The sequence below is a fragment of the Variovorax sp. JS1663 genome (assembly GCF_002157355.1).
GTDB lineage: Bacteria > Pseudomonadota > Gammaproteobacteria > Burkholderiales > Burkholderiaceae_C > Variovorax.
On sequence record NZ_LYMK01000010.1, the window covers coordinates 1 to 166,448 of the forward strand.

Annotated in this window: 146 protein-coding genes and 2 tRNA genes; 74 read left to right on the forward strand and 74 right to left on the reverse strand. The window is 69.0% G+C overall.

Annotated features, from left to right (window positions below; translation table 11 throughout):
- The 18 genes from fdhF (A8M77_RS10660) to A8M77_RS10750 form a co-directional block, all read left to right on the forward strand.
- Positions 1 to 2,539, forward strand: a 2,539-nt coding sequence (gene fdhF, locus A8M77_RS10660; RefSeq protein ID WP_086921612.1) for a formate dehydrogenase subunit alpha, incomplete at its 5' end; no start/stop codon positions are given.
- Between the two features lie 172 nt (positions 2,540 to 2,711).
- Positions 2,712 to 3,113 carry an FHA domain-containing protein gene (locus tag A8M77_RS10665; RefSeq protein ID WP_086921539.1) on the forward strand — a complete coding sequence of 134 codons (402 nt, stop codon included), beginning with the start codon at positions 2,712 to 2,714 and terminating at the stop codon, positions 3,111 to 3,113.
- Between the two features lie 74 nt (positions 3,114 to 3,187).
- Positions 3,188 to 3,775 carry a DUF3305 domain-containing protein gene (locus A8M77_RS10670; protein WP_086921540.1) on the forward strand — a complete coding sequence of 196 codons (588 nt, stop codon included), beginning with the start codon at positions 3,188 to 3,190 and terminating at the stop codon, positions 3,773 to 3,775.
- A complete protein-coding gene (locus tag A8M77_RS10675) occupies positions 3,768 to 4,367 on the forward strand; it encodes a DUF3306 domain-containing protein (protein ID WP_086921541.1) in 600 nt (199 codons plus the stop codon). Before A8M77_RS10670 ends, A8M77_RS10675 begins: the two co-directional genes overlap by 8 nt.
- Positions 4,291 to 6,399: a 4Fe-4S dicluster domain-containing protein gene (locus tag A8M77_RS10680; protein WP_238136779.1), complete on the forward strand. Its 2,109-nt coding sequence runs from the start codon at positions 4,291 to 4,293 to the stop codon at positions 6,397 to 6,399. The genes A8M77_RS10675 and A8M77_RS10680 overlap by 77 nt, the downstream gene beginning before the upstream one ends.
- Complete coding sequence (locus tag A8M77_RS10685) at positions 6,396 to 7,007, forward strand: TorD/DmsD family molecular chaperone (RefSeq protein ID WP_086921542.1); 612 nt, start codon at positions 6,396 to 6,398, stop codon at positions 7,005 to 7,007. Before A8M77_RS10680 ends, A8M77_RS10685 begins: the two co-directional genes overlap by 4 nt.
- 111 nt (positions 7,008 to 7,118) lie before the next feature.
- Entirely contained in the window at positions 7,119 to 7,337 is a 219-nt protein-coding gene (locus A8M77_RS10690; RefSeq protein WP_086921543.1) for a formate dehydrogenase, read from the forward strand.
- Between the two features lie 12 nt (positions 7,338 to 7,349).
- Complete coding sequence (locus A8M77_RS10695) at positions 7,350 to 10,334, forward strand: formate dehydrogenase subunit alpha (RefSeq protein WP_086921544.1); 2,985 nt, start codon at positions 7,350 to 7,352, stop codon at positions 10,332 to 10,334.
- Between the two features lie 10 nt (positions 10,335 to 10,344).
- Entirely contained in the window at positions 10,345 to 10,965 is a 621-nt protein-coding gene (fdh3B, locus tag A8M77_RS10700) for a formate dehydrogenase FDH3 subunit beta (RefSeq protein ID WP_086921545.1), read from the forward strand.
- Positions 10,962 to 11,213, forward strand: a complete 252-nt coding sequence (locus tag A8M77_RS10705) for a hypothetical protein (protein WP_086921546.1) — start codon at positions 10,962 to 10,964, stop codon at positions 11,211 to 11,213. The genes fdh3B (A8M77_RS10700) and A8M77_RS10705 overlap by 4 nt, the downstream gene beginning before the upstream one ends.
- 16 nt (positions 11,214 to 11,229) lie before the next feature.
- Positions 11,230 to 12,444: a formate dehydrogenase subunit gamma gene (locus A8M77_RS10710; RefSeq protein ID WP_086921547.1), complete on the forward strand. Its 1,215-nt coding sequence runs from the start codon at positions 11,230 to 11,232 to the stop codon at positions 12,442 to 12,444.
- A complete protein-coding gene (locus A8M77_RS10715) occupies positions 12,441 to 12,827 on the forward strand; it encodes a hypothetical protein (protein WP_086921548.1) in 387 nt (128 codons plus the stop codon). Before A8M77_RS10710 ends, A8M77_RS10715 begins: the two co-directional genes overlap by 4 nt.
- A complete protein-coding gene (locus A8M77_RS10720; protein WP_086921549.1) occupies positions 12,824 to 13,702 on the forward strand; it encodes a formate dehydrogenase accessory sulfurtransferase FdhD in 879 nt (292 codons plus the stop codon). Before A8M77_RS10715 ends, A8M77_RS10720 begins: the two co-directional genes overlap by 4 nt.
- Positions 13,703 to 13,748: 46 nt before the next feature.
- Complete coding sequence (locus A8M77_RS10725; RefSeq protein WP_086921550.1) at positions 13,749 to 16,268, forward strand: ABC transporter permease; 2,520 nt, start codon at positions 13,749 to 13,751, stop codon at positions 16,266 to 16,268.
- A 162-nt stretch (positions 16,269 to 16,430) separates the two neighbouring features.
- Complete coding sequence (locus tag A8M77_RS10730) at positions 16,431 to 20,855, forward strand: RHS repeat-associated core domain-containing protein (protein WP_086921551.1); 4,425 nt, start codon at positions 16,431 to 16,433, stop codon at positions 20,853 to 20,855.
- 1 nt (position 20,856) lies between these two features.
- Positions 20,857 to 21,324: a hypothetical protein gene (locus A8M77_RS35165; protein WP_143694580.1), complete on the forward strand. Its 468-nt coding sequence runs from the start codon at positions 20,857 to 20,859 to the stop codon at positions 21,322 to 21,324.
- Positions 21,325 to 21,769: 445 nt separating this feature from the next.
- On the forward strand, positions 21,770 to 23,140 hold the full coding sequence (locus A8M77_RS10745; protein WP_086921554.1) for a pyridoxal-phosphate dependent enzyme: 1,371 nt from the start codon (positions 21,770 to 21,772) through the stop codon (positions 23,138 to 23,140).
- Positions 23,137 to 24,327: a trans-sulfuration enzyme family protein gene (locus A8M77_RS10750; protein ID WP_086921555.1), complete on the forward strand. Its 1,191-nt coding sequence runs from the start codon at positions 23,137 to 23,139 to the stop codon at positions 24,325 to 24,327. Before A8M77_RS10745 ends, A8M77_RS10750 begins: the two co-directional genes overlap by 4 nt.
- Positions 24,328 to 24,331: 4 nt before the next feature.
- Here A8M77_RS10750 and A8M77_RS10755 read toward each other — a convergent pair whose 3' ends face one another.
- From A8M77_RS10755 to A8M77_RS10800, 10 genes are all read right to left on the reverse strand, one after another.
- On the reverse strand, positions 24,332 to 27,535 hold the full coding sequence (locus A8M77_RS10755; protein ID WP_086921556.1) for a bifunctional cytochrome P450/NADPH--P450 reductase: 3,204 nt from the start codon (positions 27,533 to 27,535) through the stop codon (positions 24,332 to 24,334).
- A gap of 152 nt (positions 27,536 to 27,687) precedes the next feature.
- On the reverse strand, positions 27,688 to 29,061 hold the full coding sequence (locus A8M77_RS10760; RefSeq protein ID WP_086921557.1) for an amidohydrolase family protein: 1,374 nt from the start codon (positions 29,059 to 29,061) through the stop codon (positions 27,688 to 27,690).
- A gap of 128 nt (positions 29,062 to 29,189) precedes the next feature.
- The gene (locus A8M77_RS10765) at positions 29,190 to 29,774 is read right to left on the reverse strand and encodes a DUF3501 family protein (protein WP_086921558.1); all 585 of its coding nucleotides are present in this window, start codon (positions 29,772 to 29,774) and stop codon (positions 29,190 to 29,192) included.
- Positions 29,775 to 29,778: 4 nt separating this feature from the next.
- Positions 29,779 to 31,131, reverse strand: coding sequence for a (Fe-S)-binding protein (locus A8M77_RS10770; RefSeq protein ID WP_086921607.1), 1,353 nt, complete (start codon positions 31,129 to 31,131; stop codon positions 29,779 to 29,781).
- Between the two features lie 82 nt (positions 31,132 to 31,213).
- The gene (locus tag A8M77_RS10775; RefSeq protein ID WP_086921559.1) at positions 31,214 to 31,636 is read right to left on the reverse strand and encodes a rubrerythrin family protein; all 423 of its coding nucleotides are present in this window, start codon (positions 31,634 to 31,636) and stop codon (positions 31,214 to 31,216) included.
- Between the two features lie 145 nt (positions 31,637 to 31,781).
- A complete protein-coding gene (locus A8M77_RS10780) occupies positions 31,782 to 32,813 on the reverse strand; it encodes an isopenicillin N synthase family dioxygenase (protein WP_238136780.1) in 1,032 nt (343 codons plus the stop codon).
- Entirely contained in the window at positions 32,803 to 33,546 is a 744-nt protein-coding gene (locus A8M77_RS10785) for an amino acid ABC transporter ATP-binding protein (protein ID WP_086921561.1), read from the reverse strand. Before A8M77_RS10785 ends, A8M77_RS10780 begins: the two co-directional genes overlap by 11 nt.
- Positions 33,543 to 34,253: an amino acid ABC transporter permease gene (locus tag A8M77_RS10790; RefSeq protein WP_086921562.1), complete on the reverse strand. Its 711-nt coding sequence runs from the start codon at positions 34,251 to 34,253 to the stop codon at positions 33,543 to 33,545. The genes A8M77_RS10785 and A8M77_RS10790 overlap by 4 nt, the downstream gene beginning before the upstream one ends.
- 16 nt (positions 34,254 to 34,269) lie before the next feature.
- Positions 34,270 to 34,965 carry an amino acid ABC transporter permease gene (locus A8M77_RS10795; RefSeq protein WP_086921563.1) on the reverse strand — a complete coding sequence of 232 codons (696 nt, stop codon included), beginning with the start codon at positions 34,963 to 34,965 and terminating at the stop codon, positions 34,270 to 34,272.
- Between the two features lie 91 nt (positions 34,966 to 35,056).
- The gene (locus A8M77_RS10800) at positions 35,057 to 35,887 is read right to left on the reverse strand and encodes an ABC transporter substrate-binding protein (protein ID WP_086921564.1); all 831 of its coding nucleotides are present in this window, start codon (positions 35,885 to 35,887) and stop codon (positions 35,057 to 35,059) included.
- 86 nt (positions 35,888 to 35,973) lie between these two features.
- On the opposite strand from A8M77_RS10800, the gene A8M77_RS10805 reads away from it, so the two are divergent.
- Positions 35,974 to 36,393 (forward strand): group II truncated hemoglobin, encoded by a 420-nt coding sequence (locus A8M77_RS10805; RefSeq protein WP_086921608.1) that lies wholly within the window; start codon positions 35,974 to 35,976, stop codon positions 36,391 to 36,393.
- Here A8M77_RS10805 and A8M77_RS10810 read toward each other — a convergent pair.
- Complete coding sequence (locus tag A8M77_RS10810; RefSeq protein ID WP_086921565.1) at positions 36,390 to 37,049, reverse strand: Smr/MutS family protein; 660 nt, start codon at positions 37,047 to 37,049, stop codon at positions 36,390 to 36,392. The genes A8M77_RS10805 and A8M77_RS10810 overlap by 4 nt on opposite strands.
- Positions 37,050 to 37,088: 39 nt before the next feature.
- Complete coding sequence (gene radC, locus A8M77_RS10815) at positions 37,089 to 37,766, reverse strand: RadC family protein (protein ID WP_086921566.1); 678 nt, start codon at positions 37,764 to 37,766, stop codon at positions 37,089 to 37,091.
- A 65-nt stretch (positions 37,767 to 37,831) separates the two neighbouring features.
- Between radC (A8M77_RS10815) and A8M77_RS10820 the strand changes: the two genes are divergently transcribed.
- From A8M77_RS10820 to A8M77_RS10830, 3 genes are read left to right on the forward strand one after another with little or no spacing between them, the layout of a single operon-like run.
- The gene (locus A8M77_RS10820; RefSeq protein WP_086921567.1) at positions 37,832 to 38,290 is read left to right on the forward strand and encodes an FKBP-type peptidyl-prolyl cis-trans isomerase; all 459 of its coding nucleotides are present in this window, start codon (positions 37,832 to 37,834) and stop codon (positions 38,288 to 38,290) included.
- On the forward strand, positions 38,287 to 39,249 hold the full coding sequence (gene ispH, locus A8M77_RS10825; protein ID WP_086921568.1) for a 4-hydroxy-3-methylbut-2-enyl diphosphate reductase: 963 nt from the start codon (positions 38,287 to 38,289) through the stop codon (positions 39,247 to 39,249). Before A8M77_RS10820 ends, ispH (A8M77_RS10825) begins: the two co-directional genes overlap by 4 nt.
- Entirely contained in the window at positions 39,246 to 40,205 is a 960-nt protein-coding gene (locus tag A8M77_RS10830; protein WP_086921569.1) for a threonine/serine dehydratase, read from the forward strand. Before ispH (A8M77_RS10825) ends, A8M77_RS10830 begins: the two co-directional genes overlap by 4 nt.
- On the opposite strand, the gene A8M77_RS10835 is transcribed toward A8M77_RS10830, so the two are convergent.
- Positions 40,202 to 40,612, reverse strand: coding sequence for a VOC family protein (locus A8M77_RS10835; RefSeq protein WP_086921570.1), 411 nt, complete (start codon positions 40,610 to 40,612; stop codon positions 40,202 to 40,204). The genes A8M77_RS10830 and A8M77_RS10835 overlap by 4 nt on opposite strands.
- A gap of 104 nt (positions 40,613 to 40,716) precedes the next feature.
- On the opposite strand from A8M77_RS10835, the gene serS (A8M77_RS10840) reads away from it, so the two are divergent.
- The 3 genes from serS (A8M77_RS10840) to A8M77_RS10850 all read left to right on the forward strand — a co-directional run bounded on the left by serS (A8M77_RS10840) (position 40,717) and on the right by A8M77_RS10850 (position 43,117).
- Positions 40,717 to 42,048 carry a serine--tRNA ligase gene (gene serS, locus A8M77_RS10840; protein WP_086921571.1) on the forward strand — a complete coding sequence of 444 codons (1,332 nt, stop codon included), beginning with the start codon at positions 40,717 to 40,719 and terminating at the stop codon, positions 42,046 to 42,048.
- 55 nt (positions 42,049 to 42,103) lie between these two features.
- Positions 42,104 to 42,194 (forward strand) — tRNA-Ser (locus A8M77_RS10845).
- A gap of 560 nt (positions 42,195 to 42,754) precedes the next feature.
- Positions 42,755 to 43,117: a hypothetical protein gene (locus tag A8M77_RS10850; RefSeq protein WP_086921572.1), complete on the forward strand. Its 363-nt coding sequence runs from the start codon at positions 42,755 to 42,757 to the stop codon at positions 43,115 to 43,117.
- Positions 43,118 to 43,123: 6 nt separating this feature from the next.
- On the opposite strand, the gene A8M77_RS10855 is transcribed toward A8M77_RS10850, so the two are convergent.
- Positions 43,124 to 43,915 (reverse strand): SDR family oxidoreductase, encoded by a 792-nt coding sequence (locus A8M77_RS10855; RefSeq protein WP_086921573.1) that lies wholly within the window; start codon positions 43,913 to 43,915, stop codon positions 43,124 to 43,126.
- A gap of 110 nt (positions 43,916 to 44,025) precedes the next feature.
- On the opposite strand from A8M77_RS10855, the gene A8M77_RS10860 reads away from it, so the two are divergent.
- The 7 genes from A8M77_RS10860 (at position 44,026) to shkS (A8M77_RS10890) (ending at position 54,920) form a co-directional block, all read left to right on the forward strand.
- Positions 44,026 to 44,463: a CBS domain-containing protein gene (locus tag A8M77_RS10860; RefSeq protein WP_086921574.1), complete on the forward strand. Its 438-nt coding sequence runs from the start codon at positions 44,026 to 44,028 to the stop codon at positions 44,461 to 44,463.
- Between the two features lie 127 nt (positions 44,464 to 44,590).
- Positions 44,591 to 49,429 (forward strand): NAD-glutamate dehydrogenase, encoded by a 4,839-nt coding sequence (locus A8M77_RS10865; protein ID WP_086921609.1) that lies wholly within the window; start codon positions 44,591 to 44,593, stop codon positions 49,427 to 49,429.
- A gap of 86 nt (positions 49,430 to 49,515) precedes the next feature.
- Positions 49,516 to 50,463, forward strand: coding sequence for an alkaline phosphatase D family protein (locus A8M77_RS10870; RefSeq protein ID WP_086921575.1), 948 nt, complete (start codon positions 49,516 to 49,518; stop codon positions 50,461 to 50,463).
- Positions 50,464 to 50,491: 28 nt separating this feature from the next.
- On the forward strand, positions 50,492 to 51,169 hold the full coding sequence (locus A8M77_RS10875; RefSeq protein WP_086921576.1) for a response regulator transcription factor: 678 nt from the start codon (positions 50,492 to 50,494) through the stop codon (positions 51,167 to 51,169).
- Complete coding sequence (locus A8M77_RS10880) at positions 51,157 to 53,031, forward strand: sensor histidine kinase (protein WP_086921577.1); 1,875 nt, start codon at positions 51,157 to 51,159, stop codon at positions 53,029 to 53,031. Before A8M77_RS10875 ends, A8M77_RS10880 begins: the two co-directional genes overlap by 13 nt.
- 77 nt (positions 53,032 to 53,108) lie before the next feature.
- Complete coding sequence (locus A8M77_RS10885) at positions 53,109 to 53,318, forward strand: hypothetical protein (RefSeq protein WP_086921578.1); 210 nt, start codon at positions 53,109 to 53,111, stop codon at positions 53,316 to 53,318.
- Positions 53,319 to 53,483: 165 nt separating this feature from the next.
- Positions 53,484 to 54,920: a surface-behavior sensor histidine kinase ShkS gene (shkS, locus tag A8M77_RS10890; RefSeq protein WP_238136781.1), complete on the forward strand. Its 1,437-nt coding sequence runs from the start codon at positions 53,484 to 53,486 to the stop codon at positions 54,918 to 54,920.
- A 45-nt stretch (positions 54,921 to 54,965) separates the two neighbouring features.
- On the opposite strand, the gene A8M77_RS10895 is transcribed toward shkS (A8M77_RS10890), so the two are convergent.
- The 8 genes from A8M77_RS10895 to A8M77_RS10930 all read right to left on the reverse strand — a co-directional run bounded on the left by A8M77_RS10895 (position 54,966) and on the right by A8M77_RS10930 (position 61,523).
- Positions 54,966 to 55,568 carry a LuxR C-terminal-related transcriptional regulator gene (locus A8M77_RS10895; RefSeq protein WP_086921579.1) on the reverse strand — a complete coding sequence of 201 codons (603 nt, stop codon included), beginning with the start codon at positions 55,566 to 55,568 and terminating at the stop codon, positions 54,966 to 54,968.
- Positions 55,569 to 55,630: 62 nt separating this feature from the next.
- Complete coding sequence (locus A8M77_RS10900) at positions 55,631 to 56,962, reverse strand: tryptophan--tRNA ligase (RefSeq protein WP_086921580.1); 1,332 nt, start codon at positions 56,960 to 56,962, stop codon at positions 55,631 to 55,633.
- Between the two features lie 14 nt (positions 56,963 to 56,976).
- Positions 56,977 to 57,648 carry a site-2 protease family protein gene (locus A8M77_RS10905; RefSeq protein ID WP_086921581.1) on the reverse strand — a complete coding sequence of 224 codons (672 nt, stop codon included), beginning with the start codon at positions 57,646 to 57,648 and terminating at the stop codon, positions 56,977 to 56,979.
- A gap of 49 nt (positions 57,649 to 57,697) precedes the next feature.
- Positions 57,698 to 58,333: an L-threonylcarbamoyladenylate synthase gene (locus tag A8M77_RS10910; protein ID WP_086921582.1), complete on the reverse strand. Its 636-nt coding sequence runs from the start codon at positions 58,331 to 58,333 to the stop codon at positions 57,698 to 57,700.
- A 67-nt stretch (positions 58,334 to 58,400) separates the two neighbouring features.
- Entirely contained in the window at positions 58,401 to 59,348 is a 948-nt protein-coding gene (locus A8M77_RS10915) for a DMT family transporter (RefSeq protein WP_238136782.1), read from the reverse strand.
- Positions 59,345 to 60,199, reverse strand: a complete 855-nt coding sequence (locus A8M77_RS10920) for a 3',5'-nucleoside bisphosphate phosphatase (protein ID WP_086921584.1) — start codon at positions 60,197 to 60,199, stop codon at positions 59,345 to 59,347. The genes A8M77_RS10915 and A8M77_RS10920 overlap by 4 nt, the downstream gene beginning before the upstream one ends.
- 101 nt (positions 60,200 to 60,300) lie before the next feature.
- Complete coding sequence (locus A8M77_RS10925; RefSeq protein ID WP_086921585.1) at positions 60,301 to 61,329, reverse strand: transporter; 1,029 nt, start codon at positions 61,327 to 61,329, stop codon at positions 60,301 to 60,303.
- Between the two features lie 11 nt (positions 61,330 to 61,340).
- Entirely contained in the window at positions 61,341 to 61,523 is a 183-nt protein-coding gene (locus A8M77_RS10930) for a hypothetical protein (protein ID WP_086921586.1), read from the reverse strand.
- Positions 61,524 to 61,669: 146 nt separating this feature from the next.
- Between A8M77_RS10930 and ppk2 (A8M77_RS10935) the strand changes: the two genes are divergently transcribed.
- From ppk2 (A8M77_RS10935) to A8M77_RS10945, 3 genes are read left to right on the forward strand one after another with little or no spacing between them, the layout of a single operon-like run.
- A complete protein-coding gene (gene ppk2, locus A8M77_RS10935; protein ID WP_086921587.1) occupies positions 61,670 to 62,587 on the forward strand; it encodes a polyphosphate kinase 2 in 918 nt (305 codons plus the stop codon).
- Positions 62,588 to 62,647: 60 nt separating this feature from the next.
- Positions 62,648 to 63,700, forward strand: coding sequence for an extracellular catalytic domain type 1 short-chain-length polyhydroxyalkanoate depolymerase (locus tag A8M77_RS10940; protein ID WP_086921588.1), 1,053 nt, complete (start codon positions 62,648 to 62,650; stop codon positions 63,698 to 63,700).
- Positions 63,701 to 63,704: 4 nt separating this feature from the next.
- Entirely contained in the window at positions 63,705 to 64,559 is an 855-nt protein-coding gene (locus A8M77_RS10945; RefSeq protein ID WP_086921589.1) for a lipase family protein, read from the forward strand.
- 8 nt (positions 64,560 to 64,567) lie between these two features.
- On the opposite strand, the gene A8M77_RS10950 is transcribed toward A8M77_RS10945, so the two are convergent.
- The 11 genes from A8M77_RS10950 to A8M77_RS11000 form a co-directional block, all read right to left on the reverse strand.
- Positions 64,568 to 65,674, reverse strand: a complete 1,107-nt coding sequence (locus A8M77_RS10950; protein ID WP_086921590.1) for a mandelate racemase/muconate lactonizing enzyme family protein — start codon at positions 65,672 to 65,674, stop codon at positions 64,568 to 64,570.
- A gap of 2 nt (positions 65,675 to 65,676) precedes the next feature.
- A complete protein-coding gene (locus A8M77_RS10955; protein ID WP_086921591.1) occupies positions 65,677 to 66,090 on the reverse strand; it encodes a PaaI family thioesterase in 414 nt (137 codons plus the stop codon).
- Positions 66,083 to 66,379: a hypothetical protein gene (locus tag A8M77_RS10960; protein WP_143694581.1), complete on the reverse strand. Its 297-nt coding sequence runs from the start codon at positions 66,377 to 66,379 to the stop codon at positions 66,083 to 66,085. The genes A8M77_RS10955 and A8M77_RS10960 overlap by 8 nt, the downstream gene beginning before the upstream one ends.
- Positions 66,380 to 66,390: 11 nt before the next feature.
- Complete coding sequence (locus A8M77_RS10965; RefSeq protein ID WP_086921593.1) at positions 66,391 to 68,151, reverse strand: AMP-binding protein; 1,761 nt, start codon at positions 68,149 to 68,151, stop codon at positions 66,391 to 66,393.
- A gap of 1 nt (position 68,152) precedes the next feature.
- Positions 68,153 to 69,439 (reverse strand): alpha/beta hydrolase, encoded by a 1,287-nt coding sequence (locus A8M77_RS10970; protein WP_086921594.1) that lies wholly within the window; start codon positions 69,437 to 69,439, stop codon positions 68,153 to 68,155.
- 39 nt (positions 69,440 to 69,478) lie between these two features.
- Positions 69,479 to 70,633: an FAD-dependent monooxygenase gene (locus A8M77_RS10975; protein ID WP_086921595.1), complete on the reverse strand. Its 1,155-nt coding sequence runs from the start codon at positions 70,631 to 70,633 to the stop codon at positions 69,479 to 69,481.
- 2 nt (positions 70,634 to 70,635) lie between these two features.
- Positions 70,636 to 71,673: a Bug family tripartite tricarboxylate transporter substrate binding protein gene (locus A8M77_RS10980; protein WP_158100913.1), complete on the reverse strand. Its 1,038-nt coding sequence runs from the start codon at positions 71,671 to 71,673 to the stop codon at positions 70,636 to 70,638.
- Positions 71,674 to 71,786: 113 nt separating this feature from the next.
- Positions 71,787 to 72,926, reverse strand: coding sequence for an FAD-dependent monooxygenase (locus A8M77_RS10985; protein WP_086921597.1), 1,140 nt, complete (start codon positions 72,924 to 72,926; stop codon positions 71,787 to 71,789).
- Complete coding sequence (locus A8M77_RS10990; protein WP_086921598.1) at positions 72,923 to 73,543, reverse strand: VOC family protein; 621 nt, start codon at positions 73,541 to 73,543, stop codon at positions 72,923 to 72,925. The genes A8M77_RS10985 and A8M77_RS10990 overlap by 4 nt, the downstream gene beginning before the upstream one ends.
- A complete protein-coding gene (locus A8M77_RS10995) occupies positions 73,540 to 75,243 on the reverse strand; it encodes an AMP-binding protein (protein WP_086921599.1) in 1,704 nt (567 codons plus the stop codon). Before A8M77_RS10995 ends, A8M77_RS10990 begins: the two co-directional genes overlap by 4 nt.
- An 8-nt stretch (positions 75,244 to 75,251) precedes the next feature.
- Positions 75,252 to 76,517, reverse strand: coding sequence for an alpha/beta hydrolase (locus tag A8M77_RS11000; protein ID WP_192871585.1), 1,266 nt, complete (start codon positions 76,515 to 76,517; stop codon positions 75,252 to 75,254).
- A gap of 101 nt (positions 76,518 to 76,618) precedes the next feature.
- Between A8M77_RS11000 and A8M77_RS11005 the strand changes: the two genes are divergently transcribed.
- Entirely contained in the window at positions 76,619 to 77,575 is a 957-nt protein-coding gene (locus A8M77_RS11005) for a LysR family transcriptional regulator (RefSeq protein ID WP_158100914.1), read from the forward strand.
- Between the two features lie 18 nt (positions 77,576 to 77,593).
- Here A8M77_RS11005 and A8M77_RS11010 read toward each other — a convergent pair whose 3' ends face one another.
- Both A8M77_RS11010 and A8M77_RS11015 read right to left on the reverse strand, forming a co-directional pair.
- Positions 77,594 to 78,925 (reverse strand): type II toxin-antitoxin system HipA family toxin, encoded by a 1,332-nt coding sequence (locus tag A8M77_RS11010; protein WP_086921601.1) that lies wholly within the window; start codon positions 78,923 to 78,925, stop codon positions 77,594 to 77,596.
- Between the two features lie 4 nt (positions 78,926 to 78,929).
- The gene (locus tag A8M77_RS11015; protein ID WP_086921602.1) at positions 78,930 to 79,205 is read right to left on the reverse strand and encodes a helix-turn-helix domain-containing protein; all 276 of its coding nucleotides are present in this window, start codon (positions 79,203 to 79,205) and stop codon (positions 78,930 to 78,932) included.
- 429 nt (positions 79,206 to 79,634) lie between these two features.
- Between A8M77_RS11015 and A8M77_RS11020 the strand changes: the two genes are divergently transcribed.
- The 3 genes from A8M77_RS11020 to A8M77_RS11030 are packed head-to-tail and all read left to right on the forward strand — an operon-like array spanning position 79,635 to position 82,988.
- On the forward strand, positions 79,635 to 80,918 hold the full coding sequence (locus A8M77_RS11020) for an MFS transporter (protein WP_086921603.1): 1,284 nt from the start codon (positions 79,635 to 79,637) through the stop codon (positions 80,916 to 80,918).
- 54 nt (positions 80,919 to 80,972) lie between these two features.
- Positions 80,973 to 82,085 carry a porin gene (locus A8M77_RS11025; protein WP_086921604.1) on the forward strand — a complete coding sequence of 371 codons (1,113 nt, stop codon included), beginning with the start codon at positions 80,973 to 80,975 and terminating at the stop codon, positions 82,083 to 82,085.
- A gap of 30 nt (positions 82,086 to 82,115) precedes the next feature.
- Positions 82,116 to 82,988 carry a helix-turn-helix domain-containing protein gene (locus A8M77_RS11030; RefSeq protein ID WP_086921605.1) on the forward strand — a complete coding sequence of 291 codons (873 nt, stop codon included), beginning with the start codon at positions 82,116 to 82,118 and terminating at the stop codon, positions 82,986 to 82,988.
- Between the two features lie 472 nt (positions 82,989 to 83,460).
- Here the strand turns inward: A8M77_RS11030 and A8M77_RS11035 are convergent, their stop codons facing one another.
- From A8M77_RS11035 to A8M77_RS11045, 3 genes are read right to left on the reverse strand one after another with little or no spacing between them, the layout of a single operon-like run.
- Positions 83,461 to 84,333 (reverse strand): helix-turn-helix domain-containing protein, encoded by an 873-nt coding sequence (locus tag A8M77_RS11035; RefSeq protein ID WP_086921605.1) that lies wholly within the window; start codon positions 84,331 to 84,333, stop codon positions 83,461 to 83,463.
- A 30-nt stretch (positions 84,334 to 84,363) separates the two neighbouring features.
- The gene (locus A8M77_RS11040) at positions 84,364 to 85,476 is read right to left on the reverse strand and encodes a porin (protein ID WP_086921604.1); all 1,113 of its coding nucleotides are present in this window, start codon (positions 85,474 to 85,476) and stop codon (positions 84,364 to 84,366) included.
- Between the two features lie 54 nt (positions 85,477 to 85,530).
- Positions 85,531 to 86,814 (reverse strand): MFS transporter, encoded by a 1,284-nt coding sequence (locus A8M77_RS11045; protein ID WP_086921603.1) that lies wholly within the window; start codon positions 86,812 to 86,814, stop codon positions 85,531 to 85,533.
- Positions 86,815 to 87,243: 429 nt separating this feature from the next.
- On the opposite strand from A8M77_RS11045, the gene A8M77_RS11050 reads away from it, so the two are divergent.
- Together A8M77_RS11050 and A8M77_RS11055 are read left to right on the forward strand one after the other, a co-directional pair.
- Complete coding sequence (locus A8M77_RS11050) at positions 87,244 to 87,519, forward strand: helix-turn-helix domain-containing protein (protein ID WP_086921602.1); 276 nt, start codon at positions 87,244 to 87,246, stop codon at positions 87,517 to 87,519.
- A gap of 4 nt (positions 87,520 to 87,523) precedes the next feature.
- Positions 87,524 to 88,855 (forward strand): type II toxin-antitoxin system HipA family toxin, encoded by a 1,332-nt coding sequence (locus tag A8M77_RS11055; protein ID WP_086921601.1) that lies wholly within the window; start codon positions 87,524 to 87,526, stop codon positions 88,853 to 88,855.
- Between the two features lie 18 nt (positions 88,856 to 88,873).
- Here the strand turns inward: A8M77_RS11055 and A8M77_RS11060 are convergent, their stop codons facing one another.
- Positions 88,874 to 89,830, reverse strand: coding sequence for a LysR family transcriptional regulator (locus A8M77_RS11060; RefSeq protein WP_158100914.1), 957 nt, complete (start codon positions 89,828 to 89,830; stop codon positions 88,874 to 88,876).
- A 101-nt stretch (positions 89,831 to 89,931) separates the two neighbouring features.
- Here A8M77_RS11060 and A8M77_RS11065 point away from each other — a divergent pair, with 101 nt between their 5' ends.
- The 11 genes from A8M77_RS11065 (at position 89,932) to A8M77_RS11115 (ending at position 101,881) form a co-directional block, all read left to right on the forward strand.
- Positions 89,932 to 91,197 carry an alpha/beta hydrolase gene (locus tag A8M77_RS11065; RefSeq protein WP_192871585.1) on the forward strand — a complete coding sequence of 422 codons (1,266 nt, stop codon included), beginning with the start codon at positions 89,932 to 89,934 and terminating at the stop codon, positions 91,195 to 91,197.
- 8 nt (positions 91,198 to 91,205) lie between these two features.
- On the forward strand, positions 91,206 to 92,909 hold the full coding sequence (locus tag A8M77_RS11070; protein ID WP_086921599.1) for an AMP-binding protein: 1,704 nt from the start codon (positions 91,206 to 91,208) through the stop codon (positions 92,907 to 92,909).
- Positions 92,906 to 93,526 carry a VOC family protein gene (locus A8M77_RS11075; protein WP_086921598.1) on the forward strand — a complete coding sequence of 207 codons (621 nt, stop codon included), beginning with the start codon at positions 92,906 to 92,908 and terminating at the stop codon, positions 93,524 to 93,526. Before A8M77_RS11070 ends, A8M77_RS11075 begins: the two co-directional genes overlap by 4 nt.
- Entirely contained in the window at positions 93,523 to 94,662 is a 1,140-nt protein-coding gene (locus A8M77_RS11080) for an FAD-dependent monooxygenase (protein ID WP_086921597.1), read from the forward strand. Before A8M77_RS11075 ends, A8M77_RS11080 begins: the two co-directional genes overlap by 4 nt.
- Positions 94,663 to 94,775: 113 nt before the next feature.
- Complete coding sequence (locus tag A8M77_RS11085) at positions 94,776 to 95,813, forward strand: Bug family tripartite tricarboxylate transporter substrate binding protein (RefSeq protein WP_158100913.1); 1,038 nt, start codon at positions 94,776 to 94,778, stop codon at positions 95,811 to 95,813.
- Positions 95,814 to 95,815: 2 nt separating this feature from the next.
- Positions 95,816 to 96,970: an FAD-dependent monooxygenase gene (locus tag A8M77_RS11090; protein ID WP_086921595.1), complete on the forward strand. Its 1,155-nt coding sequence runs from the start codon at positions 95,816 to 95,818 to the stop codon at positions 96,968 to 96,970.
- 39 nt (positions 96,971 to 97,009) lie between these two features.
- Entirely contained in the window at positions 97,010 to 98,296 is a 1,287-nt protein-coding gene (locus tag A8M77_RS11095; protein ID WP_086921594.1) for an alpha/beta hydrolase, read from the forward strand.
- A 1-nt stretch (position 98,297) separates the two neighbouring features.
- A complete protein-coding gene (locus tag A8M77_RS11100; RefSeq protein WP_086921593.1) occupies positions 98,298 to 100,058 on the forward strand; it encodes an AMP-binding protein in 1,761 nt (586 codons plus the stop codon).
- Between the two features lie 11 nt (positions 100,059 to 100,069).
- Positions 100,070 to 100,366, forward strand: a complete 297-nt coding sequence (locus A8M77_RS11105) for a hypothetical protein (protein WP_143694581.1) — start codon at positions 100,070 to 100,072, stop codon at positions 100,364 to 100,366.
- A complete protein-coding gene (locus A8M77_RS11110; protein ID WP_086921591.1) occupies positions 100,359 to 100,772 on the forward strand; it encodes a PaaI family thioesterase in 414 nt (137 codons plus the stop codon). Before A8M77_RS11105 ends, A8M77_RS11110 begins: the two co-directional genes overlap by 8 nt.
- A gap of 2 nt (positions 100,773 to 100,774) precedes the next feature.
- Positions 100,775 to 101,881: a mandelate racemase/muconate lactonizing enzyme family protein gene (locus tag A8M77_RS11115; RefSeq protein ID WP_086921590.1), complete on the forward strand. Its 1,107-nt coding sequence runs from the start codon at positions 100,775 to 100,777 to the stop codon at positions 101,879 to 101,881.
- 8 nt (positions 101,882 to 101,889) lie between these two features.
- On the opposite strand, the gene A8M77_RS11120 is transcribed toward A8M77_RS11115, so the two are convergent.
- The 3 genes from A8M77_RS11120 to ppk2 (A8M77_RS11130) are packed head-to-tail and all read right to left on the reverse strand — an operon-like array spanning position 101,890 to position 104,779.
- Entirely contained in the window at positions 101,890 to 102,744 is an 855-nt protein-coding gene (locus A8M77_RS11120; RefSeq protein ID WP_086921589.1) for a lipase family protein, read from the reverse strand.
- 4 nt (positions 102,745 to 102,748) lie between these two features.
- The gene (locus tag A8M77_RS11125) at positions 102,749 to 103,801 is read right to left on the reverse strand and encodes an extracellular catalytic domain type 1 short-chain-length polyhydroxyalkanoate depolymerase (protein WP_086921588.1); all 1,053 of its coding nucleotides are present in this window, start codon (positions 103,799 to 103,801) and stop codon (positions 102,749 to 102,751) included.
- A gap of 60 nt (positions 103,802 to 103,861) precedes the next feature.
- Complete coding sequence (gene ppk2, locus A8M77_RS11130) at positions 103,862 to 104,779, reverse strand: polyphosphate kinase 2 (protein ID WP_086921587.1); 918 nt, start codon at positions 104,777 to 104,779, stop codon at positions 103,862 to 103,864.
- Positions 104,780 to 104,925: 146 nt separating this feature from the next.
- On the opposite strand from ppk2 (A8M77_RS11130), the gene A8M77_RS11135 reads away from it, so the two are divergent.
- The 8 genes from A8M77_RS11135 to A8M77_RS11170 all read left to right on the forward strand — a co-directional run bounded on the left by A8M77_RS11135 (position 104,926) and on the right by A8M77_RS11170 (position 111,483).
- Positions 104,926 to 105,108, forward strand: a complete 183-nt coding sequence (locus A8M77_RS11135; RefSeq protein ID WP_086921586.1) for a hypothetical protein — start codon at positions 104,926 to 104,928, stop codon at positions 105,106 to 105,108.
- An 11-nt stretch (positions 105,109 to 105,119) separates the two neighbouring features.
- The gene (locus tag A8M77_RS11140) at positions 105,120 to 106,148 is read left to right on the forward strand and encodes a transporter (protein WP_086921585.1); all 1,029 of its coding nucleotides are present in this window, start codon (positions 105,120 to 105,122) and stop codon (positions 106,146 to 106,148) included.
- A 101-nt stretch (positions 106,149 to 106,249) separates the two neighbouring features.
- The gene (locus A8M77_RS11145; RefSeq protein ID WP_086921584.1) at positions 106,250 to 107,104 is read left to right on the forward strand and encodes a 3',5'-nucleoside bisphosphate phosphatase; all 855 of its coding nucleotides are present in this window, start codon (positions 106,250 to 106,252) and stop codon (positions 107,102 to 107,104) included.
- Positions 107,101 to 108,048, forward strand: a complete 948-nt coding sequence (locus A8M77_RS11150; RefSeq protein WP_238136782.1) for a DMT family transporter — start codon at positions 107,101 to 107,103, stop codon at positions 108,046 to 108,048. Before A8M77_RS11145 ends, A8M77_RS11150 begins: the two co-directional genes overlap by 4 nt.
- Before the next feature lie 67 nt (positions 108,049 to 108,115).
- A complete protein-coding gene (locus A8M77_RS11155) occupies positions 108,116 to 108,751 on the forward strand; it encodes an L-threonylcarbamoyladenylate synthase (protein WP_086921582.1) in 636 nt (211 codons plus the stop codon).
- 49 nt (positions 108,752 to 108,800) lie between these two features.
- On the forward strand, positions 108,801 to 109,472 hold the full coding sequence (locus A8M77_RS11160; RefSeq protein ID WP_086921581.1) for a site-2 protease family protein: 672 nt from the start codon (positions 108,801 to 108,803) through the stop codon (positions 109,470 to 109,472).
- A gap of 14 nt (positions 109,473 to 109,486) precedes the next feature.
- The gene (locus A8M77_RS11165; RefSeq protein WP_086921580.1) at positions 109,487 to 110,818 is read left to right on the forward strand and encodes a tryptophan--tRNA ligase; all 1,332 of its coding nucleotides are present in this window, start codon (positions 109,487 to 109,489) and stop codon (positions 110,816 to 110,818) included.
- A 62-nt stretch (positions 110,819 to 110,880) separates the two neighbouring features.
- Positions 110,881 to 111,483, forward strand: a complete 603-nt coding sequence (locus A8M77_RS11170; RefSeq protein WP_086921579.1) for a LuxR C-terminal-related transcriptional regulator — start codon at positions 110,881 to 110,883, stop codon at positions 111,481 to 111,483.
- 45 nt (positions 111,484 to 111,528) lie between these two features.
- Here A8M77_RS11170 and shkS (A8M77_RS11175) read toward each other — a convergent pair whose 3' ends face one another.
- From shkS (A8M77_RS11175) to A8M77_RS11205, 7 genes are all read right to left on the reverse strand, one after another.
- The gene (gene shkS / locus A8M77_RS11175) at positions 111,529 to 112,965 is read right to left on the reverse strand and encodes a surface-behavior sensor histidine kinase ShkS (protein ID WP_238136781.1); all 1,437 of its coding nucleotides are present in this window, start codon (positions 112,963 to 112,965) and stop codon (positions 111,529 to 111,531) included.
- Positions 112,966 to 113,130: 165 nt separating this feature from the next.
- Positions 113,131 to 113,340 carry a hypothetical protein gene (locus tag A8M77_RS11180; RefSeq protein ID WP_086921578.1) on the reverse strand — a complete coding sequence of 70 codons (210 nt, stop codon included), beginning with the start codon at positions 113,338 to 113,340 and terminating at the stop codon, positions 113,131 to 113,133.
- 77 nt (positions 113,341 to 113,417) lie between these two features.
- Complete coding sequence (locus A8M77_RS11185) at positions 113,418 to 115,292, reverse strand: sensor histidine kinase (protein WP_086921577.1); 1,875 nt, start codon at positions 115,290 to 115,292, stop codon at positions 113,418 to 113,420.
- A complete protein-coding gene (locus A8M77_RS11190) occupies positions 115,280 to 115,957 on the reverse strand; it encodes a response regulator transcription factor (RefSeq protein WP_086921576.1) in 678 nt (225 codons plus the stop codon). Before A8M77_RS11190 ends, A8M77_RS11185 begins: the two co-directional genes overlap by 13 nt.
- A 28-nt stretch (positions 115,958 to 115,985) precedes the next feature.
- Positions 115,986 to 116,933: an alkaline phosphatase D family protein gene (locus tag A8M77_RS11195; protein ID WP_086921575.1), complete on the reverse strand. Its 948-nt coding sequence runs from the start codon at positions 116,931 to 116,933 to the stop codon at positions 115,986 to 115,988.
- 86 nt (positions 116,934 to 117,019) lie between these two features.
- Positions 117,020 to 121,858, reverse strand: coding sequence for an NAD-glutamate dehydrogenase (locus A8M77_RS11200; protein WP_086921609.1), 4,839 nt, complete (start codon positions 121,856 to 121,858; stop codon positions 117,020 to 117,022).
- A 127-nt stretch (positions 121,859 to 121,985) separates the two neighbouring features.
- The gene (locus A8M77_RS11205; protein ID WP_086921574.1) at positions 121,986 to 122,423 is read right to left on the reverse strand and encodes a CBS domain-containing protein; all 438 of its coding nucleotides are present in this window, start codon (positions 122,421 to 122,423) and stop codon (positions 121,986 to 121,988) included.
- Positions 122,424 to 122,533: 110 nt separating this feature from the next.
- Between A8M77_RS11205 and A8M77_RS11210 the strand changes: the two genes are divergently transcribed.
- Entirely contained in the window at positions 122,534 to 123,325 is a 792-nt protein-coding gene (locus A8M77_RS11210) for an SDR family oxidoreductase (protein WP_086921573.1), read from the forward strand.
- Between the two features lie 6 nt (positions 123,326 to 123,331).
- Here A8M77_RS11210 and A8M77_RS11215 read toward each other — a convergent pair whose 3' ends face one another.
- The 3 genes from A8M77_RS11215 to serS (A8M77_RS11225) all read right to left on the reverse strand — a co-directional run bounded on the left by A8M77_RS11215 (position 123,332) and on the right by serS (A8M77_RS11225) (position 125,732).
- Positions 123,332 to 123,694: a hypothetical protein gene (locus A8M77_RS11215; protein ID WP_086921572.1), complete on the reverse strand. Its 363-nt coding sequence runs from the start codon at positions 123,692 to 123,694 to the stop codon at positions 123,332 to 123,334.
- Positions 123,695 to 124,254: 560 nt separating this feature from the next.
- Positions 124,255 to 124,345, reverse strand: a tRNA-Ser gene (locus A8M77_RS11220).
- A 55-nt stretch (positions 124,346 to 124,400) separates the two neighbouring features.
- On the reverse strand, positions 124,401 to 125,732 hold the full coding sequence (gene serS / locus A8M77_RS11225) for a serine--tRNA ligase (RefSeq protein WP_086921571.1): 1,332 nt from the start codon (positions 125,730 to 125,732) through the stop codon (positions 124,401 to 124,403).
- Between the two features lie 104 nt (positions 125,733 to 125,836).
- Between serS (A8M77_RS11225) and A8M77_RS11230 the strand changes: the two genes are divergently transcribed.
- Positions 125,837 to 126,247, forward strand: a complete 411-nt coding sequence (locus A8M77_RS11230; protein ID WP_086921570.1) for a VOC family protein — start codon at positions 125,837 to 125,839, stop codon at positions 126,245 to 126,247.
- On the opposite strand, the gene A8M77_RS11235 is transcribed toward A8M77_RS11230, so the two are convergent.
- Genes A8M77_RS11235 through A8M77_RS11245 form a run of 3 tightly spaced genes read right to left on the reverse strand, consistent with a single transcriptional unit; the run spans position 126,244 to position 128,617 of the window.
- The gene (locus A8M77_RS11235) at positions 126,244 to 127,203 is read right to left on the reverse strand and encodes a threonine/serine dehydratase (protein ID WP_086921569.1); all 960 of its coding nucleotides are present in this window, start codon (positions 127,201 to 127,203) and stop codon (positions 126,244 to 126,246) included. The two genes, A8M77_RS11230 and A8M77_RS11235, sit on opposite strands and share 4 nt — an antisense overlap.
- The gene (gene ispH, locus A8M77_RS11240) at positions 127,200 to 128,162 is read right to left on the reverse strand and encodes a 4-hydroxy-3-methylbut-2-enyl diphosphate reductase (RefSeq protein ID WP_086921568.1); all 963 of its coding nucleotides are present in this window, start codon (positions 128,160 to 128,162) and stop codon (positions 127,200 to 127,202) included. The genes A8M77_RS11235 and ispH (A8M77_RS11240) overlap by 4 nt, the downstream gene beginning before the upstream one ends.
- Positions 128,159 to 128,617, reverse strand: coding sequence for an FKBP-type peptidyl-prolyl cis-trans isomerase (locus A8M77_RS11245; protein ID WP_086921567.1), 459 nt, complete (start codon positions 128,615 to 128,617; stop codon positions 128,159 to 128,161). The genes ispH (A8M77_RS11240) and A8M77_RS11245 overlap by 4 nt, the downstream gene beginning before the upstream one ends.
- Before the next feature lie 65 nt (positions 128,618 to 128,682).
- Here A8M77_RS11245 and radC (A8M77_RS11250) point away from each other — a divergent pair, with 65 nt between their 5' ends.
- Both radC (A8M77_RS11250) and A8M77_RS11255 read left to right on the forward strand, forming a co-directional pair.
- On the forward strand, positions 128,683 to 129,360 hold the full coding sequence (gene radC, locus A8M77_RS11250; protein WP_086921566.1) for a RadC family protein: 678 nt from the start codon (positions 128,683 to 128,685) through the stop codon (positions 129,358 to 129,360).
- A 39-nt stretch (positions 129,361 to 129,399) separates the two neighbouring features.
- Positions 129,400 to 130,059: a Smr/MutS family protein gene (locus A8M77_RS11255; RefSeq protein ID WP_086921565.1), complete on the forward strand. Its 660-nt coding sequence runs from the start codon at positions 129,400 to 129,402 to the stop codon at positions 130,057 to 130,059.
- Here the strand turns inward: A8M77_RS11255 and A8M77_RS11260 are convergent.
- A complete protein-coding gene (locus tag A8M77_RS11260) occupies positions 130,056 to 130,475 on the reverse strand; it encodes a group II truncated hemoglobin (protein WP_086921608.1) in 420 nt (139 codons plus the stop codon). The genes A8M77_RS11255 and A8M77_RS11260 overlap by 4 nt on opposite strands.
- A gap of 86 nt (positions 130,476 to 130,561) precedes the next feature.
- Here A8M77_RS11260 and A8M77_RS11265 point away from each other — a divergent pair, with 86 nt between their 5' ends.
- From A8M77_RS11265 to A8M77_RS11310, 10 genes are all read left to right on the forward strand, one after another.
- A complete protein-coding gene (locus tag A8M77_RS11265) occupies positions 130,562 to 131,392 on the forward strand; it encodes an ABC transporter substrate-binding protein (protein WP_086921564.1) in 831 nt (276 codons plus the stop codon).
- Between the two features lie 91 nt (positions 131,393 to 131,483).
- Positions 131,484 to 132,179, forward strand: coding sequence for an amino acid ABC transporter permease (locus tag A8M77_RS11270; protein ID WP_086921563.1), 696 nt, complete (start codon positions 131,484 to 131,486; stop codon positions 132,177 to 132,179).
- 16 nt (positions 132,180 to 132,195) lie between these two features.
- Positions 132,196 to 132,906, forward strand: a complete 711-nt coding sequence (locus A8M77_RS11275; protein WP_086921562.1) for an amino acid ABC transporter permease — start codon at positions 132,196 to 132,198, stop codon at positions 132,904 to 132,906.
- Positions 132,903 to 133,646 carry an amino acid ABC transporter ATP-binding protein gene (locus A8M77_RS11280; protein WP_086921561.1) on the forward strand — a complete coding sequence of 248 codons (744 nt, stop codon included), beginning with the start codon at positions 132,903 to 132,905 and terminating at the stop codon, positions 133,644 to 133,646. Before A8M77_RS11275 ends, A8M77_RS11280 begins: the two co-directional genes overlap by 4 nt.
- Entirely contained in the window at positions 133,636 to 134,667 is a 1,032-nt protein-coding gene (locus tag A8M77_RS11285; RefSeq protein ID WP_238136780.1) for an isopenicillin N synthase family dioxygenase, read from the forward strand. The genes A8M77_RS11280 and A8M77_RS11285 overlap by 11 nt, the downstream gene beginning before the upstream one ends.
- A gap of 145 nt (positions 134,668 to 134,812) precedes the next feature.
- Entirely contained in the window at positions 134,813 to 135,235 is a 423-nt protein-coding gene (locus tag A8M77_RS11290; protein ID WP_086921559.1) for a rubrerythrin family protein, read from the forward strand.
- Positions 135,236 to 135,317: 82 nt separating this feature from the next.
- Positions 135,318 to 136,670, forward strand: coding sequence for a (Fe-S)-binding protein (locus A8M77_RS11295; RefSeq protein WP_086921607.1), 1,353 nt, complete (start codon positions 135,318 to 135,320; stop codon positions 136,668 to 136,670).
- Between the two features lie 4 nt (positions 136,671 to 136,674).
- The gene (locus A8M77_RS11300) at positions 136,675 to 137,259 is read left to right on the forward strand and encodes a DUF3501 family protein (protein WP_086921558.1); all 585 of its coding nucleotides are present in this window, start codon (positions 136,675 to 136,677) and stop codon (positions 137,257 to 137,259) included.
- Positions 137,260 to 137,387: 128 nt separating this feature from the next.
- On the forward strand, positions 137,388 to 138,761 hold the full coding sequence (locus A8M77_RS11305; RefSeq protein ID WP_086921557.1) for an amidohydrolase family protein: 1,374 nt from the start codon (positions 137,388 to 137,390) through the stop codon (positions 138,759 to 138,761).
- A 152-nt stretch (positions 138,762 to 138,913) separates the two neighbouring features.
- Positions 138,914 to 142,117 (forward strand): bifunctional cytochrome P450/NADPH--P450 reductase, encoded by a 3,204-nt coding sequence (locus A8M77_RS11310; RefSeq protein ID WP_086921556.1) that lies wholly within the window; start codon positions 138,914 to 138,916, stop codon positions 142,115 to 142,117.
- Between the two features lie 4 nt (positions 142,118 to 142,121).
- On the opposite strand, the gene A8M77_RS11315 is transcribed toward A8M77_RS11310, so the two are convergent.
- From A8M77_RS11315 to fdhF (A8M77_RS11405), 18 genes are all read right to left on the reverse strand, one after another.
- On the reverse strand, positions 142,122 to 143,312 hold the full coding sequence (locus tag A8M77_RS11315) for a trans-sulfuration enzyme family protein (protein WP_086921555.1): 1,191 nt from the start codon (positions 143,310 to 143,312) through the stop codon (positions 142,122 to 142,124).
- The gene (locus A8M77_RS11320; protein ID WP_086921554.1) at positions 143,309 to 144,679 is read right to left on the reverse strand and encodes a pyridoxal-phosphate dependent enzyme; all 1,371 of its coding nucleotides are present in this window, start codon (positions 144,677 to 144,679) and stop codon (positions 143,309 to 143,311) included. The genes A8M77_RS11315 and A8M77_RS11320 overlap by 4 nt, the downstream gene beginning before the upstream one ends.
- A gap of 445 nt (positions 144,680 to 145,124) precedes the next feature.
- Positions 145,125 to 145,592, reverse strand: coding sequence for a hypothetical protein (locus A8M77_RS35160; protein ID WP_143694580.1), 468 nt, complete (start codon positions 145,590 to 145,592; stop codon positions 145,125 to 145,127).
- A gap of 1 nt (position 145,593) precedes the next feature.
- Positions 145,594 to 150,018: an RHS repeat-associated core domain-containing protein gene (locus A8M77_RS11335; RefSeq protein ID WP_086921551.1), complete on the reverse strand. Its 4,425-nt coding sequence runs from the start codon at positions 150,016 to 150,018 to the stop codon at positions 145,594 to 145,596.
- Between the two features lie 162 nt (positions 150,019 to 150,180).
- Complete coding sequence (locus A8M77_RS11340) at positions 150,181 to 152,700, reverse strand: ABC transporter permease (RefSeq protein ID WP_086921550.1); 2,520 nt, start codon at positions 152,698 to 152,700, stop codon at positions 150,181 to 150,183.
- Positions 152,701 to 152,746: 46 nt separating this feature from the next.
- Positions 152,747 to 153,625, reverse strand: coding sequence for a formate dehydrogenase accessory sulfurtransferase FdhD (locus A8M77_RS11345; protein WP_086921549.1), 879 nt, complete (start codon positions 153,623 to 153,625; stop codon positions 152,747 to 152,749).
- Positions 153,622 to 154,008 (reverse strand): hypothetical protein, encoded by a 387-nt coding sequence (locus A8M77_RS11350; RefSeq protein ID WP_086921548.1) that lies wholly within the window; start codon positions 154,006 to 154,008, stop codon positions 153,622 to 153,624. Before A8M77_RS11350 ends, A8M77_RS11345 begins: the two co-directional genes overlap by 4 nt.
- Entirely contained in the window at positions 154,005 to 155,219 is a 1,215-nt protein-coding gene (locus A8M77_RS11355) for a formate dehydrogenase subunit gamma (RefSeq protein ID WP_086921547.1), read from the reverse strand. Before A8M77_RS11355 ends, A8M77_RS11350 begins: the two co-directional genes overlap by 4 nt.
- Before the next feature lie 16 nt (positions 155,220 to 155,235).
- Positions 155,236 to 155,487, reverse strand: a complete 252-nt coding sequence (locus A8M77_RS11360) for a hypothetical protein (RefSeq protein ID WP_086921546.1) — start codon at positions 155,485 to 155,487, stop codon at positions 155,236 to 155,238.
- Positions 155,484 to 156,104, reverse strand: coding sequence for a formate dehydrogenase FDH3 subunit beta (gene fdh3B / locus A8M77_RS11365; protein ID WP_086921545.1), 621 nt, complete (start codon positions 156,102 to 156,104; stop codon positions 155,484 to 155,486). Before fdh3B (A8M77_RS11365) ends, A8M77_RS11360 begins: the two co-directional genes overlap by 4 nt.
- A 10-nt stretch (positions 156,105 to 156,114) precedes the next feature.
- Positions 156,115 to 159,099 carry a formate dehydrogenase subunit alpha gene (locus A8M77_RS11370; protein WP_086921544.1) on the reverse strand — a complete coding sequence of 995 codons (2,985 nt, stop codon included), beginning with the start codon at positions 159,097 to 159,099 and terminating at the stop codon, positions 156,115 to 156,117.
- Between the two features lie 12 nt (positions 159,100 to 159,111).
- Positions 159,112 to 159,330: a formate dehydrogenase gene (locus tag A8M77_RS11375; protein WP_086921543.1), complete on the reverse strand. Its 219-nt coding sequence runs from the start codon at positions 159,328 to 159,330 to the stop codon at positions 159,112 to 159,114.
- Positions 159,331 to 159,441: 111 nt separating this feature from the next.
- Entirely contained in the window at positions 159,442 to 160,053 is a 612-nt protein-coding gene (locus A8M77_RS11380) for a TorD/DmsD family molecular chaperone (protein ID WP_086921542.1), read from the reverse strand.
- Entirely contained in the window at positions 160,050 to 162,158 is a 2,109-nt protein-coding gene (locus A8M77_RS11385) for a 4Fe-4S dicluster domain-containing protein (RefSeq protein ID WP_238136779.1), read from the reverse strand. Before A8M77_RS11385 ends, A8M77_RS11380 begins: the two co-directional genes overlap by 4 nt.
- Positions 162,082 to 162,681, reverse strand: a complete 600-nt coding sequence (locus A8M77_RS11390; protein ID WP_086921541.1) for a DUF3306 domain-containing protein — start codon at positions 162,679 to 162,681, stop codon at positions 162,082 to 162,084. Before A8M77_RS11390 ends, A8M77_RS11385 begins: the two co-directional genes overlap by 77 nt.
- Positions 162,674 to 163,261, reverse strand: coding sequence for a DUF3305 domain-containing protein (locus A8M77_RS11395; RefSeq protein ID WP_086921540.1), 588 nt, complete (start codon positions 163,259 to 163,261; stop codon positions 162,674 to 162,676). The genes A8M77_RS11390 and A8M77_RS11395 overlap by 8 nt, the downstream gene beginning before the upstream one ends.
- A gap of 74 nt (positions 163,262 to 163,335) precedes the next feature.
- Complete coding sequence (locus A8M77_RS11400) at positions 163,336 to 163,737, reverse strand: FHA domain-containing protein (RefSeq protein ID WP_086921539.1); 402 nt, start codon at positions 163,735 to 163,737, stop codon at positions 163,336 to 163,338.
- A 172-nt stretch (positions 163,738 to 163,909) separates the two neighbouring features.
- On the reverse strand, positions 163,910 to 166,448 hold a 2,539-nt coding region (gene fdhF, locus A8M77_RS11405; RefSeq protein WP_086921612.1), incomplete at its 5' end, for a formate dehydrogenase subunit alpha.

Here is a 166,448-nt window from a genome sequence, read left to right on the forward strand (position 1 = left end):
GGGTTGGGGTGGGGGCACGGCGGTCGGCCAGCACGGCGAGCTCAGCCAGTGGGCCGAGCGCCTCGACGTCCAGGTTCGCCCCGCCCTGAAAGCCCTGCACCGCAAGCAGCCCCGACCCGACGTCTCCCACCCGGCCATGGCCGTCAACCTCGACGCCTGCATCCAGTGCAACCGCTGCGTGCGCGCCTGCCGCGAGGAACAGGTCAACGACGTGATCGGCTACGCGATGCGCGGCGCCGACTCGAAGATCGTCTTCGACCTCGACGACCCGATGGGCGACAGCACCTGCGTGGCCTGCGGCGAATGCGTGCAGGCCTGCCCGACCGGCGCGCTGATGCCGAAGACGCGCATCGGCTCGCAGCAGGTCGACCGGAAGATCGACTCGGTCTGCCCCTTCTGCGGCGTGGGCTGCCTGATCACCTACAACGTCAAGGACGAGAAGATCGTCAGCGTCGACGGCCGCGACGGCCCGGCCAACCACGGACGCCTGTGCGTCAAGGGCCGCTTCGGCTTCGACTATGCGCACCACCCGCAGCGCCTGACCGTGCCGCTGATCCGCAAGCCCGGCGTGCCCAAGGACTTCAGCGACGCGCCGCGCCCCGGCGACTGGCACGGCGCCTTCCGCGAGGCCACCTGGGATGAAGCGCTCGCGCTCGCGGCTGGCAAGCTCAAGGACCTGCGTGACACGCACGGCAACAAGGCCCTGGCCGGCTTCGGTTCGGCCAAGGGCAGCAACGAGGAGGCCTACCTGTTCCAGAAGCTGGTGCGCACCGGCTTTCGCAGCAACAACGTCGACCACTGCACGCGGCTGTGCCATGCCTCCAGCGTGGCGGCGCTGCTCGAGGGCGTGGGCTCCGGCGCGGTGAGCAACCAGGTCAACGACGTGGAGCATGCGGACCTGATCTTCGTGATCGGCTCCAACCCCACCGCCAACCACCCGGTGGCCGCCACCTGGATGAAGAACGCGGCCAGGCGCGGCGCGAAGATCGTGCTGGCCGACCCGCGCGTCACCGACATCGGCAAGCACGCCTGGCGCACGCTGCAGTTCAAGGCCGACACCGACGTGGCCATGCTCAACGCGCTGATCCACGCGGTGATCGACGAGGGCCTGGTCGACGAGGCCTTCGTGCGCGATCGCGCGAGCAACTTCGAGGCCCTGCGCGAGAACGTCAAGGGCTACAGCCCCGAGGCGATGGCGCCGATCTGCGGCATCCCGGCCGCGACGCTGCGCGAGGTCGCCCGCGCCTTCGCCACCGCCAAGGGCGCGATGGTGCTGTGGGGCATGGGCATCAGCCAGCACGTGCACGGCACGGACAACGCCCGCTGCCTGATCGCGCTGGTCACCGTCACCGGCCAGATCGGCAAGCCCGGCTCCGGGCTGCATCCGCTGCGCGGCCAGAACAACGTGCAGGGTGCCAGCGACGCGGGGCTGATCCCGATGATGTTCCCCAACTACCAGCGCGTGGACAACGCCGGCGCGCATGCGTGGTTCGAGAACTTCTGGGGCATGCCGCTCGATGCGAAGCCCGGCTACACGGTGGTCGAGATCATGCACAAGGCGCTCGCGCCCGACAGCGATCCGCACAAGATCCGCGGCATGTACATCATGGGCGAGAACCCGGCGATGAGCGACCCGGACCTGAACCACGCGCGCCATGCGCTCGCCAGCCTGGAGCACCTGGTGGTGCAGGACATCTTCATGACCGAGACCGCCTGGCTGGCCGACGTGGTGCTGCCCGCCAGCGCCTGGCCCGAGAAGACCGGCACGGTGAGCAACACGGACCGCATGGTGCAGCTGGGCAAGCGGGCGCTGGATCCGCCGGGCGAGGCGAAGCCCGACCTCTGGATCATTCAGCAGATAGCCCAAAGGATGGGCTTGTCCTGGAACTACGAAGGCGAGGAGTCCGGCGTGGCCGCGGTCTACGAAGAGATGCGCCAGGCCATGCACGCAGTCATCAGCGGCATCAGCTGGGAGCGCCTGCAGCGCGAGTCCAGCGTGACCTACCCCTGCCTGAGCGCGGACGACCCGGGCCAGCCCACCGTGTTCATCGACGACTTCCCGACCGCGGACGGCCGAGTGAAGCTGGTGCCGGCCGACATCATTCCGGCCGACGAGCGGCCCGATGCGCAGTACCCCTTCGTGCTGATCACCGGCCGGCAGCTCGAGCACTGGCACACCGGCAGCATGACGCGCCGCGCGACGGTGCTCGATGCGCTCGAGCCGATGGCCACCGCCTCGATGAACCAGGGCGACCTCGACACGCTGGGCCTGCAGGCCGGCGACGTGATCACCCTGCGCTCGCGCCGCGGCGGGGTGGCGATCCACGTGCGGCGCGACGACGGCACGCCGGCCGGCGCGGTCTTCGTGCCCTTCGCCTACTACGAGGCCGCGGCCAACCTGATGACCAACGCGGCCCTGGACCCGTTCGGCAAGATTCCCGAGTTCAAGTACTGCGCGGTGCAGGTGCTGCGCGGCGGTACGCCGGTGGCGGCGGCAGGTTACGGGACGGGGGCGGTCGCGGCCACGACGGCGCATTGAGGGCTGGCGGCCGCGGTGCTGGTGGCGCTTCTGGCGGGGATCGTGCGAATTTCCACACGGGGGATGAACGGGCACCGAACAGGGCGCATTTAGGCCTTCTGTTTTCGGGCTTCCGGGGGGCGCTTCGCCCCTAAGCTTCATGACAGTTCAATGAATAGCAGGAAAGCAAGGAATGCCCCGACTCATCGTCCTGGCCCGGAACAGCAGCGTGCGGCAGATCAACATCGCAGGTCCCTCCACCACCATCGGCCGTGCCGTGGGCAACCGTGTGTGCATCGACAGCGACAAGGTGAGCCGGCAGCACGCGCTGATCCAGTGGTCGGGCGACCGCTACCTGCTGAGCGATCTGGGCAGCCGCAACGGTAGTTACGTCAACCGCGAGCGGGTGGTTGGCAGCCGGCCGCTGGCCAACGGGGACGCGATCACGCTCGGCGATTGCCAGTTGCGCTTTCTCTACAGCAGCGAGATGCTGCCGGCGACCGAGGCGCTGAGCCTGGTGACCATGACGGGCGAGCTGGAGCACGCCGCCGCCGCGCGGCGGGCGCCCGTCCGGGCCCTGTCTCTCCTTCCCTGAGCGCGCGCGGGCGCCATGTCGCGCCAATGGCCGCGCTGGCATGTCCACGTGCGGCATCGGCTATCGTCGGCCGCATGAACCCGCCTTCCGCCACGGATGAAGACACGGCCCGCCCCGCGCTCGAGGTCGCGGTCGTGATGCGGTGCGAGCGGCTGCACGGCCCCTCGAGCCATTGGCAACCCTGGCGCTGGGCGCTCGAGGACGTGGTGCCCGACGAGCCGGCCTTCGGCAGCGCACCGCGGCTGCTGCAGGAGGACGAGGAAGTGCAGCGCTGGCTGCATCCGGGCTTCAGGGTCGAGCTGTTCCGAGACGACGTCGACGGCTTGCGCCTCAATGCAGAGACGCCGGCGCCGGGCTGGTTCGTGCTGTGGCGGATGGAGGAGGAGGCCGGCATCGCCGCCGAGCCGATCGCGCGGCCGGTGGTCGTGACCCTCAGCTACAGCGAGGCCGGCCGCTGGCTCGATGCGCAGGAAAACGTCGAGCAGGTGCCGGTGCCGCCGGAGGTGGCAGACTGGCTGCGCGCCTATGTGGACCGGCACTACGTGGACGAGCCGCGGCGCCGCAAGCGGCCCGAGAGCTTCAGGTCGCTGGTCGACCGCTTCGGCAATGCGGCCAGCGTGTCGACCGAGAAGAAGCGCGGACGGGGAGCGGGCGATGTCTGAGGGCTTCTTCGAGCGCTGGTCGCGGCGCAAGCAGCAGGTGAGGGAAGGGGAGGTGCCGGAGGAGCCGGAGAAGGTGCTTCCGGCTGCCGCGCCGGTTGCGGAGGGCGCGAGCCCCCATCCCGGCCTTCCCCCGGAGGGGGAAGGAGAAAAGCCGGCGCCGTTGACGCTGGTGGACACCGAGGCGCTCACGCCCGAGTCCGACTTCAAGCCCTTCCTCGCCGGCGACGTCGCGCCGGAGGTCAAGAACGCTGCCCTCAAGAAGCTCTTCGCCGATCCGCGTTTCAACGTGATGGACGGCCTCGACACCTACATCGACGATTATTCGCAATCCACCCCCGTGCCCGAGAGCGTGCTGCGCCAGATGGCCAGCGCGAAATTCATGAAGTTGTTCGAGGCGCAGCCCGACAAAGACCCTGAGAACGATGCAGGCCCGGACGTGGCACAGTCGAACTCCATGGACCCCGTTCCCAGCCAACCGGTTGCCCCCGATGCGCAGCCGGCCAGCCAAGAAGCCGATGACCACCACGCTGATCTGCGACTGCAACAAGACGATGCCCCTGGCGCCGAAGACCCTCGGCGCGGCGCTGGCTGAAACCCTGCCCCTGCATTCGGCCCTGTGCCGCCGCGAGGCGCCCGCCTTCCAGCGCGCCATCCAGTCGGGCGACGAGGTGGTGGTGGCCTGCACGCAGGAGAAGCGCCTGTTCGGCGAGCTGGCGCAGCAAACGCCGCAGGCCGAGTCGCCGATCCGCTTCGTCAACATCCGCGAGACCGGTGGCTGGAGCCGCGACGCCGCACGCGCCATGCCGAAGATCGCCGCGCTGCTGGCGCAGGCACGGCTGCCGGAACCCGAGCCGGTGGCCACCGTCAGCTATGCGAGCCAGGGGCGGCTGCTGATCGTCGGCCCGCTCGACCAGGCGGAGCAGGCCGCGGCGCTGCTGGCCGATGCGATGGACATCACCCTTTTTTCGCGCGGCCCGGGCACGGCGGGCGGTGCGCAGGAGCGGCGCTGGCCGGTGATCGCTGGCCGCATCGACGCGCTGCACGGCTGGCTCGGCGAGTTCCGGCTCGCCTGGACACGCGACAACGCGATCGACCTCGACCTCTGCACCCGCTGCAACGCCTGCCTGGCCGCCTGCCCCGAGCAGGCCATCGGCCTGGACTACCAGATCGACAACGCGACGTGCCGCGCGCACCGCGACTGCGAGCGCGTGTGCACGGCGGCCGGCGCGATCGATTTCAACCGCCTCGGCGAGCCGCACGAGGCCGTCTTCGACCTGGTGCTCGACCTCGGCGAGGCGCCGCTGATCGACTGGCATGCGCCGCCGCAGGGCTACCTGCATGTGCGCGGTGGGCTCGCAGACCCGCAGGCCAGCGCGGCCCTGCTGCGCCTGCGCGGGCTGGTCGGCGAGTTCGAGAAGCCGAAGTTCTTCGACTACAAGCAGAAGCTCTGCGCGCACAGCCGCAACGAGCAGGTCGGGTGCAATGCCTGCGTCGAGGTCTGCTCGGCCCATGCGATCAGCAGCGACCTGGCGCGCCAGCGCGTCGTGGTCGAGCCGCACCTGTGCGTGGGCTGCGGCGCCTGCACGACCGTCTGCCCGACCGGCGCGATGGCCTACGCCTATCCGCATGCGCCCGACCAGGGCACCCGGCTGCGCACGCTGCTGGCCACCTATGCCGCCGCGGGCGGACGCGACGGGGTGCTGCTGCTGTACAGCCAGGAGGGGGGCCGGGCACTGGTCGAGCAACTGGGCCGCGAGGCGCGCCTCGGCCGTGCGCAGGGCGTGCCGGCGCAGGTGATCCCGATCGAGCTCTGGCATGCCGCCAGCACGGGCATCGACCTGTGGCTGAGCGCGCTGGCCTTCGGCGCCTCGCAGGTGGCCGTGCTGGCGACCGGCGAGGAAGCACCCGCCTACCTGGAGGCGCTGCGCGCGCAGATGGCGGTCGCCCAGGCACTGCTGAATGGGTTGGGCTACGCGGGCTCGCATTTGACGCTGGTCGAGGCGGGCACGACCGCCGCGCTCGACGGCGCGCTGGCCGCGCTGCGCGAGGCGCGCGCGCAGACGCCTGCGGCGCCGGCGCGCTTCGCCGTCGGTGCCGAGAAGCGCAGCACGCTGGAGCTCGCGCTCGACCACCTGATCGATGCCGCGCCGGCGCGCCGTGCCGACGAGGCGCTGGCCATCCCGCTGCCGGCCGCCTCGCCCTTCGGTGCGATCGAGGTCGACCGCGACAAGTGCACGATGTGCCTGGCCTGCGTGAGCGCCTGCCCCGCCAGCGCGCTGCAGGACAACCCGAACGCGCCGCAGCTGCGCTTCGTCGAGCGGAACTGCGTGCAGTGCGGCCTGTGCGACAGCACCTGCCCGGAGGACGCGATCACGCTGGTGCCGCGGCTGCTCGTCGCGCCGGAGCGCAGCCTGCCGGTCGTGCTCAACGAGGCCAGGCCGTGGAGCTGCATCCGCTGCGGCAAGCCCTTCGGCACGCAGAAGGCGATCGAGGCCATGCTCGGCCGGCTGGCCGGCCACGCGATGTTCCAGGGCGAGGCGCTGGAGCGGCTCAAGATGTGCGGCGACTGCCGCGTCATCGACATCTACACCGCCACGAACGAACAGAAGATCACCGAGCTATGAGCCTTCCCCCTTCGTCTGCGCTCGATGAGGAGCTCGCGCGTGCCGAGCTCTACGGCCTGCTCGCGCGGCTTTGGTATGCGGCGCCCGATGCGGAGCTGCTGGCAGCCTTCCAGGTCGCGCCGACCGAGGCGCCGGCCGCCGGGGGCTTCCTCGAAGAGCCGTGGCGCCAGTTGGTCGGCGCGGCACGCGGCATCGACGCGCCCGCCGCGCGCGAGGAATACGACGCCCTCTTCGGCGGCATCGGCAAGCCCGAGGTCTACGTGTTCGGCTCGCACTACCTCAGCGGCTTCCTCAACGACAAGCCGCTCGCCCGCCTGCGTGGGGACCTGGCGCGGCTCGGCCTGGCGCGCGACCAGGCGGTGTCCGAGAGCGAAGACCACGTGGCCTGCCTGTTCGAGGTCATGCGCTACCTGATCGCCGGCGAGGACGCGGCCGTGGCCAACCTCACCCAACAGCGGGCCTTCTTCTCGGCGCATCTGCAACCCTGGCTGCCCACCCTCTGCGATGCGGTGGTGCAGCATCCGAAGGCGCGCTTCTATGCCGCGCTGGCCGGCCTGACCCGCGCCTTCGCCGAGGTCGAGGCCCAGGGCTTCGACATGCTGGACTAGCCTCGGGGGCTTTGGGGCACCTCGTTGTCCTGTATTAGGGTCTGGACTAGTATCCAAACATATGTAACTGGTTTCATATCCGGTTTTGACAGAGCCACTCCCGGAGTTCGCATGCAGGACAGCCAATCCGCCGGCCCCCAGCCGGCATCCCGTCGGGGCTTCTTTCTGGGCGCCGCCTCGGTCGGCGCCGCCGCGGCCGCCGTCACGGTGCTGCCACGGGTGGAGGCGCCAGCCACTGCCGCTTCCACGCTCCCACCTGCGCCCGAGAAGGGTGGGGGCTACACGCTGAGCGAACACGTCAAGCGCTACTACCAGAGCACTTCGGCCTGAGGACCCCATGCCATGCTGTTGACCCGCAAATCCAGTGGCGCCGCGCATGAGGGCGCTGCTTCCCGTTCTTCTTCCACCTCGCCCTTCGTCCACAGCCTGCGCCGCGGGCTGGCCGGCGCACTGCCGACCATGGACCGGCGCGCCTTCCTGCGCCGCTCGGGGCTGGGCGTGGGCGTGGGCCTGGCCGCCGGCCAGCTCACCCTGATGCGCAAGGCCGATGCCGCCGAGGGCAGGGCGCCCGCGATCGGCGGGGGCAAGATCGAGGTCCGTCGCACCGTGTGCACCCACTGCTCGGTGGGCTGCGCCGCCGATGCCGTGGTCGAGAACGGTGTCTGGGTGCGCCAGGAGCCGGTGTTCGATTCGCCGCTCAACCTGGGCGCGCACTGTGCCAAGGGCGCCGCGCTGCGCGAGCACGGCCACGGCGAATACCGCCTGCGCTATCCGATGAAGCTGGTGGACGGGAAGTACCAGCGCATCAGCTGGGATCAGGCGCTCGACGAGATCACGGCCAGGCTCAAGGAACTGCGCCAGGCCAGCGGGCCCGACGCCGTGTACTGGATCGGCTCCAGCAAGCACAACAACGAGCAGGCCTACCTCCTGCGCAAGTTCGTCAGCTTCTTCGGCAGCAACAACTGCGACCATCAGGCGCGGATCTGCCACTCGACCACGGTGGCCGGCGTGGCCAACACATGGGGCTACGGCGCCATGACCAATTCGTACAACGACATGCGCAACGCCAGGGTCGCGCTCTACATCGGCTCGAACGCCGCCGAGGCGCACCCGGTGAGCATGCTGCACCTGCTGCACGCCAAGGAGAACGGCTGCAAGGTGATCGTGGTCGATCCGCGCTTCACCCGCACCGCGGCCAAGGCCGACGAGTACGTGCGCATCCGCTCCGGCTCGGACATTCCCTTCCTGTTCGGCGTGCTTCACCACATCTTCAAGAACGGGTGGGAAGACAAGAAGTACATCAACGACCGCGTCTACGGCATGGACGAGGTGCGCGCCGAGGTGATGGCCAAGTGGACGCCCGACAAGGTCGAGGAGGCCTGCGGCGTCAAGGAGGCCCAGGTGCTCAAGGTGGCGACCTGGCTGAACGAGAACCGGCCCGGCACCATCGTCTGGTGCATGGGCCAGACGCAGCACACCATCGGCAACGCCATCGTCCGCGCCTCCTGCATCCTGCAGCTGGCCCTGGGCAACGTGGGCAAGTCGGGCGGCGGCACCAACATCTTCCGCGGGCACGACAACGTGCAGGGCGCGACCGACGTCGGCCCCAATCCCGACTCGCTGCCCGGCTACTACGGCATCGCCGAAGGCGCCTGGCGGCACTTCGCGGCCACCTGGGGCGTGGACTACGAGTGGATCAAGAAGCAGTTCTCGTCGCCCGCGATGATGACCAAGCCGGGCATCACGGTCTCGCGCTGGATCGACGGTGTGCTCGAGAAGAACGAGCTGATCGACCAGGACGCCAACCTGCGCGGCGTCTTCTACTGGGGCCATGCGCCCAACTCGCAGACCCGCGGCCTCGAGATGAAGCGGGCCATGGACAAGCTGGACCTGCTGGTGGTGGTGGACCCGTACCCCTCGGCCACCGCGGCCATGGCCGCCATGCCGGGGCGGCCGGAGGACCAGAATCCCAAGCGCGCGGTCTACCTGCTGCCGGCCTGCACGCAGTTCGAGACCAGCGGCTCGGTCACCGCCTCCAACCGCTCGCTGCAATGGCGCGAGAAGGTCATCGAGCCGCTGTGGGAAAGCCGCAGCGACCACATGATCATGCAGCAGTTCGCCGATCGGCTCGGCTTCGGCAAGGAGCTCAGCAAGAACTACCGCATGCAGAAGGTCAACGGGATGGACGAACCCATCCCCGACGACATCCTGCGCGAGATCAACAAGTGCACCTGGACCATCGGCTACACCGGCCAGAGCCCCGAGCGCCTGCAGGCCCACATGCGCAACATGGGCGCCTTCGACGTGCGCACGCTGCGCGCCAGGTCCGGCAAGGACAAGGTCAACGGCTACGACCTCACGGGCGACTACTTCGGCCTGCCCTGGCCCTGCTACGGCACCCCCGAGCTCAAGCACCCGGGCAGCGCCAACCTCTACGACACCTCCAGGCACGTGATGGACGGCGGCGGCAACTTCCGCGCCAACTTCGGCGTGGAGCGCAATGGCAAGAATCTGCTGGCCGAGGACGGCTCGTGCTCGCTGGGCGCGGAGATCACCACCGGCTACCCGGAGCTGGACCACATGCTGCTCAAGAAGCTGGGTTGGTGGGACGAGCTCACCGACGCCGAGAAGGCCAAGGCCGAGGGCAAGAACTGGAAGACCGACTCCTCGGGCGGGATGATCCGGGTGTTCATGAAGAACCACGGCTGCCACCCCTTCGGCAACGCCAAGGCACGGGCAGTGGTGTGGAACTTCCCCGATGCGATCCCGCAGCACCGCGAGCCGCTCTACGGCACGCGGCCGGACCTCATGGCCAAGTACCCCACGCACGACGACAAGATGGCCTTCTGGCGCCTGCCCACCCTCTACAAGAGCGTGCAGCAGAAGAACATCGCGGACAAGGTGGCGGAGAAGTTCCCGTACATCATGACCTCGGGCCGGCTGGTCGAGTACGAGGGCGGCGGCGAGGAGACGCGCTCCAACCCCTGGCTGGCCGAACTGCAGCAGGAGATGTTCATCGAGATCAATCCCAAGGTGGCGGCCGAGAAGAACATCCGCAACGGCGAGCGCGCCTGGGTGCACACGCCCACCGGCGCCAAGCTCAACGTGCAGGCGCTGGTCACCGAGCGGGTGGGGCCGGACACGGTCTTCATGCCCTTCCATTTCTCCGGCCACTGGCAGGGCGCGGACATGCTGCCCTACTACCCGGCGGGCGCGGCGCCGGTGGTGCGCGGCGAGGCGATCAACACCTCGACCACCTACGGCTACGACAGCGTGACCATGATGCAAGAGACGAAGACGACCGTCTGCAACATCGAGAAAGCTTGAGGGGCACTGAATGGCAAGAATGAAGTTTGTCTGCGACGCCGAGCGCTGCATCGAGTGCAACGGCTGCGTCACGGCCTGCAAGAACGAGAACGAGGTGCCCTGGGGCGTCAACCGGCGCCGCGTGGTCACCCTGAACGACGGTGTGCCGGGCGAGAAGTCGATCTCGGTGGCCTGCATGCACTGCTCCGACGCGCCCTGCATGGCGGTGTGCCCGGTGCAGTGCTTCTACCGCACCGAGGAAGGCGTGGTGTTGCACGACAAGGACGTCTGCATCGGCTGCGGCTACTGCTCCTACGCCTGCCCCTTCGGCGCGCCGCAGTTCCCGTCGAAGGGCACCTTCGGCGCGCGCGGCAAGATGGACAAGTGCACCTTCTGCGCCGGAGGCCCCGAGGCCAACGGCTCGCAGGCCGAGTTCGAGAAGTACGGCCGCAACCGCCTGGCCGAGGGCAAGCTTCCGGCCTGCGCCGAGATGTGCTCCACCAAGGCCCTGCTGGCCGGCGACGGCGACGTGGTGGCCGACATCTTCCGCACCCGCGTGCTGCATCGCGGCAAGGGCGCCGAGGTCTGGGGCTGGGGCACGGCCTACGGCTCGCAGCAGGCCGGCACGCCGACCAACGGGGGCACCAAGTGAGGCGCGCCGCACGTCTGGCGGCGATGGTGGCGGTCGCCGCGCTGCTCGCGGCCTGTGGCGAGAAGCCGCAGACCAACGCGGAGGGTGTGAAGCTCGATGCCGCACCCTGGACAGGCACCGGCACGAAGGCCGACACCGGCACCGCCTTCACCGCCTCTGGTTGGAAGGTGGGCGACAAGGGCGCTTGGGAGCAGCAGCTCAAGACCCGTGCGCAGAACGGCCAGAACGACTACACCCGCGACAACTGAGCGCGATGGAGGCGGCATGAACAAAGCCCTGCATGCGCTGGTCCTCGCGGCCGGCCTCGCCTGCGGCATCGCCGCGGCCCAGGCGCAAGGTCCGGCCGCCGGCGGCGCCGTCACCGAGGCACCGCCGGCGCCTGCCGCAGCGCCCGCGCCGGGTGGCATCAAGAGCCAGAACATCTTCGAGGTCAAGCCCGAGGCCAGCGCCGACCCGAACTACCTGGCGCAGAGCAACGGCGAGCGTCAGAAGGTGCAGCCCGGCAACAACGCGCCGATGTGGCGCCAGGTGGGGCAGGGCGTGACCGGCTACAGCAGCCTCCCGCATGCGCAGGCGCCCGAGGCCGGCAACCTGATCCAGCCCTTCGTGCAGTACCCGGGCTCGCGTTTCACCAATGCCGGCGAAGCCTGGCGCCAGGTGCGCAACGACTGGATCATTCCCTATGGGGCGGCCCTGCTTTTCGTCGTCGTTCTGGCGATCGCGATCTACTACTTCACCCACGGAGCGATCCGGCTGCACGGCGCCGAGACAGGCCGCAGGATCGAGCGCTTCACGCCCTTCGAGCGCGCTACCCATTGGTCCAATGCGATTGCCTTCGTCACGCTGGCCGTCTCGGGCCTGGTGATGGCCTTCGGCAAGTTCTTCCTCTTGCCGGTGATCGGCGCGGCGCTGTTCGGCTGGCTGACCTACGCCCTGAAGACCGTCCACAACTTCGTGGGGCCGCTGTTCGTGGTGACGCTGGTGCTGATGTTCATCACCTTCGTGCGCGACAACCTGCCGCGGGCCTACGACCTGAAATGGGTGATGAAGGCGGGTGGCCTCTTCGGGCGCAGCCACGAGCCCCCTTCGCACCGCTTCAATGCCGGCGAGAAGGTGGTGTTCTGGGGCGGCGTGCTGGTGCTGGGCAGCATCGTGGCCGGCTCCGGCCTGTTCCTCGACAAGCTGCTCCCCGGCTTCGTCTATACGCGGGGCGAGATGCAGATCGCCCACATGATCCACGCGGTGGCGACCATCCTGATGATGGCGATGATCCTGGGCCACATCTACATCGGTACCCTCGGCATGAACGGCGCCTACGATGCGATGCGCCACGGCTACGTGGACGAGACCTGGGCGCGCGAACATCATGCGTACTGGTACGAGGACGTGGCCGCCGGCAAGATCCCCGCGCAGCGCAGCCAGGAGGCGCGGGCGGGCGCCACGGTCGGCAGCGTCCGGGTCGAAGGAAATCCCTCATGAAGAAGATCGTCATCGCCTGTGGCCTGGTGCTGGCCGGAAGCGCATACGCCAAGCTGCCCGCACCGGCGGCCACGCCCGAGGCCCAGGCCAAGGCGGCCGAGACCGCGGCGCGCACCGCGTGGAGCGGCAAGGTCGAGGCCTACCAGCTCTGCCAGGCGCAGGACAGGGTGGCGGCGCGCTATCGTGCGAGCGCCACCGCCGCCGGCAAGCAGTTGCCGCCGGCCCCCGCGGGGTCCTGCGCCGACCCCGGGCCTTTCGCCTACACGCCGCCGGACCAGAAACCGATCGAGGCCGCGGGCGCTCATTCGCCGCCCGGCACGGCGAGCTCTCCGCCCAGCACGCAGCAGCCGGCCGCAGCGGCGAATCCGACGCCCAAGCAGTGACCCGTGCGCTCCCGCGCCTGAGCTCGGCGCGCGCGCCGCTGACGCGCGAGGTCGAGGTCATCGACGAGCATGGCGAGCGCGGCCTGGTCTCCATCCCCGCCGAGCGCGACCTCACGGTCTACGTCGACCGGCGCGAGCTGGTCACGCTGATGACGCTGGGCGCGCAGCCCGAGCTGCTGGTGCTCGGCTACCTGCTGAACCAGCGGCTGATCGAATCGGCCGCCGACGTCGAGTCGATCACCGTCGACTGGGAGGTCAATGCCGCCGCGGTGAAGACGCATGCCGGCATCGACCGCATCGAGGAGCGCACCGCCAAGAAGGTGGTCACCACCGGCTGCGGCCAGGGCAGCGTGTTCGGCGAGCTGATGGCCGGCATCGAGCGCCTGGAACTGCCCGACACCCGCATGCGGCAGTCGCAGCTCTACGCGCTGGTCAACGCGATCCGGCTCCAGGAGAGCACCTACAAGTCAGCCGGCTCGGTGCACGGCTGCGCCCTGTTCACGCTGGGTGAGGGCGACGACGATGCGCAGATGCGCTGCTTCGTCGAGGACGTGGGGCGGCACAACGCCATCGACACCATCGCCGGCTGGATCGCGATGCAGCCGGCCGGCCAGCTCGAGGGCGGCCGCATTTTCTATACCACCGGCCGCCTGACCAGCGAGATGGTGATCAAGTCGGCGCAGATGGGCGTGGCGATCGTGGTCTCGCGCAGCGGCATGACGCAGATGGGGCACGAGGTCGCGACCAAGGTGGGTCTGTGTGCGATCGGAAGGGCCACGAACAAGCGCTTCGTGTGCTATGCGGGGAGCGATCGGCTGATCCTGCAGCCGGGACTGGCCGGCGCCCGGCTGCCGGCCCGGCCCGACGGCGTCTAAGCCCTTCGGTTGGCCCGGTGCCGCGCCTCGGCTATCGTCGGGCACCATGAACGCCTCCCTCCGCCTCGGCTGGCGCACCCTCTGGCGCGACCTGCGCGCCGGCGAACTGCGCCTTCTCATCGTCGCCGTGCTGCTGGCCGTTGCCGCGCTCACGGCCGTCGGCTTCTTCGCCGACCGGCTCAAGGGCGGCCTGCAGCGCGATGCGCGCCAGCTGATCGGCGGCGACGCGGTGGTCGCGAGCGACAACCCGACGCCTGCCGTCTTCATCGAGCGCGCCCGCGCGCTGGGCTTGCAGACTGCGAGCACCTACGGCTTCCCGACCATGGCGCGCGCCACGGACGAGCAGGGCGGCGCGACCAAGCTGGTCGCGCTCAAGGCGGTGGAGGCGGGCTACCCGCTGCGCGGCAACCTGCAGGTGAGCGCGGCGCCCGCGGGCCCCGGCGCGCCCACGCGCGAGATCCCCGCGCCGGGCGAGGCCTGGGTCGATGCCCCGCTGCTCGAAGGCCTCGCGCTGAAGGTGGGCGACACCGTGCTGCTGGGCGACGCCCGCCTGCGCATCGCGCGCGTGATCACGCTGGAGCCCGACCGCGGCGCCGGCTTCATGAGCTTCGCGCCGCGCGTGATGCTCAACCAGGCCGACGTGCCGCGCACCGGCCTCGTACAGCCGGCCAGTCGCGTGAGCTACCGTTTTGCGGTAGCGGGCGAGGCAGCGGCGGTCAAGCGCTTCAGCGAATGGAGTGACGCACTGCTCAAGAAGGGCGAGCTGCGCGGCGTGCGCCTCGATTCCTTCGAGAGCGGCCGGCCCGAGATGCGCCAGACCCTGGACCGCGCCGAGAAATTCCTCAACCTGGTGGCCCTGCTGGCGGCCCTGCTGTCGGCCGTGGCCGTGGCGCTGGCCGCGCGCGGCTTCGCGACCAATCACCTGGACGACTGCGCCATGCTGCGCGTGCTCGGCCAGAGCCAGCGCACCATCGCGCAGGCCTATGCCTTCGAGTTCGCCCTGATCGGCCTGGCGGCCAGTGCGCTCGGCGTGGCCATCGGCTTCGCCGTGCACTACGTCTTCGTGCTGCTGCTGGCCGGCCTGGTCGAGGCCGCGCTGCCCGCGCCCAGCCTGTGGCCGGTGGCCTTCGGCCTGGGCATGGGGCTGACCCTGCTGTTCGCCTTCGGCCTGCCGCCGGTGCTGCAGCTGGCGCAGGTGCCGCCGCTGCGCGTGATCCGCCGCGACGTGGGCAACCTCAAGCCGGCCTCGATCGCGGTGCTGGCGGTGGGCGTGGCCGGCTTCGCGGCCCTGCTGCTGGCCGCCAGCAGCGACATCAAGCTGGGCCTGATCGCGGTCGGCGGCTTCGCCGGCGCGGTGGCGCTGTTCGCGCTGCTGAGCTGGGCCGCGGTGCTGCTGCTGCGCCGCAGCGTCAACGAAACGACCGCGCCGCGCTGGCTGGTGCTGGCCACGCGCCAGATCTCGGCCCGGCCGGCCTACACGGTGGTGCAGGTCAGCGCGCTGGCCGTGGGCCTGCTGGCGCTGGTGCTGCTGGTGCTGCTGCGCACCGACCTGGTCGCGAGCTGGCGCCGCGCCTCGCCGCCGGATGCGCCCAACCGCTTCGTCATCAACGTCATGCCCGACCAGAGCGAAGCCTTCCGCCAGGCGCTGCAGGCCGGCGGCGTGAAGAAGTACGACTGGTACCCGATGATCCGCGGCCGGCTGGTGGCCATCAACGATCGCCCCGTCTCGCCCGACGACTACACGGAAGACCGGGCGCGGCGCCTGGTGGACCGCGAGTTCAACCTCAGCAACGCCATGGAGCGGCCGTCGCACAACGAGGTGGTGGCCGGCCGCTGGGAGCCGGGCAGGGCGGGCGAGGTCAGCGTCGAGGAGGGCCTGATGGAGACCCTCGGCCTCAAGCTCGGCGACCGCCTGCGCTTCGACGTCGGCGGCCAGCAGAACGATGCCCGCATCACCTCCGTGCGCAAGGTGGACTGGGGCTCCATGCATGCCAACTTCTTCGTGATGTACACGGTCGATTCGCTCGGCGCCGACGTGCCCGTCACCTACATGAGCGCCTTCCGCGCGCCGGACCGCCAGGGCTTCGACAACGCGCTGGTGCGCACCTTCCCCAACGTGACCAACGTGGACATGAGCGCGACCATCGGCCAGGTGCAGCGCGTGCTGGACCAGGTGATCCGGGCGGTGGAGTTCCTGTTCGGCTTTACGCTCGCGGCCGGGCTGGTGGTGCTGTTCGCGGCCGTCACCGCCACGCGCGAGGAGCGGGCGCGCGAGTTCGCGGTGATGCGCGCGGTCGGCGCACGCGGCAGCCTGCTGCGGCAGGTGCAGCGGGCCGAGTTGCTCGGCGTGGGCCTGCTGGCCGGCTTCCTGGCCAGCATCGTGGCGTCCGTGATCGGCTGGGGCCTGGCGCGCTACGTGTTCGATTTCACCTGGACCGCCTCGCCGCTCGTGCCGATCGCCGGCTCGCTGGCGGGCGCCGTGCTGGCGTTGGCGGCCGGGTGGTGGGGGCTGCGCGAGGTGCTGAACAGGCCGGTGGTGGATACCTTGAGGCGCGCAGCGGAATAGGTTCGCACTCAGGCGCACGTCGTGATCCGAGTTGCGCTGTACCCCTAAAGTTGATCACTGCAAGGCGATTTCTCGCGCTTTGTCGCACGGCGCGCGTATTTCCGTCAGCGTGCCTTAGGGTCTCGCCGCCCATGTCCGGGCAGCAACAACCCAGGGAGCGGAATGATCAACAAGAAACTGTGGCACGCCATGCCTATCGTGCTCGCGTGTTTCGCGGGACAGGCGAATGCGACGACGTGGTACTACTTCTCGGGACACCGGCCCTTTTCGGATGTCCCGATATTCCAGAGCATGGACGATCTGTGCAGGGCGTACAAATTTCCCGAGCTGGGCTACTTCATCCCCAGCCACAGCCCGACGACCTGCCAGTACTACCTGACACAGAACCCCAACGACGACGACTACCTCGGGACGATAGACGCGAGCGCTGTCGATTGCGAAGACCCCCATTCCCAGCCCTGGATTCGCGCCTGGGAGGCGCCATCGTGCAAGTGCTCCTCCGGCTACAAGGCCGATCCTTCAGCCTTTCCACTGCGGTGCGTCTCGGCGACGCCCCCCGAGTCGGAGCAGGATTCCTGTAGCGCAGGGTCGTATTCCGGCAATCCCATCTTCCTCGCCGGTGCCGAGAAGATTCGTGCCGAAACCGACTGGACGGACTCCGGGCCTGCTGCGCTCGGCATGACACGCTTCTATCGCAGCAACTGGGGGAGCAGCAGGCCCGGCCTCCCTACCGGGCTGGGGGTCGCCTGGAACCACAGCCTCTCCTTCCAACTGCAGCTTGGCGTGACTTCCCAGACCTTCGCCATCATCGACCCCGAAGGCCATCGGCGCACCTTCTCGAAGGCGCCCTCGAGCGCAATCTGGACCGCAGACAACAGTGCGGACTCGCTGAGCGCGACCCCCTCAGGCTGGATCTACAAGCGCGCAGACAACGATACCCAGCTCACCTTTGATTCGTCCGGCAGGCTGCAGACCAAGACCGAGCGTGGCGGCTTCGTCACCACGTATGGCCACGATAGCTCGGGCCGCCTGACCATGGTCCACAATGGCTTCGGTCGTACTCTGTCCCTGGGCTACGACGGCGCGGGCCGGCTCTCGACCGTGACCACGCCCGATGGCCGCACCATCGGCTATTCCTACGACACGATGGATCGGCTCGCCTTCGTGACCTACCCCGACGGCAAGAGCCGCGGCTATCTGTACGAGAACAGCAGCTACCCGCATGCCCTCACCGGCATCGTCGACGAGAGCGGCGTGCGCTGGGGCAGCTTCGGGTACGACAGCCTGGGCCGTGCCACGAGCACCCAACTGGCCGGGGGCGCCGAGCGCTACGACGTCTCCTATCCCGACAGCAACAGCGCCAGCGTCCGGGACCCCCTGGGCACCGAGCGCAGCTACGTCTATGGCAGCAACAAGAACAAGCTGGCCGTCGCTGGCAGCTCCTTGCCTTCCGGCACCGGGGGGAGCGATGCCGCCTCACGGACTCAGGACGCCAACGGCCTGATCACCAGCGAGACCGACTTCAAGGGCGTCAAGACAGACACGACATGGGACGTCGCACGCCGCCTGCCCGCCTCGGTCACTCGCGCTGCCGGCACACCCGAGGCCCAGACCGTCGCGACGCAGTGGCACGCCACCTTCTCCCTGCCGGTGCTGATCACCCAGGCTGGCCGCACCACCGCCTACACGTACGACGACAAGGGCAACACCCTCTCGCGGGCCATCACCGACACCGCCTCTTCACCCAACACCACCCGCACCTGGCGTTGGACGTGGAACGCGCAAGGGCTGGCCGCCACCGAGACCGCGCCCAACGGCGCCCTCACCACCTTCGAGTACGACCCCAGCGGCAACCTGGTCAAGTCCACCAACGCCCTGGGCCACGTCACCCAGTACGCCTACGACAGCGCCAACCGCCTCATCGCCACCATCGCCCCCAACGGCCTGGTCACCAGCTACACCTGGGACACCCGCGATCGCCTCCTCAGCAAGACCGTCGGCAACCAGCCCGCCACCACGCTGAGCTACCAGCCCACGGGCCTGCTCGACACCCAGACTTTGCCCGATGGGTTGTCGCTCTCCTACGCCTACGACTCTGCTCACCGTCTCACCGGCTGGAGCAACAACCGCGGCGAAAGCGGCAGCTACACCCTCGATGCGATGGGCAACCGCACGGCCGAGCAGGTCAGGAACAGTGCCGGCGCAGTGGCCTGGACGACGGCGCGCAGCATCAACAGCCTTAATCGCCTCGCCGCCAGCACCGCAGGCCCCAACCAGACGGACAGCTTTGCTTACGACGCTAACGGTGAGCGGGTCTCCGAGACCAATGGCCTGAACCAGAGCACCCATTACGGCCTCGACCCCCTGCGCCGCATCAAGGCCATCACCAACGCAGCCAATGCCACGGCCACCCTCGGCTACAACGCCCTCGATGCCGTCACCCGGGCCAGCGACTTCAAGGGCGTGGCCACCACTTACGCCCGCGATGCCTTGGGCAACGCCACCTCGGAGAGCAGCGCCGACATCGGCACCACCCGCACCCAGTACGACGCTTTAGGCCTGCCCAGCAGCATCACCGATGCCATGGGCCAGGCCACTCAGATCCAGCGCGACCTGCTGGGCCGCCCGATCCTCATCACCTTCGCCGACGGCCAGACCACCAGCCTGGTCTACGACAAGGCCAAGGGCTCCAAGGGCTACCTGACATCCTTCACCGACCGCAGCGGCACCACCACCTACACGCGGGATGTGTTCGGCCGTGTCCGCGTTCAGATCCAGACCTTGGTCAACGGCCTGAGCCAGCGGGTCGTCTATGGCTACACCCTGGCCGGGCAGCTCGCCAGCATCACATACCCCGACGGGTCGCAACTGGACTACCTGTACGACGCCACCGGCCGTCTCATCCAGATCAACAGGAACGGCAGTCCGGTCGTTGCAGGGCTGGCCTGGAACCCGATGGGCCAGCCCACCGCGTGGAACTGGCCATTTGTGAGTCAGACCCTCGGTGCCGGCCGCAGCTACGACACCGCCGGGCGGATGACCAGCACCGAATTCTCCAACTACGTGTATGACGCGGCCGGGCGCATCACCAGCCTGACGCAGAAGCTGCTGCTGCCTGGAGACAGCGATCCGACCCACAGCAGCATCGCCAGCGCGAACAGCACCTGGAACGTGAGCTATGACAGCGTCGGGCGCATCACCGGGTTCAATGCCAAGGGGAGCCAGACGAGTTTCGGGTATGACGCCAATGGGAACCGCAGCGCGAGCACGAAGACGCAGGGCGGGCAGACCACCGGCCGCGGCTACACAATCAACGGCAGCAGCAACAGGCTGGACGGCTTCAGTCAGAGCGCGGGCGGCACCACGACGAATGTGGCCTACACGTACAACGCCAACGGGGATCTGATCAGCGATGGGCTGAGGACCTACAGCTACAACGCCGAGGGGCGATTGAGCGCCGCGACCACGGGGGCCACCGATGCCAGCCCGACCACGCGCTATGCACACAACGCGCTGGGACAACGGGTCTTCAAAACCGAGCCGTTGTATCCGCCCGCAGAGGGTGATGAAACGGACCCGGGCTTCTTCCAGAGTCTGCTGAACTTCTTCACGAAGCTGTGGGGGCCGAACACCACGGAAGCGGAGAAGCAGGGCTTTGCCTTCATGTACGACGAGGACGGCAGTCTGCTGGCGGAGACGGGCACGGGTGGAGCCAACAGCACGGGCAGCACGAGCTACATCTACCTGCCAACGGCGAGTGGACCGATGCCGGTTGCGGCCGTCATCAACGGCCAGCTCTACGCGGTGCACAGCGACCACCTCAACACCCCGAGGCGCCTCACGGACTCAACCGGCCAAGCAGTCTGGCAGTGGGCGTACAGTGCCTTCGGCGACAACGCGCCGACCTTGGCGAAGTACCGGTTCGCGAACCTGGACATCAATCCGAATCCGGGGACGACGGGCATCTCTGAGGTCGTGATGAACCTGCGTTGGCCGGGGCAGTATTACGACAAAGAAAGCGGGCTGTTTGACAACCGTTTCCGCAGCCTTGACCCGAGGATCGGGCGGTACACGCAGTTTGATCCGATTGGTTGGGCGGGCGGGCCAAACGGCTACCTGTATGTCGACGGCAATCCTCTGAGCTACATGGATCCCTGGGGTCTCGAGAAACTTGTGCTTGGAAATCCACGCGACTTTGCACTGCAAGGTTCGGCCGCTTCTGATCCTGATATTCAGGGAACTCTCATCTTGTATGGTCACGGGAATGACTCTGCAATTGCCGATCAGAGAGATGGGACGACAAAGGCCTTGGGTCCCAACGAAGCTGCCAACCTCATCAAAAAATCTGGCTTATGGAAGCCTGGTATGCCGATAACCGTCAAAGCCTGTTACGTTGGCGCGGACAACGGGTTCAATCAGAAGCTAGCAGATCAACTCGGAGTGCCTGTCACTGGACCAGATGGCTATCTGGAAATGCTTCCTCGCATGAGCGGAGGGTATGGATTTGGTGGTATCTGGGGTTGGTACTGGGGAGGCTTCAAAGGTTCTCCAGGACAGTGGGTGACTCGTTCTCCTAGGAGGCAATGAAGTGAAGCAGCAAAAACTTGTTTTGATTGCCAGCGTATTGTTGGTGGCTGTGTGGGCTGGGGTGTTCGCATATGGCGACATAGCCGATCCGCACGAACTGACGCAACCTGTGACTATCACGAGCACTCGCGCCGGGGCGGATGGTGGCTCGATGGCAGTCCAAGTACGTGGCGCGAACGGCAAGAAGCTAACCGTCGAGCGTGTCGGATCCTTAGAGGTCGAGCGGTCTCTGCAGAAAATGTACGTGGTCAATGACGTATTTGGGGTGATACCTCTGCGGCGAGCCGCAGGCAAGAACTCTCAGCTTGAAAAGGAAACGCGAGAGATGCTCGAGTCATTGTTGAGGGGGGCTTTGCCTCTAACGCAACGAGAGCTTTTGAATCGGAACGACCAAGAAGCTCTTCGAACCGTTCCTGGCAATGTGCTTGCCGTGTATGACTTGGCCACTTGGATAGGCGAGCGGCGCTAGATGTTGGCGCCGAAGTAATACTGACCCACTGCGCCGAAGTAAAAGTGACCCACCTGGGTAAGGATGACGGCCTTTTGGCCGTCGATGTTGACCCAGGAGCAAGCAGTGGAGATACGAGTGATGGCCCGAAGGGGCGAGGGTGTCTGAAGTTTGAAGTCAAGCCTGCCGACTGATGCCCCGACCCCGCAGCAAGAAGCGGCGCTGCAGCAGTTTCTGTCAAAGCCCCAAGAAAACCGAGCCAAGGGAGAAGCGCACCATGGGTGGGCAAGGTGGAGCACATCCTGGTCATATCTGCGGCGGTGGCTGTGCTGGCGGCCCTGTATCTCGTGTTCCGAATCGCTGCGAGTGATCTGCACGATGTGACATGGCGCGGCAAGCGGTTCGCGACACTCGCCTACTGCTACTTTAGTGCGGGCGGGTTAGCATGGTCGCGAGAGGTGACCGCATGACCGAGACCCGCCCCGCCGTCCTCGACCTGATCGGCAACACGCCGCTGGTGCCCATCACGCGCCTGGACACCGGCCCCTGCACGCTGTTCCTCAAGCTCGAGTCGCAGAACCCCGGCGGCTCGATCAAGGACCGCATCGGCCTCGCGATGATCGACGCGGCCGAGCGCGATGGCCGCCTGAAGCCCGGCGGCACCGTGGTCGAGGCCACCGCCGGCAACACCGGCCTGGGCCTGGCGCTGGTGGCGCGGGCCAAGGGCTACCGGGTGGTGCTGGTGGTGCCCGACAAGATGGCCATCGAGAAGGTGCTGCACCTCAAGGCATTGGGTGCCGAGGTCCACACCACGCGCTCCGATGTCGGCAAGGGCCATCCCGAGTACTACCAGGACTACGCGGCGCGGCTGGCGAAGGAGATCCCGGGCGCCTTCTTCGCCGACCAGTTCAACAACCCCGACAACCCGCTGGCGCATGCCTCCAGCACCGGCCCGGAGATCTGGCAGCAGACCGGCCATGACGTGGACGCGATCGTGGTCGGCGTCGGCTCGGGCGGCACCGTCACCGGGCTGACGCGCTACTTCCGCGAGGTGCAGCCCGGGCTCTTCTTCGTGCTGGCCGACCCGGCCGGCTCGGTGGTGGCCGAATACACGCGCAGCGGCAAAGTGGGCGAGGCCGGATCGTGGGCCGTCGAGGGCATCGGCGAGGACTTCATCCCCGGCATCGCCGACCTCTCCGGCGTGAAGAAGGCCTACTCCATCACCGACGAGGAGAGCTTCGGCACCGCCCGCGAGCTGCTGCGGGCCGAGGGCATCCTCGCCGGCTCTTCCACCGGCACGCTGCTGGCCGCCGCGCTGCGCTTCTGCCGCGAGCAGACCCAACCGCTGCGCGTGGTCAGCTTCGTCTGCGACACCGGCACGCGCTACCTCTCGAAGGTCTACAACGACCAGTGGATGCTCGACCAGGGCCTGCTCGAGCGCCAGCGCTTCGGCGACCTGCGCGACGTGGTGTCGCGCCGCTTCGAGGACGGCAGCGTCATCAGCGTCGGCCCCGAGGACACACTGCTCACCGCCTTCCAGCGCATGCGCCTGGCCGACGTGTCGCAGCTGCCGGTGCTGGATGGCACGCAGCTGATCGGCGTGATCGACGAGTCCGACCTGCTCCTCTGCGTACACACCGACGCGGACCGCTTCCGTTCGAGCGTGAAGGACGCCATGACCGACCTGCCCGAGACCCTGCCGGCCAGCGCCAGCCTGGCCGAGCTCGAGGCCGTGCTCGACCGCGGGCTGGTCGCGATGATCTCGGACGAGGACGGCTTCCACGGCCTCATCACCCGCACCGACCTTCTGAACCATCTCCGGAGAAAGCTGAAGTGAGCCAGGACCAGGACCCCCATGGCGGACTCGATTTCGCCACCCGCGTGATCCACGCCGGCCAGTCGCCCGAGCCCGCGACCGGCGCGATCATGCCGCCCATCTTCGCCACCTCGACCTACGTGCAACAGAGCCCGGGCGTGCACAAGGGCCTCGACTACGGCCGTTCGCACAACCCCACCCGCTGGGCGCTGGAGCGCTGCGTGGCCGACCTGGAAGGCGGCTCCGCGGCCTTCGCCTTCGCCTCCGGCCTGGCCGCGATCTCGACCACGCTGGAGCTGCTGGATGCCAATGCCCACATCGTCTCGGGCGACGATGTCTACGGTGGCACCTTCCGCCTGTTCGAGCGCGTGCGCGTTCGCAGCGCGGGGCATCGTTTCAGCTTCGTCGACCTGACCGACCCGGTGCGTCTGCTGGAGGCCTTGACCCCCGAGACGCGCATGGTGTGGGTGGAGACGCCGACCAACCCGCTGCTGCGACTGGCCGACCTGCGCGCCATCGCCGCGATCTGCCGCGAGCGCGGCATCCTCTGCGTGGCCGACAACACCTTCGCCAGCCCCTTCGTGCAGCGCCCGCTGGAGCTGGGCTTCGACGTCGTGGTGCACTCCACCACCAAGTACCTCAACGGCCATTCGGACGTCATCGGCGGCGTGGCGGTGGTCGGCCGAGAGGAGCGCCATGCGCCGCTGCGCGAGCGCCTTGGCTTCCTGCAGAACGCGGTGGGCGCCATTGCCGGGCCCTTCGACAGCTTCCTCACCCTGCGCGGCGTGAAGACCCTGGCGCTGCGCATGGAGCGCCATTGCAGCAATGCGATGGCGCTGGCGCAATGGCTGGAGGCGCAGCCGCAGGTGACGCGCGTGCACTACCCGGGCCTGCCCTCGCATCCGCAGCACGAACTGGCGAAGCGGCAGATGCAGCAGGGCTTCGGCGGCATGATCTCGATCGACCTGCGCACCGACCTCGCCGGCGCGCGCCGCTTCCTGGAGGCGGTGCGCATCTTCTCGCTGGCCGAGAGCCTGGGCGGGGTCGAGAGCCTGATCGAGCACCCGGCCATCATGACCCACGCCACCATCCCGGCCGAGACGCGTGCGCGCCTGGGCATCGGCGACGGGCTGGTGCGGCTGTCGGTGGGCGTGGAGGCGCTGGAAGACCTGCGCGCCGACCTGGCCCAGGCGCTGGCGAAGATCTGACGTTCTAGGCGAACACGTCGGAGACGTACCGCCCGCTCTCGCGCTCGATCTTCTCCACCCAGGCTTCGGCCGCTTCGGGCGTGGCGCCCACGGCCTCCTGGTAGATGCGGACGAAGGTCTCGCGCACGGCGGGCGCCATGTGGCGGCCGTCGCCGCAGACGTAGACGTGCGCGCCCTTGCGGAACAGCTCCGAGACGTCGGCGCGGTCCTTCCACACCCGGTGCTGCACGAAGCTGACCTCGCCTTCAGGCGCCTTGAAGAAGGCCGGCCGCACGCTGACCACGCCGGCTGCTTCCCAGCCGGCCAGCTCGTCCTTGTAGAGGAAGTCGACGTCCGGGTGGTCGCAGCCGAAGAACAGCAGCGAACGCGCCACGCTGCGGCCGCTTTGCGCCTGCATGGCGCGTTCCTGCAGGAAGCCGCGGAAGGGCGCCAGGCCGGTGCCGGCGCAGACCATCACCATCGGCACCTCGGGCGAGGCCGGCGGATGGAACAGGTCGTTGGACGAGCGAACCGCGACCACCACGCGCGTGCCCGGCACGCAGTTGGCCAGGTAGGTGGAGGCCATGCCCTGGTAGCGTCCGCGGCCCGACAGCGCCGGTGCGTCCACCACCGCCACGGTGAGCGTGCAGCGCTCGGCGTTCCACAGCGGCGACGAGGAGATGGAGTACTGGCGCGCCCGCGCCGGCGGCAGCATCTCGAAGAAGGTGGCCAGGTCCAGGCCGCAGGCCGGGTACCGCTCCAGCAGCTCCAGCACGCTGACGCGCTTGGCCAGCACGTCGCGCTGGTAGGCGCCTTCCTCGGCCAGTGCGCGCAGCTCGGCCTGCTGCGGGCCTTCGGTGGCGTCGGCCAGGGTGGCCACCTGGCCGCGGGTCGCGGGCTGGGCCAGCTCCACGTAGTTGAACAGCACCTCGCTCGCATTGACCGGGTGGTTCACCGGCAGCGAGGTGAGGCTGCTCTCGGGCTTGCGGATGATGATCTGGCTGTCGGAGGCCAGGTCGAAGCGCTTGAGCGCGCGCATCACCACGCCGATGGGGTTGTGCGGCAGCACCGAGAGGTAGTCGCCCGCGCGATAGCTCATGTCCTGCGGCAGCGCGATCTCGATGTGGCGCTTGGAGCGGCCCATGGGCGAGCGCAGGTCCACCAGCTCGCGGTTCTCCTTGATCTCTCCGTGCTGCAGGTCGCCCAGCCGCAGCAGGGCGGCGCGGCCGTCCTTGAGGCGCTCCACCTGCAACTGCGTGCCGGCCGGGGTGGCCTTCACCTGCTTGCCCAGCGCCTGGCCGAAGTCGGTCCACAGCGCGGCGTACCACTCGTCGAAGGCGCCGAAGAAGTCGCCGCCGGCATCGGTCTCGCCGCGCGGGCGCAGCCGGGTGGCGCCGGCGGCTTCCAGCGCGGCGTCGAAGCGCTGCGGCACCGCCTGGTAGGTGCGGGCCCACTGGCGGTTGCCGCAGCCGAACACGGCATAGCGCACGCCCTTCAGGCTGTCCGCCTTCCCTGGCTCCTGCGACAGCGTGTCCAGCCAGGCCGCGAACTGGCGCGCGTTGTCGGGCGGCTGGCCCTCGTAGGAGGCGGTGATGATCACCACCACGCCCTCGGTCGGCAGGCTGCCCGCATGGTCGTCCAGCGAAGCCGCCTGCGCCGCATAGCCCTGCGCGCCGGCATCGCTGGCGATGCGCTCGGCGAAGGCCTCGCAGGAGCCGGTGTTGGAGCCGTACAGCACCAGCAGCGGCGTGGCCTGCACGCCCGGCGCCAGTGCGGGCGCGGCGACAGGGGCTTGCGCGGGTGCAGCGGCCTTCTGCGGCGCCAGCAGGCCGCGCGGCTTGAACGAGCTCGTGCCGCGCCGCTTGACCCGGATGCGGAAGCCCGCGGGCTTGAGCGTCAGCGTCTCGGCCACCTTGAGCTGGTAGGAAGGGTCGTCCTCGATCAGGTCGAAGCGCTGCAGGATCAGGCTCATCAGCAGGACCGCCTCCTGCATCGCGAAGGGCCGGCCGATGCAGGCGCGCTGGCCGTTGCCGAAGGGCTTCCAGGCGTTGGGCGGCAGCGCGGCCATCGACTCGGGATCGAAGCGCTCGGGGTGGAAGGCCTCGACGTCGTCGCCCCAGACTTTGGGGTCCCGGTGCAGCATGGCGCTGAGCACCATCACCGTGTCGCGCCGGCGGATGGCGTAGCGCCCGCCGATCACGGTGTCCTCGTTCGGGCGCAGCGAGAAGGCCGGCGCGGTGGGCCAGATGCGCAGCGCCTCCATCAACACCTGCTCCACGTAGCGCAGCTTGCCGATGTGCTCGATGCGCGGCACCTCGTCGCCCAGCACGGCGTCCACCTCGGCGCGCGCCTTGGCCAGCACCCGCGGGTTCTTCACCAGGAAGTAGGTGGCGAACGAGAGCATGCCGCTGGTCGTCTCGTGGCCGGCGATGAGGAAGGTGAGCAGCTGGTAGCGGATGTTCTCGTCCGACAGGCCTTCGCCCGTGACCGGGTCGCGCCCCTGCAGCATGATGCCCAGCAAGTCCTTCTTCTGCGCGCCCTCCGGGTCGCGCTTGCGCTCGGCGATCAGCTCGTCGGCGATCTGGCGCATCAGCGTCAGGTCGTCTTCGTAGGCGCGGCGCGTGCGCAGGAGCAGCTTGCTGGCGATCTCGGGCCGCCGCGTGCGCGCGCCGGCCTCGGCCAGCGCATCGACCATGGAGCCGACGAAGGGGTGCATCTCCGTCTGGTAGAAGCTGTTGAAGCGGTAGTCGAAGGCACACAGCGCGATGGTGTCGAGGGTCATGCGCGTCATGTCCTCGGTCACCTCGATCACGTGGGAGGGGCCGAAGCGTTCCCAGCGCGTCACCATCTGCTCGGCGATGTCCAGCATGCGGTCGAACATGCCGCGGATGCCGATGGGGCCGAAGGCCGGCATCAGCAGCCGGTGCGCGACGGCCCAGTTGGGCTCGTCTGTCCTGGCGGTGAACAGGCCGTCGCCGGCGAAGTCGCGGATGTTCTTCAGTGCGCCCGCCACGCGCTTGTCGAAGCGCTTCTCGTCGCACACCTCGTTGACCAACTCCTGCGAGCTGACCACGATCAGCGGGTGGCCGAAGAAGTCGAGCTGGAAGATCGGCCCGTAGGTCTGCGCCAGGCGCATGAAGCCCTGGATCGGCGCTTCACCGTCGACGGAGCGAAGGTTGCCGATGAAGGGGTCGCCCTTGGGCTGGGGGATGGGAACCGTGCGCGTCATGCCGGCCTCCGCGTGCCGGGAGCGCCGCTCTGGGGCTGAAGCCTGTACTGGATTCTCATGAGATCTCCTCCGTCAAGAACCGTCGAGGGCATTGTCCAGGCCGTACGGCACCGGCATTGCACCGGCCTCCGTGGCGACCCCCGCAATGTAGCTCAGCCAGCGGGATCGAACACCCTGAGGAACTCGCGTCGCGTCTTTGGCCCGTAGGTCCTGAAATGAGGATCGGGTTTCTCCAGGTAGGCCATGCGCTTTCGGGCGACCGAGTCGCGGGCGGTGTATCGCTTCACTTCCGTCGGCGTCAAGCCGCACACGTTCGCGGCATTGAGACCGAATATCCTGGCCCGCAGCGCAGGCGTCATCTCGGGATAGCCATGCCGTTCGCGCAGTTCCGCCGAGATCTGGAACGTCCGGAAGGCCTGGATCTGGTCCTGCGGTGAGCCGTACCAGATCGAATCCGTGCCCCACAGCACGTTGTTCTCGCCGCACGCGACGATCAGCTTCCCCAGGGCGTGAGCCGCCTGTTCGGGGTCGCGCATCAGGAAGCGCCACGTGCTGCCCAGCTCCGCATAGACGTTGCTGTTCGGCTTGACCTGGTGTTGGCGCAAGGACGTGATCAGCGTGTCGATGCCGTCGCTCTTGCCGCTCGCGTCGTAGGCCTTTTCGGTCACCGTGCTGACGAAGCCCGAGTGATAGATCAGGAAGTTCACGTCCGGATAACGCCTGGCGACGACGCCGATGTCGCTGCACTGGCTGTGCTCGTAGGAGCGTGGTCCGAACGGCAGCCCCTTGTGGATGCAGATGTTCTTGACGCCCAGTGCGCGAGCCTTCTCGATGAACCGGATGCCGACGTCGTCGTGCAGGAAGTAGCCCTTGCCGCCCGGTCCATACTGCGTGTAGGTCTTCCAGGCGCTGATGCCCCACTTCTCGTGCAACTCGTCCATGCCCTCGAGGTCTCCGGGCTGGTTCGGGTTGACGCGTCCATGCAGCAGCAGCCGGTGCGTTCCCTCGAGCTTGTCGACCAGCCTGCGGACCTCGTCGGCGGCCTGGATCGTGACCGGTTCGGCGTCGCGGGCGGAGGGCACGAAGGACAGGACCATCACGTCGGTGTCGCTGTCCATGAACACGTCCTTGAGGAAGACCTCCGCGCTCTTCGAATTGCCTTTGGGCGTGTCGATGAAGTGGCCCTGGACGTCGAGGATGAACTCCTGCCTGGCGGGGCCGACCTGCGCGCGCGCGAGCTGCATGTCCAGCCCGGCGTCGCGGGGCAGCTCGAAGAAGCCGCCGGTCCTTCCGGCCGCGGCGTTGGCCGCGTTGAAGGCCAGCAGCGTGCTGGCTGCGCCGCAGGACGAGGTCAGGAACGCCCGCTTCGAGCACCCCAGCCGCTTCGCGTTCGTGGCCGTGGCCTCGTGTGCGAGGCGGTTGGCTTCGATGTTCGCCGGCCACAGTGACACCGGTGCGAACTCGCCATTCGAGGTGCTGTCGAGCTTGATGGGGAGGCGCTTGCCCTCCGGGTCGCTGTCATGCATGGTGGTCCCCCGGTTGGATCAAGAAGCCCCGCCGGCCTGCGATTCTCGGGCCTTCGAGCCAGCGAGGTCGTGCACCTGAAGGTCACCGACGTGGCGGGCAGGCGCCGGACGATGTGGAAAGCGCGGCCTCAGCCGCTCAGATCGCCCGCCAGGCTCGCCAGCGTTTCCGCCGCGATGACGGCCTGGGCCAGGTAATGCGTGTGGTCGCAGCCCAGCTTGACCTGCGCACCGGCGCGCACCGCCGCGCGTTGCGCATCGCCGAACTCGAAGCGCAGGAAGTGCACGGCCGAGGTCTTCTCGTCGTTCTCGCGGTCCAGGTCCTCGTCGGCAATGGCGTAGATGCGGGCATGGCCCTCGACCTCGACGAACACGCGGTCCTCCACGCCGATCAGCCGGGCCAGCTCGCGCTGGCGCTCGGGCACCTCGGTGTACTCGATCAGCATGGTGGCCTTCCAGTTGCTGCCGTCGGGCACCAGGGGCTGGTAGGCGTCGATCTCGCCCTGGATGCCGTCCTCCTCGAAGATCTTCTCGATGTGCAGCATCTCCTGGATCTGGCGGCGGATGGTGACCTCGTCCTCGAACTGCACGCTCACATGCTCGCCCAGGCGCACGGTGCGCAGCTTGCGGTGGGCGATGAACCCGGGCGCGCTCGACTTGCGGATCTTCGCGTAGGCCTCCAGGGTCATCAGGCTGTCGGGGGTGATGACGCTCATGACGTTACTCCAGGCCGTACGCGATGCGCACCAGGCTCAGCGGATGCTGCAGCTTCGCCGCCGGCAGGCCCTCGTTGCCCATGCCCTGGGCGATGTGGTGGCCGGCCAGCGCGCAGTCGGAGCTGATGTAGTCGGGCTGGTCCTTGCCCATCGCCTTGAACACCGGCTTGCCGATCTTCATCGCCACCGGGTGGTAGGGCGTCTTCACGCCATAGGTGCCGGCGTGGCCCGAGCAGCGCTCCACCGTGTTGAGCTGCACCGGCACGCTCTGGCCGATCAGCTTGAACATCTCCTCGGTCTTGCGGCCGATCTTCTGCACGCGGCCGTGGCAGGGGATGTGGTAGCTGAGCTTGCCCAGCCCGGTCTTGAAGTCGGTCTTGAGCAGGCCGTCCTTGTGGCGCGCGACCAGGTACTCGAAGGGGTCGAACATGGCCTGCTGCACCAGCTTCACGTCCGGATCATCGGGAAAGAGCAGCGGGATCTCCTGCTTGAACATCAGCGTGCAGGAAGGGATGGCGGTGAGGATCGCGAAGCCGTCCTTGGCGTATTTCGCGAGCACCGGGATGTTGGCTTCCTTGTGCTTCGCCACGCCCTCCAGGTCGCCGAGCTCCAGCTTGGGCATGCCGCAGCAGCTTTCCTTGTTGACCACCGTGTAGGGGATGTCGTTGTGCTGCAGCAGCTTGATCAGGTCGAGGCCGATGCCGGGCTCGTTGTAGTTGACGTAGCAGGTCGAGAAGATGGCCACCTTGCCCGGCGTGCGTTCGCCATCGACCACCGGCTGGGCCTTCTTGTCTTCGGGCGCACTCCAGCGGAATCGCTTCGTTGCCAGGTCGGGCAGCCAGGCATCGGGATGCACGTGCAGGGCGCTGTCGAGCAACTTGCGCATCGGCTTCGTGCGGTTGAGCGCGTTGACCGCCTGCACCACCACCGGAATGCCGGCGAACTGGCCGTGCACGTCGGTGGAGGCCAGCAGCTTCTCGCCGCCGCCAACGTCCCCATTGCGGAACTTGATGGCCTTGGCGCGCAGCATGGTGTGCGGAAAGTCCACGTTCCACGGATGCGGCGGCACGTAGGGGCACTTGGTCATGTAGCACAGGTCGCACAGGTAGCACTGGTCGACCACGCTGCCGTAGGCCTTGGGGTCGACGCCGTGCACCTCGCCGTCCTCGGTGGCATCCACCAGGTCGAACAGCGTCGGGAAGGCCTGGCACAGGCTGACGCAGCGGCGGCAGCCGTGGCAGATGTCGAAGATGCGCGTCAGCTCGCGCTCGCACGCGGCCTGGTCGTAGAACTCGGGGTTCTTCCAGTCCACCGGGTGGCGCGTCGGCGCCTCGAGATTGCCTTCTCGATTCGTCATGGAAGGGACGGCCGCGATGCGCGCCATCGGCGTGCGAAGGCCCGTGCACCGAGGCCCTGCAACGCGATGGCCGCAGCGCGGCTCAGTCGACCAGCGCCTCGAGCGCCTTGGTGTAGCGGTTGGCGTGCGAGCGCTCGGCCTTGGCCAGCGTCTCGAACCAGTTGGCGATCTCGTCGAAGCCCTCTTCGCGGGCCTGCTTGGCCATGCCCGGGTACATGTCGGTGTACTCGTGAGTCTCGCCGGCCACGGCGGCCTTCAGGTTGAGGCGGCTGTCGCCGATCGGCAGGCCGGTGGCGGGGTCGCCCGAGCCGTGCTCGAGGAACTCCAGGTGGCCGTGCGCATGGCCGGTCTCGCCTTCGGCGGTGGAGCGGAACAGCGCTGCGACATCGTTCTGGCCTTCGACGTCGGCCTTGTTCGCGAAGTACAGGTAGCGTCTGTTGGCCTGGGATTCGCCTGCGAAGGCGTCCTTCAGGTTCTGCTCGGTTCTCGATCCCTTCAATTCCATGGCTTTCTCCTGGGAGTGGCTAGGTTTATGCAAGCGGAACCGTCGCTGCCTGCGGGCAGCGGCGCCTAGGGAATCTACGCCAGTTGCGATCGGGCCGGCAATACAAAGCCTCAATGGGGTTCATTGAGGCAGGCAATGACGGAAATCAGGGAAGCACGGCCTCGCGCAACTGTGGAAATACCTTCGACACCTTGGCCAGCAGGTAGTCGCCGTAGATGCCGTCGAAGGCATGCACGTTGGCATGGTCCCATCGCGTGGCGCTGTCGTCTACCACCACGGGCCTGGGTAAACCCTCGATCGGCTTCACGCGCGCATGGAAGTTGGGGTCGAAGAACAGCGGGAAGGACAGGCGGTCCCGCCCCGAGGTGTTGCGCACCACGCGGTGCGGCGTCGAGCGGTACAGCCCGCCCGTCATGCGGTCGAGCATGTCGCCGATGTTGATGACGAAGGCATCGGCGATCGGCGCGGCATCGATCCAGCCTTCGCCGGTGCGCACCTGCAGGCCGCCGATGTCGTCCTGCCGCAGGATGGTGAGGAGGCCGTAGTCGGTGTGCTCGCCCACGCCCCAGGCCACGTCCAGGCCCTCGGGCACGGGCTGGGTCGGGTAGTTGAAGAGGCGGAACAGGATCAGCGGGTCGGCCGTGTAGCGCTCCGCGAAGTAGCCGGCGGGCAGGCCCAGGCTGAGCGCGATGCCTTCCATCAGCACATGGCCCAGGCGCGTGGCAGCGGCCATGTAGTCGAGGATGGTCTCGCGAAAGCCCGGGATGTCGGGGAACAGGTTGCGCCCGTGCACCGGCGTGCGCGCGAGCACCAGCGGATCGTCCTCCGGCAGCTCGGTGCCGAGGTAGAGGCCTTCCTTCCAGTCGGGCCGGCCCGAGGTGAGCTCGCCGCCGGTCGGGAAGTACCCGCGCCAGGCCCGCCCGCCCAGTTCCATGCGCCACTGCATCTTGGTGGCTTCGGGCAGGGCGAAGAAGGCGCGGCTCAGGTCTTCGAGGCGCTGCATGAGCGCGCGATCGACGCCGTGGCCGGTGACGTAGAAGAAGCCGTGCGCGCGGCATGCCTCGCCGATCTGGCTCGCGACGGCGGTGCGTTCAGGTGCGCGCGCGACCAGCGGCGCGATGTCGATCAGGGGCAGCGAGCGCGCGAGGTTCATCGAGGTCAGCGTATCAGACGGCATGGGCGAAGGGCGTGCGGATGTCGGCAAGAAACTGCTGCGCGCGCGGGTGTTGCGGGCGGTTGAAGAAGTCGTCCGGCGTGGCCCGCTCCAGCACCCGGCCGGCGTCCATGAAGAGCACGCGGTCGGCCACGTCGCGCGCGAAGCCCATCTCGTGCGTCACCACCACCATGGTCATGCCCTCGCGCGTGAGGTCGCGCATGACCAGCAGCACCTCGCCCACCATCTCCGGGTCGAGCGCGCTGGTGGGCTCGTCGAAGAGCATCAGCGGCGGCTGCATGGCCAGTGCCCGGGCGATCGCCACGCGCTGCTGCTGGCCGCCCGAGAGTTCGGAGGGAAAGGCATCGGCCTTGTTCGCCAGGCCGACGCGCTCGAGCAGGGCCATGGCGCGCGCGGTGGCCTCGGCGCGCGAAAGCCCGCGCAGCTGGATCGGTGCCAGCGTGCAGTTGCCGATCACCGTGAGGTGCGGAAACAGGTTGAACTGCTGGAACACGAAGCCGATGTGCGAGCGGAAGTCGTTGAGGTCGATGCCGCGCGCATGGATGTCCTTGCCGTCGACGGTGATGCGGCCGCCCTGGATCGGCTCCAGCCGGTTGATGGTGCGGATCAGCGTGGATTTGCCCGAGCCCGAGGGCCCGCAGACCACCACCACCTCGCCGCGGGCGATGGTCTCGCTCACGTCGACCAGTGCCTGGTAGCTGCCGTACCACTTGTTGACCTTGTCGAATTCGATCATGCGGGAGCTTTCGGTGCCTCGCGGACGGTGGTGCGCCGGCCGGCTCTCGCTTCCAGCCAGTAGGCGAAGCGCGACAGGCCGAAACACAGGATGAAGTAGGTCAGGCCCAGGATGAAGTAGACCTGGACCGGCTTGGTGAAGACCTGGGTGTTGATCTGCGAGGCGATGAAGGAGACCTCCGCCAGCCCGATGATGTAGCCCAGCGAGGTCTCCTTGATGGTGGAGACGAACTGGTTCACCAGCGAGGGCAGCATGCTGCGCAGCGCTTGCGGCAGCACCACGAAGCGCATGGTGCGGCCCCAGCCCAGGCCCAGCGAGCGCGCGCTCTCCACCTGGCCGCGCGGCAGGCCCAGGATGCCGGCGCGCACGATCTCGCCGATGTAGATGCCGTCGAAGACCACCAGCGCGATCAGCATGGTGGTGAACTGGTCGGTTTTGACGCCGGTCACGCTGGGCAGGAAGAAGTAGGCCCAGAACACCACCATCAGGAGCGGCGTGCCGCGCACGACGAAGGCGACGGTCGTCACGGGCCAGCGCAGCCAGCGCCAGGGGCTGACCCGCGCCAGGCCCAGCAGCAGGCCGAAGGGCAGGGCGAGCACGAGGCCCATGGCCGCGAGCAGCACGGTCAGCACCAGGCCGCCCAGCGGGCCGTTGGGATACTGCCCGATCAGGAAGTAGACCCAGTAGTCGCGGACCAGATCGATCATGGCGCGGCGCTCCTGCTCACAGCGCCCTCGGCGGAAAGCGGTGCTGATACCAGCTCGCCGCGCCGGTGATCAGCAGCGACACCGTCAGGTAGGCCGCGGTGGCGAAGGCGAAGGACTCGGCGCTGCGGAAGGTGGCACTCTCCACCTGCCCGGCCTGGTACATCAGCTCGGCCACGCCGACCACGGTCGCGATGCTGGTGCCCTTCCAGAGGTTGAGCGTCTGCGAGATCAGCGGCGGAATGGTCACGCGCAGGGCCTGCGGCAGGATGATGCGGCGCATGGTGGCCAGGAAGCCGAAACCCAGCGCCCGGCCCGCTTCCATCTGCACCGCCGGGATGGCGCGGATGCCGCTGCGGATGTCCTCGGCCATGTAGGCTGCGGTGTAGAGGCCCAGAGCGACGATGGCGCTGAGAGCCTCGATGCGGCCGGCGTAGAGGCGCTGCTTGATGTCCTCCGGCAGCAGCTCGGGCGCGCCGAAGTACCAGAACAGCATGTGGCCCAGCAGCGGGATGTTGCGGATCGACTCCACATAGGCGAAGCCCAGCCCGCGCAGCGCCGCGACCGGCGCCAGGCGCAGCAGCGCCACCGCCAGCGCGACCGGCAGGGCCAGCGCCAGCGAGGCGGCCAGCAGCTGCAGCGAGAGCAGGAAGCCCGCGACCAGCATGTCGTGGTACTGGCCGGACAGCAGCAGGGAAAAATCGAAGAGCGGCATGAACGGGGAATGCCGGTGCCCCGGCGGAAGAGCGCGGGGCACATGGTACGCATCCCGCGGCGCGCCGCGGGCAGGGCGCCGATCCGGGGGATCAGCTGTCGATCTTGTCGGTCTCGAGCTTGAAGCCGCGCTTGTCGAAGCCCGACTTGGTCTTCGGGCCGTACCACTTGAAGAAGATCTTCTCGGCCTCGCCCGATTTCTCGAGTTCGCGCAGCGTGTCGTCCACGACCTTCTTCAGGCCCGTCTCACCCTTCTTGATGCCGATGGCCAGCGCCTCGGTGCTGAGGTTCTGCGGCAGCACCACGTACTGCGTCTTCTGCGGGCCCAGCTTGGCGTAGCTGTTGAGCAGCGCGGCCTCGTCGTCCACGTAGCCCACGCCCTTGCCCTGCTGCAGCGCCTGGAAGGCCTGCTGGCTGGTGTCGAAGGTCACGACCTCGGCGCTCGGCACGGCCTTGCGGATGTTGGGCTCCTGCGTGCCGCCGCGAATGGTCAGCACTTTCTTGCCGCCCAGCTGCGACACCTCGGTGATGTTGCTCGTCTTCTTCACGATGGCCTTCTGCCCGGTGACGAACGTGGTCAGCGAGAAGTCGATCTGCGCCTCGCGCTCCTTGTTGTGCGTGAGGCCGGCGGCGACCAGGTCCACGTGGCCCTGCTGCAGCTCGGGAATGCGCGCCGCGACCGCGATCTGCTTGAGCACCGGCTTGACGCCGATCTTCTTCGCGATGGCGTTCACCAGGTCGACCTCGTAGCCGATGATCTCGCGCGTCTTGGGGTCGATGAAGGTGGCGGGCTCGTCGGTGCCGAGCACGCCGACGACCAGCTGGCCCTTCTTCTTGATGTCGTCCAACTGGTCGGCATGGACGGCGGTGCCGGCGAGCAGGGCGGCCGCAGCGAAGGCGGCTGCGGCGAAACGGAAGCGCATGTTGTTTTCTCCTTGAAAGGGGCCCGCACCATAGCAACAAAAGCCGGGGCGGTGAAATAGCTCTTTCACATATGCATACTGCCGACATGCAAATTCAAGAGAAGCCGCCCTTCGACACCCCTTTCGAATGGATCGGCGGCGAGGAGAAGGTCCATGCCCTGGTCGAGCGCTTCTACGACCTGATGGAGCTGGAGCCGGCCTATGCCCGGCTGCGCGCGGTGCACGGCCCCTCGCTGGACAACGCGCGCCAGCGCCTGTTCTGGTTTCTCTGCGGCTGGCTCGGCGGACCGCAGCACTACACCGACCGCTTCGGGCACCCGATGCTGCGGGCGCGGCACCTGCCGCAAAGCATCGGCGGGCACTCGATCGGCATCAAGGAGCGCGACGAATGGCTGGCCTGCATGGACCAGGCGATGGGCGAGACCGGCGTGCCCGAGGGCCTGCGCGCGCGCCTGCGCGATTCGTTTTTCCAGACTGCGGACTGGATGCGGAACAGGAACGGCTAACGCCGCTGCGGCGTCAGCAGCACCACCAGCGCCCCCGCGCCGCCCTCGGCGGGCTTGGCCTGCACGAAGGCCAGCGTCTCGCTTTTCTGGATCAGCCAGCGTTGCACCTTGGCCTTGAGCACCGGCTGGCGCCCGGGTGAGCCCAGGCCCTTGCCGTGCACCACGCGCACGCAGCGCACGCCCTGCTTGCCGGCCTCGCGGATGAAGTTGCCCAGTGCTTCGCGCGCCTCGTCGCTGCGCATGCCGTGCAGGTCGATCTCACGCTGGATGCTCCATTCGCCGGCGCGCAGCTTGCGCGTCACGTCGGTGGGGATGCCGGGACGGCGAAAGCTCATCGCGTCGTCGGCATCGAGCAGGGTGGTGACGTCGAATTCGTCGGAGAGCGACTCGCGCAGCACCCGCTGCTCGTCGAGTTGGTGCTGCACCGGGATCGGCGCCGGCGGCTCCGGCGTCAGGGGCACCGCAGCACGGCGCCGCAGCGGCTGGGTCGCACCGACGGCGCGCGCGAACAGGTCCTGCTCCGCGGCGCGCTTCTTTTCGGCCGCGGCGCGTGCGACCGCCTCGGCGGCTTCGCGTTCGCGCTGCTCGGCCAGTGTCTTCTGCACGCCCTTGAGATCGGAGAGGCTCTTGAGGGCTGGGGGCTTGCTTCTGGGCATGGGCTTCCTCGCCGAGCATACGCGCTTGCGCGCCGAGGCTCAGACGAGGCCGCGCTCCGCCATCGAGAGGGCCTGGCCCGGGGCCACGATGACATGGTCCAGCACCCGCACGTCGATCAGCGCCAGCGCGGCCTGGAGCGTTTGCGTCAGGGCTTCGTCGGCGCGGGAGGGCTCGACGCAGCCGCTGGGATGGTTGTGGGCGAGGATCACGGCGGCGGCATGGTGACGCAGGGCGCAGGCCACCACTTCGCGGGGGTACACGCTCGTTTGCGTCAGGGTGCCGCGGAAGAGTTCCTCCATCGCGATCAGGCGGTGCTGGGCATCGAGGAACAGCGCCGCGAAGACTTCGTGCGGCCGCGCCGCCAGATGCAGTTGCACATACTGCTTCACGGCCATGGGCGCATCGAACAGATCTCGCTCCCTGAGGCGCTGGGCCACGGCGCGCCGAGCCACCTCGAGCACGGCGGCCAGGTTGCTGCGCTTGGCGCTGCCGCCCAGGCCCTTGATGCGCTTCAGGTCGTCGAGTCCGGCATGAAGCAGCCCGTTGAGGCCGCCGAAGCCATCGAGCAGTTCCTGCGCGAGCTGCAGCACATTCTTGCCGGGAATGCCCGTGCGCAGCAGCAGTGCGAGCAGTTCGGCGTCGGCGAGGGCGCCGGGCCCCAGTGCGAGCAGCTTCTCGCGCGGCAGCGACTCCAGCGGCAGATTCTTGAAAGACATGACTGTCATGGGCCCTTGGCCCGCTCCCTAAAATACAGGCCCCCAGTCTATAGCGATCCCCGACCGTGTCCTCCACCCCCTCCGCTGCCGTCGTGGCGCCCGGTTCCTTTCTCACGCTGCACTACCGGCTGGCGGGACCTGCGGGCGACATCATCAACACCTTCGGCGCCAAGCCGGCCACGCTCTCGCTGGGCACGGGCGAGCTCTCGCCGGCGATGGAGCTGCGCCTCATCGGCCTGGCGGAAGGCGCGCACACCACCTTCGAGCTGCCGCCCGGCGAAGCCTTCGGGGAGCGCAATCCCGAGATGCAGCAATGGGTGGCCCGCGCGCTGCTCGCGCAGATGGGTGACCCCGATGAGCAGTACGCGGTGGGCGACGTGGTGCAGTTCCCCACGCCCGACGGCAGCGGCAGCTATGCCGGTGCGGTGATCGAACTCGGCGAGACGGCGGTGCGCTTCGACTTCAACCATCCGCTCGCCGGGCAGCCGGTGAGCTTCGAGGTCCAACTGATCGGGGTCCTATGAGCGTGCAGGAAGTCATCCTTGCCGAGCCGCGCGGCTTTTGCGCCGGTGTGGACCGCGCGATCGAAATCGTCGAACGGGCGATCGCCAAGTTTGGCGCACCGATCTACGTGCGCCACGAGATCGTGCACAACACCTACGTGGTCAACGAGCTCAAGGCCAAGGGGGCGATCTTCATCGAGGACCTGGCCGAGGTGCCGCCCGGCGCGACGCTGGTCTTCAGCGCGCACGGCGTCAGCAAGGCGGTGCAAACCGAGGCCCGGGCACGCGGCTTCGAGATCTTCGACGCGACCTGTCCGCTGGTGACCAAGGTGCACGTGGAGGTCGCCAAGCTGGCGAGAGAAGGCTACGAGTTCATCATGATCGGCCACAAGGGGCACCCCGAGGTCGAGGGCACGATGGGCCAGCTCTCCAGCGGCATCCACCTGGTGGAGGACGTGGAAGACGTGGCGCACGTGCAGCCCGCGCAGACCGAGAAGCTGGCCGTGGTCACCCAGACCACGCTGTCGGTGGACGACGCGGCCGAGATCTCGGCCGCGGTGCGCGCGCGCTTCCCGAAGGTGCGCGAACCCAAGCAGCAGGACATCTGCTACGCCACGCAGAACCGGCAGGACGCGGTCAAGCTGCTGAGCCCGCAGGTGGACCTGGTGATCGTGGTCGGCAGCCCGACCAGTTCCAACAGCAACCGGCTGCGCGAGCTCGCGCAGCGGCTGGGTACGCAGAGCTACATGGTCGACTCGGCCGCCGAACTTCGGCCGGAGTGGTTCGAGGGCAAGAGCCGCGTGGGCCTCACGGCCGGCGCCTCGGCGCCCGAGATCCTGGTGCGCGAGGTGATCGAGCGCATCAAGGCGCTCGGTGCAGTGTCGGTGCGGAAGATGGATGGCATCGAGGAAACGCTCAAGTTCCCGCTGCCCAAGGGGCTGAAGCTGGACGACATGGCGCCGCCGGGGCACATCTCGTGAGCGCCGCGATCGACTGGCGGCAGCAGATCGAGGCCGCGGCCCGCCGCATCGAGGAGCGCGCGCCGCATTTTCTGCGCAGGACACCGCTGTGGAAGCTGTCGGGCCGCGCGTTCGGTGTCGAGGTGCCCGGTGTGGAGGTCTGGCTCAAGCTCGAACAGTTGCAGGTCAGTGGCAGCTTCAAGGCGCGCGGCATGATGAACCGGCTGCTCGCCAACGAGATTCCGGCGAGCGGCGCCATCGTGGCCTCCGGCGGCAACGCCGGCATCGCCACCGCTGCCGCGGCGCAGGCGCTACGCGCGCCTTGCGAGGTTTTCCTGCCCACGGTGTCTTCCGAAGCCAAGCGCGCCAGGCTGCGAGCGCTGGGCGCGAACGTCGTGGTCGGCGGCGAGCTGTATGCCGACGCGCTCGCGGCCTGCCTCGCGCGCCAGCGCGAGAGCGGCGCCCTGCTGACCCATGCCTACGACCAGGCCGAGGTGGTGGCCGGCGCGGGCACGTTGGCCCGTGAAATCGAGGAGCAGGGCGGTTTGCCCGATGCGGTGCTGGTCAGCGTCGGCGGCGGCGGCCTGATCGCCGGGCTGGCGGCCTGGTTCGAGCAGCGCAGCCGCGTGGTGGCGCTCGAGCCCGAGCAGGCGCCGACCCTCTTTCGCGCACGCGAGGCCGGCGAGCCCGTGGATGTGGACGTGGGCGGCATCGCGGCGGATTCTCTGGGCGCGCGCCGCATCGGCGGCTTCGCCTGGGACATCACGCAGCGCCATGTGCGCGATGCGATGCTGCTGAGCGACGAGGCGATCCGCGCCGCGCAGTTGTGGCTCTGGAAGGAACTCAAGCTCGCCGTGGAGCCCGCAGCGGCCCTGCCGCTGGCGGCTCTCCACAGCGGGCGCTACCAGCCGCACGAGGGCGAGAAGGTCTGCCTGATCGTGTGCGGCGCCAACGTGGATCCGGCGAGCCTGGCTTAGCTCTGCGGCTGGTCGACGTTGACCATCCACGGCACGCCGAACTTGTCTTCCAGCATGCCGAAGCCCGGCGACCAGAAGGTGGCCGCATAGGGCATCGTGACCTTGCCGCCTTCGGACAGGGCCTTGAACAGCGCTTCCCCTTCCTTCACGTCCTTGGCCTGGACCGAGAGCGAGAAGCCTTTGTAGCCGTCGAAGGGCATGCCGGGCGGCATGTCGGACGCCATGATCTGCTTGCCGCGAGCCTCGAAGGTCGCATGCATGATCTTGCTCTTGTATGCATCCGGCGTGTCCTTGCCCATGGGGCTTTCGCCGAAGGTCATGCTGAAAAGAATCTTGCCGCCCAGGCTCTTGGCGTAGAAGGCCAGCGCGTCGGCCGCGTTTCCATTGAATGACAGATAGGCTTCCATTTTGAAATCTCCTTGGATTGAGGCATGTATGACAGGAGGGGCGATCCTACGTCCTCCGCGCGATGCACACCACTGCCTCGGATGGGCGCACCTAAAATCGGCAAATGCTCGACATCACACTGCTACGCAAGGACCTCGCCTCGGTCGTTGCCCGCCTCGAAACCCGCAAGAAGAACCAGACCTTCCTCGACGTGGCCAGCTTCAGCGCGCTCGAGGCCGAGCGCAAGACGCTGCAGACCCGCACCGAGGAACTGCAGGCGCGCCGCAATGCGCTCAACAAGCAGATCGGGCCGCTGAAAGCCAAGGGTGAGTCCGTCGACGCGCTCATGGCTGAAGTCAATGCGCTCAAGAGCGAGCAGGAATCGTCCGCCACGCGGCTCGAGCAGATCCAGCCCGAACTGCAGGCCCTGCTGCTCGCGGTGCCGAACCTGCCGCATCCGAGCGTACCCGCGGGAGATGACGAAACGGCGAACGTCGAGGTCCGCCGCTGGAGCCCGAAGGGCGGCAACGGCGCCGACGCGCCCGCACTCGGCTTCGAGGCGCGTGACCACGTGGACCTGGGCGCGCCGCTGGGCCTGGATTTCGAGACCGGCGTCAAGCTTGCGGGCTCGCGCTTCACGGTGATGAAGGGCCCGATCGCACGGCTGCACCGGGCGCTGTCGCAGTTCATGCTCGACATGCAGACGCAGCAGCACGGTTACACCGAGTGCTACGTGCCCTACGTGGTCAACGCAGACACGCTGCGCGGCACTGGCCAGCTGCCCAAGTTCGAGGGCGACCTGTTCGCTGCGAAGAAGGGGGGGCAGGAAGGCGAGCCCGCGCCCGATCATTCGGCGCTCTACCTCATTCCCACCAGCGAGGTGCCGCTCACGAACTTCGTGCGCGACGAGGTGCTGGCCGAGGCGCAATTGCCCATCCGCCTGACGGCGCACACCCCCTGCTTCCGCTCCGAGGCCGGAAGCGCCGGGCGCGACACGCGCGGCATGATCCGCCAGCACCAGTTCGACAAGGTCGAGATGGTGCAGATCACACACCCCGAGAAGAGCTACGAGGCGCTGGAACAGATGACCGGCCACGCCGAGGCCGTGCTGCAGGCGCTTGAGCTGCCTTACCGCGTGGTGCTGCTGTGTACCGGCGACATGGGCTTCGGCGCATCCAAGACCTACGACCTCGAGGTCTGGCTCCCGGCGCAGAACACCTACCGCGAGATCAGCTCGGTGTCGAACTGCGAGGCCTTCCAGGCGCGTCGCCTGCAGGCGCGCTTCAAGAACGCCCAGGGCAAGAACGAGTTGGTGCACACGCTCAACGGCTCGGGCCTGGCGGTCGGCCGCACGCTGGTGGCGGTGCTGGAGAACCACCAGCAGCCCGACGGGTCGATCGCGGTGCCGGCCGTCCTGCGGCCTTACCTGGGCGGGCTGGAAGTGTTGCGGGCCTGAAAAGCGGCCCGCAAAGTCTCTGCTAGAATCGCGGGCTCGACAAACACCAGACTCCGGAGAGGTGGCAGAGTGGTCGAATGTACCTGACTCGAAATCAGGCGTACGGTAACCCCGTACCGTGGGTTCGAATCCCACCCTCTCCGCCAACTGTGCTTTCACGAACTTCGCGGAAGCCTGAAAAGCCCAAGAAACTCAAGGCTCTTGGGCTTTTTTATTGCCGGTGTTGCGCGGGTTCGTGGCTCACTACCACCTATGCCGTTTGCAAGCGTGTCGTTGCGGTGATGCGGACCTAGATTCGCGTCCGGACGTGGAGATCTCGTCAGGGCGCTCGCAGTCGCAAATACCGGAGCGTTGCTCCGGCCACGCTGGGCGGCATGCTCATCACGGAAATCGGCGTGGCGCCCGACGGCACTGCACGACATGTACGACGTCCACTTCGGCGTCAATCTCACGCAGGCGAATTGCCCGGCGCTCTACGACGGCTTCAACCCCTTGGTCCCGCGCGACAGCGCGCTGCTGCTCTGGTGCGGGCTCGGGCCTCGGGTGATCGAGCCGAGCGCGCACGGCCGAGGGCCTGAGCCGCGATATGAAAAGCGGTCGGGCAGTGACGTTTGGCAACCATCTTCATGGTGTGGACGTGAACCCGGTCCCCGGCGTCCGCGTTGGTGGAGGGCAAGGGCGGCATCCGCCTCCCTCTGGAGTTCTTGTGAACCTTGATCGTTCTGTCTTCGTGAAATGGGCTGCTGCAGGTGCGGTGGCAGCCGGGGCCCTGTTCGCCGCCGCGTCGGCCCAGGCCGGCGCCAACTGGTCCGTGGGCATCAATGTGCCGGGCGTCGCAGTCGGCGTTGCCGACCCGGGGCCGGTGTACTACCAGCCCGCTCCCGTCTACACGCGCCCAGCACCGCCGATCTACTACGAGCCTGCGCCGCCGGCGTATTACCGCCCCGCGCCCGTCTACCGACCCGCCCCGGTGTACTACGGGCCGCCGGCGCCGGCCTACTATCCCGGCGAACGTTGGCGCTGGCGCCACCATCACCACCGCCGCGACTGGGACGATCGGGACGATTGATTTCGCTCAGACCACCATCGGCGTTGCGGCCCCATCCATCGACACGATCGCGCCCGAGATGTAGCCTGCCCGCGGCGAGCTCAGGAACAGCACCGCATCGGCGATGTCTTCCGGCTTCGCGATCCGCCCGAGCGGCATGCGGGCCTCGGCGTCGCGCCGCACGTCATCTTCGCTGCGCTGCCGCATCCGCGCTTCGGCCGCCAGGCCCTCGGCCATGCGGTCGGTCAGCGTCATGGCGGGATTGACCGCGTTCACGCGCACGCCCCGCGGACCGTAGGCCGTGGCCAGGCCCGCGGTGGCCAGCATCAGCGCGGCATTGGCGGCGCCGCCGGCCAGGTGAGTGGTCGTGGCGACCTTGCCGCCCATGCCGATGATGTTGACGATGGCGCCAGCGCCGCGTGCGCCCATGCGCTTGATGGCCGGGTCCATCACGTGGATGTAGGTGAAGAATTTGGCCTGCATCGCGTCCTGCCAGGCCTGCGGCCGCAGCTCGTCGAAGGGCGTGCGCCGCGCTGCGCCGGCGGAATTGACCAACACCTCCACGGGGCCGAACCCGGCTTCCGCGGCGTCCAGCATCGCCAGCGCGGCCTGCGCGTCGCCCAGGTCGGCCGCATGGCCGCGGACCGCAGTGTGGCCCTCGGCGCGCAGTTGCGCGAGCGCCGAATCCAGGTGGTCCTGGCTGCGCCCTGCCAGGCTGACCTGCGCGCCCTCGCGCAGGAAGCCGCGCGCACAGGCCAGCCCGATGCCGCGGCTGCCGCCGGTGACCAGCACGTGCTTGCCGCTGAGTTGAAGATCCATGGAGTTCTCCGCCGTCGTGTTGCGATGACGGACATGTTAGAGGGGGCTTGCCGACTCTGCCCGGCATGTGCTCTCATGCAAGCCATGAGCCCCAGCCGGAGACATGAACGATGAAGACAGTGGCAGAAATCCTCAAGGAAAAAGGCGGCGTCGGCGTCGTGCACAGCATCGGGCCCGACGCCTCGGTGTTCGAGGCCGTCGCGCTGATGGCTCAGAAGAACATCGGCGCCCTGCTGGTGATGGAGGGCGAGCGCATCGTCGGCGTGCTCAGCGAGCGGGACTACGCGCGCAAGGTCGTGCTGATGGCGCGCTCCTCCAAGGACACGAAGCTGCGCGAGATCATGACCAGCTCGGTGATCTACGTGCATCCCACCCAGAGCACCGAGGAATGCATGGCGCTGATGACCGAGAGCCGGGTACGGCATCTGCCGGTGCTCGATGACGACGGCAAGCTCGTCGGGCTGATTTCGATCGGCGACCTGGTCAAGGGCATCATCTCGGAGCAGAAGTTCATCATCGAACAACTGCACAACTACATCGCTGGCTGACGCGCCAGAGCGCCGCGCGCGCGTGGCCGAACCGAGCAGTCTCGGCCCGGGCGCGGGCGGGCGCAAGTCATATTTCCGACCGGATTGCGATGTAGATTACAGGCGCCAACCGGAGACAAGCATGCTGATGACCGCTCAGACGACGGAAGCGGGGCGCAGGGCAGAGCGCCTGGACGAAGTGGAGCAACTGGTGCGCGCCAGGCTCCCGGCCGAATCGGCGGAGGAGCCCGCGGGCTTCGTCCGCCGCTATTTCGGCCAGGTCGACCCGGAGGACCTGGCCGAGCGCGAGGTGGCCGACCTGTACGGTGCGGCCCTGTCGCACTGGAACTTCGCCCGCAAGCGCGAACCGGGAAAGGCCAAGCTCAGGGTCTTCAACCCGACCATCGCCGAGCACGGCTGGCAGTCCACCCACACCATCATCGAGATGGTCAATGACGACATGCCTTTCCTGGTCGACTCCGTGACCATGGAGGTCAACCGGCACGGGCTCACGCTGCACCTGATCATCCATCCGCTGGTGGCGGTCGAGCGCGGCGCCGATGGCGTGCTGAAAGGCCTGGCGGCGGAGGAGGGCGCGTCGCCCGAGGCCCGCCGCGAATCCTTCATCCACGTGGAAGTCGATCGCGTTCCCGATGCCGCGCGCATGGAGGCGCTGGCCGCCGACCTGGAGCGCGTGCTCGACGACGTGCGGCAGACGGTCGCCGACTGGAAGCCGATGCGCGAACGCGTACTGGCCATCGTGCAGGGGCTGGACGAGCGCGCTCCGCCCATCCCGCCGCAGGAACTGGCCGAGGGCCAGGCCTTCCTGCGCTGGCTGGCGGACAACCACTTCACCTTCCTCGGCTGCCGCAGCCACGAGCTGGCGCGGGTGGACGGCGAGGATGTGCTGAAGGTCGTGCCCGGCTCCGGCCTCGGCATCCTGCGCGAGGCGTCCTCCAAGCCCGATGGCGCCGCCGCCTTCGCCGCGCTGCCGCCCGAGGTGCGCGCCTACGCGCGCCGGCCCGAGCTGCTGGTGGTGACCAAATCCACCTCGCGCTCCACCGTGCACCGGCCCGGCCACCTGGACTACGTGGCCGTCAAGCGCTTCGACGACCAGGGCGAGGTGTGTGGCGAGGACCGCTTCCTCGGCCTCTTCACCTCCACCGCCTACAGCGCCAACCCGGCCGAGATTCCGCTGCTGCGCCGCAAGATCGCCAGCGTGGTCGAGCGCGCCGGCCTGGCGGCGGGCAGCCATTCGGGCAAGGCGCTGCTCAACATCCTCGAGACGTATCCGCGCGACGAGTTGTTCCAGACCTCGGACGACGACCTGCTGCAGACCGCCATGGGCATCCTGCACCTGGGCGAGCGCCAGCGCTTCCGGCTGTTCGTGCGGCGCGACCCCTTCGAGCGCTTCCTGTCCTGCCTGATCTACGCGCCCCGCGAGAACTACACCACCGAGCTGCGCCAGAAGTGGCAGGACATCCTGATGCGCGAGTTCAACGGGACGAGCTCCGAGTTCAACGTGCACCTGTCGGAATCGGTGCTGGCGCGCATCCAGATCACCGTGCGCACCAAGCCCGGCAGCATTCCCTTCTTCGACGTGCGCGAGCTGGAGGAGCGGCTGGTCGCGGCTGCGCGGCGCTGGGACGATGACCTGAAGACCGCGCTGATCGAGGCGGCCGGCGAAGCCCGCGGCAACGCACTGCTGCGGCGTTTCGGTGCCGCCTTCCCGGCCGGCTACCGCGAAGAATTCGCCGCGCGGGCCGCCGTGCACGACATCGAGCTGATGGCGGGGCTGGGCGAGGCCCAGCCGCTGGGCATGAACCTCTACCGGCCGCTGGAGGCGCCGCCCGACACGCTGCGCTTCAAGCTGCTGCGGCGCGGCGAGCCGCTCACGCTCTCGGCCAGTCTGCCGATGCTGGAGCACCTGGGCATGAAGGTGCTGGACGAGCATCCGCATCGGCTGGCGCCCCAGGGCGAGGCGCCGATCTGGATCCACGACTTCGGCCTGCAGAGCGCCTCGGGCGAGGCCGAGATCGAGGTCGACGCGCTGCGCCCGGTGTTCGAGGAGGCCTTCGCCGCGGTGCTCGGCGGCGAGGTCGAGAACGACGACTTCAACCGCCTGGTGCTGGCGGCGCGCCTGCCGGCCCACGAAATCGTGGTGCTGCGGGCTTACGCCAAGTACATGCGGCAGATCGGTTTCTCGCTCTCGCAGTCCTTCATCGAAGCGACGCTGGCGACGCACGCCGGCATTGCGCGCGCCCTGGTGGAGCTGTTCAAGCTGCGCTTCGATCCGGAAGCGCCGCCCGATGCACAGGCCCGCGAGGCCAAGAAGGTCGGCGACATCGAGGCCGCGCTGGACGAGGTGTCCAACCTGTCGGAAGACCGTGTGCTGCGCCAGTATCTGGCGCTGATCCAGGCGACGCTGCGTACCAACTTCTGGCGCCGCGACGCAGCCGGGCGGCGGCGCGGCTTCCTGTCCTTCAAGTTCGACGCGGCCAAGGTGCCGGATCTGCCGGCGCCCAAGCCACTGTTCGAGATCTTCGTGTACTCGACCCGCTTCGAGGGCGTGCACCTGCGCGGCGGCCGCGTGGCGCGCGGCGGCCTGCGCTGGTCGGACCGGGCGGAGGATTTCCGCACCGAGGTGCTGGGCCTGGTGAAGGCGCAGATGGTCAAGAACATCGTGATCGTGCCGGTCGGCTCCAAGGGCGGCTTCGTGCTCAAGCGCGCGCCGTCGCCGGCCGACCGCGATGCCTACATGCGCGAGGGCGTGGCCTGCTACCAGGATTACCTGCGCGGTCTGCTCGACATCACCGACAACCTCGCGGGGACGGCGGTGGTGCCGCCGCCGCAGGTGCGCCGCCATGATCCGGACGACCCGTACCTCGTGGTGGCAGCCGACAAGGGCACCGCCACCTTCAGCGACTATGCCAACGGCATCAGCAAGGAATACGGCTTCTGGCTCGGCGACGCCTTCGCCTCCGGCGGCTCGGTGGGCTACGACCACAAGGCCATGGGCATCACGGCGCGCGGGGCCTGGGAGTCGGTGAAGCGGCATTTCCGCGAGATGGGCATCGACACCCAGAGCACCGAGTTCACGGTCGCGGGCATCGGCGACATGTCGGGCGACGTGTTCGGCAACGGCATGCTGCTGTCCCCGCACATCCTGCTGGTGGCGGCCTTCGATCACCGGCACATCTTCCTCGACCCCACGCCCGATGCCGCGAAGAGCTTTGCCGAGCGCGAGCGCCTGTTCAAGCTGCCGCGCTCCTCATGGGCCGACTACGATGCCTCGCTGATCTCCGAAGGCGGCGGCATTCATGCGCGCAGCGCCAAGTCGATCGCGCTCACGCCGCAGGTGAAGCAGGTGCTGGACATCCAGGCCGATGCGCTGACGCCCACCGAGCTGGTCAATGCCATCCTCAAGGCCCCGGTGGCGCTGATCTACAACGGTGGCATCGGCACCTACGTCAAGGCCGCCGGCGAGACCCACGCGCAGGTGGGCGATCGCGCCAACGACGCGCTGCGCGTCAATGGCCGCGAGCTGCGCTGCAAGGTCTTCGCCGAGGGCGGCAACCTGGGCTGCACGCAGCTGGGGCGCATCGAGTTCGCGCGCGCGGGCGGTCGCATCAACACCGATGCGATCGACAACTCGGCCGGCGTCGACACCTCCGACCACGAGGTCAACATCAAGATCCTGCTGGGTCTGCCGGTCACCGAGGGCGAGCTCACCGAAAAGCAGCGCAATGCGATCCTGCCAGAGATGACCGACGACGTGGCCGCGCTGGTGCTGCGCGACAACGTCTTCCAGACCCAGGTGCTCTCGGTCACCGGCCGCATCGCGCCGCAGCTGCTGGACGCGCAGACGCGCTTCATGCAATACCTGGAAAAGGCCGGGCGGCTCAACCGGGCGATCGAGTACCTGCCGGCCGACGAGGAACTGGCCGAGCGCCGGGCCCAGGGCCAGGGCCTCACCAGCCCGGAGCGCGCGGTGGTGCTGGCCTACAGCAAGATCTGGCTCTACGACGAGCTGCTGGAGTCGCCGCTGCCCGACGACCCCTGGGTCGCGACCGCGCTGGAGCGCTACTTCCCGGCGCTGATGCGCCAGAAGTTCGCCGCCTGGATGCCGCGCCATCCGCTCAAGCGCGAGATCATCGCCACCCACGTGACCAACAGCACGATCAACCGCGTTGGCAGCACCTTCGTGCACCGGCTGGTCGAAACCACCGGCGCGCGCGCCTTCGAGGTGGTGCGTGCCTACCTGCTGTCGCGCGAGATCTTCGGCATGGTGTCGCTGTGGCAGGCGATCGAGGCGCTGGACAACCGGGTCGACGACGAGGTGCAGTCGCGCATGCTGATCGACACCAGCCGGCAGCTGGAGCGCGGCACCATGTGGTTCCTGCGCTCCAGGCGCCTGGCCGAGGACATGGCCTCGACCATCGAGTACTTTCAGTCCAACGTGGAGACGCTGTCGGCGCGGCTGCCGCAGCTGCTCGATGCCGACGAGCGCGCGCGCGTCGAGGCCGCCGCGGCCCAGTACGCCGCCAAGGGCGTGCCGCGCGAGCTGGCCGACCGCGTGCTGAACTTCGGCTCGCTCTACGCCACGCTCGACATCGCCGAGATCGCCGGCAGCGCGCGCTGGCCAGTCGAGCTGGTGGCGGCGATCTACTTCGACCTCGCCAACCGGCTCGGCATGCCCTGGCTGCGCGACCGCATCTCGGCGCTGCCGGGCGACCAGCACTGGCAGGCGCTGGCCAAGGGCGCGATGCAGGACGACCTCTCGGGCCTGCAGCGCTCCATCACCGGCGCGGTGCTGGCGGGCGGCGGCGAGGCCGAGTCGCCGGAGGCCCTGGTCGAGACCTGGCAGGCCAGCAACGGCCGCACGCTGGAGCGGGCGGCGCAGCTGATGGGCGAGCTGCGCGCGGTGCCAGCGCCCGACGCGGCGATGCTGGCCGTGGCGCTGCGGGAGCTGCGGGCGCTGGCATAGCGGGGGAGGCATCCCCCAAAGGCAGGATGGCGCGCGCGGCCGCGGGCGCCTAGGCTACGCTCGCGTACTCGTCCGAGGATCATTGCATGCGCATCGCCTTCACCTCCTGCATGTCGTCCGTCAGCTTTCCCCAGCAGCCCGCGTGGAACGAGATTGCGGCGCGCAATCCCGATGTGCTGGTGCTGCTGGGCGATTCGGCCTACTACGACGCCGATGATTCCAGCATGGCCAAGCTGAAGGAAATGAGCGCCGACGGCTTCGCGCAGCACGCGCACAAGCGCATCGCCCGCCAGTTGGCGCAGCCCGGATTCCGCGCGCTGGTGCAGCGGCCCCAGCTCTCGACCTATGCGATCTGGGACGACCACGACTTCCTGTGGAACGGCGCCTGCGGGGGCGACATCGCGAAGCAGCCCCCATGGCGGATCTACGTGCCACCCAGCCGCGCGGTGTTCGCAGCCTATCGCGCGGCGCTGGCGGCACGCCTGGCGTCCGGGAGCTTCCCGGCATCGCCCTTCGCCTGGAGCCCGGACGTGGCCGAGCCCGGCTACAGCACGGTGGCATTGCCCGGCAAGGTGCTGCTGCACCTCACCGACGGGCGCAGCTACAAGAGGCGGAAGGGATCGATGCTCGGTGAGACCCAGCTGGCCGCGCTCGAGGCGGCCTGCGATGCAGCCGACCCCGACACCGTGCACCTCGTCGCCTCCGGCGTGGTCTTCGAGGCGCGCAACGGCGAGACCTGGCTCGATCACGAGCAGGACTACAAACGGCTGCTGGCGCTGGCCGCCAGGCACCGCATCCTGGTCCTGAGCGGCGACATCCACGACAACAACCTGGCCACCTACAGGCAGACCGGCGGCAGGCCGCTGTTCGAAGCCACCGCTTCCGGCGCTGCCATCTGCACCGCCGTCACCCTTGGCGCCCTGCAGCGCAACTGGGGCCTGCTGGAGATCGACGACAACGCGGTGAACATCGAGATCTTCAAGTCGGGCGTGCCCCAGTACCAGGGCAGCATTGCCCGCGCGGCATGGCAGTAGGCAGCTTCTTGCCCTTCACGCCTTCAAGATGTCTCCCACCCAAGTCGCCCTGGTCGAAGACGACATCCCGATGCGGGAGCGCATCTCCCGCGTCATCCGGGCCGATCCCTCGCTGGCCCTGGCCTACGGTGCGGGCACCGCGCGCGAGATCCTCGGCTGGCTGGCCGACAACCCGGTGGACGTGCTGCTGGTGGACCTGGGCCTGCCCGACCGTTCCGGCCTGGACGTGATCCGCGACTGCCGCCGCACCCAGCCGGCCTGCGCGGTCATGGTGATCTCGATCTTCGGCGACGAGGCCAACATGGTGCAGGCCTTCGAGGCCGGCGCGAGCGGCTACCTGCTGAAGGACGGGACCGAAGCCGACCTCGCGACCCACATCCGCAACCTGCGCGCGGGCGGCTCGCCGATGTCGCCGGTCATCGCGCGGCAGCTGCTTCGGCGCTGGCAGGCGAACCAGCCGCAGGTGCCTGCCCCGGCACCCGCGGCGAGCCCCGGCGCGAGCCCTGCGCCGGAGCGCCTCTCGCCGCGCGAGTTCGAGGTGCTGGACCTGGTGTCGCGAGGCTTCCCTTATCTGGAAGTGGCGGCGCGGATGGGGGTCTCGGTCACCACCGTGCAGACCCACATCCGCAACATCTACGGCAAGCTGGACGTCCACAACAAGTCGGAAGCCGTGTTCGAGGCCCGCAATCTGGGGTGGCTTCCCTGACCGTGCTGCGCTTCGCGCATCTGCTCCGCACGCTGGGCCGGAGGGTGGCCGGCGCCCTGTTCCTCATGGTCCTGGCGGCGCCGGCACTGGCCCAGAGCCGCGTGCTGGATGCGGCATCGGCTTCGTTCCAGCCCGAGGGCCTGCCCGCCAGCCAGCGCGAGGTCGAACTGCCGCTTCGATGGGATCATGAATTCCCGGGCCGGGGAGGCACGGCGCAATACCGGATCACGCTGCCCCCCGGGACTGGCGTGGGTGGCGAGCCGCAGGCCCTGGTCCTGTCGGGCACCGGCAACCAGGCCAGGGTCTCGCTCAACGGTGCCGTCATCGCGCAACTCGGCGTCCTGGGCGACCCCAGCCACGACGCAGCCAAGGCCAGCCACCTGCTGCGCGTGCCCGCATCGCTCCTGCGTGCGGGAGAGGCCAACGAACTGCTCGTCGAGACCACGGTGCAGCGCCAGCGCGGCGGTGGCCTGGGCCTGTTGCGCTACGGCCCGGAGACGGCGATGGAGGCACTCCACGTCGCGCAGCGGCGCTGGCGCCATACCTCCTCGGTGGTCTATGCGGTGAGCCTGCTGCTGATGGGCGGGCTGGCGGCCGGCCTCTGGTGGCGGCAGCGCGACGCGCTCTACGGCTGCTTCAGCCTGGCAGCCTTCTTCGGCGTGATCCGCAACCTGGACCGCGCCTGGACCGACGTGCCGGTGCCCTGGCCGCTGTGGGGCGCGCTGGTGGCGATGGGCTATGCCTGCCACATCGCGCTCATCGCCCGCTTCGTGCTGCTGGTGGTCGAGCGCAACCCGCCCTGGCTGGTCAGGATGATCCAGGCGGCCTTGGGCACGGCCGTCGTGCTGGCAGGCGCCTCCTTCGCGCTGGCCCGGCCCGCGCTCTGGACCACCGGGCTGGCCCTGCTGGAGCTCGTGGCCGCGGTCTGCCTGCCGGTCGTGGTGCGGGAGGCCTTCGGCAGCCGCAGGCGCATCGCCTGGGTGCTCTTGGGCGCTGGCAGCCTTGCCATCCTGGCAGGGGCGCATGACCTGCTCGCGGTGCGCGCGGGCCTGTTCGGCGGTGCGGAGTTCACCCTGACCTCGCACGCCATCTTCTTCTTCGTGCTCATCCTGGCGGGCCTCGTGGTGGAACGCTACAGCGGCCTGGTGGCGGACTACCGGGCCTTGAACGCCGGCCTGGCCGAGCGCGTGGCCGAGCGCGAGCAGCAGCTGCGCGGCGCGTTCGAAGCGCTGCGCGCGCAGCAGCAGGAGCAGGCCGTGCTGCTGGAGCGGCAGCGCATCATGCGGGAGATCCACGACGGCGTGGGCTCGCAGCTGGTCGGGCTGCTCAACATGGTGACGCAGCGCGACGCGCGCACCGAGGTGCTGACCGAGCACGTGCAGCTGGCGCTCGACGAGATGCGGATGGCGGTCGATTCCCTGCAGCCCATGCACGACGACCTCGCCACGATGCTGGCCACGCTGCGCTACCGGCTGCAGCCCCGGCTCGATGCGGCCGGCATCGCGCTGGACTGGGACGTGGCCGAGCTGCCGCCGATCGCGGCCTTCTCGGCGCAGGCCTCGCTGCAGTTGCAGCGCATCCTGCTGGAGGCGTTCACCAACGTGCTCAAGCATGCGCAGGCCACGCGCATCGCCCTGCACGCGAGCTGGCAGAACGGCCCGCCGGCGCAGGTGCGCATCGAGTTGCGGGACAACGGCCGGGGCTTCCAGGCGAGCTCGGCGACTGGAAGCGCCGCCGGCCGCGGCATGGCCAACATGCGTGCCCGCGCCGACGCCATCGGCGCGGTGCTGGGCATCGAGGCAGGCTGCGAGGGAGGCACGTCGGTGGTGCTCGACTGGCCCTGCGCTCAGGGAAAGGCCTGATGCCGGGGCAAGGCGCCCCCGCGCGGCCATGCTCCACAATGGCAGCAAGAATACGAATGAATACAGTGGAGGACCGGATGGCCTACGAGCTGCTGAGAAAAATCGCCGGCGCTTCGTTGCCGATGACGCTCGATTCACAGGCGGACATCGAGAACCTCCGCATCCTTCGCGATGCGGGCTATGTGAAGGTGGATTTCCAGCCTACCGGGATGGACCCGCCGGCGGCAGTCGTGATCGCGCTCACGCCGCTCGGCCGCACGGCCATGCGTTACTTCGGCGGCGTCTAGCCGGTTAAGATCGCAGCCAGACCGCGCAGTCGCGGGCGGGGGCCGTCGTCCCGCTTCCGTTGCCGGATTTTTTTCACAGCGTGCCCGAGAGCCGCAAGCAGGGGCCCCTCGAACAAGGGGCTTTTTTTATGGCCGGACTGACACGGGGAGAGAGGGGCCGCGCGCATGGTGGGTAATTCGTCCTTTGCCGGGCTGGGCAATTCGTCCTTCGCCAGCCTGACGCCTGCACCGGCCTCGGCCGACGAGGCGGAACCGTGGGTCCGCGGCGAGCTGATCCGCAGCCTGATGCGCGCCTCGCGCGGGTCCTACCTGCTGGCCGCGGCGCTGATGCCGGCCATGGTGGGGTTGAGCTGGGGCCATGTGCCGCCCTGGCAGCTCTTTGCCTGGCTGGCCATCGGCATCACGGCCACCGGCTGCCGCATCTGGGGCGAGCAGGTCTACGGCCGGCACTATGCCGACCGGGACTCGGCTGCCCAGCAGTACTTCGTGGAGCGCTATCGCTTCCTCTGGAGCGCCAGCGCCTTCGCCTGGGGCCTGTCGATCCTGATCTTCTTCGAGCGCACGCCGCTGGTGAACCAGTTCATGAGTTGGCTGATCGTGGCCGGCGTCGCCACCTTCCCGCTCAACGGGCTGGCGCTGCACCCGCCGCTGCTCAAGCGCTATGTCAACACGCTCTTCGTCACCATGCTGGTGGCGATCGTGTTCCGGGTGATCGAGCTCAACTTCGAGCGCCCGCATTTCCACTACGGCTTCCTGCTGCTGCCGGGCCTGCACTGGTGGCTGCTGCTGCGGGCCGGCCGGCGCATCCACGAGACGGCGCGCAACAGCTTCGAGCTGCTCTTCCACAACCACATCCTGATCAACTCGCTGACCCAGCAGCGCCAGGCGGCGGTGTCGGCGGTGGCGATGAAGAACCGCTTCCTGGCCAGCGCCGCCCACGACATGCGCCAGCCGGTGCTGGCGCTGTCGCTCTACGCCGACTGGCTGCGCAACGAGCCCGAGCTGGTGGCCGAGATCGCGCCCAAGATCGTGCGCGCCACGCATGCGGTCAACGCGCTGTTCGACTCGCTGTTCGACCTGGCGCGCATCGACTCGGGCCAGGTGCGGCTGCACATCGAGCGGGTGGACGTGGCCCAGCTGCTGCACGACCTCGAGTTGCAGTACCGGCCGGTGGCCGAGGCCAAGGGCCTGAGCTTCCGCATGCACGTGAGCTCGGGCACGGTGCTGACCGATCCGATCCGCGTGCGCCGCATGATCGGCAACCTGCTGGCCAACGCGATCAAGTACACGGCCGAGGGCGGCGTGCTGCTGGCCTCGCGCCACACGCGCGACGGCCTGCGGGTGGAGGTGTGGGACACCGGCATCGGCATCGCGCGCGAGCACCTGCGCGACGTGTTCCTGGAGTTCTACAAGGTGGCCGACCATGCAGGCACCTCGGACGGCTTCGGCCTCGGGCTCGCGATCGTGGCGCGGCTGTCGCACGCACTGGGCCATCCGGTCAGCGTGCGCTCCAGGCTGGGCCGCGGCAGCGTGTTCCGCGTGGCGCTGCACGATGCCGACGAATCGCAGGCCCAGACGCGCATCTCGGGCGCGGTGGGCTAGTAAGGCCCAGAAGAAGAAAACCGGGCCAAGGCCCGGTTTTCTTTTTCAGGAGTTGCTCGACAACAAGCCGTTGGTGCGCGCGTGGTGCAGCGCCTGGGTTCGGCTCTTCACGCCGAGCCGGCGGAACAGGCGCCAGAGGTGCACCTTCACCGTGTGCTCGCTGATGTCCAGCTCGGTGGCGATGTCACGGTTGCTCATGCCCTGGTCGAGCATGGCGATCAGCTGGGTCTGGCGCTTGGACAGCTTGCTGTTGGCCGCGGTGACCGGCTCCTCGGCCTCGGTGTCGGCCATCAGCAGGCCGCGCAGGGCGGCGGTGAGTTCGGCGGAGCTGGCCGACTTCTCGATGTAGGTGTCGGCGCCGGCCTCGATGCAGGCCTCCTCCATGTCGCCTGCCGGCGAAGCGGAGTAGACCGCCACCGGCACGTCGGGGTAGATCTTCTTGACTGCGATCACGCCGGACACGCCCGTCACGTCGGGCAGTTTCAGGTCGAGGCAGAACAGGCCCGGTTCGCCGTGCTGCTTGACGGCGCTGGCCAGCTTGTCGAGCCGTTCCAGCTCCACGATGGTTTCAGCCGGCCGCAGGCGCCGGAGCACCATCACGATGGCGTCGCGCATCAAGGGGTGGTCGTCGATGACATAAATGCTCATAGCTCTTTCTCACTGTATGCGCGCCGGCTCTGCCGGTCGCTGGTCGTTGCGCGAAATGTCTTTCAGTTCTTATGGCCGGCCGCCTCGGCCGCCGCCAGCGCCTCCAACGCGTCCGTTGCCGCACGCACGGTCGCATTGTCGACGGGTTCGAGCTGTGCAGCGAGCAGGGTCAATGCCGTGCCGCGCTGCGCCCGAAGCTGGCCAATCGCCCGGCCCGCTTCCTGCGGCGATGCGAAACCCAGGCTTTGTAACAGTTGTGAACCGTTTTCGTCGAGCAGCTTGAAGTAATAGAGCCCATCTTTTTCGCGGTATTGCTTGAAAGCGGGGCGTGCCGCCTTGGCAGCCTTGGGCGCGGCGGCCTTGTCCCGGGCGGCCCCGAGGTTGCGCAGGCCGACCGCGTGGCGCAGCTCGGCCATGAAGGGCCGCGAGATGGCGCGGGCCTTCTCGGCGCCGGCCAGCAGGATCTTCTCGATCCGGGCCGGGTCGTTGATCAGGGTGTCGTACGCCTGCCGCAGCGGCCCGATCTCGCGATCGATGCGCTCGAACAACAGTTGCTTGGCATCGCCCCAGGCGATGCCGTCGGCGAAGGCGCGGCGCAGCGCCTCGGTCTCCTGGGCATCGGCGAAGGCCTGGTAGATCTGGAACAGGGCCGAGCCCTCGGTCTCCTTGGGTTCGCCGGGGGCCCGGGAGTCGGTCACGATGCCGGCGATCAGCTTCTGCAGCTGGGCACGCGGGGTGAAGAGCGGGATCGTGTTGTCATAGCTCTTGCTCATCTTGCGGCCGTCCAGGCCGGGCAGGGTGGCCACCGCGTCGTCGATCTCGGCCTCGGGCAGGGTGAAGTGCTCGCCGTAGAGGTGGTTGAAGCGCTGTGCCATGTCGCGCGCCATCTCGATGTGCTGGACCTGGTCGCGGCCCACCGGCACCTTGTGGGCATTGAACATCAGGATGTCGGCGCCCATCAGCACGGGGTACATGAACAGGCCCGCGCTGACGTCGGCGTCCGGGTCCTCGCCGCGGGCGATGCTCTTGTCCATCTGGGCCTTGTAGGCATGGGCCCGGTTGAGCAGGCCCTTGGCCGTGACGCAGGTGAGGAACCAGGTCAGCTCGGGGATCTCGGCGATGTCGGACTGGCGGTAGAAGGTCACCCGCTCCGGGTCCAGGCCGCAGGCCAGCCAGGTGGCGGCGATCTCCAGCGTGGAGCGCTGGATGCGCGCCGGCTCGTCGACCTTGATGAGCGCGTGGTAGTCGGCCAGGAAGTAGAAGCTCTGGACATGGGCCTGGCGGCTGAAGCGCACCGAGTGGCGCACCGAGCCGACGTAGTTGCCCAGGTGCGGCGTGCCGCTGGTGGTGATGCCGGTGAGGAAGCGGACGGGAGTGGGGGAGGAGCTTGCCATGGGAAGGAAGGGACTCAGCGCAGCAGCGCGGTCAGGGGCGAGATCAGCAGGTCGATGACCTGGTAGCCGAAGGTCATGAGCGGCCGCAGCCACCACGTGCTGACGATGCCGGCGATGACCAGGCCCATCACGATGAAGAAGCCGTAGGGCTCGATGCGCGCCAGGAACTCCTGCGCGCCGCCGCGGGGCAGCAGGCCGGCCAGCACCCGGCCGCCGTCCAGCGGGGGCAGCGGAAAGAGGTTGAAAGCCCACATCACGAGATTGACCAGCACGCCGCCGCGCGCCATCTCCAGGAAGAAGGTCTCCTCGACGCCGAAAGCCCGCAGGAGCACGAAGAACAGCGCCCACAGGATCGCCTGGATGAAATTCGATGCCGGCCCCGCCAGCGCGACCCAGATCATGTCGCGCTTGGGATGGCGCAGCCGGCCGAAGTTGACCGGCACCGGCTTGGCGTAACCGAACAGGAAGGCGCCCGACGTCGCGAAGTACAGGAGGAGCGGCATCAGGATGGTGCCGATGGGATCGATGTGCTTGACCGGGTTGAGCGTCACGCGGCCCATCATCCAGGCTGTCTGGTCGCCCAGGTAGCGCGCCACGTAGCCGTGTGCCGCCTCGTGCACGGTGATCGCGAAGATCACGGGCAGCGCGTAGATCAGCACTTTTTCGATGAGATTCTGGATGTCCACCGGAAGATTGTCTCAGACCGCTCCGGCCGGGCCGGGCTGCTACGAAGGTTCACAGTCCCAGTGGCGTGAGCGCGCCGCGCCCCTGGCGCACCAGCACCGGGTCGCCGCCCATGCCCATGGGCGTCAGGTCGACCACGGTGGTCGGCTCCGAGGGGCAGGCGCCGCAGGCGATGACGGCGCCGATCTGCTTCTCGTAGCGCTCGCGGATCGCCTGGGCGTCGTTCAGCGCCTCGGTCTCGCCGGGCGGGATGAGGGTGGTGGCCAGCAGCGGCTCGCCGTGCAGCATCAGCAGCTCGCCCAGCACCTTGTGGTCGGGCACGCGCAGGCCGATGGTCTTGCGCTGCGGGTGGCTGACGCGCCGCGGCACCTCTTTGGTGGCTTCCAGCAGGAAGGTGTAGGGGCCGGGGGTCGCAGCCTTCAGCAGGCGGTACTGCTTGTTGTCCACCCGGGCGTAGCTCGAGAGCTCGCTCAGGTCACGGCACAGCAGGGTGAGATGGTGTTTCTCGTCGACCTGGCGGATGCGGCGCAGCTGGTCTACCGCGTCCTTGTCGTCCAGGTGGCAGGCCAGGGCGTAGCTCGAATCGGTCGGCACGGCCACGATCTCGCCGCGCGCCAGCAGGGCCGCGGCCTGCTTCAGGAGGCGCTGCTGCGGGTTGTCGGGATGAATCTCGAAGAACTGGGCCATGGGTCGTTGCGGTGCAGAAGAAACGCAAGCCGTGCATTCTGCACGGCGAGGAAAGCAAGGATCGCGCTCAGGACTCCGCCGGCTCGATCGGCACCCGCCGCTCGCGTACCGTGAGCCAGGCGCCGGCGGCGCCGCAGACCGCGATCATCGAAATGCCGATCAGCGACAGCCGGTCCGGCACCTGCGAGAACATCAGCCAGCCGCCCAGCATGGCGAAGGCGATCTGGGCATAGAGGTAGGGCGTGAGCGTGGAGGCCGGCGCGCGCTGGTAGGCCAGGATCAGGATGAAATGGCCCACCGTGCCCATGAAGCCCATCAGGCACAGCAGTGCCCACCATTGCCAGCCCGGCAAGGCCGTCCAGACGAAGGGCAGGGCCACGGAGGCCAGCAGGGTGCCGACCCAGCCGGTGTAGAAGTGCATGGTCAGCGGGTTCTCGGTGCGCGCCAGCTTGCTGGTCAGCACCTGGAACCAGGCGTTGGTGAGCACCAGGCCGATGGGCAGCAGCACCGCCCAGCTGAGCGCCTCGCCGCCGGGCCGCAGGATGACCAGCGTGCCGAGGAAGCCGCCCGCCACCAGCACCCAGCGCAGCGGCGACACCTGCTCCTTGAGCGTAAGGGCAGCCAGCAGCGTGATGACCAGCGGCGCGATCAGCACGATCGAGGTGAACTCGGCCATCGGCATGTAGCGCAGGCTGAAGAAGGCCAGCGTGCTGGAAGTCAGCAGCAGGGCGCCGCGCAGCATCTGGTACTTGGGGTGCCCGGTGCGCAGCAGCGCCATGCCGTGCCGCGGCAGCAGCACCGCGGTGGTGGCCGCGGCCTGGAAGGCATAGCGAAACCACACGCCCATCAGGATCGGCACGCCGGCGGTGGAGAGCTTGGTTGCGGTGTCCAGGGTGGCGAAGCAGGCGGTCGCCAGCAGCACCAGGCCGATTCCGGCCAGGATCCGCTCGGATTCGATGTCGCGCGTGCTCTTGCAGGCGGCCGGGCTGCCGCTGCCCGTGATCGGCCCGGTCACAGGATGCGGTCTTGGAGCAATTCCCACACCGGTGTGAGCTTGCCGGGGAGCGGGGGCAACTGGCCCAGATCGCAATGGCTTTCGTCGGGGCTGTGGAAGTCGCTGCCGCGCGAGGCGGCAAAGCCGAATTCCAGGGCCTTGTCGGCGTACTCGGTGTACTCGGCCGGCGTGTGGCTGCCGGTCACCACCTCGATCGCCCGGCCGCCGTGTTCCTTGAATTCGAGGAAGAGGGCGTACTCCTCGTTGGCGGTGAACTTGTAGCGGCCCGGGTGCGCGATCACGGCCAGACCGCCGGCCCCGGTGATCCAGCGCACCGCATCCTTCAGCGTGGCCCAGCGGTGCGGCACGTAGCCGGGCTTGCCCTCGGTGAGGAACTTGCGGAAGACCTCGGAGGTGTCGCGGCAATGGCCCTGCTCGACCAGGTATCGGGCGAAATGCGTGCGCGAAATGAGCTCGGGATTGCCCACGTACTTGAGCGCGCCTTCGTATGCGCCCGGGATGCCGACCTTGGCCAGGCCCTCGGACATCTCCTCCGCCCGGCGGCCGCGGCCGCCGCGCGTGTCGTAGAGGCCTTCGCTGATGGCCGCATCGTCCGGGTCGAAGCCCAGGCCGACGATATGCACCGTCTCGTTGGCGAAGGTGACGGAAATCTCGGTGCCGGTGAGGTACTTGATGCCCTGGGCGCGGGCGGCGGCGGCGGCGCGGTGCTGGCCGCCGATCTCGTCATGGTCGGTCAGCGACCAGAGCTCGACACCGTTGCCGGCCGCGCGGGCGGCCAGTTCCTCGGGCGTCAGGGTGCCGTCGGACACCACGGAGTGGCAGTGCAGGTCGGCGTTGAGGATGGAAGACACCCCCCGGATCTTATTCTTTCTTGCATGGGCTTGCAGGGCGCATGGCGACTGTCGAGGGTGCTATCGAATGGATAGCGGGCAAGGTGCGCCCGCGGGTGCTTTCAGCGCTTCTTGCGAAAGGCGACCCAGGCCGCGACCACGGTGAAGGTGATCACGATTCCCACCAGCACCCAGAAGCCGTGCTTGTCCTCGGCCAGCGGAATGCCGCCCACGTTCATGCCGAACAGGCCGGCCAGGATGTTGATGGGCAGGGCCAGAACCGTCACCACGGTCAGCACGAACAGGCTGCGGCTGGTGTCCTCGTTGACGTTGGCGGCGATCTCTTCCTGCAGCAGCTTGATGCGCTCCTGCAGCGCACCCATGTCGCGCAGAACCACCGAGAACTCCTCGGTCGCGCCGCGCAGCCTCTGGGCGTCGTCCTCGGCCAGCCAGTCCGGCGGCTTTTGCAACAGGCGGAACAGCGCGCCCGGCTCCGGGGCCAGCAGGCGCTGCAGCCGCACGAGCAGCCGGCGCATCTCGCCGAGCCGGGCGCGCTTGTGGTCGAGCCGGCCGGTCAGCAGCTCGTCCTCGATCGAATCGACGCGGGCGGTCACGCCGCGCACGACGTTCACCAGCACGTCGGCCTGCACCCGCAACAGGTGCTCCAGCAGCTCGGCGCTCGAGCGCGGCACATCGCCGGCCTTCACGGCCGTGCGCAGGGCGTCGACCGAGCGCAGCGGCTTGGTGCGCGCGGTCACGACCAGGCGCGGGCCGACGTTGATCCACAGCGTCGAGATGTCGGAAGGCTCGAAGCTGAAGTCGAAATGCACGTCGTTGATGACGGCGATCAGCGAGTCGTCGGCCCGTTCGATGCGGGTCGAATGCATGCCGTCCTTGAGCGTCTCGAAGAAGGTGTCGGACAGCTCCGTGTGCCGGTGCAGCCAGCGCTCTGCCTGCGCGTGGCTCAGGTTGAAGTGCAGCCACAGGTAGGCGCCGTCGGGCTGCGTCTGCTGCGCGAGCCAGGCCGCCGCCGAGTTCGAATCGATGGCGCGCGACGATTTCTCGGCTGCCGCATCGAAGAGGTAGCCGCAGATCAGGCCGGCTTCATCGCCGCCGTAGGAGGCGGCCGCAATATCCCGGGGCGAAGGCAAGACGGGGCGGTTCAGGAGCGGGAACTCAGAAGATGTGCGTGTGGGAAATGGGTGTAGATCACGGTGGCGACCGCGTTCGCCGTATCGTGGAAGCCGTTGACGAACTCGAAGCCCAGCGCAATCAGCAGTGCCACCCCAAGGAGGATGAAGGGCACGTAGGTGGCCAGCGAGGATTCGGCGGCGATCGAGCTCATGGTCTTGGAGGTGTTGTGAGGCCTCGCGCCATGCTGTTCGCCCCGTATGTCAGTGTTGTGACGACGCGGCCAGTGCTTTCCGTCTGTCACAGTTTCGTCATTTGGCAGGGGCAGCATGGGTTTCCCCTTGTGTTTTCCGCCAAGCCATGACGTTGCCCCCTACCTTGAGCGACCACGACGAGTTGATGCAGCGCATCGCGCGTGACCTGATCGACAGCTATGACGAGGAACTCGAACTCGAGATCGAGGACCGCAATATCGACGAACTCGAATCGGGCCACATGCCCGACAAGGCCGCGCGCCGCGCCTATTTCAAGGAGCTGTTCCGCCTGCAGGGCGAACTGGTCAAGCTGCAGGACTGGGTGCAGCACAGCCGGCAGAAGGTGGTGATCCTGTTCGAGGGCCGCGACGCGGCGGGCAAGGGCGGCGTGATCAAGCGCATCACGCAGCGGCTCAATCCCCGCGTGGCCCGGGTCGCGGCGCTGCCTGCGCCGAACGACCGCGAGCGCACCCAGTGGTACTTCCAGCGCTACGTGACGCACCTGCCGGCCGCGGGCGAGATGGTGCTGTTCGACCGCAGCTGGTACAACCGCGCCGGCGTCGAGCGCGTGATGGGCTTCTGTACCGACGACGAGTACGAGGAGTTTTTCCGCACCGTGCCCGACTTCGAGCGCATGCTCGTGCGCTCGGGCATCAAGCTGATCAAGTACTGGTTCTCCATCACCGACGAGGAGCAGCACATGCGCTTCCTCGGCCGCATCCACGACCCGCTCAAGCAATGGAAGCTCAGCCCGATGGACCTGGAGTCGCGCCGGCGCTGGGAGGAATACACGAAGGCCAAGGAAACCATGCTGGAGCGCACCCACATCGAGGAAGCGCCGTGGTGGGTGGTGCAGGCGGTGGACAAGAAGAAGGCGCGCCTGAACTGCATCAGCCACCTGCTGGGCCAGATGCCCTACCACGAGGTGCCGCATCCGCCGATCGAGCTGCCGGCGCGCGTGCGCCATGCGGACTACCTGCGGCAGCCGGTGCCGGCCTCGATGTACGTGCCCGAGGTCTACTAGGCTTCGCCGGCGGCGGCGCGGAAGCTGCTAAGGTGCAGGGCCAGTCCCGGCTCACGCACCATGGCTCGTCGCCGTTCCTCCACGTCCGCCGCCTCGGCATTCACTCGCGCCTACCAGCGCGGGATGAACGCACTCACCAAGGCCACGCTTCGCAACGGCAAGCGCATTGCCAATCAGGTTCAGCGCGCCGCCGCCGAGCAATTCAAGCCGCCGCGCGGCCCGGGTGACTGGCTGCCCGGCCTGGCGCTCGGCCCCGGCGGTGCGCGCCGCTACCACCTGTACCGGCCGCCCGACATCGCCAGGGACGAGCGCCTGCCCCTGGTCGTCATGCTGCATGGCTGCGGCCAGACCGGGCGCGACTTTGCCGCCAGCACCCGCATGAACCTGATCGCGGCGCGCGAACGTTTTTTCGTTCTCTATCCGGAGCAGGACCGGCTGGTCCATCCGCAGGGCTGCTGGAACTGGTACGACCGGCGCTCCGGCAAGGCCGATGCCGAGGCCGCCACGCTGATGGCGGCGATCGACCAGGTCGGCGTGCTGTATCCGGTGGACCGGGAGCGTGTCGCGGTGGTCGGCCTGTCCGCCGGTGCCGGCATGGCCGCGCTCATGGCCACGCGGTACCCGGTGCGTTTCAAGGCGGCGGCGATGCATTCGGGCGTGGCACCGGGCGCGGCGCGTTCGCCGGCCACGGCGCTTGGCGCCATGCGGGGGCGCCATGTGCCGCCGATGCCCGCGACCGCGGTGGGAAAGGCCATGGGCGCCGCCGCCGTCTTCACCACGCTGCCGCCCCTGCTGGTGCTGCATGGCGACGCGGACCTGGTGGTCTCGGCCAGCAACGCCATGAGCACGGCGTCGGTCTGGGCCACCGCCACCGGCGCCAAGCCCGGCATCGAGCGCACCGTGCAGCGCGGCAAGCGCCATCCCATGCGCGTGACCGAGTTCAAGCGTGGCGGCCGCACCTTCGTGATGCTGTGCGAGATCGCCGGCCTGGGCCATGCCTGGAGCGGCGGCGCGCCGCGCCTGCCTTTCAGCGACGCCGCAGGGCCCAATGCCTCGCGGCTGGTCTGGGCCTTCGTGTCCCGGCAATTCAAGGCGGCAGCCGCCGCGCCGTGAAACCATGACCGCCATCGACTACGACCCCAGCCGCACGGCGCTGTACTCGCCCGAGCGCCACGAGACGCTGTTCAGGGCGGGCCAGCCCTTCACCCCCACCCAGTGGGCCATCGAGGCGGCGCGGCTGACCTATTACCGGGCGGAGGCCTCGGAGGACGAACATCGGCGGCTGGCCGAGGCGCTGGCGCAGGCGGGCTTCGGTGCGCCCACGCTCATCGTGGACGACGGCACCCACAGCTTCGCCTTTGCCGCGATGCATGCCGAGGGCACGGCGCTGGTCGCGTTCCGCGGCACCCAGCCCGACGAGATCCGCGACATCGCCACCAACCTGCAGGCGCATCAGGTCGATTGGCCCGAGAGCGGCGGCCGGGTGCATGCAGGTTTCGCGCGGGCGGCTCGCGCGCTGCTGCCGGCCGTGCTCGAATGGCTGAGCGACGGGGAGGGCGCCGGTCGCCGGGCGCTGATCTTCACCGGCCACAGCCTGGGCGGGGCACTCGCGACGCTCACTGCAACCGTGTTGCCGCCCACGCTGCTGGTCACGCTCGGCGCGCCGCGCGTCGGCAACACGGCCTTCGTCGGCGCGCTCGCCGGCATCGAGATGCTGCGCCTGGTCGACGGCTGCGACATCGTCACCCAGCTGCCGCCGGCCTTCTCGCTCTACGCCCACGCGGGGCCCACCACCTACATCAGCTGCGACGGCCAGGCCATGCACAACCCGGACGTCGGCTTCATCGAGAGCGACCGCGCGCAGGGCCGTGCACGCTACGTGATCGACCATGCATGGAAGCGCGGCGCGGTGCTGCTGCGCGACCTGGCGGACCATGCGCCGATCAACTACGCAAGGGCGTATTTCGACTGAAGAAGGCGTCAGCGCGCGCCGATCCGCTCGTGCTGCAGCACCGGCGCCTGCCGCGCCCGGGGTGCGGGCTGCAGGCCGTGCCCTGGGGCCGTGCCCGGCGCGAGCCGCTGCCGCGCGCAGGGCACCGGCCAGCCGTCGAAGAGCGGCTCGATCAGCGGAAAGTGTTCGAGCCACTGCAGGCGCGGCACGGCCGCGGCGAGGTGGACGAAGAGGCCCGGCAGGAAATGCGGCGCGACCTGCAGGCCGTGCCGTGATGCTTCGCGCGACACCCGCAGGCACTCCGAGAGCCCGCCCATCATCGCCAGGTCCGGCTGCACCACGCGAAGCAGGCGCTCGTCGACGAAGGGGATCAGCTCCGGGAGGCCCTGCATGTGCTCCCCGCCCGCGAGCGGCAGGGGGCTCGCCGCCGCCAGGGCGCGCCAGCTGCGAAGTTCCCCGGCGGGAAAGGGTTCTTCGATCCACTCGATGGGCAGCGTGCGCACACGGGCCTCGAAGTCGGCGAAGCCCGCGGGGCGGCCCTTCTCGTTGACGTCCAGCATGAGGCGCAGGCCACGGTCCTCGGCCAGGCGCAGCGCGGCCTTCACGCGCGGCGCGTCGTCGGGCACACCCTCGATCCGCAGCTTCACGGCGCCATAGCCATCGTCCGCCGCCCGGGTCAACTGCCGCAGCGTCTGCGCCTCGGTGTCCGCGGCACCGAAGCCGGCGCTCTGGTAGAGCGGTGCGTCGGGGCAGGTGTCGCCGAAGCAGCGCCATAGCGGCACCCCCTGGGCCTTCGCCTTCAGGTCCCACAGCGCGACGTCGAGCGCGCACAGTCCCAGGTAGTTCGGCCCCTTGCCGGTGCGGTGGAAGCCGCGCGCCCAGTCCAGCCAGCGCTGCGCCGGATCGATCGTGGCATCGGGCGCGTCCAGCAGCGAGCGCGCGATCTCGCAGGCGCTGAAGAAGCTCGGCACGCCCGAGCTGCCCAGCGCATAGCTGAAGCCGAAGGCGCGCAGCCCGTCGCCGGCGTCGATCTGCGCCAGCAGCACGTCCACCCAGGCCACGCCCGATCCACCGACCGGCTGCTCCAGCACGTGCCGCAGCAGCGACAGCTCGACGCTGCGGATGCGCACCGCCATGGTCAGGTCTGCGCCACCACGTTCAGCGCCGTGCTGGCGCGCGCCACGCGCCTGCCTTCGACCAGCAGGTAGCAGCTGGCGAAGGCAAGCCGGCGCCCGACGCGGACCACCTCGACCTCCGACTCGATCCAGTCGCCCACCTTGGCGGTGGACACGAAGTCCAGCGACAGGTTGACCGTGCCCACCGGCGTCGGCGGCTCGGTCGAGAGTGCGGTCGCGTAGCCCATCGCGATGTCGGCCAGCAGGCACAGGATGCCGATGTGCGCCGCGCCGGCATGGTTCGCATGGCGCGCCTCGATGCGCATGCCCACCTGCAGCGTCCGGCCGGGGCGCGCCTTCTGGAACAGCGGGCCGACCAGCGCGAGGTAGGGGCTGGTGCGGTTCAACGGCGCGAAGCCTTCGGGCGTCTCAGGCATGCGTTTCCTCCTGCGCGTCGGCGACGATGCGCACGTAGTTGGGCGTCATCTCGGCGATGCGGCCCACCAGGCCGCCGGTGAACATGCCCCACCACACCGCCGGCTTCATCCGCAGGCCGCGCCGGCTGAAGCTCAGCTCGCGCGGCGCCGACACCCGCCAGTACGCGTCTTCCTTCGTCACCTCGACGCCGGGCGTGTTGGCCGAGGCCTGCACGATGGCCGAGAACTCGGGCACGTCGAGCACGTAGACGACGGCCCGGGCTTGCTGCTTTTGCGTCTCGATCTTCATGGTGTCTTCCTTCATTGAAGCGCTTTCGCGGCCGCGGTCTCCGCGCCGACGCGCTCGGCGATCAGCGAGCGCAGCGACTGCTTGTCGGGTTTGCCGGCCTTGGTGGTCGGCAGGGCGTTGATTTCCTCGATGCGCTCGGGCCACTTGAACTTCGCCAGGCCGTAACCCTGCAGGTGCGCCTGCAACTCGTGCAGGGCTGGTGCGCCGCGGCCGTTGCGCGGCACGACGAAGGCGCAGGCGCGCTCCCCGAAGGTCTCGCAGGGCATCGGCACCACCGCGCAGTCGGCCACCGCGGCATGCGCGCCGACGGCCAGCTCGACCTCCTCGCAGCTGATCTTCTCGCCCCCGCGATCGACCACGTCCTTGATGCGGCCCTCGAAGACGTAGTAGGTCTTGCCCTCGATCACGCAGCGCGACATCAGGTCGCCCGAGCGGTAGAAGCCGTCGGAGGTGAAGGCGCGCGCGTCCTGCTCGGGCGCGTCGAAGTAGCCGTGGATGGTGTAGGCGCCGCGTACCGCCAACTCGCCGACCTCGCCCTCGGCCGCCTCGTTCTCGGTGCCCGGCACGAGCAGTTTCACCTCGTCGAAGGGCGACAGGGGCCGTCCCACCGTCTTGTCCTGCGCGCGTGCGCTGTCGTCGCGGTGCGTCATCATCACCACGCCCTCGGTCATGCCGAACACGTGGGCGCCGAACACGCCGATCTCCTTGCGCACCAGCTCGGAGGCGTTCATCGACATCACGCCGCGCAGCGACTTGAAGCTGATGAGCTTGCCGGCGACCGCGTCGCTGATGCGCATCAGGATGGCGCGCGTGACGCCGATCCAGGTCGGCTTCTGGAACATCATGACGCGGGCGAAGTCGCGCGCGTCGGGCTCGGGCACGATGATGTTGCGCACGCCCGCGAGCAGGGCCGGGCCCCAGCCGCACACCATGTTGGCGTTGTGCATCATCGGCGGCGGATAGAAGATCGCGTCCCCGCTCGACCAGCCCAGGTGCCGCGCCACGAGCTCCATGTTGTAGAGGTACTCGTTGTGCATGCGCGGGATCACCTTCGGCACGCCGGTGGTGCCGCCCGAGAGCTGGAACACCACTGCCTGGAAGGGATCGTGCTGCACGCGCGCGAGCAGCGTGCGGGCCTCGCCCGGGTCCATGCCGTCGATCAGGCGGCGCAGCGAGTACACCTGCGTCTTCGGGTCGTGCGGCTCCGCCGTGGCGCTTTTGAACACCGAGGCCAGGCGACCCAGCAGCCCCAGCTTGTTCGCATTGGCGACGATGGTGAAGGCGAGCGTGGGCGCCTTCCTGCGCATCTTCATCGCGAAGCCCACGTGGTCGAACTTGCGGTCATCGTCCAGCACGAAGTGGGCCCGCGCACGGGTGTGGTTGGCGAGGTAACCGATCTCGTGCTCGCGGTGCGCCGCCAGCGTGCACACCGGCAGGATGCCGGCCTTCCAGCAGGCGATCACCGCCACCACCAGCGAGGTGGAATTCGCGAGCTGGAAGATGGCCGCGTCCAGCGGCTTCAACCCGAGCTTGAGCAGGGCGGCGGCGGCGCGGTCGGTCTGCTGGTCGAGTTCGCTGAAGGTCAGCGAACCCTCGGGCGCGCTGATGGCGACTTTGTCCGCATGCGTGCGCATCGCCGCGCGCAGGGCATCGGGCAGGGTGCGGAAGCCCAGGGCGCCCCCGGCCACGTAGCGCTCCAGCGCTTCCTGCGGCGGATAGACGACGCCCGGGATGGGGGCTTCGACGCCGATGCGTGGTTGCTGCTGCTGCATGTCAGATCACTCCCTGGGCGACGGGAAAGCGCTCTTGCAGCCACTGCGCGATGCTGCGGCCGGCGCCATCACGGCCGTCGGGGTAGTCGCGGCCGAGCGAGGCTCCGTGGTGATTGCCCGGAATGCGCACGTGAGTCTTGTCGCCGGCGCCGATCAGGCCCATGACCCGCTTCGCCGTTTCGGGAAAGACCGCGTTGTCGCCCGTGTACTCGACCAGCAGCGTGGGCTGCTCGATGGCCGGTGCGCAGCGCGGCAGCGAGGCCACGCAGCTGTTGGCCGACCAGGTCGACAACCAGCTCTCGGGCGTGCACAGGCGGGCGAAACCGACGGTGCCGAAGTTGGAGGCGACGGGGTTCGCGCCCCACACGCTTCCGTAGGCGCGGTCGGAGGGGTCGAGGTTGAGGTCGAAGCAGCGTGGGTCCGCATCGGTGCGCCAGACCTGGATCACCTGCTGGTGCGCGGCGCTGGCGAGCAGGGCGGGCGAAGGCGCGTCCTTGGCCTGGCGGCGCGCCGCGACGCGCTCCTCGATCATGGCGCGGGCCTGCGCGTCGATGCGGGCCACGCGCGCCTTCTGCGCGGCGCGATAGCGCTCGATGAACGCCGGCGTGTACGACGCGCTCTCCGGCGGGCGGTGAAATCCGTTCTTCGCCTCGAAGGGCGAGAGGCTGCGGTCGATCGAGAAGGGGTCGTGCTCGTCCGTCAGCGAGCCGTCGATGCAGTCCTGCAGCAGCAGTCCCGGTCCTTCGTGGGCCGAGACCAGCAGCAAGCCGTCGACCGTCGGCAGCGAGGCGGCGTTCAGCGCGACCGGCCGTCCGGACGCGGTGGTCTCCAGGCGCTGGCCGGGCGCGGCCAGGCTCTGCTGGATGTAGAGCGCCATCACCGGCGCGCCGCCGGAATTGCCCAGCAGCACGATCTTCTCGTAGCCCAGGCCGCGCAGCAGGCCGACGCCGGCGCCGACCTCGAAGACCGTGGTCTCGTGCTCCAGCCGCAGGTCGTTGCCGATGGCGCGCGGCATCTGCAGGAAGATCGCCGCACCGGCGCGCAGGACTTCCGGCACCAGGTAATGGGTGGCAAGGAATTCGCGCGGATGCATCGCGAGCACGGCGGTCTTCTCGCCGCCGCGCGCATAGAGCAGGCCGGTGGCAGGCACGCCGTCGGCGGCCATGCCGACCTGCGTGCTGACGTGGTGCCCGACTGGCAGGCGCGACGGATCCCAATGGGCGCCGCGCAGGCCGGCGGTCGGGGCGGTGCCGGGCCTGATGCGCGGCGTGGTGCTTGTCTCTGTCATGGGTATCACTCTGGGGGGAAAGAACGAGGCGCAGGGGCCTCAGGGAGTGGCGGCTGCGCGGCGGCGCTCGCCGATCACCTTCATGAGCTCCGGGAACTGCGCCGCGAGGCGCTCGTCGTCGATGCGCCCGGTGCGGGTCATGTAGCTGTAGACGAACTCGTGCGGATCGAGCGCGGCCATGCGGCGGCCGAAGTCCTCGTACCAGAGGTAGGAGCGCTCGGAGGCGCCGATCAGCTTGGCCTTCTCCGGGCCGCGCGTGCGCTCGTGCACGGCCAAGGCCTCGTCGACGTCGGGGGACGCGATGAGCGCATCGGCGAGCGAGATCGCGTCCTCGATGGCGATGCGGGTGCCGGAGCCGATGGTCGGGTGCGCGCTGGCGTGGGCGTCGCCGATCAGCACCTTGCGGCCGGCGTGCATGCGCGCATTGCGCAACACCTGGAAGGGCTTCCAGGACGAGTTGTTGGAGATCAGCGCATGCCCTTCCAGCTCGGGTGCGAACAGCGCTTCCATCCGCGCCTGGCGCTCGGCGTCGTCCAGCGCGCCGAAGCCGCCTTCCTCCCAGGTGCGCGCATCGCACTCGGCCACGAAGGTGCTCATGCCATCGCTGTAAGGGTAGTAGTGCGCGACGAAGGACCCCGTGCCCTGCGGCCGGAAGACCAGCGCCGGGGAGGGGAACACCTTGGTCGTGCCGTACCACGCGAAGCGATTGCCGAGCGAAGACTTCGTGGTGCCGAAGCCCGCTTCGTCGCACTGGCGCACGATGGAATGGACCCCGTCCGCTCCGACCACCAGGTCGGCCTCGCGCAGCGAGCGTTCGACGTCGTCCTGCGTGATGCGCTGGCGGTGATGGATCTCCACGCCGCGCTCCAGCGCCGCCGCCGTGAGGATCTCCAGCAGATCGATGCGCGTGATGGCGCCCGCCGGCCTGGGCGCGAGCACCTCGATCGGCGACTCGCGGTGCACGATGCGCTGGCGGTCGGCGAAGCGCATGGCGGCGACCAGCCGGTCGTGCGTGGGCGCATCGGCCTCGCGCAGCCGGTGCAGGCCGCTGTCGGCCAGCACCACGCCGAAGCCGAAGGTCGCCCCGCGCGGGTTCTGTTCGAAGACGCGCAGCCGCCAGCCGGGGCGGCGGCGGCGCAGCAGAAGGGAGAGGTACAGGCCCGAGGGCCCGCCTCCGACGATGTCGATGTTCATGGTCAGGGAGTCGAGGTGGGGAGGGAGCCCGCGGAGGGCGGGGGAGCGGCGGGTCGGCCCGGCGTTGGCGCGTCGGGCGGATCGAGCCGGATGCGGGCCTCGCGGATCACGCGGGCCCAGCGTTCGGAGTCGGCCTTCCATTGGGCGGTGAAGGCATCGCCGGCGGTGCCGTCGGCGGGCAGGGCCATGCCGGCGAGCGCCTGCTGCACCTGCGGCCGGCGCAGCGCCCGGCCGGCGCAGCGCTGCAGGATGGCGATCACCTCGGCCCTGGTGCCGGCCGGCGCGAACAGGCCGATCCAGCCTGCGACTTCCATCTGCGGCACGCCGCCTTCGGCGAAGGTGGGGACCTCGGGCGCGATGTCGCTGCGCGCCGTTGCGGCGATCGCCAGCAGGCGCACCCGCCCGGCCTGGAGGTGCGGCTTCAGCGTGGCCAGGGTCTCGATGACGAAGTCGACCTCGCCCGCTGCCACGGCAGCCGCGGCGGCGGTGGTGGTCTTGTAGGGCACCGCGTTGAACTCGATCTTCGATGCACGGCGGAACAGCTCGGTCGTCAGGTGCGGCACGCTGCCCGGCGCGGGGATGGCGCCGTTCAGCCGGCCTGGTTTTGCGCGGGCCTGGGCGATCAGCTCGGGCAACGAGGCGACATCCAGCTGGCTGCGCACCGCGAGGAAGAAGGCACCCGAGGCCAGGCGGGTCACGCCGACGAAGGCGGCGAGCGGGTCCTGCGGCAGCCGCGCATAGAGGTGCGGGTTGGCGCTCATCGTCCCCTGCGGCGCGATCAGCAGGCCGTAGCCGTCGGCCGGCACGCGCGCGGCCGCGTCGACGCCGATGAGGCCGTTGGCGCCGACGCGGTTGTCGATCACCAGCGGCTGCCCCAGCTCCTCGGCCATCGCCTGGCCCACGATGCGCGCCACCGTATCGGGCGCGCTGCCGGGGGCGCTGCTGACGATCACGCGGACGGGCCGGGCCGGCCAGGTCTCGGCCGCCGCGGCCCATGGCAGCAGTGCGGCCGCGAGGCTGCAGAGCTGTCGCCGGTTCACTGGAGTACCTTCGCCTTCGGCTGCGGTATTCGCCTTCGGAGCGGCCGTGCGGCTCACTGGAGTACCTTCGCCTTCGGCTGCGGTGCTATTCGCCTTGGGAGCGGCCCTGCGGCTCATGCACGCCTCCGCTGGTCCCAGCGCTCGACGAACTGCGGGTACTCGGCGCGCAGGCGCTCGTGCGTGATGCGGCCGGTGCGCATCAGGAAGTCGTAGCCGAGTTCGACGGCGTCCATGCGTTCCATCCGATCGCGGATGCCTTCGTACCACAGATAGCTGCGGCGCGCCGCATCGGTGAGCTTCTGCATCGACGGGCTGCGGGTCTGGACGAAGTCCTCCAGCGCCGACGGCACGTCCGTGCGGTGGCGGCCGAAAGCCTCCCACAGCGCCAGCGCATCCTCGAACGCCAGGCGCGTGCCCGAGCCGATCGACGGATGCACCGTGCGCAGCGCATCGCCCAGCAGCACGTGGCGACCGGCGTGCCAGCGCGTATTGGCGACCACCGGAAACTGGCGCCATTCGGACTTGTTCTCGAGCAGCGGCTGGCCCTCCAGCTCCTCGGCGAACACCTGCTGCACCAGCGCGCGGCGCTCATCCGCATGCATGGCGCCGAGCGCGAGCGCCTCCCAGGTCGGCGCGTCGCACTCGGCGACGAAGGTGCTCATGTCCGGCGCATAGGGGTAGAAGTGGCCGATGAACACACCGCCCCGCGCGAAGCGGAAGCTCAGCATCGAATGCGGGTGCACCTTGCGCGTGCCGTACCAGGCCAGGCGGTTGGTCAGCAGCGACATCGACGTGCCGAGGGCGGCGCCCAGCCCGGTGCGGACGATGGAGTTGGCGCCGTCCGCGCCGACGACCAGGTCGAAGCCCCCATCGATCTCCTGCAGGCCGCCGAGTCGGACCCCGTGCCGCACGCGGATGCCGACCGCCTCGCAAAGGCCTTCCAGCGTCTGCAGCAGCGCCATGCGGGGAATGGCGCCGTTGGCCTTGAGGCGGTCGAACCACACGCTGTCGCCGCCGTGGCGGAACTCCTGGCGCGTGGTGTAGGTGAGCTGCAGCGCGAGGCGATGGTGGAGCTCGGCATCGGCCGCGCGCAGCTTCTGCATGCCGCCGTCCGCCAGGCCGACCCCGAAGCCGTAGGTGGCATCGCGCGGGTTCTGCTCCACGATGGCGATCTCGTGGCCGGGATCGCGGCGCTTCATCAGGTAGCCGAAGAGCAGCCCCGCGGGGCCGCCGCCGACGATCAGGATCTTCATGGCGCCGCCTTCGTCTCCAGCGCCTCGGCCTTGCGCCGCCAGACGGCCTCGATGCCGCTCATGCCCAGGGGACCGCCGGCCTGGTCCTCCAGCGCCATGGCGGCCTCCAGCGTGCGCGCCGCGTCCAGCGCGTCCGCGGGCAGAAAGGGGCGGGTGGCGACCGTGATCTCGAGGCCGTAGCCGTTCGGGTCCTGGAAGTAGATCGACTCGATGACCTCGTGCGGCGTCTGGTAGACGCCGATGCCGCGGGCCTCCAGGCGCTCCTTCCATGCCTGCAGCGCCTCACGGTCGCGCACCTGCCAGGCGGTGTGCGTGGCGCGGTAGTTGTGGTCCTCGCGGCGCGGTTCCAGCCACTCGGGCCGCTGCGTGCCCAGGTAGTAGAAGAAGGCGATGGTGCTGCCGTTGCCGCTGTCGAAGAAGAAGTGCACGAAGTCGGGATGCGCCTCGCGGCCCCACCCCTTGGCCGAGACCGCATGCACGAGCGGCAGGCCCAGCGCATCGCGGTAGAACTCCACCGTCTCGCGCAGCTTCCAGGTCGGGCGCGCGGTGTGGTGCACGCCGTGCAGGACCAGGGGGCGGGTGGCGGCCGCTGCGGCCGGGTTCGGATTCGTCGTCATGGTTGTTGCTCCTTGTGATCGCCCTCGATGGCCGCCTTCGCCTGCTCGCGCAGCAGCGGCTTGGAGAGCTTCCCCGAGGGGGTGAGGGGAAAAGCCGTCGTCACGTGGATGAACTCGGGCCACTTGAATTTCGCGAAGCCGAGGCGCGCGAAGTGCTCGCCCAGCTGGGCCACGCCCGGTGCGGCAGCGCCGGGCTTCAGCACCAGGCAGGCGCAGGCGCGCTCGCCGTAGCGCGCGTCGGGCACGCCGACCAGCGCCACGTCGGCGACGGCGGGGTGGTCGCGCAGGGCGCGCTCGACCTCGTCGCAATCGATGGACTCGCCGGCGCGCTTGATCACGTCCTTGAGCCGCCCCTTGAAGGCGTAGCAGTCGCGCCCGCCGATGCGCACCCGCTGCATCAGGTCGCCGGTGCGCAGCCAGCCGTCGTCGATGAACGGGTTCCGTCCGCGCTCGTCGGCCGGGTAGTAGCCGTGCAGCGTGGTGGGGCCGCGCACCAGCAGCTCGCCGGTCTCGCCGGCCGGCAGCGCCTCGGCCGAACCGGCGCGCACGATGCGCACCTCGTCCAGCGGCGACAGCGGCGCGCCGACGCTGGCGTCGATGAGCTCGAAGGGATCGTCGGCGCGCGGCATCATCACGATGCCCTCGGCCATGCCGTAGATGTTGATGGCGCGGGCGCCGAGCTCGCGCCGCACGTAGGCGGCAGACGCGGTCGTCATCACGGTGGCGAGCGAATCCAGCACCGCGCCGCGCGCGCGCAGCCCGTCGGCCAGGCGGATCGCCAGCGGCTTGGGCAGGTAGGCCCAGGTCGGCCGCTCGCGCAGGAACAGCGTGCACAGGCCTTCCGCGCCGAGATCCTTGCCGATGGCGATGGCGCCGCCCAGCAGGAGGGCCGGTCCCCAGTGAAGCACGAAGCCGGCGTTGTGCAGGAAGGGGCCGCCGCAGAAGCAGACCTCGGGCGCGCGGCGGGCGGCGGCTTCCAGCACGGCGCGCATGTTGAAGAGGTACTCGTTGGAAAAGCGCGGGATCAGCTTCGACACGCCGGTGGTGCCGCCGGAGAGCTGGAACACGGCGACCTGGAAGGGATCGAGCTGCGCGATCGCGGCGCGCGCGACGCGCTGCGCCTCGCGGTGCGGCTGCGCCGCGATCAGCGCCTCCATGCCGTGTTGGCCGGTGCGCGGCTCGCCGCCCACGACCACCACCTCGCGCACGCTGTCGATGGCCGGACGCAGGCGCTCGGCGAAGGCCGTGAAGTCGAAGCGCGGATCGTCGCCCTGCACGAACCACAGGCTGGCCTCCGATTGCCGGCCCAGCGTGCCGATCTCCAGTTCGCGATGGCTCGCGAGCGTGCAGACCGGGATCACGCCCAGCTTCAGGCAGGCGAGTACCGCCACGATCAACTCGGCCGAGTTGGCGAGCTGGAACAGTGCGCGCTCCCGGGGCCGGATGCCGAGCGCCAGGAGGGCGGCGGCGAGCCGGTCGGAGCGTTCGTCGAGCTGGCCGTGCGTGAGCGACGCCTGCGGGCCGACGATGGCCGGCCGGTCGCGGTGCCGCTCGAAGGCAGCCACCAGTGCGCCCGCGAGGGTTTCGCGCGTGAGTGCGCCGGCCTGCACGTAGCGCGCCAGCACGTCCGCCGGCGGGTAGGTCACGCCGGGCATCGGATCGCGCACGCCGATCCCGTGGGCTTGTCGGTCGAGGGCCATGGTTCCCCTCAGACGAAGCGCTGGGCTTCCAGCCACTCGCGGATCCGCGCCCCGGCTTCCTGCTGGCCGCCGGGCTCGCCCTTGCGGATCGGGCCGCCCTGGTGGTTGCCGCGGATGCGCGCTCGCTGCTTGCCGGCCACGCCGATGGCGTCGAAGATGCGCTGCGCATCCGCCGGGAAGACGCTGTTGTCGCCGGTGTACTCGATCATCAGCGTGGGCTGCGTGATGGACTCGGCGCAGCGCAGCATCGAGGCGTTCGACGAATGCGCCGACCAGTTGGAGAGCCAGCTCTCCGGCGTGCACACGCGTGCGAAGCCGACGCTGCCGTAGTTCGAGGCGATGGGATCGGCGCCCCACAGCGTGCCGTAGGCGCGGTCGGAGGGATCGAGCGACAGATCGAAGCAGCGCAGGTCGGCATCGGTGCGCCACACGTTGAAGATCGGCGACCAGGCGGCGAGCACGGCGTCGGCGCGATCGCCGCGCTCCTTCACGCGGCGCCGCGCGGCCTGCTTGCGCGCCACGGCGTCCTGTGCGAAGGCGTCGATGCGGGCCACGCGCGCGTGCTGGGCGGCGCGGTAGCGCTCGACGAAGGCTGTCGAGTAGCTGGCGCTCCGGGGCGCGTCGTGCCAGCCGTTGCCGGGATGGAAGGCCGACAGGCTCTCATCCGTCTGCAGCGGGTCGCGCTCGTCCACCACCGAGGGATCGATGCAGCGCACCAGCAGTTCGCCCGGGCCCAGGTGGGGCGAAATGAAGACCAGGCCCGAAGGCAGCGGCAGGTCGGCCTGCTCGAGCTTCGTCGGCCGTCCGCCCGGCGAGCGCTGGATGCGGGCCTCGCCGGGCAGGGCGGCCTGCTGGTTGTAGAGCGCGGCGAGGGCGGCGCCGCCCGAGGTGCCCACGAGGATGCGGTGCGCGAAGCCACGGTCGCGCAGGAAGCGCTGGCCGGCCGCGAGGTCGTGCACCGCGGTCTCGTGCTCGAGGCGAATGTCGTTGCCCACGGTGCGCGCGCCCATCACCCACATGGCGGCGCCGCCGCGCAGCACCTCCGGCACCAGGTAGGAGGTCACGACCATCTCGCGCGGATGCATGGCGCAGCACACGCTGCGCTCCCCGCCCCGGCTGAACAGGTAGCCGGTGACGCTGGCGCCGTCCTCCGTGCGCAGGCTGTGCGCCGTCATCGAGACGCCATCGGGCAGGTGGTCTCCACGCCAGTGCGAGCCCTGCAGCCCGGCGGTGGTGGTGGCGATGGCGTCCGTGGCGCCCTCGGGTAGCGGCATGCTTGTCTCCTGTCCACAATCGATGTTGTTCGCTGGAGATGAGCTTAGGGACGGCGGCGCGATCAATCCAATCGAAGCTCGCCATAAGGACAATGCAGGCCATGAATATCAATACCTTCGACCTGAACCTGCTGCGGGTTTTCGATGCATTGATGACCGAGCGAAACGTGTCGGTCGCGGGTTCGCGCATCGGCCTGTCGCAGCCCGCGATGAGCCATGCGCTGTCGAGATTGCGCGGCCTGTGCGACGACCCGCTGTTCGTTCGCACCAGCCGCGGCATGCAGCCCACGCCCTATGCGATCGACCTGGCGCAGCCGGTGCGCTCCGCGCTGGCCATGCTGGCGGCCGGGCTGGAGCAGAGCAACAAGTTCGACCCCGCCACCTCGGACCGCCAGTTCAAGCTGGTGCTGACCGACATCGGGCAGTCGGTCTTCCTTCCGCCCTTGATGCAGGAGATCAGCGCCCATGCGCCGGGGGTGCGCGTGTCGGTGCTGCAGTTCGGCCACGAGGCGCTGTCCGCGGCGATGGAGAGCGGCGCGGCCGACCTGGCCATCGGCAGCATTCCGACGCCCACCGAGGGCTACTTCCAGCAGCGGCTGGTGGTCGACCGCTTCGTCTGCGTCATGCGGCGCGGCCATCCGCTGGCGGGCAAGCCGCTGACGCTCGAGGACTACGTCGCGGCCGCGCACGCGGTGCCGTCGCCGACCTGGTACCAGGTCACCAGCCGCATCGACCGCGCGCTGGCCGAGCGCAAGCTCACGCGCCGCGTGCAGGTGGAGTTTCCGCACTTCCTGGTGCTGCCCATGCTGCTGCGCTCCACCGACCTGATCGCGACGGCGGCATGCACGCTCACGCACACCCTGATGCCGAAGGACGATTTCGTCACCTCCGAGCTGCCCTTCGAGCTGCCGGCGATCGAGATCCGGCAGTTCTGGCACCCGCGCTTCCACCACGATGCGGGCATCCGCTGGCTGCGCAACTTCTTTGCCGGGCACTTCGTGCGCGGCCCGGGCGAGGCCGCGGAGGAGGGCGGGTCGATGGAGATCGACGAGCGCTGAGCCCTGAAGATAAGGAAGCTATCGGGCCGGCATGGCGGCGAGGCCTTCGGCCGAAGCGGCCAGTCTGGCGAAGATGCGGTCCGCGACCTGCTGCGGAAAACCCGCGGGCACGCGTGCCGAGACCCGCGCGATGACCTCCGGCGTGCGTTCGACGAGGGCGGCGATCAGGCCCTCCGCATTCGCCCCGTAGAAGCACATCTGCGCCGTGGCGTTGAAATGCCGGCGGCAGATGGTCTTGAAGTGGTAGTGCTTGCTCTTTCCGAGGACGGCCATCGCCAGCTTCGCTTCGTGGCGCGAGAACTGGTTGGGCCCGTTGCCCTCGATCGGCCAGATCGACATCACGTCGTACAGCGGCGTGAGGCGCAGGCGGCCTTCCTGCAGCAGGCGGATGCTGAAGTTCCTGGCATGGCCGTCGGGTGCGCCGAGCATCCAGAAGAGGATCTGCGCGGTGAGCAGTGTCCCCAGGTCCTGATGCGCGTCGACCGACTGGCGCAGCACCCGCGCGAGGTCGAGCATGCCGGGGCCGCCGTCGGCTTCGTACTTGAGGTGCGGGGGGCGGCCCAGGGCCTGGCAGAAGTCCTCCTGGGGAAGGCGCAGCAGCCAGCGGCCCGAGGAGTGCCATTGCCGGTCGAAGCGCTCGACCGCCAGCACCTTCTGTGCGCCGAAGCGCAGGATCGCCGAGTTGGGCACGGGCACGCCGTAGGCCTGGAGGAGGTTGAGGCAGAGCCATTCGTTCTCCACCGACGTGCTGAAGTCGGCCCGGCGATGGCCGACCAGGCCCAGCGGCAGCTTCAGGATGTGCGTCGTGGGCGTCGCGCCCTGCGGCCTGAGCCATTGGCCGCCGTGCCAGAGCAGGGCCGTCTTTTCCTGGGCGCCGGCCAGCGAGATGCGCAGTTCGTCCTCGGGCGCGCCGAGGGCGCCCGGGGCCCCGGTGTTGGCGAGCAGGCGTTCGACGTCCTGCTCGCTGAGCGGCGTGCCCTCGATGCGGTCGACAGCCGGTGGACCGTCGTCTTCGCCGAGCAACTGGATGGCGCCCACGCAGTCGCGTCCGATGGCCTGCAGCAGGTCGAAGGCGTCGGCCGATTCGGTCTGGAAGCGCCGCGCGATGCGTTCCCGGATGGGAAGGCTGTCGGGCAGCAGGTTGTCGAAGTAGTTTCGGACGACCTCGCCCTTGTGCGCGGCGTGGCCGATCAAGGGCAGCGAGAGCGACAGCGGCCGGCGGGCGGGCGAGCGCAGCCAGGCCTCGTCGTAGTGCAGCTCGTCTGCGCCGCGCCCGGGAATGCGCCAGCTGCCGACGCGCTCGCCGTTGGCCCAGATGGAGAGCGAGCGGGTGTGCGACCTGCGGCCCATGGGGCTACCACTCCACCGGCGGCGGCTCGCGGACGCCGTGGGGCTCGCCCGGCGCGGGAGACGCCAATCTGGGGCCGACCATGATCTCCAGGCCCAGGACGGCGCAGATGGCGAGCAGTTGTTCGACGCTCACCGAGCCCGGATTGAGTTCCATGTGGGAAACGCGGCTCTGGCTGATGCCCAGCCGCTCGGCCAGCGCGTGCTGCGACAAACCCGCGTCGCGTCGGGCGGCCTTGATCCAGGCACCGAGCTGCGAGGAGAGGGAAAGGACCTGGTGCATCGCTCACCCATGAAATGAGTAGATCGTATTTTATTGATTTAATTGGTAAAACGCAATTTACTCATGATGTTGGCATTTATGGATCGACCCACTCCATCGGTCGAATGGCTTCGACTCTGGCCCGGCGGGACTATTCACGCCGTGCATGTTCTCTATGGTGAGCTTCGATTGGATCGGCGCAGCAGCCGTCCCTAAGCTACGGGCCAACGAGAAGCCACGCATCCGTGGCATGGAGACACGCATGGCCACCCTTCCTTCATCGCCCCGCGCGGCGCCGCGCCGCAGCGGCTGACCCCGGCGCCGCAGCCGGCGCGCCCCACCCGATCCATCGAGCCACCACCAGCGCTTCGCCCAAGGCGGGCGCCGGAGGCGCCTGCGCGCCCGTCCCTTGCGGGTGGCTTGCCGTCGACCACCCACCAGGAGTTCCACATGAATTCGACCCCATCGGCCGCACGCGGCGTCGAAGCCGCAGGCAGGCCGCTGCGCGAGGGCGCGGACGCCACCCGGCAACTCCTGCGCGTGCTGGGCGCCGCCCTGGGCATGGCCGGCGGCTTCGGCGCCCTCTACTTCGGCACGCTGTCGGTCTTCCTCAAGCCGATGGCCGGCGACTTCGGCTGGGGCCGTGGGCAGACCGCCGCCGCGACGGCGCTGGCGATGGTGGGCGTGGCCGTGGGCTCGCTGATCGTGGGCCGCGCGATCGACCGGCTCGGCGCGCCCCGGGTCATCGGTGCGTCCGCGCTGGCCATGGCCGTCTCGATCGCCTGCCTGTCATGCATACCGGCCAGTCCTGCCGCGCTGGCCGCGCTCGGCTTCGCCATCGGCCTGCTGGGCGTCGGCACCACGCCCGCCGGCTACCTGTCGGTGCTGGCGCGTCACTTCGACCGCCGGCTCGGGCTCGCGCTCGGCGCGGCGATGCTGGGCCTCGGGCTCGGCACCGTGGCGATGCCGATGCTGGCGCAGCAATGGATCGAAGCGTGGGGATGGCGCACGGCCTACCTGGGCCTCGCCGCGCTGTCCTTCGTCCTGGCCGCCGCGTCGATGGCCTTGCTGTTCGGCGGCCCGTCGATGGCGTCCGCCGCAGCGCGGCAGCCCACGGCCGCAGCCTCGTCGCCGGTGGGCGACAGCTTCCCGGTGGTCGTGCGCAGTGCGCGCTTCTGGGGGCTGGTGCTGATCGTGTTCGTGGTCTCCGCAGCAGGCCTCGGCGCTTCGGTGCACATGGCGTCGCTGCTGACCGATCGCGGCCTGCCCGGCGCTGCCGCCGCACAGGTGGTGGCCTTGTCGGGTGCCGGCGTGGCTCTCGGACGGGTGCTCGTCGGAGCCCTGCTCGACGTGGTGCGTGCAACGCGGCTGATCGCGCTCGCCTTCCTGCTGGGCGCGGTGGGCCTCGCGCTGCTCGCCGCGGACGGCCAGCGCACGCTGCCGGTGCTGGCGACCGGCGCCTTCCTGGCCGGCTTCGCGATCGGCGCCGAGGGCGACTTCATTCCGTTCGTCGTGCGCCGCTATTTCGGATTGCGCGCCTTCGGCGCCACCTTCGGCTGCCTCTTCGGCGTCTACGCGCTGGGCGGCGTCGGCGGCCCCGTGCTGTTCGGCATCGCCTTCGACGCGCTCGGCAGCTATGGCGCGATCTATGGCACCGCGGCTGCCGCGTGCACGGCATGTGCCGTCGCGGCGCTGGCGCTCGGGCCCTACCGCTTCGCTGCGGACGCGTGCTGAGCAGCGCCTTCCCCATTTTCATCACCACAACCACTACCACGAGGAGATTCATCCGTGACCCAGAGATCCCTGGTCTTCGGCGCCGTGCTGGCTGCGCTGGCCTTCACCACCCATGCCCAGTCCAGCGTGACGCTGTACGGCGTCGTGGACCTCGGCATGCGCATCAGCGACTCGCAGGGGCCGGGCGGCGCGTACACCGTCAAGTCGGTCATGTCGGGTGGACTCGCGCCGAGCCGCTGGGGATTGAACGTCGTCGAAGACCTGGGCGGCGGGCTGAAGGCCATCGCCAACCTCGACCGGCGCTTCCAGGCCGACACGGGCGTCGGCGACCCCGGGCCCGACTTCCAGCAGTCCTGGGTCGGGCTGCAGAGTGCGAGCTGGGGCCGGGTGACGCTGGGCAGGCAGTACAACGTGCTCTTCGATGTCACGGCCAGCACCTTCGGCGCCTTCATGCCGGTCGGCCCCTTCCTCAATGCCTACAAGCCCGATGTCGCGCTCGCGCTCGGCGTGCGCAACGACAACCAGGTGAAGTACCAGCTTGTCGCCAACGGCTGGACATTGGCGCTGCAGGCGAGCGCAGGGGAGGGTGCCCCCTTCAGCACGACCATGGGCAAGTCGCGCGGCGGCATGTTGAAGTACAGCGACGGGCCCATCGGCGTGGGCGGGGGCTACCTCGAGCGGCGGGACAACGCCGACCGCAAGGCGCAGGCCTCCCTGCTCGGGGCGGCGTACACCAAGGGGCCGCTCTACCTGAACGTCGCGCTGGCCAGCGCCCGCTTCGACGATGGGCTCAACACCGCCCTGCTGATGGTGGGCACCGGCGTCGAGAACACCATCGCGCCGGCGCGGCCCGGCCAGCTCGCCAACCGGGTCAGGCAGCGCGACATGTGGTCGGTGGGCGGCACCTACGAGGTGGCGCCGGCCTTCTTCGTCGGGGCGCAGTACTGGTCGATCCGGCAGAGCTTCCACACGCCCGGCGCGCCCGAGGGTCGAGGCCGCTTTCTGGCTCTGCTCGTGGACTATTTCCTGTCGCGGCGGACCGATCTCTATGCCTCCGTCGATCGCACCACGCTGACCCACCTGCAGCTGACCAGCAGCCCGAGCGGTGTGCCCAACGGCGCCACCCGGCGCACCGCGTGGATGGTGGGCATGCGTCACCGGTTCTAAAGCGACCCTTGTGGCGCCCAACCCCAGCGAATGCCCTCGCGTGTCACCCTCCTGCCGCCGTCGCCGGCCCTGGCCGACGAGGTGATGGGCTACGTGGTGCGGCGGCGCAGCGACGATGCAGCGGCGGGGCCGGCCAGCCCCGCCGCCTTCCCGGCCAACCTGTACGCCACGCTCACCATCGTCCACAGCGGCAGCCTGCGCGACCCGGCGAACGGACACGCGACGACCGGCGCCTGTTTCGCCGGTGCCATGACCCGCGAGGCATCGCGCGAGTACATCGACGAGCCGGAGACCACGGTGGTGCTGTTCAAGCCCGGCCGGCTCACGGATGTGTGCCGCCTGCCTGCCGGCGAGCTGACGGATCGCTGGGTCGATGCCGGCGCCGTGCTGTCGCCGCGCGAACGCCTGGAGATCTCCGATCGCATGCCGGAGCAGGCCACGGTGGCGCGCCAGGTCCATGTGCTGGAGATGCTGCTGGAGCGGCGGCTGCAGCGTGCGTCCGCGAGCCGTGCCCTGCCGCTGGCGCGCATGGTGCAGCGGTTGTTCTGGCAACTGCCCTTCATGCAGGTGTCGGCGCTGGCCGAGCATGCCGGCCTGGGCGGGCGGCAGTTGCACCGCCGCTGCCTCGACACCTTCGGCGTGCCGCCCAGGCTGTTGATCCGGCTCGCGCGGCTGCAGCTGTCGCTCTGGCAGGTGCAGGCCGGCGCGCGGCGCGGCGGCCCCTTGCTGCCGTCCGTCGCGCGGCGGTCGGGCTTCGCGGACCATGCGCACATGGCCCGGGAGTTCCGCGCGCTGCTGGGCCGCTCCCCGGGTGCGCTGCGGCGGCGCATGGCGCTGGTGCAGCCATCCGAGTGGGCCTACGAGCTGCCGCAGGACCTGCTGGACCCGCAACCGGTGGCCTGACACGCCGTGAGGCTTGGACGAATCGGACACGGGACTGCCCAGCCGCGTCACGCGCCTGTCCCGCCTTGTCACGCCCCGCAGGCCGCGACGATCGCAGCCGCGCGCCGCGGTGACGCTTCCTGTCACTCGGGGCCCGCCGGGCCGCGGGCATGGCGCTTGCCCCTGGGCGGACCATGACCTCCTACCGAGCTTCACGACTCCTCGGCGCGATGGCGCTGTCCTTGTTCATGGCCGCATGCGGCCATGAACAAGGACAGCGCCATCGCGCCGAGGAGTCGTGAAGCTCGGTAGGAGGTCATGGTCCGCCCAGGGGCAAGCGCCATGCCCGCGGCCCGGCGGGCCCCGAGTGACAGGAAGCGTCACCGCGGCGCGCGGCTGCGATCGTCGCGGCCTGCGGGGCGTGACAAGGCGGGACAGGCGCGTGACGCGGCTGGGCAGTCCCGTGTCCGATTCGTCCAAGCCTCACGGCGTGTCAGGCCACCGGTTGCGGGTCCAGCAGGTCCTGCGGCAGCTCGTAGGCCCACTCGGATGGCTGCACCAGCGCCATGCGCCGCCGCAGCGCACCCGGGGAGCGGCCCAGCAGCGCGCGGAACTCCCGGGCCATGTGCGCATGGTCCGCGAAGCCCGACCGCCGCGCGACGGACGGCAGCAAGGGGCCGCCGCGCCGCGCGCCGGCCTGCACCTGCCAGAGCGACAGCTGCAGCCGCGCGAGCCGGATCAACAGCCTGGGCGGCACGCCGAAGGTGTCGAGGCAGCGGCGGTGCAACTGCCGCCCGCCCAGGCCGGCATGCTCGGCCAGCGCCGACACCTGCATGAAGGGCAGTTGCCAGAACAACCGCTGCACCATGCGCGCCAGCGGCAGGGCACGGCTCGCGGACGCACGCTGCAGCCGCCGCTCCAGCAGCATCTCCAGCACATGGACCTGGCGCGCCACCGTGGCCTGCTCCGGCATGCGATCGGAGATCTCCAGGCGTTCGCGCGGCGACAGCACGGCGCCGGCATCGACCCAGCGATCCGTCAGCTCGCCGGCAGGCAGGCGGCACACATCCGTGAGCCGGCCGGGCTTGAACAGCACCACCGTGGTCTCCGGCTCGTCGATGTACTCGCGCGATGCCTCGCGGGTCATGGCACCGGCGAAACAGGCGCCGGTCGTCGCGTGTCCGTTCGCCGGGTCGCGCAGGCTGCCGCTGTGGACGATGGTGAGCGTGGCGTACAGGTTGGCCGGGAAGGCGGCGGGGCTGGCCGGCCCCGCCGCTGCATCGTCGCTGCGCCGCCGCACCACGTAGCCCATCACCTCGTCGGCCAGGGCCGGCGACGGCGGCAGGAGGGTGACACGCGAGGGCATTCGCTGGGGTTGGGCGCCACAAGGGTCGCTTTAGAACCGGTGACGCATGCCCACCATCCACGCGGTGCGCCGGGTGGCGCCGTTGGGCACACCGCTCGGGCTGCTGGTCAGCTGCAGGTGGGTCAGCGTGGTGCGATCGACGGAGGCATAGAGATCGGTCCGCCGCGACAGGAAATAGTCCACGAGCAGAGCCAGAAAGCGGCCTCGACCCTCGGGCGCGCCGGGCGTGTGGAAGCTCTGCCGGATCGACCAGTACTGCGCCCCGACGAAGAAGGCCGGCGCCACCTCGTAGGTGCCGCCCACCGACCACATGTCGCGCTGCCTGACCCGGTTGGCGAGCTGGCCGGGCCGCGCCGGCGCGATGGTGTTCTCGACGCCGGTGCCCACCATCAGCAGGGCGGTGTTGAGCCCATCGTCGAAGCGGGCGCTGGCCAGCGCGACGTTCAGGTAGAGCGGCCCCTTGGTGTACGCCGCCCCGAGCAGGGAGGCCTGCGCCTTGCGGTCGGCGTTGTCCCGCCGCTCGAGGTAGCCCCCGCCCACGCCGATGGGCCCGTCGCTGTACTTCAACATGCCGCCGCGCGACTTGCCCATGGTCGTGCTGAAGGGGGCACCCTCCCCTGCGCTCGCCTGCAGCGCCAATGTCCAGCCGTTGGCGACAAGCTGGTACTTCACCTGGTTGTCGTTGCGCACGCCGAGCGCGAGCGCGACATCGGGCTTGTAGGCATTGAGGAAGGGGCCGACCGGCATGAAGGCGCCGAAGGTGCTGGCCGTGACATCGAAGAGCACGTTGTACTGCCTGCCCAGCGTCACCCGGCCCCAGCTCGCACTCTGCAGCCCGACCCAGGACTGCTGGAAGTCGGGCCCGGGGTCGCCGACGCCCGTGTCGGCCTGGAAGCGCCGGTCGAGGTTGGCGATGGCCTTCAGCCCGCCGCCCAGGTCTTCGACGACGTTCAATCCCCAGCGGCTCGGCGCGAGTCCACCCGACATGACCGACTTGACGGTGTACGCGCCGCCCGGCCCCTGCGAGTCGCTGATGCGCATGCCGAGGTCCACGACGCCGTACAGCGTCACGCTGGACTGGGCATGGGTGGTGAAGGCCAGCGCAGCCAGCACGGCGCCGAAGACCAGGGATCTCTGGGTCACGGATGAATCTCCTCGTGGTAGTGGTTGTGGTGATGAAAATGGGGAAGGCGCTGCTCAGCACGCGTCCGCAGCGAAGCGGTAGGGCCCGAGCGCCAGCGCCGCGACGGCACATGCCGTGCACGCGGCAGCCGCGGTGCCATAGATCGCGCCATAGCTGCCGAGCGCGTCGAAGGCGATGCCGAACAGCACGGGGCCGCCGACGCCGCCCAGCGCGTAGACGCCGAAGAGGCAGCCGAAGGTGGCGCCGAAGGCGCGCAATCCGAAATAGCGGCGCACGACGAACGGAATGAAGTCGCCCTCGGCGCCGATCGCGAAGCCGGCCAGGAAGGCGCCGGTCGCCAGCACCGGCAGCGTGCGCTGGCCGTCCGCGGCGAGCAGCGCGAGGCCCACCGCGCCCAGCAGGAAGGCGAGCGCGATCAGCCGCGTTGCACGCACCACGTCGAGCAGGGCTCCGACGAGCACCCGTCCGAGAGCCACGCCGGCACCCGACAAGGCCACCACCTGTGCGGCGGCAGCGCCGGGCAGGCCGCGATCGGTCAGCAGCGACGCCATGTGCACCGAAGCGCCGAGGCCTGCTGCGGAGACCACGAACACGATCAGCACCAGCCCCCAGAAGCGCGCACTGCGCACGACCACCGGGAAGCTGTCGCCCACCGGCGACGAGGCTGCGGCCGTGGGCTGCCGCGCTGCGGCGGACGCCATCGACGGGCCGCCGAACAGCAAGGCCATCGACGCGGCGGCCAGGACGAAGGACAGCGCGGCGAGGCCCAGGTAGGCCGTGCGCCATCCCCACGCTTCGATCCATTGCTGCGCCAGCATCGGCATCGCCACGGTGCCGAGCCCGAGGCCCAGCATCGCCGCGCCGAGCGCGAGCCCGAGCCGGCGGTCGAAGTGACGCGCCAGCACCGACAGGTAGCCGGCGGGCGTGGTGCCGACGCCCAGCAGGCCGATGGCGAAGCCGAGCGCGGCCAGCGCGGCAGGACTGGCCGGTATGCATGACAGGCAGGCGATCGAGACGGCCATGGCCAGCGCGGACGCACCGATGACCCGGGGCGCGCCGAGCCGGTCGATCGCGCGGCCCACGATCAGCGAGCCCACGGCCACGCCCACCATCGCCAGCGCCGTCGCGGCGGCGGTCTGCCCACGGCCCCAGCCGAAGTCGCCGGCCATCGGCTTGAGGAAGACCGACAGCGTGCCGAAGTAGAGGGCGCCGAAGCCGCCGGCCATGCCCAGGGCGGCGCCCAGCACGCGCAGGAGTTGCCGGGTGGCGTCCGCGCCCTCGCGCAGCGGCCTGCCTGCGGCTTCGACGCCGCGTGCGGCCGATGGGGTCGAATTCATGTGGAACTCCTGGTGGGTGGTCGACGGCAAGCCACCCGCAAGGGACGGGCGCGCAGGCGCCTCCGGCGCCCGCCTTGGGCGAAGCGCTGGTGGTGGCTCGATGGATCGGGTGGGGCGCGCCGGCTGCGGCGCCGGGGTCAGCCGCTGCGGCGCGGCGCCGCGCGGGGCGATGAAGGAAGGGTGGCCATGCGTGTCTCCATGCCACGGATGCGTGGCTTCTCGTTGGCCCGTAGCTTAGGGACGGCTGCTGCGCCGATCCAATCGAAGCTCACCATAGAGAACATGCACGGCGTGAATAGTCCCGCCGGGCCAGAGTCGAAGCCATTCGACCGATGGAGTGGGTCGATCCATAAATGCCAACATCATGAGTAAATTGCGTTTTACCAATTAAATCAATAAAATACGATCTACTCATTTCATGGGTGAGCGATGCACCAGGTCCTTTCCCTCTCCTCGCAGCTCGGTGCCTGGATCAAGGCCGCCCGACGCGACGCGGGTTTGTCGCAGCACGCGCTGGCCGAGCGGCTGGGCATCAGCCAGAGCCGCGTTTCCCACATGGAACTCAATCCGGGCTCGGTGAGCGTCGAACAACTGCTCGCCATCTGCGCCGTCCTGGGCCTGGAGATCATGGTCGGCCCCAGATTGGCGTCTCCCGCGCCGGGCGAGCCCCACGGCGTCCGCGAGCCGCCGCCGGTGGAGTGGTAGCCCCATGGGCCGCAGGTCGCACACCCGCTCGCTCTCCATCTGGGCCAACGGCGAGCGCGTCGGCAGCTGGCGCATTCCCGGGCGCGGCGCAGACGAGCTGCACTACGACGAGGCCTGGCTGCGCTCGCCCGCCCGCCGGCCGCTGTCGCTCTCGCTGCCCTTGATCGGCCACGCCGCGCACAAGGGCGAGGTCGTCCGAAACTACTTCGACAACCTGCTGCCCGACAGCCTTCCCATCCGGGAACGCATCGCGCGGCGCTTCCAGACCGAATCGGCCGACGCCTTCGACCTGCTGCAGGCCATCGGACGCGACTGCGTGGGCGCCATCCAGTTGCTCGGCGAAGACGACGGTCCACCGGCTGTCGACCGCATCGAGGGCACGCCGCTCAGCGAGCAGGACGTCGAACGCCTGCTCGCCAACACCGGGGCCCCGGGCGCCCTCGGCGCGCCCGAGGACGAACTGCGCATCTCGCTGGCCGGCGCCCAGGAAAAGACGGCCCTGCTCTGGCACGGCGGCCAATGGCTCAGGCCGCAGGGCGCGACGCCCACGACGCACATCCTGAAGCTGCCGCTGGGCCTGGTCGGCCATCGCCGGGCCGACTTCAGCACGTCGGTGGAGAACGAATGGCTCTGCCTCAACCTCCTCCAGGCCTACGGCGTGCCCGTGCCCAACTCGGCGATCCTGCGCTTCGGCGCACAGAAGGTGCTGGCGGTCGAGCGCTTCGACCGGCAATGGCACTCCTCGGGCCGCTGGCTGCTGCGCCTTCCCCAGGAGGACTTCTGCCAGGCCCTGGGCCGCCCCCCGCACCTCAAGTACGAAGCCGACGGCGGCCCCGGCATGCTCGACCTCGCGCGGGTGCTGCGCCAGTCGGTCGACGCGCATCAGGACCTGGGGACACTGCTCACCGCGCAGATCCTCTTCTGGATGCTCGGCGCACCCGACGGCCATGCCAGGAACTTCAGCATCCGCCTGCTGCAGGAAGGCCGCCTGCGCCTCACGCCGCTGTACGACGTGATGTCGATCTGGCCGATCGAGGGCAACGGGCCCAACCAGTTCTCGCGCCACGAAGCGAAGCTGGCGATGGCCGTCCTCGGAAAGAGCAAGCACTACCACTTCAAGACCATCTGCCGCCGGCATTTCAACGCCACGGCGCAGATGTGCTTCTACGGGGCGAATGCGGAGGGCCTGATCGCCGCCCTCGTCGAACGCACGCCGGAGGTCATCGCGCGGGTCTCGGCACGCGTGCCCGCGGGTTTTCCGCAGCAGGTCGCGGACCGCATCTTCGCCAGACTGGCCGCTTCGGCCGAAGGCCTCGCCGCCATGCCGGCCCGATAGCTTCCTTATCTTCAGGGCTCAGCGCTCGTCGATCTCCATCGACCCGCCCTCCTCCGCGGCCTCGCCCGGGCCGCGCACGAAGTGCCCGGCAAAGAAGTTGCGCAGCCAGCGGATGCCCGCATCGTGGTGGAAGCGCGGGTGCCAGAACTGCCGGATCTCGATCGCCGGCAGCTCGAAGGGCAGCTCGGAGGTGACGAAATCGTCCTTCGGCATCAGGGTGTGCGTGAGCGTGCATGCCGCCGTCGCGATCAGGTCGGTGGAGCGCAGCAGCATGGGCAGCACCAGGAAGTGCGGAAACTCCACCTGCACGCGGCGCGTGAGCTTGCGCTCGGCCAGCGCGCGGTCGATGCGGCTGGTGACCTGGTACCAGGTCGGCGACGGCACCGCGTGCGCGGCCGCGACGTAGTCCTCGAGCGTCAGCGGCTTGCCCGCCAGCGGATGGCCGCGCCGCATGACGCAGACGAAGCGGTCGACCACCAGCCGCTGCTGGAAGTAGCCCTCGGTGGGCGTCGGAATGCTGCCGATGGCCAGGTCGGCCGCGCCGCTCTCCATCGCCGCGGACAGCGCCTCGTGGCCGAACTGCAGCACCGACACGCGCACCCCCGGCGCATGGGCGCTGATCTCCTGCATCAAGGGCGGAAGGAAGACCGACTGCCCGATGTCGGTCAGCACCAGCTTGAACTGGCGGTCCGAGGTGGCGGGGTCGAACTTGTTGCTCTGCTCCAGCCCGGCCGCCAGCATGGCCAGCGCGGAGCGCACCGGCTGCGCCAGGTCGATCGCATAGGGCGTGGGCTGCATGCCGCGGCTGGTGCGAACGAACAGCGGGTCGTCGCACAGGCCGCGCAATCTCGACAGCGCATGGCTCATCGCGGGCTGCGACAGGCCGATGCGCGAACCCGCGACCGACACGTTTCGCTCGGTCATCAATGCATCGAAAACCCGCAGCAGGTTCAGGTCGAAGGTATTGATATTCATGGCCTGCATTGTCCTTATGGCGAGCTTCGATTGGATTGATCGCGCCGCCGTCCCTAAGCTCATCTCCAGCGAACAACATCGATTGTGGACAGGAGACAAGCATGCCGCTACCCGAGGGCGCCACGGACGCCATCGCCACCACCACCGCCGGGCTGCAGGGCTCGCACTGGCGTGGAGACCACCTGCCCGATGGCGTCTCGATGACGGCGCACAGCCTGCGCACGGAGGACGGCGCCAGCGTCACCGGCTACCTGTTCAGCCGGGGCGGGGAGCGCAGCGTGTGCTGCGCCATGCATCCGCGCGAGATGGTCGTGACCTCCTACCTGGTGCCGGAGGTGCTGCGCGGCGGCGCCGCCATGTGGGTGATGGGCGCGCGCACCGTGGGCAACGACATTCGCCTCGAGCACGAGACCGCGGTGCACGACCTCGCGGCCGGCCAGCGCTTCCTGCGCGACCGTGGCTTCGCGCACCGCATCCTCGTGGGCACCTCGGGCGGCGCCGCCCTCGCCGCGCTCTACAACCAGCAGGCCGCCCTGCCCGGCGAGGCCCGCATCCAGCGCTCGCCGGGCGGACGGCCGACGAAGCTCGAGCAGGCCGACCTGCCGCTGCCTTCGGGCCTGGTCTTCATTTCGCCCCACCTGGGCCCGGGCGAACTGCTGGTGCGCTGCATCGATCCCTCGGTGGTGGACGAGCGCGACCCGCTGCAGACGGATGAGAGCCTGTCGGCCTTCCATCCCGGCAACGGCTGGCACGACGCGCCCCGGAGCGCCAGCTACTCGACAGCCTTCGTCGAGCGCTACCGCGCCGCCCAGCACGCGCGCGTGGCCCGCATCGACGCCTTCGCACAGGACGCCGTGGCGCGCAAGCAGGCCGCGCGGCGCCGCGTGAAGGAGCGCGGCGATCGCGCCGACGCCGTGCTCGCCGCCTGGTCGCCGATCTTCAACGTGTGGCGCACCGATGCCGACCTGCGCTGCTTCGATCTGTCGCTCGATCCCTCCGACCGCGCCTACGGCACGCTGTGGGGCGCCGATCCCATCGCCTCGAACTACGGCAGCGTCGGCTTCGCACGCGTGTGCACGCCGGAGAGCTGGCTCTCCAACTGGTCGGCGCATTCGTCGAACGCCTCGATGCTGCGCTGCGCCGAGTCCATCACGCAGCCCACGCTGATGATCGAGTACACCGGCGACAACAGCGTCTTCCCGGCGGATGCGCAGCGCATCTTCGACGCCATCGGCGTGGCCGGCAAGCAGCGAGCGCGCATCCGCGGCAACCACCAGGGCGGCCCGATCCGCAAGGGCGAGCCCGGCGGCCAGCAGGAAGCCGGGGCGCGGATCCGCGAGTGGCTGGAAGCCCAGCGCTTCGTCTGAGGGGAACCATGGCCCTCGACCGACAAGCCCACGGGATCGGCGTGCGCGATCCGATGCCCGGCGTGACCTACCCGCCGGCGGACGTGCTGGCGCGCTACGTGCAGGCCGGCGCACTCACGCGCGAAACCCTCGCGGGCGCACTGGTGGCTGCCTTCGAGCGGCACCGCGACCGGCCGGCCATCGTCGGCCCGCAGGCGTCGCTCACGCACGGCCAGCTCGACGAACGCTCCGACCGGCTCGCCGCCGCCCTCCTGGCGCTCGGCATCCGGCCCCGGGAGCGCGCACTGTTCCAGCTCGCCAACTCGGCCGAGTTGATCGTGGCGGTACTCGCCTGCCTGAAGCTGGGCGTGATCCCGGTCTGCACGCTCGCGAGCCATCGCGAACTGGAGATCGGCACGCTGGGCCGGCAATCGGAGGCCAGCCTGTGGTTCGTGCAGGGCGACGATCCGCGCTTCGACTTCACGGCCTTCGCCGAGCGCCTGCGTCCGGCCATCGACAGCGTGCGCGAGGTGGTGGTCGTGGGCGGCGAGCCGCGCACCGGCCAACACGGCATGGAGGCGCTGATCGCGGCGCAGCCGCACCGCGAGGCGCAGCGCGTCGCGCGCGCCGCGATCGCGCAGCTCGATCCCTTCCAGGTCGCCGTGTTCCAGCTCTCCGGCGGCACCACCGGCGTGTCGAAGCTGATCCCGCGCTTTTCCAACGAGTACCTCTTCAACATGCGCGCCGTGCTGGAAGCCGCCGCCCGCCGCGCGCCCGAGGTCTGCTTCTGCGGCGGCCCCTTCCTGCACAACGCCGGCTTCGTGCTTCACTGGGGACCGGCCCTCCTGCTGGGCGGCGCCATCGCCATCGGCAAGGATCTCGGCGCGGAAGGCCTGTGCACGCTGTTCCTGCGCGAGCGGCCGACCTGGGCCTACCTGCCCAAGCCGCTGGCGATCCGCCTGGCCGACGGGCTGCGCGCGCGCGGCGCGGTGCTGGATTCGCTCGCCACCGTGATGACGACCGCGTCTGCCGCCTACGTGCGGCGCGAGCTCGGCGCCCGCGCCATCAACATCTACGGCATGGCCGAGGGCATCGTGATGATGCCGCGCGCCGACGATCCCTTCGAGCTCATCGACGCCAGCGTCGGCGCGCCGCTGTCGCCGCTGGACGAGGTGCGCATCGTGCGCGCCGGTTCGGCCGAGGCGCTGCCGGCCGGCGAGACCGGCGAGCTGCTGGTGCGCGGCCCCACCACGCTGCACGGCTACTACCCGGCCGACGAGCGCGGACGGAACCCGTTCATCGACGACGGCTGGCTGCGCACCGGCGACCTGATGCAGCGGGTGCGCATCGGCGGGCGCGACTGCTACGCCTTCAAGGGGCGGCTCAAGGACGTGATCAAGCGCGCCGGCGAGTCCATCGATTGCGACGAGGTCGAGCGCGCCCTGCGCGACCACCCCGCCGTCGCCGACGTGGCGCTGGTCGGCGTGCCCGACGCGCGCTACGGCGAGCGCGCCTGCGCCTGCCTGGTGCTGAAGCCCGGCGCTGCCGCACCGGGCGTGGCCCAGCTGGGCGAGCACTTCGCGCGCCTCGGCTTCGCGAAATTCAAGTGGCCCGAGTTCATCCACGTGACGACGGCTTTTCCCCTCACCCCCTCGGGGAAGCTCTCCAAGCCGCTGCTGCGCGAGCAGGCGAAGGCGGCCATCGAGGGCGATCACAAGGAGCAACAACCATGACGACGAATCCGAACCCGGCCGCAGCGGCCGCCACCCGCCCCCTGGTCCTGCACGGCGTGCACCACACCGCGCGCCCGACCTGGAAGCTGCGCGAGACGGTGGAGTTCTACCGCGATGCGCTGGGCCTGCCGCTCGTGCATGCGGTCTCGGCCAAGGGGTGGGGCCGCGAGGCGCATCCCGACTTCGTGCACTTCTTCTTCGACAGCGGCAACGGCAGCACCATCGCCTTCTTCTACTACCTGGGCACGCAGCGGCCCGAGTGGCTGGAACCGCGCCGCGAGGACCACAACTACCGCGCCACGCACACCGCCTGGCAGGTGCGCGACCGTGAGGCGCTGCAGGCATGGAAGGAGCGCCTGGAGGCCCGCGGCATCGGCGTCTACCAGACGCCGCACGAGGTCATCGAGTCGATCTACTTCCAGGACCCGAACGGCTACGGCCTCGAGATCACGGTCGCCACCCGCCCCTTTCTGCCCGCGGACGCGCTGGACGCGGCGCGCACGCTGGAGGCCGCCATGGCGCTGGAGGACCAGGCCGGCGGTCCCCTGGGCATGAGCGGCATCGAGGCCGTCTGGCGGCGCAAGGCCGAGGCGCTGGAGACGAAGGCGGCGCCATGAAGATCCTGATCGTCGGCGGCGGCCCCGCGGGGCTGCTCTTCGGCTACCTGATGAAGCGCCGCGATCCCGGCCACGAGATCGCCATCGTGGAGCAGAACCCGCGCGATGCCACCTACGGCTTCGGGGTCGGCCTGGCGGACGGCGGCATGCAGAAGCTGCGCGCGGCCGATGCCGAGCTCCACCATCGCCTCGCGCTGCAGCTCACCTACACCACGCGCCAGGAGTTCCGCCACGGCGGCGACAGCGTGTGGTTCGACCGCCTCAAGGCCAACGGCGCCATTCCCCGCATGGCGCTGCTGCAGACGCTGGAAGGCCTTTGCGAGGCGGTCGGCATCCGCGTGCGGCACGGGGTCCGACTCGGCGGCCTGCAGGAGATCGATGGGGGCTTCGACCTGGTCGTCGGCGCGGACGGCGCCAACTCCATCGTCCGCACCGGGCTGGGCGCCGCCCTCGGCACGTCGATGTCGCTGCTGACCAACCGCCTGGCCTGGTACGGCACGCGCAAGGTGCACCCGCATTCGATGCTGAGCTTCCGCTTCGCGCGGGGCGGTGTGTTCATCGGCCACTTCTACCCCTATGCGCCGGACATGAGCACCTTCGTCGCCGAGTGCGACGCGCCGACCTGGGAGGCGCTCGCGCTCGGCGCCATGCATGCGGATGAGCGCCGCGCGCTGGTGCAGCAGGTGTTCGCCGAGGAGCTGGAGGGCCAGCCGCTGCTCGAGAACAAGTCCGAATGGCGCCAGTTTCCGGTGGTCGCCAATACGCGCTGGCACGCCGGTCGCCACGTGCTGCTGGGCGATGCGCTGCGCACGGTGCATCCGTCGATCGGCTCGGGCACGCGCCTGGCGTTCGAGGATGCGCTGGCGCTGTGGGAGGCTTTCGGCCGCCACCGCACGGACGTGCCGTCGGCGCTGGAGGACTTCGTCCAGACCCGCAGCCCGTCGATGCAGAAGCTCACCGATGCGGCGCGCCGCAGCTATCTGTGGTACGAAGGCATCCGCGATCGGATGGAACGCATGGACGCCGTCGAACTCGGCTACGACTTCCTGATGCGCACCGGCCGCATCACGCACGAGCGCCTGCGCGCCGAGTACCCGCAGTTCGTCGAGCGCTGGGACCAGCGGAGGCGTGCATGAGCCGCAGGGCCGCTCCCAAGGCGAATAGCACCGCAGCCGAAGGCGAAGGTACTCCAGTGAGCCGCACGGCCGCTCCGAAGGCGAATACCGCAGCCGAAGGCGAAGGTACTCCAGTGAACCGGCGACAGCTCTGCAGCCTCGCGGCCGCACTGCTGCCATGGGCCGCGGCGGCCGAGACCTGGCCGGCCCGGCCCGTCCGCGTGATCGTCAGCAGCGCCCCCGGCAGCGCGCCCGATACGGTGGCGCGCATCGTGGGCCAGGCGATGGCCGAGGAGCTGGGGCAGCCGCTGGTGATCGACAACCGCGTCGGCGCCAACGGCCTCATCGGCGTCGACGCGGCCGCGCGCGTGCCGGCCGACGGCTACGGCCTGCTGATCGCGCCGCAGGGGACGATGAGCGCCAACCCGCACCTCTATGCGCGGCTGCCGCAGGACCCGCTCGCCGCCTTCGTCGGCGTGACCCGCCTGGCCTCGGGTGCCTTCTTCCTCGCGGTGCGCAGCCAGCTGGATGTCGCCTCGTTGCCCGAGCTGATCGCCCAGGCCCGCGCAAAACCAGGCCGGCTGAACGGCGCCATCCCCGCGCCGGGCAGCGTGCCGCACCTGACGACCGAGCTGTTCCGCCGTGCATCGAAGATCGAGTTCAACGCGGTGCCCTACAAGACCACCACCGCCGCCGCGGCTGCCGTGGCAGCGGGCGAGGTCGACTTCGTCATCGAGACCCTGGCCACGCTGAAGCCGCACCTCCAGGCCGGGCGGGTGCGCCTGCTGGCGATCGCCGCAACGGCGCGCAGCGACATCGCGCCCGAGGTCCCCACCTTCGCCGAAGGCGGCGTGCCGCAGATGGAAGTCGCAGGCTGGATCGGCCTGTTCGCGCCGGCCGGCACCAGGGCCGAGGTGATCGCCATCCTGCAGCGCTGCGCCGGCCGGGCGCTGCGCCGGCCGCAGGTGCAGCAGGCGCTCGCCGGCATGGCCCTGCCCGCCGACGGCACCGCCGGCGATGCCTTCACCGCCCAATGGAAGGCCGACTCCGAACGCTGGGCCCGCGTGATCCGCGAGGCCCGCATCCGGCTCGATCCGCCCGACGCGCCAACGCCGGGCCGACCCGCCGCTCCCCCGCCCTCCGCGGGCTCCCTCCCCACCTCGACTCCCTGACCATGAACATCGACATCGTCGGAGGCGGGCCCTCGGGCCTGTACCTCTCCCTTCTGCTGCGCCGCCGCCGCCCCGGCTGGCGGCTGCGCGTCTTCGAACAGAACCCGCGCGGGGCGACCTTCGGCTTCGGCGTGGTGCTGGCCGACAGCGGCCTGCACCGGCTGCGCGAGGCCGATGCGCCCACGCACGACCGGCTGGTCGCCGCCATGCGCTTCGCCGACCGCCAGCGCATCGTGCACCGCGAGTCGCCGATCGAGGTGCTCGCGCCCAGGCCGGCGGGCGCCATCACGCGCATCGATCTGCTGGAGATCCTCACGGCGGCGGCGCTGGAGCGCGGCGTGGAGATCCATCACCGCCAGCGCATCACGCAGGACGACGTCGAACGCTCGCTGCGCGAGGCCGACCTGGTGGTCGGAGCGGACGGGGTCCATTCCATCGTGCGCCAGTGCGACGAAGCGGGCTTCGGCACCACGAAGTCTTCGCTCGGCAATCGCTTCGCGTGGTACGGCACGACCAAGGTGTTCCCCTCCCCGGCGCTGGTCTTCCGGCCGCAGGGCACGGGGTCCTTCGTCGCGCACTACTACCCTTACAGCGATGGCATGAGCACCTTCGTGGCCGAGTGCGATGCGCGCACCTGGGAGGAAGGCGGCTTCGGCGCGCTGGACGACGCCGAGCGCCAGGCGCGGATGGAAGCGCTGTTCGCACCCGAGCTGGAAGGGCATGCGCTGATCTCCAACAACTCGTCCTGGAAGCCCTTCCAGGTGTTGCGCAATGCGCGCATGCACGCCGGCCGCAAGGTGCTGATCGGCGACGCCCACGCCAGCGCGCACCCGACCATCGGCTCCGGCACCCGCATCGCCATCGAGGACGCGATCTCGCTCGCCGATGCGCTCATCGCGTCCCCCGACGTCGACGAGGCCTTGGCCGTGCACGAGCGCACGCGCGGCCCGGAGAAGGCCAAGCTGATCGGCGCCTCCGAGCGCTCCTACCTCTGGTACGAGGACTTCGGCCGCCGCATGGCCGCGCTCGATCCGCACGAGTTCGTCTACAGCTACATGACCCGCACCGGGCGCATCGACGACGAGCGCCTCGCGGCGCAGTTCCCGGAGCTCATGAAGGTGATCGGCGAGCGCCGCCGCGCAGCCGCCACTCCCTGAGGCCCCTGCGCCTCGTTCTTTCCCCCCAGAGTGATACCCATGACAGAGACAAGCACCACGCCGCGCATCAGGCCCGGCACCGCCCCGACCGCCGGCCTGCGCGGCGCCCATTGGGATCCGTCGCGCCTGCCAGTCGGGCACCACGTCAGCACGCAGGTCGGCATGGCCGCCGACGGCGTGCCTGCCACCGGCCTGCTCTATGCGCGCGGCGGCGAGAAGACCGCCGTGCTCGCGATGCATCCGCGCGAATTCCTTGCCACCCATTACCTGGTGCCGGAAGTCCTGCGCGCCGGTGCGGCGATCTTCCTGCAGATGCCGCGCGCCATCGGCAACGACCTGCGGCTGGAGCACGAGACCACGGTCTTCGAGGTCGGCGCCGGCGTCGGCCTGCTGCGCGGCCTGGGCTACGAGAAGATCGTGCTGCTGGGCAATTCCGGCGGCGCGCCGGTGATGGCGCTCTACATCCAGCAGAGCCTGGCCGCGCCCGGCCAGCGCCTGGAGACCACCGCGTCCGGACGGCCGGTCGCGCTGAACGCCGCCTCGCTGCCGACGGTCGACGGCTTGCTGCTGGTCTCGGCCCACGAAGGACCGGGACTGCTGCTGCAGGACTGCATCGACGGCTCGCTGACGGACGAGCACGACCCCTTCTCGATCGACCGCAGCCTCTCGCCCTTCGAGGCGAAGAACGGATTTCACCGCCCGCCGGAGAGCGCGTCGTACACGCCGGCGTTCATCGAGCGCTATCGCGCCGCGCAGAAGGCGCGCGTGGCCCGCATCGACGCGCAGGCCCGCGCCATGATCGAGGAGCGCGTCGCGGCGCGCCGCCAGGCCAAGGACGCGCCTTCGCCCGCCCTGCTCGCCAGCGCCGCGCACCAGCAGGTGATCCAGGTCTGGCGCACCGATGCGGACCCACGCTGCTTCGACCTCAACCTCGACCCCTCCGACCGCGCCTACGGAAGCGTGTGGGGCGCGAACCCCGTCGCCTCCAACTTCGGCACCGTCGGTTTCGCCCGCCTGTGCACGCCCGAGAGCTGGTTGTCGACCTGGTCGGCCAACAGCTGCGTGGCCTCGCTGCCGCGCTGCGCACCGGCCATCGAGCAGCCCACGCTGCTGGTCGAGTACACGGGCGACAACGCGGTCTTTCCCGAAACGGCGAAGCGGGTCATGGGCCTGATCGGCGCCGGCGACAAGACTCACGTGCGCATTCCGGGCAATCACCACGGAGCCTCGCTCGGCCGCGACTACCCCGACGGCCGTGATGGCGCCGGCCGCAGCATCGCGCAGTGGCTGCAAGAGCGCTTTCCCGTCGCCCAGGGAGTGATCTGACATGCAGCAGCAGCAACCACGCATCGGCGTCGAAGCCCCCATCCCGGGCGTCGTCTATCCGCCGCAGGAAGCGCTGGAGCGCTACGTGGCCGGGGGCGCCCTGGGCTTCCGCACCCTGCCCGATGCCCTGCGCGCGGCGATGCGCACGCATGCGGACAAAGTCGCCATCAGCGCGCCCGAGGGTTCGCTGACCTTCAGCGAACTCGACCAGCAGACCGACCGCGCCGCCGCCGCCCTGCTCAAGCTCGGGTTGAAGCCGCTGGACGCGGCCATCTTCCAGCTCGCGAATTCCACCTCGCTGGTGGTGGCGGTGATCGCCTGCTGGAAGGCCGGCATCCTGCCGGTGTGCACGCTGGCGGCGCACCGCGAGCACGAGATCGGTTACCTCGCCAACCACACCCGTGCGCGGGCCCACTTCGTGCTGGACGATGACCGCAAGTTCGACCACGTGGGCTTCGCGATGAAGATGCGCAGGAAGGCGCCCACGCTCGCCTTCACCATCGTCGCCAATGCGAACAAGCTGGGGCTGCTGGGTCGCCTGGCCTCGGTGTTCAAAAGCGCCACGGCGGAGCCGCACGACCCGAAGACGCAGGTGTACTCGCTGCGCCGCCTGATCGACGGCATGGACCCGGGCGAGGCCCGCACGCTGCTCGCGCGCGTGCAGCACGATCCCTTCCAGGCAGTGGTGTTCCAGCTCTCGGGCGGCACCACCGGCGTGCCGAAGGTGATCCCGCGCATGCACAACGAGTACCTCTACAACATGGAGCTCGTGGCGCGGCACCTGGGCTGGTCGAGCGGGGACGCGATCTTCTATCCGCCGCCGATGATGCACAACGCCAACATGGTGTGCGGCTGGGGCCCGGCCCTGCTCGCGGGCGTGCGCAACATCATCGTGCCCGAGCCCGACGCGCGCGACTTCGCCCGCGTCATGATGTTCCAGAAGCCGACCTGGATCGGCGTCACGCGCGCCATCCTGATGCGCATCAGCGACGCGGTCGCCGGCAAGCTCATCAGCTTCAAGTCGCTGCGCGGCGTGATGTCGATGAACGCCTCCGAGCTGGTGCGCAAGGAGATCGGCGTGTTCGGCGCCCACGTGTTCGGCATGACCGAGGGCGTGGTGATGATGACGCACCGCGACGACAGCGCACGCGCGCAGGACAAGACGGTGGGACGGCCCCTGTCGCCCTTCGACGAGGTGAAACTGCTCGTGCCGGGCACCGAGAACGAGGCGGCCGAGGGCGAGGTCGGCGAGTTGGCGGTACGCGGCGCCTACACCATCCACGGCTACTTCGACGCGCCCGAGCAGGACGCGCGCGCCTTCACCTCCGACGGCTTCTACCGCTCGGGCGACCTGATGTCGCGCTGCGTGATCGAGGGCAAGACCTACTACGTCTTCGAGGGCCGCATCAAGGACGTGGTCGATCGCGGGGGCGAGAAGATCAGCTGCGAGGAGGTCGAGCTGGCCGTCGGCGCGCATGCCGCGGTGGCCGACTGCGCGGTGGTGCCGATGCCCTGCGAGACCTTCGGGGAGCGCGCCTGCGCCTTCGTCGTGCCGCGCAACGGCCGCGGCGCACCAGCCCTGCACGAGTTGCAGGCGCACCTGCAGGGTTACGGCCTGGCGAAGTTCAAGTGGCCCGAGCGCATCGAGGAAATCAACGCCCTGCCGACCACCAAGGCCGGCAAACCCGACAAGCAGTCGCTGCGCTCGCTGATCGCCGAGCGCGTCGGCGCGGAGACCGCGGCCGCGAAAGCGCTTCAATGAAGGAAGACACCATGAAGATCGAGACGCAAAAGCAGCAAGCCCGGGCCGTCGTCTACGTGCTCGACGTGCCCGAGTTCTCGGCCATCGTGCAGGCCTCGGCCAACACGCCCGGCGTCGAGGTGACGAAGGAAGACGCGTACTGGCGGGTGTCGGCGCCGCGCGAGCTGAGCTTCAGCCGGCGCGGCCTGCGGATGAAGCCGGCGGTGTGGTGGGGCATGTTCACCGGCGGCCTGGTGGGCCGCATCGCCGAGATGACGCCCAACTACGTGCGCATCGTCGCCGACGCGCAGGAGGAAACGCATGCCTGAGACGCCCGAAGGCTTCGCGCCGTTGAACCGCACCAGCCCCTACCTCGCGCTGGTCGGCCCGCTGTTCCAGAAGGCGCGCCCCGGCCGGACGCTGCAGGTGGGCATGCGCATCGAGGCGCGCCATGCGAACCATGCCGGCGCGGCGCACATCGGCATCCTGTGCCTGCTGGCCGACATCGCGATGGGCTACGCGACCGCACTCTCGACCGAGCCGCCGACGCCGGTGGGCACGGTCAACCTGTCGCTGGACTTCGTGTCCACCGCCAAGGTGGGCGACTGGATCGAGTCGGAGGTCGAGGTGGTCCGCGTCGGGCGCCGGCTTGCCTTCGCCAGCTGCTACCTGCTGGTCGAAGGCAGGCGCGTGGCGCGCGCCAGCACGGCGCTGAACGTGGTGGCGCAGACCTGACCATGGCGGTGCGCATCCGCAGCGTCGAGCTGTCGCTGCTGCGGCACGTGCTGGAGCAGCCGGTCGGTGGATCGGGCGTGGCCTGGGTGGACGTGCTGCTGGCGCAGATCGACGCCGGCGACGGGCTGCGCGCCTTCGGCTTCAGCTATGCGCTGGGCAGCTCGGGCGTGCCGAGCTTCTTCAGCGCCTGCGAGATCGCGCGCTCGCTGCTGGACGCGCCCGATGCCACGATCGATCCGGCGCAGCGCTGGCTGGACTGGGCGCGCGGCTTCCACCGCACCGGCAAGGGGCCGAACTACCTGGGACTGTGCGCGCTCGACGTCGCGCTGTGGGACCTGAAGGCGAAGGCCCAGGGGGTGCCGCTATGGCGCTGCTTCGGCGACACCTGCCCCGACGCACCGCTCTACCAGAGCGCCGGCTTCGGTGCCGCGGACACCGAGGCGCAGACGCTGCGGCAGTTGACCCGGGCGGCGGACGATGGCTATGGCGCCGTGAAGCTGCGGATCGAGGGTGTGCCCGACGACGCGCCGCGCGTGAAGGCCGCGCTGCGCCTGGCCGAGGACCGTGGCCTGCGCCTCATGCTGGACGTCAACGAGAAGGGCCGCCCCGCGGGCTTCGCCGACTTCGAGGCCCGTGTGCGCACGCTGCCCATCGAGTGGATCGAAGAACCCTTTCCCGCCGGGGAACTTCGCAGCTGGCGCGCCCTGGCGGCGGCGAGCCCCCTGCCGCTCGCGGGCGGGGAGCACATGCAGGGCCTCCCGGAGCTGATCCCCTTCGTCGACGAGCGCCTGCTTCGCGTGGTGCAGCCGGACCTGGCGATGATGGGCGGGCTCTCGGAGTGCCTGCGGGTGTCGCGCGAAGCATCACGGCACGGCCTGCAGGTCGCGCCGCATTTCCTGCCGGGCCTCTTCGTCCACCTCGCCGCGGCCGTGCCGCGCCTGCAGTGGCTCGAACACTTTCCGCTGATCGAGCCGCTCTTCGACGGCTGGCCGGTGCCCTGCGCGCGGCAGCGGCTCGCGCCGGGCACGGCCCCAGGGCACGGCCTGCAGCCCGCACCCCGGGCGCGGCAGGCGCCGGTGCTGCAGCACGAGCGGATCGGCGCGCGCTGACGCCTTCTTCAGTCGAAATACGCCCTTGCGTAGTTGATCGGCGCATGGTCCGCCAGGTCGCGCAGCAGCACCGCGCCGCGCTTCCATGCATGGTCGATCACGTAGCGTGCACGGCCCTGCGCGCGGTCGCTCTCGATGAAGCCGACGTCCGGGTTGTGCATGGCCTGGCCGTCGCAGCTGATGTAGGTGGTGGGCCCCGCGTGGGCGTAGAGCGAGAAGGCCGGCGGCAGCTGGGTGACGATGTCGCAGCCGTCGACCAGGCGCAGCATCTCGATGCCGGCGAGCGCGCCGACGAAGGCCGTGTTGCCGACGCGCGGCGCGCCGAGCGTGACCAGCAGCGTGGGCGGCAACACGGTTGCAGTGAGCGTCGCGAGTGCCCCGCCCAGGCTGTGGCCGGTGAAGATCAGCGCCCGGCGACCGGCGCCCTCCCCGTCGCTCAGCCATTCGAGCACGGCCGGCAGCAGCGCGCGAGCCGCCCGCGCGAAACCTGCATGCACCCGGCCGCCGCTCTCGGGCCAATCGACCTGATGCGCCTGCAGGTTGGTGGCGATGTCGCGGATCTCGTCGGGCTGGGTGCCGCGGAACGCGACCAGCGCCGTGCCCTCGGCATGCATCGCGGCAAAGGCGAAGCTGTGGGTGCCGTCGTCCACGATGAGCGTGGGCGCACCGAAGCCCGCCTGCGCCAGCGCCTCGGCCAGCCGCCGATGTTCGTCCTCCGAGGCCTCCGCCCGGTAATAGGTCAGCCGCGCCGCCTCGATGGCCCACTGGGTGGGGGTGAAGGGCTGGCCCGCCCTGAACAGCGTCTCGTGGCGCTCGGGCGAGTACAGCGCCGTGCGGCTGGGGTCGTAGTCGATGGCGGTCATGGTTTCACGGCGCGGCGGCTGCCGCCTTGAATTGCCGGGACACGAAGGCCCAGACCAGCCGCGAGGCATTGGGCCCTGCGGCGTCGCTGAAAGGCAGGCGCGGCGCGCCGCCGCTCCAGGCATGGCCCAGGCCGGCGATCTCGCACAGCATCACGAAGGTGCGGCCGCCACGCTTGAACTCGGTCACGCGCATGGGATGGCGCTTGCCGCGCTGCACGGTGCGCTCGATGCCGGGCTTGGCGCCGGTGGCGGTGGCCCAGACCGACGCCGTGCTCATGGCGTTGCTGGCCGAGACCACCAGGTCCGCGTCGCCATGCAGCACCAGCAGGGGCGGCAGCGTGGTGAAGACGGCGGCGGCGCCCATGGCCTTTCCCACCGCGGTCGCGGGCATCGGCGGCACATGGCGCCCCCGCATGGCGCCAAGCGCCGTGGCCGGCGAACGCGCCGCGCCCGGTGCCACGCCCGAATGCATCGCCGCCGCCTTGAAACGCACCGGGTACCGCGTGGCCATGAGCGCGGCCATGCCGGCACCGGCGGACAGGCCGACCACCGCGACACGCTCCCGGTCCACCGGATACAGCACGCCGACCTGGTCGATCGCCGCCATCAGCGTGGCGGCCTCGGCATCGGCCTTGCCGGAGCGCCGGTCGTACCAGTTCCAGCAGCCCTGCGGATGGACCAGCCGGTCCTGCTCCGGATAGAGAACGAAAAAACGTTCGCGCGCCGCGATCAGGTTCATGCGGGTGCTGGCGGCAAAGTCGCGCCCGGTCTGGCCGCAGCCATGCAGCATGACGACCAGGGGCAGGCGCTCGTCCCTGGCGATGTCGGGCGGCCGGTACAGGTGGTAGCGGCGCGCACCGCCGGGGCCGAGCGCCAGGCCGGGCAGCCAGTCACCCGGGCCGCGCGGCGGCTTGAATTGCTCGGCGGCGGCGCGCTGAACCTGATTGGCAATGCGCTTGCCGTTGCGAAGCGTGGCCTTGGTGAGTGCGTTCATCCCGCGCTGGTAGGCGCGAGTGAATGCCGAGGCGGCGGACGTGGAGGAACGGCGACGAGCCATGGTGCGTGAGCCGGGACTGGCCCTGCACCTTAGCAGCTTCCGCGCCGCCGCCGGCGAAGCCTAGTAGACCTCGGGCACGTACATCGAGGCCGGCACCGGCTGCCGCAGGTAGTCCGCATGGCGCACGCGCGCCGGCAGCTCGATCGGCGGATGCGGCACCTCGTGGTAGGGCATCTGGCCCAGCAGGTGGCTGATGCAGTTCAGGCGCGCCTTCTTCTTGTCCACCGCCTGCACCACCCACCACGGCGCTTCCTCGATGTGGGTGCGCTCCAGCATGGTTTCCTTGGCCTTCGTGTATTCCTCCCAGCGCCGGCGCGACTCCAGGTCCATCGGGCTGAGCTTCCATTGCTTGAGCGGGTCGTGGATGCGGCCGAGGAAGCGCATGTGCTGCTCCTCGTCGGTGATGGAGAACCAGTACTTGATCAGCTTGATGCCCGAGCGCACGAGCATGCGCTCGAAGTCGGGCACGGTGCGGAAAAACTCCTCGTACTCGTCGTCGGTACAGAAGCCCATCACGCGCTCGACGCCGGCGCGGTTGTACCAGCTGCGGTCGAACAGCACCATCTCGCCCGCGGCCGGCAGGTGCGTCACGTAGCGCTGGAAGTACCACTGGGTGCGCTCGCGGTCGTTCGGCGCAGGCAGCGCCGCGACCCGGGCCACGCGGGGATTGAGCCGCTGCGTGATGCGCTTGATCACGCCGCCCTTGCCCGCCGCGTCGCGGCCCTCGAACAGGATCACCACCTTCTGCCGGCTGTGCTGCACCCAGTCCTGCAGCTTGACCAGTTCGCCCTGCAGGCGGAACAGCTCCTTGAAATAGGCGCGGCGCGCGGCCTTGTCGGGCATGTGGCCCGATTCGAGTTCGTCGATATTGCGGTCCTCGATCTCGAGTTCGAGTTCCTCGTCATAGCTGTCGATCAGGTCACGCGCGATGCGCTGCATCAACTCGTCGTGGTCGCTCAAGGTAGGGGGCAACGTCATGGCTTGGCGGAAAACACAAGGGGAAACCCATGCTGCCCCTGCCAAATGACGAAACTGTGACAGACGGAAAGCACTGGCCGCGTCGTCACAACACTGACATACGGGGCGAACAGCATGGCGCGAGGCCTCACAACACCTCCAAGACCATGAGCTCGATCGCCGCCGAATCCTCGCTGGCCACCTACGTGCCCTTCATCCTCCTTGGGGTGGCACTGCTGATTGCGCTGGGCTTCGAGTTCGTCAACGGCTTCCACGATACGGCGAACGCGGTCGCCACCGTGATCTACACCCATTTCCCACACGCACATCTTCTGAGTTCCCGCTCCTGAACCGCCCCGTCTTGCCTTCGCCCCGGGATATTGCGGCCGCCTCCTACGGCGGCGATGAAGCCGGCCTGATCTGCGGCTACCTCTTCGATGCGGCAGCCGAGAAATCGTCGCGCGCCATCGATTCGAACTCGGCGGCGGCCTGGCTCGCGCAGCAGACGCAGCCCGACGGCGCCTACCTGTGGCTGCACTTCAACCTGAGCCACGCGCAGGCAGAGCGCTGGCTGCACCGGCACACGGAGCTGTCCGACACCTTCTTCGAGACGCTCAAGGACGGCATGCATTCGACCCGCATCGAACGGGCCGACGACTCGCTGATCGCCGTCATCAACGACGTGCATTTCGACTTCAGCTTCGAGCCTTCCGACATCTCGACGCTGTGGATCAACGTCGGCCCGCGCCTGGTCGTGACCGCGCGCACCAAGCCGCTGCGCTCGGTCGACGCCCTGCGCACGGCCGTGAAGGCCGGCGATGTGCCGCGCTCGAGCGCCGAGCTGCTGGAGCACCTGTTGCGGGTGCAGGCCGACGTGCTGGTGAACGTCGTGCGCGGCGTGACCGCCCGCGTCGATTCGATCGAGGACGAGCTGCTGACCGGCCGGCTCGACCACAAGCGCGCCCGGCTCGGCGAGATGCGCCGGCTGCTCGTGCGGCTGCAGCGCCTGCTGGCCCCGGAGCCGGGCGCGCTGTTCCGCCTGTTGCAAAAGCCGCCGGACTGGCTGGCCGAGGACGACGCCCAGAGGCTGCGCGGCGCGACCGAGGAGTTCTCGGTGGTTCTGCGCGACATGGGTGCGCTGCAGGAGCGCATCAAGCTGCTGCAGGAAGAGATCGCCGCCAACGTCAACGAGGACACCAGCCGCAGCCTGTTCGTGCTGACCGTGGTGACGGTTCTGGCCCTGCCCATCAACATCCTGGCCGGCCTGTTCGGCATGAACGTGGGCGGCATTCCGCTGGCCGAGGACAAGCACGGCTTCTGGGTGCTGGTGGGAATCGTGATCACCTTCACCGTGGTCGCGGCCTGGGTCGCCTTTCGCAAGAAGCGCTGAAAGCACCCGCGGGCGCACCTTGCCCGCTATCCATTCGATAGCACCCTCGACAGTCGCCATGCGCCCTGCAAGCCCATGCAAGAAAGAATAAGATCCGGGGGGTGTCTTCCATCCTCAACGCCGACCTGCACTGCCACTCCGTGGTGTCCGACGGCACCCTGACGCCCGAGGAACTGGCCGCCCGCGCGGCCGGCAACGGTGTCGAGCTCTGGTCGCTGACCGACCATGACGAGATCGGCGGCCAGCACCGCGCCGCCGCCGCCGCCCGCGCCCAGGGCATCAAGTACCTCACCGGCACCGAGATTTCCGTCACCTTCGCCAACGAGACGGTGCATATCGTCGGCCTGGGCTTCGACCCGGACGATGCGGCCATCAGCGAAGGCCTCTACGACACGCGCGGCGGCCGCGGCCGCCGGGCGGAGGAGATGTCCGAGGGCCTGGCCAAGGTCGGCATCCCGGGCGCATACGAAGGCGCGCTCAAGTACGTGGGCAATCCCGAGCTCATTTCGCGCACGCATTTCGCCCGATACCTGGTCGAGCAGGGCCATTGCCGCGACACCTCCGAGGTCTTCCGCAAGTTCCTCACCGAGGGCAAGCCCGGCTACGTGCCGCACCGCTGGGCCACGCTGAAGGATGCGGTGCGCTGGATCACCGGGGCCGGCGGTCTGGCCGTGATCGCGCACCCGGGCCGCTACAAGTTCACCGCCAACGAGGAGTACGCCCTCTTCCTCGAATTCAAGGAACACGGCGGCCGGGCGATCGAGGTGGTGACCGGCAGCCACACGCCGGCCGAGTACACCGAGTACGCCGACAAGGCCCTGGAATTCGGCTTTGCCGCCTCGCGCGGCAGCGACTTCCACAGCCCCGACGAAAGCCATTGCGATCTGGGCCAGTTGCCCCCGCTCCCCGGCAAGCTCACACCGGTGTGGGAATTGCTCCAAGACCGCATCCTGTGACCGGGCCGATCACGGGCAGCGGCAGCCCGGCCGCCTGCAAGAGCACGCGCGACATCGAATCCGAGCGGATCCTGGCCGGAATCGGCCTGGTGCTGCTGGCGACCGCCTGCTTCGCCACCCTGGACACCGCAACCAAGCTCTCCACCGCCGGCGTGCCGATCCTGATGGGCGTGTGGTTTCGCTATGCCTTCCAGGCCGCGGCCACCACCGCGGTGCTGCTGCCGCGGCACGGCATGGCGCTGCTGCGCACCGGGCACCCCAAGTACCAGATGCTGCGCGGCGCCCTGCTGCTGACTTCCAGCACGCTGGCCTTCTTCAGCCTGCGCTACATGCCGATGGCCGAGTTCACCTCGATCGTGCTGATCGCGCCGCTGGTCATCACGCTGCTGGCTGCCCTTACGCTCAAGGAGCAGGTGTCGCCGCTGCGCTGGGTGCTGGTGGCGGGCGGCTTCCTCGGCACGCTGGTCATCCTGCGGCCCGGCGGCGAGGCGCTCAGCTGGGCGGTGCTGCTGCCCATCGGCCTGGTGCTCACCAACGCCTGGTTCCAGGTGCTGACCAGCAAGCTGGCGCGCACCGAGAACCCGCTGACCATGCACTTCTACACCGGCTGGGTCGGCACCCTGCTGGCCTCCGTGGCCCTGCCCTTCGTCTGGACGGCCTTGCCGGGCTGGCAATGGTGGGCACTGCTGTGCCTGATGGGCTTCATGGGCACGGTGGGCCATTTCATCCTGATCCTGGCCTACCAGCGCGCGCCGGCCTCCACGCTCACGCCCTACCTCTATGCCCAGATCGCCTTCGCCATGCTGGGCGGCTGGCTGATGTTCTCGCAGGTGCCGGACCGGCTGTCGCTGATCGGCATTTCGATGATCGCGGTCTGCGGCGCCGCCGGCGCCTGGCTCACGGTACGCGAGCGGCGGGTGCCGATCGAGCCGGCGGAGTCCTGAGCGCGATCCTTGCTTTCCTCGCCGTGCAGAATGCACGGCTTGCGTTTCTTCTGCACCGCAACGACCCATGGCCCAGTTCTTCGAGATTCATCCCGACAACCCGCAGCAGCGCCTCCTGAAGCAGGCCGCGGCCCTGCTGGCGCGCGGCGAGATCGTGGCCGTGCCGACCGATTCGAGCTACGCCCTGGCCTGCCACCTGGACGACAAGGACGCGGTAGACCAGCTGCGCCGCATCCGCCAGGTCGACGAGAAACACCATCTCACCCTGCTGTGCCGTGACCTGAGCGAGCTCTCGAGCTACGCCCGGGTGGACAACAAGCAGTACCGCCTGCTGAAGGCTGCGACCCCCGGCCCCTACACCTTCCTGCTGGAAGCCACCAAAGAGGTGCCGCGGCGCGTCAGCCACCCGCAGCGCAAGACCATCGGCCTGCGCGTGCCCGACCACAAGGTGCTGGGCGAGCTGCTGATGCTGCACGGCGAGCCGCTGCTGGCCACCACCCTCATCCCGCCCGGCGAGACCGAGGCGCTGAACGACGCCCAGGCGATCCGCGAGCGCTACGAGAAGCAGATCGGCGCCGTCATCGCCTGCGGCGCCTGCCCCTCGGAGCCGACCACCGTGGTCGACCTGACGCCCATGGGCATGGGCGGCGACCCGGTGCTGGTGCGCCAGGGGCGCGGCGCGCTCACGCCACTGGGACTGTGAACCTTCGTAGCAGCCCGGCCCGGCCGGAGCGGTCTGAGACAATCTTCCGGTGGACATCCAGAATCTCATCGAAAAAGTGCTGATCTACGCGCTGCCCGTGATCTTCGCGATCACCGTGCACGAGGCGGCACACGGCTACGTGGCGCGCTACCTGGGCGACCAGACAGCCTGGATGATGGGCCGCGTGACGCTCAACCCGGTCAAGCACATCGATCCCATCGGCACCATCCTGATGCCGCTCCTCCTGTACTTCGCGACGTCGGGCGCCTTCCTGTTCGGTTACGCCAAGCCGGTGCCGGTCAACTTCGGCCGGCTGCGCCATCCCAAGCGCGACATGATCTGGGTCGCGCTGGCGGGGCCGGCATCGAATTTCATCCAGGCGATCCTGTGGGCGCTGTTCTTCGTGCTCCTGCGGGCTTTCGGCGTCGAGGAGACCTTCTTCCTGGAGATGGCGCGCGGCGGCGTGCTGGTCAATCTCGTGATGTGGGCTTTCAACCTCTTTCCGCTGCCCCCGCTGGACGGCGGCCGGGTGCTGGCCGGCCTGCTGCCCCGCGGCGGCGCGCAGGAGTTCCTGGCGCGCATCGAGCCCTACGGCTTCTTCATCGTGATGGGCCTGGTCATCGCCGGCATCGTCAGCACGTGGTGGCTGCGGCCGCTCATGACCTTCGGCTACCAGGTCATCGACCTGCTGATCTCGCCCCTGACCGCGCTGCTGCGCTGAGTCCCTTCCTTCCCATGGCAAGCTCCTCCCCCACTCCCGTCCGCTTCCTCACCGGCATCACCACCAGCGGCACGCCGCACCTGGGCAACTACGTCGGCTCGGTGCGCCACTCGGTGCGCTTCAGCCGCCAGGCCCATGTCCAGAGCTTCTACTTCCTGGCCGACTACCACGCGCTCATCAAGGTCGACGAGCCGGCGCGCATCCAGCGCTCCACGCTGGAGATCGCCGCCACCTGGCTGGCCTGCGGCCTGGACCCGGAGCGGGTGACCTTCTACCGCCAGTCCGACATCGCCGAGATCCCCGAGCTGACCTGGTTCCTCACCTGCGTCACGGCCAAGGGCCTGCTCAACCGGGCCCATGCCTACAAGGCCCAGATGGACAAGAGCATCGCCCGCGGCGAGGACCCGGACGCCGACGTCAGCGCGGGCCTGTTCATGTACCCCGTGCTGATGGGCGCCGACATCCTGATGTTCAATGCCCACAAGGTGCCGGTGGGCCGCGACCAGGTCCAGCACATCGAGATGGCGCGCGACATGGCACAGCGCTTCAACCACCTCTACGGCGAGCACTTCACCCTGCCCGAGGCCGAGATCGACGACGCGGTGGCCACCCTGCCCGGCCTGGACGGCCGCAAGATGAGCAAGAGCTATGACAACACGATCCCGCTCTTCACCCCGCGTGCCCAGCTGCAGAAGCTGATCGCCGGCATCGTGACCGACTCCCGGGCCCCCGGCGAACCCAAGGAGACCGAGGGCTCGGCCCTGTTCCAGATCTACCAGGCCTTCGCCGATGCCCAGGAGACCGAGGCGCTGCGCCGCGCCTTCGCCGACGGCATCGCCTGGGGCGATGCCAAGCAACTGTTGTTCGAGCGCATCGATCGCGAGATCGGGCCGCTGCGGCAGGCGTACGACACCCTGATCAACGACCCGGCCCGGATCGAGAAGATCCTGCTGGCCGGCGCCGAGAAGGCCCGCGCCATCTCGCGGCCCTTCATGGCCGAGCTGCGCCACGCGGTCGGCCTGCGCAACCTCGGGGCCGCCCGGGACAAGGCCGCCGCGCCCAAGGCTGCCAAGGCGGCACGCCCCGCTTTCAAGCAATACCGCGAAAAAGATGGGCTCTATTACTTCAAGCTGCTCGACGAAAACGGTTCACAACTGTTACAAAGCCTGGGTTTCGCATCGCCGCAGGAAGCGGGCCGGGCGATTGGCCAGCTTCGGGCGCAGCGCGGCACGGCATTGACCCTGCTCGCTGCACAGCTCGAACCCGTCGACAATGCGACCGTGCGTGCGGCAACGGACGCGTTGGAGGCGCTGGCGGCGGCCGAGGCGGCCGGCCATAAGAACTGAAAGACATTTCGCGCAACGACCAGCGACCGGCAGAGCCGGCGCGCATACAGTGAGAAAGAGCTATGAGCATTTATGTCATCGACGACCACCCCTTGATGCGCGACGCCATCGTGATGGTGCTCCGGCGCCTGCGGCCGGCTGAAACCATCGTGGAGCTGGAACGGCTCGACAAGCTGGCCAGCGCCGTCAAGCAGCACGGCGAACCGGGCCTGTTCTGCCTCGACCTGAAACTGCCCGACGTGACGGGCGTGTCCGGCGTGATCGCAGTCAAGAAGATCTACCCCGACGTGCCGGTGGCGGTCTACTCCGCTTCGCCGGCAGGCGACATGGAGGAGGCCTGCATCGAGGCCGGCGCCGACACCTACATCGAGAAGTCGGCCAGCTCCGCCGAACTCACCGCCGCCCTGCGCGGCCTGCTGATGGCCGACACCGAGGCCGAGGAGCCGGTCACCGCGGCCAACAGCAAGCTGTCCAAGCGCCAGACCCAGCTGATCGCCATGCTCGACCAGGGCATGAGCAACCGTGACATCGCCACCGAGCTGGACATCAGCGAGCACACGGTGAAGGTGCACCTCTGGCGCCTGTTCCGCCGGCTCGGCGTGAAGAGCCGAACCCAGGCGCTGCACCACGCGCGCACCAACGGCTTGTTGTCGAGCAACTCCTGAAAAAGAAAACCGGGCCTTGGCCCGGTTTTCTTCTTCTGGGCCTTACTAGCCCACCGCGCCCGAGATGCGCGTCTGGGCCTGCGATTCGTCGGCATCGTGCAGCGCCACGCGGAACACGCTGCCGCGGCCCAGCCTGGAGCGCACGCTGACCGGATGGCCCAGTGCGTGCGACAGCCGCGCCACGATCGCGAGCCCGAGGCCGAAGCCGTCCGAGGTGCCTGCATGGTCGGCCACCTTGTAGAACTCCAGGAACACGTCGCGCAGGTGCTCGCGCGCGATGCCGATGCCGGTGTCCCACACCTCCACCCGCAGGCCGTCGCGCGTGTGGCGCGAGGCCAGCAGCACGCCGCCCTCGGCCGTGTACTTGATCGCGTTGGCCAGCAGGTTGCCGATCATGCGGCGCACGCGGATCGGATCGGTCAGCACCGTGCCCGAGCTCACGTGCATGCGGAAGCTCAGGCCCTTGGCCTCGGCCACCGGCCGGTACTGCAACTCGAGGTCGTGCAGCAGCTGGGCCACGTCCACCCGCTCGATGTGCAGCCGCACCTGGCCCGAGTCGATGCGCGCCAGGTCGAACAGCGAGTCGAACAGCGCGTTGACCGCATGCGTGGCGCGCACGATCTTGGGCGCGATCTCGGCCACCAGCTCGGGCTCGTTGCGCAGCCAGTCGGCGTAGAGCGACAGCGCCAGCACCGGCTGGCGCATGTCGTGGGCGGCGCTGGCCAGGAAGCGGTTCTTCATCGCCACCGCCGACACCGCCGCCTGGCGCTGCTGGGTCAGCGAGTTGATCAGGATGTGGTTGTGGAAGAGCAGCTCGAAGCTGTTGCGCGCCGTCTCGTGGATGCGCCGGCCGGCCCGCAGCAGCAGCCACCAGTGCAGGCCCGGCAGCAGCAGGAAGCCGTAGTGGAAATGCGGGCGCTCGAAGTTGAGCTCGATCACCCGGAACACGATCGCCACCAGCATGGTGACGAAGAGCGTGTTGACATAGCGCTTGAGCAGCGGCGGGTGCAGCGCCAGCCCGTTGAGCGGGAAGGTGGCGACGCCGGCCACGATCAGCCAACTCATGAACTGGTTCACCAGCGGCGTGCGCTCGAAGAAGATCAGGATCGACAGGCCCCAGGCGAAGGCGCTGGCGCTCCAGAGGAAGCGATAGCGCTCCACGAAGTACTGCTGGGCAGCCGAGTCCCGGTCGGCATAGTGCCGGCCGTAGACCTGCTCGCCCCAGATGCGGCAGCCGGTGGCCGTGATGCCGATGGCCAGCCAGGCAAAGAGCTGCCAGGGCGGCACATGGCCCCAGCTCAACCCCACCATGGCCGGCATCAGCGCCGCGGCCAGCAGGTAGGACCCGCGCGAGGCGCGCATCAGGCTGCGGATCAGCTCGCCGCGGACCCACGGTTCCGCCTCGTCGGCCGAGGCCGGTGCAGGCGTCAGGCTGGCGAAGGACGAATTGCCCAGCCCGGCAAAGGACGAATTACCCACCATGCGCGCGGCCCCTCTCTCCCCGTGTCAGTCCGGCCATAAAAAAAGCCCCTTGTTCGAGGGGCCCCTGCTTGCGGCTCTCGGGCACGCTGTGAAAAAAATCCGGCAACGGAAGCGGGACGACGGCCCCCGCCCGCGACTGCGCGGTCTGGCTGCGATCTTAACCGGCTAGACGCCGCCGAAGTAACGCATGGCCGTGCGGCCGAGCGGCGTGAGCGCGATCACGACTGCCGCCGGCGGGTCCATCCCGGTAGGCTGGAAATCCACCTTCACATAGCCCGCATCGCGAAGGATGCGGAGGTTCTCGATGTCCGCCTGTGAATCGAGCGTCATCGGCAACGAAGCGCCGGCGATTTTTCTCAGCAGCTCGTAGGCCATCCGGTCCTCCACTGTATTCATTCGTATTCTTGCTGCCATTGTGGAGCATGGCCGCGCGGGGGCGCCTTGCCCCGGCATCAGGCCTTTCCCTGAGCGCAGGGCCAGTCGAGCACCACCGACGTGCCTCCCTCGCAGCCTGCCTCGATGCCCAGCACCGCGCCGATGGCGTCGGCGCGGGCACGCATGTTGGCCATGCCGCGGCCGGCGGCGCTTCCAGTCGCCGAGCTCGCCTGGAAGCCCCGGCCGTTGTCCCGCAACTCGATGCGCACCTGCGCCGGCGGGCCGTTCTGCCAGCTCGCGTGCAGGGCGATGCGCGTGGCCTGCGCATGCTTGAGCACGTTGGTGAACGCCTCCAGCAGGATGCGCTGCAACTGCAGCGAGGCCTGCGCCGAGAAGGCCGCGATCGGCGGCAGCTCGGCCACGTCCCAGTCCAGCGCGATGCCGGCCGCATCGAGCCGGGGCTGCAGCCGGTAGCGCAGCGTGGCCAGCATCGTGGCGAGGTCGTCGTGCATGGGCTGCAGGGAATCGACCGCCATCCGCATCTCGTCGAGCGCCAGCTGCACGTGCTCGGTCAGCACCTCGGTGCGCGCGTCGCGCTGCGTCACCATGTTGAGCAGCCCGACCAGCTGCGAGCCCACGCCGTCGTGGATCTCCCGCATGATGCGCTGCCGCTCCAGCAGCACGGCCTGCTCCTGCTGCTGCGCGCGCAGCGCTTCGAACGCGCCGCGCAGCTGCTGCTCGCGCTCGGCCACGCGCTCGGCCAGGCCGGCGTTCAAGGCCCGGTAGTCCGCCACCAGGCCGCTGTAGCGTTCCACCACGAGGCCCGCCAGGATGAGCACGAAGAAGAAGATGGCGTGCGAGGTCAGGGTGAACTCCGCACCGCCGAACAGGCCCGCGCGCACCGCGAGCAGGTCATGCGCCCCTGCCAGGATGGCAAGGCTGCCAGCGCCCAAGAGCACCCAGGCGATGCGCCTGCGGCTGCCGAAGGCCTCCCGCACCACGACCGGCAGGCAGACCGCGGCCACGAGCTCCAGCAGGGCCAGCCCGGTGGTCCAGAGCGCGGGCCGGGCCAGCGCGAAGGAGGCGCCTGCCAGCACGACGGCCGTGCCCAAGGCCGCCTGGATCATCCTGACCAGCCAGGGCGGGTTGCGCTCGACCACCAGCAGCACGAAGCGGGCGATGAGCGCGATGTGGCAGGCATAGCCCATCGCCACCAGCGCGCCCCACAGCGGCCAGGGCACCGGCACGTCGGTCCAGGCGCGGTCCAGGTTGCGGATCACGCCGAAGAAGGCTGCCAGGCTGAAGCAGCCGTAGAGCGCGTCGCGCTGCCGCCACCAGAGGCCGGCCGCCAGCCCGCCCATCAGCAGCAGGCTCACCGCATAGACCACCGAGGAGGTATGGCGCCAGCGCCGCTGCGCGACGTGGAGTGCCTCCATCGCCGTCTCCGGGCCGTAGCGCAACAGGCCCAGGCCACCGCCGCGCTGGCGCTGCACCGTGGTCTCGACGAGCAGTTCGTTGGCCTCTCCCGCACGCAGGAGCGATGCGGGCACGCGCAGCAGGTGGCTGGCCTTGGCTGCGTCGTGGCTGGGGTCGCCCAGGACGCCGAGTTGCGCGATGACGGCACCGTTGAGCGAGACCCTGGCCTGGTTGCCGGTGCCCGACAGGACCAGGGCCTGCGGCTCGCCACCCACGCCAGTCCCGGGGGGCAGCGTGATCCGGTATTGCGCCGTGCCTCCCCGGCCCGGGAATTCATGATCCCATCGAAGCGGCAGTTCGACCTCGCGCTGGCTGGCGGGCAGGCCCTCGGGCTGGAACGAAGCCGATGCCGCATCCAGCACGCGGCTCTGGGCCAGTGCCGGCGCCGCCAGGACCATGAGGAACAGGGCGCCGGCCACCCTCCGGCCCAGCGTGCGGAGCAGATGCGCGAAGCGCAGCACGGTCAGGGAAGCCACCCCAGATTGCGGGCCTCGAACACGGCTTCCGACTTGTTGTGGACGTCCAGCTTGCCGTAGATGTTGCGGATGTGGGTCTGCACGGTGGTGACCGAGACCCCCATCCGCGCCGCCACTTCCAGATAAGGGAAGCCTCGCGACACCAGGTCCAGCACCTCGAACTCGCGCGGCGAGAGGCGCTCCGGCGCAGGGCTCGCGCCGGGGCTCGCCGCGGGTGCCGGGGCAGGCACCTGCGGCTGGTTCGCCTGCCAGCGCCGAAGCAGCTGCCGCGCGATGACCGGCGACATCGGCGAGCCGCCCGCGCGCAGGTTGCGGATGTGGGTCGCGAGGTCGGCTTCGGTCCCGTCCTTCAGCAGGTAGCCGCTCGCGCCGGCCTCGAAGGCCTGCACCATGTTGGCCTCGTCGCCGAAGATCGAGATCACCATGACCGCGCAGGCCGGCTGGGTGCGGCGGCAGTCGCGGATCACGTCCAGGCCGGAACGGTCGGGCAGGCCCAGGTCCACCAGCAGCACGTCCACCGGGTTGTCGGCCAGCCAGCCGAGGATCTCGCGCGCGGTGCCCGCACCGTAGGCCAGGGCCAGCGAGGGATCGGCCCGGATGACGCGGGAGATGCGCTCCCGCATCGGGATGTCGTCTTCGACCAGGGCGACTTGGGTGGGAGACATCTTGAAGGCGTGAAGGGCAAGAAGCTGCCTACTGCCATGCCGCGCGGGCAATGCTGCCCTGGTACTGGGGCACGCCCGACTTGAAGATCTCGATGTTCACCGCGTTGTCGTCGATCTCCAGCAGGCCCCAGTTGCGCTGCAGGGCGCCAAGGGTGACGGCGGTGCAGATGGCAGCGCCGGAAGCGGTGGCTTCGAACAGCGGCCTGCCGCCGGTCTGCCTGTAGGTGGCCAGGTTGTTGTCGTGGATGTCGCCGCTCAGGACCAGGATGCGGTGCCTGGCGGCCAGCGCCAGCAGCCGTTTGTAGTCCTGCTCGTGATCGAGCCAGGTCTCGCCGTTGCGCGCCTCGAAGACCACGCCGGAGGCGACGAGGTGCACGGTGTCGGGGTCGGCTGCATCGCAGGCCGCCTCGAGCGCGGCCAGCTGGGTCTCACCGAGCATCGATCCCTTCCGCCTCTTGTAGCTGCGCCCGTCGGTGAGGTGCAGCAGCACCTTGCCGGGCAATGCCACCGTGCTGTAGCCGGGCTCGGCCACGTCCGGGCTCCAGGCGAAGGGCGATGCCGGGAAGCTCCCGGACGCCAGGCGTGCCGCCAGCGCCGCGCGATAGGCTGCGAACACCGCGCGGCTGGGTGGCACGTAGATCCGCCATGGGGGCTGCTTCGCGATGTCGCCCCCGCAGGCGCCGTTCCACAGGAAGTCGTGGTCGTCCCAGATCGCATAGGTCGAGAGCTGGGGCCGCTGCACCAGCGCGCGGAATCCGGGCTGCGCCAACTGGCGGGCGATGCGCTTGTGCGCGTGCTGCGCGAAGCCGTCGGCGCTCATTTCCTTCAGCTTGGCCATGCTGGAATCATCGGCGTCGTAGTAGGCCGAATCGCCCAGCAGCACCAGCACATCGGGATTGCGCGCCGCAATCTCGTTCCACGCGGGCTGCTGGGGAAAGCTGACGGACGACATGCAGGAGGTGAAGGCGATGCGCATGCAATGATCCTCGGACGAGTACGCGAGCGTAGCCTAGGCGCCCGCGGCCGCGCGCGCCATCCTGCCTTTGGGGGATGCCTCCCCCGCTATGCCAGCGCCCGCAGCTCCCGCAGCGCCACGGCCAGCATCGCCGCGTCGGGCGCTGGCACCGCGCGCAGCTCGCCCATCAGCTGCGCCGCCCGCTCCAGCGTGCGGCCGTTGCTGGCCTGCCAGGTCTCGACCAGGGCCTCCGGCGACTCGGCCTCGCCGCCGCCCGCCAGCACCGCGCCGGTGATGGAGCGCTGCAGGCCCGAGAGGTCGTCCTGCATCGCGCCCTTGGCCAGCGCCTGCCAGTGCTGGTCGCCCGGCAGCGCCGAGATGCGGTCGCGCAGCCAGGGCATGCCGAGCCGGTTGGCGAGGTCGAAGTAGATCGCCGCCACCAGCTCGACTGGCCAGCGCGCGCTGCCGGCGATCTCGGCGATGTCGAGCGTGGCGTAGAGCGAGCCGAAGTTCAGCACGCGGTCGGCCAGCTCGCGCGGCACGCCCTTGGCGGCGTACTGGGCCGCGGCGGCCTCGACGCGCGCGCGCTCGTCGGCATCGAGCAGCTGCGGCAGCCGCGCCGACAGCGTCTCCACGTTGGACTGAAAGTACTCGATGGTCGAGGCCATGTCCTCGGCCAGGCGCCTGGAGCGCAGGAACCACATGGTGCCGCGCTCCAGCTGCCGGCTGGTGTCGATCAGCATGCGCGACTGCACCTCGTCGTCGACCCGGTTGTCCAGCGCCTCGATCGCCTGCCACAGCGACACCATGCCGAAGATCTCGCGCGACAGCAGGTAGGCACGCACCACCTCGAAGGCGCGCGCGCCGGTGGTTTCGACCAGCCGGTGCACGAAGGTGCTGCCAACGCGGTTGATCGTGCTGTTGGTCACGTGGGTGGCGATGATCTCGCGCTTGAGCGGATGGCGCGGCATCCAGGCGGCGAACTTCTGGCGCATCAGCGCCGGGAAGTAGCGCTCCAGCGCGGTCGCGACCCAGGGGTCGTCGGGCAGCGGCGACTCCAGCAGCTCGTCGTAGAGCCAGATCTTGCTGTAGGCCAGCACCACCGCGCGCTCCGGGCTGGTGAGGCCCTGGCCCTGGGCCCGGCGCTCGGCCAGTTCCTCGTCGGCCGGCAGGTACTCGATCGCCCGGTTGAGCCGCCCGGCCTTTTCCAGGTATTGCATGAAGCGCGTCTGCGCGTCCAGCAGCTGCGGCGCGATGCGGCCGGTGACCGAGAGCACCTGGGTCTGGAAGACGTTGTCGCGCAGCACCAGCGCGGCCACGTCGTCGGTCATCTCTGGCAGGATCGCATTGCGCTGCTTTTCGGTGAGCTCGCCCTCGGTGACCGGCAGACCCAGCAGGATCTTGATGTTGACCTCGTGGTCGGAGGTGTCGACGCCGGCCGAGTTGTCGATCGCATCGGTGTTGATGCGACCGCCCGCGCGCGCGAACTCGATGCGCCCCAGCTGCGTGCAGCCCAGGTTGCCGCCCTCGGCGAAGACCTTGCAGCGCAGCTCGCGGCCATTGACGCGCAGCGCGTCGTTGGCGCGATCGCCCACCTGCGCGTGGGTCTCGCCGGCGGCCTTGACGTAGGTGCCGATGCCACCGTTGTAGATCAGCGCCACCGGGGCCTTGAGGATGGCATTGACCAGCTCGGTGGGCGTCAGCGCATCGGCCTGGATGTCCAGCACCTGCTTCACCTGCGGCGTGAGCGCGATCGACTTGGCGCTGCGCGCATGAATGCCGCCGCCTTCGGAGATCAGCGAGGCATCGTAGTCGGCCCATGAGGAGCGCGGCAGCTTGAACAGGCGCTCGCGCTCGGCAAAGCTCTTCGCGGCATCGGGCGTGGGGTCGAGGAAGATGTGCCGGTGATCGAAGGCCGCCACCAGCAGGATGTGCGGGGACAGCAGCATGCCGTTGCCGAACACGTCGCCCGACATGTCGCCGATGCCCGCGACCGTGAACTCGGTGCTCTGGGTGTCGATGCCCATCTCGCGGAAATGCCGCTTCACCGACTCCCAGGCCCCGCGCGCCGTGATGCCCATGGCCTTGTGGTCGTAGCCCACCGAGCCGCCGGAGGCGAAGGCGTCGCCGAGCCAGAAGCCGTATTCCTTGCTGATGCCGTTGGCATAGTCGCTGAAGGTGGCGGTGCCCTTGTCGGCTGCCACCACGAGGTACGGGTCGTCCGGATCATGGCGGCGCACCTGCGGCGGCGGCACCACCGCCGTCCCCGCGAGGTTGTCGGTGATGTCGAGCAGACCGCGCAGGTAATCCTGGTAGCAGGCCACGCCCTCGCGCATGTAGGCATCGCGGTCGGCCGGCGACGGCGCGCGCTTGAGCACGAAGCCGCCCTTGGAGCCGACCGGCACGATCACGATGTTCTTGACCATCTGCGCCTTCACCAGGCCCAGCACCTCGGTGCGGAAATCCTCCGCCCGGTCCGACCAGCGCAGGCCGCCGCGCGCCACGCGGCCGCCGCGCAGGTGCACGCCCTCGAAGCGGGTCGAGTACACGAAGATCTCGAACAGTGGCTTGGGCGCCGGCAGATCCGGCACCTTGGCCGCGTCGAACTTGAAGGACAGGAAGCCGCGCCGCCGCCCGGCTGCGTCGCGGCGCCAGAAGTTGGTACGCAGCGTCGCCTGGATCAGCGCCAGATACTGGCGCAGCACACGGTCTTCCGACAGGTTGGACACCTCGTCCAGCGCGGCCTCGATGTCGCCGACCTTCTTGGCCTCGCGGGCCTGTGCATCGGGCGGCGCTTCCGGATCGAAGCGCAGCTTGAACAGCTCCACCAGGGCGCGCGCAATGCCGGCGTGCGTCGCCAGCGTCGCTTCGATGAAGGACTGCGAGAGCGAGAAACCGATCTGCCGCATGTACTTGGCGTAAGCCCGCAGCACCACGATTTCGTGGGCCGGCAGGCGCGCCGCCAGCACCAGGCGGTTGAAGTCGTCGTTCTCGACCTCGCCGCCGAGCACCGCGGCGAAGGCCTCCTCGAACACCGGGCGCAGCGCGTCGACCTCGATCTCGGCCTCGCCCGAGGCGCTCTGCAGGCCGAAGTCGTGGATCCAGATCGGCGCCTCGCCCTGGGGCGCCAGCCGATGCGGATGCTCGTCCAGCACCTTCATGCCCAGGTGCTCCAGCATCGGCAGACTGGCCGAGAGCGTGAGCGGCTCGCCGCGCCGCAGCAGCTTGAAGCGCAGCGTGTCGGGCGGCGCCTCCAGCGGCCGGTAGAGGTTCATGCCCAGCGGCTGGGCCTCGCCCAGCCCCGCCATCAGCTCGATGTCGTGCACGGCGGCCCGCGCGGCGAATTCTTCGCGGTAGCCGGCCGGGAAGGCGGCACCGAAACGCCGCAGCAGTGCGTTGCCGCGGGCTTCGCCGGCCGCCTCGATCAGCGCGGTCTTCAGGTCATCGTCCCAGCGCCGCGCAGCCGCGACCAGCCGCTCCTCCAGCTCGCGCACGTCGAAGAAGGGAATGCTGCCGGGCTTGGTGCGCACGGTGATCTGGATGCGCGCCAGCACCGATTCCGACAGGTGCACGTTGAACTCGGAGCTCGTCCCGTTGAACTCGCGCATCAGGATGTCCTGCCACTTCTGGCGCAGCTCGGTGGTGTAGTTCTCGCGGGGCGCGTAGATCAGGCAGGACAGGAAGCGCTCGAAGGGGTCGCGCCGCACGAACAGCCGGAAGCGCTGGCGCTCGCCCAGGTGCAGGATGCCCATGGCGGTCTGCAGCAGGTCGTCGTCCGAGGTCTGGAACAACTCGTCGCGCGGATACGTCTCGAGGATGTTGAGCAGCGCCTTGCCCGAATGGCTGCCCGCCGCCAGGCCGGCGCGCTCGACCACGCTGGCGATCTTGCGGCGCAGCAGCGGAATCTCGGCCGGGTTGGCGCTGTAGGCGGTGGAGGTGAAGAGGCCGAGGAAGCGGTCCTCGCCACACACCTCGCCCTGGTCGTCGAAGCGCTTGACGGCCACGTAGTCCAGGTGGCCGGGCCGGTGCACGGTGGAGCGCGAGGTGGATTTGGTCACCACCAGCAGCTCGGGCCGGCGCGCGTAGGCGCGCACCTCGGGCGGCAGCGCGGCGAAGGCGGCGGCGCCATCGGGCTTGGAGGACGCCTCGCGCAGGATGCCGAGGCCGGAGCCGGGCACGACCTTCAGCACATCCTCGCCGTCCACCCGCGCCAGCTCGTGGCTGCGGCAGCCGAGGAAGGTGAAGTGGTTGTCCGCCAGCCAGCGCAGGAAGGCCTGGCCCTCGGCCAGTTCCTGCGGCGGGATGGGCGGAGCGCGCTCGTCCAGCCCCTGCACGATGGCCAGTACGCGTTCGCGCATCGGCTTCCAGTCGGCGACCGTCTGCCGCACGTCGTCGAGCACGCGCTCCAGGTCGGCGGCCAGCGCCTCCATGCGCGCGGCATCGGGAACGCGATCGACTTCCACGTGGATGAAGGATTCGCGGCGGGCCTCGGGCGACGCGCCCTCCTCCGCCGCCAGGCCTTTCAGCACGCCATCGGCGCCGCGCTCGACCGCCACCAGCGGATGGATGATCAGGTGCAGCGTGAGCCCGTGCCGGTTGACCTCCATGGTCACGGAGTCGACCAGGAAAGGCATGTCGTCATTGACCATCTCGATGATGGTGTGGGTGGACTGCCAGCCGTGCTCGGCGATGGTCGGGTTGAAGACCCTGAGCTTGGCCTTTCCCGGTTCGCGCTTGCGGGCGAAGTTCCAGTGCGACAGGGCCGCACCGTACAGGTCGGCCACCTCGCGCTCGGCCAGGTCCTCCGGGTCGACCTGGCCGAAATAGCGGCGGACGAAGCCCGCGGGCTCCTCCGCCGATTCGGCCGGGAGCCTGGCGCGCACCAGTTGCTCCACTTCGTCCAGGCGCTCTGCCCTGCGCCCCGCTTCCGTCGTCTGAGCGGTCATCAGCATGCTTGTCTCCGGTTGGCGCCTGTAATCTACATCGCAATCCGGTCGGAAATATGACTTGCGCCCGCCCGCGCCCGGGCCGAGACTGCTCGGTTCGGCCACGCGCGCGCGGCGCTCTGGCGCGTCAGCCAGCGATGTAGTTGTGCAGTTGTTCGATGATGAACTTCTGCTCCGAGATGATGCCCTTGACCAGGTCGCCGATCGAAATCAGCCCGACGAGCTTGCCGTCGTCATCGAGCACCGGCAGATGCCGTACCCGGCTCTCGGTCATCAGCGCCATGCATTCCTCGGTGCTCTGGGTGGGATGCACGTAGATCACCGAGCTGGTCATGATCTCGCGCAGCTTCGTGTCCTTGGAGGAGCGCGCCATCAGCACGACCTTGCGCGCGTAGTCCCGCTCGCTGAGCACGCCGACGATGCGCTCGCCCTCCATCACCAGCAGGGCGCCGATGTTCTTCTGAGCCATCAGCGCGACGGCCTCGAACACCGAGGCGTCGGGCCCGATGCTGTGCACGACGCCGACGCCGCCTTTTTCCTTGAGGATTTCTGCCACTGTCTTCATCGTTCATGTCTCCGGCTGGGGCTCATGGCTTGCATGAGAGCACATGCCGGGCAGAGTCGGCAAGCCCCCTCTAACATGTCCGTCATCGCAACACGACGGCGGAGAACTCCATGGATCTTCAACTCAGCGGCAAGCACGTGCTGGTCACCGGCGGCAGCCGCGGCATCGGGCTGGCCTGTGCGCGCGGCTTCCTGCGCGAGGGCGCGCAGGTCAGCCTGGCAGGGCGCAGCCAGGACCACCTGGATTCGGCGCTCGCGCAACTGCGCGCCGAGGGCCACACTGCGGTCCGCGGCCATGCGGCCGACCTGGGCGACGCGCAGGCCGCGCTGGCGATGCTGGACGCCGCGGAAGCCGGGTTCGGCCCCGTGGAGGTGTTGGTCAATTCCGCCGGCGCAGCGCGGCGCACGCCCTTCGACGAGCTGCGGCCGCAGGCCTGGCAGGACGCGATGCAGGCCAAATTCTTCACCTACATCCACGTGATGGACCCGGCCATCAAGCGCATGGGCGCACGCGGCGCTGGCGCCATCGTCAACATCATCGGCATGGGCGGCAAGGTCGCCACGACCACTCACCTGGCCGGCGGCGCCGCCAATGCCGCGCTGATGCTGGCCACCGCGGGCCTGGCCACGGCCTACGGTCCGCGGGGCGTGCGCGTGAACGCGGTCAATCCCGCCATGACGCTGACCGACCGCATGGCCGAGGGCCTGGCGGCCGAAGCGCGGATGCGGCAGCGCAGCGAAGATGACGTGCGGCGCGACGCCGAGGCCCGCATGCCGCTCGGGCGGATCGCGAAGCCGGAAGACATCGCCGATGCGGTGCTGTTCCTGAGCTCGCCGCGGGCAGGCTACATCTCGGGCGCGATCGTGTCGATGGATGGGGCCGCAACGCCGATGGTGGTCTGAGCGAAATCAATCGTCCCGATCGTCCCAGTCGCGGCGGTGGTGATGGTGGCGCCAGCGCCAACGTTCGCCGGGATAGTAGGCCGGCGCCGGCGGCCCGTAGTACACCGGGGCGGGTCGGTAGACGGGCGCGGGGCGGTAATACGCCGGCGGCGCAGGCTCGTAGTAGATCGGCGGTGCTGGGCGCGTGTAGACGGGAGCGGGCTGGTAGTACACCGGCCCCGGGTCGGCAACGCCGACTGCGACGCCCGGCACATTGATGCCCACGGACCAGTTGGCGCCGGCCTGGGCCGACGCGGCGGCGAACAGGGCCCCGGCTGCCACCGCACCTGCAGCAGCCCATTTCACGAAGACAGAACGATCAAGGTTCACAAGAACTCCAGAGGGAGGCGGATGCCGCCCTTGCCCTCCACCAACGCGGACGCCGGGGACCGGGTTCACGTCCACACCATGAAGATGGTTGCCAAACGTCACTGCCCGACCGCTTTTCATATCGCGGCTCAGGCCCTCGGCCGTGCGCGCTCGGCTCGATCACCCGAGGCCCGAGCCCGCACCAGAGCAGCAGCGCGCTGTCGCGCGGGACCAAGGGGTTGAAGCCGTCGTAGAGCGCCGGGCAATTCGCCTGCGTGAGATTGACGCCGAAGTGGACGTCGTACATGTCGTGCAGTGCCGTCGGGCGCCACGCCGATTTCCGTGATGAGCATGCCGCCCAGCGTGGCCGGAGCAACGCTCCGGTATTTGCGACTGCGAGCGCCCTGACGAGATCTCCACGTCCGGACGCGAATCTAGGTCCGCATCACCGCAACGACACGCTTGCAAACGGCATAGGTGGTAGTGAGCCACGAACCCGCGCAACACCGGCAATAAAAAAGCCCAAGAGCCTTGAGTTTCTTGGGCTTTTCAGGCTTCCGCGAAGTTCGTGAAAGCACAGTTGGCGGAGAGGGTGGGATTCGAACCCACGGTACGGGGTTACCGTACGCCTGATTTCGAGTCAGGTACATTCGACCACTCTGCCACCTCTCCGGAGTCTGGTGTTTGTCGAGCCCGCGATTCTAGCAGAGACTTTGCGGGCCGCTTTTCAGGCCCGCAACACTTCCAGCCCGCCCAGGTAAGGCCGCAGGACGGCCGGCACCGCGATCGACCCGTCGGGCTGCTGGTGGTTCTCCAGCACCGCCACCAGCGTGCGGCCGACCGCCAGGCCCGAGCCGTTGAGCGTGTGCACCAACTCGTTCTTGCCCTGGGCGTTCTTGAAGCGCGCCTGCAGGCGACGCGCCTGGAAGGCCTCGCAGTTCGACACCGAGCTGATCTCGCGGTAGGTGTTCTGCGCCGGGAGCCAGACCTCGAGGTCGTAGGTCTTGGATGCGCCGAAGCCCATGTCGCCGGTACACAGCAGCACCACGCGGTAAGGCAGCTCAAGCGCCTGCAGCACGGCCTCGGCGTGGCCGGTCATCTGTTCCAGCGCCTCGTAGCTCTTCTCGGGGTGTGTGATCTGCACCATCTCGACCTTGTCGAACTGGTGCTGGCGGATCATGCCGCGCGTGTCGCGCCCGGCGCTTCCGGCCTCGGAGCGGAAGCAGGGGGTGTGCGCCGTCAGGCGGATGGGCAATTGCGCCTCGGCCAGCACCTCGTCGCGCACGAAGTTCGTGAGCGGCACCTCGCTGGTGGGAATGAGGTAGAGCGCCGAATGATCGGGCGCGGGCTCGCCTTCCTGCCCCCCCTTCTTCGCAGCGAACAGGTCGCCCTCGAACTTGGGCAGCTGGCCAGTGCCGCGCAGCGTGTCTGCGTTGACCACGTAGGGCACGTAGCACTCGGTGTAACCGTGCTGCTGCGTCTGCATGTCGAGCATGAACTGCGACAGCGCCCGGTGCAGCCGTGCGATCGGGCCCTTCATCACCGTGAAGCGCGAGCCCGCAAGCTTGACGCCGGTCTCGAAATCCAGGCCCAGCGGCGCGCCCAGGTCCACGTGGTCACGCGCCTCGAAGCCGAGTGCGGGCGCGTCGGCGCCGTTGCCGCCCTTCGGGCTCCAGCGGCGGACCTCGACGTTCGCCGTTTCGTCATCTCCCGCGGGTACGCTCGGATGCGGCAGGTTCGGCACCGCGAGCAGCAGGGCCTGCAGTTCGGGCTGGATCTGCTCGAGCCGCGTGGCGGACGATTCCTGCTCGCTCTTGAGCGCATTGACTTCAGCCATGAGCGCGTCGACGGACTCACCCTTGGCTTTCAGCGGCCCGATCTGCTTGTTGAGCGCATTGCGGCGCGCCTGCAGTTCCTCGGTGCGGGTCTGCAGCGTCTTGCGCTCGGCCTCGAGCGCGCTGAAGCTGGCCACGTCGAGGAAGGTCTGGTTCTTCTTGCGGGTTTCGAGGCGGGCAACGACCGAGGCGAGGTCCTTGCGTAGCAGTGTGATGTCGAGCATTTGCCGATTTTAGGTGCGCCCATCCGAGGCAGTGGTGTGCATCGCGCGGAGGACGTAGGATCGCCCCTCCTGTCATACATGCCTCAATCCAAGGAGATTTCAAAATGGAAGCCTATCTGTCATTCAATGGAAACGCGGCCGACGCGCTGGCCTTCTACGCCAAGAGCCTGGGCGGCAAGATTCTTTTCAGCATGACCTTCGGCGAAAGCCCCATGGGCAAGGACACGCCGGATGCATACAAGAGCAAGATCATGCATGCGACCTTCGAGGCTCGCGGCAAGCAGATCATGGCGTCCGACATGCCGCCCGGCATGCCCTTCGACGGCTACAAAGGCTTCTCGCTCTCGGTCCAGGCCAAGGACGTGAAGGAAGGGGAAGCGCTGTTCAAGGCCCTGTCCGAAGGCGGCAAGGTCACGATGCCCTATGCGGCCACCTTCTGGTCGCCGGGCTTCGGCATGCTGGAAGACAAGTTCGGCGTGCCGTGGATGGTCAACGTCGACCAGCCGCAGAGCTAAGCCAGGCTCGCCGGATCCACGTTGGCGCCGCACACGATCAGGCAGACCTTCTCGCCCTCGTGCGGCTGGTAGCGCCCGCTGTGGAGAGCCGCCAGCGGCAGGGCCGCTGCGGGCTCCACGGCGAGCTTGAGTTCCTTCCAGAGCCACAACTGCGCGGCGCGGATCGCCTCGTCGCTCAGCAGCATCGCATCGCGCACATGGCGCTGCGTGATGTCCCAGGCGAAGCCGCCGATGCGGCGCGCGCCCAGAGAATCCGCCGCGATGCCGCCCACGTCCACATCCACGGGCTCGCCGGCCTCGCGTGCGCGAAAGAGGGTCGGCGCCTGCTCGGGCTCGAGCGCCACCACGCGGCTGCGCTGCTCGAACCAGGCCGCCAGCCCGGCGATCAGGCCGCCGCCGCCGACGCTGACCAGCACCGCATCGGGCAAACCGCCCTGCTCCTCGATTTCACGGGCCAACGTGCCCGCGCCGGCCACCACCTCGGCCTGGTCGTAGGCATGGGTCAGCAGGGCGCCGCTCTCGCGCTGGCGCGCGAGGCAGGCCGCGAGCGCGTCGGCATACAGCTCGCCGCCGACCACGACGTTCGCGCCCAGCGCTCGCAGCCTGGCGCGCTTGGCTTCGGAAGACACCGTGGGCAGGAAAACCTCGCAAGGCGCGCGTAGCGCCTGCGCCGCGGCAGCGGTGGCGATGCCGGCGTTGCCGCCGGAGGCCACGATGGCGCCGCTCGCCGGAATCTCGTTGGCGAGCAGCCGGTTCATCATGCCGCGCGCCTTGAAGCTGCCACTGACCTGCAACTGTTCGAGCTTGAGCCAGACCTCCACACCGGGCACCTCGACACCGAACGCGCGGCCCGACAGCTTCCACAGCGGTGTCCTGCGCAGAAAATGCGGCGCGCGCTCCTCGATGCGGCGGGCCGCGGCCTCGATCTGCTGCCGCCAGTCGATCGCGGCGCTCACGAGATGTGCCCCGGCGGCGCCATGTCGTCCAGCTTCAGCCCCTTGGGCAGCGGGAACTTGAGCGTTTCCTCGATGCCATCCATCTTCCGCACCGACACTGCACCGAGCGCCTTGATGCGCTCGATCACCTCGCGCACCAGGATCTCGGGCGCCGAGGCGCCGGCCGTGAGGCCCACGCGGCTCTTGCCCTCGAACCACTCCGGCCGAAGTTCGGCGGCCGAGTCGACCATGTAGCTCTGCGTACCCAGCCGCTGCGCGAGCTCGCGCAGCCGGTTGCTGTTGGAACTGGTCGGGCTGCCGACCACGATCACCAGGTCCACCTGCGGGCTCAGCAGCTTGACCGCGTCCTGCCGGTTCTGCGTGGCGTAGCAGATGTCCTGCTGCTTGGGTTCGCGCACCTTCGGGAAGCGCGCGCGCACCGCGGCCGAGATCTCGGCCGCGTCGTCCACCGACAGCGTGGTCTGGGTGACCACGGCCAGCTTCTCGGTCTGCGCGGGCTGCACGTGCGCCACGTCTTCCACGTCCTCCACCAGGTGGATGCCGCTGGAGAGCTGGCCCATCGTGCCCTCGACCTCGGGGTGCCCCTTGTGGCCGATCATGATGAACTCGTAGCCTTCTCTCGCCAGCTTGGCGACCTCCACGTGCACCTTGGTCACCAGCGGACAGGTCGCGTCGAAGATCTCGAAGCCGCGTGCCCGGGCCTCGGTTTGCACCGCCTTGCTGACGCCGTGCGCGCTGAAGACCAGCGTCGCGCCGGGCGGCACCTCGGCCAGGTCCTCGATGAAGATCGCCCCCTTGGCCTTGAGCTCGTTGACCACGTAGGTGTTGTGCACGATCTCGTGGCGCACGTAGATCGGTGCGCCAAACTTGGCGATCGCCCGTTCGACGATTTCGATCGCGCGGTCCACACCGGCGCAAAAGCCGCGCGGCTCGGCAAGGATGACTTCCTGCACGCTCATAGGACCCCGATCAGTTGGACCTCGAAGCTCACCGGCTGCCCGGCGAGCGGATGGTTGAAGTCGAAGCGCACCGCCGTCTCGCCGAGTTCGATCACCGCACCGGCATAGCTGCCGCTGCCGTCGGGCGTGGGGAACTGCACCACGTCGCCCACCGCGTACTGCTCATCGGGGTCACCCATCTGCGCGAGCAGCGCGCGGGCCACCCATTGCTGCATCTCGGGATTGCGCTCCCCGAAGGCTTCGCCGGGCGGCAGCTCGAAGGTGGTGTGCGCGCCTTCCGCCAGGCCGATGAGGCGCAGCTCCATCGCCGGCGAGAGCTCGCCCGTGCCCAGCGAGAGCGTGGCCGGCTTGGCGCCGAAGGTGTTGATGATGTCGCCCGCAGGTCCCGCCAGCCGGTAGTGCAGCGTGAGAAAGGAACCGGGCGCCACGACGGCAGCGGAGGGGGTGGAGGACACGGTCGGGGATCGCTATAGACTGGGGGCCTGTATTTTAGGGAGCGGGCCAAGGGCCCATGACAGTCATGTCTTTCAAGAATCTGCCGCTGGAGTCGCTGCCGCGCGAGAAGCTGCTCGCACTGGGGCCCGGCGCCCTCGCCGACGCCGAACTGCTCGCACTGCTGCTGCGCACGGGCATTCCCGGCAAGAATGTGCTGCAGCTCGCGCAGGAACTGCTCGATGGCTTCGGCGGCCTCAACGGGCTGCTTCATGCCGGACTCGACGACCTGAAGCGCATCAAGGGCCTGGGCGGCAGCGCCAAGCGCAGCAACCTGGCCGCCGTGCTCGAGGTGGCTCGGCGCGCCGTGGCCCAGCGCCTCAGGGAGCGAGATCTGTTCGATGCGCCCATGGCCGTGAAGCAGTATGTGCAACTGCATCTGGCGGCGCGGCCGCACGAAGTCTTCGCGGCGCTGTTCCTCGATGCCCAGCACCGCCTGATCGCGATGGAGGAACTCTTCCGCGGCACCCTGACGCAAACGAGCGTGTACCCCCGCGAAGTGGTGGCCTGCGCCCTGCGTCACCATGCCGCCGCCGTGATCCTCGCCCACAACCATCCCAGCGGCTGCGTCGAGCCCTCCCGCGCCGACGAAGCCCTGACGCAAACGCTCCAGGCCGCGCTGGCGCTGATCGACGTGCGGGTGCTGGACCATGTCATCGTGGCCCCGGGCCAGGCCCTCTCGATGGCGGAGCGCGGCCTCGTCTGAGCCTCGGCGCGCAAGCGCGTATGCTCGGCGAGGAAGCCCATGCCCAGAAGCAAGCCCCCAGCCCTCAAGAGCCTCTCCGATCTCAAGGGCGTGCAGAAGACACTGGCCGAGCAGCGCGAACGCGAAGCCGCCGAGGCGGTCGCACGCGCCGCGGCCGAAAAGAAGCGCGCCGCGGAGCAGGACCTGTTCGCGCGCGCCGTCGGTGCGACCCAGCCGCTGCGGCGCCGTGCTGCGGTGCCCCTGACGCCGGAGCCGCCGGCGCCGATCCCGGTGCAGCACCAACTCGACGAGCAGCGGGTGCTGCGCGAGTCGCTCTCCGACGAATTCGACGTCACCACCCTGCTCGATGCCGACGACGCGATGAGCTTTCGCCGTCCCGGCATCCCCACCGACGTGACGCGCAAGCTGCGCGCCGGCGAATGGAGCATCCAGCGTGAGATCGACCTGCACGGCATGCGCAGCGACGAGGCGCGCGAAGCACTGGGCAACTTCATCCGCGAGGCCGGCAAGCAGGGCGTGCGCTGCGTGCGCGTGGTGCACGGCAAGGGCCTGGGCTCACCCGGGCGCCAGCCGGTGCTCAAGGCCAAGGTGCAACGCTGGCTGATCCAGAAAAGCGAGACGCTGGCCTTCGTGCAGGCCAAGCCCGCCGAGGGCGGCGCGGGGGCGCTGGTGGTGCTGCTGACGCCGCAGCGGCGTTAGCCGTTCCTGTTCCGCATCCAGTCCGCAGTCTGGAAAAACGAATCGCGCAGGCGCGCGCGCAGGCCCTCGGGCACGCCGGTCTCGCCCATCGCCTGGTCCATGCAGGCCAGCCATTCGTCGCGCTCCTTGATGCCGATCGAGTGCCCGCCGATGCTTTGCGGCAGGTGCCGCGCCCGCAGCATCGGGTGCCCGAAGCGGTCGGTGTAGTGCTGCGGTCCGCCGAGCCAGCCGCAGAGAAACCAGAACAGGCGCTGGCGCGCGTTGTCCAGCGAGGGGCCGTGCACCGCGCGCAGCCGGGCATAGGCCGGCTCCAGCTCCATCAGGTCGTAGAAGCGCTCGACCAGGGCATGGACCTTCTCCTCGCCGCCGATCCATTCGAAAGGGGTGTCGAAGGGCGGCTTCTCTTGAATTTGCATGTCGGCAGTATGCATATGTGAAAGAGCTATTTCACCGCCCCGGCTTTTGTTGCTATGGTGCGGGCCCCTTTCAAGGAGAAAACAACATGCGCTTCCGTTTCGCCGCAGCCGCCTTCGCTGCGGCCGCCCTGCTCGCCGGCACCGCCGTCCATGCCGACCAGTTGGACGACATCAAGAAGAAGGGCCAGCTGGTCGTCGGCGTGCTCGGCACCGACGAGCCCGCCACCTTCATCGACCCCAAGACGCGCGAGATCATCGGCTACGAGGTCGACCTGGTGAACGCCATCGCGAAGAAGATCGGCGTCAAGCCGGTGCTCAAGCAGATCGCGGTCGCGGCGCGCATTCCCGAGCTGCAGCAGGGCCACGTGGACCTGGTCGCCGCCGGCCTCACGCACAACAAGGAGCGCGAGGCGCAGATCGACTTCTCGCTGACCACGTTCGTCACCGGGCAGAAGGCCATCGTGAAGAAGACGAGCAACATCACCGAGGTGTCGCAGCTGGGCGGCAAGAAAGTGCTGACCATTCGCGGCGGCACGCAGGAGCCCAACATCCGCAAGGCCGTGCCGAGCGCCGAGGTCGTGACCTTCGACACCAGCCAGCAGGCCTTCCAGGCGCTGCAGCAGGGCAAGGGCGTGGGCTACGTGGACGACGAGGCCGCGCTGCTCAACAGCTACGCCAAGCTGGGCCCGCAGAAGACGCAGTACGTGGTGCTGCCGCAGAACCTCAGCACCGAGGCGCTGGCCATCGGCATCAAGAAGGGTGAGACGGGCCTGAAGAAGGTCGTGGACGACACGCTGCGCGAACTCGAGAAATCGGGCGAGGCCGAGAAGATCTTCTTCAAGTGGTACGGCCCGAAGACCAAGTCGGGCTTCGACAAGCGCGGCTTCAAGCTCGAGACCGACAAGATCGACAGCTGATCCCCCGGATCGGCGCCCTGCCCGCGGCGCGCCGCGGGATGCGTACCATGTGCCCCGCGCTCTTCCGCCGGGGCACCGGCATTCCCCGTTCATGCCGCTCTTCGATTTTTCCCTGCTGCTGTCCGGCCAGTACCACGACATGCTGGTCGCGGGCTTCCTGCTCTCGCTGCAGCTGCTGGCCGCCTCGCTGGCGCTGGCCCTGCCGGTCGCGCTGGCGGTGGCGCTGCTGCGCCTGGCGCCGGTCGCGGCGCTGCGCGGGCTGGGCTTCGCCTATGTGGAGTCGATCCGCAACATCCCGCTGCTGGGCCACATGCTGTTCTGGTACTTCGGCGCGCCCGAGCTGCTGCCGGAGGACATCAAGCAGCGCCTCTACGCCGGCCGCATCGAGGCTCTCAGCGCCATCGTCGCTCTGGGCCTCTACACCGCAGCCTACATGGCCGAGGACATCCGCAGCGGCATCCGCGCCATCCCGGCGGTGCAGATGGAAGCGGGCCGGGCGCTGGGTTTCGGCTTCCTGGCCACCATGCGCCGCATCATCCTGCCGCAGGCCCTGCGCGTGACCATTCCGCCGCTGATCTCGCAGACGCTCAACCTCTGGAAGGGCACCAGCATCGCGACCGTGGTCGGCGTGGCCGAGCTGATGTACCAGGCCGGGCAGGTGGAGAGTGCCACCTTCCGCAGCGCCGAGTCCTTCGCCTTCGCCACCGCGGCCTACCTGACGGTGTCGCTGCTGATCACCGGCGCGGCGAGCTGGTATCAGCACCGCTTTCCGCCGAGGGCGCTGTGAGCAGGAGCGCCGCGCCATGATCGATCTGGTCCGCGACTACTGGGTCTACTTCCTGATCGGGCAGTATCCCAACGGCCCGCTGGGCGGCCTGGTGCTGACCGTGCTGCTCGCGGCCATGGGCCTCGTGCTCGCCCTGCCCTTCGGCCTGCTGCTGGGCCTGGCGCGGGTCAGCCCCTGGCGCTGGCTGCGCTGGCCCGTGACGACCGTCGCCTTCGTCGTGCGCGGCACGCCGCTCCTGATGGTGGTGTTCTGGGCCTACTTCTTCCTGCCCAGCGTGACCGGCGTCAAAACCGACCAGTTCACCACCATGCTGATCGCGCTGGTGGTCTTCGACGGCATCTACATCGGCGAGATCGTGCGCGCCGGCATCCTGGGCCTGCCGCGCGGCCAGGTGGAGAGCGCGCGCTCGCTGGGCCTGGGCTGGGGCCGCACCATGCGCTTCGTGGTGCTGCCGCAAGCGCTGCGCAGCATGCTGCCCTCGCTGGTGAACCAGTTCGTCTCCACCATCAAGGAGACCTCGCTGGGCTACATCATCGGGCTGGCGGAGGTCTCCTTCATCGCCTCGCAGATCAACACCCAGGTCTTCACCAAGCCGGTCCAGGTCTACTTCATCCTGGGCCTGACCTACTTCATCCTGTGTTTCGGCCTGTCGCGCTTCGCCTACTGGCTGGAAGCGAGAGCCGGCCGGCGCACCACCGTCCGCGAGGCACCGAAAGCTCCCGCATGATCGAATTCGACAAGGTCAACAAGTGGTACGGCAGCTACCAGGCACTGGTCGACGTGAGCGAGACCATCGCCCGCGGCGAGGTGGTGGTGGTCTGCGGGCCCTCGGGCTCGGGCAAATCCACGCTGATCCGCACCATCAACCGGCTGGAGCCGATCCAGGGCGGCCGCATCACCGTCGACGGCAAGGACATCCATGCGCGCGGCATCGACCTCAACGACTTCCGCTCGCACATCGGCTTCGTGTTCCAGCAGTTCAACCTGTTTCCGCACCTCACGGTGATCGGCAACTGCACGCTGGCACCGATCCAGCTGCGCGGGCTTTCGCGCGCCGAGGCCACCGCGCGCGCCATGGCCCTGCTCGAGCGCGTCGGCCTGGCGAACAAGGCCGATGCCTTTCCCTCCGAACTCTCGGGCGGCCAGCAGCAGCGCGTGGCGATCGCCCGGGCACTGGCCATGCAGCCGCCGCTGATGCTCTTCGACGAGCCCACCAGCGCGCTCGACCCGGAGATGGTGGGCGAGGTGCTGCTGGTCATGCGCGACCTCACGCGCGAGGGCATGACCATGGTGGTGGTGACGCACGAGATGGGCTTCGCGCGCGACGTGGCCGACCGCGTGCTCTTCATGGACGCCGGCCGGGTGCTGGAGCGGGCCACGCCGGACGACTTCTTCAACCGCCCGCAACACCCGCGCGCGCAGCAGTTTCTTGCCGACATCCGCACGCCCTTCGCCCATGCCGTCTGATACGCTGACCTCGATGAACCTCGCGCGCTCGCTGCCCCTGATCGACATCGCGCCGCTGGTCGCGCGCGCACCTGAACGCACCGCCGTCGCGAGCCAGATCGGCGAGGCATGCCGCGCGCACGGCTTCTTCTACGTCACCGGCCACGGCGTCGATCGCGCGCTCATGCAGCGCCTCGAAGACCTGAGCCGCGCCTTCTTCGCCCTGCCCGAAGCCACCAAGATGCAGTGGCGCATGGAACTGGGCGGGCGGGCCTGGCGCGGGTACTTCCCGACCGGCGGCGAGCTCACCTCGGGCCGGCCCGACTGGAAGGAAGGCCTCTACCTCGGCACCGAGCTGCCGGAGGACGATCCGCTGGTGCTCGCGCGCACGCCGGTGCACGGGCGCAACCTGTTCCCCGACATCCCGGGCTTTCGCGAGACCATCCTCGACTACATGGCCGCTGCCACGCGCCTGGGCCATGTGCTGATGGAAGGCATCGCGCTCAGCCTGGGCCTGCCCGCCGGCTACTTCGCGGAGCGCTACACGGCCGACCCGCTGATCCTGTTCCGCCTCTTCAACTACCCGACCCAGCCCGTGCCCGAGGGCCTGGACGTGGCCTGGGGCGTGGGCGAGCACACCGACTACGGCCTCCTCACCATCCTGCGGCAGGACGACATCGGCGGCCTGCAGGTGCGCACCGGCGAAGGCTGGATCGATGCCGCGCCGATCGCCGATGCCTTCGTCATCAACATCGGCGACATGCTCGACCGCATGACGGGCGGGCTGTACCGCTCGACGCCGCACCGCGTGGTGCGCAACACCTCGGGGCGGGACCGCCTGTCCTTCCCGCTGTTCTTCGACCCCAACTTCCATGCGCGCGTGAAGCCGATCGAGGGTTTACCCAGGCCCGTGGTGGTAGACGACAGCGCCACGCGATGGGACCATGCCAACGTGCATGCCTTCGACGGCATCTACGGCGACTACCTGCTGGCCAAGGTGTCGAAGGTATTTCCACAGTTGCGCGAGGCCGTGCTTCCCTGATTTCCGTCATTGCCTGCCTCAATGAACCCCATTGAGGCTTTGTATTGCCGGCCCGATCGCAACTGGCGTAGATTCCCTAGGCGCCGCTGCCCGCAGGCAGCGACGGTTCCGCTTGCATAAACCTAGCCACTCCCAGGAGAAAGCCATGGAATTGAAGGGATCGAGAACCGAGCAGAACCTGAAGGACGCCTTCGCAGGCGAATCCCAGGCCAACAGACGCTACCTGTACTTCGCGAACAAGGCCGACGTCGAAGGCCAGAACGATGTCGCAGCGCTGTTCCGCTCCACCGCCGAAGGCGAGACCGGCCATGCGCACGGCCACCTGGAGTTCCTCGAGCACGGCTCGGGCGACCCCGCCACCGGCCTGCCGATCGGCGACAGCCGCCTCAACCTGAAGGCCGCCGTGGCCGGCGAGACTCACGAGTACACCGACATGTACCCGGGCATGGCCAAGCAGGCCCGCGAAGAGGGCTTCGACGAGATCGCCAACTGGTTCGAGACGCTGGCCAAGGCCGAGCGCTCGCACGCCAACCGCTACACCAAGGCGCTCGAGGCGCTGGTCGACTGAGCCGCGCTGCGGCCATCGCGTTGCAGGGCCTCGGTGCACGGGCCTTCGCACGCCGATGGCGCGCATCGCGGCCGTCCCTTCCATGACGAATCGAGAAGGCAATCTCGAGGCGCCGACGCGCCACCCGGTGGACTGGAAGAACCCCGAGTTCTACGACCAGGCCGCGTGCGAGCGCGAGCTGACGCGCATCTTCGACATCTGCCACGGCTGCCGCCGCTGCGTCAGCCTGTGCCAGGCCTTCCCGACGCTGTTCGACCTGGTGGATGCCACCGAGGACGGCGAGGTGCACGGCGTCGACCCCAAGGCCTACGGCAGCGTGGTCGACCAGTGCTACCTGTGCGACCTGTGCTACATGACCAAGTGCCCCTACGTGCCGCCGCATCCGTGGAACGTGGACTTTCCGCACACCATGCTGCGCGCCAAGGCCATCAAGTTCCGCAATGGGGACGTTGGCGGCGGCGAGAAGCTGCTGGCCTCCACCGACGTGCACGGCCAGTTCGCCGGCATTCCGGTGGTGGTGCAGGCGGTCAACGCGCTCAACCGCACGAAGCCGATGCGCAAGTTGCTCGACAGCGCCCTGCACGTGCATCCCGATGCCTGGCTGCCCGACCTGGCAACGAAGCGATTCCGCTGGAGTGCGCCCGAAGACAAGAAGGCCCAGCCGGTGGTCGATGGCGAACGCACGCCGGGCAAGGTGGCCATCTTCTCGACCTGCTACGTCAACTACAACGAGCCCGGCATCGGCCTCGACCTGATCAAGCTGCTGCAGCACAACGACATCCCCTACACGGTGGTCAACAAGGAAAGCTGCTGCGGCATGCCCAAGCTGGAGCTCGGCGACCTGGAGGGCGTGGCGAAGCACAAGGAAGCCAACATCCCGGTGCTCGCGAAATACGCCAAGGACGGCTTCGCGATCCTCACCGCCATCCCTTCCTGCACGCTGATGTTCAAGCAGGAGATCCCGCTGCTCTTTCCCGATGATCCGGACGTGAAGCTGGTGCAGCAGGCCATGTTCGACCCCTTCGAGTACCTGGTCGCGCGCCACAAGGACGGCCTGCTCAAGACCGACTTCAAGACCGGGCTGGGCAAGCTCAGCTACCACATCCCCTGCCACGGCCGCGTGCAGAAGATCGGCCGCAAGACCGAGGAGATGTTCAAGCTGATCGGCCAGAGCGTGCCGGTGCAGCTCAACACGGTGGAGCGCTGCTCGGGCCACGCCGGCACCTATGGCGTGAAGACGCCCTACCACCCGGTGGCGATGAAGATCGGCAAGCCGGTGTTCAAGGCGATGGGCAAGGACCAGCCCGACTACATCAGCTCCGACTGCGCGCTGGCCGGCCACCACATCGCCCAGGGCATGGGCAACGAGGGCCTGCCGGCGGCGAAGCTGCAGCATCCGCTGAGCCTGGTGCGCATCGCGTACGGCCTGGAGTAACGTCATGAGCGTCATCACCCCCGACAGCCTGATGACCCTGGAGGCCTACGCGAAGATCCGCAAGTCGAGCGCGCCCGGGTTCATCGCCCACCGCAAGCTGCGCACCGTGCGCCTGGGCGAGCATGTGAGCGTGCAGTTCGAGGACGAGGTCACCATCCGCCGCCAGATCCAGGAGATGCTGCACATCGAGAAGATCTTCGAGGAGGACGGCATCCAGGGCGAGATCGACGCCTACCAGCCCCTGGTGCCCGACGGCAGCAACTGGAAGGCCACCATGCTGATCGAGTACACCGAGGTGCCCGAGCGCCAGCGCGAGCTGGCCCGGCTGATCGGCGTGGAGGACCGCGTGTTCGTCGAGGTCGAGGGCCATGCCCGCATCTACGCCATTGCCGACGAGGACCTGGACCGCGAGAACGACGAGAAGACCTCGGCCGTGCACTTCCTGCGCTTCGAGTTCGGCGATGCGCAACGCGCGGCGGTGCGCGCCGGTGCGCAGGTCAAGCTGGGCTGCGACCACACGCATTACCTGGCCCAGGCCGTCATCGCGGCGGAAACGCTGGCGAGCCTGGCGGGCGATCTGAGCGGCTGAGGCCGCGCTTTCCACATCGTCCGGCGCCTGCCCGCCACGTCGGTGACCTTCAGGTGCACGACCTCGCTGGCTCGAAGGCCCGAGAATCGCAGGCCGGCGGGGCTTCTTGATCCAACCGGGGGACCACCATGCATGACAGCGACCCGGAGGGCAAGCGCCTCCCCATCAAGCTCGACAGCACCTCGAATGGCGAGTTCGCACCGGTGTCACTGTGGCCGGCGAACATCGAAGCCAACCGCCTCGCACACGAGGCCACGGCCACGAACGCGAAGCGGCTGGGGTGCTCGAAGCGGGCGTTCCTGACCTCGTCCTGCGGCGCAGCCAGCACGCTGCTGGCCTTCAACGCGGCCAACGCCGCGGCCGGAAGGACCGGCGGCTTCTTCGAGCTGCCCCGCGACGCCGGGCTGGACATGCAGCTCGCGCGCGCGCAGGTCGGCCCCGCCAGGCAGGAGTTCATCCTCGACGTCCAGGGCCACTTCATCGACACGCCCAAAGGCAATTCGAAGAGCGCGGAGGTCTTCCTCAAGGACGTGTTCATGGACAGCGACACCGACGTGATGGTCCTGTCCTTCGTGCCCTCCGCCCGCGACGCCGAACCGGTCACGATCCAGGCCGCCGACGAGGTCCGCAGGCTGGTCGACAAGCTCGAGGGAACGCACCGGCTGCTGCTGCATGGACGCGTCAACCCGAACCAGCCCGGAGACCTCGAGGGCATGGACGAGTTGCACGAGAAGTGGGGCATCAGCGCCTGGAAGACCTACACGCAGTATGGACCGGGCGGCAAGGGCTACTTCCTGCACGACGACGTCGGCATCCGGTTCATCGAGAAGGCTCGCGCACTGGGCGTCAAGAACATCTGCATCCACAAGGGGCTGCCGTTCGGACCACGCTCCTACGAGCACAGCCAGTGCAGCGACATCGGCGTCGTCGCCAGGCGTTATCCGGACGTGAACTTCCTGATCTATCACTCGGGCTTCGTCAGCACGGTGACCGAAAAGGCCTACGACGCGAGCGGCAAGAGCGACGGCATCGACACGCTGATCACGTCCTTGCGCCAACACCAGGTCAAGCCGAACAGCAACGTCTATGCGGAGCTGGGCAGCACGTGGCGCTTCCTGATGCGCGACCCCGAACAGGCGGCTCACGCCCTGGGGAAGCTGATCGTCGCGTGCGGCGAGAACAACGTGCTGTGGGGCACGGATTCGATCTGGTACGGCTCACCGCAGGACCAGATCCAGGCCTTCCGGACGTTCCAGATCTCGGCGGAACTGCGCGAACGGCATGGCTATCCCGAGATGACGCCTGCGCTGCGGGCCAGGATATTCGGTCTCAATGCCGCGAACGTGTGCGGCTTGACGCCGACGGAAGTGAAGCGATACACCGCCCGCGACTCGGTCGCCCGAAAGCGCATGGCCTACCTGGAGAAACCCGATCCTCATTTCAGGACCTACGGGCCAAAGACGCGACGCGAGTTCCTCAGGGTGTTCGATCCCGCTGGCTGAGCTACATTGCGGGGGTCGCCACGGAGGCCGGTGCAATGCCGGTGCCGTACGGCCTGGACAATGCCCTCGACGGTTCTTGACGGAGGAGATCTCATGAGAATCCAGTACAGGCTTCAGCCCCAGAGCGGCGCTCCCGGCACGCGGAGGCCGGCATGACGCGCACGGTTCCCATCCCCCAGCCCAAGGGCGACCCCTTCATCGGCAACCTTCGCTCCGTCGACGGTGAAGCGCCGATCCAGGGCTTCATGCGCCTGGCGCAGACCTACGGGCCGATCTTCCAGCTCGACTTCTTCGGCCACCCGCTGATCGTGGTCAGCTCGCAGGAGTTGGTCAACGAGGTGTGCGACGAGAAGCGCTTCGACAAGCGCGTGGCGGGCGCACTGAAGAACATCCGCGACTTCGCCGGCGACGGCCTGTTCACCGCCAGGACAGACGAGCCCAACTGGGCCGTCGCGCACCGGCTGCTGATGCCGGCCTTCGGCCCCATCGGCATCCGCGGCATGTTCGACCGCATGCTGGACATCGCCGAGCAGATGGTGACGCGCTGGGAACGCTTCGGCCCCTCCCACGTGATCGAGGTGACCGAGGACATGACGCGCATGACCCTCGACACCATCGCGCTGTGTGCCTTCGACTACCGCTTCAACAGCTTCTACCAGACGGAGATGCACCCCTTCGTCGGCTCCATGGTCGATGCGCTGGCCGAGGCCGGCGCGCGCACGCGGCGGCCCGAGATCGCCAGCAAGCTGCTCCTGCGCACGCGCCGCGCCTACGAAGACGACCTGACGCTGATGCGCCAGATCGCCGACGAGCTGATCGCCGAGCGCAAGCGCGACCCGGAGGGCGCGCAGAAGAAGGACTTGCTGGGCATCATGCTGCAGGGGCGCGACCCGGTCACGGGCGAAGGCCTGTCGGACGAGAACATCCGCTACCAGCTGCTCACCTTCCTCATCGCCGGCCACGAGACGACCAGCGGCATGCTCTCGTTCGCCACCTACTTCCTGGTGAAGAACCCGCGGGTGCTGGCCAAGGCGCGCGCCGAGGTGGACGCCGTGCTGGGCGACGAGGTGCCGCGCATCGAGCACATCGGCAAGCTGCGCTACGTGGAGCAGGTGTTGATGGAGGCGCTGCGCATCTGGCCCACCGCGCCGGCCTTCTCGCTGCGCCCGAACGAGGACACCGTGATCGGCGGGCGCTACGCCATCCGCCGGCGCGACACGGTGATGGTGCTCAGCGCCATGCTGCACCGGGACCCCAAAGTCTGGGGCGACGACGTCGAGGCCTTCCACCCCGAGCGCTTCGATCCCGAGTCGATGGCCGCGCTGCCGCCCAACGCCTGGAAGCCCTTCGGCAACGGCCAGCGCGCCTGCATCGGCCGGCCCTTCGCGATGCAGGAGGCGGTCCTGCTGATGAGCCTGATCCTGCAGCGCTTCGACCTGATCGAGGACGACCCTTCCTACCAGCTCAAGGTGGCCGAGACGCTGACGCTCAAGCCCGCGGGCTTCCGCATCCGGGTCAAGCGGCGCGGCACGAGCTCGTTCAAGCCGCGCGGCCTGCTGGCGCCGCAGAAGGCCGCTGCACCCGCGCAAGCCCCTGTCGCCGCGCCCGCACTGGCGCCGGGCGTGCAGGCCACGCCGCTGCTGGTGCTGTACGGCTCCAACACCGGCTCCTGCGAGGCCTTCGCCGAGCGCATCGCCAGCGATGCCGGCGCGCAGGGCTATGCGGCGCAGGCGGCTTCGCTGGACGACCATGCGGGCAGCCTGCCGACCGAGGGCGTGGTGGTGATCATCACCGCCTCCTACGAGGGCCAGCCGCCCGACAACGCGCGCCAGTTCGCGGCCTGGCTGGACACGCTGTCGCAGGAGCCAGGGAAGGCGGACAGCCTGAAGGGCGTGCGCTATGCCGTGTTCGGCTGCGGCAACCGCCAGTGGGCCCGCACCTACCAGGCGGTGCCGCAGCGCTTCGACGCCGCGCTGGAAGCCGCCGGCGCCACCCGGCTGCGCCCGCGCGGCGAGACCGATGCCGGCGGCGACTTCTTCGGCGCCTTCGACGAGTGGTACGCCGCGCTGTGGACCGACTTCGGCCAGGCGCTGGGCAAGCAGGTGAAGGCCACCCCGGCCGGCACGCAGTTGCAGGTGGAGCGCCTCAAGGACGGCCGCGCCGCCCTGCTGCGGCTGGGCGACCTGCAGCACGGAGAGATCAAGGAGAACCGCGAGCTGGTGGACCTGCGCTCGCCCATGGGCCGCTCCAAGCGCCACATCGAGATCGCGCTGCCGCAGGACATGAGCTATCGCGCGGGCGACTACCTCTCGGTGCTGCCGCACAACCCCATCGGCGTGGTGATGCGCGCGCTCAAGCGCTTCGACCTGGCCTCCGACAGCCAGATCATCATCCGCAAGCCCGAGAGCAGCCTCACCTCGCTGCCGGTGAACCACCCGGTCAATGCGAGCGAGGTGCTGTTCAACTACGTGGAGCTGGCCCAGCCCGCGACCCGCGGCCAGGTGGCCACCCTGGCCGACGCCACCGAAGGCCCGCAGCAGGCCGAGCTGCGCGCACTGGCCGAGGAAGGCGCCTACCAGCGCGACGTGCTGGCCAAGCGCGTCAGCGTGCTGGAGCTGCTGGAGCGGTACCCGGCCTGCGGCCTGGACCTGGCCACCTTCTTCGAGATGCTGCCGCCGGCGCGGGCGCGCCAGTACTCCATCTCCTCGTCGCCGCTGTGGAACGCCGAGCGCTGCACGCTCACCGTGGCGGTGGTGGACGCACCGGCGCTGTCGGGCCGCGGACGCTACCAGGGCATGGCCTCCACCTACCTGGCCAACTGCGTGCCGGGCACGCGCGTGGTGGTCGCGGTTCGCTCGTCCAACGACCTGTTCCATCCGCCGGCCTCGCCCGAGGTGCCGATGGTGATGGTCTGCGCCGGCACCGGCCTGGCGCCCTTCCGCGGCTTCCTGCAGGAACGCGCCATGCAGGCGCAAAGCGGCCGCAGCGTGGCGCGTTCGCTGCTGTTCTTCGGCTGCGACCACCCGGACGTCGACTTCCTCTACAAGGACGAGCTGGCCGGCTGGGAAGCAGCCGGCGTGGTCAGCGTGCGGCCGGCCTTCTTCAAGGCGCCTGAAGGCGAGGTCAGCTTCGTGCAGCACCGGGTGTGGAAGGACCGCGCCGACGTCTCGGAGCTGTTCCGCAAGGGCGCGCACGTCTACGTCTGCGGCGACGGCCGCCACATGGCGCCCGCCGTGCGCGAGACCTTCGTCCGCATCTACCAGGAGGCCGTGGGCGCCACGCCCGAAGCGGCCGAAGCCTGGGTGGAGAAGATCGAGCGCGAGAGCGGGCGGTACGTCTCCGACGTGTTCGCCTAGAACGTCAGATCTTCGCCAGCGCCTGGGCCAGGTCGGCGCGCAGGTCTTCCAGCGCCTCCACGCCCACCGACAGCCGCACCAGCCCGTCGCCGATGCCCAGGCGCGCACGCGTCTCGGCCGGGATGGTGGCGTGGGTCATGATGGCCGGGTGCTCGATCAGGCTCTCGACCCCGCCCAGGCTCTCGGCCAGCGAGAAGATGCGCACCGCCTCCAGGAAGCGGCGCGCGCCGGCGAGGTCGGTGCGCAGGTCGATCGAGATCATGCCGCCGAAGCCCTGCTGCATCTGCCGCTTCGCCAGTTCGTGCTGCGGATGCGAGGGCAGGCCCGGGTAGTGCACGCGCGTCACCTGCGGCTGCGCCTCCAGCCATTGCGCCAGCGCCATCGCATTGCTGCAATGGCGCTCCATGCGCAGCGCCAGGGTCTTCACGCCGCGCAGGGTGAGGAAGCTGTCGAAGGGCCCGGCAATGGCGCCCACCGCGTTCTGCAGGAAGCCAAGGCGCTCGCGCAGCGGCGCATGGCGCTCCTCTCGGCCGACCACCGCCACGCCGCCGATGACGTCCGAATGGCCGTTGAGGTACTTGGTGGTGGAGTGCACCACGACGTCGAAGCCCAGCTCCAGCGGGCGCTGCACGAAGGGGCTGGCGAAGGTGTTGTCGGCCACGCAGAGGATGCCGCGCTCGCGGCAGATCGCGGCGATGGCGCGCAGGTCGGCCAGTCGCAGCAGCGGGTTGGTCGGCGTCTCCACCCACACCATGCGCGTCTCGGGGGTCAAGGCCTCCAGCAGACGCACCGGGTCGGTCAGGTCGACGAAGCTGAAACGATGCCCCGCGCTGCGAACGCGCACGCGCTCGAACAGGCGGAAGGTGCCACCGTAGACATCGTCGCCCGAGACGATGTGGGCATTGGCATCCAGCAGCTCCAGCGTGGTCGAGATCGCGGCCAGGCCGGAGGCGAAGGCGAAGGCCGCGGAGCCGCCTTCCAGGTCGGCCACGCAGCGCTCCAGCGCCCAGCGGGTGGGGTTGTGCGAACGGCCGTAGTCGAGGCCCTTGTGCACGCCCGGGCTCTGTTGCACGTAGGTCGAGGTGGCGAAGATGGGCGGCATGATCGCGCCGGTCGCGGGCTCGGGCGACTGGCCGGCGTGGATCACGCGGGTGGCGAAATCGAGTCCGCCATGGGGGTCCTGGTCCTGGCTCACTTCAGCTTTCTCCGGAGATGGTTCAGAAGGTCGGTGCGGGTGATGAGGCCGTGGAAGCCGTCCTCGTCCGAGATCATCGCGACCAGCCCGCGGTCGAGCACGGCCTCGAGCTCGGCCAGGCTGGCGCTGGCCGGCAGGGTCTCGGGCAGGTCGGTCATGGCGTCCTTCACGCTCGAACGGAAGCGGTCCGCGTCGGTGTGTACGCAGAGGAGCAGGTCGGACTCGTCGATCACGCCGATCAGCTGCGTGCCATCCAGCACCGGCAGCTGCGACACGTCGGCCAGGCGCATGCGCTGGAAGGCGGTGAGCAGTGTGTCCTCGGGGCCGACGCTGATGACGCTGCCGTCCTCGAAGCGGCGCGACACCACGTCGCGCAGGTCGCCGAAGCGCTGGCGCTCGAGCAGGCCCTGGTCGAGCATCCACTGGTCGTTGTAGACCTTCGAGAGGTAGCGCGTGCCGGTGTCGCAGACGAAGCTGACCACGCGCAGCGGTTGGGTCTGCTCGCGGCAGAAGCGCAGCGCGGCGGCCAGCAGCGTGCCGGTGGAAGAGCCGGCGAGGATGCCCTCGGCCCGCAGCAGCTCGCGGGCGGTGCCGAAGCTCTCCTCGTCGGTGATGGAGTAGGCCTTCTTCACGCCGGAGAGGTCGGCGATGCCGGGGATGAAGTCCTCGCCGATGCCCTCGACGGCCCACGATCCGGCCTCGCCCACTTTGCCGCTGCGCGTGTATTCGGCCACCACCGAGCCGGCCGGGTCGGCCAGCACGAAGAAGAGCCCGGGCTGCACCTCGCGGAAGTAGCGCGTCAGCCCGGTGACGGTGCCGCCCGAGCCGACGCCGACCACGATCGCGTCCACGTCATGGCCGGTCTGCTGCCAGATCTCCGGGCCGGTGCTGGAGGCATGCGCCAGCGGGTTGTCGGGGTTGTTGAACTGGTCGGCGAAGAAGGCGCCCGGGATCTCCTTCGCCAGCCGCGCCGCGTAGTCCTGGTAGTACTCGGGATGGCCCTTGCCGACATCGGAGCGCGTGGTGTGGACCTCGGCACCCAATGCCTTGAGGTGCAGCACCTTCTCGATGGCCATCTTGTCGGGCACCACCAGCACCACCCGGTAGCCCTTGGCCCGCGCCACCAGCGCCAGGCCCAGGCCGGTGTTGCCGGCGGTGGCCTCGACCACGGTGCCGCCGGGCTTCAGGCGGCCATCGCGCTCGGCCGCGTCGATCATCGCGAGGCCGATGCGGTCCTTGATCGAGCCGCCGGGGTTCTGCGACTCGAGCTTGAGGAACAGCGTGCAGGGGCCGGTGTCCAGGCGCGTGATGGGCACCAGCGGCGTGTTGCCGATCAGGTCGAGGACGGCGGGGCGGGTCTCGGTCATGCGGTCACCTCTCGCGACCATGCTAACCCGCCCGCACTAAAGTAGCAGTAGGCGAGTGTCGCGAACCGCTTGCCGCGCCATGTCACATCGTGCAGATCACTCGCAGCGATTCGGAACACGAGATACAGGGCCGCCAGCACAGCCACCGCCGCAGATATGACCAGGATGTGCTCCACCTTGCCCACCCATGGTGCGCTTCTCCCTTGGCTCGGTTTTCTTGGGGCTTTGACAGAAACTGCTGCAGCGCCGCTTCTTGCTGCGGGGTCGGGGCATCAGTCGGCAGGCTTGACTTCAAACTTCAGACACCCTCGCCCCTTCGGGCCATCACTCGTATCTCCACTGCTTGCTCCTGGGTCAACATCGACGGCCAAAAGGCCGTCATCCTTACCCAGGTGGGTCACTTTTACTTCGGCGCAGTGGGTCAGTATTACTTCGGCGCCAACATCTAGCGCCGCTCGCCTATCCAAGTGGCCAAGTCATACACGGCAAGCACATTGCCAGGAACGGTTCGAAGAGCTTCTTGGTCGTTCCGATTCAAAAGCTCTCGTTGCGTTAGAGGCAAAGCCCCCCTCAACAATGACTCGAGCATCTCTCGCGTTTCCTTTTCAAGCTGAGAGTTCTTGCCTGCGGCTCGCCGCAGAGGTATCACCCCAAATACGTCATTGACCACGTACATTTTCTGCAGAGACCGCTCGACCTCTAAGGATCCGACACGCTCGACGGTTAGCTTCTTGCCGTTCGCGCCACGTACTTGGACTGCCATCGAGCCACCATCCGCCCCGGCGCGAGTGCTCGTGATAGTCACAGGTTGCGTCAGTTCGTGCGGATCGGCTATGTCGCCATATGCGAACACCCCAGCCCACACAGCCACCAACAATACGCTGGCAATCAAAACAAGTTTTTGCTGCTTCACTTCATTGCCTCCTAGGAGAACGAGTCACCCACTGTCCTGGAGAACCTTTGAAGCCTCCCCAGTACCAACCCCAGATACCACCAAATCCATACCCTCCGCTCATGCGAGGAAGCATTTCCAGATAGCCATCTGGTCCAGTGACAGGCACTCCGAGTTGATCTGCTAGCTTCTGATTGAACCCGTTGTCCGCGCCAACGTAACAGGCTTTGACGGTTATCGGCATACCAGGCTTCCATAAGCCAGATTTTTTGATGAGGTTGGCAGCTTCGTTGGGACCCAAGGCCTTTGTCGTCCCATCTCTCTGATCGGCAATTGCAGAGTCATTCCCGTGACCATACAAGATGAGAGTTCCCTGAATATCAGGATCAGAAGCGGCCGAACCTTGCAGTGCAAAGTCGCGTGGATTTCCAAGCACAAGTTTCTCGAGACCCCAGGGATCCATGTAGCTCAGAGGATTGCCGTCGACATACAGGTAGCCGTTTGGCCCGCCCGCCCAACCAATCGGATCAAACTGCGTGTACCGCCCGATCCTCGGGTCAAGGCTGCGGAAACGGTTGTCAAACAGCCCGCTTTCTTTGTCGTAATACTGCCCCGGCCAACGCAGGTTCATCACGACCTCAGAGATGCCCGTCGTCCCCGGATTCGGATTGATGTCCAGGTTCGCGAACCGGTACTTCGCCAAGGTCGGCGCGTTGTCGCCGAAGGCACTGTACGCCCACTGCCAGACTGCTTGGCCGGTTGAGTCCGTGAGGCGCCTCGGGGTGTTGAGGTGGTCGCTGTGCACCGCGTAGAGCTGGCCGTTGATGACGGCCGCAACCGGCATCGGTCCACTCGCCGTTGGCAGGTAGATGTAGCTCGTGCTGCCCGTGCTGTTGGCTCCACCCGTGCCCGTCTCCGCCAGCAGACTGCCGTCCTCGTCGTACATGAAGGCAAAGCCCTGCTTCTCCGCTTCCGTGGTGTTCGGCCCCCACAGCTTCGTGAAGAAGTTCAGCAGACTCTGGAAGAAGCCCGGGTCCGTTTCATCACCCTCTGCGGGCGGATACAACGGCTCGGTTTTGAAGACCCGTTGTCCCAGCGCGTTGTGTGCATAGCGCGTGGTCGGGCTGGCATCGGTGGCCCCCGTGGTCGCGGCGCTCAATCGCCCCTCGGCGTTGTAGCTGTAGGTCCTCAGCCCATCGCTGATCAGATCCCCGTTGGCGTTGTACGTGTAGGCCACATTCGTCGTGGTGCCGCCCGCGCTCTGACTGAAGCCGTCCAGCCTGTTGCTGCTGCCGTTGATTGTGTAGCCGCGGCCGGTGGTCTGCCCGCCCTGCGTCTTCGTGCTCGCGCTGCGGTTCCCATTGGCGTCATACCCGAAACTCGTCTGGCTCCCCTTGGCATTGAACCCGGTGATGCGCCCGACGCTGTCATAGCTCACGTTCCAGGTGCTGTTCGCGCTGGCGATGCTGCTGTGGGTCGGATCGCTGTCTCCAGGCAGCAGCAGCTTCTGCGTCAGGCTGGTGATGCGCCCGGCCGCGTCATACACGTAGTTGGAGAATTCGGTGCTGGTCATCCGCCCGGCGGTGTCGTAGCTGCGGCCGGCACCGAGGGTCTGACTCACAAATGGCCAGTTCCACGCGGTGGGCTGGCCCATCGGGTTCCAGGCCAGCCCTGCAACGACCGGACTGCCGTTCCTGTTGATCTGGATGAGACGGCCGGTGGCGTCGTACAGGTAGTCCAGTTGCGACCCGTCGGGGTATGTGATGCTGGCGAGCTGCCCGGCCAGGGTGTAGCCATAGACGACCCGCTGGCTCAGGCCGTTGACCAAGGTCTGGATCTGAACGCGGACACGGCCGAACACATCCCGCGTGTAGGTGGTGGTGCCGCTGCGGTCGGTGAAGGATGTCAGGTAGCCCTTGGAGCCCTTGGCCTTGTCGTAGACCAGGCTGGTGGTCTGGCCGTCGGCGAAGGTGATGAGGATCGGGCGGCCCAGCAGGTCGCGCTGGATCTGAGTGGCCTGGCCCATGGCATCGGTGATGCTGCTGGGCAGGCCTAAAGCGTCGTACTGGGTGCGGGTGGTGCCGATGTCGGCGCTGCTCTCCGAGGTGGCGTTGCCCAAGGCATCGCGGGCGTAAGTGGTGGCCACGCCCTTGAAGTCGCTGGCCCGGGTGACGGCATCGAGGGCGTTGTAGCCGAGGGTGGCCGTGGCATTGGCTGCGTTGGTGATGGCCTTGATGCGGCGCAGGGGGTCGAGGCCGTAATGGGTGCTCTGGTTCAGGCCATTGGTCTCGGAGACCCGCTCACCGTTAGCGTCGTAAGCAAAGCTGTCCGTCTGGTTGGGGCCTGCGGTGCTGGCGGCGAGGCGATTAAGGCTGTTGATGCTGCGCGCCGTCGTCCAGGCCACTGCGCCGGCACTGTTCCTGACCTGCTCGGCCGTGCGGTTGCCCATCGCATCGAGGGTGTAGCTGCCGCTTTCGCCGCGGTTGTTGCTCCAGCCGGTGAGACGGTGAGCAGAGTCGTAGGCGTAGGAGAGCGACAACCCATCGGGCAAAGTCTGGGTGTCGAGCAGGCCCGTGGGCTGGTAGCTCAGCGTGGTGGCGGGCTGGTTGCCGACGGTCTTGCTGAGGAGGCGATCGCGGGTGTCCCAGGTGTAGCTGGTGACCAGGCCGTTGGGGGCGATGGTGGCGATGAGGCGGTTGGCGCTGTCGTAGGCGTACTGGGTGACGTGGCCCAGGGCGTTGGTGGACTTGACCAGGTTGCCGCTGGGGTCGTACTCGAAGGTGGTGAGGGCGCCGTTGGGCGCGGTCTCGGTGGCGGCCAGCCCTTGCGCGTTCCACGTCCAACGCCAGGTGCGGGTGGTGTTGGGTGAAGAGGCGGTGTCGGTGATGGCCCGCGAGAGGGTGTTGCCCTTGTCGTCGTACGTGTAGGCGGTGGTGCGGCCAGCCTGGGTGATCAGCACCGGCAGGGAGAAGGTGGCGTGCCACTGCGTCGCGACGGTCTGGGCCTCGGGTGTGCCGGCAGCGCGAGTGACCGAGGCGGGCAGGCGGCGTGCGACGTCCCATGTCGTGTCTGTCTTGACGCCCTTGAAGTCGGTCTCGCTGGTGATCAGGCCGTTGGCGTCCTGAGTCCGTGAGGCGGCATCGCTCCCCCCGGTGCCGGAAGGCAAGGAGCTGCCAGCGACGGCCAGCTTGTTCTTGTTGCTGCCATAGACGTAGCTGCGCTCGGTGCCCAGGGGGTCCCGGACGCTGGCGCTGTTGCTGTCGGGATAGGAGACGTCGTAGCGCTCGGCGCCCCCGGCCAGTTGGGTGCTCGTGGCACGGCCCAGGCTGTCGTACCCGAAGCTGCCCCAGCGCACGCCGCTCTCGTCGACGATGCCGGTGAGGGCATGCGGGTAGCTGCTGTTCTCGTACAGATAGCCGCGGCTCTTGCCGTCGGGGTAGGTCACGAAGGCGAGCCGATCCATCGTGTCGTAGGAATAGCCGATGGTGCGGCCATCGGGCGTGGTCACGGTCGAGAGCCGGCCCGCGCCGTCGTAGCCCAGGGACAGAGTACGACCGAAGCCATTGTGGACCATGGTCAGGCGGCCCGAGCTATCGTGGCCATACGTGGTGACGAAGCCGCCACGCTCGGTCTTGGTCTGCAGCCTGCCGGACGAATCAAAGGTGAGCTGGGTATCGTTGTCTGCGCGCTTGTAGATCCAGCCTGAGGGGGTCGCGCTCAGCGAGTCCGCACTGTTGTCTGCGGTCCAGATTGCGCTCGAGGGCGCCTTCGAGAAGGTGCGCCGATGGCCTTCGGGGTCGATGATGGCGAAGGTCTGGGAAGTCACGCCAAGCTGCAGTTGGAAGGAGAGGCTGTGGTTCCAGGCGACCCCCAGCCCGGTAGGGAGGCCGGGCCTGCTGCTCCCCCAGTTGCTGCGATAGAAGCGTGTCATGCCGAGCGCAGCAGGCCCGGAGTCCGTCCAGTCGGTTTCGGCACGAATCTTCTCGGCACCGGCGAGGAAGATGGGATTGCCGGAATACGACCCTGCGCTACAGGAATCCTGCTCCGACTCGGGGGGCGTCGCCGAGACGCACCGCAGTGGAAAGGCTGAAGGATCGGCCTTGTAGCCGGAGGAGCACTTGCACGATGGCGCCTCCCAGGCGCGAATCCAGGGCTGGGAATGGGGGTCTTCGCAATCGACAGCGCTCGCGTCTATCGTCCCGAGGTAGTCGTCGTCGTTGGGGTTCTGTGTCAGGTAGTACTGGCAGGTCGTCGGGCTGTGGCTGGGGATGAAGTAGCCCAGCTCGGGAAATTTGTACGCCCTGCACAGATCGTCCATGCTCTGGAATATCGGGACATCCGAAAAGGGCCGGTGTCCCGAGAAGTAGTACCACGTCGTCGCATTCGCCTGTCCCGCGAAACACGCGAGCACGATAGGCATGGCGTGCCACAGTTTCTTGTTGATCATTCCGCTCCCTGGGTTGTTGCTGCCCGGACATGGGCGGCGAGACCCTAAGGCACGCTGACGGAAATACGCGCGCCGTGCGACAAAGCGCGAGAAATCGCCTTGCAGTGATCAACTTTAGGGGTACAGCGCAACTCGGATCACGACGTGCGCCTGAGTGCGAACCTATTCCGCTGCGCGCCTCAAGGTATCCACCACCGGCCTGTTCAGCACCTCGCGCAGCCCCCACCACCCGGCCGCCAACGCCAGCACGGCGCCCGCCAGCGAGCCGGCGATCGGCACGAGCGGCGAGGCGGTCCAGGTGAAATCGAACACGTAGCGCGCCAGGCCCCAGCCGATCACGGACGCCACGATGCTGGCCAGGAAGCCGGCCAGCAGGCCCACGCCGAGCAACTCGGCCCGCTGCACCTGCCGCAGCAGGCTGCCGCGTGCGCCGACCGCGCGCATCACCGCGAACTCGCGCGCCCGCTCCTCGCGCGTGGCGGTGACGGCCGCGAACAGCACCACCAGCCCGGCCGCGAGCGTAAAGCCGAACAGGAACTCCACCGCCCGGATCACCTGGTCCAGCACGCGCTGCACCTGGCCGATGGTCGCGCTCATGTCCACGTTGGTCACGTTGGGGAAGGTGCGCACCAGCGCGTTGTCGAAGCCCTGGCGGTCCGGCGCGCGGAAGGCGCTCATGTAGGTGACGGGCACGTCGGCGCCGAGCGAATCGACCGTGTACATCACGAAGAAGTTGGCATGCATGGAGCCCCAGTCCACCTTGCGCACGGAGGTGATGCGGGCATCGTTCTGCTGGCCGCCGACGTCGAAGCGCAGGCGGTCGCCGAGCTTGAGGCCGAGGGTCTCCATCAGGCCCTCCTCGACGCTGACCTCGCCCGCCCTGCCCGGCTCCCAGCGGCCGGCCACCACCTCGTTGTGCGACGGCCGCTCCATGGCGTTGCTGAGGTTGAACTCGCGGTCCACCAGGCGCCGCGCCCGGTCTTCCGTGTAGTCGTCGGGCGAGACGGGGCGATCGTTGATGGCCACCAGCCGGCCGCGGATCATCGGGTACCAGTCGTACTTCTTCACGCCGCCGGCCTGCAGCGCCTGGCGGAAGGCTTCGCTCTGGTCGGGCATGACGTTGATGACGAAGCGGTTGGGCGCATCCGGCGGCGAGGCGCGGCGCCAGCTCGCGACCAGGTCGGTGCGCAGCAGCACCAGCAGCACCAGCGCCAGCAGGCCCACGGCCAGCGCGCTGACCTGCACCACCGTGTAGGCCGGCCGGGCCGAGATCTGGCGCGTGGCCAGCACCAGCCAGCGCGGCGCGGTCGTTTCGTTGACGCTGCGGCGCAGCAGCAGCACCGCGGCCCAGCTCAGCAGCGCGAACAGCGCCACCGCGCCGGCGAAGCCGCCGACCGCGATCAGGCCCAGCTTGATGTCGCTGCTGGCGGCCAGCAGCAGGGCCGCGAAGCCGGCCACGCCCACCGCCAGCACCGCGATCGAGGCCGGCTTGAGGTTGCCCACGTCGCGGCGGATCACGCGCAGCGGCGGCACCTGCGCCAGCTGCAGCACCGGCGGCAGGCCGAAGGCGAACAGCAGGGTCAGCCCCATGCCCAGGCCGAAGGCCACCGGCCACAGGCTGGGCGCGGGCAGCGCGGCCTCGACCAGGCCGGCCAGCAGCAGCACGAAGACGTAGTGCACGGCGAAGCCGATGGCCACGCCGAGCGCACTGGCCGCCAGGCCGATCAGGGCGAACTCGAAGGCATAGGCCTGCGCGATGGTGCGCTGGCTCTGGCCGAGCACGCGCAGCATGGCGCAGTCGTCCAGGTGATTGGTCGCGAAGCCGCGCGCGGCCAGCGCCACGGCCACGGCCGACAGCAGGGCCGCCAGCAGGGCCACCAGGTTGAGGAATTTCTCGGCGCGGTCCAGGGTCTGGCGCATCTCGGGCCGGCCGCTCTCGAAGGAATCGAGGCGCACGCCGCGCAGCTCGCCCTTCTTGAGCAGTGCGTCACTCCATTCGCTGAAGCGCTTGACCGCCGCTGCCTCGCCCGCTACCGCAAAACGGTAGCTCACGCGACTGGCCGGCTGTACGAGGCCGGTGCGCGGCACGTCGGCCTGGTTGAGCATCACGCGCGGCGCGAAGCTCATGAAGCCGGCGCCGCGGTCGGGCTCCAGCGTGATCACGCGCGCGATGCGCAGGCGGGCGTCGCCCAGCAGCACGGTGTCGCCCACCTTCAGCGCGAGGCCTTCGAGCAGCGGGGCATCGACCCAGGCCTCGCCCGGCGCGGGGATCTCGCGCGTGGGCGCGCCGGGGCCCGCGGGCGCCGCGCTCACCTGCAGGTTGCCGCGCAGCGGGTAGCCCGCCTCCACCGCCTTGAGCGCGACCAGCTTGGTCGCGCCGCCCTGCTCGTCCGTGGCGCGCGCCATGGTCGGGAAGCCGTAGGTGCTCGCAGTCTGCAAGCCCAGCGCGCGGGCGCGCTCGATGAAGACGGCAGGCGTCGGGTTGTCGCTCGCGACCACCGCGTCGCCGCCGATCAGCTGGCGCGCATCGCGCTGCAGGCCGCCCTTGAGCCGGTCGGCGAAGAAGCCGACGGCCGTGAGCGCGGCAACGGCCAGCAGCACGGCGACGATGAGAAGGCGCAGTTCGCCGGCGCGCAGGTCGCGCCAGAGGGTGCGCCAGCCGAGGCGGAGGGAGGCGTTCATGGTGCCCGACGATAGCCGAGGCGCGGCACCGGGCCAACCGAAGGGCTTAGACGCCGTCGGGCCGGGCCGGCAGCCGGGCGCCGGCCAGTCCCGGCTGCAGGATCAGCCGATCGCTCCCCGCATAGCACACGAAGCGCTTGTTCGTGGCCCTTCCGATCGCACACAGACCCACCTTGGTCGCGACCTCGTGCCCCATCTGCGTCATGCCGCTGCGCGAGACCACGATCGCCACGCCCATCTGCGCCGACTTGATCACCATCTCGCTGGTCAGGCGGCCGGTGGTATAGAAAATGCGGCCGCCCTCGAGCTGGCCGGCCGGCTGCATCGCGATCCAGCCGGCGATGGTGTCGATGGCGTTGTGCCGCCCCACGTCCTCGACGAAGCAGCGCATCTGCGCATCGTCGTCGCCCTCACCCAGCGTGAACAGGGCGCAGCCGTGCACCGAGCCGGCTGACTTGTAGGTGCTCTCCTGGAGCCGGATCGCGTTGACCAGCGCGTAGAGCTGCGACTGCCGCATGCGGGTGTCGGGCAGTTCCAGGCGCTCGATGCCGGCCATCAGCTCGCCGAACACGCTGCCCTGGCCGCAGCCGGTGGTGACCACCTTCTTGGCGGTGCGCTCCTCGATGCGGTCGATGCCGGCATGCGTCTTCACCGCGGCGGCATTGACCTCCCAGTCGACGGTGATCGACTCGACGTCGGCGGCCGATTCGATCAGCCGCTGGTTCAGCAGGTAGCCGAGCACCAGCAGCTCGGGCTGCGCGCCCAGCGTCATCAGCGTGACCAGCTCGCGCCGGTCGACGTAGACCGTGAGGTCGCGCTCGGCGGGGATGGAGACCAGGCCGCGCTCGCCATGCTCGTCGATGACCTCGACCTCGCGCGTCAGCGGCGCGCGCGCCGAGCTCAGGCGCGGGAGCGCACGGGTCACTGCTTGGGCGTCGGATTCGCCGCTGCGGCCGGCTGCTGCGTGCTGGGCGGAGAGCTCGCCGTGCCGGGCGGCGAATGAGCGCCCGCGGCCTCGATCGGTTTCTGGTCCGGCGGCGTGTAGGCGAAAGGCCCGGGGTCGGCGCAGGACCCCGCGGGGGCCGGCGGCAACTGCTTGCCGGCGGCGGTGGCGCTCGCACGATAGCGCGCCGCCACCCTGTCCTGCGCCTGGCAGAGCTGGTAGGCCTCGACCTTGCCGCTCCACGCGGTGCGCGCCGCGGTCTCGGCCGCCTTGGCCTGGGCCTCGGGCGTGGCCGCCGGTGCGGGCAGCTTGGCGTATGCGCTTCCGGCCAGCACCAGGCCACAGGCGATGACGATCTTCTTCATGAGGGATTTCCTTCGACCCGGACGCTGCCGACCGTGGCGCCCGCCCGCGCCTCCTGGCTGCGCTGCGCGGGGATCTTGCCGGCGGCCACGTCCTCGTACCAGTACGCATGATGTTCGCGCGCCCAGGTCTCGTCCACGTAGCCGTGGCGCATCGCATCGTAGGCGCCGTTCATGCCGAGGGTACCGATGTAGATGTGGCCCAGGATCATCGCCATCATCAGGATGGTCGCCACCGCGTGGATCATGTGGGCGATCTGCATCTCGCCCCGCGTATAGACGAAGCCGGGGAGCAGCTTGTCGAGGAACAGGCCGGAGCCGGCCACGATGCTGCCCAGCACCAGCACGCCGCCCCAGAACACCACCTTCTCGCCGGCATTGAAGCGGTGCGAAGGGGGCTCGTGGCTGCGCCCGAAGAGGCCACCCGCCTTCATCACCCATTTCAGGTCGTAGGCCCGCGGCAGGTTGTCGCGCACGAAGGTGATGAACATCAGCACCAGCGTCACCACGAACAGCGGCCCCACGAAGTTGTGGACGGTCTTCAGGGCGTAGGTCAGCCAGCCGAACAGCGCCGCGCCGATCACCGGCAAGAGGAAGAACTTGCCGAAGGCCATCACCAGGCCCGAGACGGCCAGCGTGACGAAGGCAATCGCATTGGACCAATGGGTAGCGCGCTCGAAGGGCGTGAAGCGCTCGATCCTGCGGCCTGTCTCGGCGCCGTGCAGCCGGATCGCTCCGTGGGTGAAGTAGTAGATCGCGATCGCCAGAACGACGACGAAAAGCAGGGCCGCCCCATAGGGAATGATCCAGTCGTTGCGCACCTGGCGCCAGGCTTCGCCGGCATTGGTGAAACGCGAGCCCGGGTACTGCACGAAGGGCTGGATCAGGTTGCCGGCCTCGGGCGCCTGCGCATGCGGGAGGCTGCTGTAGCCGGTCACGCCCTGCCCCACCTGGCGCCACATCGGCGCGTTGTTGCCGGGCTGCACCTTCTGACGCTCGCCGTTGCTCTGCGCCAGGTAGTTCGGGTCGGCGCTGGCCTCGGGCTTGACCTCGAAGATGTTCTGGCTCTTGATGCCACCCGGCGCGGGCGCTGCGGCAGGCGCCGGCGGTGCCTCGGTGACGGCGCCGCCGGCGGCCGGACCTTGCGCCTGGGCCGCGGCGATGCCGCAGGCGAGGCCGGCCGCGAGGACCAGCGCATGCAGGGCTTTGTTCATGCCGCCTCCATCGCGCTCAGTTGTCGCGGGTGTAGTCGTTCTGGCCGTTCTGCGCACGGGTCTTGAGCTGCTGCTCCCAAGCGCCCTTGTCGCCCACCTTCCAACCAGAGGCGGTGAAGGCGGTGCCGGTGTCGGCCTTCGTGCCGGTGCCTGTCCAGGGTGCGGCATCGAGCTTCACACCCTCCGCGTTGGTCTGCGGCTTCTCGCCACAGGCCGCGAGCAGCGCGGCGACCGCCACCATCGCCGCCAGACGTGCGGCGCGCCTCACTTGGTGCCCCCGTTGGTCGGCGTGCCGGCCTGCTGCGAGCCGTAGGCCGTGCCCCAGCCCCAGACCTCGGCGCCCTTGCCGCGATGCAGCACGCGGGTGCGGAAGATGTCGGCCACCACGTCGCCGTCGCCGGCCAGCAGGGCCTTGGTGGAGCACATCTCGGCGCAGGCCGGAAGCTTGCCCTCGGCCAGGCGGTTGCGGCCGTACTTCTCGAACTCGGCCTGCGAGCCGTTGGCCTCGGGGCCTCCGGCGCAGAAGGTGCACTTGTCCATCTTGCCGCGCGCGCCGAAGGTGCCCTTCGACGGGAACTGCGGCGCGCCGAAGGGGCAGGCGTAGGAGCAGTAGCCGCAGCCGATGCAGACGTCCTTGTCGTGCAACACCACGCCTTCCTCGGTGCGGTAGAAGCACTGCACCGGGCACACCGCCATGCAGGGCGCGTCGGAGCAGTGCATGCAGGCCACCGAGATCGACTTCTCGCCCGGCACACCGTCGTTCAGGGTGACCACGCGGCGCCGGTTGACGCCCCAGGGCACCTCGTTCTCGTTCTTGCAGGCCGTGACGCAGCCGTTGCACTCGATGCAGCGCTCGGCGTCGCAGACAAACTTCATTCTTGCCATTCAGTGCCCCTCAAGCTTTCTCGATGTTGCAGACGGTCGTCTTCGTCTCTTGCATCATGGTCACGCTGTCGTAGCCGTAGGTGGTCGAGGTGTTGATCGCCTCGCCGCGCACCACCGGCGCCGCGCCCGCCGGGTAGTAGGGCAGCATGTCCGCGCCCTGCCAGTGGCCGGAGAAATGGAAGGGCATGAAGACCGTGTCCGGCCCCACCCGCTCGGTGACCAGCGCCTGCACGTTGAGCTTGGCGCCGGTGGGCGTGTGCACCCAGGCGCGCTCGCCGTTGCGGATGTTCTTCTCGGCCGCCACCTTGGGATTGATCTCGATGAACATCTCCTGCTGCAGTTCGGCCAGCCAGGGGTTGGAGCGCGTCTCCTCGCCGCCGCCCTCGTACTCGACCAGCCGGCCCGAGGTCATGATGTACGGGAACTTCTCCGCCACCTTGTCCGCGATGTTCTTCTGCTGCACGCTCTTGTAGAGGGTGGGCAGGCGCCAGAAGGCCATCTTGTCGTCGTGCGTGGGGTACTTGGCCATGAGGTCCGGCCGCGTGCCGTAGAGCGGCTCGCGGTGCTGCGGGATCGCATCGGGGAAGTTCCACACCACTGCCCGTGCCTTGGCGTTGCCGAAGGGGTGGCAGCCGTGGTTCTTCATGAACACCCGGATCATCCCGCCCGAGGAGTCGGTCTTCCAGTTCTTGCCCTCGGCCTTGGCCTTCTCGGCGTCGGTGAGCTCGTCCCACCAACCCAGCTTCTTGAGCAGCATGTGGTCCAGCTCCGGGTAGCCGGTGGTGATCTCCGCGCCCAGCGAGCACGAGCCGTCCTCGGCCAGCAGATTCTTGCCATTGCGCTCCACGCCGAAGTTGGCGCGGAAGTTGCCGCCGCCGTCCATCACGTGCCTGGAGGTGTCGTAGAGGTTGGCGCTGCCCGGGTGCTTGAGCTCGGGGGTGCCGTAGCAGGGCCAGGGCAGGCCGAAGTAGTCGCCCGTGAGGTCGTAGCCGTTGACCTTGTCCTTGCCGGACCTGGCGCGCAGCGTGCGCACGTCGAAGGCGCCCATGTTGCGCATGTGGGCCTGCAGGCGCTCGGGGCTCTGGCCGGTGTAGCCGATGGTCCAGGTGCACTTGTTGATCTCGCGCAGGATGTCGTCGGGGATGGGTTCGTCCATCCCGTTGACCTTCTGCATGCGGTAGTTCTTGCTGAGCTCCTTGCCGAAGCCGAGCCGATCGGCGAACTGCTGCATGATCATGTGGTCGCTGCGGCTTTCCCACAGCGGCTCGATGACCTTCTCGCGCCATTGCAGCGAGCGGTTGGAGGCGGTGACCGAGCCGCTGGTCTCGAACTGCGTGCAGGCCGGCAGCAGGTAGACCGCGCGCTTGGGATTCTGGTCCTCCGGCCGCCCCGGCATGGCGGCCATGGCCGCGGTGGCCGAGGGGTACGGGTCCACCACCACCAGCAGGTCCAGCTTGTCCATGGCCCGCTTCATCTCGAGGCCGCGGGTCTGCGAGTTGGGCGCATGGCCCCAGTAGAAGACGCCGCGCAGGTTGGCGTCCTGGTCGATCAGCTCGTTCTTCTCGAGCACACCGTCGATCCAGCGCGAGACCGTGATGCCCGGCTTGGTCATCATCGCGGGCGACGAGAACTGCTTCTTGATCCACTCGTAGTCCACGCCCCAGGTGGCCGCGAAGTGCCGCCAGGCGCCTTCGGCGATGCCGTAGTAGCCGGGCAGCGAGTCGGGATTGGGGCCGACGTCGGTCGCGCCCTGCACGTTGTCGTGCCCGCGGAAGATGTTGGTGCCGCCGCCCGACTTGCCCACGTTGCCCAGGGCCAGCTGCAGGATGCAGGAGGCGCGGACGATGGCGTTGCCGATGGTGTGCTGCGTCTGGCCCATGCACCAGACGATGGTGCCGGGCCGGTTCTCGTTCAGCCAGGTCGCCACCTTGAGCACCTGGGCCTCCTTGACGCCGCAGGCCTCCTCGACCTTGTCGGGCGTCCACTTGGCCATCACCTCGGCGCGCACCTCGTCCATGCCGTAGACGCGGTCGTTGATGTACTTCTTGTCTTCCCACCCGTTCTTGAAGATGTGGTGAAGCACGCCGAACAGGAAGGGAATGTCCGAGCCGGAGCGGATGCGCACGTACTCGTCGGCCTTGGCCGCGGTGCGGGTGAAGCGCGGATCGACCACGATCACCTTGCAGCCGTTCTCCTTGGCGTGCAGCAGGTGCAGCATGCTCACCGGGTGCGCCTCGGCGGCGTTCGAGCCGATGTAGAGCGCGACCCTGGCGTTGCGCATGTCGTTGTACGAATTGGTCATGGCGCCGTAGCCCCATGTGTTGGCCACGCCGGCCACCGTGGTCGAGTGGCAGATCCGCGCCTGATGGTCGCAGTTGTTGCTGCCGAAGAAGCTGACGAACTTGCGCAGGAGGTAGGCCTGCTCGTTGTTGTGCTTGCTGGAGCCGATCCAGTACACGGCGTCGGGCCCGCTGGCCTGGCGCAGTTCCTTGAGCCTGGCCGTGATCTCGTCGAGCGCCTGATCCCAGCTGATGCGCTGGTACTTCCCGTCCACCAGCTTCATCGGATAGCGCAGGCGGTATTCGCCGTGGCCGTGCTCGCGCAGCGCGGCGCCCTTGGCACAGTGCGCGCCCAGGTTGAGCGGCGAATCGAACACCGGCTCCTGGCGCACCCAGACACCGTTCTCGACCACGGCATCGGCGGCGCAGCCCACCGAGCAGTGGGTGCACACGGTGCGACGGACCTCGATCTTGCCCCCGCCGATCGCGGGCGCCCTGCCCTCGGCGGCATCGGCCTTGCGCATCAGGGTGAGCTGGCCGGCGGCCAGGCCCACGCCCACGCCCAGCCCCGAGCGGCGCAGGAAGGCGCGCCGGTCCATGGTCGGCAGTGCGCCGGCCAGCCCGCGGCGCAGGCTGTGGACGAAGGGCGAGGTGGAAGAAGAACGGGAAGCAGCGCCCTCATGCGCGGCGCCACTGGATTTGCGGGTCAACAGCATGGCATGGGGTCCTCAGGCCGAAGTGCTCTGGTAGTAGCGCTTGACGTGTTCGCTCAGCGTGTAGCCCCCACCCTTCTCGGGCGCAGGTGGGAGCGTGGAAGCGGCAGTGGCTGGCGCCTCCACCCGTGGCAGCACCGTGACGGCGGCCGCGGCGGCGCCGACCGAGGCGGCGCCCAGAAAGAAGCCCCGACGGGATGCCGGCTGGGGGCCGGCGGATTGGCTGTCCTGCATGCGAACTCCGGGAGTGGCTCTGTCAAAACCGGATATGAAACCAGTTACATATGTTTGGATACTAGTCCAGACCCTAATACAGGACAACGAGGTGCCCCAAAGCCCCCGAGGCTAGTCCAGCATGTCGAAGCCCTGGGCCTCGACCTCGGCGAAGGCGCGGGTCAGGCCGGCCAGCGCGGCATAGAAGCGCGCCTTCGGATGCTGCACCACCGCATCGCAGAGGGTGGGCAGCCAGGGTTGCAGATGCGCCGAGAAGAAGGCCCGCTGTTGGGTGAGGTTGGCCACGGCCGCGTCCTCGCCGGCGATCAGGTAGCGCATGACCTCGAACAGGCAGGCCACGTGGTCTTCGCTCTCGGACACCGCCTGGTCGCGCGCCAGGCCGAGCCGCGCCAGGTCCCCACGCAGGCGGGCGAGCGGCTTGTCGTTGAGGAAGCCGCTGAGGTAGTGCGAGCCGAACACGTAGACCTCGGGCTTGCCGATGCCGCCGAAGAGGGCGTCGTATTCCTCGCGCGCGGCGGGCGCGTCGATGCCGCGTGCCGCGCCGACCAACTGGCGCCACGGCTCTTCGAGGAAGCCCCCGGCGGCCGGCGCCTCGGTCGGCGCGACCTGGAAGGCTGCCAGCAGCTCCGCATCGGGCGCCGCATACCAAAGCCGCGCGAGCAGGCCGTAGAGCTCGGCACGCGCGAGCTCCTCATCGAGCGCAGACGAAGGGGGAAGGCTCATAGCTCGGTGATCTTCTGTTCGTTCGTGGCGGTGTAGATGTCGATGACGCGGCAGTCGCCGCACATCTTGAGCCGCTCCAGCGCCTCGCCCTGGAACATCGCGTGGCCGGCCAGCCGGCCGAGCATGGCCTCGATCGCCTTCTGCGTGCCGAAGGGCTTGCCGCAGCGGATGCAGCTCCACGGCCTGGCCTCGTTGAGCACGACCGGCAGGCTGCGCTCCGGCGCGACGAGCAGCCGCGGCACCAGCGTGATCGCGTCCTCCGGGCAGGTGCTGTCGCACAGGCCGCACTGCACGCAGTTCCGCTCGACGAAGCGCAGCTGCGGCGCGTTCGGGTTGTCCTGCAGCGCGCTGGCGGGGCAGGCGCTCACGCAGGCCAGGCACATCGTGCACTTGTCGCGGTCGACCTCGATCGCACCGAAGGGCGAGGCGGCCGGCAGCGGGATGGCCAGCGCCTCGTCGGCACGGCGCGCCGGCGCGGCATCGATCAGGTGGTCGAGCGCGAGCTCCAGCGTGCTGCGCTTCTCGGCACCGACGGCGAAGCGCGCCGGCGCCGCAGGCGTCTGCGCGCGCGCCTCGCGCAGCGCGGCCAGCGCGCCGTCGAGCGCGGCGGTCGTGCCCGCCTCGACCAGCGTCAAATGCGAGCCCGCGTAGCCCAACCCATTCAGCAGTGCCTGGGCGACCGCCATCTGCGCGCGCAGCGCCTCCAGGTAGGCGGGTGCTTCCTCGCCGGTCGCCAGCACGGCCACCTGCGAGGCGCCGAAGGCCAGCGCGCTCAGCCACAGGTCGATGCCCGTGCTGGCGGCATGCCAGAGCTCGATCGGGATCACCTGCGCCGGCACGCCCTGCGCACGGCCGAGGCGCGCCTCGCGGCCCAGTTGCTCGACCAGTGCCCGGCCCCCCTCCTGGCTGTACAGCAGCAGCACCCCGTCGCGTCCGCCCGCGGCGGCATAGGTGGCCAGCAGCGTGCGCAGCCGGGTGCCCTGGTCGGGCGCATGCGGATAGGCGTAGGCCATCGCGCCGGTCGGGCAGACGGTCGTGCAGGCGCCGCAGCCCACGCACAGGTGCGGCTCGACCACGACGCGCTGGCGCGCCAGGTCGCTGCTGATCGCATGGGCCGAGCAGACCTCGACGCAGGCATTGCACCCGACCTGCTCGTTGCGGCTGTGCGCGCAGAGCTTCTGCTTGTAGTCGAAGAACTTCGGCTTCTCGAACTCGCCGACCAGCCCGCGCAGGCGCAGCAGGGCCGCGCTGGCCTGCGGGTCTGCGAGCCCACCGCGCACATGCAGGTAGCCCTGCGGCGGCGCATGCCAGTCGATCAGCGGCGCCTCGCCGAGGTCGAGCACCAGGTCGAAGACGGCCTCGTGCGGCTCGCCGAGGCGGTTGAAATCGATCGCGCCGGCCGCCGTGCACACGCGCTCGCAGTCGCGGTGCGCGCGGCACGTCGCGTTGTCGATCTGGTAGTCCAGGCCGATGGCCTGCTCGGGGCAGGCGGCCAGGCAGGCGTTGCAGCGGGTGCAGAGGTCGAGGTCGATCGCGTTGTCGCGTGTCCAGGCGAGCCGGAACTCGCCGAGCCAGCCGTGCAGCGCGTCGATGCGGCCAGCGATCACCGGCCAGCGCCGCTCCTGCGCACCGCCCGCCGTGCCCGGGCCGCGCGAAAAAAGGGTGATGTCCATCGCATCGGCCAGCAGCGCCGCGGCCTGCTCCGCCTGGTCGAGCGGGCCGACGATCAGCAGCCGCCCCTGGCTCGCATAGCTGACGGTGGCCACCGGCTCGGGTTCCGGCAGCCGTGCCTGCGCCAGCAGCGCGGCGATCTTCGGCATGGCGCGTGCGGCGTCGCGGCTCCAGCCACCGGTCTCGCGGATGTTGACGAAGCGGATCGGCGACTCGGCCTGCGGCGTTTGCTGCGCCAGCTCGCCGAACAGGCGCTTCTCCTGCGTGCAGGCCACCACCACCTCGTCGCCCGACTGGATGGCGCGCTGGAAGGCGGGCGCCTCGCGGCGGCACAGGGCCGAATGCAGGGGCAGGGTTTCAGCCAGCGCCGCGCCGAGGGTCTTCGGCGCCAGGGGCATCGTCTTGTTGCAGTCGCAGATCAGCGTGGTGGTCATCGGCTTCTTGGCTGGCCGGCTGCGCATCGGGGGCAACCGGTTGGCTGGGAACGGGGTCCATGGAGTTCGACTGTGCCACGTCCGGGCCTGCATCGTTCTCAGGGTCTTTGTCGGGCTGCGCCTCGAACAACTTCATGAATTTCGCGCTGGCCATCTGGCGCAGCACGCTCTCGGGCACGGGGGTGGATTGCGAATAATCGTCGATGTAGGTGTCGAGGCCGTCCATCACGTTGAAACGCGGATCGGCGAAGAGCTTCTTGAGGGCAGCGTTCTTGACCTCCGGCGCGACGTCGCCGGCGAGGAAGGGCTTGAAGTCGGACTCGGGCGTGAGCGCCTCGGTGTCCACCAGCGTCAACGGCGCCGGCTTTTCTCCTTCCCCCTCCGGGGGAAGGCCGGGATGGGGGCTCGCGCCCTCCGCAACCGGCGCGGCAGCCGGAAGCACCTTCTCCGGCTCCTCCGGCACCTCCCCTTCCCTCACCTGCTGCTTGCGCCGCGACCAGCGCTCGAAGAAGCCCTCAGACATCGCCCGCTCCCCGTCCGCGCTTCTTCTCGGTCGACACGCTGGCCGCATTGCCGAAGCGGTCGACCAGCGACCTGAAGCTCTCGGGCCGCTTGCGGCGCCGCGGCTCGTCCACGTAGTGCCGGTCCACATAGGCGCGCAGCCAGTCTGCCACCTCCGGCGGCACCGGCACCTGCTCGACGTTTTCCTGCGCATCGAGCCAGCGGCCGGCCTCGCTGTAGCTGAGGGTCACGACCACCGGCCGCGCGATCGGCTCGGCGGCGATGCCGGCCTCCTCCTCCATCCGCCACAGCACGAACCAGCCCGGCGCCGGCGTCTCTGCATTGAGGCGCAAGCCGTCGACGTCGTCTCGGAACAGCTCGACCCTGAAGCCCGGATGCAGCCAGCGCTGCACTTCCTCGTCCTCCTGCAGCAGCCGCGGTGCGCTGCCGAAGGCCGGCTCGTCGGGCACCACGTCCTCGAGCGCCCAGCGCCAGGGTTGCCAATGGCTCGAGGGGCCGTGCAGCCGCTCGCACCGCATCACGACCGCGACCTCGAGCGCGGGGCGGGCCGTGTCTTCATCCGTGGCGGAAGGCGGGTTCATGCGGCCGACGATAGCCGATGCCGCACGTGGACATGCCAGCGCGGCCATTGGCGCGACATGGCGCCCGCGCGCGCTCAGGGAAGGAGAGACAGGGCCCGGACGGGCGCCCGCCGCGCGGCGGCGGCGTGCTCCAGCTCGCCCGTCATGGTCACCAGGCTCAGCGCCTCGGTCGCCGGCAGCATCTCGCTGCTGTAGAGAAAGCGCAACTGGCAATCGCCGAGCGTGATCGCGTCCCCGTTGGCCAGCGGCCGGCTGCCAACCACCCGCTCGCGGTTGACGTAACTACCGTTGCGGCTGCCCAGATCGCTCAGCAGGTAGCGGTCGCCCGACCACTGGATCAGCGCGTGCTGCCGGCTCACCTTGTCGCTGTCGATGCACACACGGTTGCCCACGGCACGGCCGATGGTGGTGGAGGGACCTGCGATGTTGATCTGCCGCACGCTGCTGTTCCGGGCCAGGACGATGAGTCGGGGCATTCCTTGCTTTCCTGCTATTCATTGAACTGTCATGAAGCTTAGGGGCGAAGCGCCCCCCGGAAGCCCGAAAACAGAAGGCCTAAATGCGCCCTGTTCGGTGCCCGTTCATCCCCCGTGTGGAAATTCGCACGATCCCCGCCAGAAGCGCCACCAGCACCGCGGCCGCCAGCCCTCAATGCGCCGTCGTGGCCGCGACCGCCCCCGTCCCGTAACCTGCCGCCGCCACCGGCGTACCGCCGCGCAGCACCTGCACCGCGCAGTACTTGAACTCGGGAATCTTGCCGAACGGGTCCAGGGCCGCGTTGGTCATCAGGTTGGCCGCGGCCTCGTAGTAGGCGAAGGGCACGAAGACCGCGCCGGCCGGCGTGCCGTCGTCGCGCCGCACGTGGATCGCCACCCCGCCGCGGCGCGAGCGCAGGGTGATCACGTCGCCGGCCTGCAGGCCCAGCGTGTCGAGGTCGCCCTGGTTCATCGAGGCGGTGGCCATCGGCTCGAGCGCATCGAGCACCGTCGCGCGGCGCGTCATGCTGCCGGTGTGCCAGTGCTCGAGCTGCCGGCCGGTGATCAGCACGAAGGGGTACTGCGCATCGGGCCGCTCGTCGGCCGGAATGATGTCGGCCGGCACCAGCTTCACTCGGCCGTCCGCGGTCGGGAAGTCGTCGATGAACACGGTGGGCTGGCCCGGGTCGTCCGCGCTCAGGCAGGGGTAGGTCACGCTGGACTCGCGCTGCAGGCGCTCCCAGCTGATGCCGCTGATGACTGCGTGCATGGCCTGGCGCATCTCTTCGTAGACCGCGGCCACGCCGGACTCCTCGCCTTCGTAGTTCCAGGACAAGCCCATCCTTTGGGCTATCTGCTGAATGATCCAGAGGTCGGGCTTCGCCTCGCCCGGCGGATCCAGCGCCCGCTTGCCCAGCTGCACCATGCGGTCCGTGTTGCTCACCGTGCCGGTCTTCTCGGGCCAGGCGCTGGCGGGCAGCACCACGTCGGCCAGCCAGGCGGTCTCGGTCATGAAGATGTCCTGCACCACCAGGTGCTCCAGGCTGGCGAGCGCATGGCGCGCGTGGTTCAGGTCCGGGTCGCTCATCGCCGGGTTCTCGCCCATGATGTACATGCCGCGGATCTTGTGCGGATCGCTGTCGGGCGCGAGCGCCTTGTGCATGATCTCGACCACCGTGTAGCCGGGCTTCGCATCGAGCGGCATGCCCCAGAAGTTCTCGAACCACGCATGCGCGCCGGCGTTGTCCACGCGCTGGTAGTTGGGGAACATCATCGGGATCAGCCCCGCGTCGCTGGCACCCTGCACGTTGTTCTGGCCGCGCAGCGGATGCAGCCCGGAGCCGGGCTTGCCGATCTGGCCGGTGACGGTGACCAGCGCGATCAGGCAGCGGGCGTTGTCCGTGCCGTGCACGTGCTGGCTGATGCCCATGCCCCACAGCACCATCGCGCCCTTGGCGGTGGCGAAGGCGCGGGCGACCTCGCGCAGCGTCGCGGCCGGGATGCCGCAGATCGGCGCCATCGCCTCGGGGCTGTAGCCCTTGACGTTCTCGCGCAGGGCCTCGAAGTTGCTCGCGCGATCGCGCACGAAGGCCTCGTCGACCAGGCCCTCGTCGATCACCGCGTGGATCAGCGCGTTGAGCATGGCCACGTCGGTGTCGGCCTTGAACTGCAGCGTGCGCCAGGCGTGCTTGCCGATGTCGGTGACGCGCGGGTCGGCCAGCACGATCTTCGCGCCGCGCCTGGCCGCGTTCTTCATCCAGGTGGCGGCCACCGGGTGGTTGGCGGTGGGGTTGGAGCCGATCACGAAGATCAGGTCCGCATGCTCCACGTCGTTGACCTGGTTGCTCACCGCGCCGGAGCCCACGCCCTCGAGCAGCGCCGCCACGCTGGAGGCATGGCACAGCCGCGTGCAGTGGTCGACGTTGTTGCTGCGAAAGCCGGTGCGCACCAGCTTCTGGAACAGGTAGGCCTCCTCGTTGCTGCCCTTGGCCGAACCGAAGCCGGCCAGGGCCTTGTTGCCGTGCGTGTCACGCAGGTCCTTGAGCTTGCCAGCCGCGAGCGCGAGCGCTTCATCCCAGGTGGCCTCGCGGAAGGCGCCGTGCCAGTCGCCGGGGCGCGGCGCGTCGCTGAAGTCCTTGGGCACGCCGGGCTTGCGGATCAGCGGCACGGTCAGGCGCTGCGGGTGGTGCGCATAGTCGAAGCCGAAGCGGCCCTTGACGCACAGGCGTCCGTGGTTGGCCGGGCCGTCGCGGCCGTCGACGCTGACGATCTTCTCGTCCTTGACGTTGTAGGTGATCAGGCAGCCCACGCCGCAGAAGGGGCAGACCGAGTCGATCTTCCGGTCGACCTGCTGCGAGCCGATGCGCGTCTTCGGCATCAGCGCGCCGGTCGGGCAGGCCTGCACGCATTCGCCGCAGGCCACGCAGGTGCTGTCGCCCATCGGGTCGTCGAGGTCGAAGACGATCTTCGAGTCGGCGCCGCGCATCGCGTAGCCGATCACGTCGTTGACCTGTTCCTCGCGGCAGGCGCGCACGCAGCGGTTGCACTGGATGCAGGCGTCGAGGTTGACGGCCATGGCCGGGTGGGAGACGTCGGGTCGGGGCTGCTTGCGGTGCAGGGCTTTCAGGGCGGGGCGAACCTGGACGTCGAGGCGCTCGGCCCACTGGCTGAGCTCGCCGTGCTGGCCGACCGCCGTGCCCCCACCCCAACCC

Coding starts and splice junctions, on each gene's coding strand:
- A8M77_RS10665 (WP_086921539.1), top strand. CDS start 2,712: ATGCCCCGACTCATCGTCCTGGCCCGGAACAGCAGCGTGCGGCAGATC.
- A8M77_RS10670 (WP_086921540.1), top strand. CDS start 3,188: ATGAACCCGCCTTCCGCCACGGATGAAGACACGGCCCGCCCCGCGCTC.
- A8M77_RS10675 (WP_086921541.1), top strand. CDS start 3,768: ATGTCTGAGGGCTTCTTCGAGCGCTGGTCGCGGCGCAAGCAGCAGGTG.
- A8M77_RS10680 (WP_238136779.1), top strand. CDS start 4,291: ATGACCACCACGCTGATCTGCGACTGCAACAAGACGATGCCCCTGGCG.
- A8M77_RS10685 (WP_086921542.1), top strand. CDS start 6,396: ATGAGCCTTCCCCCTTCGTCTGCGCTCGATGAGGAGCTCGCGCGTGCC.
- A8M77_RS10690 (WP_086921543.1), top strand. CDS start 7,119: ATGCAGGACAGCCAATCCGCCGGCCCCCAGCCGGCATCCCGTCGGGGC.
- A8M77_RS10695 (WP_086921544.1), top strand. CDS start 7,350: ATGCTGTTGACCCGCAAATCCAGTGGCGCCGCGCATGAGGGCGCTGCT.
- fdh3B (WP_086921545.1), top strand. CDS start 10,345: ATGGCAAGAATGAAGTTTGTCTGCGACGCCGAGCGCTGCATCGAGTGC.
- A8M77_RS10710 (WP_086921547.1), top strand. CDS start 11,230: ATGAACAAAGCCCTGCATGCGCTGGTCCTCGCGGCCGGCCTCGCCTGC.
- A8M77_RS10715 (WP_086921548.1), top strand. CDS start 12,441: ATGAAGAAGATCGTCATCGCCTGTGGCCTGGTGCTGGCCGGAAGCGCA.
- A8M77_RS10725 (WP_086921550.1), top strand. CDS start 13,749: ATGAACGCCTCCCTCCGCCTCGGCTGGCGCACCCTCTGGCGCGACCTG.
- A8M77_RS10730 (WP_086921551.1), top strand. CDS start 16,431: ATGATCAACAAGAAACTGTGGCACGCCATGCCTATCGTGCTCGCGTGT.
- A8M77_RS10745 (WP_086921554.1), top strand. CDS start 21,770: ATGACCGAGACCCGCCCCGCCGTCCTCGACCTGATCGGCAACACGCCG.
- A8M77_RS10755 (WP_086921556.1), bottom strand. CDS start 27,535: ATGACGCGCACGGTTCCCATCCCCCAGCCCAAGGGCGACCCCTTCATC.
- A8M77_RS10760 (WP_086921557.1), bottom strand. CDS start 29,061: ATGCATGACAGCGACCCGGAGGGCAAGCGCCTCCCCATCAAGCTCGAC.
- A8M77_RS10765 (WP_086921558.1), bottom strand. CDS start 29,774: ATGAGCGTCATCACCCCCGACAGCCTGATGACCCTGGAGGCCTACGCG.
- A8M77_RS10770 (WP_086921607.1), bottom strand. CDS start 31,131: ATGACGAATCGAGAAGGCAATCTCGAGGCGCCGACGCGCCACCCGGTG.
- A8M77_RS10775 (WP_086921559.1), bottom strand. CDS start 31,636: ATGGAATTGAAGGGATCGAGAACCGAGCAGAACCTGAAGGACGCCTTC.
- A8M77_RS10780 (WP_238136780.1), bottom strand. CDS start 32,813: ATGCCGTCTGATACGCTGACCTCGATGAACCTCGCGCGCTCGCTGCCC.
- A8M77_RS10785 (WP_086921561.1), bottom strand. CDS start 33,546: ATGATCGAATTCGACAAGGTCAACAAGTGGTACGGCAGCTACCAGGCA.
- A8M77_RS10790 (WP_086921562.1), bottom strand. CDS start 34,253: ATGATCGATCTGGTCCGCGACTACTGGGTCTACTTCCTGATCGGGCAG.
- A8M77_RS10795 (WP_086921563.1), bottom strand. CDS start 34,965: ATGCCGCTCTTCGATTTTTCCCTGCTGCTGTCCGGCCAGTACCACGAC.
- A8M77_RS10800 (WP_086921564.1), bottom strand. CDS start 35,887: ATGCGCTTCCGTTTCGCCGCAGCCGCCTTCGCTGCGGCCGCCCTGCTC.
- A8M77_RS10805 (WP_086921608.1), top strand. CDS start 35,974: ATGCAAATTCAAGAGAAGCCGCCCTTCGACACCCCTTTCGAATGGATC.
- A8M77_RS10810 (WP_086921565.1), bottom strand. CDS start 37,049: ATGCCCAGAAGCAAGCCCCCAGCCCTCAAGAGCCTCTCCGATCTCAAG.
- radC (WP_086921566.1), bottom strand. CDS start 37,766: ATGTCTTTCAAGAATCTGCCGCTGGAGTCGCTGCCGCGCGAGAAGCTG.
- ispH (WP_086921568.1), top strand. CDS start 38,287: ATGAGCGTGCAGGAAGTCATCCTTGCCGAGCCGCGCGGCTTTTGCGCC.
- A8M77_RS10835 (WP_086921570.1), bottom strand. CDS start 40,612: ATGGAAGCCTATCTGTCATTCAATGGAAACGCGGCCGACGCGCTGGCC.
- serS (WP_086921571.1), top strand. CDS start 40,717: ATGCTCGACATCACACTGCTACGCAAGGACCTCGCCTCGGTCGTTGCC.
- A8M77_RS10855 (WP_086921573.1), bottom strand. CDS start 43,915: ATGGATCTTCAACTCAGCGGCAAGCACGTGCTGGTCACCGGCGGCAGC.
- A8M77_RS10860 (WP_086921574.1), top strand. CDS start 44,026: ATGAAGACAGTGGCAGAAATCCTCAAGGAAAAAGGCGGCGTCGGCGTC.
- A8M77_RS10865 (WP_086921609.1), top strand. CDS start 44,591: ATGACCGCTCAGACGACGGAAGCGGGGCGCAGGGCAGAGCGCCTGGAC.
- A8M77_RS10870 (WP_086921575.1), top strand. CDS start 49,516: ATGCGCATCGCCTTCACCTCCTGCATGTCGTCCGTCAGCTTTCCCCAG.
- A8M77_RS10875 (WP_086921576.1), top strand. CDS start 50,492: ATGTCTCCCACCCAAGTCGCCCTGGTCGAAGACGACATCCCGATGCGG.
- A8M77_RS10885 (WP_086921578.1), top strand. CDS start 53,109: ATGGCCTACGAGCTGCTGAGAAAAATCGCCGGCGCTTCGTTGCCGATG.
- shkS (WP_238136781.1), top strand. CDS start 53,484: ATGGTGGGTAATTCGTCCTTTGCCGGGCTGGGCAATTCGTCCTTCGCC.
- A8M77_RS10895 (WP_086921579.1), bottom strand. CDS start 55,568: ATGAGCATTTATGTCATCGACGACCACCCCTTGATGCGCGACGCCATC.
- A8M77_RS10900 (WP_086921580.1), bottom strand. CDS start 56,962: ATGGCAAGCTCCTCCCCCACTCCCGTCCGCTTCCTCACCGGCATCACC.
- A8M77_RS10910 (WP_086921582.1), bottom strand. CDS start 58,333: ATGGCCCAGTTCTTCGAGATTCATCCCGACAACCCGCAGCAGCGCCTC.
- A8M77_RS10930 (WP_086921586.1), bottom strand. CDS start 61,523: ATGAGCTCGATCGCCGCCGAATCCTCGCTGGCCACCTACGTGCCCTTC.
- ppk2 (WP_086921587.1), top strand. CDS start 61,670: ATGACGTTGCCCCCTACCTTGAGCGACCACGACGAGTTGATGCAGCGC.
- A8M77_RS10940 (WP_086921588.1), top strand. CDS start 62,648: ATGGCTCGTCGCCGTTCCTCCACGTCCGCCGCCTCGGCATTCACTCGC.
- A8M77_RS10945 (WP_086921589.1), top strand. CDS start 63,705: ATGACCGCCATCGACTACGACCCCAGCCGCACGGCGCTGTACTCGCCC.
- A8M77_RS10950 (WP_086921590.1), bottom strand. CDS start 65,674: ATGGCGGTGCGCATCCGCAGCGTCGAGCTGTCGCTGCTGCGGCACGTG.
- A8M77_RS10955 (WP_086921591.1), bottom strand. CDS start 66,090: ATGCCTGAGACGCCCGAAGGCTTCGCGCCGTTGAACCGCACCAGCCCC.
- A8M77_RS10960 (WP_143694581.1), bottom strand. CDS start 66,379: ATGAAGATCGAGACGCAAAAGCAGCAAGCCCGGGCCGTCGTCTACGTG.
- A8M77_RS10965 (WP_086921593.1), bottom strand. CDS start 68,151: ATGCAGCAGCAGCAACCACGCATCGGCGTCGAAGCCCCCATCCCGGGC.
- A8M77_RS10970 (WP_086921594.1), bottom strand. CDS start 69,439: ATGACAGAGACAAGCACCACGCCGCGCATCAGGCCCGGCACCGCCCCG.
- A8M77_RS10975 (WP_086921595.1), bottom strand. CDS start 70,633: ATGAACATCGACATCGTCGGAGGCGGGCCCTCGGGCCTGTACCTCTCC.
- A8M77_RS10985 (WP_086921597.1), bottom strand. CDS start 72,926: ATGAAGATCCTGATCGTCGGCGGCGGCCCCGCGGGGCTGCTCTTCGGC.
- A8M77_RS10990 (WP_086921598.1), bottom strand. CDS start 73,543: ATGACGACGAATCCGAACCCGGCCGCAGCGGCCGCCACCCGCCCCCTG.
- A8M77_RS10995 (WP_086921599.1), bottom strand. CDS start 75,243: ATGGCCCTCGACCGACAAGCCCACGGGATCGGCGTGCGCGATCCGATG.
- A8M77_RS11000 (WP_192871585.1), bottom strand. CDS start 76,517: ATGCCGCTACCCGAGGGCGCCACGGACGCCATCGCCACCACCACCGCC.
- A8M77_RS11005 (WP_158100914.1), top strand. CDS start 76,619: ATGAATATCAATACCTTCGACCTGAACCTGCTGCGGGTTTTCGATGCA.
- A8M77_RS11010 (WP_086921601.1), bottom strand. CDS start 78,925: ATGGGCCGCAGGTCGCACACCCGCTCGCTCTCCATCTGGGCCAACGGC.
- A8M77_RS11015 (WP_086921602.1), bottom strand. CDS start 79,205: ATGCACCAGGTCCTTTCCCTCTCCTCGCAGCTCGGTGCCTGGATCAAG.
- A8M77_RS11020 (WP_086921603.1), top strand. CDS start 79,635: ATGAATTCGACCCCATCGGCCGCACGCGGCGTCGAAGCCGCAGGCAGG.
- A8M77_RS11030 (WP_086921605.1), top strand. CDS start 82,116: ATGCCCTCGCGTGTCACCCTCCTGCCGCCGTCGCCGGCCCTGGCCGAC.
- A8M77_RS11035 (WP_086921605.1), bottom strand. CDS start 84,333: ATGCCCTCGCGTGTCACCCTCCTGCCGCCGTCGCCGGCCCTGGCCGAC.
- A8M77_RS11045 (WP_086921603.1), bottom strand. CDS start 86,814: ATGAATTCGACCCCATCGGCCGCACGCGGCGTCGAAGCCGCAGGCAGG.
- A8M77_RS11050 (WP_086921602.1), top strand. CDS start 87,244: ATGCACCAGGTCCTTTCCCTCTCCTCGCAGCTCGGTGCCTGGATCAAG.
- A8M77_RS11055 (WP_086921601.1), top strand. CDS start 87,524: ATGGGCCGCAGGTCGCACACCCGCTCGCTCTCCATCTGGGCCAACGGC.
- A8M77_RS11060 (WP_158100914.1), bottom strand. CDS start 89,830: ATGAATATCAATACCTTCGACCTGAACCTGCTGCGGGTTTTCGATGCA.
- A8M77_RS11065 (WP_192871585.1), top strand. CDS start 89,932: ATGCCGCTACCCGAGGGCGCCACGGACGCCATCGCCACCACCACCGCC.
- A8M77_RS11070 (WP_086921599.1), top strand. CDS start 91,206: ATGGCCCTCGACCGACAAGCCCACGGGATCGGCGTGCGCGATCCGATG.
- A8M77_RS11075 (WP_086921598.1), top strand. CDS start 92,906: ATGACGACGAATCCGAACCCGGCCGCAGCGGCCGCCACCCGCCCCCTG.
- A8M77_RS11080 (WP_086921597.1), top strand. CDS start 93,523: ATGAAGATCCTGATCGTCGGCGGCGGCCCCGCGGGGCTGCTCTTCGGC.
- A8M77_RS11090 (WP_086921595.1), top strand. CDS start 95,816: ATGAACATCGACATCGTCGGAGGCGGGCCCTCGGGCCTGTACCTCTCC.
- A8M77_RS11095 (WP_086921594.1), top strand. CDS start 97,010: ATGACAGAGACAAGCACCACGCCGCGCATCAGGCCCGGCACCGCCCCG.
- A8M77_RS11100 (WP_086921593.1), top strand. CDS start 98,298: ATGCAGCAGCAGCAACCACGCATCGGCGTCGAAGCCCCCATCCCGGGC.
- A8M77_RS11105 (WP_143694581.1), top strand. CDS start 100,070: ATGAAGATCGAGACGCAAAAGCAGCAAGCCCGGGCCGTCGTCTACGTG.
- A8M77_RS11110 (WP_086921591.1), top strand. CDS start 100,359: ATGCCTGAGACGCCCGAAGGCTTCGCGCCGTTGAACCGCACCAGCCCC.
- A8M77_RS11115 (WP_086921590.1), top strand. CDS start 100,775: ATGGCGGTGCGCATCCGCAGCGTCGAGCTGTCGCTGCTGCGGCACGTG.
- A8M77_RS11120 (WP_086921589.1), bottom strand. CDS start 102,744: ATGACCGCCATCGACTACGACCCCAGCCGCACGGCGCTGTACTCGCCC.
- A8M77_RS11125 (WP_086921588.1), bottom strand. CDS start 103,801: ATGGCTCGTCGCCGTTCCTCCACGTCCGCCGCCTCGGCATTCACTCGC.
- ppk2 (WP_086921587.1), bottom strand. CDS start 104,779: ATGACGTTGCCCCCTACCTTGAGCGACCACGACGAGTTGATGCAGCGC.
- A8M77_RS11135 (WP_086921586.1), top strand. CDS start 104,926: ATGAGCTCGATCGCCGCCGAATCCTCGCTGGCCACCTACGTGCCCTTC.
- A8M77_RS11155 (WP_086921582.1), top strand. CDS start 108,116: ATGGCCCAGTTCTTCGAGATTCATCCCGACAACCCGCAGCAGCGCCTC.
- A8M77_RS11165 (WP_086921580.1), top strand. CDS start 109,487: ATGGCAAGCTCCTCCCCCACTCCCGTCCGCTTCCTCACCGGCATCACC.
- A8M77_RS11170 (WP_086921579.1), top strand. CDS start 110,881: ATGAGCATTTATGTCATCGACGACCACCCCTTGATGCGCGACGCCATC.
- shkS (WP_238136781.1), bottom strand. CDS start 112,965: ATGGTGGGTAATTCGTCCTTTGCCGGGCTGGGCAATTCGTCCTTCGCC.
- A8M77_RS11180 (WP_086921578.1), bottom strand. CDS start 113,340: ATGGCCTACGAGCTGCTGAGAAAAATCGCCGGCGCTTCGTTGCCGATG.
- A8M77_RS11190 (WP_086921576.1), bottom strand. CDS start 115,957: ATGTCTCCCACCCAAGTCGCCCTGGTCGAAGACGACATCCCGATGCGG.
- A8M77_RS11195 (WP_086921575.1), bottom strand. CDS start 116,933: ATGCGCATCGCCTTCACCTCCTGCATGTCGTCCGTCAGCTTTCCCCAG.
- A8M77_RS11200 (WP_086921609.1), bottom strand. CDS start 121,858: ATGACCGCTCAGACGACGGAAGCGGGGCGCAGGGCAGAGCGCCTGGAC.
- A8M77_RS11205 (WP_086921574.1), bottom strand. CDS start 122,423: ATGAAGACAGTGGCAGAAATCCTCAAGGAAAAAGGCGGCGTCGGCGTC.
- A8M77_RS11210 (WP_086921573.1), top strand. CDS start 122,534: ATGGATCTTCAACTCAGCGGCAAGCACGTGCTGGTCACCGGCGGCAGC.
- serS (WP_086921571.1), bottom strand. CDS start 125,732: ATGCTCGACATCACACTGCTACGCAAGGACCTCGCCTCGGTCGTTGCC.
- A8M77_RS11230 (WP_086921570.1), top strand. CDS start 125,837: ATGGAAGCCTATCTGTCATTCAATGGAAACGCGGCCGACGCGCTGGCC.
- ispH (WP_086921568.1), bottom strand. CDS start 128,162: ATGAGCGTGCAGGAAGTCATCCTTGCCGAGCCGCGCGGCTTTTGCGCC.
- radC (WP_086921566.1), top strand. CDS start 128,683: ATGTCTTTCAAGAATCTGCCGCTGGAGTCGCTGCCGCGCGAGAAGCTG.
- A8M77_RS11255 (WP_086921565.1), top strand. CDS start 129,400: ATGCCCAGAAGCAAGCCCCCAGCCCTCAAGAGCCTCTCCGATCTCAAG.
- A8M77_RS11260 (WP_086921608.1), bottom strand. CDS start 130,475: ATGCAAATTCAAGAGAAGCCGCCCTTCGACACCCCTTTCGAATGGATC.
- A8M77_RS11265 (WP_086921564.1), top strand. CDS start 130,562: ATGCGCTTCCGTTTCGCCGCAGCCGCCTTCGCTGCGGCCGCCCTGCTC.
- A8M77_RS11270 (WP_086921563.1), top strand. CDS start 131,484: ATGCCGCTCTTCGATTTTTCCCTGCTGCTGTCCGGCCAGTACCACGAC.
- A8M77_RS11275 (WP_086921562.1), top strand. CDS start 132,196: ATGATCGATCTGGTCCGCGACTACTGGGTCTACTTCCTGATCGGGCAG.
- A8M77_RS11280 (WP_086921561.1), top strand. CDS start 132,903: ATGATCGAATTCGACAAGGTCAACAAGTGGTACGGCAGCTACCAGGCA.
- A8M77_RS11285 (WP_238136780.1), top strand. CDS start 133,636: ATGCCGTCTGATACGCTGACCTCGATGAACCTCGCGCGCTCGCTGCCC.
- A8M77_RS11290 (WP_086921559.1), top strand. CDS start 134,813: ATGGAATTGAAGGGATCGAGAACCGAGCAGAACCTGAAGGACGCCTTC.
- A8M77_RS11295 (WP_086921607.1), top strand. CDS start 135,318: ATGACGAATCGAGAAGGCAATCTCGAGGCGCCGACGCGCCACCCGGTG.
- A8M77_RS11300 (WP_086921558.1), top strand. CDS start 136,675: ATGAGCGTCATCACCCCCGACAGCCTGATGACCCTGGAGGCCTACGCG.
- A8M77_RS11305 (WP_086921557.1), top strand. CDS start 137,388: ATGCATGACAGCGACCCGGAGGGCAAGCGCCTCCCCATCAAGCTCGAC.
- A8M77_RS11310 (WP_086921556.1), top strand. CDS start 138,914: ATGACGCGCACGGTTCCCATCCCCCAGCCCAAGGGCGACCCCTTCATC.
- A8M77_RS11320 (WP_086921554.1), bottom strand. CDS start 144,679: ATGACCGAGACCCGCCCCGCCGTCCTCGACCTGATCGGCAACACGCCG.
- A8M77_RS11335 (WP_086921551.1), bottom strand. CDS start 150,018: ATGATCAACAAGAAACTGTGGCACGCCATGCCTATCGTGCTCGCGTGT.
- A8M77_RS11340 (WP_086921550.1), bottom strand. CDS start 152,700: ATGAACGCCTCCCTCCGCCTCGGCTGGCGCACCCTCTGGCGCGACCTG.
- A8M77_RS11350 (WP_086921548.1), bottom strand. CDS start 154,008: ATGAAGAAGATCGTCATCGCCTGTGGCCTGGTGCTGGCCGGAAGCGCA.
- A8M77_RS11355 (WP_086921547.1), bottom strand. CDS start 155,219: ATGAACAAAGCCCTGCATGCGCTGGTCCTCGCGGCCGGCCTCGCCTGC.
- fdh3B (WP_086921545.1), bottom strand. CDS start 156,104: ATGGCAAGAATGAAGTTTGTCTGCGACGCCGAGCGCTGCATCGAGTGC.
- A8M77_RS11370 (WP_086921544.1), bottom strand. CDS start 159,099: ATGCTGTTGACCCGCAAATCCAGTGGCGCCGCGCATGAGGGCGCTGCT.
- A8M77_RS11375 (WP_086921543.1), bottom strand. CDS start 159,330: ATGCAGGACAGCCAATCCGCCGGCCCCCAGCCGGCATCCCGTCGGGGC.
- A8M77_RS11380 (WP_086921542.1), bottom strand. CDS start 160,053: ATGAGCCTTCCCCCTTCGTCTGCGCTCGATGAGGAGCTCGCGCGTGCC.
- A8M77_RS11385 (WP_238136779.1), bottom strand. CDS start 162,158: ATGACCACCACGCTGATCTGCGACTGCAACAAGACGATGCCCCTGGCG.
- A8M77_RS11390 (WP_086921541.1), bottom strand. CDS start 162,681: ATGTCTGAGGGCTTCTTCGAGCGCTGGTCGCGGCGCAAGCAGCAGGTG.
- A8M77_RS11395 (WP_086921540.1), bottom strand. CDS start 163,261: ATGAACCCGCCTTCCGCCACGGATGAAGACACGGCCCGCCCCGCGCTC.
- A8M77_RS11400 (WP_086921539.1), bottom strand. CDS start 163,737: ATGCCCCGACTCATCGTCCTGGCCCGGAACAGCAGCGTGCGGCAGATC.